This is a genomic window from Shewanella septentrionalis, from assembly GCF_025370265.1.
GTDB lineage: Bacteria > Pseudomonadota > Gammaproteobacteria > Enterobacterales > Shewanellaceae > Shewanella > Shewanella hafniensis.
In genome coordinates this window covers 1-167,261 of record NZ_JAMTCC010000007.1, presented here as the reverse complement: position 1 = coordinate 167,261, position 167,261 = coordinate 1, and the positions used below count along the sequence as shown (strand labels likewise).

General features: G+C 47.0%; 134 protein-coding genes, 1 pseudogene and 1 riboswitch. Of the genes and pseudogenes, 57 read left to right on the top strand and 78 right to left on the bottom strand.

The features are described from left to right. Positions 1–94: 94 nt before the first annotated feature. A complete protein-coding gene (locus NE536_RS05960; protein ID WP_261272114.1) occupies positions 95–2,671 on the bottom strand; it encodes a TonB-dependent receptor plug domain-containing protein in 2,577 nt (858 codons plus the stop codon). 382 nt (positions 2,672–3,053) lie between these two features. Between NE536_RS05960 and NE536_RS05955 the strand changes: the two genes are divergently transcribed. From NE536_RS05955 to NE536_RS05945, 3 genes are all read left to right on the top strand, one after another. Then, positions 3,054–4,508 carry a sigma-54 interaction domain-containing protein gene (locus NE536_RS05955; RefSeq protein WP_261272111.1) on the top strand — a complete coding sequence of 485 codons (1,455 nt, stop codon included), beginning with the start codon at positions 3,054–3,056 and terminating at the stop codon, positions 4,506–4,508. Positions 4,509–4,688: 180 nt separating this feature from the next. Then, positions 4,689–6,161: a cytochrome c oxidase accessory protein CcoG gene (ccoG, locus tag NE536_RS05950; RefSeq protein ID WP_261272110.1), complete on the top strand. Its 1,473-nt coding sequence runs from the start codon at positions 4,689–4,691 to the stop codon at positions 6,159–6,161. Between the two features lie 348 nt (positions 6,162–6,509). Continuing rightward, entirely contained in the window at positions 6,510–8,111 is a 1,602-nt protein-coding gene (locus tag NE536_RS05945; protein WP_126491312.1) for an AMP-binding protein, read from the top strand. Between the two features lie 124 nt (positions 8,112–8,235). Here the strand turns inward: NE536_RS05945 and NE536_RS05940 are convergent, their stop codons facing one another. The 4 genes from NE536_RS05940 to NE536_RS05925 form a co-directional block, all read right to left on the bottom strand. Continuing rightward, positions 8,236–10,140 carry an ABC transporter transmembrane domain-containing protein gene (locus NE536_RS05940; RefSeq protein ID WP_261272109.1) on the bottom strand — a complete coding sequence of 635 codons (1,905 nt, stop codon included), beginning with the start codon at positions 10,138–10,140 and terminating at the stop codon, positions 8,236–8,238. Positions 10,141–10,359: 219 nt separating this feature from the next. Continuing rightward, positions 10,360–10,917 (bottom strand): heme utilization protein HutZ, encoded by a 558-nt coding sequence (hutZ, locus tag NE536_RS05935; RefSeq protein ID WP_115335335.1) that lies wholly within the window; start codon positions 10,915–10,917, stop codon positions 10,360–10,362. Positions 10,918–10,955: 38 nt separating this feature from the next. Then, positions 10,956–11,555: a heme utilization cystosolic carrier protein HutX gene (hutX, locus tag NE536_RS05930; protein WP_425347527.1), complete on the bottom strand. Its 600-nt coding sequence runs from the start codon at positions 11,553–11,555 to the stop codon at positions 10,956–10,958. A 125-nt stretch (positions 11,556–11,680) separates the two neighbouring features. Beyond that, positions 11,681–13,771 (bottom strand): TonB-dependent hemoglobin/transferrin/lactoferrin family receptor, encoded by a 2,091-nt coding sequence (locus NE536_RS05925; protein WP_261272107.1) that lies wholly within the window; start codon positions 13,769–13,771, stop codon positions 11,681–11,683. A gap of 363 nt (positions 13,772–14,134) precedes the next feature. Here NE536_RS05925 and NE536_RS05920 point away from each other — a divergent pair, with 363 nt between their 5' ends. The 7 genes from NE536_RS05920 (at position 14,135) to NE536_RS05890 (ending at position 20,051) form a co-directional block, all read left to right on the top strand. Continuing rightward, the gene (locus NE536_RS05920) at positions 14,135–15,004 is read left to right on the top strand and encodes an energy transducer TonB (RefSeq protein WP_261272106.1); all 870 of its coding nucleotides are present in this window, start codon (positions 14,135–14,137) and stop codon (positions 15,002–15,004) included. Positions 15,005–15,107: 103 nt separating this feature from the next. Next, positions 15,108–15,875, top strand: coding sequence for a MotA/TolQ/ExbB proton channel family protein (locus tag NE536_RS05915; RefSeq protein ID WP_261272105.1), 768 nt, complete (start codon positions 15,108–15,110; stop codon positions 15,873–15,875). Continuing rightward, positions 15,872–16,309 carry an ExbD/TolR family protein gene (locus NE536_RS05910; protein WP_259574483.1) on the top strand — a complete coding sequence of 146 codons (438 nt, stop codon included), beginning with the start codon at positions 15,872–15,874 and terminating at the stop codon, positions 16,307–16,309. Before NE536_RS05915 ends, NE536_RS05910 begins: the two co-directional genes overlap by 4 nt. A 242-nt stretch (positions 16,310–16,551) precedes the next feature. Beyond that, positions 16,552–17,478 carry an ABC transporter substrate-binding protein gene (locus NE536_RS05905; protein WP_261272104.1) on the top strand — a complete coding sequence of 309 codons (927 nt, stop codon included), beginning with the start codon at positions 16,552–16,554 and terminating at the stop codon, positions 17,476–17,478. Positions 17,479–17,580: 102 nt separating this feature from the next. Next, positions 17,581–18,597, top strand: a complete 1,017-nt coding sequence (locus NE536_RS05900; RefSeq protein WP_220592181.1) for a FecCD family ABC transporter permease — start codon at positions 17,581–17,583, stop codon at positions 18,595–18,597. A 10-nt stretch (positions 18,598–18,607) separates the two neighbouring features. After that, positions 18,608–19,474 (top strand): heme ABC transporter ATP-binding protein, encoded by an 867-nt coding sequence (locus tag NE536_RS05895; protein ID WP_261272103.1) that lies wholly within the window; start codon positions 18,608–18,610, stop codon positions 19,472–19,474. Between the two features lie 232 nt (positions 19,475–19,706). After that, a complete protein-coding gene (locus NE536_RS05890) occupies positions 19,707–20,051 on the top strand; it encodes a DUF2956 domain-containing protein (protein ID WP_261272102.1) in 345 nt (114 codons plus the stop codon). 24 nt (positions 20,052–20,075) lie between these two features. Here the strand turns inward: NE536_RS05890 and NE536_RS05885 are convergent, their stop codons facing one another. Then, positions 20,076–20,411, bottom strand: coding sequence for a winged helix-turn-helix domain-containing protein (locus NE536_RS05885; RefSeq protein ID WP_261272101.1), 336 nt, complete (start codon positions 20,409–20,411; stop codon positions 20,076–20,078). 207 nt (positions 20,412–20,618) lie between these two features. Here NE536_RS05885 and NE536_RS05880 point away from each other — a divergent pair, with 207 nt between their 5' ends. Continuing rightward, the gene (locus NE536_RS05880; RefSeq protein WP_261272100.1) at positions 20,619–21,170 is read left to right on the top strand and encodes a DUF924 family protein; all 552 of its coding nucleotides are present in this window, start codon (positions 20,619–20,621) and stop codon (positions 21,168–21,170) included. 141 nt (positions 21,171–21,311) lie between these two features. Continuing rightward, positions 21,312–22,169: a substrate-binding periplasmic protein gene (locus tag NE536_RS05875; protein ID WP_261272099.1), complete on the top strand. Its 858-nt coding sequence runs from the start codon at positions 21,312–21,314 to the stop codon at positions 22,167–22,169. A gap of 16 nt (positions 22,170–22,185) precedes the next feature. On the opposite strand, the gene NE536_RS05870 is transcribed toward NE536_RS05875, so the two are convergent. The 3 genes from NE536_RS05870 to NE536_RS05860 form a co-directional block, all read right to left on the bottom strand. After that, positions 22,186–22,623 carry a universal stress protein gene (locus NE536_RS05870; RefSeq protein WP_106649657.1) on the bottom strand — a complete coding sequence of 146 codons (438 nt, stop codon included), beginning with the start codon at positions 22,621–22,623 and terminating at the stop codon, positions 22,186–22,188. 177 nt (positions 22,624–22,800) lie between these two features. After that, positions 22,801–23,232 carry a universal stress protein gene (locus NE536_RS05865; protein WP_126491301.1) on the bottom strand — a complete coding sequence of 144 codons (432 nt, stop codon included), beginning with the start codon at positions 23,230–23,232 and terminating at the stop codon, positions 22,801–22,803. 41 nt (positions 23,233–23,273) lie between these two features. Continuing rightward, positions 23,274–23,657: a SpoIIAA family protein gene (locus NE536_RS05860; protein WP_063883744.1), complete on the bottom strand. Its 384-nt coding sequence runs from the start codon at positions 23,655–23,657 to the stop codon at positions 23,274–23,276. A gap of 226 nt (positions 23,658–23,883) precedes the next feature. Here NE536_RS05860 and NE536_RS05855 point away from each other — a divergent pair, with 226 nt between their 5' ends. Then, a complete protein-coding gene (locus tag NE536_RS05855) occupies positions 23,884–25,308 on the top strand; it encodes a coniferyl aldehyde dehydrogenase (RefSeq protein WP_261272098.1) in 1,425 nt (474 codons plus the stop codon). A 17-nt stretch (positions 25,309–25,325) separates the two neighbouring features. Continuing rightward, on the top strand, positions 25,326–25,931 hold the full coding sequence (locus NE536_RS05850) for a TetR/AcrR family transcriptional regulator (protein WP_261272097.1): 606 nt from the start codon (positions 25,326–25,328) through the stop codon (positions 25,929–25,931). A 169-nt stretch (positions 25,932–26,100) separates the two neighbouring features. Here NE536_RS05850 and NE536_RS05845 read toward each other — a convergent pair whose 3' ends face one another. The 10 genes from NE536_RS05845 to NE536_RS05800 all read right to left on the bottom strand — a co-directional run bounded on the left by NE536_RS05845 (position 26,101) and on the right by NE536_RS05800 (position 36,461). Beyond that, entirely contained in the window at positions 26,101–26,907 is an 807-nt protein-coding gene (locus NE536_RS05845; RefSeq protein ID WP_106649656.1) for a CsgG/HfaB family protein, read from the bottom strand. Beyond that, a complete protein-coding gene (locus NE536_RS05840) occupies positions 26,907–27,302 on the bottom strand; it encodes a curli assembly protein CsgF (RefSeq protein WP_106649655.1) in 396 nt (131 codons plus the stop codon). The genes NE536_RS05845 and NE536_RS05840 overlap by 1 nt, the downstream gene beginning before the upstream one ends. A 10-nt stretch (positions 27,303–27,312) precedes the next feature. Then, a complete protein-coding gene (locus NE536_RS05835; protein WP_012088448.1) occupies positions 27,313–27,723 on the bottom strand; it encodes a curli production assembly/transport protein CsgE in 411 nt (136 codons plus the stop codon). A 294-nt stretch (positions 27,724–28,017) separates the two neighbouring features. Beyond that, positions 28,018–29,706, bottom strand: a complete 1,689-nt coding sequence (locus NE536_RS05830) for a sensor histidine kinase (protein ID WP_261272096.1) — start codon at positions 29,704–29,706, stop codon at positions 28,018–28,020. 134 nt (positions 29,707–29,840) lie between these two features. After that, complete coding sequence (locus NE536_RS05825; protein WP_261272095.1) at positions 29,841–31,352, bottom strand: sigma-54-dependent transcriptional regulator; 1,512 nt, start codon at positions 31,350–31,352, stop codon at positions 29,841–29,843. Positions 31,353–31,475: 123 nt separating this feature from the next. Continuing rightward, positions 31,476–32,675, bottom strand: a complete 1,200-nt coding sequence (locus NE536_RS05820; RefSeq protein ID WP_261272094.1) for an ABC transporter permease — start codon at positions 32,673–32,675, stop codon at positions 31,476–31,478. A gap of 10 nt (positions 32,676–32,685) precedes the next feature. Continuing rightward, the gene (locus NE536_RS05815) at positions 32,686–33,996 is read right to left on the bottom strand and encodes an ABC transporter permease (protein WP_261272093.1); all 1,311 of its coding nucleotides are present in this window, start codon (positions 33,994–33,996) and stop codon (positions 32,686–32,688) included. 11 nt (positions 33,997–34,007) lie between these two features. Next, positions 34,008–34,748 (bottom strand): ABC transporter ATP-binding protein, encoded by a 741-nt coding sequence (locus NE536_RS05810; RefSeq protein ID WP_261272092.1) that lies wholly within the window; start codon positions 34,746–34,748, stop codon positions 34,008–34,010. Positions 34,749–34,825: 77 nt separating this feature from the next. After that, entirely contained in the window at positions 34,826–35,089 is a 264-nt protein-coding gene (locus NE536_RS05805; protein ID WP_006085862.1) for a hypothetical protein, read from the bottom strand. A 109-nt stretch (positions 35,090–35,198) separates the two neighbouring features. Continuing rightward, the gene (locus tag NE536_RS05800) at positions 35,199–36,461 is read right to left on the bottom strand and encodes an efflux RND transporter periplasmic adaptor subunit (RefSeq protein WP_220592169.1); all 1,263 of its coding nucleotides are present in this window, start codon (positions 36,459–36,461) and stop codon (positions 35,199–35,201) included. Between the two features lie 376 nt (positions 36,462–36,837). On the opposite strand from NE536_RS05800, the gene pyrC reads away from it, so the two are divergent. The 3 genes from pyrC to NE536_RS05785 all read left to right on the top strand — a co-directional run bounded on the left by pyrC (position 36,838) and on the right by NE536_RS05785 (position 39,515). Beyond that, entirely contained in the window at positions 36,838–37,869 is a 1,032-nt protein-coding gene (gene pyrC / locus NE536_RS05795) for a dihydroorotase (RefSeq protein WP_261272091.1), read from the top strand. Positions 37,870–37,972: 103 nt separating this feature from the next. Further along, positions 37,973–39,019 carry a hypothetical protein gene (locus tag NE536_RS05790; protein WP_261272090.1) on the top strand — a complete coding sequence of 349 codons (1,047 nt, stop codon included), beginning with the start codon at positions 37,973–37,975 and terminating at the stop codon, positions 39,017–39,019. A gap of 133 nt (positions 39,020–39,152) precedes the next feature. Further along, positions 39,153–39,515: a nuclear transport factor 2 family protein gene (locus tag NE536_RS05785; RefSeq protein ID WP_261272089.1), complete on the top strand. Its 363-nt coding sequence runs from the start codon at positions 39,153–39,155 to the stop codon at positions 39,513–39,515. Between the two features lie 503 nt (positions 39,516–40,018). Here NE536_RS05785 and NE536_RS05780 read toward each other — a convergent pair. Next, positions 40,019–40,753, bottom strand: coding sequence for a hypothetical protein (locus tag NE536_RS05780; RefSeq protein ID WP_261272088.1), 735 nt, complete (start codon positions 40,751–40,753; stop codon positions 40,019–40,021). 116 nt (positions 40,754–40,869) lie between these two features. Next, on the bottom strand, positions 40,870–41,328 hold the full coding sequence (locus NE536_RS05775) for a GNAT family N-acetyltransferase (RefSeq protein WP_259574496.1): 459 nt from the start codon (positions 41,326–41,328) through the stop codon (positions 40,870–40,872). A gap of 117 nt (positions 41,329–41,445) precedes the next feature. On the opposite strand from NE536_RS05775, the gene pdxR reads away from it, so the two are divergent. Next, entirely contained in the window at positions 41,446–42,903 is a 1,458-nt protein-coding gene (gene pdxR, locus NE536_RS05770; RefSeq protein ID WP_261272087.1) for a MocR-like pyridoxine biosynthesis transcription factor PdxR, read from the top strand. 9 nt (positions 42,904–42,912) lie between these two features. Here the strand turns inward: pdxR and NE536_RS05765 are convergent, their stop codons facing one another. The 3 genes from NE536_RS05765 to NE536_RS05755 form a co-directional block, all read right to left on the bottom strand. Next, positions 42,913–43,296 carry an MAPEG family protein gene (locus NE536_RS05765; RefSeq protein WP_006085871.1) on the bottom strand — a complete coding sequence of 128 codons (384 nt, stop codon included), beginning with the start codon at positions 43,294–43,296 and terminating at the stop codon, positions 42,913–42,915. A 158-nt stretch (positions 43,297–43,454) separates the two neighbouring features. Beyond that, a complete protein-coding gene (locus tag NE536_RS05760; protein WP_071940158.1) occupies positions 43,455–43,850 on the bottom strand; it encodes a GNAT family N-acetyltransferase in 396 nt (131 codons plus the stop codon). 99 nt (positions 43,851–43,949) lie between these two features. Further along, positions 43,950–44,090, bottom strand: a complete 141-nt coding sequence (locus tag NE536_RS05755; RefSeq protein WP_261272086.1) for a hypothetical protein — start codon at positions 44,088–44,090, stop codon at positions 43,950–43,952. Between the two features lie 649 nt (positions 44,091–44,739). Between NE536_RS05755 and NE536_RS05750 the strand changes: the two genes are divergently transcribed. Beyond that, complete coding sequence (locus NE536_RS05750) at positions 44,740–45,855, top strand: glycerol dehydrogenase (protein WP_261272085.1); 1,116 nt, start codon at positions 44,740–44,742, stop codon at positions 45,853–45,855. Positions 45,856–45,991: 136 nt separating this feature from the next. Continuing rightward, complete coding sequence (locus tag NE536_RS05745; protein ID WP_261272084.1) at positions 45,992–47,383, top strand: NAD-dependent succinate-semialdehyde dehydrogenase; 1,392 nt, start codon at positions 45,992–45,994, stop codon at positions 47,381–47,383. A gap of 63 nt (positions 47,384–47,446) precedes the next feature. On the opposite strand, the gene NE536_RS05740 is transcribed toward NE536_RS05745, so the two are convergent. From NE536_RS05740 to NE536_RS05695, 10 genes are all read right to left on the bottom strand, one after another. Next, complete coding sequence (locus tag NE536_RS05740) at positions 47,447–48,274, bottom strand: cobalamin-binding protein (RefSeq protein WP_261272083.1); 828 nt, start codon at positions 48,272–48,274, stop codon at positions 47,447–47,449. A gap of 23 nt (positions 48,275–48,297) precedes the next feature. Then, the gene (locus NE536_RS05735) at positions 48,298–49,332 is read right to left on the bottom strand and encodes a DUF2235 domain-containing protein (protein WP_261272082.1); all 1,035 of its coding nucleotides are present in this window, start codon (positions 49,330–49,332) and stop codon (positions 48,298–48,300) included. 124 nt (positions 49,333–49,456) lie between these two features. Then, positions 49,457–50,080: a cob(I)yrinic acid a,c-diamide adenosyltransferase gene (gene cobO, locus NE536_RS05730; RefSeq protein WP_006085878.1), complete on the bottom strand. Its 624-nt coding sequence runs from the start codon at positions 50,078–50,080 to the stop codon at positions 49,457–49,459. A gap of 59 nt (positions 50,081–50,139) precedes the next feature. Next, positions 50,140–51,819: a cobyric acid synthase gene (locus tag NE536_RS05725; protein ID WP_261272081.1), complete on the bottom strand. Its 1,680-nt coding sequence runs from the start codon at positions 51,817–51,819 to the stop codon at positions 50,140–50,142. A gap of 69 nt (positions 51,820–51,888) precedes the next feature. Then, a complete protein-coding gene (gene cobU, locus NE536_RS05720; RefSeq protein WP_261272080.1) occupies positions 51,889–52,506 on the bottom strand; it encodes a bifunctional adenosylcobinamide kinase/adenosylcobinamide-phosphate guanylyltransferase in 618 nt (205 codons plus the stop codon). Further along, positions 52,503–53,291 (bottom strand): adenosylcobinamide-GDP ribazoletransferase, encoded by a 789-nt coding sequence (locus NE536_RS05715; protein ID WP_006082834.1) that lies wholly within the window; start codon positions 53,289–53,291, stop codon positions 52,503–52,505. The genes cobU and NE536_RS05715 overlap by 4 nt, the downstream gene beginning before the upstream one ends. Before the next feature lie 106 nt (positions 53,292–53,397). Continuing rightward, positions 53,398–54,480 carry a nicotinate-nucleotide--dimethylbenzimidazole phosphoribosyltransferase gene (cobT, locus tag NE536_RS05710; protein WP_261272079.1) on the bottom strand — a complete coding sequence of 361 codons (1,083 nt, stop codon included), beginning with the start codon at positions 54,478–54,480 and terminating at the stop codon, positions 53,398–53,400. Between the two features lie 165 nt (positions 54,481–54,645). Further along, positions 54,646–55,803 carry a FecCD family ABC transporter permease gene (locus NE536_RS05705; protein WP_261272113.1) on the bottom strand — a complete coding sequence of 386 codons (1,158 nt, stop codon included), beginning with the start codon at positions 55,801–55,803 and terminating at the stop codon, positions 54,646–54,648. Next, a complete protein-coding gene (locus NE536_RS05700) occupies positions 55,772–56,665 on the bottom strand; it encodes an ABC transporter ATP-binding protein (protein ID WP_261272078.1) in 894 nt (297 codons plus the stop codon). The genes NE536_RS05705 and NE536_RS05700 overlap by 32 nt, the downstream gene beginning before the upstream one ends. A gap of 100 nt (positions 56,666–56,765) precedes the next feature. After that, a riboswitch (cobalamin riboswitch) is annotated at positions 56,766–56,931 on the bottom strand. Positions 56,932–57,135: 204 nt separating this feature from the next. Further along, positions 57,136–57,855, bottom strand: coding sequence for a histidine phosphatase family protein (locus NE536_RS05695; protein ID WP_261272077.1), 720 nt, complete (start codon positions 57,853–57,855; stop codon positions 57,136–57,138). A gap of 354 nt (positions 57,856–58,209) precedes the next feature. Between NE536_RS05695 and metH the strand changes: the two genes are divergently transcribed. The 3 genes and pseudogenes from metH (at position 58,210) to NE536_RS22970 (ending at position 64,522) form a co-directional block, all read left to right on the top strand. After that, positions 58,210–61,944 (top strand): methionine synthase, encoded by a 3,735-nt coding sequence (gene metH, locus NE536_RS05690; protein WP_261272076.1) that lies wholly within the window; start codon positions 58,210–58,212, stop codon positions 61,942–61,944. Positions 61,945–63,199: 1,255 nt separating this feature from the next. Next, positions 63,200–63,976 (top strand): annotated as a pseudogene (locus NE536_RS22975) (PAS domain-containing protein); the annotation flags it as partial. Positions 63,977–64,087: 111 nt separating this feature from the next. Next, positions 64,088–64,522, top strand: a complete 435-nt coding sequence (locus tag NE536_RS22970) for a methyl-accepting chemotaxis protein (RefSeq protein WP_371824898.1) — start codon at positions 64,088–64,090, stop codon at positions 64,520–64,522. 638 nt (positions 64,523–65,160) lie between these two features. On the opposite strand, the gene NE536_RS05680 is transcribed toward NE536_RS22970, so the two are convergent. The 3 genes from NE536_RS05680 to NE536_RS05670 all read right to left on the bottom strand — a co-directional run bounded on the left by NE536_RS05680 (position 65,161) and on the right by NE536_RS05670 (position 67,400). Next, entirely contained in the window at positions 65,161–65,721 is a 561-nt protein-coding gene (locus NE536_RS05680) for a hypothetical protein (RefSeq protein ID WP_261272075.1), read from the bottom strand. Position 65,722: 1 nt separating this feature from the next. Further along, positions 65,723–66,844, bottom strand: coding sequence for a hypothetical protein (locus tag NE536_RS05675; protein WP_261272074.1), 1,122 nt, complete (start codon positions 66,842–66,844; stop codon positions 65,723–65,725). Positions 66,845–66,977: 133 nt separating this feature from the next. Further along, positions 66,978–67,400 (bottom strand): hypothetical protein, encoded by a 423-nt coding sequence (locus NE536_RS05670; protein ID WP_261272073.1) that lies wholly within the window; start codon positions 67,398–67,400, stop codon positions 66,978–66,980. 1,327 nt (positions 67,401–68,727) lie between these two features. Between NE536_RS05670 and NE536_RS05665 the strand changes: the two genes are divergently transcribed. The 3 genes from NE536_RS05665 to NE536_RS05655 are packed head-to-tail and all read left to right on the top strand — an operon-like array spanning position 68,728 to position 73,435. Next, positions 68,728–71,625 carry a xanthine dehydrogenase family protein molybdopterin-binding subunit gene (locus tag NE536_RS05665; RefSeq protein WP_261272072.1) on the top strand — a complete coding sequence of 966 codons (2,898 nt, stop codon included), beginning with the start codon at positions 68,728–68,730 and terminating at the stop codon, positions 71,623–71,625. Further along, on the top strand, positions 71,622–72,155 hold the full coding sequence (locus NE536_RS05660) for a (2Fe-2S)-binding protein (RefSeq protein ID WP_006085889.1): 534 nt from the start codon (positions 71,622–71,624) through the stop codon (positions 72,153–72,155). The genes NE536_RS05665 and NE536_RS05660 overlap by 4 nt, the downstream gene beginning before the upstream one ends. Beyond that, the gene (locus NE536_RS05655; RefSeq protein ID WP_261272071.1) at positions 72,155–73,435 is read left to right on the top strand and encodes a cytochrome c; all 1,281 of its coding nucleotides are present in this window, start codon (positions 72,155–72,157) and stop codon (positions 73,433–73,435) included. The genes NE536_RS05660 and NE536_RS05655 overlap by 1 nt, the downstream gene beginning before the upstream one ends. A gap of 145 nt (positions 73,436–73,580) precedes the next feature. Here the strand turns inward: NE536_RS05655 and NE536_RS05650 are convergent, their stop codons facing one another. After that, the gene (locus NE536_RS05650; RefSeq protein WP_261272070.1) at positions 73,581–74,564 is read right to left on the bottom strand and encodes a dienelactone hydrolase family protein; all 984 of its coding nucleotides are present in this window, start codon (positions 74,562–74,564) and stop codon (positions 73,581–73,583) included. A gap of 220 nt (positions 74,565–74,784) precedes the next feature. Here NE536_RS05650 and NE536_RS05645 point away from each other — a divergent pair, with 220 nt between their 5' ends. The 6 genes from NE536_RS05645 to NE536_RS05620 all read left to right on the top strand — a co-directional run bounded on the left by NE536_RS05645 (position 74,785) and on the right by NE536_RS05620 (position 85,322). Next, entirely contained in the window at positions 74,785–75,732 is a 948-nt protein-coding gene (locus NE536_RS05645) for a LysR substrate-binding domain-containing protein (RefSeq protein WP_261272069.1), read from the top strand. A gap of 324 nt (positions 75,733–76,056) precedes the next feature. Continuing rightward, positions 76,057–77,265 (top strand): NupC/NupG family nucleoside CNT transporter, encoded by a 1,209-nt coding sequence (locus NE536_RS05640; RefSeq protein ID WP_012088411.1) that lies wholly within the window; start codon positions 76,057–76,059, stop codon positions 77,263–77,265. A 350-nt stretch (positions 77,266–77,615) separates the two neighbouring features. Next, positions 77,616–79,913, top strand: coding sequence for a hypothetical protein (locus NE536_RS05635; RefSeq protein ID WP_261272068.1), 2,298 nt, complete (start codon positions 77,616–77,618; stop codon positions 79,911–79,913). A gap of 12 nt (positions 79,914–79,925) precedes the next feature. After that, entirely contained in the window at positions 79,926–81,653 is a 1,728-nt protein-coding gene (locus NE536_RS05630) for a toxin-antitoxin system YwqK family antitoxin (RefSeq protein WP_261272067.1), read from the top strand. 116 nt (positions 81,654–81,769) lie between these two features. After that, positions 81,770–84,082, top strand: a complete 2,313-nt coding sequence (locus NE536_RS05625) for a toxin-antitoxin system YwqK family antitoxin (RefSeq protein ID WP_261272066.1) — start codon at positions 81,770–81,772, stop codon at positions 84,080–84,082. 142 nt (positions 84,083–84,224) lie between these two features. After that, positions 84,225–85,322: a calcium:cation antiporter gene (locus tag NE536_RS05620; RefSeq protein ID WP_063883781.1), complete on the top strand. Its 1,098-nt coding sequence runs from the start codon at positions 84,225–84,227 to the stop codon at positions 85,320–85,322. A gap of 29 nt (positions 85,323–85,351) precedes the next feature. Here the strand turns inward: NE536_RS05620 and NE536_RS05615 are convergent, their stop codons facing one another. The 5 genes from NE536_RS05615 to NE536_RS05595 all read right to left on the bottom strand — a co-directional run bounded on the left by NE536_RS05615 (position 85,352) and on the right by NE536_RS05595 (position 90,356). Then, positions 85,352–86,977 (bottom strand): rhomboid family intramembrane serine protease, encoded by a 1,626-nt coding sequence (locus NE536_RS05615; protein ID WP_261272065.1) that lies wholly within the window; start codon positions 86,975–86,977, stop codon positions 85,352–85,354. Between the two features lie 192 nt (positions 86,978–87,169). After that, positions 87,170–88,135 (bottom strand): D-alanyl-D-alanine endopeptidase, encoded by a 966-nt coding sequence (gene pbpG / locus NE536_RS05610; RefSeq protein ID WP_220592148.1) that lies wholly within the window; start codon positions 88,133–88,135, stop codon positions 87,170–87,172. Between the two features lie 395 nt (positions 88,136–88,530). Continuing rightward, positions 88,531–89,022, bottom strand: coding sequence for a GNAT family N-acetyltransferase (locus NE536_RS05605; RefSeq protein WP_261272064.1), 492 nt, complete (start codon positions 89,020–89,022; stop codon positions 88,531–88,533). Between the two features lie 177 nt (positions 89,023–89,199). Further along, a complete protein-coding gene (locus NE536_RS05600) occupies positions 89,200–89,919 on the bottom strand; it encodes an LrgB family protein (RefSeq protein ID WP_261272063.1) in 720 nt (239 codons plus the stop codon). Positions 89,920–89,921: 2 nt separating this feature from the next. Next, the gene (locus NE536_RS05595; protein ID WP_006082862.1) at positions 89,922–90,356 is read right to left on the bottom strand and encodes a CidA/LrgA family protein; all 435 of its coding nucleotides are present in this window, start codon (positions 90,354–90,356) and stop codon (positions 89,922–89,924) included. A gap of 122 nt (positions 90,357–90,478) precedes the next feature. Here NE536_RS05595 and NE536_RS05590 point away from each other — a divergent pair, with 122 nt between their 5' ends. Then, on the top strand, positions 90,479–91,369 hold the full coding sequence (locus NE536_RS05590; protein ID WP_261272062.1) for a LysR family transcriptional regulator: 891 nt from the start codon (positions 90,479–90,481) through the stop codon (positions 91,367–91,369). 8 nt (positions 91,370–91,377) lie between these two features. On the opposite strand, the gene NE536_RS05585 is transcribed toward NE536_RS05590, so the two are convergent. Then, on the bottom strand, positions 91,378–92,196 hold the full coding sequence (locus NE536_RS05585; protein ID WP_261272061.1) for a hypothetical protein: 819 nt from the start codon (positions 92,194–92,196) through the stop codon (positions 91,378–91,380). A 433-nt stretch (positions 92,197–92,629) separates the two neighbouring features. Here NE536_RS05585 and NE536_RS05580 point away from each other — a divergent pair, with 433 nt between their 5' ends. From NE536_RS05580 to NE536_RS05565, 4 genes are all read left to right on the top strand, one after another. Continuing rightward, a complete protein-coding gene (locus tag NE536_RS05580) occupies positions 92,630–93,364 on the top strand; it encodes a basic amino acid ABC transporter substrate-binding protein (protein ID WP_261272060.1) in 735 nt (244 codons plus the stop codon). Positions 93,365–93,371: 7 nt separating this feature from the next. Further along, positions 93,372–94,052, top strand: a complete 681-nt coding sequence (locus tag NE536_RS05575) for an amino acid ABC transporter permease (protein WP_006085903.1) — start codon at positions 93,372–93,374, stop codon at positions 94,050–94,052. After that, positions 94,045–94,770 carry an amino acid ABC transporter ATP-binding protein gene (locus NE536_RS05570; RefSeq protein WP_028761645.1) on the top strand — a complete coding sequence of 242 codons (726 nt, stop codon included), beginning with the start codon at positions 94,045–94,047 and terminating at the stop codon, positions 94,768–94,770. The genes NE536_RS05575 and NE536_RS05570 overlap by 8 nt, the downstream gene beginning before the upstream one ends. Positions 94,771–94,978: 208 nt before the next feature. Continuing rightward, on the top strand, positions 94,979–95,113 hold the full coding sequence (locus NE536_RS05565; RefSeq protein ID WP_261272059.1) for a hypothetical protein: 135 nt from the start codon (positions 94,979–94,981) through the stop codon (positions 95,111–95,113). A 180-nt stretch (positions 95,114–95,293) separates the two neighbouring features. Here NE536_RS05565 and NE536_RS05560 read toward each other — a convergent pair whose 3' ends face one another. Further along, positions 95,294–96,055: a hypothetical protein gene (locus tag NE536_RS05560; protein ID WP_107402535.1), complete on the bottom strand. Its 762-nt coding sequence runs from the start codon at positions 96,053–96,055 to the stop codon at positions 95,294–95,296. A gap of 181 nt (positions 96,056–96,236) precedes the next feature. On the opposite strand from NE536_RS05560, the gene NE536_RS05555 reads away from it, so the two are divergent. The 3 genes from NE536_RS05555 (at position 96,237) to NE536_RS05545 (ending at position 98,406) form a co-directional block, all read left to right on the top strand. Continuing rightward, positions 96,237–96,410, top strand: coding sequence for a hypothetical protein (locus NE536_RS05555; RefSeq protein ID WP_261272058.1), 174 nt, complete (start codon positions 96,237–96,239; stop codon positions 96,408–96,410). A 350-nt stretch (positions 96,411–96,760) separates the two neighbouring features. Beyond that, complete coding sequence (gene nfsB / locus NE536_RS05550) at positions 96,761–97,414, top strand: oxygen-insensitive NAD(P)H nitroreductase (protein WP_006082871.1); 654 nt, start codon at positions 96,761–96,763, stop codon at positions 97,412–97,414. Between the two features lie 347 nt (positions 97,415–97,761). Further along, the gene (locus NE536_RS05545; RefSeq protein WP_071940128.1) at positions 97,762–98,406 is read left to right on the top strand and encodes a DNA-J related domain-containing protein; all 645 of its coding nucleotides are present in this window, start codon (positions 97,762–97,764) and stop codon (positions 98,404–98,406) included. Between the two features lie 12 nt (positions 98,407–98,418). On the opposite strand, the gene NE536_RS05540 is transcribed toward NE536_RS05545, so the two are convergent. Further along, positions 98,419–98,541, bottom strand: coding sequence for a hypothetical protein (locus NE536_RS05540; protein WP_261272057.1), 123 nt, complete (start codon positions 98,539–98,541; stop codon positions 98,419–98,421). Between the two features lie 160 nt (positions 98,542–98,701). On the opposite strand from NE536_RS05540, the gene NE536_RS05535 reads away from it, so the two are divergent. Further along, positions 98,702–99,457 (top strand): DsbA family protein, encoded by a 756-nt coding sequence (locus NE536_RS05535; protein WP_261272056.1) that lies wholly within the window; start codon positions 98,702–98,704, stop codon positions 99,455–99,457. A gap of 157 nt (positions 99,458–99,614) precedes the next feature. Here NE536_RS05535 and NE536_RS05530 read toward each other — a convergent pair whose 3' ends face one another. The 5 genes from NE536_RS05530 to NE536_RS05510 form a co-directional block, all read right to left on the bottom strand. Beyond that, the gene (locus NE536_RS05530) at positions 99,615–100,142 is read right to left on the bottom strand and encodes a cytochrome b/b6 domain-containing protein (RefSeq protein ID WP_261272055.1); all 528 of its coding nucleotides are present in this window, start codon (positions 100,140–100,142) and stop codon (positions 99,615–99,617) included. 119 nt (positions 100,143–100,261) lie between these two features. After that, positions 100,262–100,783 carry a menaquinone-dependent protoporphyrinogen IX dehydrogenase gene (gene hemG / locus NE536_RS05525; RefSeq protein WP_259520717.1) on the bottom strand — a complete coding sequence of 174 codons (522 nt, stop codon included), beginning with the start codon at positions 100,781–100,783 and terminating at the stop codon, positions 100,262–100,264. 216 nt (positions 100,784–100,999) lie between these two features. Continuing rightward, entirely contained in the window at positions 101,000–102,625 is a 1,626-nt protein-coding gene (locus NE536_RS05520) for a di-heme oxidoredictase family protein (RefSeq protein WP_261272054.1), read from the bottom strand. Positions 102,626–102,780: 155 nt separating this feature from the next. Next, positions 102,781–103,941, bottom strand: coding sequence for an imelysin family protein (locus NE536_RS05515; protein ID WP_220592140.1), 1,161 nt, complete (start codon positions 103,939–103,941; stop codon positions 102,781–102,783). Positions 103,942–103,982: 41 nt separating this feature from the next. Beyond that, positions 103,983–105,389 carry a porin family protein gene (locus NE536_RS05510; RefSeq protein ID WP_261272053.1) on the bottom strand — a complete coding sequence of 469 codons (1,407 nt, stop codon included), beginning with the start codon at positions 105,387–105,389 and terminating at the stop codon, positions 103,983–103,985. 266 nt (positions 105,390–105,655) lie between these two features. Between NE536_RS05510 and NE536_RS05505 the strand changes: the two genes are divergently transcribed. Both NE536_RS05505 and NE536_RS05500 read left to right on the top strand, forming a co-directional pair. Further along, on the top strand, positions 105,656–106,864 hold the full coding sequence (locus NE536_RS05505) for an MFS transporter (protein WP_261272052.1): 1,209 nt from the start codon (positions 105,656–105,658) through the stop codon (positions 106,862–106,864). 211 nt (positions 106,865–107,075) lie between these two features. Then, a complete protein-coding gene (locus NE536_RS05500) occupies positions 107,076–107,915 on the top strand; it encodes a TIGR03899 family protein (RefSeq protein ID WP_261272051.1) in 840 nt (279 codons plus the stop codon). Between the two features lie 102 nt (positions 107,916–108,017). Here NE536_RS05500 and cysC read toward each other — a convergent pair whose 3' ends face one another. The 5 genes from cysC to cobA form a co-directional block, all read right to left on the bottom strand. Further along, a complete protein-coding gene (gene cysC, locus NE536_RS05495; protein WP_006082881.1) occupies positions 108,018–108,635 on the bottom strand; it encodes an adenylyl-sulfate kinase in 618 nt (205 codons plus the stop codon). Positions 108,636–108,699: 64 nt separating this feature from the next. After that, a complete protein-coding gene (locus NE536_RS05490) occupies positions 108,700–110,424 on the bottom strand; it encodes an SLC13 family permease (RefSeq protein WP_261272050.1) in 1,725 nt (574 codons plus the stop codon). A 3-nt stretch (positions 110,425–110,427) separates the two neighbouring features. Continuing rightward, positions 110,428–111,870 (bottom strand): sulfate adenylyltransferase subunit CysN, encoded by a 1,443-nt coding sequence (gene cysN / locus NE536_RS05485; protein ID WP_261272049.1) that lies wholly within the window; start codon positions 111,868–111,870, stop codon positions 110,428–110,430. 83 nt (positions 111,871–111,953) lie between these two features. Next, positions 111,954–112,862 (bottom strand): sulfate adenylyltransferase subunit CysD, encoded by a 909-nt coding sequence (gene cysD / locus NE536_RS05480; protein ID WP_259213534.1) that lies wholly within the window; start codon positions 112,860–112,862, stop codon positions 111,954–111,956. 106 nt (positions 112,863–112,968) lie between these two features. After that, a complete protein-coding gene (gene cobA / locus NE536_RS05475) occupies positions 112,969–113,805 on the bottom strand; it encodes a uroporphyrinogen-III C-methyltransferase (protein WP_261272048.1) in 837 nt (278 codons plus the stop codon). 445 nt (positions 113,806–114,250) lie between these two features. On the opposite strand from cobA, the gene NE536_RS05470 reads away from it, so the two are divergent. Next, entirely contained in the window at positions 114,251–115,135 is an 885-nt protein-coding gene (locus NE536_RS05470; RefSeq protein ID WP_106649605.1) for a phospholipase A, read from the top strand. 193 nt (positions 115,136–115,328) lie between these two features. Next, positions 115,329–116,885, top strand: coding sequence for a S41 family peptidase (locus tag NE536_RS05465; RefSeq protein WP_261272047.1), 1,557 nt, complete (start codon positions 115,329–115,331; stop codon positions 116,883–116,885). 87 nt (positions 116,886–116,972) lie between these two features. On the opposite strand, the gene NE536_RS05460 is transcribed toward NE536_RS05465, so the two are convergent. The 5 genes from NE536_RS05460 to NE536_RS05440 form a co-directional block, all read right to left on the bottom strand. Beyond that, a complete protein-coding gene (locus NE536_RS05460; protein WP_261272046.1) occupies positions 116,973–118,709 on the bottom strand; it encodes a hypothetical protein in 1,737 nt (578 codons plus the stop codon). Positions 118,710–119,048: 339 nt separating this feature from the next. Next, complete coding sequence (gene mtgA, locus NE536_RS05455; RefSeq protein ID WP_011847645.1) at positions 119,049–119,834, bottom strand: monofunctional biosynthetic peptidoglycan transglycosylase; 786 nt, start codon at positions 119,832–119,834, stop codon at positions 119,049–119,051. Between the two features lie 763 nt (positions 119,835–120,597). Continuing rightward, entirely contained in the window at positions 120,598–121,380 is a 783-nt protein-coding gene (locus NE536_RS05450) for a phosphoadenylyl-sulfate reductase (RefSeq protein WP_261272112.1), read from the bottom strand. After that, a complete protein-coding gene (gene cysI / locus NE536_RS05445) occupies positions 121,373–123,070 on the bottom strand; it encodes an assimilatory sulfite reductase (NADPH) hemoprotein subunit (protein ID WP_012088384.1) in 1,698 nt (565 codons plus the stop codon). The genes NE536_RS05450 and cysI overlap by 8 nt, the downstream gene beginning before the upstream one ends. Positions 123,071–123,169: 99 nt before the next feature. Next, positions 123,170–124,969 carry an assimilatory sulfite reductase (NADPH) flavoprotein subunit gene (locus NE536_RS05440; protein WP_261272045.1) on the bottom strand — a complete coding sequence of 600 codons (1,800 nt, stop codon included), beginning with the start codon at positions 124,967–124,969 and terminating at the stop codon, positions 123,170–123,172. 419 nt (positions 124,970–125,388) lie between these two features. Here NE536_RS05440 and NE536_RS05435 point away from each other — a divergent pair, with 419 nt between their 5' ends. The 4 genes from NE536_RS05435 to NE536_RS05420 all read left to right on the top strand — a co-directional run bounded on the left by NE536_RS05435 (position 125,389) and on the right by NE536_RS05420 (position 130,554). Then, the gene (locus NE536_RS05435; protein WP_261272044.1) at positions 125,389–126,915 is read left to right on the top strand and encodes a Re/Si-specific NAD(P)(+) transhydrogenase subunit alpha; all 1,527 of its coding nucleotides are present in this window, start codon (positions 125,389–125,391) and stop codon (positions 126,913–126,915) included. Positions 126,916–126,926: 11 nt separating this feature from the next. Continuing rightward, positions 126,927–128,411 (top strand): Re/Si-specific NAD(P)(+) transhydrogenase subunit beta, encoded by a 1,485-nt coding sequence (gene pntB / locus NE536_RS05430; protein WP_220592128.1) that lies wholly within the window; start codon positions 126,927–126,929, stop codon positions 128,409–128,411. A gap of 219 nt (positions 128,412–128,630) precedes the next feature. Further along, the gene (locus tag NE536_RS05425) at positions 128,631–129,011 is read left to right on the top strand and encodes a hypothetical protein (protein ID WP_261272043.1); all 381 of its coding nucleotides are present in this window, start codon (positions 128,631–128,633) and stop codon (positions 129,009–129,011) included. Between the two features lie 337 nt (positions 129,012–129,348). Further along, positions 129,349–130,554 carry an alpha/beta hydrolase gene (locus tag NE536_RS05420; protein WP_261272042.1) on the top strand — a complete coding sequence of 402 codons (1,206 nt, stop codon included), beginning with the start codon at positions 129,349–129,351 and terminating at the stop codon, positions 130,552–130,554. Positions 130,555–130,641: 87 nt separating this feature from the next. Here the strand turns inward: NE536_RS05420 and NE536_RS05415 are convergent, their stop codons facing one another. The 4 genes from NE536_RS05415 to hldE all read right to left on the bottom strand — a co-directional run bounded on the left by NE536_RS05415 (position 130,642) and on the right by hldE (position 134,268). After that, the gene (locus tag NE536_RS05415) at positions 130,642–131,226 is read right to left on the bottom strand and encodes a hypothetical protein (RefSeq protein ID WP_115335400.1); all 585 of its coding nucleotides are present in this window, start codon (positions 131,224–131,226) and stop codon (positions 130,642–130,644) included. Between the two features lie 156 nt (positions 131,227–131,382). Further along, entirely contained in the window at positions 131,383–131,862 is a 480-nt protein-coding gene (locus tag NE536_RS05410) for a TetR family transcriptional regulator (RefSeq protein ID WP_006082899.1), read from the bottom strand. Positions 131,863–132,013: 151 nt separating this feature from the next. Further along, a complete protein-coding gene (locus tag NE536_RS05405; RefSeq protein WP_261272041.1) occupies positions 132,014–132,841 on the bottom strand; it encodes a hypothetical protein in 828 nt (275 codons plus the stop codon). Beyond that, positions 132,838–134,268 carry a bifunctional D-glycero-beta-D-manno-heptose-7-phosphate kinase/D-glycero-beta-D-manno-heptose 1-phosphate adenylyltransferase HldE gene (hldE, locus tag NE536_RS05400; protein ID WP_261272040.1) on the bottom strand — a complete coding sequence of 477 codons (1,431 nt, stop codon included), beginning with the start codon at positions 134,266–134,268 and terminating at the stop codon, positions 132,838–132,840. Before hldE ends, NE536_RS05405 begins: the two co-directional genes overlap by 4 nt. 103 nt (positions 134,269–134,371) lie before the next feature. Here hldE and NE536_RS05395 point away from each other — a divergent pair, with 103 nt between their 5' ends. Beyond that, positions 134,372–135,298 carry an LpxL/LpxP family Kdo(2)-lipid IV(A) lauroyl/palmitoleoyl acyltransferase gene (locus NE536_RS05395; protein WP_220592122.1) on the top strand — a complete coding sequence of 309 codons (927 nt, stop codon included), beginning with the start codon at positions 134,372–134,374 and terminating at the stop codon, positions 135,296–135,298. Positions 135,299–135,389: 91 nt separating this feature from the next. Here the strand turns inward: NE536_RS05395 and NE536_RS05390 are convergent, their stop codons facing one another. Then, on the bottom strand, positions 135,390–137,120 hold the full coding sequence (locus tag NE536_RS05390; RefSeq protein WP_261272039.1) for a potassium/proton antiporter: 1,731 nt from the start codon (positions 137,118–137,120) through the stop codon (positions 135,390–135,392). Between the two features lie 921 nt (positions 137,121–138,041). On the opposite strand from NE536_RS05390, the gene NE536_RS05385 reads away from it, so the two are divergent. Then, a complete protein-coding gene (locus NE536_RS05385; RefSeq protein WP_006085940.1) occupies positions 138,042–138,956 on the top strand; it encodes a L,D-transpeptidase family protein in 915 nt (304 codons plus the stop codon). A 94-nt stretch (positions 138,957–139,050) separates the two neighbouring features. On the opposite strand, the gene NE536_RS05380 is transcribed toward NE536_RS05385, so the two are convergent. After that, on the bottom strand, positions 139,051–139,878 hold the full coding sequence (locus tag NE536_RS05380) for an N-acetyl-ornithine deacetylase (RefSeq protein WP_006082905.1): 828 nt from the start codon (positions 139,876–139,878) through the stop codon (positions 139,051–139,053). A gap of 217 nt (positions 139,879–140,095) precedes the next feature. Here NE536_RS05380 and NE536_RS05375 point away from each other — a divergent pair, with 217 nt between their 5' ends. Together NE536_RS05375 and NE536_RS05370 are read left to right on the top strand one after the other, a co-directional pair. Beyond that, complete coding sequence (locus tag NE536_RS05375; protein ID WP_261272038.1) at positions 140,096–141,514, top strand: M16 family metallopeptidase; 1,419 nt, start codon at positions 140,096–140,098, stop codon at positions 141,512–141,514. After that, positions 141,511–143,142 (top strand): M16 family metallopeptidase, encoded by a 1,632-nt coding sequence (locus tag NE536_RS05370; RefSeq protein WP_261272037.1) that lies wholly within the window; start codon positions 141,511–141,513, stop codon positions 143,140–143,142. The genes NE536_RS05375 and NE536_RS05370 overlap by 4 nt, the downstream gene beginning before the upstream one ends. Positions 143,143–143,179: 37 nt before the next feature. On the opposite strand, the gene NE536_RS05365 is transcribed toward NE536_RS05370, so the two are convergent. The 7 genes from NE536_RS05365 to NE536_RS05335 form a co-directional block, all read right to left on the bottom strand. After that, positions 143,180–143,860 carry a response regulator gene (locus NE536_RS05365; protein ID WP_261272036.1) on the bottom strand — a complete coding sequence of 227 codons (681 nt, stop codon included), beginning with the start codon at positions 143,858–143,860 and terminating at the stop codon, positions 143,180–143,182. A gap of 100 nt (positions 143,861–143,960) precedes the next feature. Beyond that, a complete protein-coding gene (locus tag NE536_RS05360) occupies positions 143,961–145,574 on the bottom strand; it encodes an ATP-binding protein (protein ID WP_261272035.1) in 1,614 nt (537 codons plus the stop codon). Positions 145,575–145,588: 14 nt separating this feature from the next. After that, complete coding sequence (locus tag NE536_RS05355) at positions 145,589–147,109, bottom strand: tripartite tricarboxylate transporter permease (protein ID WP_006082911.1); 1,521 nt, start codon at positions 147,107–147,109, stop codon at positions 145,589–145,591. A gap of 2 nt (positions 147,110–147,111) precedes the next feature. After that, positions 147,112–147,579 (bottom strand): tripartite tricarboxylate transporter TctB family protein, encoded by a 468-nt coding sequence (locus tag NE536_RS05350; protein ID WP_006085948.1) that lies wholly within the window; start codon positions 147,577–147,579, stop codon positions 147,112–147,114. A 10-nt stretch (positions 147,580–147,589) separates the two neighbouring features. Further along, positions 147,590–148,543: a tripartite tricarboxylate transporter substrate binding protein gene (locus tag NE536_RS05345; RefSeq protein WP_259566408.1), complete on the bottom strand. Its 954-nt coding sequence runs from the start codon at positions 148,541–148,543 to the stop codon at positions 147,590–147,592. Positions 148,544–148,555: 12 nt separating this feature from the next. Further along, entirely contained in the window at positions 148,556–149,851 is a 1,296-nt protein-coding gene (locus NE536_RS05340; protein WP_261272034.1) for an OprO/OprP family phosphate-selective porin, read from the bottom strand. A 637-nt stretch (positions 149,852–150,488) separates the two neighbouring features. After that, positions 150,489–151,289, bottom strand: coding sequence for a bactofilin family protein (locus NE536_RS05335; protein ID WP_261272033.1), 801 nt, complete (start codon positions 151,287–151,289; stop codon positions 150,489–150,491). A 282-nt stretch (positions 151,290–151,571) separates the two neighbouring features. Between NE536_RS05335 and zapE the strand changes: the two genes are divergently transcribed. Both zapE and NE536_RS05325 read left to right on the top strand, forming a co-directional pair. Further along, positions 151,572–152,891 (top strand): cell division protein ZapE, encoded by a 1,320-nt coding sequence (zapE, locus tag NE536_RS05330; RefSeq protein WP_261272032.1) that lies wholly within the window; start codon positions 151,572–151,574, stop codon positions 152,889–152,891. A 694-nt stretch (positions 152,892–153,585) separates the two neighbouring features. Further along, entirely contained in the window at positions 153,586–155,211 is a 1,626-nt protein-coding gene (locus NE536_RS05325) for a methyl-accepting chemotaxis protein (RefSeq protein ID WP_261272031.1), read from the top strand. A 176-nt stretch (positions 155,212–155,387) separates the two neighbouring features. Here NE536_RS05325 and NE536_RS05320 read toward each other — a convergent pair whose 3' ends face one another. Next, positions 155,388–156,386, bottom strand: coding sequence for a LysR family transcriptional regulator (locus tag NE536_RS05320; RefSeq protein WP_261272030.1), 999 nt, complete (start codon positions 156,384–156,386; stop codon positions 155,388–155,390). 138 nt (positions 156,387–156,524) lie between these two features. Here NE536_RS05320 and NE536_RS05315 point away from each other — a divergent pair, with 138 nt between their 5' ends. Next, a complete protein-coding gene (locus NE536_RS05315; RefSeq protein ID WP_261272029.1) occupies positions 156,525–157,484 on the top strand; it encodes a sodium-dependent bicarbonate transport family permease in 960 nt (319 codons plus the stop codon). A 95-nt stretch (positions 157,485–157,579) separates the two neighbouring features. Here NE536_RS05315 and NE536_RS05310 read toward each other — a convergent pair whose 3' ends face one another. The 3 genes from NE536_RS05310 to prfB all read right to left on the bottom strand — a co-directional run bounded on the left by NE536_RS05310 (position 157,580) and on the right by prfB (position 162,377). Continuing rightward, positions 157,580–159,052, bottom strand: coding sequence for a carbon starvation CstA family protein (locus NE536_RS05310; protein ID WP_261272028.1), 1,473 nt, complete (start codon positions 159,050–159,052; stop codon positions 157,580–157,582). 695 nt (positions 159,053–159,747) lie between these two features. Then, the gene (gene lysS / locus NE536_RS05305; protein ID WP_259519919.1) at positions 159,748–161,250 is read right to left on the bottom strand and encodes a lysine--tRNA ligase; all 1,503 of its coding nucleotides are present in this window, start codon (positions 161,248–161,250) and stop codon (positions 159,748–159,750) included. Between the two features lie 28 nt (positions 161,251–161,278). Continuing rightward, positions 161,279–162,377 (bottom strand): peptide chain release factor 2 gene (gene prfB / locus NE536_RS05300; protein WP_006080387.1). Its coding sequence is split into 2 segments (ribosomal slippage): positions 161,279–162,301 and positions 162,303–162,377, totalling 1,098 coding nucleotides; the frame shifts between segments, so codons are not numbered across the junction. A gap of 539 nt (positions 162,378–162,916) precedes the next feature. Here prfB and fdhF point away from each other — a divergent pair. Then, the gene (fdhF, locus tag NE536_RS05295; RefSeq protein WP_261272027.1) at positions 162,917–167,194 is read left to right on the top strand and encodes a formate dehydrogenase subunit alpha; all 4,278 of its coding nucleotides are present in this window, start codon (positions 162,917–162,919) and stop codon (positions 167,192–167,194) included. Positions 167,195–167,261 lie beyond the last annotated feature (67 nt).

Here is a 167,261-nt window from a genome sequence, read left to right as displayed (position 1 = left end):
GCTGCACTGCAGCCTTTTTGCTCACTTCAAATCTATAAAAGCCAAATTTCTTGAAAGGTGGGTTAGAAATCGCTTCTATAAATTGGCTTACCCATTAAAAACGGTAATTAACACGGCCATAGTAGAAGCCACCGTTGTAATCGAATGGCCCACTTTCATAGTAAACGCCACCAAGTTCGCCTAAAGTTCCGTCTTTCAGCTTTTGCGCTTTTTGGTCGAATAGGTTATTTGCCCCTACCACCAGGGTTAAGCCATCAAATAACTCATAGCTCACTTCCAAATCTATGGTGACAGCAGCATCGGCCATTTCAGAACCCCAATCAGAGGTATCATCAGCATGAGTCGCATAGTACTCACCGAAGTAGTTACCACGCAGTGACATGCTTAATTGATCCCATGACTGCGCCCAGGTCAAGGTTGCACGGTGTGCAGGAATACCATCTTCTAAACGGCGAACCTTGCCTTCATCAGTGGTTTCGGGGTCGTATTTATCAACGCTGGTATCGGTCCAACCATAGGCAAGACTGAATTTAGCATTACCCGACAGAATTTCCGCATCATAGGAGGCGACGATGTCGATACCTTGAGTCGTAGTATCAAAGTCGTTGGTGTAATAACTCACGCCTTGGATCAACTCAGGGAACTCAACGCCCGCTGCACGCAGCGCATCATAGTCTTTAGCTTCAACATCAATCTTACTCGACTGCGCAATACGACCCTCAACGCCAATGTTGTAATAATCGACCGTTAAGAAAAAGCTTTCGTATTCATACACTGCGCCTAACGCATAGCTTGTTGACTCTTCAGGCTTTAACACTTCCCCGCCATAAAATGCCGCAAGTGGATCGGTGGGTGGCGCAATAAACGTCTGGATCAGTTCACCATCGATAATTGATGTCTGCGTGTTGACGACGTTTTCTTGACCCACGGTTGGCGCACGGAAACCTGTGCTGTGTGATGCGCGGAACGACAACTCATCCGTTGCGGAATACTGCAATGTCAGTTTGTAATTTAACGTATCACCAAAGGTCGAAAAGTCTTCGTAACGCAGTGCTAAACCGAGTAACCAGTCATCACTTAAATAGGCTTCTAAATCAGTATAAATACCGATATTGTGACGAGAGTTTTTACCCGCAGATTCTGGGCCAAAGCCTTTAAACCCGTGCGCACCTATGTTGAAACCTTGGTTAGCATAAGGGCCAGCAATCCACGAGGCTTCATCACCTTGAGATATCTCAAACGACTCATTACGCCATTCAAAACCAGAAGCAAAGCTAATGTCTTCGATGCCGCCTAATGTAATGAAACGCGAGAAGTCTAAGTTAACTGTGGTTTCAACTTGCTCATAGGCACCCGTATCGAAATCAGTCGGCGTGTCTAATCCCAGTGATGGATTTAAAGAGTTTTTAAGGCCAAAACTGGCTTTGTTACTGCCCGTACCGGCACTGAAATCATAATTCCACTCGCCGATATCGCCTTTTACACCGGCGAAGAAAGACATATCTTCAATGGTGCCAGTGAACTGCGGCGTATAGCCACCGGGGAATATCTGGTTCATGGCAAAGCAATTTGGATCGGCAACCATCGCCTTGTAAGCATCAGTATCGAGTACGTTGCCGTCACTTCCATCAGCATTTTTAGGGATAGGCACAGCCGCACAAGTCGACTGAACACCATTAACCGCGCCCACGAGTAAATTCTGACCATCGTCATTGGAATACACGTTGCTACGATTTTGCGGGTAACGATAATAAAAACCACCTACGGCATCGCGGGATGACAGGTTCCCAAAGGCATAGGCATGCATATTGGCATTAATGTCTAAGCCTGAGTTGATGAACACTGAGTAGTCATCATTGATTTCAGGATTACCCCATACTTGAGCGGGGTCATTAATCGCAGTATTACCCTGCTCTGCTAAGTTAGCCGCATCGGGACGCTGCACACTTCGACTGGTTGCATCCGCATTTTTATACTGGAAGCTTAAGTTAACAAAGCCATTATCCGTCAACGGTAAACCAACATCACCTTCGACTGTGGTCGTGGCACCGTCACCCTCGTAATATTCACCTTGGGTCACTGTGATGGACCCACCATCAGAATTATCTTTTAAGACAAAGTTCATGACCCCTGCAATCGCATCAGAGCCGTATTGCGCCGCAGCGCCGTCGCGCAGCACTTCGACTTGCTTCAATGCAGAACCAGGAATAACCGAAATATCAGGACCTTGAGCACCATCGTTAATGCCGCCGCCTTGGAACGCAATCACAGCTGCGCGGTGACGACGCTTACCATTGACTAACACTAAAGTACTGTCGGATGGCAAACCACGTAAGTTAACGGGACGTACTAAGGTTGCCGCATCACTGATGGGTTGAGCGCGCGAGTTAAACGAAGGTACTGAGGTCACCAACATATCAATCATGTCAGTCGAACCATTCTTTTTTAAGTCGTCACTACTAATAATATCAATTGGAACGGGGGAATCACCGATTGAGCGTGGTGCCGCACGTGAACCAACAACCGCAATCTTTTCCACGCCTTCATTTTTAACAGCAGCGTCTTCTTCCTCAGCCATGGCTTGCGGGCTAATGAAGCTACCAGACAAAGCTAATGTAATCGCCAAACTGACTGCACTTAATCCAAACTTCTGCTTCTTTGAGGTCATCATATTCATCCCAACTGCTTATTATTTTTTTAGAATACCTGACCTGCTTTATGCGATTCTCATCCCTAAACCTTGCAACTACGGTCAATACAAAGTTATTTGTTACATAACAAGAACATTTTTATAACATAAATAAGACAATATCCAATGTTAAATCAGACTTTTGAATGAATATTAGTCATTTCTCTTTTAGATCAGTTTGTTATAGGTAAATATTTTTTAAGGTACTGCATTGGGTAAAAATGCATTTCAGAGTGCCAAAAATGTGAGTCCAAATGTCACCATAAAGAGGTAATTACTCAATAGTTCAATCAAAAACACGATATATCGCGTTATACGACTTAAGGTATACTCAGGCAATACCAGCCAAGCTTGAGTACCGCAGATGACAAATAAGATTTCGGTCAATAATGAAAAATTAGTAGATAAGCATTTCTTACCGGAAAACCAGTTACTGCTTAACGCTGTCGGTGAAGGTATTTATGGATTTGATTTAAGCGGTAATGCGGTGTTTATCAATCCAGCGGCAGAACGCATGACAGGTTGGAAGAATGAAGAGTTACTGGGCAAAAATATCCATAACTGCCATCACCACAGCCATGCGGATGGTAGCCATTATCCCCAAGAAGATTGCCCGATTTACAACACTTTAAAGGATGGTATTACCCGAGAAATCACCCACGATGTATTTTGGCGTAAAGATGGCAGCAGCTTCCCCGTGTATTACAGTTCCACCCCTGTTTACCGTGATAATGAACTGATTGGCGTAGTCGCGATATTTCGTGATATTAGTATTCAAAAGCAAACAGAGCAGTCATTACGCCAAGCATTGGCGCAAGTGCAGGCGCTCTCGGAGCGACTCGCCTCGGAGAATCATTATCTGCAGGCTGAACTTGCTGACAAAACGGGTGATGTGGATATTTCGGGCGCCAGTAGCGTGATCCGCCACATGATCCAGCAATTGCATATGGTGGCTAATACCGACAGTACTGTGCTCATTTGTGGTGAAAATGGCACAGGAAAAGAGCTCGTTGCCCGTAACTTACATCAACTCAGTCGCCGCAAAGACAAGCCGATGATCAGCGTCAACTGCGCCGCATTTTCGGCATCTTTGTTAGAAAGTGAACTTTTTGGTCACGAGAAAGGCGCATTTACCGGTGCCACCAGTCGCCGTAAAGGCCGCTTCGAACTTGCTCACCAAGGCACACTGTTCCTCGATGAAGTGGCAGAACTCAGTTTAGAAGCCCAATCAAAACTACTACGGGTCATCCAAGAGCAATCCTTCGAACGCCTCGGAGGCAGCGAAACCATACAAGTGGATATTCGCTTGGTCGCCGCTAGTCACCACGACTTACTCAAGCGGGTCGAGCAGGGATTATTTCGGATGGATCTCTATTACCGCTTGAATGTATTCCCTATTCAAGTGCCACCACTGCGCGCGAGGATCGAAGATATCCCCGAACTCGTCAGCCATATACTGCACAGTTTGAATCGTAAGTTAGGTAAAAAAATCCGCGGTGTGAGCCAAAAAGGGCTGCAAAAGCTCATGGCTTATACATGGCCGGGCAATGTGCGCGAATTGCAAAACATCCTCGAGCGCGAAGCCATTCTATCCCAAGGCGATATTCTGCAGATCCATGCGATGCCGAGCAACAACCCCTTAGCTCAAGCCCAAGGCCAAACCTTAGCGGAAGCGGAAGCCTTGCATATAGAACAAACCCTTAAGCGTTTAAACTGGCGAATATCCGGCCCACTCGGCGCGGCGAATGTGCTAGGCGTTCCCGCAAGTACACTGAGATCGCGGATGAAAAAACTGGGGATCCAACGTCAATCGACGTGAAATATAACTCAAATCACACAAGCAAAAAACGCGATATATCGCTAATGTGTGATATATCGCGATCAACATCTAACCAAAGTATTAAAATAACCATATATATCATAAAGTTGAATCAGTTAAAACTTGGCCTAGCGCTTGCTTTAGGGAGGCGAATCTTATTTAAGCCGTTAGGACCCTTTTATGCCCAAGAGCGAAGTTACCCCCAATTCTCCAAATGTGAATAAAAGTGTGAGCGCGAAACCTTCCTCAGTCGAGCTGCACATTCCGATTAAAATCCTCTCCAGCGAAACTGCAACAGGGAGCAATACGCCCTCAGGCAACATCCATTTTCGTGAGCAGAAAGGTGATTTTCAGCGCCTGCGAACCATGATGAATAGCCTGCTGATCGTGCTATTTTTCGCCCTACCGTTTATCTCCATCGATGGCCGCCAAGCGATATTATTAGATATCAGCCAGCAACAGTTTTTCTTCTTTGGCATCACGCTCTGGCCACAGGACTTTACCCTACTCGCATGGATTTTTATCGCCGCCGCCTTCGGTCTGTTCTTTATTACCGTATTCTGGGGCCGCGTTTGGTGCGGCTATCTTTGCCCACAAACGGCGTGGACCTTTATCTATGTGTGGATAGAAACGCGCATCGAAGGCAGCAGTAACAAACGCAAGCAACTCGACAAAGCGTCCTGGTCTGGCAGCAAAATAGGTAAAAGAAGCACCAAGCACTTACTTTGGGGTCTCGCCGCCCTGCTCACTGGCTGTGGTTTTATCAGCTATTTCATTCCCGCCCGCGAACTCTATATCGACATATTGACAGGCAATGCCAGCTTTTGGGTGACAAGCTGGGTCTGGTTTTTCGCCATTTGTACTTATCTGAATGCGGGCTGGATGCGCGAGCAAATGTGTCTACATTGCTGTCCCTATTCACGTTTCCAAGCGGTAATGTTCGATGCCAACACTAAAACCGTGACCTATGATGCACAGCGCGGTGAATCCCGCGGCCCGCGTAAACGTAAGCAAGAAACCAATCTCAGAGAGAGTAATCTTGGTGATTGTGTTGACTGTAATTTATGTGTCGAAGTGTGCCCAACTGGGATAGATATTCGTAACGGCTTGCAATATGAGTGCATCAACTGCGGTGCCTGTGTCGATGCTTGTAATGAAACCATGTTGAAATTCGATTATAAACCGAACCTTATCGGCTACATGAGTGAGAATGATCTTAAGGGAGTCAACTACTCCTATTGGCGCTCGCCGCGATTCTTAGGCTATGGCGCAGCGGTCGTGATCATGCTGATTGTGATAGGTTTAGATTTGAATAGCCGCAGCGAGATCCAGCTTAACGTGATCCGAGACCGTCAAAGCCTGTACCGCGAAACGGCTGACAATAAGATTGAAAATACCTATCAGTTGAAGATCCGCAACAAAACGCAGGACACTAAGCAGTATCAACTTGCCGTCGACAGTGAAATGCCCTTTAGTCTAATTGCCGATCCTATTATTACCTTGGCCGCGGGTGAACAGGTGGACTATCCCGTCACTGTATTAGCCGATAAGGATGCCATCCCGTCGGGGCGCAAAATGATCCAATTCTCGGTGACGGATGTGAAACAGCCAAGCCAGCAAGTGAGTCAAGAAACCGGATTCTTTAGTCCCTAGGCTTTTAGCGGTTAATATCGGTAACCGTCTACATTAACCGCTAAATCGGCGCTTGGTGAATCAACCTAAGCGCCGTTCTAAATCAACACTCATCCCCAAAAGACAGATCTCGAATGCGCTCCACTCACGCACTATTTAGTGCTTTATCGATGACACGATAATTACGCTATCGTTAACGCCTAAGTTTTAGAGTAAAAATACTATCTGTTACATAAAGATACCGTTATTGGCATAGCGATGTTTTTCGCGATAAGCATTGACCTCTAGTACTAACACCCTCTAATCTAAACACCTGTTTAACTCCAGAATAATAACAACTAATAAACATCATCTTTGAGGTAGTTCAGCATGGCATACGATCAAGACTCTCAACTCAAACTAGACTACTCATCACTGGTCGATCTGATCGAGAAAACCAGCCTACGTTATGGCGATAAACCCGCCTATGCCTGCCTTGGTAAAACCAGCAGTTTTAATGAGATAGAACGCGATTCTCGTTACTTTGCCGCCTATTTACAAAATAAGACCACACTCAAACCGGGCGATCGCATCGCCATTCAATTGCCCAATATCACCCAATTTGTCATCGCGGCCTACGGCGCAATCAGGGCTGGGCTAATCCTTGTTAATACGAATCCTTTATATACCGAGCGCGAGCTTATTCATCAGTTCAATGATTCTGGTGCTAAAGCGCTCGTGGTGTTATCCGACCTATTGCCGACCTTGGCCAAAGTCATCGACAGTACTCAAATAGAACTCGTCATCTCCACCCATCCTTTAGATTTGATCGATCCGCATGTGCAGCCAAAAACAGGGCTTAAGAATGTCGAGTTTTGTCAGATTTTAAAGCAAGGGGCTGACCTTCCTTTTAGCCGATTTATCTCCAATCTCGACGACCTCTCGGCGTTGCAATACACAGGTGGCACGACAGGATTATCTAAAGGTGCCATGTTGACCCACGGCAATATGCTCGCCAATGCGGCGCAGGTAAAATCCCGTATCGCGAGCGTGATCACCGAAGGGGAAGATATCTTTGTTGCGCCGCTGCCGATTTACCATATTTACGCTTTTATGGTGAACTTAGTGCTGTATTTCGAGTGCGGCGGTTGCTCGGTATTAATTCCAAATCCGCGTGATATTAGTGGCTTAATTAAGACACTCGCCAAATACCCCTTCACGGGATTTGCAGGCCTCAATACCCTGTTTGTCGCCCTATGCCATCAACCCGAGTTTAAAGCACTGGACTTTAGCCACTTAAAAATCACTATCTCGGGCGGCACTGCACTCACTGCCGCAGCGGCGAATATTTGGCAACAGACGACAGGCAATATGATCAGCGAAGGTTATGGATTATCTGAAACTTCGCCAGTGATTTCACTCAATGCGCCCGGTTATCAAAAACTTGGCACTATTGGTAAACCTGTGATTGGCACTGAAGTTAAACTCTTAGATGAAAACAACCTTGAAGTGCCCTTAGGTACAGCGGGAGAATTAGCCGCGCGTGGCCCACAAGTGATGCGGGGTTATTGGAATAATCCGCATGAAACCGTCAACGCTATGACTCCAGAAGGTTTCTTTAAAACCGGTGACATTGCCATAGCAACAGCGGAAGGTTTCCATCAAATTGTTGATCGCAAAAAGGATATGATCATAGTCTCAGGCTTTAACGTTTATCCTAACGAAGTGGAAAACGTGCTGGCGAGCCATCCAAGTGTGATCGAATGCGCCGTGGTGGGAGTAAAAGATGAACACTCGGGCGAAGCGGTTAAAGCCTTTATCGTGCTCAAGGATGATAGCCAAGATCATCAACAGGCAAAAGAGGCCATTCTAACCTATTGCCGTGAGCAATTGACCGCCTATAAATTGCCAAAAACCATTGAATTTATGACGCAATTGCCTAAGAGTACCGTAGGTAAAATTCTGCGCCGCGAGCTAAAAGATAAAGCTTAGAGACCGCACTTAAAGTGCCGTACTTAAAGACAAAGCTGATTAACAGAGCTTAGAGACAAACGCACAATAAAAGACCCAGTGAGCTAGCTTGAGCGTTTCAGCTAGCAACTGGGTTTTATTTTACCTAAATGGTCTCATTCAAGGCGCTGGCATTGGCCTCTTCGGTTAACAATTGCAGACTGGCAAATTCACGATATAACGCATTGGATTGCATCAACTCTTGGTGGCGTCCGCAGGCAACAATCTCACCCTTATCGAACACAAAAATCCTATCGGCATTGATCACCGTCGATAAGCGATGGGCAATAATCAAGGTAGTTTTACCCGCCATCAATACGTCCAACGCTTGCTTCACTTTCTGCTCGCTCACCGCATCTAAGGCGCTGGTCGCTTCATCGAGTAACAATATCGGTCTGTCGGCTAGAATCGCCCGAGCAATGGCGATCCGCTGTTTTTGCCCACCAGAAAGTCGCACGCCACGCTCACCTAAATAGGTTTGATAACCGTCAGTAAACTCGCTAATAAACTCGTGGGCACGGGCTGCAATACAAGCATCAATCACTTCTTGCTCAGTCGCATCGACTCGGCCATAACGCACGTTTTCAAGTACACTGGTCGCAAAAATCACTGAGTCCTGCGGCACCAGAGCAAACTGCGCCCGCAAATCCTGTGGCAGAAGCTTAGCAATATCAATTCCTTCCAGTCGAATACTGCCAGCGCTAGGCACATAAAAGCGCTGCAATAACTGGAACAAGGTACTCTTACCCGCGCCACTTGGGCCGACTAAGGCGACCCGCTCACCCGCGGCAATGGCCATATTGAGCTGTTTTAGCACTAAGGCATCATGCTCTGGATAGGCAAAGTTGAGTCCTTCTATCACTAACTCGCCACTGACCTTGGCGGGTAAAGCAATAGGATGAGCTGCAACGGGAATATCCACTGGCGTTTCAGCCAGTTCGATTAAACGTTCAGCGGCGCCAGAAGCCCGCTGGATCTCACCGATCACTTCGCTAATGGTCGCCACAGCGCCTGCTACCATCACAGCGTAAAACATAAAGGCGGATAGCTCGCCGCCCGTCATCTTACCCGCCATCACATCGTGGGCACCGACCCAAGTCACCATAGCAATTGCCGCGATACTTAAAAACATCACGGTTGAGATCAGCAAGGCACGGTAACGAATGCGACCGCTTGCCGCAGACATCACATCTTCGACGCGGGTGTTGAATAGGCTACGGTCTTTATCTTCATGACCATAGGCTTGTACCGTATGAATTTCATGAAGTGTTTCATCCACATAAGCGCCGAGATCGGCAACCCTGTCTTGGCTTTCTCGCGCCAGCGTACGCACTTTACGGCCGAAAAAGATCACCGGTCCCAACACTAAAGGTACAGCCAATAACACTAATAAGGTCATCTTAACGCTGGTGATGCCCATCATCACCAAACCACCAAGTACCGTCACACTAGAGCGCAATGCCATAGATAAACTCGAGCCCACCACGGTTTGCAGCAAGGTAGAGTCGGCGGTAAAACGGGAGATCACTTCGCCAGTACGCACCTTAGCGTAAAAGGCGGGCGAAAGTTTAAGCAGTTGATTGTAAACAGTTAGACGAATATCGGCACTGACCCGCTCGCCGAGCCAAGTCATTAAATAGAAGCGGCAAAACACCGCTGTGCCACTGACGGCGGTAATCCCAAGCACTAACAATATAATTTCATTCAGCCGCTGCGCATTGTCGCGCACAAAGCCTTCATCAACCATTAAGCGCACACCTTGGCCCAATGATAGCCAAGCGAGCGAGCCTATCATCAAGCAAATAATCGCCGCGACGACTTTCAGTTTGTAGGGTTTAAGAAACCCCATAATCCAAGGCAATACCGATCTTTGCTGCGCCGAGGTTGGTTTAACCTTCGAAGCATCAGCGCTTATTGTAGGCGTGACTGGAATTAACTTTTCAGGCAATGGCTCTGCGCCCGCTTTAATGGGGTTTGGTGATTTGGTTAATTCGACGGTCGGCTCTGTCACTGGGGTATCCTTCGGTAGGGAACGGCAATTCAAGCATAACATTCACCTGAACTGGGTATCTGCAAGCCGTTAACCGCGCAGCTTTGCTTAAAGCATATCAGTGAGATGCTACCTGTTGCGGGAAAATTCAAGGGCAAAGCGTGGTTTTACTCAAAAGAAAAGCATAAAACCAACCCGCAGCGAGTGCGGGTTGGTTTTATTGCCATCGCTTAGCACGACTTAAGCGACTTGCTGATTTTCCGGTGTTTTGGGCGTGCCATGGTGGCCATCACGCTTCCAATCCACATCTAACAACTCTGCGCCGCTCAGGCTAAATGCTTGGCCAAAACCTTTCACGTAAAGACCCTGATGGGGCGCGAGCTTGTATAAGTTAAAATCGGTTAATGCCGCAAGGTTATCGGACATTTCACCAAAACGGGCCGATAACACACTAACGCCCTTAATAAAGGCGGGCGTATCACGAGGCACGGCCTCGGCAATCGCATCGAAGGTCAAACGCTTGCGGGCAAAAACCGATTTGGCCGCAGTTTCATCTTCAACAAGCATCACTGAGACCTTAGATGAGTGCTTTAAGTTATGACCATGACGGGCTAAGTCACTCACTAGAATATAAAAACCATCATCAGCCAGTGCGAAGGGGGCATAACTCGCATTAGGCTGGCCATCTGTACCTAGCGTGGCCAGTTGCAAGGTTTCCCTTTGCTGTTTAAAGGCTTCTATCTCAGGTAAAAGCTTGTCTCTTAATCGTTGTTCTTGTTCGGTCATTTCAGGCTTCATTTGCTGTGTTCCTTAAATACTTTTGTAAATGCTGCAATTCAGAGGTGTGATTGCACCGAGGCAAAGGCAGTCGCGAGCGCTTTAAATTGGCGAACTTGTTCAGGAAACAGCGCCCTTTGTTTATCGCGACCTAAATACACTTTGAACACGACCTCACCTTCGCTGCCGAAGAAGTTAATCGAATGGCTCTCGCTGCCTCTAAAAGGTCTGCTGATCAAAGCGATGCCACGCATGGCATCTAATTTGAGATGCCCGTGCAAACCGTCGCCCTTGCTGTAAAGGTTATAATAACCATGGGCATATTTTCCCTGTGGGAAATCCCCTTTAAATTCAAATACGCTGCCCGACAACATCACAATAGTGGTTAACTTTCCCCATTCGGGTAAGGCTTGCAGTAATGTATCGAGCTGAGTTAACGGGACAAACACTACTTGTTCGGGCGGCAAGGCGGCAACGACTTCGAGCTCGGCAATGCCTAATTCACTGGCGAGCTGCGCTGGCATTAAATCAACTTGTTGCTCAAATCGTTGTCGCAGTTGCGTTTGTTGCTCACTTGGCTGATTTTGCTCACTTAGCTGACGTTGCTCAGAGCCTAAATCTGGCGCGACATCGAGCTCGCTATCGAGTGTCATCTTCATTTTACTGCCTCCAGCGGTAGTGACTATTGAGTGGCTTGGCATTAAACGCTGGCTCCCGTTTACCGCTTGCTCAGATTTAACACTCAGCATTTGCCGAAACGGAAGTCAGCACTTTAATGCTGGGCTTAGAACATATAGCGCGCCGATAACTTCATATTACGACCCGGTTGATACAAGGTTTGCCACGCTTGTTGGTACTTCTCATCGCCGATGTTTTCGATGGCGAAATCCACTCTCACACCCGCCATCGCGCCCATAGTCGGCTCCCACGCAACATACACATCCCATAGGGTGTAATCGTCGTATTTCGCCACTTTGAAGCCATCAGGCGTATTCGACTGCGTCGCCACATAAGTGACGCGAGTGCCGAGCTTCATGTCGCCTTCCATAATGCCTTGGGATAAATCGACGTTAAATTTATTGGCGGGTATACCTTCAATATCGCCGCCATTTTTACGATCTTCACCATGGGTTTGGCCATAATTCATTGCTAAGCGAGTTTGGCCAATTCGGTAACGACCGCTAATTTCAAAGCCAGTTAAACGCGCATCTTCGACGTTATTCCATGAGGTCGTTTGCTCGAACCCAGGAATACCATGCCAAGGATTAGACACTTGCTGCACGATGAAATCGTCCACATCGTTACGGAAGATGTTGAACGTCAATGCTAATTCATCATCACCGGCTAACTCACTGAAACGTAAGTCTGCTTTGATTTCTTTGTTACGGGCTTTTTCAGACTTTAGATCCGGATTGGTCGCAAAGGTGTTGCATAGACCTTGGGGCAAGAATCCCGGAATAGGTGGAATGCAGTAATGGGTGCCGCTAGAATACATTTCCTCTACCGAAGGTGCGCGGAAGGCTTGATCGTAACGGGCACTTAAGGTCAACCAAGATTGAGTCTGCCAAACTAGCCCTAGCGATGGCGATAACTCATTATCATCGGAGGATAAATTGAGGTTGTTACTGTCATTTTTAAAGCTGTCATAACGCAGACCCGCATCCAGATTTAACGTCTTAGTCAGCTCAATATCTGCCCGCATAAAAGCGCCCCATACTGTGGTTTCACCATCAATATTTCCCGGACGCTGGCCCACTTGACCCGAATCATCACGCGTCGTTTCTATGGTATCGCGAAAGCCATCAACGCCGTAGGTCAACAAAGTATTGCCCAAGCGCGAACTGTTATTGAGGTTAATGCCCACAGTGCGATACTCAGTGCTGTCTAGCTGGCCCTTAGTAATACGGTCTTCATCGTAGTCGGTACTGTTCCAATACACTTGCATCTTAGTATCCAGATACGGGTTATTGGCAGGATTAAAACTGTAATCTAAGGTGATATTTTGATCGTCTGTCTTGCGACGCACCAAAGGCACTGAATTACTGGCTGCCGCAGAAGGATTACTTGGCACTAATTCATTGATCTTATTAACTCTAGCAGATAACTCTAAGCGTGATGCTTCATCGGCTTGCCAACCAAATTTAGCTAAACCACTGCTGCCATGAGATGCACTGTTGCTGAGGGTTTCGTCATTACCGGTTTTGATATTGTTAGAGTCGGTGTAAGAGCCGTTCAATAACCAATCGATACTGTCTTGTCGACCATAAATCGCGCCACTGGTTTTAGTGCGCGAGCCATTGGTTTCATAACCTTGTTTGAAATAGCCACCAAAGGTCTCATCTGGCGCTAAAAAGTCTTGTGCCGACTTAGTATTTTGCGCGACGACACCACCCAGTGCGCCACTGCCCCACAAACTACTGGCTGGACCGCGCAGCACTTCAATGGATTTCAGTAACTCAGGGTCCATAAAGAAAGTTGCTCTGTGGCCAGAGTCGGTATTTTGTCTTGCTCCGTCAATAGTTTGCAGTACTCGACTGCCACTTAAACCACGGATTTCAACCCCTTGAGATGAAGCTCTTGGGCCATTTGTCAGCGTAATATTGGCCTCGTTTTTAAGGGCATTAGCCACGGATGATGCTTGAGCAACCGCAAGTTGCTCTTCACCCACCACGGCTACGCTGCGGCTGGTTTCGGAGGATTTCTCGCTGATGCGGGTTGCGCTTACTAGCACTTCATCAAACTCTGTCGTAACGAGTTTTTTATCCGCATCACCTTGCACAACAGGCTTAACATTTTCTTCTGCCGCTAACGTAAAACTTAGGGCCGTACTGCTCAGTGCTATCGCCATTGCGATCACTAACGGCTTTTTCTTCATCTCTTCATCCTCAAGTGATAATCAGCTATATCCGTGCAATTCAATACTGACCCCAGACTCTCTTTCCAGACGCCAATCCTTTTAAGATTTAGTCTGTTATAGATGTTCCATTCCAAATTTGGCTCTTGCAAACTTGAGCCCCTTCCTAATCGAGTCCAAGGTAATCAGTCCCCATAAAGTAGGATGAATTACCGGTTTAGCTGTTTTTTTAAGCGCTCATTCGAGCTATTGCAGGCACTCTACCTGAGATAATAAAATAGATCAAATACAAATCATTATCATTTGCGATCTTGTTTATATTGAGATATCTTAATTAGCGAAGATAAATGAGCAGAAGTGCTTTATTGGGGAAAAGAGGTTGCTGTGACACCAAAACGATATCTTGCCTTTGGCGCGTTAACTGTTGCCATACAAACGGGGGTTATCGCCTCGCAACCCGCTATCACTATGCAGCAAAGCGCCCAAGCATCGAGTGTAAATCAAGTGGCGAACGCTCCGAGCGCAAATCGTGTCACACTTAATTTGACTGCTGCAACAAGCTCTGCAAGCAGCAACGTCAGTATTGAGCCCACTCAAACAGACGCCAAAATAGCCACTGTAAACAACACAGTGCGAAAAGTATCAACAGCAGAATCTGTCGATAAGACAGTTATCGAGGCCGTTGAAAAACCCAAAGCTGAACAAAGAATTGACAGCCAGTTAGCTAAGAAACCTTCAATCGAAAAAACCACGACTCAAAGTCATCCAGATACAACTCCATCAGGGACGAGCGCTTTAGCACACAAGCGGTCCGAACATGTAGAGCAAGAATTAGAGCTAAAAACAGAGCCTAAAACAGCACAAGAACTAACGGATTTAATTACTAACACTGCCGAACTAAATGCAAAAACGCCCCAAAATGTAGCCGGTGCAGCATCTGACAATGCCCCAGTTAACGACAGCCTCCAAACCAACATAGTGGAATTAGCCAAACCGCTGTTTGCTACAGCGCCACCACAACCGACTTATCCGCGAATAGCGCGTAAGAAAGGACTCGAAGGCACTGCAACCATAGAAGTGATGTTTAACGAACTTGGCGAGCAACTGGCGCTGACGTTAGTAAAAAGCTCAGGATTTAGCCTGCTTGATCAGGCAGCAATTGCTGCAGTTGAGAACTGGCAATTTGCGGCGCCGACGCCAAGGCTAGCGAGTCATTACAAGGTCAGAGTGCCGATTCGTTTCGCGCTTAACTAGCGGGCCTTAATCTTATTGCTGAAAAGCTAGCCATAGTAAAGCTCACTTTTTGATTCACTCAATGACATATAAAACTGATTTTTCAATCGATTGGAGAGGCTTAATGCCCGTAACTGATTTCTCAACCCTACAGACACAACTTGGCGTGCTGACTTGGCCCTTGTTGTTATGTGCTTTTTTAGCTTTGATGATCTGCCTTGAACGTAGCGCCTTGTTTTTGCATCAAACTCTGCTGTCAATCTGGCCCAAAAAACAGGCTTGGATAAAGGCATTGCGTCAATCAAGCTCGGCGGCGACCACTGAAAACGTCAGCGTGCTGCTCGCACAAACCAGCGCACAACAAGATTTACTCGCCCGTGGCGCTACTTTGTTACTCAAACAAGTCCACCAGCCCAAAGTGCTAAGGGAAGAATTGCTCAGTCTGTGGCTCAACAAACAGCAACGCGACTTGCAAGCCGGGCTTAAGGTTCTGCAAGTGATTGGCATTATCAGCCCATTACTCGGCCTACTTGGCACAGTATTAGGACTCATCGACATGTTTGCCCAGCTTGGGCAATCACAAGGCCCAGTTACCCCAGCGCAACTCAGCGCTGGACTTGGCCTTGCGATGAACACCACAGCAGCCGGGCTTATTATCGCCGTGCCCGCGATTACCGCCGCCCATCTATTTGGCATTTGGGCTCAAGGACAATGTCTGCGCGCAGGGCACGTGCTCAATCAACTCAATCTGTGGTTGGCGGGTATCGAAGATATTTCAATCGATAACAATCAATACCAAGCATTCAGCAAAGTCAGCAGCAAGAGTCGCTCTAGCAGCACTGAGCAAAAGTCGGCATTCAACTCCCATACTCAGATTGAGTCACAGACATGATAAGTGCAGATGCATCACAGCGTTCGCAGACTGGCATTGCTTCGCCTGAGCAACTTCCAAGCCTAGATTTAACCGCGTTAATCGACATTATTTTTATCGTGTTGGTATTTCTACTGCTGACGGCAAATAGCCAATTATTGAGTTTGCCGGTAGATGTGCCACAAAGCCCAAGTTCGGCCATCACGGCAGTCGACAACAAGCCAACGATTGCCATCAATATCATGGCGACAGCGCCTTATTGGGCAATAGATAGTGAGACATTTGATGATTTAGCGACTTTTACCGCCGCGTTTACCGCACATTTTAAGACTATGCCAGAGGCGACCGTTGTTATTGCCGCCGATAAGGCCGCGCCCGTGGAACCTTTGATGCAACTGCTCGCGCTGTTGCAGACGCTGTCCATCAGCCAGACCCAAATTTTAATGGAGCATTAGCGCCTTGCCTAACTCGCTATCTGCCCCAAAGCCAAATAGGCAAGCTAAATAATGAATCAGAGACACAACTAATATTGCCTTTCTGGCGAAAACCATAACCAAAACAAAAGATGCAGGCCGTAAAGCATTGCTTTACTTTTCTGGATTTAATGTACTGATTTTTAAAGCCAAGATTTTGAAAGTCAGAGACTAAAAACAGTATCTAAGCCTGTGGCTAACCAGTTTTTATGAGGAGTTTAACCATGTTGTTTCAAGCAACTAAAATATCATTAAGCAAAGTGGTAGTTATCGTCTCTGCATTGTCGGCTTTGCTATCGCCCAGCGCCTTTAGTGCTGAGCCCGATGTGGAAAGTACTGAAAGTGAGATAAGACTCGTGAGTGCGGGCACGGGCGTCACTGAGCTAGTGCTCGCCCTCGATGCGGGCAATGAGTTGGTCGCTATCGACTCCACCAGCTATGTACCTGAAGGTTTAGCCCATGTGGCTAAGCTTGGCTATCACAGAATGCTCTCCGCCGAAGGCATTATCGCCCTCTCGCCAACACTGGTTGTCGGCTCGGATGTTATGGGGCCTGAGACCACGCTCAATGTATTGAAACAAGCCAATATCCAAGTTGTGCAGTTACCCGCAACGAACGATGAGCCGCAACTAATGAGCAATGTGGATACCTTAGGTCAATTACTCAACCGTCCAGATAATGCCATTAAGTTAAAGCAGGACTTACATCAACAACTGCAAAGCTTAGCGGATAAAAAACAGCAAATAAGCGATGCTGGCGCTCAGCCAAAAATCCTCTTTATGCTGCTACAAGAAGGCCGTGGCGCACGGGTTGGCGGTAAAGGCACTGCCGCAGATACCATTATCGCGCTGTCGGGCGCACAGAATATTGCCGAGTTTGATGGCTACAAAAGTATGTCTCAGGAAGGGATTTTATCCTTGCAGCCCGACATTATTTTACTGTCAAAGCGCAGCGATAAACCCGCCGAGCAAACCAACGCGCACATTGCCCAAGAACTGATGAAAGAGATGCCGCTACTCGCTCATACTCCTGCGGGTAAAAATGGCCATATACAAACACTCGCGCCGCAAGCCCTTCTCGGCGGTTTAGGCATCAGCGCCATTAGCGCCGCCGATACGCTTGCTAGCACGTTGCTCAAACAAAATCAGTAGCCTGCATAGTAACGAATACCGTCACTCATCGGACTCACTGATTTGCACCACTGACTCACACAACTTATGAGTCATCTGATAAAAATAGAAAGGATAGTTGAGATGTTCCTCAATCGCTGGCTCTGGCCCGGTTTAGTCACACTGTTAGCCCTAAGCTGCTTACTCTCGGTCAGCACAGGGCCGGTCAGTATCAGCCTAGTGGATGCCCTAAGCGCTGTGCTTAATTGGGCGACTCAGCAAAACATAGGCAATATTGCGCCCCACGAGCAACTGGTGGTCAACACTGTGCGCCTGCCACGGACATTATTGGCACTGGCGGTAGGCGCTACGCTCGCCCAGTGCGGCGCTGTGATGCAGGGACTGTTTCGTAATCCCTTGGCCGATCCCGGTATTATCGGGGTGTCATCTGGCGCAGCTCTTGGCGCGGCCATCTGTATCGTGCTGTTACCCAATGTAAATCCATTCATGATCCCCATCAGTGCCTTTGTATCGGGTTTAATCACCACCCTTGTTGTCTATCGCCTCGCCAGTAGCCCAACCGGAACATCGGTCGTGTTGTTACTGCTATCAGGGGTTGCTATTGCGGCACTGGCAGGCGCAGGAATTGGCATGCTCACGTACCTTGCTAACGATATGGCGCTACGTGATTTAACCTTGTGGCAAATGGGCTCGATAGCAGGTGCGCAGTGGATGTATGTCAGCCTGTGCCTCGTGACGTTAGCATTACTAAGCTGGCGATTTCGCCAAGATGCGGCGGCGCTCAATGCCTTGCTACTTGGTGAATCCGAAGCGCGTCACTTAGGGATAGATGTCGATAAGCTTAAGCTGAGACTCATTTTACTTTGCGCTTTAGGCGTTGGCGTAAGTGTCGCGGCGACAGGCATTATTGGCTTCATCGGCCTAGTGGTACCGCATTTAGTGCGGATGATGTTAGGGCCAGATCATCGCCAACTGCTGCCCATCAGCGCACTTTTAGGTGCCGCCCTATTAGCCTTGGCCGATATCGGCGCCCGCGCCTTCTTACCACCAGCAGAGTTACCCGTTGGATTAGTAACCGCCATCATAGGTGCGCCATTCTTCATCTTCTTACTACTGCAACAACGCAGTAAGCTCATCTAAGCGAGGCGTTATGACTGCCACTTCCTATGCAAAATCAGAATCAAGATCAGATTCAATATTAGCCCCAAGAGCGCATCTAACTCATTCAACCCATGCGCAGTTTGAACGCACCAAGCTCAGCATTAGCAAGCTCGATGTCAGCATTGGGCAGAAAATGGTGCTCAGCGATATAAATGTGCAATTTAAACCCGGTGCAGTAACCGCCCTACTCGGCCCCAATGGCGCGGGTAAATCGACGCTACTCAAAGCCCTTTGCCAAGAAATCAGCACACCAAGGCAAAGTATCCGTCTAGGCCATAGCCAACTGGCGGATTGGCCTAGGGGCGAGCTGGCAAAATCCTTAGCCGTGCTGCCACAACACGCCAGTCTTACGTTTCCCTTCACAGTATCTGAAGTGGTCGCTATGGGTCTTTACCCCTTAACCATTAGTCATAAAGAGGGGGAAACCTTAGTTGCCGAACAGCTAGCGCAAGTGGGCTTATCTCATCTGGCTAAGCGCAGTTATCCAACCCTCTCTGGCGGCGAAAAACAACGAGTCCAGCTCGCCCGCGTTTTGACTCAGCTCAGTCAATCGCCGTTCCCACCCATACTATTATTGGATGAACCAACATCGGCATTAGATCTCGCCCAGCAACACAGAGTGCTTGAGTTAGCCCAACACTTAGCTCATCAACAGGCGTACACTGTGATAGTGGTATTGCATGATCTCAACCAAGCCGCTCGCTATAGCGATCAATTAATCGTATTAAAACAAGGGCGAATCGTAAGCGAAGGCACGCCAGCAAAAGCCTTGTCGGTCGATACCATTCGTGAAGTATGGGACTATGAACCTGTGTACCTTGCTGCTCCACAGGGCGGGCATCCGCTGATTTTTTAATGAAATGAAGATATTGGCTGTAAGTTTTAATGTCTAATGTGGGTATAATCTGGCTATGACACTTTTCGCTCGCTTATTACTAACGAATTAGCGAGCAGCTTCGCGGGCATATTGACTCTCGTATTCACGAGTATATTTCAGCCGCAGGCGCGTTAACTCAAACCGCATTAACTTAAGCCGCATTCACTTAAGTCGCGTTAACTTAAGTCGCGTTAAATCAGGCAGAATCCAGATGAAACCCACTATCTCGACAGAAACTCAGCAAGAAGCACTGGTCGCAGCCAAAGCCACCCAAAAGCTAGGACAAACCAAAGAGCAAACTAAGCTCATTGCCCAAGGGATTGAAAAAGGCATCGCCGAGTATAAAAAACTGCTTAAAGCCAAAGCCCGTGAGCGGGATAAAGTCCGTAAACAACAGTTGAAAGCGAAATCTCGCACAGTGAATGACATCAATGATCTAGACGATGCTGACGAAGCCTTCGACTCCCAAAGCCAGTTCACCCGTGCCACTTGGGTTGCCATCGCCCTACTACTGTTAAGTTGGGCAGGATTTGCCGCCTATTTTTTTATGACGTGATTGCCGAACTTAAAACTGACCGCTTCACACTGCGGTTTCGCCGATCTCAACAACACCTATCAGATCGGCGATTTCACTTAGATGGGTATCAACCCAAGCGCTGCTGATTGGGCCCCACGTCACTATGCGGTAATAGCCTGAATTGTTACGGCTTCCTTCCTGCACAAACTCGACCCGAATACCTATATCCTCAAATGCGGCGATGGCATCCTGTAAGGTGCGGCGCGGCATTCCAGTTAACTTATTGAGTGATAAAAGATTATGGCGATCGTCATCCATTAAGTGCGCTAAATAGAGCTTACGCAAAAACGCCTTATGTTGCTTTGAAACCTGTTGGGATACTGGCATTGAAGGTGACATAGAATGACCTGCCTGGAGACAAAAGTAATTATCATCAAAACTACTTTATATTCAGTCAATAAGGCAATAGCCAACACTAAATACTTCCGCTGAGCGACCAATTATTCAGATAACTAATCTCCCCCTAAATCAAGCGAAACGACTTGTCATCCTCCCCCAACAACTGTTATTTGTAATGTCACTCACCACCTATGAGGGAACGCTAAGATGAGCCAGACAATTACAGCCGATCAAATACTGACATTTTGGTTTGAAGAAATTGAGCCAAAGCTTTGGTGGATTAAAGATGTTGAATTTGATGAACAAATCAAACAGCGTTTTGGGGACATATTAGCTCAAGCTAAACGTGGTGAGCTTTCCCATTGGCGAGTCACACCCCAAGGCCGATTAGCGGAGATCATAGTGCTCGACCAATTCTCCCGTAATATTTACCGTGATACGCCTGCCGCTTTCGAAGCTGATACCATCGCCTTAGTGCTCGCCCAAGAAGCCGTTGCCCAACAGATTGATTTAGCAATTAAACCTAAGCAAGTGCCCTTTCTCTTTATGCCCTATATGCACAGCGAGTCAGCCATGATCCATCAAGTCGCGGTTAAACTGTTTAATCGCGAAGCGGCGATGGCCAACTTAGCGTTTGAACTGCGGCATAAGGCAATTATCGACAGATTTGGTCGCTATCCACATAGAAACGCCATCTTAGGCAGAGAATCGACAGCAGAGGAAATTGCCTTTCTGCGTGAACCTGGCTCATCTTTTTAATTCGCTCATTGTTTAGCGTATTTGAATAAATACAACCGTGCTGAGTTCACAGACACACTACACTTACTCAATCGAGTCATGGAAAGACTGGCGAGTAACAAACACAGCTGTAAGTGTGTACCGCGGAGGTATTGGTAACTTATGACGCAAAATCTAAATAAGCCAAATAGCTCAGAGGCTCGTTGTAACCGCTTTAAATTGATGGGGTTTCTCACCTTATGCGGCGCTCAGCTTTGCCAAGCAGCAGAAATTAAGATAGGTGTCAGCCTGTCTATTCCACCTTATGTTATCCAAGAAACCAATAGCGGAATCGAACTCGAATTACTAAACCAAGCCCTCGCTGTTAAAGGCCATACCGCTTCTATCCAATACTTACCACTGGCGCGTACATTCCATGAACTCAGGGAAGGTAAACTCGATGGTATCATCAACATTAAAGATGGCATGCTCGACAACGTCTTTTACTCCAATGTTGCGATAACCTACCAAAACTGCGCTATTAGCCTAGAAGATAATAATTTTACTATCAACAACATAGACGACTTAAATAACAAGCAAGTCGTTTCCTTTCAGCGTGCATCATCGTTATTGGGGGAAGAATTTGCCAAAATGGCTAAGGCTAATAGCGGCTACCAAGAACAAGCAAGGCAAGTGCAGCAGGTTTATATGCTGATGAAACACAGGGCCGATGTCGTAGTGATGGATAAAAACATCTTCAAATATTACTTAAAGCAGGCTTACCTTGAGGGAAAACTCACTGAGAAAGATTTAAAACAACAGGCCATTTGCCACAAAATATTTCCACCAACAGAATACAAGTTTGCCTTTCTCAGTGAACAAATTCGGGATGATTTTAATGTGGGACTCAAACAAATTACCCAAGATGGTAGCTTAGTGGCCTTGCAGGAAAAGTATCGACGCCTGATGTCCTTCGAGACTGAAGCTGAGGCGTCGACCAAATTAACAGAACCTAAAATCATTAAAAACGATTCTTACTAAGTCTTATCTAAGCGCTTTATTTCACCACCAGCACAGGGCACTTAGCATACTTAACAATATCTTGTGTGACATGTGGCTTTAAAAAATCCGCTAAGCCGCTGCTACCATGACTAGCAATCACCACCATACCTACATCGACGGCTTCCGCTAAAATCTCGTCAATCGCATCACCATGACGCACCACGAGCTTGATATTGAGCCCCTCGGTGAGGCCTTGTTGCATTTCCTGCTGTATGCTTTGCATTTTTGCATCGACAAAAGCTTGCAGCTCATTTTCCAATGTGGCGGGAATATCAACCGCAATACCATAGCAATGGGCGCCACGGGCAGGACTTGTCACATGCAACAATCGAATATCGACATGATAAAGATTAGCCATTTCAACCGCATATTTGAGCGCATGGGCTGCGGTGGATGAAAAATCCGTAGGGCATAACACTTCTTGAGTACGCATAAGCTTATCCATCATTTGAGTTTTAATCAGGCTATCTATTAAAGCCAAAATACCACTAATTTATAGTAGTTAGCTATGCTTCTTGCGTACCCATTTCAATTAAATATTCTTTATCAATCAAAAAGAAAGGACGCAATAAGCGTCCTTCGGGTTTATTGAGTCAAGCTACTAACTCAGTTATTTCACCACCAGCACAGGACAAGCCGCACCGTTAGCGACCGCTTCTGCGACATTAGTATGTAAAAAATGCGAAATCCCAGTTCGGCCATGGCTCGCTATCACCACCATGCCAATATCTTTACTGTTGGCCTCTTCTAAAATTTGATACACAGGATCGCCACGGCGGATCAAGGTCGTGACAGGAAGCTCAGTGTTTAACCCGGCTAACAGCGCCTGCATCTTAATTGCGGCCGCGTCCTCCATGCTCTTAGCCAACTCTTCTGGAGTGATCGATAGAATCATAAAGTTTTCATCACCGATCGGCTGTTCAACTACATGTAAAATTTTGAGTCCTACATGGTATAGATTAGCCATTTCAATGGCATAACTCAGTGCATGGGCCGCAGTTTCCGAAAAATCTGTGGGCCAGAGTATTTGACCTGTACGCATATTCTGTACTCCTTCTATGATGCTAATGGATTACTGAGTAACTAGTCTTTTAACCAAGCAACGGCGTCGCCATTATCAACAAAAAATCTGACCTCAGCAGGCGTAAACCAGTTTGCCAATTTAGCCAACACTTCCTGCAGAGTCGTTTTGCCGACTATGGCTATTTTCTCGAAATGACGAATATGCTTCACCCCAAGTTTCAGATCATCCCAAGCAGCCTGTAATTCCAAGCCATCTAACTCGGTCACATCCACTAAGGCGAAGATATCAGGATCTTTTACGCCCGCCAGTGCCGACTCCAACACTGGCACCATCATTTCGTAGTCTTGATGAGTTAAAGTACCGATGGCCTTAAAGGCAACAAAAAAATCATCATCACCATAGCGTTCAATACCAATCGTAATTCCGTGCTTTAACAATGCCATACATACTCCTTATGCAACAACCCTTGAATTAGTGTAAAAGCTAACGCCTCAATAAGCCGTGATCTTGCTCAAAAATACATCAGATAACTTGCACCATCTCACTAAGCAAGCTAGGATAAACCGACTAATCAGTCGGTACTGATTTAATAAAAGACTCAATCGAGACGATTAGTTAAATAAAGTACCGAATAAGACTCAGCCTACCATTTCCCTTGGAGCGACCACTATGAATATGGCCACCGAACAGCTTAATGCCTCGCCACTGACTCAATTGCTCCAACGCCAACGCAGCAGTTATTTAGCGGCGCCGAATCCAAACTACGCTACGCGAGTGGAGCAATTAACTCGACTTAAAGCGGCCATACTGCAATTTAAAACGCCTTTAGTCGAAGCCTTAAGCCAAGACTATGGCCATAGATCGATTGATGACAGCCTAATATCAGACATTATGCCAGTCATCAACAACATCAATTACAGTTTGAAAAATCTAAAAAAATGGCTCAAACCCAGCGCTCGCCATGCGGGGATCTTGCTCGCCCCAGCCAAAGTCACTGTGCATTATCAGCCTGTGGGCGTTATCGGCATCATAGTGCCGTGGAACTTCCCCGTCATGCTATCAATTGGCCCGCTAGTGACCGCCATCGCGGCGGGTAATCACGCCATGCTAAAAATGTCCGAATTCACCCCTGCAACTAACCAAGTGATCAAACAACTACTGGCACACGTCTTCGATGAGTCCCACGTGGCAGTTGTAGAAGGTGAAGCCGATGTCGCCGCAGCGTTTTCAGCCCTACCCTTTGATCATTTACTCTTTACCGGTTCGACCACAGTTGGCCGTCATGTGATGCGTGCTGCAGCCAATAATCTCACCCCAGTGACACTCGAATTGGGCGGTAAATCGCCAGTCATTATCGCCCCCGATATGCCGCTTGAGATAGCAGTAGAACGAATGATTTATGGTAAGTGTTTGAATGCCGGACAAATCTGCGTCGCACCGGATTATGTTCTATGTCCAAAATCAAAAGTGGATGAATTTATTGCCGCCTACCGAACTAAATTTAATGCCATGTACGGCGCGATAAACCACAACAAAGACTACGGCAGCATCATTAATACCCGTCAGTTTGACCGCCTTATGACAGTGCTCGAAGATGCGAAAGCTAAGGGTGCCCATATTATCTCGGCGACGGACGAAGCCATAGATAGCCAGCATCGCAAACTCGCGACTCAGCTAATCACGAATACCGGTGAAGATATGCTATTGATGCAAGAAGAAATTTTTGGCCCATTGTTACCGATTATTAGTTACGACACCTTAGATGAAGCGATTCAGTACATCAACCACAGAGCAAGACCGCTAGCGCTGTATGTGATGAGTTTCGATGAGAAAAGTCAGCAAAAAATCCTCCAACAGACTCATTCTGGCGGCGTGTGCATTAACGAAACCGTGTTCCATGTCGCCGCCGACGATGCGCCCTTTGGCGGAATCGGCCCGTCAGGAATGGGGCATTACCATGGCAAGGAAGGCTTTTTAACCTTCAGCCACGCTAAAACTGTGCTTAGCCGAGGCCGATTCAACACAGGCAAATTTGTCCACCCGCCCTACGGCACTGTTATCCAGCGCATCTTAATGAAGCTATTTTTGCGCTAGTCATTGGGGGATAAATCTTGAATCAGCCATCAACAACACAAGCCATTAAAACCATGACAGATAAACGCCAAGCCATTCTCGACACTGCCTTAGCGCTCTTTGTCAGCCAAGGATTTCATGGCACGTCCACCGCTTCGATAGCTAAGCAAGCAGGTGTAGCAACGGGCACCTTGTTCCATCATTTCCCTTCCAAGGAAGCCTTGATGGAATCTTTATTTCTAACAATAAAACAAGAGTTTGCCGATGCCTTGCTGCTAAACACTCATAATGGCAGCGATCTTAAACTCAATGCCCTACAGCTATGGCAAAGTGCAATTGATTGGTCGCTGGATAACCCTGTCAAACAGCTGTTTTTTCAGCAATATTCCATGTCACCCATGATTGCGGCTAAGGTGCGCGATCAGGCGATGAACAGCATCTTAGGCTTTATTAGCGAGCTGATTAAGCAAGGGCAAATAGAGGGATTAATCGCCCACTATCCGCTGGAGCTGATGCTAGAAAACTGCCATGGCCAATATCTAGCGGCAACCCGATTTTTTATTGATAACCCGCACTTAGGCGTGAATAAAACGTACCGCGATGCCAGTTTTGAACTGTTTTGGAAGGCCATGCAAGCGGACTAACATCACATGACCCACAACAAAGCCAACGCCCACCCACTGCAGAAATTAATCCAATAAAAAACCGAGTCAGTTTAACTGGCTCGGTTTTCTTTTACGTCTTCACACAGATAGTGACTAAGAGATAAAGCAGAGGCTGCTTTCTGCGATATCTAACTCCAACGTCTAGCGTCTAACTTTGACTCAATTCCTGCGCTTTCTCTACTGGCTGGGTGACTTGAGTTGGACTCCAGTAGCCTTGCTTAATGCCCTTATCAATCAGCTCAGCGACCGCTAATTCAATGGCTTGCAACACGCAAAACTGTACTGGCTCGTTAGTGGTAAAACCGATTTCTGCCTCGGCGAGGCGATTTAAACTGGTATAACGGAATAAGCCCGCACGCATTTCTTGGGATAAAACACGTTTGCTGGTCGAGACCGACATCATCACTTTACCTGTGTGCACATCGACGGCGCGCAGATAAATGGTCACCTGATCTTCACGATACATTTCCGAAGCGCCAATGCCGTAATATTCGACACCACTACCGCCTGTGCTGGTGTTAGTCTCATAGCTAATGACGCCACCTTCGAGTAACAATCTGGCGGTGGATAATACGGGCACTTCATCGCCCTTAGTACCGCTCTGTTTATTACTAATTTTGCGCTCGGTCAGCAGGTTTTGTAGCCCTTCACGTTCCACTGGGGTAAACCATTTAGAATCGAGCAAGGTCTGCATCAACATAGAGGTTGCGCCCTGAGTCACGGCGGTCGAAAACGAACTCACGTTCGCCTGTGGTTTATATTGGCCAGTTTGATCGCGAAAGGAATACACAGCAACTGGAATGGGAAACTTAGGTCCTGGTTGAGTTTGCAGCCCACGCATCACTTCACTCAAGGGGTTAACCTCGGCAGGCGTGATATTCAAATCGGGTTTAGGGATCAAGCTACAGGCCGACATGCTTAACAGTAATAAACTCACTAACACTAGACGGGCCATTAGTTGACTCCTCCGAATGTTGGCATTTCAATCACAGTGACTTCACCGGTTTCAGTATTAGTAATAGTTAGCATCACGCCATTTCCCGTAGAAGCCACTTCAATCCGAAAATCACCGGTATCGTAAACACCGTCGGTAATTTCACCATCGGCGACGCCACGGGTGATCGAGTTAATGATATTACGCTCTAGAGATTCTTTAAAACGGGTGACAAAGTCCTTCTCGGTAGAGGTAGATTTATTGTCATTCTGCGCTTGGGCTTTATTTAATAGAAAAGCCCCATTTTGTGGATTGCCGCCAAAGCTGGGATTCACTGGCGTATAGATCAATTCAGTGGCTTGGCCACTGCTTGCCACACATAGCGTGACAAGGGCAAGTAACGTCCTGTATGTCATTATTATTATCCTAAAAATCGTCCGATGTTCCTGAAAAATCACCTGTTATTGCATTGGCTCTGACTTGCGCTAAATAATCAATCGTGATCAAAATCGCCTGCTCTGCACTCTCTTTAACCGGATTTGCACGACGACCAAAATGGGTAGTGTAAATCCGTGTTCCGTTGACTTCTAAGCTTAAAACCGTCCCCGCCTGCGGAAACACTGTCTCATACAAGGTCACGTTAAAGCCTTGGGTAAAGGGCAGCTCGCGCCAATAGCTTGAGTAGTAGAAGCCAAAATCCTTACCAAACCGAGTCAAGGTTCTATCTATCACTAAGCCACTAATTTCAATGTCGTTGTCGGCAAGAGTGATAGGGGAAGCCAGCAGCAGGAATGGACATAAAACGTAAGTAAGCAGACGCTGTTTTAACTGTTTCACTTATCCCTCCTTTACCTTTTAATCGAACCTTAAAACCGCGCCAACCTCTGTTTTCACAACGGGAGTTTTAGCGTCAATTTTCGATAAAGCAGGTTAACAGGGTTAAAGATCTCCCGTCATTATGCGAGGGGGCAAATTAGCCCGAAGAGCTAAGGTAAAATGGCAAAAATAGCCCATTTGGCTAATACGCTAAGAGGCGGTTAAGGCAAGAGTCATAGGGTCAACGAACGGATCAAGAGGCAATAAAAATGCGACCCTAAGGTCGCATTGCGGTATTGATACAAGGCATGGGGATTATTGTGGCAACCACAGCCGAACCAACAGGCCACCGTCGCTACGATTATGCATGCTAATACTGCCATCGTGGGCTTCGATAATTTCACGGCACAGAGGTAATCCAAGCCCAGTACCCGATTGTTTCGTCGAGTAAAACGGCAACAGCGCTTGCTCTAAAACTTCGCCTGACATGCCAGTACCGCGATCCTCGATCGCAATGCTAAAACCTGCACCATCCACTAAGGTTTGCTGCCGAATCGACAGGGTGACATCCTCTGGGTTTGAACCCGATTCATGGGCGTTTTTAAGCAAGTTGAGTAGCACTTGCTCCATCTGTCCTTGGTCGAAATAACCATCGTTTTCAGGCAAATCATGCGTAAGTTTAAAGGGATAATGCTGGGTTAACTGAGTCGTAAATTGTGTCCAATTGACCTGACGTCGCTGTGGGAGCGGCAACTTAGCAAAGCGGGCATAGTTAAAGATAAATTGACTCAGATGGCCAGTGCGATTCTCTATGGTATCGAAAATCAGCTTAAGTTTTGGATTATCCAGATCTTTAGTCAGTAAACGCCCCGAGTTCACCATAGAGGCGATGGGCGCCACTGAGTTATTGAGTTCATGGCTAATAATGCGGATCACTTTCTTCCACACTGCCACCTCTTGACGATTAAGCTCACGGGTCATCTGCTTGAGCAATATCAAGTTATGTTGTTGGTTATTCAATAAAAATTGGCCACGACTCAGATACCAAGTTTCCACATCATCTTCGCCCATAGCAAAGAGGCCGTTCTTTTCATGTTTAAGCGCCAAGGCCAATACCTCGGGCAAGTCCAGCAGCAATTCATCTAGGCTCAAGCCTTCCATTTTGCCCTTTTTATGGAATAGGTGACGCGCCGCATCGTTGGCGTAAATGAGTCGCTGATGGTCGTCGAGCAATAGCATCACGTTGGGAGAGCTTTGGATCACCTTATCCAGCAACAACTCTCGCTGGTAAATGTATTGCCTTTCTTGGCGTAATTTTGCCGCAGAATAATTAAATAACTGGGCCAAGGTTTGTAGCTGACCTTCACCATGTTCTGGAATACTCACACTAAAATCATTATCGCTAAAGTTCAGCAGACCTATTTCGAGGGAATCCAAGCTACGACCCAGATACCGTGTTAACCAAGCGACACTTAGGCCACACGCGCCACAAGCGAGCAATAACACCAGTAAACCTTCACCTAAAGTTAAACTCGAGACTCCTTCGTTCTCTGCTATTTCAGTGGGTGCCACAGGGGATGTTGGGGCTTTGGGCGGTAAAATCGAGAGCGGTTCTACTCGTAAAGGCTCTGCAATATGGGCGCTGAAATTAAACTGCCCTTCTTTAAGTTGTTCTAACTTGAAGAGTTTTATTTGTAACTGTTCTTGCTTAAGCTGTTCAAGTTTTTGCAGTTCAGCCTTAATCTGCTCGGTCCTCTGGCGCGCTTGCATTGCTGCCGCTAACTGCAATTGTTCAGTATTTTTAAGGGCAAGCTCAATGGCAGCAGTGGTTTTTTCCAGTTCAGCAAAGTCGAGTTGTACATTCACATCGGGGATTTCGATTGCCTTAGATGTGGCGACAGCCGAAGTTTCAGGTGAGATATATTTCACCAAGGCAAAACTAAGCAAGACGCCAAACGCGCAGCAAACCATTGAATAAATGATAATTTTAGTTCGGATTAACACTGACATTCCTTAATCAATAGCCTTTCTCTCGCCTAGAAGCTGAAGCTTAGAATCTGTGACCTAGTATCTGAGACTTAGTATCTGTTGCCTAGAAGCTGTTGTCTAAAAGCTACAAACTAGCATCTGCACTTGGCCTATGACTTATCTAAACCAAACTTATCCATGCGCCGATACAACGCCTGACGACTGAGCCCAAGCGCTTTGGCGACCCGAGCAATCACGCCATGGTGCTGTTTTAGCGCCGCTTCGATATCTTCGCGGCTCACTTCTATCGCCTCATTGGCAGACAGTGCTTGACCGCGTTCAGAGTGATCAGCAAAAGTGGCATTAGTGGGAATAGAACTTGGCACATAAACGGGCTGAGGATCAAATTGTCTCTGTCCACAGATGCGCGGATCGGGCTGTCGCTGCTCTAAGTGTCGCGGCGCAGAAGCTGCCGAAATATGGGAAGTCGCAGCTCTTGCAGCACTCACGACAGGTGCTAAACCAAAGTCAGCTTCAGTCAGCACATGGCTTTGCGCCAACAATACCGCTCGCTTACAGGCGTTTTCCAGCTCACGCACATTACCCGGCCAGCGATGGTGCAACAACGCCTGCAATGCGGGCTTACTCAAGCTAAAATCACTACCGATAAAATGCTGTACTAAAGGCAAAATATCATCGGTACGTTGATTCAATGGTGACAACGCCAGTTCAATCACATTTAAGCGGTAAAACAAATCCTCGCGAAAACGCCCTTCGGCAATATCTTGGGCCAGATCCGCATTGGTCGCACTGATCACCCGCACTTTCACTTTTTGGGTTTTATGGCTACCTAAGCGTTCAAATTCACCGGTTTGCAGCACGCGCAGCAGTTTTACTTGGCCAGATAAGGGCAAGTTACCGATTTCATCTAAAAACAGTGTGCCGCCGTCGGCCGCTTCAAAGCGACCAATACGCGCTTTAGTCGCCCCCGTAAAAGCCCCCGCCTCGGCACCAAACAACTCTGCCTCTAATAAATCCATCGGCAAAGCGCCGACATTGACCTTGATAAAAGGCTTGTTTTTTAAGGGAGAATTAGCATGGAGAATATCGGCAAGCTTGTCTTTACCCGCACCATTAGGGCCAGTGATGAGGACCGACACATCGGAGCGTGCCAGTTGCAAGGCTAAATCAATGCAACGCTGCATCGCGCCGCTACCAAAGACAATCCCACAGAGGTCCGCATCGGCGATCGCCACTTGGCGTTGATGATTCACCCGCTCGAGACGATGGTTAGCACGGGAGAGTTTATAAAGCGCAATCAAATTGGTAATGCTATTGAGCACCTTAGCGTCATCCCAAGGTTTACCCATGTAATCGGCCGCGCCCGCTTTGACTAATTCAACTGCGGTTTCGAGTTGCGTCCACGCCGTCATCAAAATGATCGGTAGATCCCCTTGGCGTTCGCGCAGAGCGTAAAACAGCTGCTTGCCTTCCTCACCCGAGGTGGTATCACGGGTAAAGTTCATATCTTGGATCACTAAATCCACATCTTGCGTCGCCAATAACCCAAGGGCGTCCTCCGGACTATGGCAAGTCAGCACCCGATAATCATTAAGCTCTAGCATCAAACCTAGGGCTTGGCAGATGGCGTGATTGTCGTCGACGATGAGGATAGTATCCATAAGTATGAGTGTTTTCCTATATAAAGCTATTAACCGTAAAGTAACAAAAAGTGCAATAACATCCTATTGTTATCGCACTTTTATCGAGCTTTTATCGTACCTTGAGTGACATCAAATATTTCGCTATACGCTGCGGGTTGCCGTTGCTGGCGAAATATTTGCCGCCTTACGCGCCGGTAAGTAAACCGCCAGCGTGGTGACAATAAACAAACCTGCCACAGTAAATAGTGGGTAGCTTAAGTCCAACATAGGCAAGCTATAGATTTTCATTAACTGTTGGCCTAACTGTATCGCTAACAAGCCGCCAAGCACGCCTCCCGCTAAGCAAATCAAATAATTCTCCACGAGGAAGTAACTGATAATATCGCGCTTTTTAGCCCCCAATGCACGGCGGGTACCTATCTGCTTAGTGCGGCGCTGGATATTAAACATCACCATGCCCGTTAAACCGAGCGAGGTGATAAGCAATAACAACACCACCATCATAGTTAACACAGTAATCATCAATTTATGATCTCGGTATGACCTATCTTTTATGGCCTCGATTGACTTAAATCCATCGAGAACTCGATTTGGATTCTCGACCTGCAGCGCTTTGATTATCGCGTCTTTAAGCTCGGCGTGAAACTCAGGCTTAGCCCGTACCATGTAAGAACTGCTGCCATAATCCACATTTTGAATCACACTGTATTCGAGGGCTGAGCTGTCAACACCAACCCCTTGCAGTTTATCGACCACGCCAATCACAGTCATTTGAACCATATTGCCCTCGTACAACACCTTGCCCAGAGCGGACTCACCCGGCCAGGCAGCTTGAGCTGCCGCCCTGGAGATGATCGCTAATCGACTCGGGATCTTGAGATCACCTTTAACTTCGTGGGGATAGAAGTTGCGCCCCTCGATCAAGCTAAGGCCTAAGGTCTCAATGGTGTGTTCTGTGCCTAAATACATGGAAAATGCCGCTGTCGTTTTAGTATTATCCGGATCGGGTCCTAGGTTTAAGGTGCTCGTGCTGCCTCCCCCGCTCAAAGGCAACATATTGGTCGAGGTGGCAGCAATCACATTGGGCAGCCCCCGCAAAATTTGCTGATCAATTTTGTTTTGCGCGGTTTTATCTATCAATGGATCAAAGTTGTACAAGCTAAAGGTCAAGACCTCTGACTCTTCGACTCCCGAATCACGCTGCATCAGGGCTAAACGCTCTTGAATAATAAAGCTCGCATTCGCCACAATTGCCACAGACAAGATAATCTGAATAAGCAGTAAGACTGGGCCACTTTTACTGCGCAATAAACTGCTGAGAATAGGTTTAATATGCAACATAATGAGTCCCTTACTGGCTTTTCAGATAAACGCTAGGTTTAGTCCGGCACACCACCCACGCGGGATACAAGCCAGCCAACAAGGCTGTGCCTACCGCAATACTTGGGGTGATAATCCACATACTCGCCGATAAATGGGTTAAATCCTTCGCGACCTCAAACTGGGCCGATAAGCCGTAAAGTGACGCGTAGGCCCAAGCAAGTCCCAGCAAACCACCGAATAAACCAATCATGCCCACTTCAACCATATATTGAGCGAAGATTTGACCACGGCTAGCGCCAATTGCCCGGCGTACTCCCACCTCGGGCGCTCGCTTGAGGAACTTTGTCAGCATTAAACCTAATATATTGACTAAACAAACACTTAAAAATAGTGCACTCAAGCCAACCAAGATTTTATTGTCTTCGGGCACCACATGATTGTATTCAAGCCAAGTCGCGACATCGGATACTTTGACTGAGTCGGCGGCAGATTTATTATCCGTAAAACGGCCTAGAGCTTTTTGCTCCGCCACATAATTGCTGAGCCAAGAACGGTAACTGGTTACTGCGTCTTTATTTGGCAAATCAACCCAATACTGCAACCACACTTGTTCAGAGTTAAGCCGATCTTGGTGGCTTTGCACCGACTCAAACTTCCAACCCATGGCGTTGCCCCAGAGAGCAAACTCTTCAATAGGCGTCAGCGAAAAGGGGATAAAAATCGGTTCCGACTCGATAAAGGCGCCATTGTTGGGATCATAGTATTTAGGCTGGGGATCCCAAGCATCAATCACCCCAACCACTTGATAAGGTTTACGATTAAGATAGATAACTTTGCCAACACTGTTTTGACCCGCAAACAACTTTTGATTGAGTTTATCGTTAATCACCACTTGATAAGCAGGTTCAGTGTCGACGTATTTATCCCACGCATTACCGTACAAAAATGGCACGTCAAACAGCTTAAAAAAGTCGCTATCTGTCACTCGAATGCTTTCTAAAATAGGCGCAAAATTAGCATCCTCCGTTTGCACAGCCATCCCAGTACGAAACATCGCAGCTTGGCGTTTAGGTAAGGTATTGTTACGCAAATTCATCGCATCTTGATAAGTCACTAACGAGTTAAGCTCATCCCAAGAATCGGGACCTTGGCTCCAAAGCTGTACCGCATTTAACTCATCTGAGCGTTCACCCGCAGGATTAAACGACATCATCTTGTAGACGTTTAATGTGGTGATCGTGATGCCAATACCTATCGAAATCGCCAACACCATCAACAGCGACAGCACTGGGGTTTTCTTAATGCTGCGCCAGGCTAAATCAACATAATAAAAAAACATAATGCGTATCCTTAGTCAGCGTTGGCGACAAGTTTATCTAATGGGTGCGAAGCTGCAGTTTGCACACTGCCATGGGGCTGATACATAGTAAAATCACACACTTGACCATCGACGATTTGAATATTGCGCTGGGCACGGCGAGCGAGTTCAGGGTCGTGGGTCACCATGATGATGGTTGTGCCTGCTTGGTTGATATGTTCAAGTAATTCCATCACTTGGCGCGCCATTAAGCTGTCGAGGTTACCTGTTGGTTCATCGGCGAGCAGAAAACGCGGTTCACCGGCTAATGCGCGGGCAATCGCCACCCTTTGTTGCTGTCCGCCCGAAAGCTGAGTGGGAAAATGCTTGAGTCGTGAGGCTAAACCCACTTGTTCTAATGCTTGTTGTACGCGGCGTTGGCGTTCCTTGGCATTAAAACCACGGTAGCGCAGCGGCACTTCAATATTCTCAGCCAAGTTAAGGTCGGGAATTAAGTTAAAACCTTGGAAGATAAAGCCGATTTTCTCGTTACGAATGGCGGCGCTCTTGTTATCGCTCAGGTTAGACACGTTGATGCCATCGAGAAAATAATCACCGTGGGTAAAACCTTCAAGCAAACCCGCGATATTTAAAAACGTGGTTTTACCTGAGCCAGAAGGACCCGTTACCGCAACAAACTCGCCTTCATTCACTTCGAGGTTAAAATCACGCAGGGCGTGGGTTTCCACTAAATCCGTTTTAAAAACCTTGCTCACACTCTTCATTGATAACATGTTAATTTCCTTAAAATAATCAAATCAATTTTACGACCTGACGCTGCATCTAAACGACGTGATGCATGGCAGCGTCATCAGCCGAAAAATGGCTCAACGACAGATTCTACAAGCCACACAAAAACGCCCAATATAAGGTCGGCACTTTCGAGTGAAACCTCACCCACTTGGCGAACCTCCTCCAATGGATTGGTCCATTCCAAGATATTCAGTCCAAGGAAAAACCAGCTATTGGCTTCACCGATACTCAACTCCACCGCGACCACCAGTAGCAGTAAGGCCAACACGCCAAACATTTTTGATGACATCAACACACTGAAATCAAATTGTTTATCACGCATATTCGGCTCCTATTCTTGTCCATGTCGCAGCAGGTTTCGTCATTCACCTTGATCGCTGCGCCGTTATATTCATCAGATTGGTTATTTAGTAATTTACGAATATCGGTCATCAATGAATCCTGACCTGTTCTGCTTGATTAAAAGGTTCGACGCTGGATATCACCCACTCATCTCCGGCTTTGCCGCCTTCGAGTACTTCGACTTGGCTCATGCTGGTACTGCCGAGTTTGATCTCGCGGCGGCTGGCTAAATCGCCTTCAATTTGGTAAGCCTCATTGCCACCACCGCTAGTCATAAAGGCGCCGCGTTTCACCATTAGTACATCGGGTCTGTGCTCCAGTAAAACTCGGGCAGAGATACGTTGGTTCTGACGCAGTTTCAAGCTGTTATCTTGAACGAACTGCACCCTTGCGGTCACTTCACGGTTACGCACTTCGGGGGAGATGGACGATAACTTGCCCATTAACTTCACGCTGCCGAAACTCAGCTCAACTTCCATGCCCAAACCTAAATCGTCGGCGTAGGACTCTGGCACCGCAAGTTCGGCCTCATAGGCACTTAAGTCCACAACGGTTAGAATCGGTTGATTGGCACTAAGGCGGGTTTTCTGCTCTGTGATCCAGTTGCCAATAATGCCGCCCACGGGTGCTCTGATATTCAAGGCTTCAACTTGGCGTTCGAGTTCATGCACGGCAAGGGTTTGGCGCTCGACCTCTAAGGCTTTATTTTTAATTTCGAAGGTGAGCGTGTCTTTTGTTAGCGCCACTTCCTGCTCGGCATGGGCAAATTTAAGCTTAGCCTTGTGTAAATCGTCCTTACCTTTCTCGTAATCGATTTCACTGATCAGCTTATTTGTAATTAATAACTCACCCCGGCGGCGCTCCCTGTCTGCGGCTTCTAAATCCACCGCGGCCATGTCTAAGGTTTGATTCACTTGCAGTTGATCGCGTCTCGCGTCCAACTTGGCACGCTCTAAGGCACTCTGCATTCCTGCCAAAATCGATTTAGCCTGCTCTAGCTGATTGGTTAATCTTGGGCTATCAAGCTTGGCAACCACATCGCCTTTATTAACGCTATCACCAGGATTACTCAGCAGAGTGACTGTGCCTTCCTCAGTGCTATACAAAATAGGCGCATTCGCCGCCACGATTTTACCTGTGGTCGCTACATCGCGGGTTAAGGTTCCAACAAAGAGTGTTGCCGTGGTGATGTCGCTGCGGCTTAAGGATTTACTCACGTTATCTGCGCCCAAGCTCGCCCACACTAAGGCGCTGACTAATAAGGCGCAACCGCCGATCAACAGAGGTAACTTAAGACGTTTAGTGGTCGATGGCACAAGTACGGTATCTTGGCCGCTAGTATCTTTAATCATGGCTTTACTCGCTTCCCTGTCGGAATCATCAGTGCCGGAACGCAATCAACGGACACTATTGGAAATCTATACCACAGAGAAAGCAAAGCCTATGCCAAATAGTTAAAAACATTATTATTCAAAATGTTAACTTGATATTACTGATAAAAGTGTCCGCGGACACTGGGAGTTAAATCGAAAAGTGTCCGCAGCAGATTAATCAAAAGTGTCCGATGTTAAAAAAGATGACCTAGTGCGAGCCATGCAGCTAAGCGCTTCAATTACATGTCCTAACAGATTTATTGGCCGAAACCACCGAGTTTCCCTTTACAGTAAAATCCTTGCCACATAAGATCCTGCCACCCTCGCAGCAAAAACGATCAAAAGACCAAACCCTATGACCACAATAACAATCACTCGCCCAGACGACTGGCATATTCATTTAAGAGACGGCGCCCAGCTTAAAGATACCGTGCGCGACATCAGCCGCTATATGGGCCGCGCCATCGTGATGCCAAACTTAGTGCCCCCCGCTATCGATACCGAAACCGCACTGACTTATTACGACCGCATTAAAGCGCAGGTGCCAGCGGGCTCACAGTTCGAACCTTTGATGGTGTTGTATTTAACTGACAAAACCAGCCCAGATGAAATCCGTAAAGCCAAAGCTTCGGGTAAAATTGTCGCCGCGAAACTCTACCCTGCGGGCGCGACGACCAACTCGGATTCAGGCGTAACCGATTTGAAGAACATCTACCCAGCCCTCGAAGCCATGCAAGAAGTCGGTATGTTGTTTTTAGTGCACGGTGAAGTCACGGATTCATCGATTGATATTTTCGACCGCGAGCGCGTCTTTATCGAAAATATCCTCAGCAAAATCGTTACCGATTTCCCAGAACTTAAAATCGTGCTTGAACATATCACCACTAAAGATGCGGTCGATTTTGTCACCCAAGCCTCTGATAATGTGGCCGCGACTATTACAGCCCACCATTTGCTGTATAACCGCAACCACATGCTGGCTGGCGGTATTCGCCCACATTTTTACTGCCTACCGATTTTAAAACGCAATACCCACCAGCAGGCGTTATTGGCCGCTGCAGCAAGCGGTAGCAAGAAGTTCTTCTTAGGCACAGATTCGGCGCCCCACGCTAAAGATAAGAAAGAAGCCGCCTGTGGCTGCGCGGGTTCGTACACGGCCCATGCCGCAATTGAGCTGTATGCCGAAGCCTTCGAATCGGTGAATGCGCTGGATAAACTCGAAGCGTTCGCCAGCTTCAATGGCCCAGATTTTTACAATCTGCCACGCAATGCCGACACGATCACGCTAGTGAAAAAACCATGGAATGTCCCTGCAACTTACCCGCTGGGCGACACTAACGTAGTGCCGATTCGTGCAGGCGAAGCCATTGATTGGCAGGTTGAGTAAGCCATAAGTCTTTAACATCAAGTCGCCTACGGGCGACTTTTTTTACACCCTAGGTTCATTTTGATTTTCAATCCAACTTATTACCTTTTAAGAGAAAATATGTATGCAAACAAGGATGTTATTCTCGGTTTTATCCTCAAGCCTGTTGCTTGCTTCTACGCTCCCATTACATTCCTTTGCGGCCAATGAACTGACGGGGATCTGGCAGGGACAATTAGGCAAAAGCAAAGTCAGAGTCTGCTTTAATCAATATGGAACAGGCAGTTATTACTATCAACGCTACTTAACGCCGATAAGGCTCGAGCAGCAAGATGAACTGTGGAAAGAAGAAGGCAACACGGGAAACTGGCAGCATGATACTATCACGCCACAAAAACTGAGCGGCCATTGGTTTAAAGATAGCGCGAGTAAATCGTTACCCGTGCAACTTGAGCGAGCAATCAGCCCAGATGGTGTAGAAGATTGCGGCGCCGATGCCTTTAACCTGCCACTAGAAACAAGGCCAAAACTCAGCCGAGGGAAATGGCAAAACTATGAGAATATTGAGTATCGCCCGCTGACGTTTGGCACTGATGTGGGTATTGAATTTAAAGGCCCACAAACGGGTATCTTGGCAATTAATCAATGGCTTGAACATAAGCTCACCGATGAAGCCCAACTAGCACAAACCTTTGACACTCGCCGCAGAATGCTGGCACAAATGGGCAGTTTTGTGACTGACGAAACCTTTGCCGAGCCGATTTTTATAAATCAGCATTGGCTCAGTGTGCGCCTATATCGCTGGGCGGCAGGCTATGGCGCCAATGGCATCAATCAAGAGTTTGTCAGTTTCTCCCTTACCGACGGCAAACCTTTCCACCCGTGGCAATGGTTTTTCGCCGACACCAAACCGCAAAGCATGCTCGATGGTATGAGCCATCCTTTACCCCAAGCATTAAGGGAAAAATTGTTTGCAGGTAAAGAGTTAGATCCTGAATGCCCCTCATCAGACGGCTCGGGATATTATCAGCTCACCCTTGAGGCAAAGACCATCAAATTCTGGGAAACACCCCGCGGCGATGGATGCGAACAGGAGTTTGTCCTGAGTCCGCAGGAGGCAATGCCTTTCGCCACACAATGGGGACAAACACAGCTTAAGCTGTTGGAATAGTGTACTTAACTGAGAAAATACTAGAGGAAAAGAAAGTAGTCATGGCGATGAGCGTAAGCGCGACGGCAAGCGATCTTTCCCTCCCTACACAGTAATGCATTTCGAGCTAATTCATTTCAGTAAGGAATAATCCTTGAGCAATTTAACCGCAAAAATAGCGACACCCGAAGCCTTAGTGCAAGCCCAGCTTGAAGCCTACAACCAGCGCGATCTCACTACGTTTGTCGCCCAGTTTAGTGATGATGTATGCATCTATCGTCCACCCGCAACAGCGCCCGTCCTCCAAGGTAAAGCCGCTTTTAGTGACTTCTATCAGAATGAACGCTTTAACCTGCCCAATCTCCATGCCGAAATAGTCAGCCGTATGGCGGTGGGCAATAAAGTCGTCGATCACGAACGCATCAGCGGGATTAGAGATGAACCCTTTGAGGTGATGGTGGTGTTTGAAGTTAATGATGGGTTGATTCAAGCCATGTGGAGTTTTGCAACCAACTGATTGGTTTTTATTATTGTTTTTAAAATCAACGTCGTGGGGCTTCACCCCTGATTTGTTAATCAAGAGTCGACCAAGAGAGAATTAACAGCAATCCCCTCTTTATGAGTGATTAGTGCTTTATCTTTTATGCATAGAATTAATCACTTTCATTCCAGTGACACGCCATAAACTCGTCCCTGAGGGCTCGACGACGGCATCCATGCCGCCAACGGTCACTTACATGCAAGTGATGAATTTCGCCAACACTTAAGTATGTCTGTAGCTAAATGACTCATATCTCCGTAAACACCTTAGTAACCAGTATCATACGCCCAGTAAAAGTCACCTAACTGCTCAGATGGCACATCCATGAGCCCCGAACCTGCGCCATCATCCATGATGTCGCCAAGGCATTTTTATCTCCATATATCGACAACTTCGCAGAGAATGTCTGCATTCCTATAGCTTTAGCATGGTCAGTAATTCATACATAGAATGATGAACAGCCTCACGCCCTCTCATTATCAAATTTGTAAATCAGATTTGGCAATATTGATAATATTCCTATAAGACTTAGTCGCGGCTGAAGAATAATGGAATAAATAGTCGTCGTACCCAGTAGCAGGTCTATCATCATAAGAAAGTTCACCACGTTGCACTTTTGAGGCAAAGTCTTTTAATTCTTCTTCCTCCCAAACTCTATGCGAATTTATAAATAAGCTAATTGAATGAATAGCTTCGTTACTAAGAAATAAAATACCTTTTTGATTCAGTAAGATTTTTAACCTTTCACTTAGTAGAGTTAACCTATCGGCTATAATTTCTTCAGCTTTTGAATAGGCATCACTCATAATGTTTTCTGCTAGGTTTTCCACTTCAACAGAGGGTTCTTCATCACCAGATGTCAGGCTGTGCGCAAGTTTATGAGCTTCCAATACGAGAGCATCGATATGCAATGCGTTTTCCCTTGCCTCTAACAAGATTTCAATTAATTCTAAGAACAAATCTTTTCGAAATTGCCATCGTTGCTCATCTATCCAAGATTGATGCTGTAGAGCTAATTTAACAAAGTCAAACTCTGACTTAATTTGCTCAGTCTGGGAAACAAGCTTTGCTTGATGTTCAAGTATTTGAGCTTGTTTCTCCTCTAACAGCTGAAACTTAGCATATTCTTTTAAGTAAGCGCCCCCAAAAGCACTAAGCCCAGCAACAATTGCCGTACTTACAAAAAAACCGAACCCAGAATTAAATAAATCCATTTCAATTCCCATGCTAAAGAGATAACAAATCAGACTATGCTTTGTAAAACAATAACATAATGTACTTTCGGTTAGGGTTCAAGTAACAAAAATCTGACAGATGCCGAAGCAGCTAGCTAGAGTGACATTTGATACTCAATCATGCCCGACTTACCGCCAATCCAATCATAGAGTTTTTGCGCTGTGTGATTCGTCTCATGTGTATGCCAATACAAGCGTGCACAGTCTCGCTCATTCGCCGCTTGCTGAACAAACTCAATCAGTTGCTTACCGACAAGCTTGCCCCTCGCCGCTGGGGCGACAAACAGATCTTCAAGGTAGCAGTACTCAGTTTCCGCCCAAGTGGAACGATGAAACACAAAGTGCACAAAACCAAGCAGGTTTTCGCCCTCCCTCGCAACGGCGCAATAAAGCGGTTCTTGACTATCAAAAAACCGACGCCAAGTGGTTTGGGTGATCGCTTCCGAAAGTGCCACTTTGTAAAAGGTCTGGTAATCACGCCAGTGTGGTAACCAGAGTGAAAAGTCTGTTTCTTTAACCTGTTCAATGGTTACGGTTGGTGGTGGGTTGGACATAGGCTCGCTCCTTGGAAATGAATATAGTCATCAGATTTGCTGAAACCGGATTCTAGATTCAATTGCGGTACCACATAAGGTACACTTTTTGTATTTTTTACAGTACCAGTTTGGCTAATGAAAAAATCACAATCCAACTTCCCTCACTTGCAACTCAAAGATGGCACCCTCAAAGACCAGCTTTACCAGGCATTTAGAGAGGCCATTCTCGATGGACGCTTGCATCCTAGAATGAAGCTGCCCTCCAGCAGAGCCTTATCGGAAACCATGCAGATTTCGCGGAACTCAGTACTGCAAGGGTTTGATCGCCTGATTGATGAAGGCTACTTGCTGACTAAGCCAGGTTCGGGCACCTATGTGTCTGATACGATTCCCGACGAACTGATCGATATCCCAAACCGCAGTGATGTCAGCGTTCAAGCCTTTGATTCTGCATTGGAACTCAATCCACAGTTGCTGGAGATGGCGCGACTGAGGGACAAGGGAAATACCCGCCACAGCATGTTCAACATTGGCGTGGGATGTGTTGATCTTTTCCCACACCAACTTTGGGGCCGCCTGTTAGGTAGAGTCTGGCGACAATCGCGTAAAACGCAGGGGAAACATAGCCATAGTGCTGGGCATTTACCATTGCGCGAAGCGATCAGCGACTATGCCCGTTCAACCCGAGGGCTAAATTGCACGCCCGAGCAAATCATCATAGTCAATGGCACTCAGCAAGCCATTAATCTCACGGCACAGGTACTGCTACAACAGGGAGATGAAGTCTGGCTCGATGAACCCGGATACGATGGCGCCTTAGGCGCTTTTCTCTCGCAAAATCTGCAAGTCCGCCCAGTTAGCCTTGATGATGAAGGCACAAAGATAGCCGAGGCGATACAGCAATGGCCCTCGGTGAAACTGGCTTTTACCGCACCTTCGCATCAGTTCCCCCTCGGCGGAACTTTGAGTCTGCCACGGCGATTAGCCTTACTCGATTGGGCCGCTGAGCAGAATAAGTGGATTTTAGAAGATGACTATAATAGCGAGTTTCGTTATAGCGCCCGCCCGATACAGGCATTGCAGGGACTCGATAAACAACAGCGGGTGATCTACGCAGGCACCTTTTCCAAGATGTTATTACCAGAGCTACGACTCGGCTTTCTCGTCGTTCCGCCTAAACTGGTGGACGCCTTTAACCTTGCCAAACATTACGCCGACTCGCATACGACTTACCTCGAACAAGCCACATTGGCGCTGTTTATCGCAGAGGGACATTACGCGCGGCATGTACGGCGAGTGCGAAAAGCTTGTTTAGCGCGCCAAACGGCGTTAATCACTGCAATTGAGCAGTATCTGCCAAACAAATTGTCAGTTCAGACCTCAGATTCAGGTATTCACCTCGTGTGTTGGCTAAAAGGCGACTTGACCGAAGACGAAGTGATCAACAAATGCCGCCAGCTCAGCTTGGGGGCGCAGCCTTTGTCTCGGTATTGCCAAGCGCCCTACCCAAGGCAAGCGATCTTACTGGGTTATGCTGCCCATACGCCCGATGAGCTGCGGGAAAATATCAAAAAACTCGCCCAAGTCCTTTAATACCCAGCATTAAAAAGCTTGAAAGAAAATCCCGAAGGCACTGAAGATAGCGACAAACCATGAGAGGGATCGTAGGGTGCCTTTATTGGCAAGGTATAGGATGTGATACACAAAGCGGGCGGCGACATGGGTAATTGCCAGCCACTCTGCGGTGGGGTTCACTTTGCCCGTGGCGATAACCACTAATACCGCCAGACCAAACACTAACAGGGACTCGAAGGCATTTTGATGCCCCGCCAAGGCGCGAGCACCAAAACCGGTTAGCTGTGCTTGCTGGGCGCGGGGATGATTATTGTCATAACCGCCCGCCTTGGCCATCGCCCAAGCGACGGGGCCTTTCGCCAGATACGGCAATAACATGGCGACAAATAGGCAAATAAGTAAAGTATTCATAGGTTAAGCTTCCTTTGATTGTTGTTCGAGTTCTGTTATTCAAGCTCTGCTGCTTTAGCTCTGCTACTGCGAGTACTGCTGTTTAAGCTCTACAGCGTCGAGTCCTGTTGCGAGTGCCGCTACGAGAATTTTAGTTAAAAGTGTATGGGTTAACAGCGTTATTTCACTATATACATGCCTTCACTTGCGGGGCGACTGAATTTAAAACCAAACTTTTCATAGAGTTCAGGCACATCGGCCATCAGGGTAATATACGCACCCTCAAAAGCCTCACGGTCAAGATAGGCCATAATGTGCTGCATAATCAGCCGTCCTAAACCTTTGCCTTGGTGTTCAGGATCGACCGCAATATCGACAATTTCAAAGTTCAGTGCGCCGTCGCCAACCACACGTCCCATACCCACAGTTTGATCGGCAAGCTTTATCTGCACGCCATATAAACTCCTAGGTAAGGCCTTAATGGCGCCCTCCAATGGTCTGGGGCTTAACCCCGAAATCTGCCGTAAACGGATAAAATCATTGGCTGAGGCAACGTCTTCAAGCACTTGATACATGATATTCCCTATTGTTTTTATTCTGTCACTTGCTTCAGTAACTAAGCTTTCAGTCACTTGGCTTTCAATCGCTTGGCTTTCAATCAATTTTTCAATCACTTAGCTTTCAATCACCTCAAGATCAAAGCCTTCATCCAGAGCCGGCGGCTGAAAATAACCGCTCACATGCCAGAACATCGCCTCGGTATCGAACATAGCGCGCTCAGGGTGACTTTGTCTGCGTTTATCGAGTTGGCTCAAACAAAGCGCATCGCTGTGGTTAAGGTAAATAAGTTTATGGGCTGCGCCGCAATCAGTAAAAATGCTTCGAAACCACAGGCGTTGATTTACCTGCGCCCATTTTGCCACAGAGGAATATTAATGTGTCTTTACTGGCTTCTTGCCCTAACGCATTTTGCTCTGTCATCTTCACTCCTTGATTACATATCTTTTATCTCAACTAACGATTTCATCTAGCGAGGACACAAATTAACGACAGTACAGAGCATCACATAAAGCATGAACAGCGAGCAAGGCTTAGGGCGGGTTTGAGGTAATAAATTCCCATTAAATTAATGACTATGCTGTGTTTCCACAGCAGGTGTTTCCGCTATTCACACAATCCAGTTTTAGCTTTCATCAGTTTCTTAGATGCCTTACATCTCTTCACCAACTGAGTTCGCCTCGCTCTCTGAGCCCTCACCGCTGCCTTAAACCAGAAAAAAACAAACAAGCATTTAACTCGAACAATAAAATAATAAACCACATTTTTAATCTAATAATTAAGCACTAAAGTAGTAATTTACGCTTCATAATAAAAATATTACCACCACTCATGCTGTGACGATAAATTAAGCGTATGCTAGGGTAAGCATGAAAGGATAACCGTCATAAGTGCAAAGGAGGCTCTATGAGCACTGTCGTTCCGCGTACCGTCACTTCCCCTAAAAAATTCATTATCGGCAAGGGCTTATTAGCTCAAATGCATGATTATGTTAAGGACTTTGGTGACAATGCTTTTATCATCTGCGATGAATTTATCCTCAACCGAGTTGAGAATGAAGCGGTCGCAGGGCTGGATCAAAATGGGATCAGCAGCCATCTCGAAAAATTCAACTATGAGTGCAGCGAAGCCGAGATAAAGCGCTTAGGTGCACTGGCAGAGCAGCATCATACCAATGTAATTGTTGGAGTTGGCGGGGGTAAAACCTTAGATGCCGCCAAAGCCGTCGCCTTCTATCAAAAACGGCCAGTGGTGCTCTACCCAACCATTGCTTCAACCGATGCGCCATGTACGGCACTTGCCGTGATCTATTCCGAAACCGGTGAGTTTGAGCGCTATCTGTTTCTGCCACAAAATCCTGATGCTGTTGTGGCCGACACAGCCATTATCGCTGCGGCTCCCGCCCGATTTTTTGCAGCAGGCATAGGCGATGCACTGGCCACTTACTTTGAAGCCCGCGCCTGTTATCAATCCGATGGCGTCAATCTCGTATTGAAAAAACCTTCCCGCACAGGGCTGGGATTAGCGCAGCTTTGCTATCAACTACTGACTGAAAATGTTGAAGCCGCTATGGATGCGGTGAGAAACAAGATAGTCACTCCCGCACTTGAGCAAACCATTGAAGCGACGATTTATCTCAGTGGTGTCGGGGCCGAAGCGGGCGGATTAGCCGCAGCCCATGCTGTGAACAATGGTATGTCGGCGGTAGCTGACCTACATAAAGCCCAGCACGGCGAGAAAGTGGTATTTGGCTTACTCACCCAGCTAGTACTCGAAAATGCCCCCAAAGCCGAAATCGATAACGTCATTCACATCATCAAAACCGCGGGACTGCCGCTCACGCTCGCCGATTTGGGGCTAAAAACCTTTGTCGAAGCAGAGTGGCGCAAAGTGGCTGAGATTGCCTGCGCAGAGGGCGACACTATGGGCAATATGCCGATGCAGTTAACTGCCGACGATGTCTATCAAGCCATGATTGCCGCCAATGCAATGGCTGAACGCTATAAAAAGCTTGCGGTTTAAAGCTCATCAATAACTCCCTTGCCTCACCGCTATGGTCAGCAAGATGGCAAGGGAGATGACAACAGACACGATATTTCCACCCTCAATGCCAAGAGTTGGCATTTACTCTCTATTCGTTGAACGCTTGGAGGAACATATGGCTTATGCAACGATCAATCCCTTTACGGGAGAGCTAGTTAAAGAATTTCCAAATGCAACAGATACCGAAGTCACGCAGGCGATAGAATCCGCCCATCTGGCATTTTTAAGCTGGCGAACCACGCCTTTTTCCGACAAGGCCGCTGTACTCACTAAAGCCGCTCACATCCTCAGAGACAGCAAGCCCGCTTACGCTAAATTGCTGACCTTAGAAATGGGCAAAGTCACCGCAGAAGCTGAGGCAGAGGTCGAACTGTCGGCGCAAATTTTCGAATACTACGCCGAACATGCCGAGCGATTGTTAGCTCCGCAAAAACTGCCCGTAGCCGATCCCGCCGAAGGTGAGGCGATACTGGTTAACGAGCCGCTGGGCGTATTGCTGGCCATCGAACCTTGGAACTTTCCCTACTACCAAATTGCTCGCATCCTCGCGCCGCAGCTTGCTGCCGGTAATACCCTACTGCTCAAGCATGCGTCCAATGTGCCCCAGTGCGCCGCCGCTTTTGAAGGTCTAATGCGCGATGCCGGATTACCCGCAGGCGCATTCCAAAACCTGTACGCCACCCGAGAACAAATAGGGCAGATCATCAACTCACCCAAAGTGCATGGGGTCGCCCTCACAGGCTCAGAAGATGCGGGATCGCACATTGCGGCTCAGGCCGGTAAGGCGCTGAAAAAGTCCACCCTCGAACTGGGTGGCGCTGATGCTTTTATCGTACTTGAAGACGCCGAGCTCCCCAAAACCATCGACTGGGCTGTATTTGGTCGTCATTGGAATGCGGGTCAGGTCTGCACCTCATCTAAGCGGATGATCTTAGTTGAAGCCATTTACGATGAATTTATGCAAGGCTATATCAAAGGAATCGAAGCGTTAAAAGCGGGCGATCCTATGGATCCCACCACCACGCTGGCACCGCTGTCTTCCCAAGGCGCCGCCGATGAGTTGAAGCAGAAAATCCGTGATGCCGTGAAACACGGCGCAACCGCGACCGAAGTGGGGCCAAAAGTGCCGCAGCAAGGCGCCTTTGTGCAGCCAACAATACTGACAAACCTGACGCCAGATAACCCCGCCTACTATTGGGAATTCTTCGGTCCTGTGTCCAGTATCCACAAAGTGAAGGATGAGCAAGCAGCGATTGCCGTCGCCAATGACTCACCCTTTGGACTGGGTGGCTCAGTGTTTACCGCCGATACTAAACGCGGGCTGGCGGTCGCTAAGCAGGTTTCCACTGGCATGATGTTTGTTAATCATCCGACTATGGTCAAGGCCGATTTGCCCTTTGGTGGCGTGCGCCGCTCAGGTTATGGCCGCGAGTTGATTGATTTAGGGTTGAAAGAGTTTGTAAACCACAAGCTGATTGATGTGGTCGATATAAACGCACCTTTCTAACTCCTTAAACAATAGCGACATCGGACTAAACGCCTGACGGAATAATCTGTCAGGCGTTTTTATTTAACGCGCTTTATCCAAGGCATCACATAAGGCTTGAACGCCGAGTAAGGCTCTGGGCGTCGCACGGTGTAATAAATCGGCGTTAAGCTGATAAATATGCTGATTTTTAACGGCGGGAATTTCGGGCCATTGGCTCCAATCGACACCTTTAACATTGCCTTCCTCTTGGCTTTGCAAAATCACCTCGGGCAAGGTCAGCAACACATTTTCTAAACTCACCTGCGGGTAATCACTGGCGGCATCGTAAAACACATTTTGGCCATGGCAGACACTGATGATTTGTTGGATCCAACTGTTTTTAGAAACCGTCATCAAGGGCGTAGACCAGAGTTGATAAAACACTTTAGGCTCTGATTTACTGGCATTATCAGTCCGTAAACGGATAAGTTCGGCGCGATACGCAGCAGCGGCCTTGCTCGCCTCTTCAACATGGCCAGTTAATTTACCTAGCTCTTCCAGTTCCTTGGCAACCCCTTCTAAGGTTTTGGGATCGCTACCATAAAGGTTAAAACCCAGAGCCTTAAGTTGATTGATATCTTCGGCTTTATTGCCCGTATCCCACACCACAATCAGATCGGGATTAAGCTCCATCACCCGCTCCATTTGAATGCCATAGTAACCGCCAATACGCGGGATTTTTTTGGCTGCCTCGGGATAATCCGCATAATCGGTTGCGGCCACTATGGCATCACCCGCGCCTATGGCGTAGAGCATTTCTACCGCGTGGGGCGAGAGCGCAATAATGCGTTTAGCGGGATCGGCCAACACGCCGTGGGGAAGAAACAAGCTGAGCCCAAAAACGAGTCCAGCTAAGTGTCGCTTAATCATGATATGCCTTAATTTTTAAAGAATTAAACTAGCTGCTCTGGCCAGCCATAGTGTTCGATATAGGTTTGTAGATTCTTGGGGCGATAGCTAGGATCTTGATCCCAGCGGGCCTTCACCGAATGATGCAAAAGCACTGGGACTAATGCAGGATCGAGTGGCCGTAAATATTCCTGCTTTATCCGATAAAAGCTGCGCCTCGAATCATGCAAGGTCGCTAACGGACTCGGATGCACACTCGCGGCTAAGTGTGGCTCTAGGCTTAAATCAAATTTCTGCGCCTCAGATATCATCCACAGCAGCGCATTGTCCGACAGCAATGCGCCGTCTTTATCGGGTTTATAACTGCCGCCAATATTGCTATGGGCACCGGCAAACCACACCTGTTGCATATCCATATTGTCGCGCAGTTGCCAGATGGTGGGCTCAAAATCGCTGCGGTGTTCGTCTATGGCTAAGGCATGGCGGGCAACGCGCACATTGCGGCCGATTTTAGTGTCGTAAAACTCATCTTTATCTTCGAACAAACCTAAAAACGAGATAGGAATCCCCATAGCGCCAACGGTATCCCACACGCCAACAAACTTGATGTCCCGCGATTCATGGCTGTATCTAGCTCTAAATTCTAGGGATTTTTCGCCGTCAGGGGCAAAAGGCGCACTGCTTTTTTTATAGTGGTCGAAGGCTTGCTGAATCAATGCCGCATCGGGGCGTTTGAGTATGCCGCAGTTATTAATTAAGCCACACAGGCAACGCACAGTGTAAGCACCGCGACTAAAGCCAAAGAGGTAAATCTCATCGCCGGGAGAATAGTTTTGCACTATGTAGCGATACCCATCCATGATGTTTTTATGCAAACCGCGCCCTGTTGCGCCGCCCATGGCTTCATCGTAATAGGAACCGACACCCCAATCGTAAAACACTTGCTGGGGTTTGCCGTCACTGGCCAATGGGCTGATGGCCCGCGCGAGGCGCAGCACATTGGTTGGGAAATCGACCTTAAGATCTTTCTCGGGCCGATTCCAAGTCCCATCGGCACAAATCACGATACGCTTATTCATAGGATCATCCTTGAGAACACTTTGAACGCTAAACGGTTAGTGACTAACGGCTAGTAGTGGCTAAAGGCCTAGCTGCCAGCCAATAACAGATAGTCGCTTATGCGCCGACTTTTACCAAGTTCGATTAGTAATCAAAACCTTGCTGTGCCTTGATACCCGCTTCGAAGGCGTGTTTCAGCGGCTGCACTTCGCTCACAGTATCGGCTAATTCGATGATGGCACGGTGGCAAGCACGGCCCGTGATAATCACATGCTGCATCGGTGGACGATTTTTAAGTGCGCTAAGCACACGTTCCACATCCAGATAGTGATAGCTCACCATGTAGGTCAGCTCATCCAGCATCAAGCAGTCAATCGACTCATCTTGCAGCAGCTTTTCAGCGGCTTCCCAAGCAAGTACAGCGGCGGCGGTATCCTTTTCTTTATCTTGGGTTTCCCAGGTAAAACCTGTGCCCATCACATGAAACTCAACTCCGGCGCCTTCGAGTAAGTTACGCTCACCGCACTCCCAGGTGCCTTTGATAAATTGCACAACCGCGGCTTTTTTACCGTGACCGACGGCGCGGGCAACCGTGCCAAAACCTGAGGTCGATTTACCTTTGCCGTTACCGGTTAATACCAGCAAAATGCCCTTCTCTTCTTGGGCGGCGGCAATTTTAGCATCTACACCGGCTTTCACTTTTTGTTGGCGAGCCTTGTGGCGTTCGGCCTTGATTTGCGCTTGTTCATTGTCGTTCTGTGCTGTCATGGTCTTCTCTTCACTCTGCTGCTAAAAATGTCTGCTTTTAAAACTTATGCTTCTAAAACTTATGCTTCTAAAATTGGCTGTAATTTTTGCATATCTAAATGCTCGGCTAACACATCGGCTAAACGCTCGAGTTGCTGCTCACGTATTTGATTGATATCTATCGTCTTAGCATCGTTTAATCCCGCCCAGCGCAGGATCAGTTGACAGGCATCAGGGTTATCAAACAGCCCGTGTAAATAAGTACCTAAGATTTGCCCATCATCACTTTGCAGACCATCGGTAAAACTCACCGTAGGCGCTGTTAAGGATGTCGATTCTGGGATTAACTGCAAGGGCGCATTCGTTTGTTCAAGCCTAGAGATAAGATAACGTGATTCGCCGCAGTGGATTTCATAACCCTGCACAGCAACTGTTTGCCCAAGTAACCTTAACTCACCGCTCACCCGCCGTAACTGTTTATCGGCTTTAAGTTCTGTGCTCAATGGCAGGTAGCCAAGTCCTGCGGTGTCGCCTGCACTGTCTTCAATCCCTAAGGGATCGGCAATGCTTTGACCTAACATTTGGTAACCGCCGCAAATGCCGAGCACTTTGCCGCCGTAACGCAGATGCGTGGCGATATCCTTATCCCAACCTTGCTGGCGTAAAAAGGCCAAATCGGCGCGCACATTCTTACTGCCGGGCAAGATCAATAAATCGGCAGCGGGTAAATGAGTGGCGTGACTCGCGGCTTGGGTTTGCAATGACACATAGTCAAAATCGATATCGGGATGCAGCCGCAGCGGATCAAAATCCGTGTGATTACTGATCCTTGGGTACACTAATACCCGCACTTTTAAGCGGCTGTTCACGCCTTTGGTCGGCGAGCTTATCAGCGCATCTTCGGCATCGAGATGTAAATAATGCAGATAAGGCAACACGCCTAAAACAGGCTTGTTCGTATAAGCTTCAAGCCAATCGAGGCCAGATTGCAACAGGCTAATATCGCCACGGAAACGATTGATCACAAAGCCCTTTACCCGCGCCTGTTCAGACTCAGATAATAGCGCCAGCGTCCCGACCAAATGGGCAAATACGCCGCCCTTATCGATATCGGCAATGATGATCACGGGGCAATCTACGGCTTCGGCAAATCCCATGTTGGCAATATCGCCCTCGCGCAGATTGATCTCCGCTGGACTGCCCGCGCCTTCCACCACTATGGTTTGATACTGGCCACTTAATCGCTCGAAGGATTCCAACACAGCACCGAGCGCCATTGTCTTGTAATCCTTAGATTTAGACCCAAAAAAGGCCGAGGCTTCGAGCGTCGTCAGGGCTTTGCCGTGAACGATAATTTGCGCGCCCGTATCCGAGCTAGGTTTAAGCAGAATAGGATTAAAATCGGTATGGGGCTCAAGATAACAGGCCACGGCTTGCAGTGCCTGTGCGCGGCCAATCTCGCCGCCATCAATAGTGACAGCGCTATTGAGCGCCATGTTTTGCGGCTTAAAGGGCGCAACCTTTACGCCCTCTCGGGCGAGCAAACGACAAATCCCCGCCACTAAGGTGCTTTTACCCGCATCGGATGTTGTGCCCTGCACCATCAAGACTTTTGCGCGTCGAAGCGAATTAACCGCAGGTCTATTCACTGCGGGATTCACCGCAAGATTAGCAGCAGAATGAATAGCTAAAGCGTCAGCGCTATCGAGTGCAGTTGCACAGTCTGTGTTGTCTGTGTTGTCTGTGTTTGGAGAGGGCATAGGGTTAAAAAACTTATTCTAGTTTGCAGGGATAAAGATAAAGCTCAGTCTCAACATCACTTAGTTAGATTAAAGTGGTTTGAGTGCTAAGGGTAAACCCGCAACCACTAAGGTGACATTGTCAGCCAAGGCAGCAACGGCTTGGTTTAACCAGCCCGCTTCATCGACAAATTGTCGGCTCAATTCACCTAAGGGCACGATACCAGAACCCACTTCGTTACTGATCAACACCACCACACCTTCTAGCTCGGCAAGGGAATCCACAAAAGCGCTTTTCTCTGCCAGCCAATTCGCCAAAGCTTCATCGTTAGAGGTTGAACTGGCAGACATAAAGTCTGTCGCATGCCACTCTGTCGGCGCCGGTTCATCATCAATCTTGGCGCTGGATGCAAGTAATTGATTGGTTAACCAAAGGGTTAAACAGTCCACTAAAATCACTCGCCCAGGTTTTGCTAAGCGTTTTAACAGTGCCGTAAGGGCGAGCGACTCTTCAAACAATTGCCATTCGATACCATCGTCCGTTCGTCCCGCTTGATGTTTGGCGATACGGGTCGCCATTTCATCATCCAGCGCCTGCGCCGTGGCCACATAGCAGGCATCGAAGCCGAGCGCTGTGTACTGGCGCACTAAGGCTTCACCGTAGCGACTCTTACCGCTACGGGCGCCGCCTAGGACGAGGTGGATCACAGTATGTTACCTACAACGAGCAATACAAAATAACACACGATTTCAGCTATTTGCTGCGCCGCGCCTAAGGTATCGCCCGTGTAACCGCCAATCTGACGTCTAAAGATCACTATGATCAAACGGCGCAGTCCTATCATCACCAATAGCAATGACAATGCCGCTAACCCCTTGAGGAATAACAGCACTAACACGCCGCTGGCGATCAGGATAAGCAGCTCATTAATGCCTTGATGTTGCGATAGCGGCTTAGACTTACTGGTCTCGTCATCGCGGACATATTTTTCACTAAAGATGATACTGGCTGATACCACGCGGCTGACAGTGTGGGCGACGATAAGCGCCGAGCCCGCGACCACAGGATCGTACAGCGCCAACTCGACTAACAACTGCCATTTCAGCAGCAGGGCCAACATCAACGCCAGTGCGCCATAACTGCCAAGGCGCGAGTCCTTCATGATCCGTAGCTTGTCTTCCGCCGTCCAACCACCGCCAAAACCGTCGAAGGTATCGGCTAGGCCATCCTCGTGGAATCCGCCCGTGAGCAAGACGCCGACCAACATAGCTAACAGCACAGAGACGCCGGCGGGGAGCCAGTTCTGCGTCAGCCAAAATACAATGGCACTTAACAGGCCGACCAAAAGACCGACGAGACCGAAATAACGGCTGGCCTTATTCAACTTATCGCTATCGACTTCGACCCATTTAGGCATAGGAATGCGGGTAAAATAGCCCATGGCAACTAAAAACAAATCTATCTCTTTGTGCCAGCTTTCGCGTTCTGACATAAAGCATCCTTAGTGAATTAACACTTGCTGCAAGGTTTAAGATTAAAACGGTTGGCTAAAAAGTTATTATTTTAAATAAGTAAAATAAGCGACTTAGCAGAGCACATCATACAACAGCCTCAATCCCCGCATCACTAAAACTCGCCATTTGATTGTAAAAATTTACTGAGGCTTGAATAAGCGGCAACGCCAAGGCTGCGCCCGTACCTTCGCCTAATTTCAGCCCGAGTGATAATAAAGGTTTAGCCTGCAAAAACTCTAACATCCGCTGATGGCCTTGCTCGTCTGACTGGTGGGCGAAAATCAAATAATCGCGCACATTGGGGGCAATTTGCACCGCGACTAATGCCGCCGCAGTAGCGATAAAACCGTCCACAACCACCAGCATTTTGCGCTCGGCGGCGGCTAACATCGCGCCCGTCATCTGCACAATTTCAAAGCCACCTAGGCAAGCTAACACTGATTTTGGCCCAGTTAAGGCGCTTTGATGCAGCAATAACGCCAGCTCAATCAGCATCAGTTTACGTTCTAAGGTTTCGCTATTAATGCCCGTGCCTCGGCCGACACAATCAATCACGTCGAGCTGCATGATCGCCGCCATAATGGCCGCCGCCGCAGAGGTATTGCCTATGCCCATTTCGCCAAAGGCAACTAAGTTACAACCGGCTTGATGGTGACGTTCAATCAAATCGCGCGCCATCGCAAAGCCTTTATCGACGGTTTCCAGCGCCATCGCGGGTTCTAAATGAATCGCCCCTGTGCCCGCGCCAAGACGTTGATCGATAATGCCTTCAACCCCTTTGACTGGCGTTAAAATACCGCAATCGATCACTTCGAGCCTAAAGCCCACCTGCCGACAAAAAACGTTAATCGCCGCACCACCATGGGCAAAGTTTTGCACCATTTGGCGCGTCACTTCGCTTGGGGCAATCGACACGCCTTCTGCCGCAATACCATGATCCCCCGCAAACACTAACATGGTCGGATGAACGATTTTCAGCACAGTATTTTGTGGCTGATCCGTTTGTTGCAAATCAGTCGCTTGCACGCGGGCAATCTGTAAGGCTAAGGATTCGAGCTGACCTAAGGCGCCGGGCGGCTTAGTCTTAAGATCAATTTTTTGCTGGATCAATGGATCCTGCGTTTTACTCACAGGGCTGATTTGAAAAGACACGGCTGACTGAGACATCCACACTCCACTTATTATCTTAAATAACCACAACGCATCCTGCGTCTATGACTAACATGTCCAATTTTGCATTTCCAATCGCGGGGCAGATATCAACAAAAATGCTGATTATCTCGCCAGTCTGCGCTTGCTAGATGACTCTAGGATTACGTTCTGACTAGGTGCTTACGCCATGACTCTGCGTTTACGCAAAATCAGCAAAAAGAACATGCTACCTATGGCCGCCGTGATAATCCCCACGGGCAACTCTTGATTGCCCAACAAACAGCGCGCCAGCACATCAATCCACACCATAAATAATCCGCCCACCAGCGCCGTTAAAATAATCGGCTGACGACCGGGAAACAGCATGCGCACTGTGTGGGGGATCATCAAACCGACAAAGCCAATCCCGCCGCAGGTAGCGACTAAAATCGCGGTAATCAAGGAGCAGAGCAGCAACATATTGAGTCGCAACTTAGGCACATTCACCCCTAAGGTATGCGCCGTTTCATCCCCCGCTTGCAACGCCATGATCTGCCGCTTCATGCCTAAAATAATGAACAAACTCGCGCCAATCACCAGTGTTGGCAGCACTAATAAGGACCAACTGGCCTTGGCGAAACTGCCTAAACTCCAAAACAGCACAGAAGCCGTCGCCTGCGGACTGGCGAAATACAACAACAAACTTGTTAACGCGCCAAACATAAAGGAGGTCGCCACGCCTGAGAGCAACATGCGCTCCACTTGGCTATTGAGCCCAAGGCCAGACAAGGCCAGCACTATCAGTACCGACAAACTAGCGCCAATAAAAGCGCCGAAGGGCAAGCTAAACCAGAGCAAACCCGACAAGGCGCTCGAACCACTAAAAATCCCCGAGTTCGCCGCCATACCCGCATTCTCAAAAAATCCAGAGCCCGTGAATAACGTCAACATCACCACAGCGCCAAAGGACGCGCCTGAGCTAATGCCAAACAGATAAGGGTCGGCCAGAGGATTGCGGGTCACGGTTTGCAGCACACTGCCCGCCAAAGACAAACCCGCACCCGCCACAAAGGCCAGCAAAATACGCGGCAGTCTGAGCTCCATCACGATGCGCTCCGTCATGCCATTGGCTTGAGTGAGGTTGGCCATTTTATTGATAAACACTTGGATAACATCCATAAAACTGATGTTCGCCGCGCCAAAACTCGTGGCGGCAATGGGGGTTATCAAAGTGATTATGCCTAATGCGACCAGCATCAGTTGTTGTCTCGTCAAAGGTGTCACGATACGCCCCAAATGTGAGATGAAATGCTGTTTACTCCCTGAATCATCCGCCCTCGCCTCGCTCAGCCAAAGCATCAGCCATGTTGTGCGTCGAATCATGGTAGCCATAGAAGTAGCTGATTAAGGGCTTTTTATGTTGTGGATGGGTCGACACCTGAGCGCACACGCCGAACACATCACCAATTCGCGCCTCGGTTAATACCTCGGTTGGCGTGCCCATAGCGCTGACTTCACCGTTATGGATCAACAACAAACTGTCGCACAGGGCGCTGGCTAAATTGAGATCGTGAATAGAGGCAATCACGCTGATGCCAAGGCTACGCACTAATTCGAGGATTTGGATTTGATAACGCACATCGAGGTGGTTGGTTGGCTCGTCAAGGATCAACAGTTGCGGCTGCTGCACTATGGCGCGGGCGATCAAGGCACGCTGCTTTTCACCGCCGGATAAGTGCTCGTACTGTTGGTGCATCTTATGACTCAGGCCGACTTTCTCTAGAGCCTTTGCAATGCGCTCGCCGTCACAGCTCGAATTGGTATCGAACATGCCCTTATGCGGCGTTAAGCCCATGCTGACCAATTGCTCTGTGGTTAGGTCAAAATAGTGCGGCGTGTCTTGCTGCACTACGGCGACACGGCAGGCAAACGCCTTGGGCGATAAACGCTCAATATCTTGATCAAACAGGGTAATTTTGCCCTGAGTCGGGCGAACAAACCGATACAAACAGCGTAGCAAGCTAGACTTACCCGCGCCGTTAGGCCCAATCAAACCCAGCATCTGCCCGGTTGGCAGTGCAAAGTTAATATTGGAAAGAATGGTTTTGCCATCGATACACCAGCTTAACTGGCTGACATCGAGCGCGACCGTCTGGCTCGCTGATGGGCGAGTGTCGCTGTTATTCAAAGCATGGCTCGTTTGGATGGCAGAGAGTTTCACCAACGTGGTGCTCCTAGCGAGTCCAAACCTGAATTCAAAAAGGTTGTGCACATTGTCATCGGCTCCCTCGAGTCACCCGCTCGAGAACTAAGGCTGCACGCAGCGATAACAGAAATAGGCAGGTCTCCTGACTCGTCACTTTTTGTATTGAAAACAATATAAAAAGTCACTCACAGTTGCGGGCACAGTTCGGGCTGACTGACGAGCAGCTCCCCGATTCCCTATTATGTTGAGATTGATTTCAAGCCTTTGCAGCGTGTCTCGGCCATAACTGCCACAGAACACACTCGCACCACTCAAAACTCCCAACACCTATTTCTGTGACGTCATCCGATACACTGCCACCAGCCTTGCAAGGCCGTGTGCATCGGGTAACGTCAGGAAAAAGCATTATCCTATATTTGCCTTAATTGGCAATCGACAATCACGCTGGTAAGACAAGAAAAATCTTTACCTTAGGGCAACGCGGATCACTCGCAGCGTCCGCTCGGCCAATCTAAACGCCAGTAACAAACGCCGTGCTCATCCTGCAGCACAGTAATGCTCACCACGGCCGCCACAGGTAAATCGAGTTGACTGTAAAAGCCCACCGCCCGCTCAACCCCAAGGGCGCGCGCCATTAAGTGACGGATCACCCCGCCGTGGGTCACCACCCATACTTTGGCAGCCAGTTCGCCCGCAGCCACGCTAGCGCCCACAGTCTGCTCGGCGTTATCTGAGTCGAGAATCAACCGTTCAAACTCGGCGGCGAGTATCTGGTCAATCGTCCCATTCACCCGCGACTCGAAACTAGCCATAGTTTCCCCATTGGGCGGCGGTGTTTGCCAAGGGTTTTGCCAATAGGCCGCTAGATGTTCGCCCGCTTGTTGATACAGTTCATCGAGCCGACGACCGTCCCAATCGCCAAAATCAATTTCCTGTAAACCCGATAAAAGCTGCGCCTGCAATGGCCTTGACTCAGATACCAGCGCCGCCGTCGAATGCAGCTCGGCGGCAAAGGCTTGGGCAAATTCGGCGCAGCGGCGTGAGGTCGAGCTATAAATCGCGCTACACACGCTGGCCTGTGACTCAACCGCTGCCGACATTTGCTGCCAGCCCTTTTCGCTTAAAGGCACATCCACACGGCCGCGTAAAATGGCGCCGCCTTCGCACTCGCCGTGACGCAACAATAACAATCGAACTTGTTTCATCGTATTCCTATGTCTATCACTCATGGCAAATTTTGTTGAAAGCCCACATTAGACCCGTCGCCCTATATACTCAATTACGCCCTAGTCCAACGACTAACAATACAACTAGCCCTGCAAAAAAACCGTTAAACTGGGGATAAAGTGGCGCTGGGACTCAATTATCGTCAGTCAATTTTGACCTTGCCCTGACAATCATAAGTCGCGTATTATGGACGTCTATACGTTTAAATGTCCAAAAGCATTTTATAAAAACAAGTATCCAAAAACAAATGTCGATAGACCAGAATAAAATGCACTTTGCATAACAAGGGTCGATGCTTGGACTTAACTTAGCTGTATTTAAGGTAATTATTTATGACGATACCCTCTACCAAAGCCGGCCAGATATTGGCAGACATTCGTAAACAGCTTGCTGAGCGCATTCTAATCTTAGACGGTGCCATGGGCACTATGATCCAAGGCTACAAACTGGAAGAAGAGGACTATCGCGGCGAACGCTTTAAAGATTGGCACACTGACGTCAAAGGCAACAACGATTTATTGGTGTTGTCGCAACCCCACATCATCAAACAGATTCACACCGACTACTTAAACGCCGGTGCCGACATCATTGAAACCAACACCTTTAATGCTACGACTATCGCCATGGCCGACTACGACATGCAGTCGCTGTCCGCCGAAATTAACTTAGCCGGCGCCCGCCTCGCCCGTGAAGCCTGTGATGAAGTGTTTGCTGCCACAGGCATTCCGCGCTACGTCGCCGGTGTGTTAGGCCCCACTAACCGTACGTGTTCGATTAGCCCTGATGTGAACGACCCAGGCTATCGTAACGTCAGCTTCGATGAGTTAGTCAGCGCTTACCGAGAGTCCACTAAGGCGCTGATTGAGGGCGGCGCGGATATCATTATGGTCGAGACCATATTCGATACCTTAAACGCCAAAGCCGCGCTGTTTGCGATTGAATCGGTATTCGATGACTTATTCGGTCAGCATTCTAAAGACAGACTGCCTATCATGATTTCGGGCACCATTACCGATGCCTCTGGCCGCACACTGACTGGCCAAACGACCGAAGCCTTTTACAATTCCCTTCGCCATATCAAGCCCTTATCTATCGGTCTTAACTGTGCACTTGGGCCAAAAGAATTACGCCCCTATGTGGAAGAATTATCCCGCATCAGTGAGTGTTATGTGTCGGCGCATCCGAATGCGGGACTGCCGAACGAGTTTGGCGGTTACGATGAAACCCCAGAAGACATGGCGAATGTGATCGAAGATTGGGCGCGCGAAGGCATGCTCAATATTATCGGTGGTTGTTGTGGTAGTACGCCTGAACATATCCGCGTGATCCGCGAAGCAGTGAGCCGTCACGATCCACGTATTTTGCCGGACATTCCAGTCGCTTGCCGCTTGGCAGGTTTGGAACCACTGACTATCGATGCCCAATCCCTGTTCGTTAACGTGGGAGAGCGCACCAACGTCACTGGCTCGGCTAAGTTTTTAAAATTGATCAAAGAAGGCAAGTTTGAGCAAGCGCTCGATGTCGCCCGCGAGCAGGTTGAAAGCGGCGCGCAAATCATCGACATCAACATGGACGAAGGCATGCTCGATGGCGCCGAGATCATGCACAAGTTTTTAAACTTAATTGCCTCTGAGCCCGACATCAGCCGCGTGCCGATTATGATCGACTCCTCTAAATGGGAAGTGATCGAAGCTGGCCTCAAATGTATTCAAGGCAAGGGCATAGTTAACTCGATTTCCCTTAAAGAAGGCGAAGCCAAGTTTATCGAGCAAGCCACCTTAGTGAAACGCTACGGCGCGGCGGCCATTATCATGGCATTCGACGAGCAAGGTCAGGCCGACACTAAGGCGCGTAAAATCGAAATCTGTACCCGCGCCTATCGGGTGCTGGTCGATAAGGTCGGCTTTCCGCCCGAAGACATCATCTTCGACCCGAACATTTTCGCTATCGCCACGGGTATCGATGAACACGACAACTATGCCGTCGATTTTATTGATGCCATTAAAGCGATTAAAGCCACCCTGCCCCACGCGATGATTTCGGGCGGTGTGTCGAACGTGTCGTTCTCGTTCCGCGGTAACAACCCAGTGCGCGAGGCAATTCACGCGGTGTTCCTGTACCACGCCATCAAAGTCGGCATGGACATGGGCATTGTCAACGCGGGTCAGTTAGCCATTTACGACGATATCGATCCCGAGCTTAAAGTGCGGGTCGAAAACGTAGTGCTTAACTTGCCCTGCCCAGTTGAAGGCTCGAGCAATACCGAGCAGTTACTTGAAATCGCGGAGAAATTCCGCGGTGATGGCGCACAGGTCGGTAAGAAAGAAGATTTAGAATGGCGCAGCTGGCCAGTAAGCCAACGCTTATCCCATGCGCTCGTCAAAGGCATTACCGAATTTATTGATGAAGATACCGAAGCCGCTCGCCAAGAAGCGAAACGTCCGCTGGATGTGATTGAAGGCGCCTTGATGGACGGCATGAACGTGGTCGGTGACTTGTTCGGCTCGGGTAAGATGTTCCTGCCACAGGTGGTGAAATCGGCGCGGGTGATGAAAAAAGCCGTGGCTTACTTAAACCCCTATATCGAGCAGGAAAAGGTCGAAGGCCAATCTAACGGCAAGATTTTGATGGTGACAGTAAAAGGAGACGTGCACGATATCGGCAAAAATATCGTCGGCGTGGTGCTCGCCTGTAACGGTTTTGAGGTATTCGATTTAGGTGTGATGGTGTCGGTGGAGCGAATTCTCGACGCCGTGAAAGAACACAATATCGATATCATCGGCATGTCGGGGCTCATCACGCCGAGTCTGGACGAGATGGTGCATAACGTGAAAACCTTCCACCGCGAAGGCTTAACCATTCCGGCGATTATCGGCGGTGCCACTTGCTCTAAAATCCACACAGCGGTGAAGATTGCGCCCCATTATCCCCATGGCGCTATCTATATCGCCGATGCGTCCCGCGCCGTGCCTATGGTGAGTAAACTCATCAACAACGAGACTCGCCAAGCGACCATAGACGAAACCTATGCCGAATACGACGACATGCGCACTAAGCGTTTATCCCAAGCCAAGCGCAAAGAAATAGTGTCACTCGAAGCGGCCCGTGAAAACCGCTGCCAACACGATTGGGCCAACTACACCCCGTTCACGCCAAACGTGCTCGGGCGCCAAGTGTTTGATAATTATCCATTAGAAGACTTAGTGGAACGTATTGACTGGACACCGTTTTTCCGCTCGTGGGAACTGCACGGCCATTACCCTGAAATCCTCACCGATAAAGTGGTCGGTGAAGAAGCGCAAAAGCTGTTCGCCGATGGTCAGGCCATGCTCAAGCAAATCATCGAAGAAAAGTGGCTCACGGCGAAAGCGGTTATCGGCTTATTCCCAGCCAATACCGTCAATTACGACGACATTGAGCTGTATACCGATGAGTCGCGCACCACAGTTGAAATGACCACGCATCACCTGCGGATGCAGCTTGAACGTGTCGGTAACGACAACTTCTGCCTATCCGACTTTGTTGCACCAAAAGACTCTGGCGTCGCCGATTACATGGGCGGCTTTGCGGTGACCGCAGGCCACGGTATCGACGAACATGTGGCGCGTTTTGAAGCGAACCACGACGACTACAACGCCATCATGCTCAAATGCTTAGCTGACCGTTTGGCCGAAGCCTTTGCCGAGCGGATGCACGAACGAGTGCGTAAAGAATTTTGGGGTTATGCGGCCGACGAGCAGTTAAGCAACGAAGCCTTAATCCGCGAGAAATACAAAGGTATACGCCCCGCACCGGGTTACCCAGCTTGCCCAGATCACACAGAAAAAGGCTTGTTATGGGACTTGCTCAAGCCCGATGAAACCATCGACTTGAATATCACCGAAAGCTACGCTATGTTCCCCACAGCGGCAGTATCCGGCTGGTATTTCGCCCACCCGAAATCGCGCTACTTTGGTGTGAGTAACATCGGCCGCGATCAAGTGGAAGATTATGCCAAGCGTAAAGGGATGACTGTCGCAGAAACGGAGAAGTGGCTGGCGCCAGTGTTGGATTATGATCCTGAGTAATCATGTTTACTCGTAATTTGCCCAAACTGAATTTAGGCAACTTTATAAATGGGCAAAGTTAAGGGGCGAGTTGTCGCCCCTAATTTTTTACTTTAGAAAGTTAAAATCAAGGTCGTGGGGCTTCACCCCACACCCGACCAAGGAGGACTGCTCGTCCTATCCTCCTTGGATTCTCCCTTGCCGAACAACGTCCTTGTCTAACTGCCAGTTCGCCATCCCTGGCTCTCGTTCGAAACGCTGCTACGCAGCACTCACCCTAGCGAAGTGACATGCATTAGTTACCTGTCTCATACTCCAATAAAAATCGCCTAACGGCTCAGATGGCACATCCATGTGCCCCCGAGCCTGCGCCATCATCCATGATGTCGCCACGGCCCCACTCTAACAACTAAGAGCTATCTGCGTATTTCGACAACTTCGCAGGGGATCGGTGAACTTCTGTCGCATTAGAGTTAACGTTTCGCATTGAAAGAGTTATGCATGTCCTATCTTTTCTATCTTTTATCTTTTCTCCAGTTCGGCTGTTCCTGCCTCTGCTCATAAGCACGAACATCATCGATTTTCATTCGCCCTTCAGCAACTTCGCAGGGGATCGGTGAACGTCTGTGGCATTAGAGTTAACTATTCGTATTGAAAGAGTGATGCCAGTTCCACACTTCTTATTGTCCTCAACTTACCAAGTTATATTGTTGACTCAAGATGACTATTGATACTTCTATAAACTAAAGACAAGTGGATCAACTCAACCAAAGCGAAATGGATTATTCCGATAATGGAATATGGCCGCTACCCATTAACGACTAGTGAAGTGGATGAAGAACTCTAGATATCGAAATGTAGACCACACAAAGTGATTTTCTGAATAATTACGGTATATTCATAAGTCATACTAAGACCCGAAATAATAACTAACCCACAATAAACCGTGATATACACACCCGACACCAATCACACTTAAATCCTAAATAAATAAACCAATAAATTCAACATCATGAATAATCCAACATCCTTCCTGCTTGAGAAAAAATATCCAAACACAGTATTCAAAAAAACCAACCAGTAAGTCTAAATGATGACTCCACAACAACGTTATAGTGATATAGCCTTAGTTCAACGCTAAAGACGATATATAAAGCTATCGGCATAACAATTTGATCTAATTAGCAGACTGCATCATATAAGTAGAAAAAAATTTATCGACTATACTCAGTTTCTCATCATAAAAATGACGTTTTAAGACTTCTTGGAAATCAATATGATCATATTTAACAAAAAATTAAAGGCTGAACATGAACAATTGAAAGAAGAGTTATTTTCAATGCGGCAAGTTAGGGAAAGCCTTGATAGTGAGATGTTAGTATTAGCGCTAGATGCTGATGGAAAAATTATAGCAATCAACGCTAATTTTACTGACGACATGTTATTTCAAAAAAACTCACCTATCGGCAAACACTTAACGGAAATGGTGCCAGCGCGAGCTCGAAACACAAGTCATTATAAAGCAATGTGCAATGCCATAAAGCAATGCGAACATTGGGTAGGTGCACTACAAATTGTTAAGGGCGATGGTGAGGAAGCTTGGTTACGAGCCATTTTACAGCCCGTCAAAAACAGTAATGGCAAGTTAAAACACTTTTCTATTTATGCAAACGATCTAACCCGTACTATTGAAAGCTCGAAAAAACATGAAGATTTAAACCAAGCATTACAGCGCTCTACCGCTGTTATTGAGTTTAACTTAGACGGTACAGTCATTACTGCTAACGATAACTTTTTAAATGCGATGGGATACACTAAGAATCAAATTGTTGGTAAACACCATAGAATTTTTTGCGAACCAGAAGAATATAACTCAATAGAATACAAGCATTTTTGGGATCAGCTATGCAAGGGACAATTTGTCGCGAATCGCTTTAAACGTGTGGATAGCTATGGCCGTATCGTTTGGTTAGAAGCCTCTTATAATCCTATTTTTGATAGCTACAACGAACTCTACAAAGTCGTAAAATTTGCCACTGTTATCACAGATCAAGTCAACAGAGAACTGGCCGTATCCGAAGCGGCTGACATAGCCTATAGCACATCCCAACAAACCGATGCTTTTGCAAAAAAAGGGAGCTTAGTGCTACAAGAAACAGTTGTGATGATGAATAAATTAGCGACGCAAATGAATGATGCAGCCAAAGGCATTGAAGCATTAGATAAGCAATCTCAAATGATTGGTGAGCTAGTAAAAAGTATCAGTGGCATCGCCGATCAAACCAATCTTCTTGCCTTAAATGCAGCAATTGAAGCCGCTCGCGCAGGAGAACAAGGACGCGGTTTTGCAGTCGTTGCAGATGAAGTCAGGCAACTTGCCTCACGTACCAGTAAAGCGACAGAGGAAATTGTAGAGGTAGTATCAAAAAATAAAATGTTAACCGAAAGTGCAGTCAATATGATTGAGCAAGGTAAGCAACAAGCGCAACAGGGGTTAACACTCTCAACCCAATCGGGTGAGGTTATGTCAGAGATTCAAGATGGTGCACAAAAAGTGGTTAATGCAGTTGGCCAATTCACCAACCAGCTAACTGTCTAATTTTAAAATCCTTATGCCCTATAAAAATACATTTATGGTGTTACATAAACGTGGTTGAACAGATTATCCATACACAAAAGCCAGCTCGGCAATCCTTGCCTCTCGCTCATAAGCGCAATCACAAAAGGTGATTATTCGCTTTGCATCTCCCCTTGCTGCAAAACGGTAGTGGTCCCGAGTAATCGCGCTTACGCGGTATAAGATCGGTCTTGCGACCGAAAGGTCGTGGGGCTTCACCCCACACCCGACCAAGGAGGACTGCTCGTCCTATCCTCCTTGGATTCTCCAAGACGCCCCTAGCGAAGTTACATGCATTAGGTACTAGCTTCGTGCTTATTCGAAAATAGCTAACGCTTCCGATGGGGCGTCCCTTCCCCCCGAAAGCTACGCAGACGTCCTGTCTGCGTCACGCTATTTTCTTCAACGCTCTTCAGCAACTTCGCAGGGGATCGGTGAACTTCTGTAAGATTAGAGTTAACTTTTCACCTTTAAAGAATTATGCGTTTCCTATCTCTTAGCCAATTTAACAATGGATGTCTCATTAAACCGAACTACCGCGCCATTAACGATGGATGTCCATTTAGTTCTCTATGCTCATACCCAAAAAAACTAATAGAATTGAAAAAGTAAATGTTTCACTATAAATCCTTATCAGCCTCCACCTCAGTTTTTTTATCATGCAAATCGTTAACAAACTCCATATTACTTCTCATTACAAATAGAATCGCCCTCAATTGAATCAGTAATAAATACAATATAAATGAGATAGATAAACCTTGATAGAAAAACATATTCCCAGAAAATATCTTGGCTTCAGAAAACAAGGTGGTCATTAAATTAAATAACAACAACCCTATCAATACAAATGCAGAGGATAAAATTACCAACACTAATTTTTCAATTCTATTAGTTTCTTTTGACCCTACAAGAAGCGATACTTTTTCTTTCTTTGTGTAAGCGGCAATGGCCTGAGGATATGCATAAGCAATCCATAATCCAGCAAGAGTAAACACCGCTGCAGCTGTATTTTGCAGCGTGCCAGTTATAGATGCAATATTATCAAAGTCGGTATATGGCTGAGAAATAAAGCCTAAAGCCAAACTAAATAATATAAAAATAAAATGCATTAGATACTTTCGTCTAATCAATATAATTGACAAATAAAAAAACAAATAAACATTGTCAGGATTTTTTTTCATTTCACTCTCCGACAGCCATTTCACTTTCATTAAATCCAGAGACTAAATTTGAGTTTGATTTCGCTACAAAAACCAAAATATCACTTCGTATCTTTTGTATTTCCTCCATTAATTTCTTAGCTGAATGGTAAGAAACTCCACTTTTTAAAGGATCAACGAAAATTTGTTCCTTCCTTGCGTAATCATTCAGCCAATGAGTAACCTCACTATTATCCTCTCTGAACCCAATGTTATTCCATGAGCCAGAAAAACTATACTCGCTCTTATGTAAAGATGATATGCTTTTTAATTCTTCAGCAGAAAAGTTAGACTTCTCTATTATTTCGACTTGCTTAGTAAAAGTTTTCTTATTTCGAACACCTCTAACTAAATCATATAATTTAAAGCTAGTATCTTTATCATCTTCTTTTACTGTTGAAATTGTATCTCTTATAACTATATGGCTAATTGTAGAAGACAACTTCTTTAGATTATAATTATCAAACGAAAGCTCTTTGGTTCTACATTCAAATTTATACCTTAATGAGCAATCACTACCCTCTGATTTATAACTAACATACTTTGTTGTTATTTGCTTTGACGTTTTAGTATTAAATGATGTAGCTTCATTAACTTTCTTTCTTGGATGTTCTATTCGTAGGTCTATACATCTTTTAACATACATACAGACATCCTCTGTTGCTGCTGTCGAATGTGGAAAGTTTATTGATGCAACCAAGTTATATTCAGGTATAAACCAATAATACATAGGCTGTCCAAGAATTACTTCCTTACCCTTTTCTTTAGTTGAAAGATTAACTGAATCGCCATCGCCACCAAACTTGGCATCTGCAGATATACCTGCAACTTTACCACTTTCGTCACCAAATCTATTCCAAAAAACAAATATATAATCGCCATTTACTTCGTTATATTCTACTGCCTTACAATACACTTTTGTTCTATTAGGTGATGAATCAACATCCCAAGGAATGGTTTGTGTAAAATCACGGTCTTGTAACCAGCTAGTTACACTACACAAGCTATCCTGAACAGAGCCTTCAACAAGGCATAATTCTTTATTCTTAAAACTATAAAAACCACAATTGACAATTTCAAAAAAACTAATTAAACCTCTATCCATCAATTAACACCCCTAAGTGTTTTAACATTAACCCCAATAGCATATCTTTATTAATTAAAATTACTAAAAAATGCAAACGTAGAAGAATAAAATTTTAGCTTCTAAAACTAAAATAACATTAGATATTTATATTTTATTTAAACATAACCAATTCCCCTGAATTGTATGCTCTATCAAATTCTGCTTTTGCATCGGCTTTGTGGTTGATGCAATTGACCATGTGTTCGTCGGACTTAAAGTTTTTACAGTCTTCGGGGACAAGATAATACTTGCGCCATGCTTCGGCTTTGCGTAATCGCGCGGCCTCATTTTGTTTGGCTAGTCTAGATTTTTCTGCCGCGTTTTGTTGTAACTCTTGCTGAATCTGATACTCAGCAAGCTGGCGATCTTTCGCAGCCTGCTGGCGAGCAAGTTCCGTTTGCTTTTGTTGCATAGCAAACTCATTAAGCCCTTGTGTCAGGCGGTATTCGACATAACTCAAATAGCCAATTCGCACTAATAAAGTGACCAAGCCCGCTAACAAGATCCCTAACGTAATTTGTAAAACTGATTTCATCCCTAACTTCCAAAGTCCATTACTATTCTGAATTGTTATTTTTTAATCAGAGAACATAAATGCTAAGGGCTACACCCAAATTGGCATTGTTGCACCAGTGACCTTCTAAAACATGGATGTTTTAGTAGAGCCTACAGGGATGTATTCACGGCGAGTCACTGGTGTAACAGTGCGAAAGCCTGCGGCAAGCAATTAGCTGCACTGATAATTGGCAGAGATATCAATACCCATTAGCTACCCAGACAAATCAGCACTATCAAAACGTTTCAACTTTGTCGTTCAACAAAGCTTCCCCATTGCTACCGCACTTCGCCAACACCTGTCAGCCAAGCCATCAATTAAAACAAGGTTGCACCAACTCAAAACGTTCACTGCTGAACATTGAGCAAAATGCCAATAAGCACTGTGGCAACAAGCATAAGTGCCAAAGCATATTCACCAATTTGCAGGAGGAGTTGGGTATCTAAGAAAGAGAAAAGACACATCGTCCTGATGCAAGTGACTCGAATCGCGGGTACGCGATTAAAGCTCATCCTTGTTAAAAACCTAAGATAGCGACATAGCGTACACTTGTCTATAACTTTAGCATTACAAATTAGATAGTTAAGTGATGACTAATTTGTGAATTAGCCTTATTGGTACTGGCCAACAACTCCTTAGTCGAAGGAATACACCTTCCCCTGCGAAGTTGCTGAAGGGCGTTGAAGAAAATCGCGTGACGCAGACAGGACGTCTGTGTAGCTTTCGGGGGGAAGGGACGCCCCATCGGAAGCGTTAGCTATTTTCGAATAAGCACGAAGCCACTAATCAATGCATGTAACTTCGCTAGGGACGGCAAGGGATTTCCAAAAGGGGAATAGGCGTTTTTTCCCTTTTGGTCGACTCTTGATTGAAAATCAGGGGGTGAAGCCCCACGACTTTGATTCACCTCGGCCGCTAGGCCGTATTAACTCACTATTACATGCGACCTAATTTTGGCGCGCAAATAAGCCCCAATTGAGCTCATTGCTCAAGGGCTTAGAGCAAAGGGCGCTGAGCAAAATTCAGCCATAACGTAACTGAGTTGAATCACAGTGCAAACATCACTGTAGAAGCCTGATAACACAGGTGCTACACACGGATTTAGCTTGATTAAAACTGCGGCGATTAACCGCCTAAATTTGCATTTTCAGCCCTACATGCTAACGTGGCTAATGTAAATTTACATTCAGTGTTTATCAAAGCTATGTCGCAACAATCAATAAAAAGTCGATCGACAACAAGCCTATATCGGGCGATACCAAGCAGCGTGGCTGATATGACACGGAAGCACAACTGAGGTTGAGATATGGAACCATCTAATACATCACGCCGGACCTTTATCAAGCAATGTGTGATTGGCGGGGTTGCCGTATATTCGGCCCCTTTGTTGTGGGAAATGAGTCGCGCGAATGCGGCAATTGTCTCACCTGAACTGGCAGCCCAATGGCAAACTCAGGTTAATGGTCAATCCAAACCTAAGTTTCGTAACGACGGCATAGCGAAAGTCACAGGCCAAAAGGTCTATGGCCGTGATTACCGCGCTATGGACATGGAAGGTTGGCCCAAGCAGCAAGGTTACGCTTTTATTCTACGCGCCGCCGATGCCTCCCATGTTTATCAAGGCTTTTCCCTCGACCATCTGCCCGCGTCGGCTAAGCCCTATAAAGTGATCACTGCGGCCGATCTGGCCCGTGATAAAATCAAGCTGCCCGATTTTTACGGTGACAACATGTTACTGGCCGAGGGGCAAACCGCCGACTACTTAGGTCATGCGGTAGCGATATTGTTGTTCGACAGTTTCCCCGCCTTTAAGCAAGCTAAGTCCTTGCTCCAATTTGATCAGACCTTACTGCGCTTTGGTGAGCAAACGCCGTTTGTGTCGGACACCAAAGACCCTTACGCCAGCTGGCGCCTTATTCGGGTTGAAGGTGAAGATCGCGCAAGGGAAGATTTATATAGCCCACTCCACGATGGGCTATTTTTCCCCAGCGTAAAAGATCGCAAGCCAGAATGGTTAGGCAATCCGAATGCCAAAGGGACAGTGTCTGAGCGCGGGCTTTATTATGCCGGTGAGATAGATAAGCAGATTGCTAGCGCCCAAGCCAATCAACAATGGCAAGTGTTAGAGCGGGAATATCGCACCCAGATCATCGATCCTATGATGATGGAACCCGAAGCCTTTAACGGCTGGTACGACGCAACTAGCCAAACCTTTCATACTGTGATTACCTCGCAGTCGCCGCAGGATTTTCAAGAGATGGCAGTGCACATGCTGTTATCTAGCCCACTGGCAGGCAAGGTAAAACATCTTGTGGTGCACTCGCCTTATATCGGCGGTGGATTTGGCGCGAAAGACCATTCGATATTTCCCTATTACGGCGTGATCGCGGCTGTTTATGCCAAGGGACCAATCCGACTCGCCAATGACAGATTCGAGCAATTCCAATCTGGCCTTAAGCGTCATCCGTTCATCATGAAAAGCCGCTTAGCGGTGGATAAATCAACCTTAAAAATCCAAGCCTTAACTTCGCAGATGACAGTCGACGGCGGCGGACGAGTCAACTTTACCCCGTCTGTGACCTCAGTTGGCGCGACGGCGATGCAAAGCATTTACTACACACCGCGTAACGATATTATCGCCACAGCCTATGCGTCGCGTAACCCAGATGCGGGTTCGATGCGCGGTTATGGCACGCTGCAATCGATGACGGCGATGGAATGTATGATCCACGAGATAGCCGACGAGCTGAAGGTTGATCCCTTTAAACTGCGCGCAGCCAACGTGATGGAGTCCGGCCAGCGTAATACTCAAGGCGCGATCCCTAACGGCACTTTACGTTACCGCGAAATGCTCGATATGGCCGAGCAAGATCCCGTGTGGCAAAACCGCGCGGTGAATAAAAAGGACTATGAGGCCAAACATCCGGGGATGCGTTACGGCGTCGGTTTTGGTATCGCCACCAAAGATTATGGTACGGGTGCAGCGGCGCCAAGTGCGGCGGTTCGCCTAGCGAAAGACGGTAAAATCACCCTAGAAATCGGCTTTATCGAAATGGGCACAGGCACGCAAACCTCACAAGCTGTTGTGGTCAGCGATGCCCTCGGCAACTTTGCCGATGAAGTAAAACTCGCCGAAGTGGATATTTGGGATGCGATGCAATTAGTGCAAACCGATAATCCTTATATTATTTCGCAGCAACGCCAAGATGAAATGGCGGCCAATCCACGCTGGACACCGGTTAAAGCCATGGCCTCGTCGGCATCTATGTCGGCCTATTATCAAAGCCATGTCACCCGCATCGCAGCCGACGTGATCTACCGTCACGGCCTGTGGCCTGCGGCGGTATCGATTTGGAACGAGTTGTATTTTAATACGCCAATGGGCTCGACTAATTTGCATAACGCCCGCGATGGTCGCTGGGTCGATGGCAAGTTAACCGCCTTGGGCTTTCCGCCACTGTCGATCGATATTCTCGCGAAACGCGCCCACGACATGGGCTTAGTGGTCGGCGTGATGGGCCATGCCTTTAATCGCTGGGCCTGGGCCGAAGCCGATTTCGACATTCTTGGCACCAAAGAGCGTTTAGCACTCGATGCACTGGCGCTGCAATACGGCGAAGGTAACGCGACGTTTGCGGCCACTTCCGACACGACTATGAGTATCAAAGCGCGCCAAGCCAGCATGAAGTCTAATGGCTATCACTTGATCGATCGTCAAGCCATGAGTTATCCCAAGGCTGAACTAAACAATGCCATGGTGACCTACTACGCCCCCTGCGCCACTTTGGTTGAAGTGGCCGTAAACGAAGGCAATGGCGAAGTCACGCTGCTGAGTTCTCATACTTGGTTAGAGGCAGGCAAAGTGATCGTGAAAGAACTGGTCGAAGGGCAAATTCAAGGTGGCCTTGCGATGGGGATTGGCCATGCACTGCATGAAGGCTTACCGCCATTTGAAGCCGGCGCAGGCAATGGTACCTGGAACCTCAATCGCTATCAGGTGCCGTTAGCGCGGCATGTGGGCGTGTGGGATCAACGTCATACCATATTGCCGCAGTTATCTGATAACGATCCCAGCCGTGGTATCGCCGAAGTGGTGATGATCCCTGTGGTCGCGGCGCTGATTGAAGCCGTGTATCAAGCAACCCATGTCCGCTTTTACGATTTACCTATGACAGCGAAAAAAATTAAGGAGGCCATGGCATGAGCCAGTCTATTAAACTGACCATTAATAACCAAGCCGTAGGCCCAATTGAAGTCGCCGATGGTGTGATGATGATTGAGTTTCTACACGAATACTTAAACCTCACAGGCACTAAGTTTGGTTGTGGCGCAGGCGTATGCCACGCCTGTACAGTGATCGTCGACGACGAGCAAGGCATGAGCGAAGTGGTGCGTACCTGTATCAATGGTGTAGAGCGTTTTAATGGTAAACGCGTCCGCACTGTCGAAGGTCATGCTAGACAAAACTCCCTTGGCGAAATCACCGCCCTGAGCCCAGTGCAAGAAGCTTTTTTAGAGCACTTCTCGTTTCAATGTGGCTGGTGTACCTCGGGCTTTGTCAACGAATCGACTGCGCTGCTTGAGCGATTAGAGCGACAACCTATCGCTAAAGATCAAGTTGAAAAAGTCGTAGAAGATGCCTTGAGTGAACACGTATGCCGCTGTACTGGCTACGTAAAATACTATGCGGCGGTCAAAGATCTGATCCTCAATACTAAGGGGCTAACCCTGTGATGACATCAGCCAATCTGCGCCATTTCCCGCACATTAGTAGGATAAGAAATCTGCTGAGTCACAATCTACTCCTGAGTTTAGGGCTAGGTTTGCTCGCCTGTTCCAGCAGCCTTGCCGATGAAGGTGGCAATACAACAAATAGTGACATCGCACGCGGCGCGTATCTGATGAAGATAGGCGACTGTGTGGCCTGCCATACTGCGGTGGGCGGGCGCGAACTCGCGGGCGGTTTGCCGTTCGAAACGCCCTTTGGCGCTGTGTACTCGACCAATATCACCTCAGATAAAGAAACTGGGATTGGCAAATACAGTTACGAGGACTTTTTTGATGCCATGCACCACGGTGTTGGCGTCAACGGCAACCTCTACCCTGCTATGCCCTACACGTCATACAGCCTGCTGACGGACGACGACACTCAGGCGATTTATGCCTATTTGATGAGTACTAAACCCATCAAGCAAGCCAATCGCGACAATGATGTTTACTTTCCGTTTAACCTGCGTTTTGGCCTAAAAGCTTGGAACTTAGTCGCCCACGATGCCAAGGAATTTACCCCGAACAAGGAAAAAAGCGAGCATTGGAATCGTGGCAATTACTTAGTCAATGCCCTAGGGCATTGCGGTGAATGCCACACCCCAAGAGACACGCTGTTTGCCATGGAGCAGGACAAGCACTTTGAGGGCGCGATTATCGAAGGGCTAGAAGCATCGGACATTCGTCCCGCCGAGCTTAACAGGCAGAACTGGACCCATGAGGATCTTAAGTCGCTGTTTACTGAAGGCTATTCCCGTAAAGGCACAGTATTTGGCGGCATGTATCCCGTGGTGTATCACAGCTTTAGCCACTTGACCGACGATGATATGCGCGCGGTGAGCAGTTATCTACTCGATACCGACGAAGATATTAAACCGGATCCGCTCACCTTTAACGGCCATAAACCTGAACTGCCAGGTTATACGCTTTACAAAGGTTACTGCGCCGGTTGCCATGGTCAAAATGGTGAAGGTCGCCCCAACGTCGCCCCCGCGATGGCTGGTAACGCCACCTTAGATAAAGCCAGTCCTCACAATATCGTCGCCGTGATGCTAAAAGGCATTAAGAGCCAGCATTACAACCTCACCACCAGCTTTTATGCCATGCCGGGATATGCTGATGAGTTAAGCGACGAGCAGATTAAAGACTTAGCCAATTACCTAAGACTCACCTGGAGCACACAAGCTGGTAATCTCGATGTGAAGACTATCCAAAGCTTGAAAGAAGTGATCCTCGAGCACGACTAACCCGCATGGATATGTGGGAAATTTAAGATAAAAGCCGACGCTAGCGTCGGCTTTTGCTTAAATGCACACAGGTATCAGAGTGAACTTTTACGTCTCATTTGGATTTATCACTTACTCATTAATCAGCTCAATAATAAAGCAAGCTTTACTCGCCACGCAGCCGAGTATCGAAGAAGGCTAAGCTGCGCGTCCATGCGAGCTCGGCGGTGGCTTTATCGTATCGTCCAGTGGAGTCGTTATGGAAACCGTGATTCACGTTGGGGTAAAGATAGGCGACGTAATCGGCTTTGTTGGATTTCAGTTGGGTTTCGTACTCGGCCCAAGTGTCGTTTACCCGCTGATCGAGCCCTGCAAACTGCAACATTAACGGCCCTTTCACGCGGCTACGCAGTTCAGTGGCGGCAGGCGTGCCATAGAAAGGTACGCCAGCATTGAGCTCATCGGGAATCGTGGCGGCCAGCATATTGACGATATAGCCGCCAAAGCAAAAACCCACGGCACCGAGTTTGCCATTGCTCTGGGGATGGGCTTTTAAAAACTGCGCGGCGGCAATAAAGTCTTGCTCGATTTTGGCTCTGTCTAAACTACTTTGCATGGCGCGGCCCGCATCGTCATTGCCCGGATAGCCACCAAGGGAATAAAGCGCATCGGGGGCGAAGGCGATATACCCCTGCGCGGCTAAACGGCGAGCCACATCTTCGATATAGGGATTAAGGCCACGGTTCTCGTGCACGACTAATACTACTGCGACTTTTTTACTGGGGTCTAAAGTCTTGGGCTCACCAGCGCTACTGCCAGCAAGCAATAATTCATTGGGTATCACTAAATAACCGCGCCCTTCACCGTAACCATTGGGCGAAGGAAATTTAACATAGCTCGCTTGAATGCTGGGATCGTTAAAGGAGACTTGCTCGGCAAGGGCATAGTTCGGCAAGAGTGCGCCCGTGAGCGTGGTCAGGGTAAACCCTAGCGCCACCAGTCCTGCGAGCCGCGTCATAAACTCACGGCGATCGATAATGCCGTGGGCATATTCGTCATACCAGTCAAAGGCTTCCTGCGGTATCGGTTGTACTTTCTGAGCACTCATCTGGCTTGTGTCTGCTAAGGCTTGCTTGTCTTGTTGTGTCATCGTTATTCCTCCGTTGAACAAGCTAACCACAGGTCACTTCCCTAGCTTGTGGGTGTTAAGATTTAACTCAAGAGTAAAGGAAGAATCGTACTTAGGGCAACTGACTTTAACGTGTGCTGTTTTGTAAGCTTGGTTTGAAATAACACACGATTGGCACAAACGGCTGTCGGTTAAGGCTAGGCTAGCTTAAAATAGCGATTTAGATTCTAGAGGGCTTAGCGTGATACAACATAGAGCTAGCCAGATGGTGATATTTCACACACTGGTGACCAGTGGCAGTTTTACCCAAGCGGCGGCTAAGTTAAAAACCTCGACCTCCTATGTCAGTAAGCAAATTGGCGCGTTGGAAGCTGAGCTGAACTTGTTGTTAGTGCAGCGTACTACTCGCACCTTAGTGTTAACTGACGCTGGCCAGCAGTTTGCGCGTTATTGTGAGCAAGTGTTTGAAGCGACACAAAATGCCGATGCCATGATGCTGGACGCCCGCGACGACATTAGCGGCACTATTCGCCTCGGTTCTTCCCAATCCTTTGGCACCTTACACATCATCCCCGCGCTGGAAGTGTTGCAGCAAAAGTATCCCGAATTACGATTTGAACTAAGCCTATTCGACCATAAGGCCGACATGCTAGAAGAAGGCCTCGATCTGTGGATCACTAACCATGAGCAGCTAAACGAAGGCTATATCGCCCAGCACCTCGCCGAGACGAACTTTGTGGTTGTCGCCTCTCCCGATTATTTGCTCAAGCACGGCGTGCCACATCATCCGCGGGAGTTAGCTCAGCACAATTGTGTTATCTATCAAAGCAAAAGTCGTAATTATGATCGCTGGAGTTTTGCTAAGGATGACCTAGAACAAACCGTGCATGTGGCGGGGAATTACCGTGTCGACTTAGCCGAAGCCGTGCGCAATGCTGTCATAGCAGGGCGCGGCATAGGCTATGTGGCCACGTATTTACTCAGTGATGAGTTTCAAAGCGGCAAACTCATTCAACTCTTACCCGATTGGAAACCACTGCAGCAGATGCCCGTCTATGTGGTTTACCCAAGGCGGCGCCATTTACCGACTAAGTACAAAGTGATTATCGAATGTTTAAAGTCCCATATCGGCCACCCGCCCTACTGGGATAAAAAGCTCAAACCTTGGTTAGGTAAGACAGTCATTTAAACTGCAACCACTTAAACTGCAGTCACTTAAGCTACTGTCATTTAAGCAACAGTCACTTAAGCTGCATTCAAACCTGCACTGACTACTGCACCAGCCTAAAGTCGTCTGTGGCGTGATTTCGATTATTGCCGCAGACACAAATATTATTTCCTCTGGGCAACAGTAGCCGAAATTTATTTTATTCTCCTTCATAAACAGCACGTTAAACTGTTGCTATTTTCAACACTTTTATAGTAACAGCCCAGTAACGCTCTCGACTTGCCCTTACGCTGACTCGGCCTACAATGCGCGACTTCTTCTATCACTCAAAAGAATAAACCCATTATGACCGCGATATTAGGCATGATTAGCATCTTGTTTTTTGCTTGGTTACTGTCAGTGAACCGCAAGAACATTCCCTACCGCACTGTGATTTTAGCCCTAGGCTTACAAATTATATTTGCCCTGTTAGTGCTCTACGTCCCTGCGGGTAAGGCCGTATTGCAATCTGTTACGGCGGGCGTGTCGAGCGTGATAGCCTATGGCAACGAAGGGATTGGTTTCCTGTTTGGCGATCTCGCCACGGGTAAAGTCGGCTTCGTATTTGCGATCAATGTTTTAGGTATCATCATCTTCTTCTCGGCGCTGATTTCAGCTCTATACCATATTGGTCTTATGCCTAAGGTGATCAACATTATTGGTGGTGGTCTGCAGCGTTTATTGGGCACGGGCCGCGCCGAGTCTTTATCTGCCACGGCGAATATCTTCGTCGGCATGATTGAAGCGCCGCTGGTGATCAAACCTTATTTAAAGCACATGAGCGATTCGCAATTCTTCGCGGTAATGAGCTGTGGTTTAGCCTCAGTCGCGGGCGGCACCTTAGTGGGATATGCCGCTTTAGGTGTCGATCTTAACTATCTGATTGCCGCTGCCTTTATGTCAGCACCTGCGGGTCTGTTGATGGCAAAAATCCTCATGCCACCCAACGAAAATGACAAAAACAATTCAGATGAAATCACCTCAGTCGAACTGCCACGCGCCACCAATGTGGTTGAAGCCTTAGCCGATGGCGCTATGTCTGGCATGCGGATTTCAGTCGGGATTGGTGCCACTCTGCTGGCCTTTGTCAGTGTTATCGCCCTGCTGAATGGTATGTTAGGCGCTGTGGGTGAATGGTTCGGTTACCAGTTAAGCTTCGAATTCTTGCTCGGTTATCTGTTCGCGCCTATGGCGTGGCTGCTGGGTATTCCTTGGCATGAAGCCATTACTGCGGGCTCGCTTATTGGCCAAAAAATCGTGGTGAATGAGTTTGTGGCCTTTATCCAGTTAATGAAAGTAGAAGACCAACTGAGTGCCCATTCTCAGGCCGTTGTGACTTTTGCCCTGTGTGGTTTTGCGAATATTTCAACCATGGCAATTTTAATCGGTGGACTGGGTAGCATGGTGCCAGAGCGCCGCGAATTTATCGCCCGTAATGGTTTTCGCGCCATTGCCGCCGGCGTATTCGCTAACCTCATGAGTGCAGCAATCGCCAGCGTGATCCTCTCGCTGTAGCTTGTTTTCGATAACAGCTTTCTGTCCTCGAGTATCAATCACTGATCTCGAGCATCGAAATAGAAAAAGCTGATCCCAGCGTAAACCCAAATCAAGCACGCCTTGGTTTGGGTTTTGTTTTATACCCCGCTTAATTATCCGCTTACGCTCGTCTTTACTGCCACAAGACTGACCTAAATCTCAGCACAAACAAATAAGCACGGACATTCTCTTTACCTTGCTTACTCGCCTTTTAAGCTCACATTTTGATGACGTCGTTTTATTGCCTCAGATAGTTTTTGTGTATAATGTCGCCAAACCAAGATTAATATATTTACATTTCAATAACATGCGTAGTCAAGGGAGTACAAATGGCCACAGGGAAATACAAGGCAGTTCACGCCGCAATCGCACTGACAGTGGCAAGTATCACACTCTTGTTAACCGCCTGCGATGACTCAACGACGTCCTCAGAATCGGTTACGGCGAATATACCCGCAGATCGCGAGTATCAGATTATTTCTACCATAAGCCTCAACGATGGTTTCGAAACTCGCAAAGTGTTGCAGGCACGATTACTGCTGGATTACCAATTACAAGATGCAGAGGGTAAGGCGGCCAGCTTAACCACACCGTTAACCCATAACGCCCGCTTTTTTATCCAACCTAACCTGCTGCAAATTAGCGATTATGGCATGCCGATCCCGGTGAGCAATATTGACCCTAAAGGCAAGTCCAATGAAATCTTTCAGTTGGTTAAAGATGGCTTTAATGTGGAATTTAACAATGGTGAAGTCCGTCAATTAACCCCCATTGCCAAGATGGATCAAAAAGATATCAAGGAGTTATTTGAGCGCTGGCAAAATCTGAATAACTTGTTTAAACAAGCCCCAACCTTGCCTGTAGCGCTTGAACCTAGCGTTGGTTATAGCATCAACGCGCCCATGGATGGGCGCTTAACTTGGACGGTTGAGCAGGTCAGTGAAGATAAGTTGATCGCCGTATTACAAGGGGAGAAAGACAAGTATAAGGCCTATGGCAAGTTCGAAGTTAACCGCAAAACCGGTTGGTTAGAGAGCATGGCGTTTTTTCAACGGGAAGAGCGCCAAGGGCGTACCTTCACCCGCCGCATCGCCATGGCGCCCAAGGATCGCCCTTACATAATGAGCACGCTTTGGCATGCCGATGATAGCTTTGATGCTGAGCGCGATAGGGATGATAGGCAAAAGGAGCTGTACCGCATTAGCGATATACCGCAGGAATATCGCCCCAATAATAAGGCATTTATTCAATCCTTATTACCTGATCAACAAGGTATTTTAGATAATCTTGGCCCTTGGGGCACTGATACCCCTGAAGATCTGCAATTGCGCTTTGTCCACAATATGAGTCCGCAATATGTGGAAGCCGATGTGCGTTATGAAGACTTAACCGCCTATGACGCAAACGGCAAACCGATTGACATTCACTTCTGGCAGCACGGTAAAGGTTGGGCGAGGAATTACCATCCCTCGATTGAGTCTTCAACCGATATTATTGCTACGGGTTGGGATAACACAGCGAATAAACTCAAACAGATAGACCATATTACTGCCAAGCTAACACTTATCCCACAGACGAGTAAGATCGTCGAAAAGTCGTGGGATGAACTGCTGGCAACACCTTACAGGGTTGGCGATGCCAGCCTAACAATCCAAGTGCTCGATGCCGAGGCGAAACTCTTTAAAGTCGTGTCAAAGCAGAGTGAGGATCAGAGTATTAATCTGCCTTTCCAACAATTTAAAGGCATGATGGCTGAGGCCCGTCGCGAAGGTAATTATCCCTCTTGGCTAACGGCAACAGACAAGGAACTGCTAGAGCAATTGATTGGAGCCGATGAGAGCCATCACCTCACCAGCAACACACTGTTACTCAAGCTGGATGAAATTCCTAAAACCCTGATGTTAATTGAGCAACAACCCCAGCCGGAGTTGACTCAAACCAAAACGATCCGCTTTGTACAATTTAGCGACTACAACAAAAATCTGGCGAATCCTCCCACCGAGTTTGGTAACGCTGGCCTAGGTAGCTTTATCAATCCGGCGCTAGATGCTGCAAAAAATGAGTTCAGTACGATCCAAGGGATAAAACCTGTAACTGACAATGGTCATAATCTGTATATTCCCATGTCAGCTGCCTTGGCAACCGCCTGCAAACCTGAAATAGATCAAGGTTTTAATGAGGGTAAAAATCCCGTCACTTGGCAGTTTGATCCCAACGCCCCAAACGGGGCAGCCTATAGTTTGATGACCCCAGACCGCGTGCGGCAGTTTTTCTACGATAAACAGATCAAGGGCAAGATCCATTGCCAAGGTGATATTCACTGGCAGCCTTTAGAACTGGCTGTAACCGACCGCCCTTGGTTAATCGATTTAGAGTCTTGGCTGACGCAAACCGGATATGGCAATGAGCCAAGTAGCGATCTTAAAAATTACTTTAAGGTCGAAGATGCCCAAGGCAACCTGTTAACCATTCGACTCCCCGAAAATACTGAGCAGCGGATAAACGAGGTGCTGGTCGATGGTCGCTATTTAAGTATCGCAGGCCCCGCCGCCAAGGTGAGTTATATGACTATCTCTAAAGACCCCGTCGATATTCCCTATGAATTCACCTTTAAACCTTTGCCATAAAAAGGAGCAGTTATGCGTATATTTACAGTAAAACGGCTCCTTGGAGCACTCGTACTTATCAGTACCCATGCCAATGCAGAAAACGTGCTGCTCGATGCCCATTGGAAGGTTGTCAAAGATGAAAAACAGGCTTTGTACTATTTAAAGCTATCGACTGAAATGATCGATGGCAATTATAAGGCTGAGGTCTATTACAAAAACAAAGATATGCTTTTCTGCGCCAGCGCCCTCGCCGATAACAAGATCGGTAAAAAAATCACCAGCGAACAATTTCGCGGTGCGTATCAATGTTACTTTGAGGATGGCAAACCGTACGAGCAAGGCTTTCGTAACGAGCAAGGCCAACTTCATGGCTTGCTTAAAAAATACATTGCCACCGGTCAACTGTATGTTGAAACGCACTATGAAAATGGCGTGAAACAAGGCCTAGAAACGAGTTACTGGGAAGGCGGCAATATCCGTTACAAAGCGAGCTATCAAAATGGCAAAGAAGTCGGCATAAGCGAACTCTATGATGACGAAGGCAAACTTAGAGGCAAAGTCTGTAAAAGTGGCACCTGTGTCACCCAATACTATGACAATGGCAACTTACACCTCGAAATCCCCATGGTGGATGGGCTCAAACATGGCAACGAAACGAATTGGGGCTTTGGTAAACTGCTTTCGACCCAAGCTTATGTTAAAGATAAAAAACAGGGGGATTATTTTGAATACTTCCCGGATGGCAAGGTCGAGCGCCACTACCAATATCAAGCTGATTATAAGGTCGGTGAGCAGCTGACTTATTATGAAAATGGTCAGATCAAATTAAAGGAAGTCACCAACGATAAGGGTGATGTCCTCCAAGCTATTGAATACGATGAACAAGGGCAAATTAAAAAAACCACAGACAGCAAATACCAAGGTAATAGCTGGGTTTATCGTAAACAGCAGCGCTATCGCGATGGCCAATTGATTGAGACTCAAGAAGAAGACAAACTCAAAAACTGGTCACTCTCCGAAACCTTCAAAAAAGGCTTGTTAATCGAACGCCAGGAGCGACTCAATAACCAATTGAATGGCTTACAGATAAAATCTTTCGACTACAACGATGTCATCACCCTCTCCCGCGAATATTATCAGGCGGGTAAGCGTGAAGGCGCCTATGAGACGGTGAAAATTGAGCCTGCCACAGGGAAAACTCAGCTAGTAGAGCAAGGTCAATATGCCAAGGATAAACAAGCAGGTACTTGGAAGAAATTTCAGGACGACGCCACCCTCACCTATAGCCACGATGATAATGGTGAGCTCCACGGTGAATACCTCAACAAGACCAACTCTGGCCAGTTGCTTGAATCTATTCACTTTAAACATGGCAAGCCCGATGGATTAGTCCAACGTTACGCCAGTAACGGCCAAGTGTATGAAAAAGGCGAATACCGTAATGGTGAACAGGATGGCGATTGGATATTTGCCGATGGTGAGTACGGTTTCCGCCCAATACCCAACCCTGAAAGACGCTATTGGTATGGTCGCTTCGACCAAGGTAAACGAGTCGGCCATTGGGAATTGCGCTCATCTGAAGACTATGTGCTCCAAATCGCCAATTATGACGAACTAGGCAGGCTTGATGGTAAGCAATACGAGTTTGAGGAACATGGCTGGATACGGGTGATTAATAGCTACCATAATGGCCAGTTTTTAAATCAGGAAATGCCACCCCCTGTGGTCACTTCTGATGATGTTTTCCCTCGGTTTTAGCTTAAGCCTAGACGCTGTGCACTGCATTAAGTGCACAGCGCAATAGATAATTAAAATTAGGATTCTTACATAGGCCGCACATACCTTGGCCTTAAGACCCAGAACAAGGAATCAGCATGTTCAATACCCCATTTCGCGTGATTAGCCTCGCCATTGCAGGGGCTAGCATAGTGAGTCTCCATGCGCAGGCAGCGCAAAATCTCTCCTCCATGATGGTCGAAATTCGTCAGCAAGACGGAATTCCCAGCTATTACAATCTCGCCACTGGCATGCCCTTAAATGGCGATATCGCCATAGTCCGCGATAACCAAGGATATACCTTAGGGCAATTTTCCCAGGGGATACCTAATGGTAAATGGCAAGTATTTCATACCAATAACAGCAAGCTTATCGAAGGAAACTATCAGCAGGGTTATCAAGATGGCACTTGGCGACTGTTCGATTTAAGTGGTGCAGTCACAGAGGAGCAGCAATTTACCAAAGGCGTGCCCACGGGCGAATGGAAGGAATACAACAGCAGCGGCCAACTCACCCAAACAACACACTATAAAGACGGTAAAAAAGAGCAGGTAAAACGCTTCTATGCCAGTGGCAAACTGCAAGCCCAAGAAAGCTACCTCGACAACCTGCGCCACGGTAAATGGGAAAGTTTCTATGAAAACGGCACCTTATCCCAAAGCCAAAGCTATGCAAACAACCAACTCTCCGGCCCCTATTTAGAACAAAATCCCGACGGGCAAGTTTCTGTGACAGGTCGCTTCGATGCCGAAGGCCGCCGCCAAGGATTGTGGGAAACCTTCTTCGACGATGGGACTAAATCGAGTGCCAGTCAGTTCAATCTTAATCAGCTCGATGGTGAAGAACGGACGTTTTACCCCAATGGCGAACTCGCTAGCCTCTGCCAATATAAGGCAGGGCAACGCCAAGGCAAGTGTCAGCAATTTAACGATGCGGGTAAATTACAGGTTGAAGAACAGTATGTTAATGACGCTTTAGATGGGCAACAGCAATATTTTAATGCCGAAGGAAACCTCACCAGCGATCTCAACTATAAGCAGAACCAACTTGCCGGTACGCAAAAGTATTTCTACGACAACGGCCAACTTAAAGAACTGCGCAGTTATCAAGACTCAACGCTAGCTGAAAATGGCCAATATCCTCTTCATGGACCATCGGAGCGTTATGATGCCGAAGGTAATTTACTCGAAAAAAGCCACTACAACATGGGCATTCGAGATGGGCTATTTGAGCGCTATAGCGCAGGCAAACTGCAATCTTCTGAGCAATGGCAACAGGGGCAGCGACACGGTGAATCACGCCGTTACCATAGCAACGGTCAACTGCGCAGCTTAGATGAATATGTCGAAGGTAAACTGACGGGTAAATCAGAGTCCTACTTTGAGGATGGCACTGTTAATGAGCGGGGAAAACGCATTAACGGTCAATGGGTTGGTCAATATGAATCCTTTTATGACAATGGCAAACCTCGCGAACTCGCCCATTACGCCTCAAAGAAAAAGGAGGATGCCAGCCGTTATCCGCTCGATGGCCATTTTGCCCGCTGGTATGCCAATGGCGACCCTAATGAGGAAGGCGAATATCAAAACGGCAACAAACAAGGCTTATGGATCCAGTACCGCGAAGGCCTAAAACAACGGGAGCAAACCTTTGACGATGGCAAGCTAAATGGTGACTATATTGAGTATTACCACGGACGTCGCCGTGCTGCTGGGCAATATCTCGACAATCAAAAAACGGGTCTGTGGATTGATTATCGCTACGAAGAAAAAGACCCTACCTATGGCACGATTCCAGAAGGGAATATCCAACAAAAAAGCCATTGGCAGGAAAACAAGCGTCACGGCGTTAGGGAGTTTTACAGCTTTAAGCAAGTGGTTTACCGCTCCGAAACCTATGATAAAAATGATAAAACAGGCCCGTATGCCGAATATTATCCCAATAATGGCCAGCTAAAACTCAGCGGCACTATGAATAAAGGCAATCAAACTGGGCTATGGGAAAGCTGGTTTGAGGATGGGATACAAGCGGCCAGCACTGAATTTTTAGACGGGCAAAACCATGGTCAATCGAAGGAATACTACAGTAACGGCCAACTCAAACTAGAGGCCACATATGCCAAAGGCTCGTTCGATGGTCAAGTTAAACAATATCACCAGAACGGTAAGCCACAACTCGTTGAAACCTGGGTTAAAGGCCAAAAAGAAGGCGATGCCAGCTATTATCACAATAATGGTAAGTTAGCCGAGCAAGGCACGTATCTGAGGGATCGCAAGGAAGGTCTGTGGCAAAGCTTTTGGCCTAATGGCGAAAAACGCACCGAAGGCAGTTACATCAGTGACCGAGAGTCAGGTGATTGGAATCACTATGATCAACTCGGTAAGCTGATTAAAACCGAGCACCACGGCTAACCTAGAAATGGGGTTTAGGATTAAAAAGCGATCTAGCTCAAATAATTATCCTTAACCCCAAATCTAAAAGAAGTTTCATGCAAAGTGTGCCATAACAAGTGTCTATACTAACGGCCTTTTTTTCGCTTTGGACAAACTGCCTATGAAGACATTTATGAAAGACGAGTTCGCTCTGCTACTGGGAATACTGACCTTAGTATTCTTCAAAACCGGTGGCGATAGCCTACTCGCCGATGGCACTGCGCTCTCGACCTATATTCCCGTATCACTCGCCCTATTAGGCGTTGTCACTTGGGCTATCTTCTCAGTGGTGCGCCACTCTGATGCGCTAGCAATTAAGCTTGGCGATCCCTATGGCACCTTAATCTTAACCCTGTCGGTGATATCACTCGAAGTGGTGATGATCTCCTCCGTGATGCTGACAGGAGAACCTAACCCTGTGATGGCGCGCGACACTATGTTCGCCGTGGTCATGTTGATTATCAATGGCTTAGTGGGATTCACCTTATTACTTGGCGGCTGGCGTTACCATACCCAGCTTTTTAATTTAGATGGCGTAAAATCCTATTTGGTCGTCATTATCCCCCTCGCCTTACTCTGTTTAGTGCTGCCCAATTTTACCGAAGGCGGCACTATCGGTAGCATGTCTAAAGCCATGTCTTGGATGCTGATCATTATTTCGATTCTGCTCTATGGCGTATTTTTAGTGGTGCAAACCAAGAGCCACAGCCATTTCTTTGTCGATGCCGACCATGAAGATCACGAGGAACACCACGGCATATTACGCAGTAATGCCTATCATACCGTGCTATTAATTGGTTACTTGTTGGTGGTGATTTTATTAGCAAAAACCTTAGCTATGCCAATCAATTACAGTGTCGCTACCTTAGGCGCACCGCAGGCATTAGGTGGCTTTATCGTGGCCTGTTTGATCTTGTCACCCGAAGCGGTGGGCGGATTTAAGGCGGCGTTAAACAATCAATTACAGCGGGCGATGAATCTGTACTTCGGCTCAGTGCTCGCCACGATTGCCCTTACCGTTCCCGCAGTATTAATTATTGGCGGCGTGATAGGTCAAGAAGTGCATTTAGGCTTGTCACCCGCCGACATGGTGCTGTTAATCACCAGTTTAATGGTCTGCAAGGTCAGCTTCAGCAGCGGTCGCACCAATGCCCTGCACGGCGCGACGCATATAGTGCTGTTTATCGTTTACTTGTTCTTAATGTTTGAACACGCCTAAATCTTCAAAAATCCAAAGCCGAGCGCGACTTATTTGCGTCTCGGCTTACGCTTTTTAACTGGGCTATGGCCCTCAATTTTCCGGGCCCCCTGAGCACCTCGAGCCCCCTGAGCCCGCTGAGCATAGCGCAGCGAAAGGTAACCCAACACTAACCCACTCAACAATCCGCCAATATGGGCAGCATTGTCCACTCCACCCAATAATCCTGCGACAAGACTTATGGTCACAAAAAATGCCAAGTTAATACTCAGTATCCAGTTGATATCCTGAGGGAAAATCTTTTTCCAAGCCCAAATCACGAGTATTCCTAATAGCCCCATAATGGCGCCCGATGCACCGACACTCACAGTGGCATCATACCAACAGATACTGGCGATACTCGCCAATACCCCAGTGATCAAATACGCCAAAAATAGTCGCCACTTACCGAGTACAGGTTCAAGAAAGCTGCCGACAAAAAACAAGCCGTAAAGATTCAGCGCTAAGTGGGCTAAACCGCCATGGATAAAGGTACTCGTGATTAAGCGCCACCACTCACCAGCAAGCACTTTAGGTCGAAAGTTAGCCCCCCATTCGAGCATGAAACTACCCTGTAAATTAATAAAATGTTGGCTTGACCATGCCATAAGGATAAACACTAAAACATTGAGATACATCAGAATAGGAGTTGCAATAAAACCCGGCTTGGGCCGTATCATTTCAAAAAAATCGTTAAGCTCGGCGATTGTGCCCGCATGGTTCAAACGCTTTGTAACTGTTTCAGCTTTAAGCGCTTCTTCATCCAGTTTCACCCGTAGCAAGAGCACAAACCAGACTAAAGCACCTGCAACAAACCAAATCAGCATCCAAGCGAGTTTATTGCCATTACGGGCTTCAAATGGCTCAAACTTCGGCATAAAAATCGTTGGGTATTCAGCTTGATAAAGCGGACTTTTTTCCGCTGCGCTAAGTAAGTATCTCTGCAGCGACGAAGGGGCTAACCGTTCAAGGTAAACAAACGTTTGCGGGTCAAACTTATCAAACTCACGTTGGGATTGAGTCAAAAACGCCTTGTATGCTTGTTCTTTTTCATCGGGTTCGAGTCTATTACTGATCTCCTGCTGATAAGTTTTGCCATACCAAGCTAAGACAGAAGTTCGGCGACGATCGGCGCCACTCGCAAAAATCGGCATCGCAATATAGAGCGTCATATTCAAGTGACTGTTACTTTTTCCTGTCACCTCAATATTTCGCTGCACACTAATTTGCGTCTTATCAATATAAGCTTGCTGTAACTGGTAATACTGTGTCTTTTTATGCAGATACAATTCTTGGATCGATGCTAATTGGGTTAACTGACCCGTTGCTGTTTTAAGATATTCCTGCGCAATAATGCAAGGCACAGCCACGAGCTGCACGGCGAAAAGTAGATAGTAAAAGCGTGAATTATCCTTAACAAACTTCAGCAGTTTTAGCCTTGGCCTCAGAAAAATAACCAACAAGAGCCATGACAGTATCAGCGGTAATCCCAAATTGACCAGATCTTCATCTAAGTTAAAAAACTCAAATTTAATCAACAACAGCCAATGGATTAAGCTGTAGCCAGAGATAAATAACAGGCTCATGAATAAGAAGGGAAAATAGATCAGTTGAAGTTTTTTTAGCAGAACAGCCACGCGTATTTCTTCCTTGAGTACATCAATCACTATGGTAATAATACCACGGGGAATTTACCAAAAATCATCAAGGACTTACAGTATTAAAAAAGCCAAAGGCCAGATGGATTGCTCATCTGGCCTTTGGCTTTTTAGTCTTTATAAAGCCGTTAAGGCAAGAGATATGCTCCTGCTCTACTTCTAGGTCAAAGCCTAGGTCTCACTCAACTTAGCTAATTGTTGCTGGCTACGCTGTTTCTTATATTGCTTAGCTTCGGCAGGGATCGGGGTGACTTTGCCTGTCTCTAACCAGTTACGTAAACGGTTTGCATCGGCAATATGGGTATATTTACCGTAAGCATCGAGCACCACAAAGGCCACTTGGCGTTTTGCCATTTCGGTGCGCATCACTAAGCAATGCCCCGCTTCGTTAGTAAAACCAGTTTTGGTGAGATGGATATTCCAGTTATCTTTATAAACCAAACGGTTAGTGTTACGAAAATCTAAGCTGTATTTAGGTTTAGCAAAGGTGACCGTCTTTTTCTCGGTCGAACTCAATTGGCCTAGCATAGGATAACCTTCACTGGCCTTAAGCAGCACAATCAGGTCGCTAGCACTAGAGACGTTTTTGTACGACAAACCCGTCGGCTCAACATAACGGGTATTCTTCATACCCAGTGCTTTCGCTTTGGCATTCATCGCCTTAATAAAGGCTTTATGACCACCGGGATAATGGTGAGCAAGGCTCGCTGCCGCGCGGTTTTCTGATGACATTAAAGTCAGTAATAACATGTCTTTACGGCTAATTTCACTGCCGATACGCACTCTAGAATATACGCCGCGCATTTCTTTGGTGTCGTTAATATTAACCGCTAACTTTTCGTCCATCGCCAGCTTTGCATCTAAGGTCACCATGGCCGTCATCAGCTTAGTCACTGAGGCGATGGGCACCACGGCATTAGGGTTACTCGAATATAAAACTTCATTGGTTTTAAGGTCGACCACCATAGCGCTACTCGATGCCACTTCTTGCTGTTTTGCAGGTGCTTTTTTAGCGGGTGCATTTTTGTTGGCATGTTTAGTAGTGACAGAGGCCGAATCGGCTGAATGCGCTGTCGCGGCAACAGTGAGACTGCTGCATACAAGGATAAAACTACTGAGCAGAAAACGGATCTTCATTTAGATTTCACTGAATAGATAAGGGATCGATTGTGCTATGGCACAAGGTTTGGCTAAGTATAGGAGTTCTACCGTGAAAGAAATAGAATGCAATTAGACTTTTATCTGCAAGATCAGCAGTTTCTCCTCGATTTTTCTTATGTAAAACCAGCTTAACCTGTCACTAATCTTGAATAATCAAGCGGCTAGATCCAGTCTTTTGACTTACTACAGCAACTACGTCTTTAAAAGAGAGTTTTGGCAGTAGAATCATTGGCAATAAAAATAATGAACGACTTTTTACACTTTTAACAAAAGCGGCTGCAGTTCAGGGATTTTAAGGATTGGAAGATGTGATTTATGGCGTATAAACACATTAACATACGCCATAAATACCGAGATTGAGCCGTTATAAGCTAACGTAAAACAAATTCGAGCAATGCTTCAGTATCTTGGCTCTCTTGAATTAATTGACCCGTCAGCACAAACCCGTGTTTTAAGAGGACTCGCTGGGAGGCCAGATTATGCTTAGCCACTTCGGCAAAGAGTGGCCTCGCACTCACTAAAGGCAAAAATTGCGCTAAGGTTTGGGTCGCGATGCCTTTGCCCCAGTAATCACGGTCAATCCAATATCCTATCAGCGCTTGCCCGTCACTGTGCCAATGACCTATGTTGCCCACAAACTTGCCATCGAAATCGATAGCCCTCGCTAGCACATTGACTTGTCCAAGAATATTCCCATGCCAATGCTTAAAAAACGCTTCCCGATCCCTTGGCGGAAACTGTGCAAGCTGGTTAGCAATGGGATCGCTTTGATGGGCAAAAATCGCCTCAAGATCAGTTTCTTCAACCGGACGTAGACTCACGCTTCGTTGTGTTTTTAACGGTTTATCTCGCTCATTAGACATCTGTAATCATCCTGAATACTTTGTATTTCAACTGGTACAGCATGCCATATTTAGGACGGGTCACAAGCAAAAAAAAGGGCGCATAACTGAGAAGGTGTTAGCGCCCGAAGAGGCAAACTTGCCAAAACTGAGGTGTGTCAATTCAAGCCATAAAACTCACACAATAGCATTCAAAGCCTAGATAAAGATCAAGGCAAACACAGGTGCGCCTAACACCATAGCGATACCAATAAAAATCATAGTCAAACTGGCGATAACGCCTTCTTGCTGGCCGATTTCAGTGGCTTTTGCCGCGCCAGCACCGTGGGCCGAGGCGCCCAGTGCCACACCTTTACCTAACGAAGTACGAATCCGCATAAATTTGAATAACGGCTCACACACCAGCATGCCAATCACGCCTGTGATTAACACCATCATGGCCGTCAACTCAGGCACGCCGCCAAAGGCACTAGTGGCCTCCATCGCGAAGGGCGTCGACACCGAACGCACTAGCAAACTCTTAGACAATTCCACCGGCAGAGGCACAAATTTCACCAGCAGCCAAGAAGACAGCATCCCCAGAAATAATCCCGCCGTTACACCTAACCCTATCGTCAGCGGATATTGGCGGATCAAGTTACGCTCACGATAAATCGGTAAAGCGAAGGTGATAGTCGCGGGCGCTAACATAGCCATTAACCAATGGGTGTATTCAAAATAGGTTGGCAATGGGATCTTAAGGTTAAACACCAATAAGGTAATCACTATCGGCGCTAACACTATGGGCGCTAACCACCAGACTCTGTGGTACTTATAGAGACGCTTAGCGCCGAAGTAACAAAATACCGTCAGCAATAAACTAAATAGGGCTAATCCGGTCTGCGACAACACAAAATCCACCACTCTTGAGTCAGTCATAACTAAGCTGCCTTAGCGTGGCGACGGGCCTGCTTTTTGATGTTCAGTTGGCGCTCAAAACGAAACACTCTGTCGACTACAAAGCCAGTACCAAACATCACACACACACTGCCCATCACTAAAGTGAACAATATATTGGTACCGTATTGCTCAAATAAACCTTCGTACTTAATGACCGAAATCACAGGCGGGATAAAAAACAGCAATAATTCACCAATCAACCAAGCGGCACCCAGTTGCACGGCATTTTCGGGAATGAGTTTAAAACCTAATAAAAATAAGAGTATGCCTAAGCCAATCACACTCCCAGGAATAGGAGAATGTGCCCAAGTGGCGAACCAGTGACAAGCGAAGGACAGTAAACAGAAGAGGCCGATTTGGGTTAATAACAAAGCCCAATGTCGACACTGACGTATTGCGGCTTGTGGGAATGACATGATTTTCTCGGTTAGAACAAAGTTTTCTATGGGGCTATTCTAGGCTTGCTTATTTGATAAAAAAAATGAATATTAAGAATGTAATACATGAATTTTAAGAATGCATTTAAAGGTGAAGCCCAATGGACCTCAAAGTTATTCGCTATTTTATCGAAATCGTCGATGCCGGAGGCTTTGGTAAAGCCAGCGAAAAAGTCCATCTCACCCAACCTGCGTTATCAAAAGCCGTGCGCCAGTTAGAACAAGAACTCGATCTCACCCTGCTTGAGCGCGGTAAACGCGGCACCCAAGTCAAACTCACTCCCGCAGGCGAAGTCGTTTATCGACACGGTAAAGACCTGCTCGCAGGGCGACAACGCATGCTCGCCGAACTCACGGCGCAGCGCAGCTTAACTGCGGGCGAACTCAATCTGGGATTAGCGCCGCTGGGCAGCGCCGAGATTTTTGCCCCCATTATTGCCAAGTATCGCCAGCAATATCCGCAAATTGATATGCACTTACTCGTCCGTGGCGGTGTAGAGCAAACCGCGGCAATCCAAAAGGGCGAAATTGAACTGGCCACTGGGATTATTGATTTTGATGAGGGTTATGACGGCATACGTGTGTTTAACGATCCTATGGTAGTAGTGCTGCCTAAGGAAAATCCGTTATCCACCCGACAGATACTGTCGTTTAGCGATCTCAGTGCCGACCCTCAGGTGATGTTCGAAACCGAATACACCCTCTATCAATTAGTGCTCAATGCCTGCCGACACGCCGGATTTGTCCCTAAAAACATCACCCGCGTTAGCCAAGCCGATTTCGGGATTGCCTTAGTCGCGGCGGGCACTGGGGTGATGGTATTACCGCGCTCTATCGCGCGGCGCTACAGTGTACCCGGCGTCGTGAATATCCCGTTGGCGAGTGACGAGCTGCGCTGGGAGTTATCGCTCTTTTGGCGCAAAGACCAAGTATTGTCCTTCGCAGCTCAAGCCATGATCGCCTTAGTCGAGAAGCACTTAACCCATAAATAACCCTATTCTTACCAAGGAACCACTAAGCTCAAACGCACTAGCGTATCGCTATCCCATGGCAGAATAGGCAAATACTCAGCCGAGTTAACATCGACTTTGGCATAGTGGTCTAAATTGTATTGCGTGTGCTCAGCACTCAGCATTAACACGCTATTAGGCCGCCAAAAATCGGTTTGGTAACTCAGTTCAAAGCGATATTGATTCTCTAACCATTGGTCTTCGTCTTGCCAGGTTTGTGCGGCAACCTGTATATGTAGCTTAGGCGTCACATTAGCCCCTACACTTCCCATAAAAGTATAAGCAAACGTACCATGGCCAAAATCGCCACGATCGTAACCTCGAGTTCTAGGCACATCATCATCGATTTCGAGATAATAATAACCCGCCCCCGCCTTGAACTGGGCCTGTAATGCTTGCCCATCAAAGTTAGCTGTCAGCCCAGGAAATACCTTAGCTTGTTTCTCAACCGAGCTAACGGTATTACGCTTTCCCTGTAAATCGAACTGCCAACCAAATGAAAACGCGGGATTAACACGATAAAGTTCACCGCTCGCGGCATAGGCAGACTTAAACCACACAGGGATGTGGTCAGGGTCGAGTTTATCGACATCTACGTCTATATAGGCATCCAGCGCCGCCGTCAGCAAAATATCGCTTTGGGTTTTATGTTCTAACAATAGACTCGCATTCACCCCTAAGGTGTGAGAATCCTCGACCACAAAATCATGGCTGCCTAAGCTGTAATGCCACTGAGTTTGCTCTTCGGCCTGCAGTGCACTCGATAAGCACAGGGCTAAGCACACTAATGCTGAGTTGAGATAGTTCACTTTTGACTCCTGAAACATCGTTTCTAGCTTGATAATCAAATCAGCCAGAGGATTAAACTGCATAAAATAGGAATAACACCAACTAAGGTTGCCGTTAAAGAGCGGCTAAACTAGCCAATTTAATCAAAGAATAATAGGCGATAGTTCAAATTATGACACTCTCATTGAGAAGCCGCTAATAAACACCACAGAAGTATAGATAGCCAAAAACCTAACAGTAACAATAGTTATAGACCAAAGCACAATAATTCAACCCAGAAAAAACAACTTACACACAAATTTGTACAGGAAAGCAGCGGGCCTCAATCTTGCGACTGAAAACCGCAAAATAGAAATGAATTTTTAATCAAATTAACAGCATAATTATTGACACTTAATGCTCATCTGCCTATAGTCGCCACACTGATAGTGAAATCGAACAAGAGAGTCTTAAATGAAAAAATCCATGTTATTAGGCGGCCTGACCTTAACTGCCACCTTGTTGTTAGCTGGATGCGGAAAAAGCGATGACGTGTTAGTCGTTGGCACCAATGCCGCCTTCCCTCCTTTTGAATATGTTGGCGGCCAAAGTGGCGATGAAATCAAAGGCTTTGATATCGATCTGGCCAAGCAAATCGCTAAAGATGCGGGCAAGACACTGAAAGTCGAAAACATGAAATTCGATTCACTGATCGTCGCACTCAACTCAGGCAAGATTGATTTTATCGCCTCAGGTATGACGATAACCGCTGAACGTCAAGCAAACGTAAATTTCTCTGAGCCTTACTACGAAGCGACTCAAGTGGTACTAGTCAACAAAGATAACGATAGCATTCATACGCTTGAAGATATTAAGGGCAAACACTTTGCGGTGCAGTTAGGCACCACCGCTGACATTATGTCGAAAAAATACACCCAAAATATCACCGCCTTTAATACGGGTTTCGAAGCCATTATGGAGCTTAAAAATTCAAAGGTAGATTTAGTGTTATTCGACAGCGAACCTGCCGCTAACTATCTGGCTAAAAATCCTGAATTAAAGATGATCAAACTGGATTTTCCTGCTGAGTTTTATGGTTTCGCCGTGTCAAAAGAGCAGCCTGAACTGTTGGCGAGCATCAATAAAACACTGGCTAACATGAAAGCTAACGGCCAATATCAGACGCTCGTTTCTGCCCATATAAAGTGATATCAGCATGATAGACGCAATTAATACCTCGCTGTTTAGCCCGATTGGCGAAGATGGCATGATAGGCATACTGCTGATATTAAATGGTTTGAAAGTGACATTAATCGTCACTTTCTTCGCCATGTTATTAGGCGCAGTGTTAGGCATTGGCACCACCTTTATGAAGATGTCGTCTAAGTGGTATATCCGCTTTCCCGCCAATCTTTATGTCGGTGTGATCCGTGGCACCCCAGTAGTTGTGCAATTAGTGATCCTTTACTTCATCGTGCTTTCAGCCTTAGATGTCGATAAGATCACCGCCGCCATTATCGCTTTTGGTCTCAATAGCGGCGCGTATATTTCTGAGATAATCCGCGCAGGGATTCAAGCCGTTGATAAAGGTCAAACCGAAGCAGCCCGTTCACTTGGCTTGTCCCAAGCAATGACCATGAAGTCGATTATTCTGCCCCAAGCGATTAAGAATATTCTGCCCGCACTTGGTAATGAATTTATCGTGCTCCTCAAGGAAACCGCCGTCATTGGCTTTATCGGTGGTGTTGACCTTATGCGCGCCGGTGAAATCATCCGTAGCCGTACCTTCGAGGACAGTGTGCCCTTATTTACCTGCGCCCTTATTTACCTATTCCTGACCTACAGCTTCACGTTTGTTCTGTCGAAATTTGAAAAGAGGTTGAAACAAAGTGATTAAAATAACCAACCTGCATAAAAACTTCGGCGATAACCAAGTGCTCAAGGGCATTAGCGAGCATATTCGTCAGGGCGAAGTAGTGAGCGTGATCGGTCCAAGCGGCAGTGGCAAGAGTACCTTTTTGCGCTGTATCAATCTGTTAGAGCAGCCAAGCCAAGGCGATATCGAGATTGAAGGTCAATTGATCACAGCGCCAAACGCCTGCGTCGATAAACTGCGGCAAAAAGTGGGCATGGTGTTTCAAAACTTTAACCTGTTCCCCCATAAAACCGTCATCCAAAACATCACCTTAGCGCCCATTAGTCTAAAACTGATGACGCCAGCTCAAGCCGAGACCAAAGCCCTCGACCTACTGGCACAGGTTGGTTTAAGTGACAAAGCCAATGCCTACCCCGCCAGTTTATCGGGCGGCCAAAAGCAAAGGGTCGCCATTGCCCGCGCATTAGCGATGGAACCAGACTTGATGCTGTTCGATGAGCCAACATCGGCACTCGACCCAGAAATGGTTGGCGATGTGCTCGACGTGATGAAAGATTTAGCGCTCAAGGGCATGACCATGGTGATTGTCACCCACGAAATGGGGTTCGCACGGGATGTATCCGATCGCGTGATCTTTATGGACGGCGGTTATGTGGTCGAATCTAGCCCACCCGATGAACTATTTAGCCACCCGAAAGAAGCCCGTACCCAAGCGTTTTTAAGCAAGGTACTGCGCTAGCTGAAGCGGATTCAGTTCAATCCATCATTGGAGGCAGCGGCGGATTGCCATCTTGCATAACTCTCTGGCTTGCCTTTTTAGTACTAGCGTAACCAGTAGATTTAAAAGAGATACGTAACCCACTTTTAGACAGAAGCACGTAAAAAAATAGAGGGTTAGTACGACTAAATGACTTGTTACTTGGTAACTTAAATGCTGGCTCCTACGGATGGGCGAGCCATGGCATTCGCTCATCGACTCGCAGCAAGTCCATCCGTGGATGCTCGACCGCCCCGTCCTTGGGGCGGACGGTCGTCTCGCCAATCACCATGGCTCACCTTTTTGGCATTATCGTAATCTGTAGATTTAAAAGCCTTACGCAGCACGCTTTTGGACAAAACCTTGTTAGGTTGTTAGCTCTTATTGATGTGTTTAGCATTAAAATTTCTATGGGTTAACGCATCAATCAGATAGAGCAAAAAATAGTTGGTTAAAAATAGCGTTTTTTCTTCGAGCAAAAGGTTAAGTATTTCCGACTACCTGATTATGCATTGGTGCCTTTGACCACAAGATAACCATCACAAAAACCATTACCATTGGTCAGCAAAGGAATAGTTTTTCTCTCAGTTTGAATATGTCTAAAGACCTGATTTGAAACGTTATGACACATTTTTAGCATCTGTCCAGATAAAGTATCTTTATCTTTATCAGATGCGTAGCAAAATTTTAGCTGTGATGGTAAATAGTGATCTTTGAAGTATGGAAGCTCACCTGAGTTAAATTTAGATAGCGAATCCTTTTCGCTATCTACTACTATAGCCATTACGCCTTTACCGTTATCAAATGGAACTTTAATCTGCTTTTCTATTACAAGGTGCCAACCGATAATTTCTGGATTTATATCTTTGCTAGGATTAACTATTACATATGAAATTAGATGATGAAAAGGCACACCATCTATAAATTTATCAAGTTTTCCTGGCACATGGTAACAAGTACAGATACTGAGATTCTTTCCATCATATTCTCTAGAATTGGTATCAATACTAATTAAATATTTATACTCTTTAGTTAACATCGTATCGACATCTAGAGCGGCAAAATTTCTATGTGCCTGAACACTACTCAAAATCTTAGGTTTACCAGAGTTTCTCTCATAGCTTCGCTCAACTCTGATCGAATTTGGATCAGCTTCAGGTAAAATAAAAATATCTCGTTCTTTATCATAAATAAAATTGATTTCTGATACATTTTCTTTTGTAGTAAATATGCACATTTCCTTACGCGATTTTTTATCTGTACTCACTTATTTCCTACTCCGTACTAATAAAGCATAAGAAGATGAGGCTATCTGAATAGACACCAATACAGTAGCAACTTTGAAGCATTACTAAAATTTGGTCAACAATCATGTCCCAGAATCTGCCAACAAACTATGCCGAAACAAGAAATGGGGCAATAGCTTTTTAGCTAAACGAACAGCAGAAGTGTTAGTTAAGATTGGCATTGTTGCAACTGTGACCGTTGGCGGCATGGATGCCGTCGTCGAGCCCTCAGGGACGAGTTTATGGCGAGTCACAGGGGAAACAATGACAATGACAATGACAATGAATGCTGCACAACTGACAACAAAGTTATCTTGCTTTGGGGCAAAACAGTGACAATAAATTCAGGATTACTAAAGGTTCCTTTACCTCGGCTTTGGAGGGTTAATAGCCATTCAACTAAGGCAGCTAAAGCTTTGCCCTAATCTTTGCTGCCAGCATCTGTCCCTGATATTTATCTATAATTTCCCTACAATTGAAATCGAGCTTCAACGGTAAAGACACCGATTCCCTATCCAAAATATCAATTAAACGACTTAGCGTTTTACTCCTTTTTAGCGTTGCATCGGCACCCAGTTTCAAAAATTTTTTGAAACTAATACCTGTCTTGATCACATTGTTTTTTACTTGAACCTGCTTAAAATGCTGCCATTGAATTTGTATTCCTGATGATTTGGAGCTGTTACATGAGTGATTTAAGTTTCTTCGCCAAAAAACGTTACACCACTAAAGCCTTTGATCCAACAAAGACGATTCCAGCGGAAAAAATTGCAGACATCAAAACCCTACTGCAATTCAGCCCCTCGTCAGTTAACTCACAGCCTTGGCATTTTGTATTAGCAAGCACGGCCGAAGGTAAAGCTTTAATCGCCCAAGCAACCGAGAATTATGCGTTTAATACCCAAAAAATCCTCAATGCTTCCCATGTGGTGGTGCTCTGCACTCGCACTCAATTAGATGAAGCGTATTTGCTGCAAATCCTTGAACAAGAGGAAAAGGATGGCCGCTTAGCTAATGAGGAAGCAAAACAAGCCCAGCATAATGGCCGTTCATTCTTCGCCAATATGCATAAGTTTGAGATGAAAGATGCCCAGCATTGGATGGAGAAACAGGTCTATTTAGCGCTTGGCACCTTAATGCTCGGTGCAAGTGTATTAGATATTGATGCGTGTCCGATCGAAGGTTTTGATGCCACTAAAATGAATCAAGTCTTAGGCTTAAGAGAACAAGGTCTATGCGCCTGCGTAGTTGTCGCCTTGGGTTATCACGCAGAAGATGATTTCAACGCTAAATTGCCTAAATCTCGCCTAGAACAAGAGGTGATTTTCACCGAAATCTAGTTCTACCTCTTAAGTGAGCAATCAGCATGCCCTTGATTTGATGTGATATAAACAAGGGCATATTTTTTAGCGCAGTAACCCGCTTCAGCAACAACATCCTAAAACCTGTCTGCTATTAACGACTTATTTGCACAAGAAACCATCTAAAGTAGGAGTAAACCACCATGGTATTGCTCTAAAATTCATCTTTGCCTACACTTTGCCTCTATGGCATGATTTGCTGCACAGTCCAGAACGGCATAGCTTAGTGGATCATCGTTTATCGTCATTTCGAGTCATCTTTTTTGCAGCCCAGCGGTTTTATCGGCGCATTGGTCACACTCACAATTTAGGATGGGACAGTCAGTATGTTATTTGCCAAACCCTCGCTCACTGAAGAACCTCAATCGATTCGAGTTGCAAACACTAAGGGCGATAACCCACTGATTTGGCCGTTACTCACGGTTTTACAAGCCTCGAACCAAAGTTGGAAAATCCATCACTTAGCCACAGAATTACAAACTCAAGGGCTGATCCACCAGCTTGATGAAAATCCGGGTAACGATTTATTCAAACGTAACTTCCTGCTGATGAACGCCTTGTTTGAACTGCAAGAAATATTACTGCCAAAGCAATGGCTGCAAGTCAAAGCCATGGAAATCCAAATCTTCCGCTTAGTCCCATCGAACGTTAACCTGCTGATTATGCAAGATACGTCCCTGCGTGAGTATTATCTCGATTGGAATAACTACGATACCAGCGAAAACGTAGTGCGTGAATTGCTTGAGGCCTTCTGGAGCAATTATAAGAGCTATATTGGCTTAAATATCAATCTGATGAATAAGGGTAATGCACTGCGGGTTTTCGAATTAGACGAGAGTGCTACCGCCCGTGATATCCGCAAGCAATGGCGCCGTTTAGCGCTCAAGTGGCACCCAGACAGACCCGAAGGTGATGCGGCGCGTTTTCGCGAAGTGTGTGAAGCGTGGCAGTCACTAAGGGACATTGCCTAAGCATTTTTCTCTTTAGCAATCAGTTCCTGTCTGTACGTTCTGCTGTGCCGCTAAGGCAAGGCTAAAGCAAATCTTAGGTAAAACTTCCATTGGGATCACAGATTTAGCCCAGTCGCGACGGGCCAATTCAGTCATAATTAAGCCTTTCCATTTAACCTGAACCTATGCGTTACGCTGGCATTTTGGCTAGCTAAACTTCTAGATTGAAGCTCACTTTATGGCTTCTGTTGGCCGTTAAATCGACGATACCCACAACTGACACAGTGAATTCAATCCCACCGAATTTGAGGAAACTATGATTAAACAATTAGCCTTGGCTGTAACCTTAGCAATTGCGCCCTTGAGCAGCTTTGCCGCCAATTTTGTTGAAGGCACACACTACACTCAAATCTCGGCAAAAGCGCCTAGCAGTGAACCTAAACTCACTGAATTCTATTCATTTTATTGCCATAACTGCTTCAATATGGAAACCAACTATTTGCCAGATATCAAGGCAAACCTCAACAAACAGATAAGCTTCGACAATAAGCATGTCGACTTTATGAATAGCGATATTGGTACCGAAGTGATGCGCTCTTTGTCCGTGATCCAAAGCCTTGATAACAAAGATGCCTTAACCCATGCCATGTTTACCGCAATCCAAGGTGCTGAGGGCGCAAACGGTCACGATCACAGTGCACCAGGCCATCAACACGAGCCGCAAATTAATAGCCGTGATGACATCAAAAAAGTCTTCGCCCAATTTGGCGTTGATGCCGCTAAATACGACGAGTTAGCCGATAGCAAAAGCACTGATGAAAAGCTGGCCCTGTGGCGCACTCAGCAAAATGAATTCAAAATCGACAGCGTACCCGCCTTTATCGTGAACGATAAATACGCAGTAAACTTAAACAGCATCAAAACCTTAGATGAGTTGATTGGGTTAATTAACTATCTTGCTGTTGAGAAAGATGCCGCAGCTGCTAAAACCTCATCGGGTGGCAGCCTAGGCTGGTTATTTTTAGTCTTCGCCGCCGCAATTGGTGTGACACGTAAGCAGCGTCTTAGCTAAATCCAGACACAAGCGTTAAAGCAAGGAACCGTCAGCATAAAAAATGGCCTCCAAATTAGGAGGCCATTTTTATTCGCATTCGAAACACGCTTGCAATATAAGAACTTAATTCAATCGCCTATATAAACACAGTCATTTAGTGTTATTTTCCAATCTGTTATTGGCGAATGAAATCGAGAATATGACTCGCCGCCAAGATTAAATGTACGATCAAGAAACCGATAAAAGCCTGCGCAAAAATTTGATGATAACCGCGCCACGCCAGCGCCGTTGGCGTCCCTTGAACAACAAACCAAACGAGACCCGTAATCCCAGTCGCCACCAGCAACAGCATGCCTATACCTTCGATGGCACTAAATAACCCTTTGCCGCCTGCGACGGGGAATTTGCCTTTTGTGAGTCCAACCATATCCTGTTTTAACTGCGCCCAATCGCCAGCTAGCCAACCAAAGTACTGGTGCCATTTGCCATGCAAGGTATTGCTGAGCAAGAACAATATCCCCAGCACTGCGCACGCTAAACCTAGATACACATGCAAATAATCCCAAAAACTGGCGTTATCGGGTATCCGTCGGCCCATAAAAATCCATGGGCTGGCACAGACGAGTAAACTGCTCGATATCACAATCCACACATGCAGATACGCCATCATGACTCGGAACAAGGAGCTGAGTTTACTCATCATATTTTTCATCCTACTTAATGCTTCCTTTGCCCTTTGCGATGAATGCATTCGTGACGGCTTAATGAGCGCGAATAAAGTGGGCTAGGGGCAAAACGCGGCGCCGCGATTTAATGCCAAACTTAGGCGCGATGGATCTGCTCACCAAAATCAGCCACTTTCTGCCAATCCGTGTATTCCACATTCGTAACAGGATCCGTAGGTCCTTTAGTTAGCCACATGATGAAACGGATAATATTTCTATCTAAGGCGTTATAGCCTTGATAGTTCAAGTTACCACCAAAAACTCGTAATAACTGTGGCCGCCAAGTGGTTTTACTTAAGAATGCCTGCATATAAGGATTGGTTTCTGGGGTATTTTTCTCAGGTTTACGCGCGACTAAACTAACGGAGAAAAAACCGCTGACCTTATCCGTCAACACAGCTTGATGTTTTTCAATAAATTCGTACAAGCTAGGATTATGTTTACCATGGCGAATACTGGCGCCAATGATGATTTTATCGAACTCAGCGAGTGCAGGAACAGCCTTGATATCGGCGGTAACCACCTCATTGTCCAAGGCCGTTAACTGCTGCGCGAGCTTAGTTGCAATTTTTTGGGTCTGGCCGTGAACACTAGAATAAATGATGAGAATTCTTTTCAATTTAGCCTCGATTAATCCCAAGTAAAATAACCATTAAGATATTTCATATTAGGTGATTTACCCTGCAATTTACATGAAATAGATCACGGGCTTAGCCCCAAACCACTCAGGTATATGCGGTAGTTTTAGCAAGCTCACAAAAAAAGGCAAACCCTGAGGTTTGCCCATACTGAGATACACTAAACAGGATGAATCGACAAATCATCCTGTCACGCCTTACAAAGACATTAGAAATGCAATGACTTGTTCACGTTCATTTTTAGATAAATTCATGAAGGCAACTTGACTCTTTTCAGCTTCACCACCATGCCACAATATCGCTTCTTCTAGAGTTGCGGCTCGTCCATCATGTAAGAAACCGGCTTGAGGATTAACCGTCTGAGTTAAACCTATACCCCATAGTGGCCTTGTACGCCATTCGCTTCCCGAGGCTAAAAAGTCTGGTCGGCCATCGGCGAGCCCTTCGCCCATATCGTGTAATAATAAATCAGTGAAGGGATATATCTTCTGTCCTTTTAAGCTATCACTCATGGCTCGTCCACCAATGTCGCCACTCGTTTTAGTGGTATAAGAGGGCACATGACAAGCGGTACAATTAAGTTGAGTGAATAATCTCGCCCCCTCTCTTACATTCGGTTGAGCAACATTCCGCCTTGCAGGAACGGCCAAGGTTTCAGCATAAAAAACAACAGCATCACTGAACTCAGCTCCGACTTCAGGCGCACCATTTTCATCTGCCCCTGTATCAATAAAACCAGTTCGAGTGAGATAAGCATCGTGTAGCGACGTACCTTTGATACTTTCATCGGGGAATAGAGGATTAGTTATGCCAATATCGCCACGCAGTGCACCTAGGGATTGTACACGCACACTTGGGGTATTCGCCTTCCAACCAAAACGGCCTAAAGACACAGGTTCTGGATCGCCCGTTTGTGCCTTCACAGCATCAAACACATAGTTCGCGCGGCCAGAAATACCGTCATGATTGGCATCATTTTCATCAACATGTTGCAAAATATCCGCTGCCGCAATTGCTTCGAGTAAACCTAAGCCAAAGACTGGCATGCCATTACGCCATCCCATTAACACATCGTCTTGCAAAAGATTTGAGGTCAAATTGGGGCTTTGCTTAGTTTCGCCGGGCGCATCATAGGGGTTTTCCACTTCAAATAGCGGCTTCTTCAATAAGACTTCAGTACCGTCTGGGTAAGTCACTGATTTTGTATCATAGGATAAGTAAACATCCGCTTGCCCAATAAACTGATTCTGTTGCCAATCACTACGTGCTTGCAGTACGCCTCGATGAAACAGTTGTCCACCGAAATCAGGTACTGGAATGGGTGCACAATAATCATTACTCACGTCGCCTTTAATACAGGTATCGTTGGCAGCCTTACTTATCCGCAAAAAGATGCCCGCATCCGATCCTAATTTAACTCGTGTCTGGCCCGTGCTGACTTGCGGAGTCGAGTTACGTCCATCGCGTTGATGGCATGCATTGCAGTTAGCATTATTAAATACAGGGCCTAAACCATCTAACTCAGGGTGTTCAGCGTTTGGCGCCGTGGTAAAAGAAGTCTCAAAAAACTTATCGCCCGCCATGTGCAGCGCAAGTTCAGTCGCTGTTAGATTTACCGATGGTGTAGAGAAACCATGTCCTGAATTACCTGCATCAAAGGTTGTCGTTGCGCCGCCGCTGGCAGTGATATCCGTATATTCAGGATAAACAATGGGTTCAGGTATGGGTGTATCAGCATCTTGTGCATCGCCACTGCCACCACAGGCGCTCAGCTGTAAACAGCCAATGAAAAATGCAGGTACTAAAACGTGTCTGTTATTCATCAAAAATCTCACACAAATAAAATGACAAAGCAGCAACTATGCAATTGCATCCTTGCTGCTTAAGACATAACTCACCAAACGGGTTCCGTCGTTTAGCGTCATTTCATGACAATGCCAAGAACCTCTATCGCCTTAGCATTGCTCTGAATATGAAATTAAGATTTCCAACGAGAAAGTAATGGTATGACATCAGACTCAAGTGTGGTTTTCAGCTTGGTCAAGGCATCCACAGCCACTTGAATTCGCGCCCTTCCCGCATCATCTTTAATCGCTTGGCGGAAAGGCTGTTGATTGCTGCCAGCAATAGCGCGGATCTTGATAATGGCATCATCGATTTCACTGCTAACACGTGTCGCTAAGTTCGCATCGGCAGCGGCCACGAAGTTAATGATGCCCTGACGATCACTGTTACCAGTAAACTCTCCTTGATATACATTTCGTACACCAATGATGTTATTGGCAAAGTCATCTAATGAGTTCCAAGAATATTGCGACTCCACCTTTGAAGTATCAGCGGTGGCAAGGGAATCACCAAAGGGATCAGCAATCTTACCGTTACCGACCTCATCGACAATCGCGATCATGCCATTGATCAACTCTTCAACTACAGCCAATTGCGATGAGTAAATAGTATTGCCTGCTACACCGGGATTCTTCAGCAACTCAGCGTAAGGTTTAGCGGCAGCATCTTGCGGATTGTGGTTTATCTGCCAAGCATCGTCGAGCTGCTTAGTGTAATCACGGAACACTTCGGCCAATGCAATGAGATACTCACGTTCTTTTGCTGTCAACTGACTGATAGGTTTAGTATTACCATTCACACCATCGCCGAATAATAAGAATTCAATGGTATGAAAACCTTGTACATCATCGTTCCAGCCCTTAATCGTCTCAGCATCAAAACCTGAATTAGAATTTAGCTGTGTTTGTAGATCGGTCGTATTAAGCGGCCAGCTATCAAGATGTGGATCGATACTGAGTGAGTCTACTGGGCCAAAAATATGTGATTCACCTTGCTCCCATGGTAAACGTGCCGCTTTCCACGCAGCTTGAGCTGCGTCTAAATCCGCTTGGGCTGTTGAGTTAGTGAGCTTCTGAGTCGCCAGTAAAAGTGCTTCCGCTTTCGCGGCTAAGTCCGCATAACCAGCCACGATAACGTCATCGGTCAAGTTAATGATCATCTCAGTGGCGGCGTAACTAAAGCGATTATCCGGTGTAGTTGGTGTTGTGGGCGTTGAATCATCCGATCCAGAACCACCACAGGCAGCTAAGGTACTCATAAGGGCGATGGCTATTGCCGTTTTACGTAATGTCATAGTGCTTAATGTCCTATTTGTTCCATCAAAAGTGAATGTGACTAGAGCGAAAATTGATAACCCACGCCAAGGGCGAAGAAATTAGTATCCGGAATGCTCGCGACGGCTACTTGTTGTAAGCCTGCTTCCGCTTTAATCACTATCTGTGGGATAGGAAAATAGTTAATGCCGACACTGGTCCAAGTATTTTCAAAACGCTGAGTCGCCGTGCCTGTTTCGACTTCCATCAAAGGATTGGAATAATCTATGTTGGCAAAAACGGTTAACGGAAGAGAGGTGAAATGATTCAAATCGATGCCCGCTTCAACAAAGAAGGCCTGTGACTGCGATCCTAGCTGTGCGAAGTTACCTGGCCTTAAGCCTGGCGTTGTTTTATTGGCTTGGGTAATGACATCGCTGTCGCTTAAGGTGCCGTAGAGATACTGACCGCGTAAGATCCAAGGACCTTCAACATAAGCCGCGGCGACTGACACTATGCTAACTGTGCCATCCACATTGATTTTATTACTTTTATGACGATTACCACTGGTATTGCCATAGTAGTAAGCGACACCAACGGCGGAACCTTTTTTAAAGTTGCCGTAATCTAGACGTCCTGCAAATGCTAAATCGTCGCCATTAACATGCTCGAATCGTTTTTGATGACCCGATGCAGCCCAATCATAGGTTCTAAAATATTCTGAATTGAGACCACTGATAATTTGGGCCTGATAGTGGAAATCGGCCATTTCACCATATATTCCGATACCGTTTTCATTCCAAACGGCGGGGATCATGGCGGCTTCGCTTCGATGACGCATCACGGTAAGATATTGATTTGGTTTGTGCAGCATACTGGTCAAGCCAATAGGAACATGGATATTACCAAATTTAATCCCAAAGGCTTTAGACGGACGATAACGCAGCTCGGCCTTTTCAATCATCACCTCACCGCCAGCTTCGACTTCAGTTTCAAATTCACCGAACTCATCAAAACCATCGTATTCTAAGGCGACGCCTGTGCCGCCATGTTCATACTCTATTTCGACTTCCATGCTCCAAGCATCGGTAAATTGATAGCCGAACTCAGTGACAACGCGCTCTAAATCGAAACGATTACGGCGCTCTGGTGTGGTGTCTTGGACGTTATCAAAGTACTCATCACTGGTATAAACGGCGGTACCGTAGGATTGAAATGAAAACTTGCTAAGTTTATCGGCGGCGGTTTCAACACTATCTACCGCGACACTGGTCTTAGTTTGATAGTCTGCCTGCTGAACTTGCTGCTGTTTCTGTTGCGCAGCTAATTCTGATAACTGCTGCTTTAATTCTTGTAATTGAGCCTCTTGCCTTGCGATAGCCTGCTCTAAAATCGCAGGGTCCGTCGCTGCCTGTGCAGTGCAATTAACCCCACCTATGAACGCAGTGACCAAGATGGCCAGTGAACTCAACTTTAACTCTGCTCTCATTTCTTTCTCCGCGCTGTGTAACAGCTTCCCCGTAAATGCGCGAACAAAATAGATCAATTGAGAATGATTTGCATTAGAATTTACAATTAAATTTACAAACAAATTACATTAGTATCTGATTGTATACCGGATCTGACGGCCGTATTTTTATTCAAAGAAATCGCTATATTGATTCATAAACCACACACTCGTTAAGCGTTAAGTGATCTAGCCTATTAGCCAAAAAAGCATTAGCATTTGCACACTTATCGCCTGAGTACATATCCATGAAATCCATTCAAACCAAAGATCCTAAAGCACTCTTGCTATGGATGACCTTTGTAATGTCGCTCGTGTTTGCCGTTTGGCAGGCACTGCTCAATAACTTCGTGATTGAAAAAGCCCAGTTCACCGGTGCTGAAATCGGCATGTTACAAAGCCTGCGCGAGATCCCAGGTTTCTTGGCTTTCACCGCCATTTTTGTGCTTTTACTCATTCGAGAACAAGCCTTCGCCCTACTCTCGCTGGCCTTGTTATGCATTGGCGTTGCTGTGACAGGTTTCTTTCCTCAAGTCATAGGCCTGTATCTGACGACGGTATTGATGTCTGTTGGATTTCACTATTTTGAAACCATTAACCAATCACTGACGCTGCAGTGGGTCGATAAAAAAGATACTGCGGGTTTTATGGGTAAAGCGCTGGCGTGGCGCTCGGCCGCGGCCTTAGTGGGCTACGCCAGTATTTGGCTGGTAATGACCTGGTTGAAGTTAGACTATCAACACATGTATTTAATTATTGGTGCGTTAGGTCTGGTCATGGTGCTAACTATGGCTTGGTATTACCCAAAGTTTGAGACCACGGAAGTACAACATAAGAAAATCATTCTGCGTAAGCGCTATTGCCTCTATTACCTGCTGACCTTTTTCTCGGGTGCGAGACGGCAAATTTTTATGGTGTTTGCGGGCTTTATGATGGTCGAAAAGTTTGGTTATAGCGTGAGTGAAATTACCGCGCTGTTCTTAATAAACTATGTCGTCAATCTGCTGTTTGCGCCTGCGATTGGGCGGTTTATTGGCCGAATTGGTGAGCGTAATGCGCTGACAGTGGAATACGTCGGACTCATCATAGTCTTCATCAGTTACGCCTTAGTCGAGCAAGCACACATGGCGGCAGCGCTGTATGTGATCGACCATTTACTGTTTGCTATGGCTATCGCGATGAAAACCTATTTTCAAAAAATCGCCGACAGCAAAGATATTGCCGCCACTATGTCGGTCAGTTTCACCATTAATCACATTGCCGCTGTGATTATTCCTGTGCTTTTGGGCTTATTATGGTTAACCGATCCCGCCTTGGTATTTTACATAGGCGCAGGCTTTGCCGTATGTTCGTTAATTCTGGCGCTCAATGTACCGCGCCATCCTGAACCGGGTAATGAAACCTTATGGTCTTGGACAAGCAAAAAAGCGAAATCCATCGCTAAAGCGATCGAATAAAGCGGCATAATAACGAGCCAAGGAATCAGCTTAGCTCAATGTTGAGTCTAGAACTGAACGCTTAAGTGATCGCCATCTAAGCTAGGCACACAAGCGAGCTATTCAAACAAGATGTTCAAGTTAAATGCTCAAGCTAGGCAAACAAGTTAGACAGATAAGGGTGGGCGCTATGCCCTCACCTAACCCCAATGTAGGCTCAAGGATTAACGCGATGAAGGATTCAGATATTTTACTGTTGGCAGAAGATGGCGAGTCAACATCCGAGGTATCCGCTCGCAAAAAAGCCCTGCTACTCGGTCGCCAATTAGGGCTCGCCAGTGAGCAAGAATATCGCCCTGCGAACGCCTCAATAGCCGAGCGAGCTCAACATAGAGCACGCAAGTTATCGAGCGAATATCAGGCCAATGTGGAAACCATTTTTGCCTTAGCCCTCAGTTATACCCACTCAGATGTCACTGGGGTCGATCTTGATCCCGATTGGAGCCATCAATTTTTCTTGATGGCGGAACAAATCCATAACCGTAAGATGCAAGATTTGTGGGCTCGGATATTGTCGAGCGAGATAGTCAATCCGGGAAACTTCAGTCTACGTACCCTAGCGCTGCTCAAGCAACTGACTCACAGGGAAGCACAAATTCTTGAAAAAGCCCTTGGCATGGCGGCGAAAGTAAATAACGAACAGCGCCTAAAACTCATCAGCGGCTATCGCTTATCCGGAGGTATTGGCCAGTATTTTCGTAAAACGACCTCAGTCAATTTAGGCTTATCCCAGTTTGGCCTACCCTACTCCAGCATTCTGACCTTAGTCGATGCGGGAATACTGCACAGCAGCGAGTTCGAAACCGGCTTACTCAACAATAAAACGCCCATTCAATTTGCCCTGCAAGGCATACAAATGAAGCTCACGCCTAAGAGCGGCAATCTACTTTTTAGCTATTACCGCTTCACGCCGATTGGTGATGAACTGGCCCAACTCGTACAACCTAAGCCGGATCAAGAATACCTCAAGGCCCTGCAACTCTTGTTCGCTAAGGATTTTAAAATAGAATAACACCCCCATAAAAATAAAATATAAATCAACAACATAAACAGCCAAACCCAGAAATAATAAAGGAGCCTAAAGGCTCCTTTTAAGTAAGATAAGGGCTAAATGTTAAGCTAGCGCTTTAGCCTTATCGGCATTGATAACATTGATTGCCGTCAGATAATCAATTAAAGCGCGGACTTGAGTCGCTAAATCGCCTTTGCTGGTATCTATGGTCAATTCTGCCGCTAATGGCGCTTCATAAGGTGATGAAATCCCCGTGAAATTACTGATTTCACCACTGCGTGCTTTCACATATAACCCCTTAGGATCACGCTGCTCGCACACACTTAATGGCGTCGACACATGCACTTCAATGAACTGACTGGCAGGGAAACGGGCACGAATGCTATCGCGCTCCTCACGAGTCGGGGAAATAAAGGCCGATAACACCACAAGCCCAGCATCCACCATTAATTTGGCCACTTCGCCGACACGGCGCAGGTTCTCGTCACGGTCTTCAACCGTAAACCCTAAGTCTTTACACAGGCCATGGCGCACATTATCGCCATCAAGCAAATAAGTGTGGAATCCCGCCTCAAATAACGCCCGCTCTAATGCACCCGCCAATGTCGACTTGCCCGCGCCAGACAGTCCGGTAAACCAGAGTAATACTGGATTTTGGCCTTTCTGTTCGGCTCTGGCAGCTTGATCTACAGGATGTTGATGCCACACGATATTTGTCATAAAAACTCCTCAATCCCCATGTTGTTAAACGGCTAACAAAAGGGCAATAAACTCAAGCTAATCACTAAAATGGAAAGATGATCGGCACCATAAATATCACTATCAGGGAATACAGCACAGATAACGGCAATCCTAGGCGGACGAAGTCACTGAAGCGATAATTACCCGCATTAAACACCATCAAATTGGTTTGATAGCCGTAGGGTGAAATAAAGCTCGCGCTGGCACCAAAGACCACGGCCATAATAAAGGGTCTTGCATCGACACCGTAATTAAGCGCAATCGCGTAAGCGATAGGGAAAGCCAGCGCTGCGGCAGCATTATTGGTAACTAATTCAGTCAACAACAAGGTCATAAAATACACACCGACAAAAGCGCCAAACACCCCATAACCATTGATAACCGAGAGTAATCCTTGGGCTAAACTGTCCGCAAGGCCGGTGCTCATCATCAAGTTAGCGAGCCCTAACGCACTCCCCACTATCACCACTAGTTCCAATGGAAAACGGCGTTTAAGCTCTGCCAAAGTAACAGCGCCAATAACAAAATAACTCAGCAGCAGGAGCACTAAACCTTTAGCCAATGGCAATACACCGGTGACACTCAAAACGATCGTGACCGCAAAGCCGAACAATACCCAACGACCACGGCGACTGTCTAAGCGCACATTCAAATCTAAGCCGCTGATCGCCGCAAACTCTGAACTCAATTTTGAGCTATTGCTGAAACCATCGCCAGGCGTCAATAACAACACATCGCCGGGTTGAAGAATAATGTCACCAAGCCCGCCCTTCAGCGGATGATTGCCGCGGCGAATGGCCATCACGGCCGCATCGAATTGCTCACGAAAAAGCGATTCTTTCAACGAACTGCCGACTAAACTGGATGATGGCGCGAGCACTGCTTCAACTAAATTTTGTCCCTTGGCTTGATGCTTACCAAACCAATCTAAACCATCGAATTGATGCAATAACTCAACCGATTCCACCGCGCCACTGAAGCGCAGCACGTCGTCCGCTTGCAGCACTAACTGGGGCGGCACAGGGCAAATACAAATGCCGCTGCGTTCTAGTTCAACCAGATATAACTTCTTCAGCGCCCTGAGTTTGTTATCGACCACACTGCGACCCACTAAGGACGAGCCTTTTGCCACATGGGCTTCAAGCAAATAAGGCAGCGCCTCTTCACCCGACTCTTCCCGTCTATCTGGTAAAATGTTCGCTAGTAAGATCAATAACAACATACCAGCGACGACGATCACAACCGCGACCGGCGTGAACTCGAAGAAACCTAAGGCGGGTAAGCCGGCGTTTTCCACAAAGGAGTTCACAATCAAGTTGGTCGAGGTACCAATCAGGGTCAGTGTGCCACCTAAAATTGCCGCATAATTTAACGGCAATAATAACTTAGCGGGTGCGTGTGCTTGATTGCGACGCACAACCCCGATAAGCGACGCCACCACAGCCGTGTTATTGGTAAAGGACGACAGCAAGGCGGTCGATAGCCCAAGCTTTGCCATTGTCATAGGCAAAGAACTATTGCCTATGACTTGACTCAACTTTCCCAGCAGGGATGTTTTTTCTAACGCCGTCGCGGCCAATACCAAGAGGACGAGTGTGACTAAGCCAATATTTGTAAAGCTTGTTAATGCGGTATCGAGCGCAACCATGCCAAGCAAATAACAGAGCAAAAATGCAAATAAAAACAATACCGCTGGATTGATACGGCCGCTAATTAAGCCAGCCACAAGACCTAACAAAATAATCGCTAACAGCCACAAGTCACTCACAAATTAAGCTCCAAGCTTAGAGATATCTATCGCTTGCCAATGTGGGTAGTGTTTACGCACTAAGGCATTAAACTCAACTTCAAAGGCACTAAATTGTGATGCTGTTTGTTTGTTAACATACTGACCCGACACCACCATCACTGCGGCAACCGTCGCATTGCTCAGGCGGTCGATTAGGATCATTCCGCCCGTATCACGCACTAACGAATACGCATCGAACACTATGTCTTCGGTCAGCTCTAAGGTCACGCGAGCAATCGCGTTTAACCCAAGCGTATCCGTCGCGCTGCGCGCTAAGGTATTAACATCAACCACATAATCGATGCCAGTCACAGAGGCTTGCGTCTTCTTACCCGCCACTTTGATGTCGTATAACTGGCCGAGTTGCAATGGCTTTTCATCCATCCACACTATGTCAGCGCTGATCACGTTAGCGACGGCAGGTGCAGAATCCTGTCTTGCCAGTAAATCGCCACGGGAAATATCAATTTCATCTTCCAGCGTGATAGTCACAGCTTGGCCAGCAACCGCTTCTTGTATGTCACCATCGAAGGTAACAATGCGTTCAACCTTGCTGCGTTTGCCCGATGGCAAAGCGACTAACTCGTCGCCGACATTGATAATGCCAGAGGCTAAAGTGCCTGCAAAACCGCGAAAATCTAAGTTAGGACGCGACACATATTGCACAGGAAAACGTACTGGCAATGCGCTGAGTTCACGTTGCGTATCAATGGTTTCTAGCAGTTCAAGCAGAGTACCACCTTGATACCAGTCGCTTTGCGTACTGCGCTCAACCACGTTGTCACCATTAAGCGCCGATAAGGGCACAAAGTGGATATCGAGGTTACCGAAATCTTTCACGAAATCCGTAAAGTCAGCACGAATGCGATTGAATACTTGCTCGTCAAACCCAAGTAAATCCATCTTATTCACGGCAACAACGAAGTGACGGATCCCCAGTAATGACGCGATAAACGCATGGCGCTTAGTCTGAGTCTGCACGCCGTAGCGGGCATCGACTAAGATCACCGCCAAATCACAGGTCGATGCCCCCGTTGCCATGTTGCGCGTGTACTGCTCATGCCCTGGGGTATCGGCGATGATGAACTTACGCTTATCACTTGAAAAGTAACGGTAAGCCACATCGATAGTGATGCCCTGCTCGCGCTCGGCTTGCAGACCATCCACAAGCAAGGCTAAGTCGATAGCTTCACCTGTGGTGCCCATCTTAGCGCTGTCGCTCTTTAGGCTCGCCAATTGATCTTCATAGATTTGGGCGCTGTCGTGTAACAGACGGCCGATTAAGGTACTCTTGCCGTCATCCACACTGCCACAGGTTAAAAAGCGCAGTAAGCCTTTGTTCTGCTGCTGAGCTAGATATTCTTTCACACCATGGAGGGTAATTTCTGCCGCCATGCGATTGGTTTTATTGACCGCTTTGTCCATCTTATTCTCACTCTTAATCTGCTTTGCTGAAGGTCGCGCTTTGCTTGCGCCACCTTCGCGAAATAGGGTTAACCTTGCCGAGATTAGAAGTAGCCTTGACGCTTCTTCTGCTCCATCGAGGCACTTTGATCTGAGTCGATCAATCGACCCTGACGCTCGCTTGAACGGGTTAACAGCATTTCTTCAATAATCTTCTCTAGGCTGTCGGCCTCAGAATGCATGGCGGCCGTAAGTGGGTAGCAACCTAAGGTTCTAAAACGCACCAATTCTTCTTTAAACTGCTCGCCTTCGACTAACTTCATCCGCTCGTCATCGGCCATGATTAACTGACCGCCGCGCTCAACCACTTGACGTTTTGCAGCAAAGTACAAAGGCACTAACTCAATGTTTTCTTGGTAGATATATTGCCAAATATCCAGCTCAGTCCAGTTAGATAACGGGAACACGCGAATACTTTCGCCCTTGTTCACAGCGCCATTATAGGTTCGCCACAGTTCTGGACGTTGATTTTTAGGGTCCCATCTGTGGTGACGGTCGCGGAAGGAATACACCCGCTCTTTGGCGCGAGATTTCTCTTCATCGCGGCGAGCCCCACCGAAAGCCGCATCGAAACCGTATTGGTTAAGTGCTTGCTTTAAACCTTGGGTTTTCATGATGTCAGTGTGTTTCGCACTGCCATGGTCGAAGGGGTTAATCCCCTGCGCCAACCCTTCTGGGTTAATGTGCGTCAGTAACTCGAAGCCAAATTTCTTTGCCTGCGCATCACGGAATGCGATCATCTCTTTGAATTTCCAACCCGTATCGACATGCAGCAATGGAAACGGGATCTTGCCCGGATAAAAGGCTTTTCGCGCTAAGTGCAACATAACGGAAGAATCTTTCCCGATGGAATACAACATCACAGGATTATCGAATTCGGCTGCAACTTCACGAATGATCTGGATGCTCTCGGCTTCCAGTTGTTGTAAGTGGCTTAATTCACGCCCGGCCATACTATTCTCCGTTTACCTTAAATTCGCTGCATTACCACAGCATGGGTTAGCTTAATTTTCTTAAAATTTTTAACTGCTTAGTATCTTTAACTGCTTGCGGCTTAGCTTATCGACGCGGCGACACGCTAACCGATTGAGTCAACTCATCACTGGCTTGAGTCGATTCAATCGCTTCAGGGTTGAACCAGTGCAAGGTGTCACTCAGCGCAACCACTTCACCTATGATCATCAAAGCTGGCATTTGTAATTCAGGATCGGCGGCAAGCTGTTCAAGCTCACCTAAACGGCCGATAAAACGACGTTGTTCTTTCGTAGTTGCCTTTGACACTATCGCCACGGGTGTTTCAGGGCTTCGGCCCGCATCGACTAAACCTTGGCGAATAATGCCAGCGTTAAGAATCCCCATATACACGACTAAGGTATTGTTAGGATTAGCATAACCTTGCCAATCCATTGGGCGACTCTCTAACTGACAATGGCCAGTGATAAAAGTCACGCCTTGGGCATGGTCTCTGTGAGTCAGGGGAATGCCCGCATAGGCCGATGTGCCGCTGGCGGCAGTAATACCGGGGACGACTTCAAACTCAACCCCCGCTTCGACTAAGGTTTGCAACTCTTCGCCACCGCGACCAAAAATAAAAGGATCGCCGCCCTTAAGACGCACCACATTTTTACGGGTGTAGGCTTTAGTCACGAGTAACTGATTAATCTCGTCCTGTGCGGCGCTATGCTTACCCGCACGTTTACCTACGGCAATCTTTTCAGCGTCTTTGGGAATAAGATCGAGGATATCTTGACTGACTAAAGCGTCGTATAGCACAGCATCTGCGGTTTTCAGGATACGCCATGCCTTTAACGTCAATAACTCAACGTCACCAGGACCTGCACCCACCAGCCAGACTTTGCCTTTGGCCGCTTGGCCCGGTAAAGATAAAATTTCCATCAACATCCCCAAGATCACTTTAGTCTGTAGAAATATAGCGCGTCTTATATTCCATAATAAATAGATAATTATTAGTTTTTATATCATTTAGATATAAAAGAAATCACTGATATCAATTTAAAGTGGAAAAATATTAAGTTTCAAAATCAAAAACGCCACAAAACACCAATAACCAGTTGAATTTAAATAACTTAATATGGATTCATCTGTTGTATAAAACGAACACCGCTCAGCTAAGTGTGTGATTCTGGCACTATGTTATTGCCAAAAATTCTACCAAAAACGGCCTCAACAAAACGAAAACCTCGCTAGCAAGGCAAGCTGTCACCCAATAGTGCAGAATTTTTCCATAACCATAAATTCACTTTCTAATGTTAAGCTGGGCATAACTATCTTTGTTGAGTACGACTGACAAATACACAAATAAGCACATCAAGGAGGGCCGATGAAACGACTTTATTCAGGTATTGCAATGGCTGGGTTATTAGCTTGTACGAGTATAAATGCCGAAGAATCATTAGTAGAAGGAAGGGTCAAAGATGAACTTGCCACGGCAGAACTGCCCTTTGTGATTACGCCACATAAAGTGAACTACCTTTTACCTGCGACCTATAACCCAGATCCCAACATGGCACCGTTCGCTGAAGATGCCATCCTCAATCCCTACACCTTGGATGAGTTCGAGGCTAAGTTTCAAATCAGTTTTAAATTCCCTATTTGGTACAATGTCTTTGGTGATAATGGTCATTTATTCTTTGCCTATACCAATCAATCCTATTGGCAGGTTTATAACAAAGACACCTCATCTCCGTTCCGTGAAACCAATCACGAGCCTGAAGTCTTTATGCTGTTTAATAACGATTGGAAAATAGGCAGTGTGACCAATTCCTTTTGGGGCGTTGGTGCTGTGCATCAATCAAATGGTAAATCAGGACCGCTTTCTCGCAGCTGGAATCGACTCTATGCCACTATGATTTTTGATGCCGGTCCACTCGCCTTCTCAACCAAAGTCTGGTGGCGTATTCCTGAGGATGAAAAAACCGATCCGCATCAAGCTCGCGGTGACGATAATCCCAACATTGATGACTACATAGGCAGAGCTGAATTTATTGGTGTCTATGGTATCGATGAACATAGATTCACCTTAACCCTTAGAACAAACCTAGAAGATATCGACAGAGGTTCAGCAGAAGTAACCTGGAGTTATCCTATCGTCGGCAACTTACGCCTTTATACTCAATACTTTAATGGCTATGGCGAGAGCCTAATCGATTACAACTATCACAACCAACGTATTGGTATCGGGATTTCGCTCAACGATATTCTGTAGCAAATATAAAAGTGACAGAGTACAAAAATCAGCCATAATTTGCTGCTAATCTACAAAACCTGCTGCTAAATTGCTCAGATGGACCTGAGTTTATGGCTCAGCGGGACGATTTACATTGATCCGAATGGCATTTAAGCCGATAGTCGCACACCTTTTTGTGCCCTGAAGCCGCGCCTTAACATCATGGAGGAATATGAGTTTTAGCTACCGCAGCATAGTCATGCTACTCAGTGTCATTATTTTCGCGAGCTTACTTAAGCTCGCGTTTTTTGCTGTGCCAAAAGATAACACTGCACCTATGCTTAATGCGCAAGAGGTACGCCAAGATCTCTATGCCTTATTAGATCAAATCGAGCAACACTCGGCGTTTTATGCGTTAACACCCGATAAAGCCAGTCCGCAACTCAAATATATGGCGAGCCTGATTGTCGAGCAGTATCAAGATATGACTCCTAATGACCGCTTTGCTGCTGAAATCACTAAGCTACTCAATAGCCTCAAAGATCCCGGCGCTCAAGTGCATGACTTCGATGATCAAAGCGGCGAACTCCCGTTAACCTTACGACCACTTAACGACCAGTGGTTAGCCTTAGATAGCAATAATAGTCCAATCAACAACGACTTTCCCTTTGTGACTCATATCGACGGTTTACCTATGAGTAAATGGGTGGCAGCCAGCCAGGCCTATCTACCTGAGCCTGCAAAACAGAGCCAAGAAATGCAGTTACCTTGGCTGAAAAAACTGAACCTGCTGCGTGAAGATTTGGGGCTCAGCATCAAGCCCTATGTGCTGGTTACGCTGATTAATGATGATCTGCAAACCCAGCAGGTGACTCTCGCCCTGCCAAGCCGCGAACCGCAGACTCAATTAGTGGAAAATAATCAAGAAGATCAGACACAAGATATGAGTGTTTTTGAATTCATTAATCAGTTATCTCAGTTTGAGCGCACCGAATTTCAAGACACTCCAAATCAATTAGAAACAGTTAACAATACTACGGTCAAACTGAAGATCAGCGATCTGTACGCCTTTGAATTGGATAGAGATCTACAGCAAGAACTGCTAAAGGGCATGACACATCCATTACTCATTATCGATTTACGTCATGCTAGTGGTTTTAGCCCAAAGCTATTAACCCTGTTATCGCGATATCAAGATACTGATTTAAATAACACTTTAGCGCCAAACGTGATGGGATTTGCACACTATCGCCGCTCACCAGAACTGAGAAATGACTATCTACAACCACTCAACTTTAAGCCTTTAGCTGCGCTCGAATACAGTGCGCCACGACTAAAATCCCTCACCCGCAACTTACCCCCAGTCGATGAAGATAAATTCAGCCCTTGGTACGTTCGCACTAAACCTGCGGTGACTCCTGAAGGGCGAAATCGTTTAGCACTGCTCGTGAGTCCCAAATGCCGCCAAGAATGTGAGTGGATTGCCTATCGCACTAAATCTTGGTCTAGGGCGAATTTGATTGGTGAAAAAACCTCGGGCGATTTTGCTCGTCAGTACCATTTCAAACTGCCAAACAGTGGGTTAGACATAAGATTCAGTAGTTCGTTAACCTATGATGCACAGGGAAAACTCTTGTCAGGTGCTGGGACCGAGCCCGATATTTGGCTCCCGCAAAACAGCGATATTCAATGGCAAGGATTAGTGAGTTTAGTGCGTTCCGCTAAGCCAAAAACTCAGCTCATTCAAACATCACAACCCACTAAGCTAGCTCAAGCTAAGCTGAATTAAAGCCAAAAAAGAGCCAGCAATCTGCTGGCTCATTTCAAACATTGATTCGTTAACTGATATCAGTCAGCTAAAGAATGGATTCTAAAATTATTTCTTTTCAGTCGCTTTAGAATTGGCGACTGAGCCTATAACCAACCCTTGCTTATTCACATCGAAGCTCATTTGAACTCGCATGTTGTAATCTTTAAGCATTTTCATTTCTTCAGGGATTGGCTCGCCGCTCATTTCTAACAACGTCAGCATTGGAGTGAACATCTTGCCGTAATCGGCAGATAAGCTATACATGCCATTCGCAGACAGTTTCTCGCCCGCTAATTTGTTCGCCAAAGCCAAACCTTTGTCACCACTATACACCACTAAATGCTGACCTTTAATCGCGAGCATAGGCTTAATACCTAACTCAGGTGGCAACATCAATAGTGGTGATAAATCAGTGGCATCGCCGTTATCGGCTAATTGCACTTCGGCCAACATAGGCGCGAAAGGTTTCACCATATTGAACAACATAGATGGATTTTCGGCGCTGAGGCTGACTAACGCATCTAAGCTTTCTAACTTAGGCTCTTGATCTTGTGTGCTCATTTTAAAGTCGAGCAATGAAACGCTCATGCCTTTCACACCGTTCGCCATACCAGTGAACATGCCTAGCATAGCTGGGCTCTGTTGGCTCAACTCAGCTTGCAACTCGGCCAGTGGCGCACAGGTCAATTGCGGCTTTTGCAGATCATCCCAAATAGCCGTTAATGAAGGTGCAACTTCGTTGACATCTAAGCCTATGCCCATAGAGAAGATAGTGCTGTCGATATCCGCCAGATGTGCAGGAATAAAGCCACGCATCTTTTGCATGGCCGCAAGAATTGGTTGATTCTTAGTTTCAACCACAAATGAGGCCGCCATATGGCTTTCTTTTTCTGTCACAGAAAACGCGGTTAAACCCGCAACCGTGCGCGGCCAATTAGCAGCAATGGCGGTTAATTCGGTGCGACATTCTGGTGTTCTAATTTGAGCTAATGGATCTTCACCGACGCTTTCATTAGCAAAAAACTTCGTCAATTGCTTGGATAACATATTGCTATCGGCTGAAGTCAACGCCTTCACGATTTCAACATGGTTGATAAAGCTGATGCTGTCATCTTTAAAACCATGGGTCTTAATAATATCGGCTAATATGCCAGAAGCGGCTAATGACTGCGGCGCCTTCTTAATACCGAATGCCATTTCTAATAATTCAGGCTCGGTAATAGAAGTGCTGAAAGTAATCGTTAATATGCCATCTTTTTGGGCAAATAACAGATCAGCTTTCTCAGTTGAAGTCTCATCCGATAATGCATAAGCGCGATAATCAACATCACCCACTTTACGCATTTCGTGGGTCACACCACTGTCTTTTTCGGCTTTATCTAATACAGCCCAAAAAGCATCGACTTGATTAACGTCAATCTTTAATACAGGCAAAGCGCCTAACGTGTAGATATAAGGCTTAACTTCATCTGGAAAACCAAAGGTTTTCAACAGTAAGGCTGGCTCTTTAATGCCATCCATATACTGCTGATAAATGCTGACGAAGAACTTACCCATAGGGCTATCCAGCTCACCAAATTCGGCAAGCGCGTTACTTGGATATTGCTGATAATTTCCAGAAATAGACTGTAAATACGCTTTCAACGGGAAGGGTTTTAGCTGACCCGAAAATATCGGCGTATCAGCAGGCACATAGTCGAGCAAAGGATTTGCAGAGGCACTAGAGCCAGCACCATTCTGCGTATACCAATAACCACCCGCACCAGCTGCAATAATTGCCGCGGCAATCACAATCTTTTTCATTTAAGAAACTCCATTTAATGACAATTCAATTTTATGAAATCAATACCTAAAGTAATCCCTAGGTATTTGAATATTTATCCGCTCTTACATATCCCTTACGCAGATAATGCAAAATCAGAAAACTAAGGTATAAATTTTGCCCGATAATTTAACATTAAACCGATACAGAAGCGAACAGGATAGGGAATCAAACCGTTAAAACACATCAGCGTTAACCTTAATTCAACAGGTTTCCAATCTTATTTCAATTCAGTAATAAAAGATCTTTAAGTCGTCGACGATTAACAAAGTGCCCAATGACACATAAATGCATCTGGGCCAAACTCACACGTCAGACCTTCATCCCGCTTCGTGGACTTTTTTAAGCGTGACGTCACCTAACTGGCGCATTTGTTTGCGGATCCACGCGGAACGCTGCTGCACATAGGACGACGGAGGTGACACTTTATAGCGCCAAGGATTCGGTAAGATAGCTGCAAGTAATGAAGCTTCATATTGGGTCAGTTTTGCCGCAGACTTGCCAAAATAATGCTTTGATGCCGCTTCGGCGCCGTAAATACCTGGGCCAAATTCGACGATATTTAAATACACTTCAAGAATGCGCGACTTATCCCAAGTCAGTTCCATCATTAAGGTAAACCAAGCTTCTAATCCCTTACGAAAAAAACTGCGACTAGACCACATAAACAAATTTTTCGCCGCCTGCTGACTTAAGGTACTGGCACCGCGAACTTTAGTGCCTTTCTGATTGTATTTCAGCGCCGAGCTTATCGCGGCTAAATCAAATCCCGTATGCTCGGCAAAACGTTGATCTTCAGCGGCGATCACCGCCAATTGTAACTCAGGAGAAATGTGCGCTAAATCGCGCCACTGATGCATGACTTCCCCCATAGGTGCAGGTGGAAATAAGGCGCGCTCAATCCGCCAAGTCCACATGGGTGGATTAACGAATCTGAGTAGAATAACCAATAAGATTGAGCAAATGAATGCCCATACTAATCCCTTGAATAGCCAAGACAATAAACGACGAAAGCCACGCTTACGCCTCTGAGGAGCAGGACTACTCGACTTATTGGCACTAGGACGCCTGACATGATCTCGCATCGCATATAAAGGAGCCGTCATTTACACCATCTCATCCGCGCACTCTCGTTTCTGATATCCAGTTAAGCTAATCCATTAGGCATTCTTTACAACGTCCAAGGCTTATTAGAAAACCGTTTAAAGCACTAAGGAAGTTGCGGGCCGATCATGCTACGACAATGGAGGAAATACCAAGGATATCTTACTCGATAATCAAAGATAGGCAGAGAAATAACCACAATAACAAATCACTATTGAATATGGCGAGGGCTTAACTTAACTTGACCTCGGCAGCTTTGACGACAGCTGACCGAGGTAATGATGGCTGATTAACGAGGGCTAGCAAGTCAATCAAACAGCTTGTTACTCGCAGCTGCGAGTCAGGTTTTCAACGCTTTCACTGCATCCAGTCGAATGATATCAATACACAGCAAACTCAGCCCATAAATACTGATATACAGCCACTTAACCTCGAAAAAGACACAAGTCATGTCTATTTCACAGTAAAACCCCTCAAAACCATCTACGGGAACTTCAAAATATAGCTCAGGCTCAACCAATGTGCATAACCCTGTGAGTAAAAATGTACAACACTTTTACTCTTGAAAAAAGCCAGCAACACTAACTCTATGAATATCAATATATCTCACTGAAATGACGCTTAAATGACATCGCTTCACTTTCTCGTCAACCCAGAGTATTAAATTCAACCAAAGACTTATCTAACTGCAATAAGAACGCCCCAATGGTAATTGAGGCGTTTAATATTTTAAATCAATAAGATGACTAAACTTCAATGCGGAAACTAAATTTCGTAGTGCAGACCACACTCACGTTTCAGCCCATTAAAGCGCGTTTCTTCCTCTGTCATGCCTAATTCAAGTGGTTTACTCGAATGGGTATCACCAACAGAAACATAGCCTTGCTCCCAAAGTGGGTGGTACGGCAAGTCAAATTGAGTCAGATAGAGGTGCACATCTTTATTCGACCACTCGATAATCGGCAATAATTTAAAGCGAGAGCCATGAATCGCCAGTATCGGCAGCGCCTCACGGGTGCTGGCTTGGCTGCGCCTCAGCCCAGCAAACCAAGTACCGACCTCAAGCTCGGCCAAAGCACGTTGCATAGGCTCAACTTTATTTAAACGGTTGTATTGCTCTAACCCGTCTAACCCTTGCTCCCACAATTGACCAAAGCGTGCCTCTTGCCATGCAGCTGTCATCACTGCTTGATACACTTTTACATTCAGTGACAAACGCTCTGTCAGCTCGTCGATAAACCGATAGGTTTCAGGGAATAAATAACCCGTATCCGTTAGAATAACCGGAATATTCGCCTGTGCCTGACTCACCATATGCAGCATCACAGCGGCTTGAATCCCAAAACTTGACGACAGCGCATGATTACCGGGCAAATAAGTTAAGCCCCACAACACTCGCTCTTGTGCGCTCAATCCGGCTAAGAACTGATTGATACGCTCAAGCGCTATCGTTTGCTCGGCCTTAGGCGCACTCAATAGCGCCGTTAACTCGGCCGTGCTGACCACAGTCGGCACTGTATCACTGGTTTTTTGCTCAAGATCAACCATGAAAATCCTTAGCGGCATCAATAACCGCCTTCACAACGCCCACGCGGACGGTGAAGTTACCAAAGGTTTCGCCTGCATCACGCTCTACGGCGTAGCGGCCAAACAAGGTATCCAATTCGGCGAGAATTTCCGCCTCTTGGATATTTTCTCTGTGCATCTTGTTCAGACGAGTACCTTCAAAGCTTGCGCCTAAGTACAAGTTGTAACGACCTGGTGCTTTACCCACAAGGCCAATTTCAGCGGCAAATGGACGTGCACAACCGTTTGGACAACCTGTCATCCGCACCACAATCGCTTGCTCACTGATGCCGTGTTTTGCCTGTAGCGCATCGATATGATCGATAAACTCAGGGAAGTAACGCTCAGCTTCCGCCATCGCTAATGGACACGTCGGCAAAGCCACACAGGCAATCGAATGACCGCGGGTTTGCGTCAACACTTGGCCCAGTAGTCCGTGTTTGCGGGCTAAGCCTTCAATGGTGGCTTTATCTTCTGCCGCCACACCTGCGATGATCATGTTTTGATTCGAGGTCATACGGAAATCGCCTTTGTGGATCTTAGCTATTTCACGCAGTCCCGTTTGCAGGGTTTGGCCCGGTAAATCTTTAATGCGGCCGCTTTCGATAAATAAGGTTAAATGCCATTTACCGTCAACGCCTTCAACCCAACCATAACGGTCGCCGCGGTCGCCAATCACAACATCACGCTTAGGCTCAAACTTCACCCCAGCGCGCAGTTCGACTTCGGCTTTAAACTGCTCATAGCCATGGTCGACGATAGTGTATTTAAGGCGTGAACGTTTACGGTTAACACGATTACCCCAGTCGCGTTGCACTGTCATGACAGCTTCGGCAAACTTCATCACGTCTTCAGTTTTGATAAAACCAAAGTCGTCAGCCAGACGTGGGAAAGTCTCCACCTCGCCATGGGTCGAGCCCATGCCGCCGCCAGCGGTTAAGTTAAAGCCAACCAACTCACCGTTTTCAGCAACGGCGATAAAGCCTAAATCGTTAGTGTAAACGTCAACATCGTTATCGGGAGGAACCGCAACCGCCATTTTGAACTTACGTGGCAGATAAGTTTTGCCATATACAGGTTCAACGGTTTCATCTTCGGTCGAAAGTAACTTTTCTTCATCTAACCAAATTTCGGCGTAGGCGCGCGTATGGGGCAACAGATGATCTGACAGTTGTTTCGCCACCGCATAGGCTTGCTCATGCAGTTTCGATTCCACCGGATTAGGATTACACATCACGTTACGGTTAACGTCACCACAAGCGGCAATCGAATCCAGCGCTTCACGATCTAAGTCTTGAATAATGGTCTTCAAGTTACGCTTAGGAATACCGTGGTATTGGAAGGTTTGACGGGTCGTTAAACGTATGCTGTTTGAGCTGGTTAAGGTCGACGCAATTTTATCTACGCCTAACCATTGCTGTGGAGAACAGATACCACCAGGCACACGAGCACGCAACATAAAGCTATATAGAGGCTCAAGTTTTTGCTCTTTACGTTCGTTACGTAAATCACGGTCATCTTGCTGATAGAAGCCGTGGAATTTGATCAACTGCTGATCGCCGTCACTGAAACTGCCGGTTACCGCAGAATCTAAGCCTTCTTTAATCGTACCGCGCAGGTAATCACTGTCGGTCTTTAGGTATTCGTTTAACGCTAACTTTTGCTCACTCATGGCAACTGCCTCTTCAAATTCGGTTCGCTGACTGCACAGGTCATCACGTGTGCAGCTTTGGCTATTCTTATGCGTTTCTTATATCCGCAACGGTTGAGATTAATACACGTCTTTTTGGTAACGCTTATCGCTGCGCAATGTTTCAAAATAGGCTTCGGCCGCTTCGGTATTCAAACCACCGACTTCGACAGCCACCTCAATCAAGGCTTGGTGAACATCTTTTGCCATACGTTCAGCATCACCACAAATGTACAGATGCGCGCCGTTTTGCAACCATTGCCACAGGGCTTGGCCTTGTTCTTTAATACGGTGCTGCACATAAACTTTATGGGCTTGATCGCGCGAGAACGCCACGTCGATACGGCTTAAATCGCCATTTTTCAAATACTGTTGCCACTCAGTTTGATACAAGAAATCCTGCTCAAAGTGTGGATTGCCGAAGAATAACCAGCTATCACCTTGAATACCTTGGGCCACGCGCTCCTGCATAAAGGCACGGAATGGCGCAACACCTGTGCCTGGGCCAACCATAATCACTGGCGTGTCTGGATTCTCGGGTAAACGGAAATGCTTATTCGACTCAACATAAACCTTAACCTGAGTGCCTTCCTGCGCAGAGGCTAAGAAGTGTGACGCTCCGCCAAAACGGGCCGCGCCGTGACGCTCATCTTCCACTAACGCCACGGTTAAATGGACTTCGGTTTCCACTTCACTTTGGCTTGAGGCGATAGAGTAAAGTCTTGGGGTTAATGGGCGCAGTAACTCAAGCAATCTTGCCGCGCTTAACGTGACAGCGCTATTTGTTAACGGATACTGGGCGACTAAATCAGCAAATTGATGCTTAAGGATAAAGTGACGCACTTGCTCTTTATCTTCGCTCAATGCTAGCAGCTCAGCGCTGCCGCTCAGTTCGGCCCAGGCTTTGACTAATCCAGGATACAACTGAGTCAGCTCTTTCTTCTCAAGCAAAGCTTGCTTAAGGGTCAAAGATTCTGTGCCTAGGGTTACTAACTCATCGGCGGCCAACGACAGACCCACGAGGACTTCATCGACTAACACTTCATTATTGCTAAACCACACACCGAGGGCATCGCCCGCTTGATAGCTTAAGCCTGAATCGCCAAGGTCGATTTCAACATGGCGCACATCTCGGTCTGAACCGCGGCCAGTAATTCTTTGGCTCGCTAGCACTTCGGCGCTATAGGGGTTTTGCTTAGTAAACTCGCTTTCACCAATCGCTTTAGCAGTACCGATAGATACCACGCTGGCGGACGAGGTTTCGATAAGCGGCTTAACGGCCTCTAATACATCGGCGTGCCACTGACCAGCGGCGGCCTCATAGTCCACATCACATTCAACCAAAGGTAACAATGACTTAGCACCCAGTAGCGCTAAACGAGTACTAAAGTCTTTACCGGTTTGGCAGAAGAATTCATAGCTTGAATCCCCAAGCGCAAGCACTGAGTAATGTAAATTGTCTAACTTAGGCGCACGTTTCGATGCTAAAAACTTATGTAATTCAATCGCGTCATCCGGCGCTTCACCTTCACCATGGGTGCTGACCACCAGCAAGAGCACAGTTTCTTGTTTCAGTTGGCGAACATTGTATTCGCCCATTGAAGCCAGATTGACCGCATAACCTTGCGCCTGCGCCTTATCGGCGAGCGCTTTGGCGACACCACGGCCATTACCCGTTTGACTGCCATAGAGAATCGTCACTGTTTGAGCAGTTTGCGCTTCGGTGGCAGGCGCTAATTGGCCAGCATTGGCGGTGGCAGCAAGATAGCCACTCACCCAAGCCAGTTGCACAGCACTTAACTCAGAAGTGAGTTGTTTTAGCTTCTCGACTTGTCCTTGAGACAATGGCGAAGCCAGCGATGAAAGTTCTTTTAACAACATGAGACGGCCCTATGACAGTGTAATGTCCACAAGCTTATCGCGGTTTAAGAAAAGCAAAAAAGAATAAAATCGGATTTTTAATTCCATTTTGGAATATACAAAGTGCAAAATTTAAGCTACAAAAGTGTGCACTGGTTAAAAGTTTTTGATCCGACCAGTGCAGAAACGGCCTGCTTGAGAAATATGCACTTGTGCCAAGCTAAAGTATTGCCACAATGGTCATGAGCCTGTCGAACAGAAATTTCTGTTGCCCACAGAATAGTTTGTTTTTAAAACAAAAAGTGTCCATCCTAGATTGAATGCCCGAACTGACTCGAATCACCAGCCGAGTAATCACTGGCGATGACAGATTTTGCAGTTGAGTACGATGAAGGAAGCACAACAGGCGGAACGATTATATAAACCATCAGGGAGTAGTCATGCAGATTGGAATACCGAGAGAAAGTCTCGCCGGTGAAACTAGGGTCGCCGCGACTCCAGCCACCGTCGAGCAGCTTAAAAAACTCGGCTTTGAAGTTGTTATTGAGGCCAATGCGGGTCAACTGTCAAGTTTCGATGATGCAGCCTTTGAAGCTGCAGGCGCGAAGGTGACAACTGACGTTTGGCAAGCCGATCTGATTTTTAAGGTCAATGCGCCAAGCGACGCCGAAATCGAACAAATCAAAGACGGAGCAACTGTCGTCAGCTTTATTTGGCCCGCACAAAACCCTGAGCTGGTTGAGAAGTTATCTAAACGCAAGATCAACGTGATGGCGATGGACATGGTGCCACGCATCTCCCGTGCCCAGTCACTTGATGCCCTCTCCTCTATGGCCAACATTGGCGGTTATCGTGCCGTTGTTGAAGCCGCGCATCAATTTGGCCGTTTCTTTACCGGTCAAATTACCGCTGCCGGTAAAGTGCCGCCCGCTAAAGTGTTAGTGATTGGTGCTGGTGTGGCAGGTCTTGCTGCCATTGGTACTGCGGGTTCGCTTGGCGCCATAGTGCGCGCCTTCGATACGCGCTTAGAAGTGGCCGAGCAAATCGAATCTATGGGCGGCCAGTTCCTTAAACTCGATTTTGGTAACGAAGAAGGTGGCTCATCCGATGGTTATGCTAAAACCATGTCGGATGAATTTATTGCTGCCGAAATGGCGCTGTTTGCTGAGCAAGCCAAAGAAGTCGATATCATCATCACTACTGCGCTGATCCCCGGCCGTCCTGCGCCTAAGCTCATCACCAAAGCTATGGTCGATAGCATGAAGAGCGGCTCAGTGATCGTCGATTTGGCCGCTGCAACTGGCGGTAACTGCGAATACACGCAATCGGGCGAGCTGTTTGTCACCCCGAACGGCGTAAAAGTGATTGGTTATACCGACCTTCCCGGTCGTCTACCCGCGCAATCGTCACAGCTTTACGGCACTAACTTAGTCAACCTGATGAAGTTAATGTGCAAAGAGAAAGACGGCACTGCCAGCATCAACTTCGATGATGTGGTCATGCGCAACATGACGGTGATTAAAGAAGGTGAAGTGACCTTCCCGCCACCACCGATTTCGGTTTCTGCGGCGCCAGCAAAACCTGCCGCGAAAATCGCGCCTAAAGACACCACCCCGAAAGCGCCATCTAAGCTCAAATACGTACTCGCCGCCTTAGGCATCGCCGGATTTGCAGCAGTGGCATCGGTTGCACCGCCAGAGTTCCTGTCCCATTTCACGGTATTCTTGCTGTCCTGCGTCGTCGGCTATTATGTGGTGTGGAACGTGTCCCACTCACTGCATACGCCTTTGATGTCAGTCACTAACGCGATTTCAGGCATTATCGTGGTCGGCGCGCTACTGCAAATCGGTCAGGGTTCAACTTTGGTCACTGTACTGGCGTTTATCGCCGTGCTGATCGCCAGTATTAACATCTTCGGTGGCTTTACCGTCACTCAGCGCATGCTGAAGATGTTCCGTAAGGATTAAGGGGGTTTAACGTGTCTCAAGGACTGGTAACAGCAGCTTACATTATTGCCGCCATTCTCTTCATCTTCAGTCTCGCGGGACTGTCGAAGCAAGAGACGGCAAAACACGGCAATTTATTCGGAATCGCAGGTATGGCAATTGCCCTACTGGCTACCATTTTCAACCCTGATACTAACGGTATTGCGTGGATCTTAATCGCCATGGTGATTGGCGGCGCGATTGGTATCCGTTTAGCATTAAAAGTCGAAATGACTGAAATGCCTGAACTGGTTGCCATCTTGCACAGCTTTGTCGGTATGGCCGCTGTATTGGTGGGCTTTAACAGCTTTATCGACTTGCACCCACAGGAAGTATCGCAAGTCGTCGTGGCTGTCGGTGGCGATATCAATACGACGCTCGCCGCAGTGCATGATGCCCTAAGTGAAGCAGCAAAAGCTGCCAGCAAAGAGCATCTCACTGGCGCCATGCTTAACATTCACTTAGTCGAAGTCTTCCTCGGGATCTTCATCGGTGCGGTCACCTTCACAGGTTCTATCGTAGCCTTTTGTAAGTTACGTGGGCTGATTTCATCAAAACCTTTGATGCTGCCACATCGCCACAAGTTAAACCTAGTGGCAGTACTCGTGGCCTTCGCCCTGCTGGTTTACTTCGTCCAAACGGGCGGCACTATGCCGGCTCTGCTGTTGATGACGCTGATCGCCTTCGCCTTTGGCTGGCATTTAGTGGCATCCATTGGCGGCGCGGATATGCCAGTGGTGGTGTCTATGCTGAACTCCTACTCAGGTTGGGCAGCGGCAGCGGCGGGCTTTATGCTGTCAAACGACCTCTTGATTGTGGTCGGCGCATTAGTGGGTTCATCGGGTGCAATTCTGTCTTACATCATGTGTAAGGCGATGAATCGCTCGTTTATTTCTGTAATCGCTGGTGGCTTTGGCACAGATGGTGTGGCCTCGACTGCCGATGAAGAAATGGGCGAATACCGTGAAACCAACGCCGAAGATGTGGCGGATATGCTGAAAAATGCCACCTCTGTCATCATCACCCCAGGTTACGGCATGGCAGTGGCACAGGCGCAATATCCAGTGGCTGAAATCACTCAAAAGCTACGCGATCGCGGCGTAAAAGTCCGTTTTGGTATCCACCCAGTTGCAGGCCGTTTACCCGGCCATATGAACGTACTGCTGGCGGAAGCGAAAGTCCCCTACGATATCGTGCTGGAAATGGACGAAATCAACGAAGACTTTAACGACACCGACGTAGTACTCGTCATTGGTGCCAACGACACGGTTAACCCTGCGGCAATGGAAGATCCAGGTAGCCCAATCGCAGGCATGCCAGTGCTCGAAGTATGGAAAGCGCAAAACGTTATCGGCTTTAAACGCTCGATGAACACGGGTTATGCCGGCGTGCAAAACCCACTGTTCTTCAAAGAAAATACGCAAATGCTGTTTGGGGATGCAAAAGCCAGTGTCGAAGCGATTTTAAAAGCACTTTGAGTCTGATGTAACTTCAACAGAGTGGCAATCGCTTAGGCGAAACGCCCTGTTTCAATGATAAAAGGGAGCTTAGGCTCCCTTTTCATTTCACATTTCTTTAAGCCTTTTAAGCTAGTCTCCGCGCCCATAGGATGTGAGGCTTTACATACCCACAATCCCCATCGTTTTCGCAGGTCAAAATGCGAAGTAGAATCTAACGCTATTTAAAGGAAAGAATGAATGTTGCTTGGACTGTTTATCCTGTCTGGCGTATTAATCAAAACCTCATTACTCGGGCTTGGCTGGATATCGATTGCCATCGGCCTCAGTGGGTATCTGTTTTGTCGCTGGTTTCATTTCAATTTGGATATCAAACTGATTGGGAAATTTAGACGCCTATTCATCACAGCTGCGGCTCTGCATCTTCTGGTCTATATCGGCTTAATCACTAAGCTTTTCCTTATAGACAGCTTAGAAGACTTGCCCACATTTCTGATAAGTCACTTAGTGTTTCACCACATCATCAGCGCCACTATTGCTGCCGTATTAATTTTTATGGCTATTGGTATTTATCTACTGCAACAAAAAATAAAAACGCCTTACCCGCAGCAACTTAGGTAAGGCGCTAAATGACCTAAGTGCCATTTAAGCCACAGTTAACCCGTTCACTCTGTTCTATTTTTACTTACAATTTATGCTGCCTGTGCACGCAGACTTATCTTTTCTATTTACGCTGGATCAGTTAAAACCATTCAGGGGAATCGATAATTTTCCTGCAAGTCTCTAAACATCCCCTAAACCATAACGTAGAAGATTCTCGATAGGCACCTCAGAATCACAAGGATCACCTCAATGGACTGCAAACTGAGATTATATTTAGCCCTTAGACACCAGATTAATCGCATCGCCTTGTTAGCGTGCCTCACCAGTTCAGGCTGAGAATAGTCCGACTCGCACAATGCCAGTATCCGAGAGAAGCAGCTTAGTTTATGGTCAAAGTTTTACCCATAACTCCAACCTATATAACGCCGAACGTCGCTATATGGTGGCGCTGCCTGAACGCTATCACGCGACCCAACGTCAGTATCCGGTGCTCTATATCATCGATGGAGATTTTCAATTTCGCCACGTATCAGCAGCGGTCAACAATCTCGCCCGCGTCGGTAAAATCCCACCAATGATAGTGGTCGGAATCGCATTACAAGGCCAAGCAGATTATATAAAAAGCACCACGTGGGCGGCAGAGGATAATCCAGAATATGGTGGTGCAGCTTTGTTGCAGAGTTATTTAGCTCAGGAGCTCATTCCTTTAATCAATCAGCAATTTCGCACTTCAGGTAACAATGCCTTGGCAGGATATTCTCTTGGGGGCTTATTCACCTTGTATAGCATGATGCAGCAGAATACGCCCTTTAACGCCTATCTTGCCATGAGCCCAAGCGTTTGGTTCGACAACTACAGCAGCAACGCCCTATTCACTCAATATCTCAAACAAAAACAGCAGGACAAATCTAAGCTGCCGCCCTTGTTTTTATCTGTAGCCAACGAACAAGGTATGGGCGTGGTGGAGATGGTCGATGCGATTAACCCCATAGCAAGCGAGTTAGTTGCAAATCAACAGTGGCGTTGGCGGTTCCAACAGTTTCCGGATGAAAACCACTACACTACAGCGATGCCTGCACTATTGGATGCTCTGGCTTTTCTTTCACCCCAGTATTTTATCGACCTTGATGAGCTAGTGAAATTGCCAAAGTACGCCGATGTATTCGATTTATTTGCCGCTAAACAACAAACTTGGGCAGGATTTCAACTCGAATGGTTACAGGCTTATACCTTCGCTAAATATGTGTTTATTTCAAAACAAGAAGAGCAAATTGATCAACTCCTAAAAGATGCCAAACAGCAATTACCAGCATCTTATACCGAATTATGTATTGGGCTCGCGAAAGTCTTTATTTATAAACAACAGGCTGATAAAGCGCAGCAAATATTACTCAGTGCAAAAACAGAAGGTGAGCTAAGCGCCGATTGGCAGCAACAGATGAGCCTAAGCTATGCCGCACTCGGTAATAAAGATGCTGCTCTAAAAGCACATCAACGCGCACTCTTCCTCGCGAAATCACAAGGTTTAGAAAGTTGGGAATGGTGGGAACTGGCACCTTAGCGCATGCAAATACTTCAAGCACTGTTAAAGGGCAAACGTGTCCTTTAACAGTGCTTAGCTAAGGCCAACATCGACTTTATAAATGGATTAATCTACAGCAATGTCGTTATCGTTAAGCTCTTTTGACAGGGTTTCATAATTCGTTTTAAGCTTCGGCAAAGTATCTTCTTGGATCTTACTCAGTACATTTTGCAGCAGGCCCTTACCGTAGGAAACACTGTAATGGCGAGTTTCAATATCGCTAATGATCTGCTCAGACTCTAAATAAAAACGACGAATATCGGACAAGATGTGGCTCGGCGTCTCTAGAGCATTGGCTGAATAGCGCATATTCTCCCAAACAAACAGTCCCATTTGCGGGTGCATTTTCACTAAACTATTACCGCTCACTGTTTCAACCGTGTCGACATAACGGCTCAAAGTCGCCACGTTGTCACTCACTTCATCATAGAGCGCGTGGCGCAGATGATAGTTGTTTTGCATATTACTTAAGTTATCGAACTTAATCGCCTGCGATAAACCTTCCTGCGCGGCTAAATACACCCCGACAACCGTCGCAATGATCATAAAGATCTGACTCACCCAAAAACTGGTTTTGATGAGCTCTGTATTATCGAGCTTGATGTTACGTTTGGGAGCCTCGGCGGCATTAGAGCTGGGTGTCATGTCCATATGTTTATCCTGTCAAATCAAGAGTAAAAGGCGGTATAACGCAATAGAGGGCATATCTTACACGACTAAAGAATGAGTTTCCTCAGTAAAAATCACGATTTTTACCTATAAAAAAGGAGCCATCAGGCTCCATTTTTATATTAATTGGTCAGTCTATTATGCAGCTTTTGCCACATCGAAATTGGACAACAACATCACAGCAGTACGGCCTAATAAGTGGTTGATCGTGCGATCGCCCGCTAAGCCTAACTCAGCAATCGCTTGCTGACGTGCTGTGCTCACCGCTCTAAAGAGGGTGATTTCATTGTTGGCACCACCACAAAGACTAAAGAACAGTCTCAATACTGCGCGGTAATGTTCTTCCTGCATTGCCTGCATCCACGATGTTTCTAATGCCTCTTGGCTAGAAAAATCCAGAGCCGCAACAAATAGATTGCCGATACGGCTATCTAAACGAACGAGAAAATCGCTCTTGCGTGGAAAATGGTGACTAATACCTGTGCGGCTAATACCCGTTGCTTCAGATAACGTAGTATAAGACATAGTCTCAAAGCCGATAGTCAAAATTTGTCTTAACGCTTCATCCATAATCTGATTTATGGTTTGCTCAGTTTGTACTCGCGAGCGCTTAGCCATAGTAAAGTCTCCCCTCTTTTTTTTAGGGGGAAAGCTTACCAAAGCCGCTCAGGGATTACTGCTGTTCACTCGGCTGCAACCAGCGTATTTCGCTTTTGTTCAGCTAGGGTTCAGTTTAAAACAGGCCTAAACGCCGATTCCGTTAACACCATCATAACATTGAATTTTGTACCAACCAGTTATGCGCTTTTTCCTCACCCATGAGTAAAACGAAGGTAGGTTGTAGATAGTGTCCAAGATCGGCTTTTCGCCAAAATAGATATTCAGGAAGGGGTTGCAACACACTCGTGCCAAAAGTCCGTTGCATTAAGCTCGAATACTCGCCTAATAACCTCGGCTCTAATTGCTTAGCTTTAGGATAAAAATCCGCCAGAAAATCCCGATAATCGGCGAATCTCGCCACTTGAGCCACTTCGTAGTGACGCAACACTTGTATCAACATGGGTGAACTCCAATGCGACAAGTATTGCTGACTTGTTAACGCATCAAGGTTTCGTCTATGGTATTGCTGCCACGCCAAGGCAAAATCACCTCGCTCCCGCGCGACACGCCAAACCAGATAGATATCGGCTAGCCATTCATGCTGATATGCGCTCAATTGAGTCGGTAACACTGTACCTTGCAGGGCAAGGTTCTCCAAATGACCAAGCTCATGCCATAGGGTTAATTGCGGCTGTTCGAGCAAAGGTAATTGATAAGTCACGAGATCGACACTGGCTAACTGCACTTGCGGCGTCAGCAACTCATTGACTAAGACTAGGCCTGCAATCTTATTGTCATCGACGGGCATGACCATGGCACTTCTGCGGCCTAAATCGCGCTTAAATTGATCTAGCGTGGCGGGCAGCTGCGCCAACACTTGCTTAGGCAATAATGCCAAGCAAGTGCCAAGCTCTGGTAAAGGGCAAATCAAAGCCTGCTTATCGGCAATGGGCGTCCAAGACAAGCTAGATGCGAATACCAGAGCAACTAAGCTCACTGATTAGCCATGATATTTTGAATAATGGCCGTTGTTGAAATACCATCCTCAAAGCCCAGCACTTGCACTTGACCACCGGCGGCAATCACTTCAGCGCCGCCTGCGATATCTTCAAGCTTATAGTCGCCGCCTTTAACCAGTAGATTTGGCAGCAATCGAGTAATGATGCGCTGCGGCGTATCTTCACTAAAAGGCACCACCCAATCGACAGAAGCTAAGCCCGCTAACACGGCCATACGACGATCCACCTGATTGACCGGACGACCATCACCCTTTAGGCGTTTAACCGAGGCATCATCATTTACCGCGACGATCAAACGATCGCCCAAAGCTTTCGCCTGTTTAAGATAGCTCACGTGGCCCGCATGTAAAATATCAAAGCAACCATTAGTCATCACCACACGTTCACCGCGTAATTTGGCTTGCTCTAAGGCGTAGGCCAGTTGATCTTCACTCACCACCCCAAAACCCGATTCTCCATGGTGCAAAGCTAAGGCTTCGATAAGCTCAATGCGGCTCACGGTAGAAGTGCCAAGTTTACCGACCACCACGCCAGCAGCGGTGTTCGCAATCGCACAAGCTTGCGGTAAATCGGCGCCCGCGGCTAATGAGGTTGCTAAGGCCGAAATCACAGTATCGCCAGCCCCCGTCACATCATAGACTTCACGGGCAACGGTAGGAATGTGCAACTCAGGCGCATTAGCGGTCACTAAGGTCATACCCTTTTCAGAGCGGGTGACTAAGATGGCATCAAAATGATGTTGCTTAAGTAAGCCACGGGCTTTTTCCAGCAGATCCGCTTCTGAGGTCACAGTGCCCACAACAGCCTCAAACTCGCTCATATTCGGGGTGATCAACGACGCGCCCTGATAACGACCAAAGTCACTGCCCTTAGGATCGACTAACACCGTCACACCTTTTGAACGCGCTAAAGCAATAAAATCTCGCGGCTGATCGATAGCGCCCTTGGCATAATCTGACAACACCACCACATCGACGGAATCGAGTAAGGCCTCAGATTGCTTGAGCAAACGCACACTATCGGCATTGTCAAAAGCTTCTTCGAAATCGAGGCGGATCAACTGCTGATTACGTGATAACACCCGCAGCTTAGTGATGGTTGGCTTGTCTGCAATGGTTAACCACTGGGGTTCAACCCCTAAGGTTTGCACGCCGAGCGTTAGGGCGTTGGCGGTATCGTCTTGACCGACGAGCCCTGCAAGTTGGACTTGACCACCTAAGGTCGCGATATTGAGCGCCACGTTGGCCGCGCCGCCGGGTCTGTCTTCGACTTGATTAATCTTCACCACAGGTACGGGGGCCTCGGGGGAGATACGACCCGTAGGGCCAACCCAATAGCGGTCTAACATCACATCGCCGACGACTAACACTCTGGCTTTTTCAAATGCTGGCAGAGAAACCTTCATAGTGCTCTTATCTTTATGCAGAAATTAAACCGTGATTGTACCTAATTTTCAGTAAAAATTGAGTTAGAATAAGCAGTAATTTTCAAAAGTAGTGAGTATTTTTGTGGTCGAGAAAGCCGAGTTTTCATCTTCTTTATATCATCCTAAGCATTGGCCCATGTGGTTTGGCGTATTTTTAATGCGCTTAACTCAGCTTCTACCGCTCTCTTGGCAGATGAAACTGGGTAAAGGTTTAGGTCGCTTAGTGATGAAATTTGCTGGCAGTCGCACTCATACGGCGCGCCGTAACTTGGCCCTTTGCTTCCCTGAAATGTCAGAAGCACAGCGAGAAACCCTGCTCAAGCGTAACTTTGAAGAAACGGGCAAAGCCATTTTCGATACCATCAATGCATGGTGGTGGTCCGATGAAAAAGTGCAGCAGCACATGAGCATCACAGGTAAAGAACACGTGCAAGACACTCTCGATGCTGGCCACGGCGTTATCCTGTTTGCAGTGCATTGTTTACCGCTGGAAATGGGCGCACGTATCTTCGGCCAATTCCAACCCGGCGTGGGAGTTTATCGCCCACACAACAATCCTGTGATGGAATACCTCCAAGTTAAAGGCCGTTTACGCTCGAATAAAGGGCTTGTTTCTAAACGCGACTTACGCCAAATGGTGCGTTGCCTGCGTAATCCCGATGTGATTTGGTACACGGCCGATCAAGACTTTGGCCGCTCCAGCGCGGTATTTATTCCGTTTTATGCCATGCCAGATGCGGCAACCATTACGGGTGCCACCACATTAGCCAAACTCGGCAAAGCCAAAGTCTTGCCCTTTTTTGTGGAACGTACCGAAGGCGATGAGGGCTATCGGATTGAAGTGATGCCACCGCTGGATAATTTCCCCGGTGAAGATGAATTAGCCGATGCTATTCGCGGTAACAAGATTATCGAATCCATCATAGATAAAAACCGCGCCCAATATATGTGGTTACATCGCCGCTTTAAGACCCGTCCCGATCCAACGGACAAATCTTTATATCAGTAACTCATTCAGTTTTTAAATACAAAAAATGCCAGCAAATACGCTGGCATTTTTATGGTGACTTTCGATGGTAAGGACCATCTAGCACATAGAATTAGAGCGCATTCTCAGTCGGTAAACGAATACCCACGTTAGTGACTTTGCCTTCATACAGCCCCGCCACCACCCAATGCAACGACTGCCATTGGAACTGATCGCCCAGCACAGGGTTTGCACCAAGCTGTGACACCACCAGATCGGCAACTGTCATATCGTCAGCGAGATTATTTAAACTCAAGCCATAAATTGGTGCGAGATCTGCAAGCTTAACATCTGTTTCAATAAAGAAATCACCGAAGAAACGTTGTACTTCTTTATTTTCAGGCGCTTGGCTAAAGAGGTTACTTAAGGCTTCTAAACTTTTCTCCTGACCCAGCACACAGAGTATATCTCCCGCTTCGAGGCGAGTACTGCCCGACGGATGCAGTAAAGTGTCATTCCTAAATACCGCCGCAATCCGTGTTCCATCAGGCATAGCTAAGCGTTTTAGCGGCTCACCAATGCACCACTTACTTTCACTCAAACGATAGACAAACACTTCCCATTCGCTGCTCGGGTAAATTTCAACTCCCGAACGCGAAACGGGCAACGGCTTTGGGGGCAGTTCCACCTTAGCTAAACGCGCCGCAGTGGTCAAAGACGCACCTTGAACCAGTAACGATACTAATACGACGAAGAAGGCTAAGTTGAAGTACAACTGAGCGCCCGGTAAGCCCGCCATCATAGGGAACACCGCCAAGATGATAGGTACAGCACCGCGTAATCCTACCCACGAAATAAACCAGCGGTCGCGACTGCTGAAGCTCTTAAAGGGCAATAAACTGATCCACACAGCGACAGGACGAGCGAATAGAATCATCCCAAATGCCAGTGCAAAACCTGGGATCAGGATATCGACTAAATCTGAAGGGGTAAGCAATAACCCTAATACCAAGAACATACCGATTTGGCTGACCCAAGTCATGCCATCAAGTACGTTTAAAATCGCATGGCGACCACGAGTCGGCTTATTGCCGAGGAAAAGCCCGACTAAGTAAATCGATAAAATGCCACTGCCGCCGAGTTTGTTAGACGCAGCATAAATAATCAGACCACCGCTTAAGACTAAAATAGAGTACAGGCCGTCGGCTAATTTGCTCAAATTAACCAGCTTCCACAGCATCCAGCCGCCGCCTAAACCTAAGCAAATACCCAGACCAAATTGCTTAATAAAGCTGATAAACATAAAGCTGAAGGACATCTCAGTGTCCACATTGGCGAGAATCGCAATCAGCGTCACGGTTAAAAACACCGCCATAGGGTCGTTACTACCAGACTCGATTTCTAAGGTTGCCCCAACCCGCTCGTTGAGACTGCGCCCTTTCAATAAGGAGAATACCGCGGCGGCATCGGTTGAGCCCACAATCGCGCCCACCAGCAAACCTTGCAACCAATGCAAGTCAAACAGCCATGCGGCCATCATGCCAGTGATACTGGTTGTGATAGCGACGCCAAAGGTCGCTAGCGATAAAGCAGGCCATAGTGCCACCCTAAAACTGGCGACACGGGTACGCATTCCACCATCGAGTAAGATGATAGCTAGCGCTAAGTTACTGACTAAATAAGCGGTGGAATAATCATCAAACAATATTCCGCCAGGGCCATCTTCACCGGCCAAAATACCCACGGCGAGGAAGATCAAAAGAATCGGGATACCCAAACGGGAAGACATGGGACTGAGTAAAACACTCACTGCAGTTAGCAAGGCGCCAATCAGAAAAAAACTATTGATGGAATTTGCATCCACAAACGCCTCCTTATACAGGTTGTTTAGTTAAACGATAGACAAATCACCGAGGTTAAAAATGACTCAACTTACAATTTTATGATTTTATATTAGCACAAAAATAGCGAATTATTGGAGAGTTAAATATTAAATTTCAATCATCTACATAGAAAACGCCATAAATGTAACTTTGCATTAACCTTGAGATAAAGGCTAACGTAAAACCTAAAGAACCGCAGAACATTTTCACACGACTTATAAAAATTAAAATAAATAAATATCAGACAGTTAAAAATAACAAACTAAACGTAAACTTAAATCATTCAAGCAAAATTAAGCTCATAAACCTGTATAAACTAGGGTTATCATAGTGAATTCAGTACCAGACAAAACAATGTCGACTGAAACGGCGAATATTCGAACATCACCCTCAAGCCAATTGTTTTCACTCCATTTATCCGACAATCGGCTCAGCTAGGCGGACTTTGTCAGGTTGAGCATCACCCCCGTTAGAAAAGTACTTTAAAAAAGTCTCGCAAACGCTGTTTCGCAAAACCCATCAATTCAGCCACCCTTAATTCGCCATCAAAGAAGACACTATGCATAACGCCAATATTTTAGACTGAGCGATCACCATAGAAGCGTTGCAACACAGCAGCTTAGATCAGGGATTTGCAGCACATAGGGCAATTGTACAGACACAGGTTTTAACGATAAGCCGAAATACTGACAATCTTAGTCGCCGAGGAAAACCGTTAAAACAAAAATTAAGCGATAAATACGCTGTACGGATCATATTTCAGTTGAAATAATGTCCAAAATAAGGAAGGATGCGAGCTTCGCGCGCCAGTGCATTTTGCTCGTCAAATTGCCGCTCTCGTTTTAAGAGAGAAAGCTGCGTTAAACACGCTTTTTTATTAACAGGAATCGTAGTATCCGCTTATGAGTATGCTTCGCACCACAGCTTTATTATTGACTTTGGTTTTCCCTAGTCTGTCCGCTTTAGCAACGGAATATCCTTTACCAGCCGCCCAAAGCAGGCTAATTGGCGAGAACCAGTATTATACGGTTCCAGAGGGTAAACACACTCTCGAAGATATTGCAGCCAAATACCAGCTCGGTCTCAGTAACTTACTCGAAGCTAACCCAGGTGTAGATCCATTTCTGCCAAAACCAGGTAGCCAACTGTTAATTCCATTACAACTGATCCTGCCTAACGCTCCCCGTGAAGGCATAGTGATCAACGTGGCTGAAATGCGTTTGTACTACTATCCAAAAGGCAAAAAGACAGTTGAAGTCCTGCCTATTGGTATTGGCCAGATTGGTAAAGACACGCCAGAAAACTGGGTAACCTCAGTACAACGTAAGCGTGCCAATCCAACTTGGACACCGACACCACGCATTCGTAAAGAATATGCTGCTAAGGGTGAAATCCTGCCAGCAGTATGGCCAGCGGGTCCAGACAACCCTATGGGACTGTATGCGCTGTATATCGGTAATTTGTATGCGATTCACGGTACTAACGCGAGTTTCGGTATAGGTTTACGTGTGAGCCAAGGTTGCGTGCGTTTACGCCATGAAGATATCGAGCATCTATTCAAGACTGTACCTGTGGGCACCCGCGTACAATTCGTGAACCAGCCGATTAAAGCAACTGAAGAGCCAGACGGTAAGCGCTACTTAGCCGTGCATCAACCTCTGTCTCGCACTGTGGCTGAGTTTGAATCCAATGAGCCAGTCGCGATTTCATTACCTAGAGATATCGCCAAGTTTATCGCTAAAGCTGACACAAATTCTTCTGTGATCAAAAAGCTGCTCGATGAGCGTACCGGTGTGCCAATGCGAATTAATCAATAATTCACTGGCAAATATCACCTAAAAAAATACCCGCTATCAGCGGGTATTTTTTTGTCATTTATTAGATGATTAAACACCTAATAGAATAACAAGATCAATCACATAAAGGTGCACATAGGGCTAAGAAGTGAGTCATAGCAGCACTGTTTGCCAATACGCGTTGGTCGAAGTTTTGCAGCGCTGGTGTTTCGGTACAAGCACCCACACGGGCACCGCTTCGCACTAAACACGCTTCAAACGACGTATCGAAGTGATTGAAGATCAAGCCATCCTTCACAGGACACGCATCAATCTCGCCATCCACAGCAATCGGGAAATAACCGCCTAAGGTATCGCGCAAATCGAGGCTAAAGCGTCCTGGCACTTGGCTTGGCTCAAAAGAATACACATAGGCTTCACGGCTCAAGACATCTTCGTGGCAAGTTAAAATACCGTCACGGCAAGCGGCAATCAGTAACTGCGCATGATCTAACAACAACTTACCTTCCACCGACGTATGTTCGTTGGCTTTAGGTTTACCATTCTCAAATACAAAACCGCGATTTGGATTTTCACCGTATTTGTTAAATCTATGGCCGCGGCTGAATCCGGTTGGATTAACGAGGGGCAATAAACTCAAGTTCACCCGTTCAAATAGGTCTGCTGAAGCTTCACTCAAAAAATGCAGCAAACCCCAAGGGCCAGCAGATTCTTCGCCATGAAATCCTGCGCTGATCAATAAAGAAGGTAAGCCTGACTTAGCGGCGGGAGACTGATACAAGCTAACCTTGTATTTACCAACTTCACCCAAATTCTTCTCAACCATGCCCAAACGGGTCATTTCCTGCTCAAGCAGCAGATAAAAATTATCAATATCAGTGCTTTCACAGTTAAAAATATCGCTTTTCCACTGAAAGGATTCGAACGGGGATCTGCTTACCATATCTTGTACTTATGCCAGAAAAAGAACTGTGCCATCATAGCAGTTCTTTTTAAAAACTGAATGCTATTCAACTGATTTCGATGAAATCCGAGCAGTCGCTAACCACATCGCAATCGGTATCGATACCTGTTGATGGGTTAATCGCCACTTAGTAACGGCATTCAGCTTCGATGAGTTATTTAACGAATTCAAAAAATATGCTCGGCAGGATGCACTTATGAGAACTCACATCGTCTTTTTTATCGCCCTTGCGACCAGTGCTTTTAGCAATTCGCTGCTGGCACAATGTCGCGCCGAGTATAATGCACAAGCCTTATACGCGCTCGAAGCAAACCTAAAAACCTACACACTCGAAAATGGCTTGACGGTGCGGTTACTGCCCATGGCTGATAAACAGACAGTCACAATCGCCAGCCAATTTAATTTAGGCGCCCGCAACGAAGCTGAGGGCCAAAGCGGTTATGCCCATCTGTTTGAGCACATGTTATTTAAGGGCAGCGAAAATGCCCCCGGCGATACCTATGCCCAGCAGCTCAGTGCCTTAGGTGCACGTTTTAATGCCAGCACACATTTTGACTACACCAATTACTATGTGACGCTGCCAAGCCCAGCATTAGAACTGGGGTTGTATCTCGAAGCCGACCGCTTTATCCGTCCAAGCCTTAATGCCACTACCGTTAAAAATCAGCAGGAAACCGTACTGCAGGAAATGGCGCAAACCATAGATAATCAGCCCTATGTCCGCAGCGCGATGGCGTTCTTACTCGACCAAGTGCAAGGCACGCCCTACGGCCACGGTATTATTGGTAGTCACGAAGATATCTTGCAAGCCACACCTGAAAGCCTAACCGCCTTTCACCGTGCTTATTATCGCCCCGATGCGATGCAGCTTTCCCTTGTCGGCAAGTTAAGCCCACAAACCCTGCAATGGATTGAGCAAAATTTTGCGACTTGGCCTAAACCTGCGACGACTGAGCCTAGATTTACTGAGTTGAACATCCAGCCTAAACAAGTGCATGCTGAGTTAGTCGATGAGCGCGGACCTTGGCCTGGATTACTGCTCGCTTGGCATACCGTAGGTAAAAATCATCCCGATGCGGCGGCGATTCAACTGCTCGAAGGCTATTTATTTCAAAATACCGCCAGTGCAATTACTAAAATGAGCCAGCATAATCCCGCGCAGATGCTCAGTTATTCCCTGCCCTTTGAGTTAGAAAATCATGGGATTGCCAATATTGTCTTGGTTCCTCGCGCTCGCACTTCACTCGATGCCTTAGTGGAAAAAGTACTCGGACTTGTCGCACAAACACAGCAAGAGACTCTGGATGAAACCAGCCTGTGCGCACTTAAACAAGTGTGGTTAAACAATCGATTACAACAACTCAGTGACACCCAAGCATTAGCCACGCAGCTTTCGGCGACCTCTGTTCAAGATAAAGACCATCCCTTTAGCGCGCAGTGGCAGCGGATCAATGCTGTCACGGCAGGCGATATCCAAAGAGTCGCAAAACAGTATTTTACTCAAAACTATGTACGGGTCGACCTACTGCCACCTTGGTATATTCGCTGGGGAAAAACGCTGCTGGAATGGCTGCCTGGTGATATGAGCGACAGCCTAGAGGATGCGGTATTATGATGAACCTAACTCCTGTAACTCATAGACGACCTAAACAACTACAAAGCTTATTGTGCTGCGTTATGGCGTTATTACTGAGTGCCTGCCAGCAAACACAAATAGTCTTTACGCCGACTGAACCGCCAAGCTTAGCCAGCTTTGAAATACCCTATCCACTAGACAATCATTTACCCGAAAGCGGTGTCATCATCCCCGCAACGGATCCAATGTTTAGCGATGAAGTGCATACCGAGTTGGATTTACCCTATCAGTTACATAGACTTGCTTCAGTGCAAAGCACTCATGCTCTAAGCAGTAACAGTATAAGTAACAGGGTCAGTTTAGCGGCGATAAGTCCGCAGGCTCCCTTCAATAATCCCAATATTTTACAGATTGCCTTGCAAGAGAAAGCCCGCGCACTGGCCATTCATCTCGCAGATCCCTGCCTTGAGACCTTCGGTATTCGCGTCAGCTTGCATAGCATAAATCTAAGCCTCACCTGCCCCGACGATGTTAATCATATCTTCGGCTTGCTAGTGCAATTTTGGCAGCCCAATACCTTTGTTGATGCGACAACCGCCCCCGTCGATATTGACAATATTCGCCGCCAACTCAAGCTCAATAAGCACTTGAATGCCTTTAGTGGCGCCGAGATAGATAAACTGTGGCGCGAAAAGCTACTCGGACCTGAACATCCTTACAATAAAGTGCTCAATAATAATGAGCTGTTCGATTCACTTAATCTGAATCAACTGCAACAGATCCAGCAGCAGGCGGTATCACAAGCACAATGGCATCTGTTTCTACCCAATATACAGGCTAAAAACGCCGAATTTAATCTTCAAGCCAGCATAAAACTGTGGCCTCTGTTGACGACATCCTTTCCTAAGTCGTCACCGCAAGCCGATAAGCTAGAAACAACCACACCTAAGCAAACCAAGAAGATTTACCTTATCGATGCGCCGGGCAGTGTGCAAACTCAAGTCCGACTAGGCTATCGCATAGACTATCGCATAGACTATCGCATAGACCATTCCATAAATCATGCCATAGGTCATACCGTTGATAGTGAGTTAGGCGATATGTCCGAGACGAGTCAACTCAGTTCACAGGAAGTCGCCTTAAGCTGTCGTAGTTTGTCCGCGCTGATGGGGCGCAGTTTTTCGGGCAGACTCTATTATGATTTGCGGGAAAAACGCGGTCTCACCTATGGCATTTACGGCCAGTGCGCCAATGCACCACTGTCCAGTAGCATCAAGTTTTACGGCAGTACAGCCATAAAACATACGGGCGCGTTTGTGGTGGGCATACTCGATCACCTCGCGCTCGTTAAAACCCAAAGTGCCAGCCAAGGCGAAATCGATGCACTTAAAACCTATTTGATGGGTGAGGATGTGCTCAGCCAAGACAGCAGCATTCAGCGTGAAAACCAATATCTCCAACAACTTTCGACAGGATTAACTCAAGTTGATGTGCAAAAGCTGAATGCAGAGTTGCAGGCGCTAACGTCAAAAAGGCTGCAGCAGTTAGCCAACGGGGCGTTTAGCGGTGAGCCATTGATTATCTTGCGGGGCGATATCGATAAAATAATCCCAGACTTAACCTCTAAGCTGCCAGAGTGGCAGCTTGAGAGGGTCAAGGTGGACTAAATTATGAAAGCTGAAAGCTGAAAGCTGAATAGTAAGACTAGCGCACTCTGTGGTAGCAACGTTCGGGGCGGCCGATAGAACCATAACTCTGATCCGCCGCCAGCTCATTGCATTCCAGCAAAAACTCTAAATAACGCCGCGCGGTAGAACGGCTAACGCCTAGCTTTTCACCCACCATTTGCGCCGTGAGTTTATCCTGCGGCTTAGCATCAAACACTTCGCGGATTTTCTGTAGGGTCAATTGGTCGACCCCCTTTGGCAAACGAGCAGCAGCCTTGGTCGTCCCTGTCGGCACTTCCATAAAGGCATCGACTACGGATTGAGTCAGCTCTTCGGTGGCAGAAAGTTTGAGCTGGCGGCTCTCAAATCGACTCAGGGCTTGGTCTAACCGGCTCAAGAGTACAGGTTTCACCAAAAAATCGAACACGCCCAGCTGCATGGCTTTTTCTAAAATCTGCACTTCCTTGGCCGCAGTGAGCAATACCACTTCGCTGCGGATCCCTTGGCTGCGTAATTCTGCCAGTAAATTCAAACCATTACCGTCGGGTAAATACACGTCTAGCAGTAAGAGGTCCGGCGTGATGGCGCCCAATAAAGACCGCGCGGTACTGATATCGCTAGCCATGCCAATCACTTTATAACGATTGGTCGAGAACAAATATTGCGCGACCAAATGGGCAACTTCGACTTCATCCTCAACGAGGATCACTGTATGCATTAAACAATACCTACTTCAGGCAGAAGTTCAGGAAACAAATACGGCGCGGTTAACTCAGCAACACGCGCAACTTGGTCCGCAACAATCATGACGGTATGCATTAAACGGTACCTACTTCAGGTAAAGGTTTAGTGGGAATATACACAGAAAAACGCGCGCCACCTAAATCTGAGTCGGCAAACTCTAAGCTGCCATGGCAGGCACACAGGTAAGTATTAACGATATACATGCCCACACCGTGCTGCGCCCCCTGCTTAGAGCTGTAATCTGGATCGAATATCGTGCTGTACTCGGTTTTAGAAATCCCATCGCCACTGTCTTCCACATCAAAAATCAGGTTAGAGGCGGTTTCATCTAAGGTCACGACCACGCGGCGGGGCTTATGATTGTTCGCCCTGTGCACGGCCTCAATGGCATTATCGATAAGATTGCCCATAATCGACACCATCCGCTCTAGCATAATGGCGTCTTGAACATCGCTAAGTTGACTATCTGGGCTGATTTGAAACTCAATATTGAGCTCTTTCGCCTTGTGATACTTACCCAAGAGTAATCCCGCGATCGTCGGCTCATGGATTTGCGACAGTAATAAATGGATTTGAGCCTGCCAACCTTGGCTTTCTTGGCCAATAAATTCGACCGCTTTGTCGTAGGCTTTGAGCTGTAATAATGCGCCTAGGGTATGGAGTTTATTCGAGTAATCATGTGTTTGCACTCTGAGCATTTCGGCAAACTCTTGTACTTTTGCCAGTTGTTGGCTCAAGCGTTCAATCTCATCGGCGGGGCGCATCGTCAGCAGCAAGCCATCATTTTGATCCCGCACCTGAAACGGCACCCGCGACATCACCAGCCATTGCTCATTGGCAAATAACTCGAATCCCCTGATGGTTTTGTTTTGGTTCGTCAGTAGAAAATCGGCGTGCTGCGGCAATAAATCACTCAGCATCAGAGTATTAGGTTGGCAGGTCGGAGATAAGGCTAAGATCTCCCGCGCCCTTTGGTTCAACTTGCGGATACGGCCATCGGCATCCAATGCCACCACACCCATTCGCACTGTGTTAAGAATCGCGTCTTGCTCGACGAATAAACGTCCAATTTCAGCAGGTTGCAAGCCGAACAACATTTCCCGCACTTGCCGTCCCATCCAAAAAGCCACCAGTACGCCCATCAGTAACACTCCTAGGACTGTCATGATGATTTCAGGAATACGTTTATCGATTAACGCGCCCACGGACTGGCTCAAAAAGCCCACGGAAACCAAGCCGATAATCTGGCTTTGCTCGTCAAACACTGGCACTTTACCGCGAATAGAGCGACCTAAACTGCCCTGCGCCTCGGAGATATAAGACTCCCCTTCTAATGCCGCTTGGCTGTCACCGCCCTCCATCTTCTTGCCAATTTTATCTGAATCTGGGTGCACGATACGGTATTTATGGGTATCGCCCACCACGATAAAATCGGCCTTAGACGCTAGGCGTATCCCCTCTATCGCGGCCAATAATTGGGGGCTCGAATGCCCCGTTTGCAAAACGGTAATCACATCGGCCCGTGTCGCGACCGCATGTGCCAGCCCTAATGCCTTAGCGCCCGATTGCTCAGTAATACTGCGGCTCAAAATTTGATAGCTGATGCCGCCAAATAAGGCGCACAGCAACAAACTCAGGCAAGTTACCCCACTGATTAACCAGGTTTCTAAGCGTTTAGGGCGTCTCATTAGCGTACCTTTACTTAAGAGGCTTTCGCCAATTTATCACTACGATGACTACGAATAAAACCGATCAAGGGCACAGCCAGCATAGCAATTGCCACAATCAAGATAGTCAGCGTCAGCGGGCGTTCCCACAGGAAGCTCAAAGAACCATCGGAAGCGATCATAGCACGGCGGAAGTTACGCTCAATCATATCACCGAGGATGAAGCCCAGTAGCAGCGGCGCCATTGGGAATGCCAGCAAACGCAGCACCACAGCGACAATCGCAAAACCTATCATCAAGAACAGATCGAAAGTATTAAACGAGACTAAATACACCCCAATCAAACTGAAGAACAGGATCATCACAGTCAGAATCGACTTAGGCAAAGCCAGCACTTTGGCAAAATAAGGGATCAGCGGTAAATTCAGTACCAGCAGAATAATATTGCCAAAATACATAGAGATAATCACAGACCAAAACACGTCTGGACGCTCCTGCATCAACATAGGGCCTGGTTGAATACCATAAGCAATCAATGCACCGAGCATGATGGCCGTGGTACCCGACCCCGGAATACCCAAAGTTAATAAGGGGACAAATGAGCCAGTACAGGCCGCATTATTAGCCGACTCAGGCGCCGCAACACCGCGAATCGAGCCCTTACCGAACTCATCGCGTTTCGCGCCGCGGGATAAATTACGCTCAGTGCCGTAGGCCATAAAGCTGGCAATGGTTGCACCTGCGCCCGGTAATACCCCAATCAAGAAACCGAAAATCGACGAGCGACCAATCACAGGCGCTATCTCTTTCACTTCCTCTTTGGTTAAGCGAGTGCTACCAATGGGCTGCGCCGAAAAATTGATGTTTTCGGTCGCCTTAGGCGGCTTAATCACATTCATTAACGCTTCCGACAGGGCAAAAGTTGCCATAGCGATTAACAGAAAACTGATGCCATCGAGTAAATCTGGCTGACCGAAAGTGAAACGTTCCATCCCCGAGAAAGGATCGATCCCCACTGACGAGAGCAACAAACCTAAGTGAGTCATCATCATAGCCTTGAGGAAATCGCCACGATTCGAAAACGCCGCGATGGCCGTCAAACCGAGGAACATCAAGACCACATAATCGCCCGATTGAAAGCTCAGTGATACTTGCGCTAGTAGCGGCGCCGCGACCATCAACATGATGGCGCCGATAGTGCCGCCGGTAAACGAAGCATAGGCGGCAATCGCTAATGCTTTGCCCGCCATGCCTTTTTGCGCCATCGGATAACCGTCGAATGACGTCGCAACCGTTCCCGCTACGCCCGGTGCGTTGATCAAAATTGACGATGTCGACCCACCAAAAATAGCGCCGTAGTACACGCCCGCCATTAAGATCATCCCTGAACTGGGGCCAATGCTGTAAGTCACTGGGATCATCAGAGCGATAGCTGTGATCGGCCCTAATCCCGGCAGCATACCGATCACAGTACCGACCAAGCAGCCTAAGACCACATACATGAGGTTTTGCAATTCAAACGCGGTCGATAGACCAATAAACATTGCATCGAACATAGTTAACTCCAAAGAGAACCTGAGGCCAAGTAGATACCTAAGACTTGCGTCATCAACACCCAGAACACCAACACCACGGGCACAGAGGCGAGCAGCAAAATCTTAAAGCGGCGCTCTCCCATCAACCAAAATCCAGCGACCAAAAACAATAAAGTAGCGACAACAAACCCCAACGGTTCGAGTCCGGCGGCATACAAGACCATCAGCACAATCAGCGCCGCGGTTTGTTGTAAGGCGGCTTTCGTCAGCAGCGCCCCTCGCTGTTGAACCGTGTTTCCTTTCAGCAAGACGGCAACCAGTGAAAACAGACTAAACATCAGCCCCATGGCAGCATAAATCTTCGGCATAGTGGAAGATGTCACGACTTCAAATTCTTCAAACGGCAATAAGGGAATTTGCCATGCCAGCACGCCATATCCGGTAAACACGGCGACAAATAGCAGGGAACCAAGCAGATCACGATTCAACATCTGTCACTCCTTACTTAATAAAGCCCAGTTGCAACATAGTGGCTTTAAGCTGTTGCTCCTGTGCTTCCAATGATTTAATGAACTCGGCTTGGGGTTCAAACAGATTGATCCAACCATTACGGGCACGCACTTGTTCCCATTCAGGCGTCTTAATCAGCGCCGCAAACTTGGCCACATACTCATCAACTTTGGCTTTAGGCGTATCAGGCGCCGCAAAAAAACCGCGCCAGTTAGTAAACGTCATGTCATAACCGAGTGATTTAATCGTCGGAACCTCTGGATGCTCGGCAACGATTTCAGGTGCTGTCATCGCAAGGATCCGCCCTTGACCACTGCCTGCAATTTCTAACGCTTCACTGAATCCCGTCGACAATAAATCGACTTCGCCCGAGAGTAAGCCAGCCTTAGCTTGACCGCCCGCATCGTAGGGAACATAACGTAAACGCCCGCCATCTAAGCCCGCCGCAGCAATCGCTTGCGCCGCAACTAAGTGATCCATACTGCCGCGCGCTGAGCCGCCAGCGATATTGAATTTTTGTGGATCCGCCTTAAAGGCCGCCAACACGTCGTCCCAGGTTTTCAACGGTGAATCGTTACGCACCACAAAGGCACCGTAATCGGCGACTATGCCTGCAACCGGCGTTAAATCACGATAACTAAACGGGATTTGTCCTGAAAGTGCACGGAGCACAATCGGAGTCGAGTTAACCAGTAAAATATCGCCCTGTTTGTTTTTCGATTTGATCATAGAAGCAATCGCACGACCGCCACCGCCACCCGAGAGGTTCTCAAAAGAGGCATTACCATCGATTTTCGACTTCACTAAGGCTTCACCGACGCCGCGCGCCGTAGTATCCCAACCACCGCCTGGACCGCCAGGAATGATAAAGTGGATATCAGCACTCGCCATGCCAGAGGCACCAAGTAACAGCGCACTCATGACTAAAGATTTCATTTTCAACATGATTCATTACTCCTAAAACACGTATTGCAAACGGGCAGCAAAGGCATCACCCACATCTTCATTGCCGACTAAGGCAATCGTGCCTGCGCCATCGACGGTAGAATGGATATAGTTAGCCATCACTTTGATTTTGGGATTAAAGTAGTAAGACACGCCTAAGGTATAGGTCTGAGCCCGAGTGCCTTGAGCTTGAGTGCCTTGGAAGTCGGAGCTTGCATCCACGCTAGAAAAACGTGCCGCCAATTCCCATGCATCGGTTACGCCCTTAGGCTGGGAAAACACCGCGCTGCCCTTGGAATAGCTGCGCTGTTCGCCCGTTAAGAAATAACTCGCCTGCAGGTAATACGCCTGATAACGCTCACCATCGAGCACTGACTGAGGATCTTGGGTGTTTAAACTGCGCTGGGCGTATTCGCCCTGCAACAACAAGGCATTATGTTGAAATGCCAGCTCTAAACCCGCTTGGTTTAGATGATCAATCGCCGCCGTTTCACCACCAGCGACATAGTTAATCAGGCGAGTATTCGTCTCGCGCAGTTCACCGCGAGCAAAGCTGGCAGACAAGTCATCGCCGCCCATTTGGCGCGCCGAGTACCACAAGCCCGCATGCAGCACTTGGCCCGGTTCTTTAGCCTGTGACCAAGTCACTCGCGAGCTCAGGGCATAGTTCAAATCATCGGTTTCATCTTTGCCATCACTACCAAAGGCATCGTTTTTATAAACACCCAAGGCGTAACGTAAACCTGTGCTGGGGAAATATTGATAGGCAGAAACACCCCAGCGGAAGTACGGCGACATAGTATCGGCAAGGCTAGAACGTTCAATCAGCGCAATGTGATTACTGCTGGTGAGCGCATCGAGGCTGATATCCTCACGCAACTTACCAAATTGCAGTTTAGGGCCATTCTCAAAACCCGAATAACGCATCCGAGCCATGACGATTTCAGCGGTATTTTCAGCAAATTCAAGCAACAGCTTGTAATCCCAATCCTGTAATTCGCCTTCAACAAAGGTACGGACTCGGCGAGGGAAAATATCCTGCGCGCTACTGCCGTTATGTTCGGCGTTATAGGCACCATTGAAGAGGTTGTAATCGAGTTGAATGCGCCCCCCTATCTCAAAAGCTGGCGCGCTAGGCTTAGATGGAGTCGCAGTGGCATTCGCTGCCTGCTGTTGTTTTAGCTGGTTAACTTCTTGAGTCAATTGGGTGAGTTGTGCTTGAAGCTCTTGTGACGTTAAGTCTTGCGCATGCGCAAAACCAGTAAAAGCCACAGCGGTTGCCGCGGCAAGTAAGGTCAATCTAGGCATCAATGCCTCCTGTATTGCAGTCTGCCATTCCCTGTGGGAATGCCTGTGTTATTAGAATTGTGTCAGGTCTGTGACGGACTACTTCCTCGCCCAGAGGATGAAATGTATCGTTAACATTTCGTTAAAGATATTTAACGCACTTAATCTTCATTAAGGGACTTAAGGTGACTAAAAATCATAAAGTTCATAAACAAAATGAACTTAACTCAAGGGAAACGGCTTGAAGGGCACAAAACAGGTAAAAATGAGAGATAACTCAATGAAAATATGACAGGAATATTAGCGGACACTGAATGTTAACAGATGAGTGAAATCACAGAGAAATAGGACGAATCTGCTCTTTAGAGGTTAAACCAAGCATAGAAGCCACTCATGAAAGCAAAGCGCCGTTAAGCGCCTCAGAGGGAACTTGCACCAATACTTGAAGGGATATTGAGCAGGATATTGGGCGATAAGCATTAGCAACTATATGCAGATAACACTGGTCGAGCAAAAAACTAAATGCTCGAGCCAAGGATGCGAGTACCTATTTATTCAAGCTAATTTATTCAAGCTAATTTATTCAAGCTAATTTATTCAAGCTAATTTATTCGAGCTAATTGATTCAAGCTAATAAATTCGAGCTTTCGCTTAGCAATCAGAGCTTATTACCTGCATTCTCGCTGGTGGGCGTGGCGCCATTATCCCCCTGCGCCATCTGTGCATGGCCTTGTTCCATCTGCTGTAAATCTTCCATCGCCGAATCCTGCGATAAAGCCAGCGGATCGGGTTCTGCGGATAACGCCGCCGTATTGTCGGCATTCGCGGTATCTGGCGCAATCGTTTGTTCAGTCAGTAATGGATTAGTAGCCTTTGCCGCATCTAGCCCTTGAGCCACAGGAGACACCTCAGTGTTGAGCGGGCTATCACTCACAGGTAACCAGTCACGCAATTGTTCGGGTCCAAAACTAAAGCCCAAGGCGATGACGACCGTTGCCGCAGCAACATACAACCAAGGGCGAATCGCCCGATTATCGCCTCTTAATGAGCCATTTTCACTGGCATATAAGTGCGCATCCGAGCGTTGAGCTGCTGGCGCGATAGCTTTTAGCATGTCAGGCAAGGCATCAAGCTCGGGACCTTTAATGCGCTGACCAATAAACTGGCCGCCTTCGTAAATCTCCATCTGATGGCTGGCAACTTCACCGTCAACCACACCAGAACTGGTAATAATCAACTTATTACAACAGACTCGACCACTAAATACGCCACACACCCGCAACTCATCACAGCTGACTTCACCGGAGATCTCGCCGCCAAGTTCGATCTTAATTTGTCCCGCTGAGCCAATATTGCCCTGCAATTTACCTGCAATTAATGCCGTGCTCTCTAACTGGATGTCACCCTCAATCGAGGTTTGCGCACTGATAAAAGTAATGCCATTGCCTTTGCTAGCCATAGGATTCATTCCATATCATTATTTTTGTGACAAAGATGTTAAGGCAAAAGTCCTCGAGAATAAAGCACTGGTTTCGTTTAGTATTTGTCCTAAGCCTCAGAGCGGGATTTAAGTCACGCCAGCGACTATGTTACCCTGAGTATCTTGCCATATGGCTCCCGATCACTGAGTTATGAGTAGCATGATGCCTCGCAAAGTGAGTGATGATACCCTACTAAATCAACGCTAAAGCACACACTGACTGCAGCAAACACCTAAAACAACCGCCAACGAGACCCCGACATGGCTCATTCAAACTTCGCTAGCTCGCAATCGATAACACCAATGATGACGCCACTGGAAGTGTATCGCGCCAAAGTGAGTGAAAATCTAGTTGATGATCCCGCGCAGCAACAGGCGGTGTTAGCGCTCGATATGCTATTTAAGCAGTTGATACCACAAGCCAATTCAGCACGCCTGTCCCAATCACAATCCATCAAAGGCTTGTATCTGTGGGGCGATGTCGGTCGCGGTAAAACCTTTCTGATGGATTTGTTTTTCGATTGCTTGCCAAGTGAAAGCAAGTTAAGACTGCATTTCCACCGTTTTATGGCGCGGATACACAATGCATTACGCGAGCATTCGGGTAAACGAGACCCGTTAACTCTGATTGCTAAAAATCTCGCGAAAGAATGCAAGGTGCTGTGTTTCGATGAGTTTTTTGTCTCAGACATTGGCGATGCCATGATACTCGCAGGGCTATTTGAGTGCCTATTCGAACAAGGTGTAGTGCTGGTCGCGACCTCTAATATTCCTATTGAGCGCTTATATGAGAACGGCTTAGCGAGACACAGATTTTTACCTTGCATCCAATTGCTGCAAACGCACACGCAAATGTTGCATCTCAATGGTAACCAAGACCACAGGATGCACGCCATCAATGCTTTATTAAACAATCAGATTGGCATTGATAGCGCTGAAATGAGTACCTCGATTTCCCGCAATATCGGCATTACCGGAACACTCGATTTTGAGCAGATTTTTAACAAGCTAATGAATAAGTTAACGCCAAATGCCCCCAGTATGAGCGCAATTAGCATTAGTGATACTGGTATTTGCGATTCTAACGTTAGTGATAGCAGAATCAGCAATGCTAGCCTCACCATCTGCAAACGTGAAATCCCAGTGATCCGCGCCGCTTTAGAGCCCACAGACAACGCCGTTGCTTGGTTCGACTTTTATGCCCTGTGTGATGGCCCGAGATCCCAACTCGATTACATCGAAATCGCCAGTCGATTTAAGATCTTAATGGTGAGCGGTGTTCCTAAACTGGGCGGCGAAGTGAAAGGCTGGATCCGTGCCCGCGGCACGGAGGACGGCACTGGTGAAAACCAAGCCGCAGCCACGGGCGAGCGCAAACTCTCCTACGCCGCCAACGATGACCCAGCGCGACGTTTTATCAGCTTAATTGATGAGTTGTACGATCAAAATGTCAGTCTCTATCTCAGCTGCGACGTGCCACTGAGCGAACTCTACCAAGGTGGTGCACTCAGTTTTGAATTCCGCCGCACCTACAGCCGATTAATAGAAATGAGCCGGCATGAATTACCGCAAAACAATTGATTATTTATCGCTTCGCATAAATAAGAAAAGAGATAAGAAAAGAGACAAGAAATAAGCACCAATCGTTTACGTCTCATTTATCCATTTATTATCGAACAATTCTGATCACAAGAAATAAAAACGCTTAAAGGAACAGTCGATTACAAAGGTTTTATACAAAAAGAATACTAACGGTTTGAATACTCTCTTTAAATGCTGATATTAAACATAAAGCTAACGACCTAAATTGCTTTATTAGAGCCTGATTAAACCAGCAAAAAATTCACTTTAACTATCTAAAATTAAAATTGTAATCACGTTCATACCTTTATTCAAACTGACCTGACTCTAATCGATAGTCGAAATAAAACCACAGACATCATCACACTCAATTGGGCAATACAGTTTGCTAACGCCAATATTTAAGGTACGGTATAACTTAGTTTAAGTTTTACTAATTTACGGCCAGTCGCTTTTAATCGGCTAAATTTACAATCCAAAACGAAAAAGTTAGAGAATATAATCTATAGTGTATTAAACCAAAAACTCACAGTTCCGACTCGGCGCGATAACAGTTAGTTTAACGTTAGCAAGCATGAGTTCAGCCTTTTGGCTCAAGCTTCATGGCTCGACAGCAGTGATTAAAAAGTATTAGCTCAAAAGCAGTAAGAACGACCTTAGACGGAACTCATTTAAATACAGGGACGACTCGCTTATGTGGTTACGACAAATTAAGATTGGCTCACGACTCATTACTGCCTTTGGCTTACTCGGCCTAGTCTTGTTACTTCAGGGGCTCATGTCGCTGCAAACTATGTCATCTATGCGCGCCTCCTCTGAAGAAATTGAAAAAAATACCCTACCGACACTCGTCACCCTTTCTAGCATCAATCTTAACGTGATGCGCGCTAGGGTATTTACATTTCGTCTGTTACTCGCCGATTCAGCTGCTGAGCGTGACAAAGGGCTCGAAACCTTAAGGCAAATTCGCGAGAACATTGAAACGGATCAAAAGGCCTACGAGCCTTTAATTAGTTTGCCTGGTGAGCAAGCCCTCTATCAGGATTTTAGTCATAATTTAGAGCTGTATTTACAGAATCAAGATCAAATGATCAGTAAGCTGCAGGCCAATGACACGACTGAAGCTAAACGGATCATGGATGAAGTGATGACGTTACAAGCTGATAAAATAACTAAAACGCTTATCAGCATTGGCGACTTAAATACCGAATATGCAGGCAAACAAGGCGAACTCACCGCACAAGCCTACGAAGAAAGTAAGCTACTCAACAGCGTAGTGATAATAGCCTCCTTGATTGCCGCATTTATCGTGGCCACATTATTAACCCGTAGCATTGTGCAGCCAATGAAAGAAGCGGTAGACATTTCAGTGACAGTCGCAAGCGGTGATTTAACACAGAAAATTAGTGCCGATGGCGAAGATGAAACTAGTCAACTGATGCAAGCACTAGCAAAAATGCAGCAGAACCTGCGCGATACCTTATCCCACATCGCAAACTCCTCTAACCAGCTCGCCTCCGCCGCCGAGGAACTCAATTCTGTGACTGAAGATGCATCCCGCGGTATACAACAACAAAATGATGAAATACAACAGGCTGCAACCGCAATTACCGAGATGAGTTCGGCGGTGGATGAAGTCGCCAATACCGCAATCCTCGCTTCAGAAGCCTCAGAAGAAACCGCCCGCAATACTGAATTAGGTAAAAAACAAGTAGATCAAACCGTCGCCGCCATTATCGACATGAATCAGGATGTGACGCAAAGTTCGCAAATTGTCCAAACCTTAGCCATGCAAGCTGTCGATATTGGCAAAGTTTTAGATGTGATCCGCGCGATTGCAGAACAAACGAATTTACTGGCCCTCAACGCAGCCATTGAAGCGGCACGAGCGGGCGATACTGGCCGTGGTTTTGCGGTCGTTGCCGATGAAGTGCGTGCACTAGCCCACCGCACTCAGTCGTCGACCCGCGAGATTGAAGACATGATCAACAAGATCCAGCACGGCACCGAAACCGCTGTACTATCGATGCAGCACAGTGGTCAAAAAGCGGAGCAAGCACTCGCTGTCGCCAGGCTCGCAGGGGATGCATTAAACACGATTAACACTCAAATCAGTACGATGAATAACAGCAATATGGTCATCGCAAGCGCCGCAGAAGAACAGGCGAAAGTCGCCCGTGAGGTCGATAAAAACATTGTGAACATTAGCGATCTCGCCAGCCAAAGCGCCGCGGGAGCCCAGCAAACCAGTGCATCGGCGCATGAACTATCAAGGTTAGCGGTTGAACTGAACAACTTGCTGAAGCGCTTTAAGGTATAAAGTCACCAGGTAAAGTCGTCGCGATTTAAGGCCAAAAGCCTCGCTTTTCGATTTGAGGTCAAATCTCGTTTTACAAGGGAACCAGAGGGTAACTGCACAAGGTGTGCAGTTACCCAGAATCTATGACCACATCTCTAACTTAATAAAATTATTCAGAATTAAAAACATGCACTCAGTTAAGACCGAGTTTGCGGCGCCTGATTAAAGTGCATAGCCAGTTCACTGATATCGGCAGCAACCCATTCTGGCTCGATACACTCGGCCAAATGCGCCGCCATAAAGTCCACCAGCTGCATGGCAGCATAGGGCAAGCGGCGATCTTTGCGGCCCACCAGATACCAGTTACTTTCGAGCGGAAAACCCGTTACCGGCAAAGTAGCCGGTTTTTCACGGCCCTCTTGCAGCGTATGCGCCGAAATCACCGACAAGCCTAAGCCAGACGCGACGCTTAGGCGTATCGCCTCATTGCTCTCGATTTGCATAGTGTCACCGAGCGTGATGCCTTGACCGCTGCACCAAGACTCGAACATCAAGCGGGTGGCAGAACCCGGCTCGCGCACGATAAAACGCTCATTTTTGAGATCGTTAAAACTTACTTGTTCACGGCCCACCGCCCAATGATCCTTTGGCGCAATCAACTGCAACGGGTTTTTAATGATCCGCGCAGATAGCACATTATCGCCACTAGGTGGATGACTAAACAGATATAAATCATCTTCTTGGCGCTCAAATCGACCTAACACATGGGCACGGTTACCTATATTTAAGGTCACTTTAACCTGCGGAAACTGCCGATAAAAGGCCCCTAAAATCCGTGGGAGTACGTACTTAGCGGTAGTGACGATACCGATATTAATATGCCCAACGCTGCCACCTTTGGCCTGCTGCATAAAGACATCGAAATCCTCAAAACGACTCAAGGTATCGCAGGCGGCGCGGTAGAGTTCATTGCCAATCAAGGTCGGTAACATACGGCCATCACGACTCTCGAGTAACGGCTCACCCAACACATCAGCCAGCTTTTTAAGCTGTAATGACACTGTGGGTTGGGTTAAATGCAAGGCCCTCGCCGCTGCGGAAATATTGCCTAACCGCACCACTTGTACATACACCTGCAGTAACCGAAAACTCAAGTGCCGCAATTTAAGTTGAGTCGATGACGTACGCTTATCCATAGACAATTATCTATACCTAAGTGTTAAACAATTTATTTTTCAATATAACCAATTAGGTCCAAAATCACCAGCCATCAGGATCACCCGACATTTAAGCCTGCTCTGCATAGCTTAAAAATCAAACTTAATGAGATACTTATGCCCGATATTGTCATTGCCTTTTTCGCCTTAGGCTTGTTAGCCGGCCTAGTGAAGTCAGATCTTAAAGTTCCTCCTGCTATCTACGAAACCCTATCCATACTGTTAATGCTCACTTTGGGCCTAAAGGGCGGAATGGCGCTCCACGGTCACACCCAAAACTTAGTGATCTCTGAGCTGTTAGCGGTTGTTGCTTTAGGCTTTATTATCCCCTTAGCCTTATACCCAGTGTTAACTCGGCTGGTTCGCATTGGTCACACAGATGCCATTAGCATTGCCGCCCATTACGGCTCAGTCAGCGCGGGAACCTTTGCGGTGGTGATGGCTATGGTGGAAAAATCAGGGTTGATCTTAAGACCCGAAACCACCCTGTATCTCGTGCTGCTAGAACTGCCGGCGATCGTAGTGATGCTCTGGCTACATAGATACTTAAGCGCCAAAAAAGCAATTGAAACATCACCCAAGAATGAAACTCAATCGAGCGTATTGCACGAAGCGTTAACCAGCCGCGGCGTTGTCTTACTCGTTGGCGGCGTAGTGATTGGTTGGCTTTACGGCCCAACGGGGCTTGCGCCGCTCACACCTGTGCTACTAGGCGGATTCAAAACTTTACTGGCATTATTTTTACTGGAAATGGGCTTAGTGACGGCCAAAGTGTGTTTGCCGCTACCACTAAAACAATGGCGCTTATTGGTGTTCGCCGCCGTAACGCCCTTTGTATTGGCTTGGTGCGGTATTGCCGTAGGATTATGGCTCGACTTACCTTCTGGCAGCATTTTAGTGCTAGCGGCATTAAGTGCCAGTGCATCTTATATCGCAGCGCCTGCGGCCATTCGAGCCGCAATACCCGAAGCCAATATCGGACTGGCTATGCTGGCCTCACTCGGCATTACGTTTCCGGTTAATGTGTTAATTGGCTTACCTTTATATCAACACTGGGTGATGCTCATTACAGCTTAATGGCGTAGCTTGGTACTTCTTCGCCGACAATCATAAAAAACAAGGGCTGCAAAATGCAGCCCTTGTGTCTAAATGGTCAAACTTGGTGTAACGGACTAGTTGACGTCTGCCACAGGTTTGCGTCGGTTGTGCGCAATAATCAGCGCAACTAAACAGATAACCCCGACTGCGATACCCACAGGCTGGCTCAAAGGTTGTGGTAAACCCAGACCAATACCCGCAGTCATAATGTAAGAAACCGTGACGCTGGTGCCACCAATGGCTGGCAGGCTGACAATCCAATGGAAGGTCCCGCGATCGAACAAATACTTAGTCGCTAACCACAATACACTGGTTGATAGCAGCATATTTGAGAAGGCAAAGTAGCGCCAAATCAAGGAGAAATCGATCTTCGTCATAAAGTACGCAATCGTGAGAATAGGTACCGCGACAAGTAAACGATTACGCATGCTTTGCGGAATATGGAATGCGTCGATAATCGTCAGTCGCAACGAACGGAACGCGGTATCACCAGAGGTGATCGGGAAGATAGCCACAGCCACAATCGCCATAATGCCGCCCACCACACCGAGATAAGTCGTCGCCACTTGGTTAACCACTAAACCTGGGCCACCTTGGTCGAGCAGACTCTTAAGCTCAACATAACCACCAGGGAAAGCCGCAATACCGGCCGTTGCCCATACACAAGCAACAATACCTTCAGCAACCATAGCGCCATAGTACACGGGACGCACATACTTCTCGTTGGTCAAACAACGGGCCATGATAGGCGCTTGAGTCGAATGGAAACCACTGATCGCACCACAGGTAATCGTCACAAACAACAGTGGCCATACTGGTAAGCCGTCTGGATTTGGCTCAAGTAACTCGTTGTTGTAGTGGCTGTGATCAAAATAAGCAAACACATCACCCATTTCAGGTAACTGCGGCGCATTGAGCATCAGGGCAACTGCGATAGAAACCGTCATCACTATCATCAACAAACCAAATGCGGGATACAGTTTAGTGATGATTTTATCAATCGGCAGCATAGTCGCCAAAAAGTAATAGGCTAAAATCACTAACACCCAGAAGGTGTTATTGCCAAAGATGGTGTCTTTGAAATAATCGAGATTACTCAGCAAACCTGCTGGGCTCATGATAAAGACCACGCCCACAAAAAACAGTAGCATGGCGGTAAACAGCAACATCACGCCTTTAAAGTAGATATTAAAGTAGTGGCCAGCGATCTCAGGCAAACTCTTACCGTCTTCTTTAATGCTGAGCACGCCAGAAAAATAATCGTGCACCGCGCCGCCAATAATGTTCCCCAACACAATCCACACTAAAGCAATGGGACCGTACAAGGCACCGAGGATCGGGCCAAATATCGGTCCCACACCTGCGACATTGAGGAATTGGATCAGAAACGCTTTAGCCGGATGAACCGGAACATAATCGACGCCATCTTCGAATCTCGCCTGTGGCGTCTTGGCTTTAGGATCTATACCCGCTTGACGTTCCACAAAGGGACTATAGAACTTGTACGCAAGCACTAAGAGTGCGATACAAATAAAGAAAATTAACATTATTTAATTATCCATACTTTAGTAGGAGGTGATTTAATGGAGAGTTTCATTGAGTTAGCTACTGAGGTCAAGCAACACACTATTAGACTAATGTCGGGTTGATTATCTGAAACAGCCACAGGAGTGGGTATAGCTGAATAAATGCGTTTGAAAATAGTTCATCGTACTGTTTATAACGTCAGTGATGTAGCCTGCTATTTTGGCATTCACTGATTGCCGCGTCTTAACCCCTTCACCCTAGGTCTTCCCGTAAATCTTCTCTACCAATAATGAAATGAACACAGCCAATATCGTGTGTAACTGGCGACTGGATGCCTGCAGCGTGGCGAGTTTTTCCTGACATCCCAATATGAAACCCCAAGTTAAAGCCACAATTGACACTCACAAACTAAACCCGCAATCTACACTACTATCGATAGCCACAACCTGAAACTCACATGCCACTTGATGATGTTCATCTAACCTATTTTTAGGTCACTAATAGCTCGACTCTAGCACGCATCATTTTTAGCTATTTTAGAAAACAAAAAACCAGCCAAATGGCTGGTTCTTTTAGGGGGCATTCATCACTGTGATGGTTTAGTTATACCTAAATCAATCACTGCAAACTTAACCTGTTACGACTTACTAAAAGTCGCGTGGCTAAGAGCTAATGCAACAAAATGTACAACGACGAAATGCCTTGTTCGACTGCATTACGCCTGTGGGCGCATCGCTGGGAACAGGATCACGTCACGGATAGTATGAGTGTTAGTGAACAACATCACTAATCGGTCGATACCAATACCTTGACCTGCCGTTGGTGGTAAACCGTGTTCCAGTGCAGTGATATAGTCTGCATCGTAGAACATAGCTTCATCGTCGCCAGCATCTTTCGCGTCAACCTGCGCTTTAAAGCGGTTGTCTTGATCCTCAGCATCGTTCAGCTCGCTAAAGCCGTTAGCCACTTCGCGGCCACCGATGAAGAATTCGAAACGGTCAGTGATGAAATGGTTGTCATCGTTACGACGTGCCAGTGGTGAAATATCCGCAGGGTAGCCAGTGATGAAGGTCGGTTGCATCAATTGCCATTCAGCGGTTTCACCGAAGATTTCTTCAAGCAGCTGACCACAAGTCCAGAACTTCTCAATCTTCATGCCTAAGCTTTTCGCTAAATCACGCATGAATTCAACATCTTTCACTTGCTCATAGGTCATAGCTTGGATAGTCGCGTTTTCAGGATTGTACTTCTGAATCGCTTCTAACATGCTTAAACGTGCGTATGGGCCACCGAAATCAACAGTGTGCTCGCCGTAGGGCATTTGCGCACTACCGAGCAGTTCGATAGCAATCGAGCTGAGCATTTCTTCGGTTAAGTCCATCAGATCTTTGTAGTCTGCATAAGCCATATAGAATTCCATCATAGTGAATTCTGGGTTATGACGTGGCGACAGACCTTCGTTACGGAAGTTACGGTTGATTTCGAACACACGCTCAAAACCACCTACCACTAAACGCTTCAGATATAATTCTGGCGCGATACGCAGGTACATTGGCATGTCTAAGGCGTTGTGATGAGTGATGAAAGGACGGGCCGAAGCACCACCTGGGATCACGTGCATCATAGGGGTTTCAACTTCCATGAACTCTTTTTTGATCATGAAGTTACGGATTGCAGAAACCACTTTAGAGCGCATGATAAAGGCATTGCGCGAATCTTCATTAACGATCAGATCCACGTAACGTTGACGGTAACGCATTTCTTGATCGGCAAGACCATAATAGTCCGCAGGCAATGGACGCAGCGCCTTGGTCAGTAGCTCGTACTGTTCCATGTTGACGTATAAGTCGCCTTTGCCAGACAAATGCAGCTGACCGGTTACACCGATAATGTCACCGATATCCAGACCTTGAAAACGCTCTTTCAAATCAGCTTGTACGCTTTTTTCAGCATAGGCTTGAATACGGCCAGACACGTCTTGGATCACTAAGAAAGGACCACGTTTTGCCATGATGCGGCCAGCGATGCTGGTCTTAAAACCTAAGGCTTCGAGTTCTTCTTTAGTGTTTTGACCATACTGTGCTTGCAGTTCAGCCGCTTTATGGGTGCGACGGAAGGTATTTGGATGCGCATTAGCACTACAGTTTGGGCGGATGCTTTCTAGCTTGGCACGGCGCTCGGCGATCAGTTTGTTCTCATCAATTACTTGTTCAGTCATCTTATTTCTCGTCTATACCTTGAATTAATTACAGCCCAGATTTCAAACTGGCTTCGATAAACTTATCCAGATCGCCATCGAGTACCGCTTGAGTGCTACGGTTTTCAACGCCTGTGCGTAAGTCTTTAATGCGGGCATCGTCTAATACATAAGAGCGAATTTGACTGCCCCAGCCGATATCAGACTTAGCGTCTTCTGCGGCCTGTTTGTCGGCATTTTGCTTGAGCATTTCTAACTCAAACAGTTTTGCTTTCAGCTGCTTCATCGCAGCGTCTTTGTTCTTGTGCTGTGAACGGTCGTTCTGACACTGCACGACTGTGTTAGTCGGTAAGTGGGTAATACGAATCGCCGATTCTGTTTTGTTAACGTGCTGACCACCCGCGCCCGATGCGCGGTAAGTGTCGATACGCAGATCCGATGGGTTGATATCGATAGTGATATCGTCGTCGATTTCTGGATAAACGAACACAGAGCAGAATGACGTATGACGACGACCCGATGAGTCGAATGGCGACTTACGCACTAAGCGATGCACGCCCGTTTCGGTACGTAACCAACCGAACGCATATTCGCCAGTGAACTTAATGGTCGCGCCTTTAATACCGGCCACATCACCATCGGTCACTTCCATCAACTCTGGGCTAAAACCATGGGCTTCGCCCCAACGCAGGTACATACGCAGCACCATGTTGGCCCAATCTTGGGCTTCGGTACCACCACTGCCAGACTGAATGTCTAAATAACAGTTTGACGCATCTTGCGGGCCGGAGAACATACGGCGGAATTCGAGATCGGCAAGGCGGCTTTCGAGATAATCCAGCTCTTTACTGGTTTCGTTGAACGTGTCTTCGTCTTCCTCTTCAATAGCCAGCTCGAGTAAGCCTTCAACATCTTCAAGACCTGAGTCCATATCGTCTATGGTTTTGACCACAGCTTCTAGGCTGGCGCGCTCTTTGCCTAAGGCTTGGGCACGCTCTGGGTCGTTCCACACTTCTGAACTTTCAAGCTCACGGGTAACTTCTTCTAGACGCTCATTTTTGGCATCGTAGTCAAAGATACCCCCTAAGAAGCTGCGTGCGCTCGGCAAGCTCCTTAATTTTGAATTTTACTGGATTAACTTCAAACATGAATTTTCAACTTTCTTTATTTGGCCGCTTTAATTGATCTTCCACTAAAAGAGGCAGTGATTAACAGTATTTGCAACCGCGCATTTTAACCTAACCAGACTGGTAAACCTAGGGGGGCACTGTTCATTAAATGGGATAACGAGGATTATTTTCCGGCCTAAAAGACCACATTACCACAGCCGAGACTAACAAAAAGCGCTGACTTAAGACTGTGATCTTACTTAAATTTAGCCAAGCTAAGTGATTCAGTAGGCCAAACGCGACCCAAAGTATGACTGACCTGCCAAGAAAACATTCGTAATATCAATGAAATTACCACTAAAAAGCCCAAATACCACCAACCTAATCACAGCTCAATTCGAACAAACATTCATCAGCGCACAGTCTGCACAAGGTTTGTGATTCAAGCTGCAATTCTGCTGCAAACTTCCCTCGCTCATAAGCGTCTTCTAAAGCTGTCTAGGTATACTCGAAGCAACCTAAGCCTGCAGCCCCGCGCTATAGCAGCTAAGCACCCTACATATAAAAAAGGCCATGGGATGATAGAACTTCGAATTGATGACCAAGTGTTGTCGGTTAACCCGACCGATAACCTACTGCAAGTGGCACATGCCGCGGGCATAGCCATACCCAGCTTATGTGATCCCAGCGCGGCCTCGCAGCAATTAGGCACTCATGCACACACTCACGCACAAGCAGACAAGCAAGCCTGCAATTTGTGTGTCGTCCAAATTGAAAATGCCGATGCCAGTTTGCGCTGCGTACGCGCCTGCGAAACGCTGGTCGCAGCGGGCATGCGGGTGATAACTCAGTCCGAATGGTTAAGTCAACAGCGCAAACAAGCACTGACAGCGATCTTGAGCGATCACTTCGCCGATTGTGAAGCCCCGTGCCAACAGGCATGCCCTGCGGGCGTCGATGTGCAGAGTTACCTGTATCACATCGCCCAAGGCAACCATACCGAAGCCGTTAAAGTCATTAAACAAACCTTGCCACTGCCGCTATCTATTGGCCGAGTTTGCCCTGCTTTTTGTGAGGCACAATGTCGCCGCGGACTGGTCGATGAGCCCATCGCCATTCGTCAACTCAAACGCCACGCAGCCGATCTCGATCTCGCCGATGGCGAAAAAGGCGGCACGAGTTATGTGCCGCCACGCCAAGCCGACACGGGCAAAAAAGTCGCGATTATTGGGGCGGGCCCAGCAGGATTAAGTGCAGGATATTACTTATCAAACCAAGGCCATAGCGTTGAGATATTCGAAGCTATGCCACAGGCAGGTGGCTGGCTGCGCTATGGAATTCCTGAGTATCGTTTACCTAAGGCGATACTCGATAAAGAAATCGAACTCTTGTGCCATAACGGCTTAACCATACACACAGAAACGCGCCTCGGCCATGAGGTGCATTTAAATCAATTAGTTGAAGATTTCGATGCAGTTTGTCTCGCCATTGGCGCCCAAAAAGCCGTGCCTATGGATTACCCAGGCAGCACGCTCAAAGGTTGCTACTTAGGTGTCGATTACTTAAAAGATCATTGCCTCGACCAGACACTTGTACTGGGCAAAAAAGTCGCCGTCATTGGTGGCGGCAATACCGCTATCGATTGCGCCCGCACTGCGGTGCGTGAAGGCTGCGATGTCACCTTAATTTACCGCCGCACCCGCGCAGAAATGCCCGCCGAAGCTTACGAAGTACACGAGGCCGAAGTCGAAGGGGTGAAATTTCATTTCTTAACCAATCCGCTTGAAAACCATAGCGATGCGCAAGGCAGAGTCCATTCAGTCACCTTCGCTAAGATGACACTCGGCGAAGCCGATGCCTCTGGCAGACACGCTCCCGTTGATACCGGTGAAACCTTTACCCAAGATTTTGATACTGTGATAGCCGCAGTATCGCAAACTCCCGACATGAGTTTTATGCACGATCCCGCCAGTCCTTTAAGCCAAGGTACACTCGCTCTCAGCCGCTGGAATACCTTCATTGGCTGCGAGCACACTATGTCATCCGGGGTTGAAAAACTCTTTGTGGTGGGTGATGCGCGCCGCGGTCCTGCCACCGCAGTTGCCGCCATAGGTGATGGCCATAAAGCCGCCATCGCCATAGATAAATTACTCAAACAAGGCCTAAGTTGCGAGCTGCATGCCAATGCATTTAATTCCGCTAAAGCCATCAGCAAAGCGGTAACACAAGACTTGCCCGCAACCGATCTTTATCCCGCCGTACCGCGTAAAGCCCGTTTAACCATGCCCGAGCTGAGTGCGGTGCAGCGTTTACTCAATTACGGCGAAGTCGAGCTAGGCTTTGCTCCCGATGCCGCCATGCAAGAAGCCGCGCGCTGCCTTGAATGCGCCTGCCAAGCTAATACGGATTGTAAATTAAGGGACTATGCGACCGACTACCATGTCGAACCTAAGTCACTCAACATTCAAAGCGCGCGTAAGTTTTCGGTCGATAAATCGAGTCCATTCATTCAATTTGATGCGAATCGCTGTATTAGCTGCGGTAAGTGCGTTGATGTGTGCCAGTTGCAGAGTGGCCATTGTGCGATTCAATTTGCCCATGATTCCTATCAAGCACTGCCGCAAGACCTAAGCGAAACCATCGAACGCCGCGCACCGAGAGTCGGCTTTAGCGCCAGCATGGCCGATAGCAAATGTGTGCAATGCGGTAACTGTGTGCAAGTTTGCCCAACGGGCGCGCTCGTCGATGCGCGGGATAAACGCCAAGGCGATGAAACGCCACTCAAAACCGCCTCAACGATTTGTACCTATTGCGGCGTAGGCTGTCGGCTCGACCTTAAAATTGATGCCAGCACTAATCAAATCCGTCATATCGAAGGCAACAAAGAGTCTGTGGTTAACCAAGGCATGCTCTGCGTCAAAGGGCGATTTGGCTTCGATTTTATTCACAGTGAAAAACGCCTCACAACGCCACTCATTCGTAAAAATGGCCAGCTCACGCCAAGTACTTGGCCTGAAGCCATCGCCTATGTGGCCGAACATTTACAGCAAATAAAACAGCAATATGGCAGTAATGCACTGGCAAGTTTGGCCTCGGCAAAAGCCACCAATGAAGAAAACTTCCTGCTGCAAAAATTTGTCAGAAGCATACTCGGCACTAACAACATCGACCACTGCGCCCGTCTGTGTCATTCATCTACGGTAACAGGCCTGCAGCAAAGTATTGGTAGTGGCGCTATGACCAATGACATTCCGAGCATTCAAGCATCGGATGTGATTTTTATCATAGGCTCAGACACCAGCAGTGCTCACCCGATCATCGCCTCGAAAATTAAGCAAGCCGTGGCTTTGCATGGCGCGAGACTAATGGTGGCCGACCCTAAACGTGTCGCCATTGCCGACAGTGCACAGCTTTATGTCGCCCACAGACCCAGCACTGACGTCATGTTACTCAATGCCATTATGGCGGAAATCATCCGCAACAACTGGCAGGATAAAAGCTACATTGCCGCACGCACCGAATGCGTGAATGCCCTCTACGCTGAACTCGCAAAAGCAGATTACAGCCTAGAAAACGCGGCCTTGATAACCGGCGTTAAAGCCGAAGATATCGCCTGTATCGCCCGCACCATAGGCACGGCCGAAAAAACCGCAATCTACTATGCTATGGGCATTACCCAGCACACGACGGGACACGACAATGTCACCGCCATATCTAATCTACAACTTCTGTGCGGCAATATTGGAGTTGAAGGAGCGGGGATTAATCCACTGCGGGGGCAAAGTAATGTGCAAGGTGCCTGCGACATGGGCGCACTGCCTAACTTCTTCAGTGGCTACCAAAAAGTCACCGACATTCATACCAGAATGCGTTTCGAGGCACACTGGCAAACGCCGTTATCGGGGGAGATTGGCGTAACCGCAACCCACATGATGCATGATATTTCCAAAGGGAAAATCAAAGCTTTGTATGTGATGGGCGAAAACCCTGTATTGAGCGATCCTGACCAAGCCCATGTGCTTAGGGCCCTTAACGCTATCGACTTTTTAGTGGTGCAGGACATCTTCCTCACCGAAACCGCTGAGCTTGCCGATGTGGTTCTGCCCGCCGCCGCGTTTGTCGAAAAACGCGGTCATTTCACCAATACAGAACGGCGAGTACAGCGACTCGAACGAGCCCTGTTACCGCCAGGCGAAGCCCTGCCCGATTGGCAAATTGTTCAAGCCATTGCCAATGCAATGGGCGCCGCTTGGAATTACCCCAATGAAGAAGCGATTTGGCAGGAAATCAATGAGCTAACACCACAATACCGCGGCATTACTTGGCAGCGATTAAACACTGGAGATGACGATAAAATTCCCCAAGGTATTCAATGGCCTTGCCCAGATGCAACCCATCCGGGAACGCCCATCATGCACCAAAATCAATTCACCCGCGGCTTAGGCAAGTTCACGCCAGTGAGTTATCGCTTACCCGCAGAAATACCCTGCAGTGAGTACCCGCTCACCCTCTCAACCGGACGTTTACTGGAACAGTTCCACACAGGCACCTTAACCCGTAAAACGGCCGGCTTAGACTTACTCGGCTCGCCTAAAGTAATGATTTCAGTCTATGACGCTGAGCAACTCGGCATAGGCAATGGCGATAAAATCAAACTCACGACCCGTCGTGGCGAAATTGAAATCGACGCCTTTGTGACGAAAAGAGCCCAAGCTGGCGTGCTATTCCTGCCCTTCCATTTTGTTGAGGCTGCTGCGAATAAACTCACCATTAATGCGCTCGACCCTGTGGCCTTTATCCCAGAATATAAGGTCTGCTCTGTGAGGGTGGAACGGGTTGCCGAGAAAATTGATTAGAATGAACTGACTAGGCTGGATTGACTAAAGTAGATGGATTAAGTGCTCTTCAAAAAGATAAATAAGC

What these genes read in the sequence shown, in the direction of transcription:
- NE536_RS05340 (WP_261272034.1), bottom strand. Translation starts at nt 149,851, where the DNA reads ATGCCTAGATTGACCTTACTTGCCGCGGCAACCGCTGTGGCTTTTACT.
- NE536_RS05945 (WP_126491312.1), top strand. Translation starts at nt 6,510, where the DNA reads ATGGCATACGATCAAGACTCTCAACTCAAACTAGACTACTCATCACTG.
- NE536_RS05890 (WP_261272102.1), top strand. Translation starts at nt 19,707, where the DNA reads ATGAAACCCACTATCTCGACAGAAACTCAGCAAGAAGCACTGGTCGCA.
- NE536_RS05650 (WP_261272070.1), bottom strand. Translation starts at nt 74,564, where the DNA reads ATGACACAACAAGACAAGCAAGCCTTAGCAGACACAAGCCAGATGAGT.
- NE536_RS05910 (WP_259574483.1), top strand. Translation starts at nt 15,872, where the DNA reads ATGATAAGTGCAGATGCATCACAGCGTTCGCAGACTGGCATTGCTTCG.
- NE536_RS05345 (WP_259566408.1), bottom strand. Translation starts at nt 148,543, where the DNA reads ATGTTGAAAATGAAATCTTTAGTCATGAGTGCGCTGTTACTTGGTGCC.
- NE536_RS05905 (WP_261272104.1), top strand. Translation starts at nt 16,552, where the DNA reads ATGTTGTTTCAAGCAACTAAAATATCATTAAGCAAAGTGGTAGTTATC.
- NE536_RS05885 (WP_261272101.1), bottom strand. Translation starts at nt 20,411, where the DNA reads ATGTCACCTTCAATGCCAGTATCCCAACAGGTTTCAAAGCAACATAAG.
- NE536_RS05520 (WP_261272054.1), bottom strand. Translation starts at nt 102,625, where the DNA reads ATGAATAACAGACACGTTTTAGTACCTGCATTTTTCATTGGCTGTTTA.
- NE536_RS05810 (WP_261272092.1), bottom strand. Translation starts at nt 34,748, where the DNA reads ATGTTATCAATGAAGAGTGTGAGCAAGGTTTTTAAAACGGATTTAGTG.
- NE536_RS05625 (WP_261272066.1), top strand. Translation starts at nt 81,770, where the DNA reads ATGTTCAATACCCCATTTCGCGTGATTAGCCTCGCCATTGCAGGGGCT.
- NE536_RS05335 (WP_261272033.1), bottom strand. Translation starts at nt 151,289, where the DNA reads ATGGCTAGCAAAGGCAATGGCATTACTTTTATCAGTGCGCAAACCTCG.
- NE536_RS05880 (WP_261272100.1), top strand. Translation starts at nt 20,619, where the DNA reads ATGAGCCAGACAATTACAGCCGATCAAATACTGACATTTTGGTTTGAA.
- NE536_RS05735 (WP_261272082.1), bottom strand. Translation starts at nt 49,332, where the DNA reads ATGAATAAGCGTATCGTGATTTGTGCCGATGGGACTTGGAATCGGCCC.
- NE536_RS05410 (WP_006082899.1), bottom strand. Translation starts at nt 131,862, where the DNA reads ATGGCTAAGCGCTCGCGAGTACAAACTGAGCAAACCATAAATCAGATT.
- NE536_RS05750 (WP_261272085.1), top strand. Translation starts at nt 44,740, where the DNA reads ATGAGCACTGTCGTTCCGCGTACCGTCACTTCCCCTAAAAAATTCATT.
- NE536_RS05365 (WP_261272036.1), bottom strand. Translation starts at nt 143,860, where the DNA reads ATGCATACAGTGATCCTCGTTGAGGATGAAGTCGAAGTTGCCCATTTG.
- NE536_RS05605 (WP_261272064.1), bottom strand. Translation starts at nt 89,022, where the DNA reads ATGTCTAATGAGCGAGATAAACCGTTAAAAACACAACGAAGCGTGAGT.
- NE536_RS05425 (WP_261272043.1), top strand. Translation starts at nt 128,631, where the DNA reads ATGTTGCTTGGACTGTTTATCCTGTCTGGCGTATTAATCAAAACCTCA.
- NE536_RS05580 (WP_261272060.1), top strand. Translation starts at nt 92,630, where the DNA reads ATGAAAAAATCCATGTTATTAGGCGGCCTGACCTTAACTGCCACCTTG.
- NE536_RS05900 (WP_220592181.1), top strand. Translation starts at nt 17,581, where the DNA reads ATGTTCCTCAATCGCTGGCTCTGGCCCGGTTTAGTCACACTGTTAGCC.
- NE536_RS05670 (WP_261272073.1), bottom strand. Translation starts at nt 67,400, where the DNA reads ATGAAATCAGTTTTACAAATTACGTTAGGGATCTTGTTAGCGGGCTTG.
- hutZ (WP_115335335.1), bottom strand. Translation starts at nt 10,917, where the DNA reads ATGAAGCCTGAAATGACCGAACAAGAACAACGATTAAGAGACAAGCTT.
- nfsB (WP_006082871.1), top strand. Translation starts at nt 96,761, where the DNA reads ATGAGTGATTTAAGTTTCTTCGCCAAAAAACGTTACACCACTAAAGCC.
- NE536_RS05510 (WP_261272053.1), bottom strand. Translation starts at nt 105,389, where the DNA reads ATGAGAGCAGAGTTAAAGTTGAGTTCACTGGCCATCTTGGTCACTGCG.
- NE536_RS05715 (WP_006082834.1), bottom strand. Translation starts at nt 53,291, where the DNA reads ATGTCAGAACGCGAAAGCTGGCACAAAGAGATAGATTTGTTTTTAGTT.
- zapE (WP_261272032.1), top strand. Translation starts at nt 151,572, where the DNA reads ATGGCTCATTCAAACTTCGCTAGCTCGCAATCGATAACACCAATGATG.
- NE536_RS05420 (WP_261272042.1), top strand. Translation starts at nt 129,349, where the DNA reads ATGCCAGTATCCGAGAGAAGCAGCTTAGTTTATGGTCAAAGTTTTACC.
- NE536_RS05315 (WP_261272029.1), top strand. Translation starts at nt 156,525, where the DNA reads ATGCCCGATATTGTCATTGCCTTTTTCGCCTTAGGCTTGTTAGCCGGC.
- NE536_RS05825 (WP_261272095.1), bottom strand. Translation starts at nt 31,352, where the DNA reads ATGGATACTATCCTCATCGTCGACGACAATCACGCCATCTGCCAAGCC.
- NE536_RS05460 (WP_261272046.1), bottom strand. Translation starts at nt 118,709, where the DNA reads ATGAAAAAGATTGTGATTGCCGCGGCAATTATTGCAGCTGGTGCGGGT.
- NE536_RS05660 (WP_006085889.1), top strand. Translation starts at nt 71,622, where the DNA reads ATGAGCCAGTCTATTAAACTGACCATTAATAACCAAGCCGTAGGCCCA.
- NE536_RS05360 (WP_261272035.1), bottom strand. Translation starts at nt 145,574, where the DNA reads ATGAGACGCCCTAAACGCTTAGAAACCTGGTTAATCAGTGGGGTAACT.
- NE536_RS05375 (WP_261272038.1), top strand. Translation starts at nt 140,096, where the DNA reads ATGAGAACTCACATCGTCTTTTTTATCGCCCTTGCGACCAGTGCTTTT.
- NE536_RS05505 (WP_261272052.1), top strand. Translation starts at nt 105,656, where the DNA reads ATGAAATCCATTCAAACCAAAGATCCTAAAGCACTCTTGCTATGGATG.
- NE536_RS05440 (WP_261272045.1), bottom strand. Translation starts at nt 124,969, where the DNA reads ATGTTGTTAAAAGAACTTTCATCGCTGGCTTCGCCATTGTCTCAAGGA.
- NE536_RS05640 (WP_012088411.1), top strand. Translation starts at nt 76,057, where the DNA reads ATGACCGCGATATTAGGCATGATTAGCATCTTGTTTTTTGCTTGGTTA.
- lysS (WP_259519919.1), bottom strand. Translation starts at nt 161,250, where the DNA reads ATGACTGAACAAGTAATTGATGAGAACAAACTGATCGCCGAGCGCCGT.
- NE536_RS05350 (WP_006085948.1), bottom strand. Translation starts at nt 147,579, where the DNA reads ATGTTGAATCGTGATCTGCTTGGTTCCCTGCTATTTGTCGCCGTGTTT.
- metH (WP_261272076.1), top strand. Translation starts at nt 58,210, where the DNA reads ATGACGATACCCTCTACCAAAGCCGGCCAGATATTGGCAGACATTCGT.
- NE536_RS05535 (WP_261272056.1), top strand. Translation starts at nt 98,702, where the DNA reads ATGATTAAACAATTAGCCTTGGCTGTAACCTTAGCAATTGCGCCCTTG.
- NE536_RS05470 (WP_106649605.1), top strand. Translation starts at nt 114,251, where the DNA reads ATGAAACGACTTTATTCAGGTATTGCAATGGCTGGGTTATTAGCTTGT.
- NE536_RS05960 (WP_261272114.1), bottom strand. Translation starts at nt 2,671, where the DNA reads ATGATGACCTCAAAGAAGCAGAAGTTTGGATTAAGTGCAGTCAGTTTG.
- NE536_RS05530 (WP_261272055.1), bottom strand. Translation starts at nt 100,142, where the DNA reads ATGATGAGTAAACTCAGCTCCTTGTTCCGAGTCATGATGGCGTATCTG.
- pyrC (WP_261272091.1), top strand. Translation starts at nt 36,838, where the DNA reads ATGACCACAATAACAATCACTCGCCCAGACGACTGGCATATTCATTTA.
- cobT (WP_261272079.1), bottom strand. Translation starts at nt 54,480, where the DNA reads ATGTCTCAGTCAGCCGTGTCTTTTCAAATCAGCCCTGTGAGTAAAACG.
- NE536_RS05680 (WP_261272075.1), bottom strand. Translation starts at nt 65,721, where the DNA reads ATGAAAAAAAATCCTGACAATGTTTATTTGTTTTTTTATTTGTCAATT.
- NE536_RS05895 (WP_261272103.1), top strand. Translation starts at nt 18,608, where the DNA reads ATGACTGCCACTTCCTATGCAAAATCAGAATCAAGATCAGATTCAATA.
- cysD (WP_259213534.1), bottom strand. Translation starts at nt 112,862, where the DNA reads ATGGCCGGGCGTGAATTAAGCCACTTACAACAACTGGAAGCCGAGAGC.
- NE536_RS05865 (WP_126491301.1), bottom strand. Translation starts at nt 23,232, where the DNA reads ATGCGTACAGGTCAAATACTCTGGCCCACAGATTTTTCGGAAACTGCG.
- NE536_RS05310 (WP_261272028.1), bottom strand. Translation starts at nt 159,052, where the DNA reads ATGTTAATTTTCTTTATTTGTATCGCACTCTTAGTGCTTGCGTACAAG.
- cysN (WP_261272049.1), bottom strand. Translation starts at nt 111,870, where the DNA reads ATGGACAAAGCGGTCAATAAAACCAATCGCATGGCGGCAGAAATTACC.
- NE536_RS05325 (WP_261272031.1), top strand. Translation starts at nt 153,586, where the DNA reads ATGTGGTTACGACAAATTAAGATTGGCTCACGACTCATTACTGCCTTT.
- NE536_RS05745 (WP_261272084.1), top strand. Translation starts at nt 45,992, where the DNA reads ATGGCTTATGCAACGATCAATCCCTTTACGGGAGAGCTAGTTAAAGAA.
- NE536_RS05380 (WP_006082905.1), bottom strand. Translation starts at nt 139,878, where the DNA reads ATGGTAAGCAGATCCCCGTTCGAATCCTTTCAGTGGAAAAGCGATATT.
- NE536_RS05370 (WP_261272037.1), top strand. Translation starts at nt 141,511, where the DNA reads ATGATGAACCTAACTCCTGTAACTCATAGACGACCTAAACAACTACAA.
- NE536_RS05870 (WP_106649657.1), bottom strand. Translation starts at nt 22,623, where the DNA reads ATGCGTACTCAAGAAGTGTTATGCCCTACGGATTTTTCATCCACCGCA.
- NE536_RS05500 (WP_261272051.1), top strand. Translation starts at nt 107,076, where the DNA reads ATGAAGGATTCAGATATTTTACTGTTGGCAGAAGATGGCGAGTCAACA.
- NE536_RS05705 (WP_261272113.1), bottom strand. Translation starts at nt 55,803, where the DNA reads ATGCTTTGGCTGAGCGAGGCGAGGGCGGATGATTCAGGGAGTAAACAG.
- NE536_RS05385 (WP_006085940.1), top strand. Translation starts at nt 138,042, where the DNA reads ATGAGTATGCTTCGCACCACAGCTTTATTATTGACTTTGGTTTTCCCT.
- cobA (WP_261272048.1), bottom strand. Translation starts at nt 113,805, where the DNA reads ATGGAAATTTTATCTTTACCGGGCCAAGCGGCCAAAGGCAAAGTCTGG.
- NE536_RS05575 (WP_006085903.1), top strand. Translation starts at nt 93,372, where the DNA reads ATGATAGACGCAATTAATACCTCGCTGTTTAGCCCGATTGGCGAAGAT.
- fdhF (WP_261272027.1), top strand. Translation starts at nt 162,917, where the DNA reads ATGATAGAACTTCGAATTGATGACCAAGTGTTGTCGGTTAACCCGACC.
- cobO (WP_006085878.1), bottom strand. Translation starts at nt 50,080, where the DNA reads ATGACAGCACAGAACGACAATGAACAAGCGCAAATCAAGGCCGAACGC.
- pdxR (WP_261272087.1), top strand. Translation starts at nt 41,446, where the DNA reads ATGAAAAAATCACAATCCAACTTCCCTCACTTGCAACTCAAAGATGGC.
- NE536_RS05465 (WP_261272047.1), top strand. Translation starts at nt 115,329, where the DNA reads ATGAGTTTTAGCTACCGCAGCATAGTCATGCTACTCAGTGTCATTATT.
- NE536_RS05800 (WP_220592169.1), bottom strand. Translation starts at nt 36,461, where the DNA reads ATGATTAAAGATACTAGCGGCCAAGATACCGTACTTGTGCCATCGACC.
- NE536_RS05675 (WP_261272074.1), bottom strand. Translation starts at nt 66,844, where the DNA reads ATGGATAGAGGTTTAATTAGTTTTTTTGAAATTGTCAATTGTGGTTTT.
- NE536_RS05600 (WP_261272063.1), bottom strand. Translation starts at nt 89,919, where the DNA reads ATGACTGACTCAAGAGTGGTGGATTTTGTGTTGTCGCAGACCGGATTA.
- NE536_RS05655 (WP_261272071.1), top strand. Translation starts at nt 72,155, where the DNA reads ATGACATCAGCCAATCTGCGCCATTTCCCGCACATTAGTAGGATAAGA.
- NE536_RS05925 (WP_261272107.1), bottom strand. Translation starts at nt 13,771, where the DNA reads ATGAAGAAAAAGCCGTTAGTGATCGCAATGGCGATAGCACTGAGCAGT.
- NE536_RS05565 (WP_261272059.1), top strand. Translation starts at nt 94,979, where the DNA reads ATGGGCGAGCCATGGCATTCGCTCATCGACTCGCAGCAAGTCCATCCG.
- NE536_RS22970 (WP_371824898.1), top strand. Translation starts at nt 64,088, where the DNA reads ATGATGAATAAATTAGCGACGCAAATGAATGATGCAGCCAAAGGCATT.
- NE536_RS05955 (WP_261272111.1), top strand. Translation starts at nt 3,054, where the DNA reads ATGACAAATAAGATTTCGGTCAATAATGAAAAATTAGTAGATAAGCAT.
- pbpG (WP_220592148.1), bottom strand. Translation starts at nt 88,135, where the DNA reads ATGAAGATCCGTTTTCTGCTCAGTAGTTTTATCCTTGTATGCAGCAGT.
- NE536_RS05545 (WP_071940128.1), top strand. Translation starts at nt 97,762, where the DNA reads ATGTTATTTGCCAAACCCTCGCTCACTGAAGAACCTCAATCGATTCGA.
- NE536_RS05515 (WP_220592140.1), bottom strand. Translation starts at nt 103,941, where the DNA reads ATGACATTACGTAAAACGGCAATAGCCATCGCCCTTATGAGTACCTTA.
- NE536_RS05725 (WP_261272081.1), bottom strand. Translation starts at nt 51,819, where the DNA reads ATGCCCTCTCCAAACACAGACAACACAGACAACACAGACTGTGCAACT.
- NE536_RS05620 (WP_063883781.1), top strand. Translation starts at nt 84,225, where the DNA reads ATGAAGACATTTATGAAAGACGAGTTCGCTCTGCTACTGGGAATACTG.
- NE536_RS05790 (WP_261272090.1), top strand. Translation starts at nt 37,973, where the DNA reads ATGCAAACAAGGATGTTATTCTCGGTTTTATCCTCAAGCCTGTTGCTT.
- NE536_RS05665 (WP_261272072.1), top strand. Translation starts at nt 68,728, where the DNA reads ATGGAACCATCTAATACATCACGCCGGACCTTTATCAAGCAATGTGTG.
- NE536_RS05450 (WP_261272112.1), bottom strand. Translation starts at nt 121,380, where the DNA reads ATGGTTGATCTTGAGCAAAAAACCAGTGATACAGTGCCGACTGTGGTC.
- NE536_RS05320 (WP_261272030.1), bottom strand. Translation starts at nt 156,386, where the DNA reads ATGGATAAGCGTACGTCATCGACTCAACTTAAATTGCGGCACTTGAGT.
- NE536_RS05845 (WP_106649656.1), bottom strand. Translation starts at nt 26,907, where the DNA reads ATGGCCCGTCTAGTGTTAGTGAGTTTATTACTGTTAAGCATGTCGGCC.
- NE536_RS05760 (WP_071940158.1), bottom strand. Translation starts at nt 43,850, where the DNA reads ATGTATCAAGTGCTTGAAGACGTTGCCTCAGCCAATGATTTTATCCGT.
- ccoG (WP_261272110.1), top strand. Translation starts at nt 4,689, where the DNA reads ATGCCCAAGAGCGAAGTTACCCCCAATTCTCCAAATGTGAATAAAAGT.
- NE536_RS05915 (WP_261272105.1), top strand. Translation starts at nt 15,108, where the DNA reads ATGCCCGTAACTGATTTCTCAACCCTACAGACACAACTTGGCGTGCTG.
- NE536_RS05855 (WP_261272098.1), top strand. Translation starts at nt 23,884, where the DNA reads ATGAATATGGCCACCGAACAGCTTAATGCCTCGCCACTGACTCAATTG.
- NE536_RS05805 (WP_006085862.1), bottom strand. Translation starts at nt 35,089, where the DNA reads ATGCGTGATAAACAATTTGATTTCAGTGTGTTGATGTCATCAAAAATG.
- NE536_RS05840 (WP_106649655.1), bottom strand. Translation starts at nt 27,302, where the DNA reads ATGACATACAGGACGTTACTTGCCCTTGTCACGCTATGTGTGGCAAGC.
- mtgA (WP_011847645.1), bottom strand. Translation starts at nt 119,834, where the DNA reads ATGACGGCTCCTTTATATGCGATGCGAGATCATGTCAGGCGTCCTAGT.
- NE536_RS05355 (WP_006082911.1), bottom strand. Translation starts at nt 147,109, where the DNA reads ATGTTCGATGCAATGTTTATTGGTCTATCGACCGCGTTTGAATTGCAA.
- cysC (WP_006082881.1), bottom strand. Translation starts at nt 108,635, where the DNA reads ATGACAAATATCGTGTGGCATCAACATCCTGTAGATCAAGCTGCCAGA.
- NE536_RS05630 (WP_261272067.1), top strand. Translation starts at nt 79,926, where the DNA reads ATGCGTATATTTACAGTAAAACGGCTCCTTGGAGCACTCGTACTTATC.
- cysI (WP_012088384.1), bottom strand. Translation starts at nt 123,070, where the DNA reads ATGAGTGAGCAAAAGTTAGCGTTAAACGAATACCTAAAGACCGACAGT.
- hutX (WP_425347527.1), bottom strand. Translation starts at nt 11,555, where the DNA reads ATGAAGATGACACTCGATAGCGAGCTCGATGTCGCGCCAGATTTAGGC.
- NE536_RS05695 (WP_261272077.1), bottom strand. Translation starts at nt 57,855, where the DNA reads ATGAAACAAGTTCGATTGTTATTGTTGCGTCACGGCGAGTGCGAAGGC.
- NE536_RS05415 (WP_115335400.1), bottom strand. Translation starts at nt 131,226, where the DNA reads ATGGACATGACACCCAGCTCTAATGCCGCCGAGGCTCCCAAACGTAAC.
- NE536_RS05590 (WP_261272062.1), top strand. Translation starts at nt 90,479, where the DNA reads ATGGACCTCAAAGTTATTCGCTATTTTATCGAAATCGTCGATGCCGGA.
- NE536_RS05635 (WP_261272068.1), top strand. Translation starts at nt 77,616, where the DNA reads ATGGCCACAGGGAAATACAAGGCAGTTCACGCCGCAATCGCACTGACA.
- NE536_RS05875 (WP_261272099.1), top strand. Translation starts at nt 21,312, where the DNA reads ATGACGCAAAATCTAAATAAGCCAAATAGCTCAGAGGCTCGTTGTAAC.
- NE536_RS05775 (WP_259574496.1), bottom strand. Translation starts at nt 41,328, where the DNA reads ATGTCCAACCCACCACCAACCGTAACCATTGAACAGGTTAAAGAAACA.
- NE536_RS05780 (WP_261272088.1), bottom strand. Translation starts at nt 40,753, where the DNA reads ATGGATTTATTTAATTCTGGGTTCGGTTTTTTTGTAAGTACGGCAATT.
- NE536_RS05815 (WP_261272093.1), bottom strand. Translation starts at nt 33,996, where the DNA reads ATGTTTTTTTATTATGTTGATTTAGCCTGGCGCAGCATTAAGAAAACC.
- NE536_RS05595 (WP_006082862.1), bottom strand. Translation starts at nt 90,356, where the DNA reads ATGTCATTCCCACAAGCCGCAATACGTCAGTGTCGACATTGGGCTTTG.
- NE536_RS05740 (WP_261272083.1), bottom strand. Translation starts at nt 48,274, where the DNA reads ATGATTAAGCGACACTTAGCTGGACTCGTTTTTGGGCTCAGCTTGTTT.
- NE536_RS05860 (WP_063883744.1), bottom strand. Translation starts at nt 23,657, where the DNA reads ATGGCATTGTTAAAGCACGGAATTACGATTGGTATTGAACGCTATGGT.
- NE536_RS05765 (WP_006085871.1), bottom strand. Translation starts at nt 43,296, where the DNA reads ATGAATACTTTACTTATTTGCCTATTTGTCGCCATGTTATTGCCGTAT.
- NE536_RS05435 (WP_261272044.1), top strand. Translation starts at nt 125,389, where the DNA reads ATGCAGATTGGAATACCGAGAGAAAGTCTCGCCGGTGAAACTAGGGTC.
- NE536_RS05540 (WP_261272057.1), bottom strand. Translation starts at nt 98,541, where the DNA reads ATGACTGAATTGGCCCGTCGCGACTGGGCTAAATCTGTGATCCCAATG.
- NE536_RS05820 (WP_261272094.1), bottom strand. Translation starts at nt 32,675, where the DNA reads ATGTTGCATATTAAACCTATTCTCAGCAGTTTATTGCGCAGTAAAAGT.
- hldE (WP_261272040.1), bottom strand. Translation starts at nt 134,268, where the DNA reads ATGAAGGTTTCTCTGCCAGCATTTGAAAAAGCCAGAGTGTTAGTCGTC.